The following is a 230,686-nucleotide window of genomic DNA, read 5'->3' on the forward strand; positions in this document are numbered from 1 at the left end:
CGCCCCAGCCCAGCTCGCAATACGCCCACCATGAACCGAGAATGATGCCGAGCGTCAGCGCACACCAGCCGGGCAACGCCCAACGCCAGCAGACCCAGGCCGTTGCCGCGCTAAAACCGCCGCGCAATAGCGACGCTAATGCCACACCCGCCGCCACCATCAAACCGCCGTAACCAAGATAGAGCAGCGGAGGATGAAGAATTAACCCGAGATGTTGCAGCATCGGATTGAGATCGCGTCCTTCGATGGCAGGCGGAAACAGACGCACAAACGGATCGGACCACACCACCACGAACAGCAGCAGTAAGGCCGTGATGACTGACAAAATGCTGAGCGTCAGCGGGAACAGAGGATCAGACTGCCTGCGATAACGCCAGGCAAACAGCGCCCCCCAGCCGGAAAGCAGCAGCACCCACAGCAGCAGAGATCCTTCGTGACCACCCCACACCGCTGCCAGTTTTAGTCCCCACGGCAACAAACGGTAGCTGTGCTGGGCAACGTAAACGACCGAGAAGTCGCTGGTGAGAAAGCAGATGACCAGAATGGAAAACGCGAGCAGTAACAGGACAAACTGCGCCAGCACGCCCACCGTCGCCAGAGGCATAACACGCTGCCAGCGCAGGCGAACGCCTGCCAGCGTAACAAGCGGGGTCAACACGTTGACCCCGAGACTCAATAGCAGCGCCAGAAACCCGGCTTCAGGAAGGAAGAGATCCAAAAAGCTATGCCACCGTCAGTTGCCCTGCATAAAGAATAAAGAAGCGCAGCAACAACACACCGGTCAGACTGGCGCCGCACACCGCCAGCACGCCATGAAATGTCGAACCGCGATTTGCCCAGGGTTTCAGCAGCATCGGCACAATCAATCCCAATCCCGCAACGCCCAGCCAGAACCACCAGGTCCAGAATCCACCGCCCAATGCCGCCGACAGCGCGCGCATTTTGCCGTCATCACCCAGCGCCAGCCCGACGAAAAACGCCGCCAGCAGGAAGATCTCCAGCCACACCACCGGGGTTTCCATGCGATGCACAAAGTGCGCTTCGGTGCTGTGCGGATTGCCGCGATGGCGCAAAGCCATGGCAATCAGCGCTACCGCCGCCCCGGAAGAGATCCCCGAGAACAGGAACAGGACCGGCAAAATCGGGTTATTCAGGAACGGATAGGACTTCAGCGCCGAGAGCAGAAAACCGGTATACGCCCCGAGCAGCACCGCCAGAACCAGCATCACCGTTTCAAGCAAACGGTGGAACGGCGTCAGCAGCGTGAGTACCTTCTGTACCAGTCCCAGGCGTGGCAACCAGCGCTGTTGCAGGGCAATCACCTCTTTTTCAAAGATTTTTGCCAGCCACAGGGCAAGCACCACCATATAAAGCTGGAACAGCATGACCCCCATCGACATCACCGAGGTGAAACTGTAGTGGAACATCAGCTTCCAGAAGGTCCACGGGCGCGTCAGGTGGAAGACAAGGATCAGCAGGCCGAGAATAATCGCGCCCGGCCCCACCACCAGCGTGGTGCGCAGCAGCGTACTGTCGGCCCCGCCCGCCTCCGGATGGAAACGCCGCAACAAAATGGCCAGTGTGACCAACCCGGCGGAGATCCCAATCAAAAACAGGTAGATGGCGATGGGCCAGTCCCACACCAGCGATTCAAAATGGAAAGCAGAAGCGTGTGTCATTGGCTCACCTCCCCAAATTTAAAGGGAACGCGGTAGACCTTCGGTTTAGTCCCCAACGCCAGCTTGTAGCGGTAGGTCGTTTTCTGCTGCAACAAGCGAGAAATATCGCTGTTGGGATCGTCCAGATTGCCGAACGTCAGCGCCTTCGTCGGGCAGGACTCGACGCAGGCTGGCAGCTTGCCCGCTTTCAGATTGGTCTTCCGGCAGAAATCGCACTTATCCGCCGTCTTCGTGACCGGGTGGATAAACCGCACGCGGTACGGACAGGCGGCGATGCAGTACTGACAGCCGACGCAGAGATCCGGATCCACATCCACAATACCGCTGGCGGCATCACGGAATGAGGCTCCCGTCGGGCAGACGTCAACGCAGGGCGCATGGTCGCAGTGCTGGCACGAGTGACGGAAAAAGCGATATTTCACATCCGGGAATGTGCCCTGCGGCTCGCTACGAATAATCGTCAGACGCGATACCCCTTCCGGCACCTGATTCACTTCCCGGCAGGCATCCATACAGGCGGTACAGCCGATGCACAATGTTTCATCATGCACCATACCGTAACGTACTCCGTTGATGTTCAACGTTTTCGCCACCACGCGTCCAGCCGTTGCGCTCACCGCCACCAGCGCGCCGACGCGGGTGATAAACTGGCGACGGGAGCAACTCATGGATGCTCCTTAAGCAAGGGAACGGACGCCGGATTAAAGTTCGGATTGTTACGCTGATCGCTGTGGCAATCGACGCAAATCTTGACCCGTTCTTTATCATTTAACGTCTGCATCGTGTCTTGCTTTGGATGCAACGTGTGGCAACTGGCGCACGTCACTTTCGTCACATGGACATCGTGAGGCCAGAACGCTTTTTGCAACTGCTCGGGCAGGTGGCAGGACATACAGACGCTGTTCTGCTGCTCTACGTTGTACATCGGCTCGTTAAAGCGCATCACATCCTTCACCCCTTCGCGGTGCTGGGGCGACGGCTGGCCATGACAGTTAGTGCAGGTGACCGGCAGTTTGTTGTTCGGGTTAATGGCAGCGGCATGTTTACCATGCATACCTTCGGTGTCCGGCTTGTGGCAGTCCAGGCAAGCGGCATCAGGGCTGCGCTGCTGAGTCACCGTCCAGCGTTGTTCAGACTCCTGCGGCGTTGGCGTGGCGGTCATTCCACTCAGGCTCCAGAACAGACCTGACGCCAGCACCCCAGCAGTTAATAACGAACGTAATACGCTCATATTCACTCCGTTGAGTTATCTGCCCCTTGCGGAGCAGAAGGGGGTTATTGGCTTAACAGACCGTTTTTACGCGCCTGATCTTCCCATTGCGGAATCACCGTTTTAATAAAGTCCTGCTTCTCGGCGTTGATTTTCTGCACGTCCAGACCAATCGCCTGCTGGGCTTTCTCTTTGGTGGAGATGTCCGGTAGAGGGATTTCATGCGTGATGCCTTTCGTCGCCAACAGACGCACCAGTTTGGTTCGCGCATCCGCGGCTTTGTCCATCGCGCTACCCAGCATCCGCAGACCTTCGTCTGGGGCGTGCATATGAATACCGTGCGAGGCAATCGCCAGATCCCAGCGCCATTGAGCATGGCGGATATCTTCCAGAATCGGCTTCATTTCCGCCTCTGTCGCACCAGCATCCCACGCCGCTTTGGCTTCAAAATGGGCACGAACCAGCTGATCTTCAACCTTGATTTTCAGGTCATGAATCGCCTGTTTACGCTCAGCGACGACTTTTTGCAGCGCGGCTTTGTCTTGCGTATGGCAGTTGGCGCAGGTCTGGGCGAAGTTGTCGAACGGATTGCCAATCTTATGGTCGGTGTAGAGTTTGCCTTCGGCGTTCTGCACTTTCGGCATGTGACAGTCGATACAGGTGACGTTGTTTTTGCCGTGAATGCCCACACTCCAGGTTTCATACTCCGGGTGCTGCGCTTTCAGCATTGGCGTTTTCGACAGCGAGTTGGTCCAGTCGGAGAAGGCGATCGTGTCGTAATATTTCTCCATATTTTCAACTTTCACGCCTTCATCCCACGGGAATTTGACGGCTTTATTTTTACCGTCAAAGTAGTATTCCACGTGGCACTGGCCACAAACCATTGATTGCTGGTCTAAACGGCTGGCCTTATCAAACGGTTTACCAATGGTTTCCATCGCACGTTCAGCATAGGGGCGCGACAGCGTGAGCTCCGGTTTGCCTTTGGCGAAATCTGGCGAGGCGGTGTTATGGCAATCGGCGCAGCCTAAATTGTTCACGATTTCCGGTCCGCCACGTGCCCATTTACCGTGGAAGTAGCCGTCTTCACCGTCTTTCTGGATCAGACGCGCCACGTCCGGGCTTTTACAACTCCAGCAGGCCATCGGCAACGGGCCGTCCTCGGCGTTTTTCGGCGCGCCGGTACGCAGGGTTTCGCGAACATCGGTGACCGCATACGCGTGGCCACGCGGTTTGTTGTAATCACGGGAGAAGGGATATCCCGCCCACAGGATCACCAGTCGCGGGTCTTCAGCCAGCGCATCATCACGGGCTGACTGCTCTGAGGTGGCTTTCCAGGAGAGGTATTGATCGGGATGTTGAGGGGCGAACGTTTCATTCTTCGCTTCAACGGTAACGGTTTTTGCGGGTACGGGCGTTTGTTCAGCGTAAACGGTGGAAATAAATAAAAAAGGCAATATCAGGCTGAAGAAACGGCGTGCGCGTTGTGTAATCCTTGCCATAGAGGTCTCATCCAGATTGCGCCATTGTCTGCAATGGCGGTTCTTTTATTGTTCTCCCATAACAGCAACCGCACGAACACTGTTATGACATTACTCCCCTCTATGTGTAACAAATAACCACACTTAAAATGTTGTTTTTAATCAATTGTAAGTGCATGTTAAATACCACTTTAGAGTTATCAACCTCCTTTATCGCCCACTTCTTTTATCAACTTTCGACACAACGCACACTTTCAAGAAAAAACTTATAACGTCATGTTATAGAAAGAATTAACTCATTTTTGCGAGTTCCCTTCAAAAAACAGTTTGCCGCTAATTTGCACAATTCCGTTATTGCGTGATCTGCCGCGCAAATACTAAACAAAACTGCCAAAGCCCCTATATTTAACGTTTATGAGACATATTATTAACATCTTACAAGGAGAACAAAAGCCATGAGCCAAATCCATAAACACGCTATTCCCGCAAACATTGCGGATCGTTGCCTGATCAATCCGGAGCAGTACGAAGCCAAGTATCAACAGTCAATTAACGATCCCAATACGTTTTGGGGCGAACAGGGCAAAATTCTCGACTGGATCAAACCGTATCAGAAGGTGAAAAACACCTCCTTTGCTCCAGGTAATGTCTCAATTAAATGGTACGAGGACGGCACGCTGAATCTGGCGGCAAACTGCCTTGACCGTCACCTGCAAGAAAACGGCGATCGCACCGCCATCATCTGGGAAGGCGACGACGCCTCACAGAGCAAACACATTACCTATCGCGAACTGCATCGCGACGTCTGCCGTTTCGCCAACACCCTGGTTGAGCTGGGCATTAAAAAGGGCGACGTCGTGGCCATCTATATGCCGATGGTGCCGGAAGCGGCAGTCGCGATGCTGGCTTGTGCCCGTATCGGTGCCGTGCATTCCGTTATCTTTGGCGGCTTCTCACCGGAAGCCGTTGCCGGGCGCATTATCGACTCCAGCTCACGTCTGGTGATTACCGCCGATGAAGGGGTACGCGCCGGGCGCAGCATCCCACTGAAAAAGAACGTCGATGACGCGCTGAAAAATCCTAACGTGAAGAGCGTTGAGCATGTGGTGGTGCTGAAGCGCACGGGCGGAAAAATTGACTGGCAGGAAGGTCGTGACCTGTGGTGGGGCGATCTGATTGAGCAGGCCAGCGCCGATCATCAGCCTGTCGAAGTGAACGCCGAAGACCCGCTGTTCATCCTTTACACGTCCGGCTCCACCGGCAAACCTAAAGGCGTGCTGCATACCACCGGGGGTTATCTGGTGTATGCCGCCACCACGTTCAAATATGTCTTTGACTATCACCCAGGCGATATCTACTGGTGTACCGCCGATGTGGGTTGGGTCACCGGACACAGCTACCTGCTGTACGGCCCGCTGGCCTGCGGCGCAACCACCCTGATGTTTGAAGGTGTACCGAACTGGCCGACCCCTGCGCGGATGTCGCAAGTGGTGGACAAACACCAGGTCAACATTCTCTACACCGCACCTACCGCTATTCGCGCCCTGATGGCAGAAGGCGATAAGGCCATTGAAGGTACTGACCGCTCTTCCCTGCGTATCCTCGGTTCGGTTGGCGAACCTATCAACCCGGAAGCCTGGGAATGGTACTGGAAGAAGATCGGTAACGAGAAATGCCCGGTGATAGACACCTGGTGGCAGACGGAAACCGGTGGCTTTATGATCACGCCAATGCCGGGCGCTACTGCGTTAAAAGCAGGCTCCGCGACACACCCCTTCTTCGGCGTACAACCTGCGCTGGTGGATAACGAAGGCAATCCGCAGGAAGGCGCAGCCGAAGGCAATCTGGTGATCACCGACTCCTGGCCTGGCCAGGCGCGCACACTGTTTGGCGATCACGAGCGCTTTGAGCAAACCTACTTCTCTACCTTCAAAAATATGTATTTCAGCGGTGATGGCGCGCGTCGTGACGAAGACGGCTATTACTGGATCACCGGACGCGTCGATGACGTGCTGAACGTTTCCGGTCACCGTCTGGGAACGGCGGAGATCGAGTCAGCGCTGGTGTCGCATCCAAAGATCGCCGAAGCGGCGGTGGTCGGTATCCCACACAGCATCAAGGGACAGGCGATTTATGCCTACGTGACGCTGAATCATGGCGAAGAACCGTCACCGGAGCTGTATACCGAAGTGCGTAACTGGGTGCGTAAAGAGATTGGCCCGCTGGCGACACCAGATGTGCTGCACTGGACCGACTCTCTGCCCAAAACCCGTTCAGGCAAGATTATGCGCCGCATTCTGCGCAAGATAGCGGCAGGCGATACCAGCAATCTGGGCGATACCTCGACCCTCGCCGATCCGGGCGTGGTAGAGAAACTGCTCGAAGAGAAGCAGGCCATCGCAATGCCTTCATAAGAAAAATATTCCGGATGGCGGCGCGTAAGCGTCTTATCCGGCCTACAAATCTGCCCCTACCCTCCCTTCACCGGGAGGGAATTATAAAAACCTCCCCCAAAGGATTTCGTGTTACAGGAAGGCGGCAAGCGAGCACATCCCCGGCAGCATAGTTCACTATGTGACTGGGGGGGTTGAGTGCGGCCAACAAACCTGTGGCGCGAAAGACGAAGGGAATACCTCTGGAGACTCTGTGATGAATGACACTATTTATCAGCGGATAGAAGACAGCGCGCGTTTCAGGGAGTTAGTTGAAAAACGGCAACGGTTTGCCACCATTCTGTCGATTATCATGCTGGTGGTTTATATCAGTTTTATCCTTCTGATTGCTTTCGCACCTGGCTGGCTGGGTACCCCGTTACACGCAGGAACCAGCGTCACCCGGGGCATCCCTATTGGGGTTGGGGTAATTCTTATCTCCTTCATTCTGACCGGTATTTATATCTGGCGAGCGAACAACGAATTCGACCGCCTGAACAACGCGGTACTGCACGAGGTAAAAGCATCATGAAGAGAGTCCTGACGGCGCTTGCCGCCACACTACCTTATGCTGCCAACGCAGCAGATGCGATTAGCGGTGCAGTTCAACGCCAGCCAACCAACTGGCAAGCGATCATCATGTTCCTGATTTTCGTCGTGTTTACGCTCGGTATTACTTACTGGGCCTCTAAACGCGTGCGCTCACGTAATGACTATTACACCGCAGGCGGCAACATTACCGGCTTCCAGAACGGGCTGGCGATTGCGGGCGATTATATGTCCGCCGCCTCCTTCCTCGGGATCTCCGCGCTGGTGTTTACCTCCGGCTACGACGGGCTGATCTACTCGCTGGGCTTTTTGGTCGGCTGGCCGATCATTCTGTTCCTGATCGCAGAACGTCTGCGTAACCTGGGGCGTTATACCTTTGCGGATGTAGCCTCTTACCGCCTGAAACAAGGGCCGATCCGTATTCTTTCTGCCTGCGGCTCACTGGTCGTCGTGGCGCTGTATTTGATCGCTCAGATGGTCGGCGCCGGTAAATTAATCCAGCTGCTGTTCGGTCTGAACTACCACATTGCGGTGGTGCTGGTCGGCGTACTGATGATGATGTACGTGCTGTTCGGCGGCATGCTGGCAACCACCTGGGTACAGATTATCAAAGCGGTGCTGTTGCTGTTCGGCGCCAGCTTTATGGCCTTTATGGTGATGAAGCACGTCGGCTTTAGCTTCAACAATCTGTTCACCGAAGCCATGGCGGTACACCCGAAAGGCTCTGCCATCATGAGTCCTGGTGGACTAGTAAAAGATCCGATTTCCGCACTTTCGCTGGGGCTGGGTCTGATGTTCGGTACGGCTGGCTTGCCGCACATTCTGATGCGTTTCTTCACGGTCAGCGATGCTCGCGAAGCGCGTAAAAGCGTGTTCTACGCCACCGGCTTTATGGGTTACTTCTACATCCTGACCTTTATCATCGGTTTTGGTGCGATCATGCTGGTCGGCGCTAACCCCGAGTACAAAGACGCTGCGGGCAAGTTGATTGGCGGCAACAACATGGCGGCAGTCCACCTGGCGAACGCTGTGGGCGGCAACCTGTTCCTCGGCTTTATCTCTGCGGTCGCCTTCGCCACCATTCTGGCAGTGGTCGCGGGTCTGACGTTGGCCGGAGCATCAGCGGTTTCTCACGATCTGTACGCCAACGTATTCCGTAAAGGCGCAACCGAACGTGAAGAGCTGCGGGTGTCGAAGATCACCGTACTGGTGCTGGGCGTGATTGCTATCGTGTTGGGCGTGCTGTTTGAAAACCAGAACATCGCCTTCATGGTGGGCCTGGCGTTTGCGATTGCGGCAAGCTGCAACTTCCCGATCATCCTGCTTTCTATGTACTGGTCAAAACTGACCACCCGGGGTGCGATGTTAGGCGGTTGGTTAGGCCTGTTAACCGCCGTGGTGCTGATGGTGCTTGGCCCAACCGTGTGGGTGCAAATCCTCGGTCACGAAAAAGCGGTCTTCCCGTATGAATACCCGGCGTTATTCTCTATCTCCGCCGCGTTCCTCGGGATCTGGTTCTTCTCAGCAACCGATAACTCCGAAGAAGGTAATCGCGAGCGTGAGCAGTTCCGCGCCCAGTTTATCCGTTCCCAGACCGGCCTTGGCGTAGAGCAAGGTCGCGCACATTAATCTCTCCTCCTCCCCGGCCATTATGGCCGGGGATCACATTTTTAGAATTGCGTTCTCCCCCTCTCCTGCAATAGCGATACAGTACCCAAACTGAATTGAAACGCCGTTTTTATTACATCAACACATTAATTCATTTAGTGAAAAGAGGATGCTATGAAAAAATATGCCCTGGTGGGAACCGGTGGGCGTGCGGGACTGTATATCTCGGCGATTGGCGGGCAGTGGCAAGAGAACGCCCGGCTGGTCGCCTTTTGCGATACCAACCAAACCCGTATGAACTACGCCAATCAGTTGCTGGAGAAAGAAGGCGCAGTCCCCGCCTCCACCTGGAAAGCCCAGCAGTTTGAAGAGATGATCCGCGAAACCCGTCCGGATATCATTATTGTCACGACAATGGATCGCACCCATGACGATTACATCGTCCGGGCGCTGCACGCTGGCTGCGATGTGATCACAGAAAAGCCGATGACCATCGATGAAAAGCGCGCGCTGCGCATCCTTGATGCCATTGAGGAAACCGGCAGGCAAGTACGGGTCGCCTTTAACTATCGCTATGCCCCACACCACAGCAAAGTGCGTGAACTGTTGATGAACGGCACCATTGGCGAGGTTTACTCCGTTCATTTTGAATGGCTGCTGAATACGGAGCACGGGGCCGATTATTTCCGTCGCTGGCACCGTGAAAAACGCAACAGCGGCGGTCTGCTGGTGCATAAATCCACCCACCATTTTGACCTGATGAACTTCTGGCTGGAGAGCTACCCGGAGCGCGTTTATGCCGAAGGCGGCCTGCGTTTTTACGGTAAAGAGAACGCCGAACGCCGTGGCGTGACGCAATTTTACCCGCGCGCCCACGGTTACTCACACGCCAAAGATGATCCGTTTGCGCTACAGATGGCAGAAAATCCGCAGCTTAAAGCGCTCTATCTGGATGCCGAACATGAGGACAATTACTTCCGCGATCAAAGCGTGTTCAGTGACGGCATTACCATTGAAGACACCATGTCGGTGCTGGTGAAATACCAGAATCAGGTGCAGCTTACCTACTCACTGAATACGTATTTGCCCTGGGAAGGGTTAAACGTGGTCTTTAACGGCAGTGAAGGACGCCTGGAGATGAAGATTGTTGAGAAATCTTACGTGAACGCAGGGGGTGAACGTGAGAATGAGGGCAGTCTTGAGGCCTGCGATATCACCGTTTATCCGATGTTTGCCGCACCGTGGAAAGCGGAGTTCACGCTGGGAGAAGGCGGACATGGGGGTGGCGATAACGCCATGCTGGCAGACCTGTTCGGCGAGCCACAGCATGACCCCCTCCAGCGCGCCGCCGACCACCGCGCCGGAGCGATGTCGATTCTCACAGGCATCGCCGGAAATCTCTCTATACAGCAACAGCGTCCGGTGAACTTTACCGAGTTTGAACTGGTTTCGCGATTGAAATAAATCGCGAGCGCCATGCGGTGACAAGCCGCGTGGCGCTTTTCCCTACCCCACGGTAACGCTGCCAACCAGTCTGAGTTTTCCGTCAATCAGCTTAAAAATGTAAGACGACGCGCCATCGCAGTACTCAGAAAGGCCGGGGAGCTGTTTATTGGCGCTGGTCCCCAGATAAAGACGCAAACTCCCCTCTTCGAACTCGCCGCCAGCAACGGTATCGCACGTCCCTTCAACGGTATGCTTTTGCCCATTTTCCTCGTAAAAGAACATCCCATCGTCTTCTGCTGGAAAGTAGTGCCGTTTTTGTTCTTCTTCAGATAACGCATTTATCCTGCGCTCGCCGAGGGTCTGCACATCAGGATTCACCATGATTTCACTGAGCATCTGCAAGCTATCAATGACTTTTGTCGCATTTTTGTCAAAAACGGCCTCGGTGAGTTTTTCCGGTTCCTGCGAATCAATATGAGGGAAAAAGCCCCACGTATCGCCCTCAACCGGAAACACAAAATATGTTTTCAGCGCGGCAACGTCCTTTTCTCGCAGCGCCTGCTGGAACTGTTGCAACTGAACCAACATGCTCTTTTTCTGCTCTGGCGTGGTCGCCCCGCTGACCTCTTTTACATCATCCAACAGGAGTAAAACGGACGTGAAGTGCCAACCAGACTGCAAATACTGGGTTTCCCCCGTTACGATGACCTCTTTATCCAGACTCGGCGCGATGTCGGCGTAAGTGACTTTCGTCTTATCGATGAAAATAAGCTGCACTTCAGGAACCTGTTCGTCTGCGCTGGTGATATTGCATTCAAGAGGCTCGTTAAGCTGCAAAAAATCGTAAGTCAGCGCTTCGTCACCCTCCTCGATGCTTTCGAAATTCGGCGGGCCAGGGTAAGTGTGCTGCACCAGCTTACCCTGCAGGGTAATGTGTTGATTTTCATCAGGACACCAGGCCAAAACGGACTGGCTAAATAATAGGGCAGACAGCCATAAATACTTCACACTTTGTATCCTTACATCAGCGAGTAGAGTTACCCGCCAGTGTAATGAGTACGCAGAGTAATGAACATTGCCGACCGCAAAATCAGAACATAACTCTGGCAACCAGCGGCGCCGCCAGCACGGTCACTACCCCTGAAAGCATCATCACCAGGCTCGCCACAACCCCTTCCTGCTGACCCAGTTCATAGGATCGCGCGGTGCCCGCGCCGTGGGAAGCGGCGCCAAATCCCGCCCCTTTTGCCATCCCTTCGCGAATAGAGAGACGCAAAAACAGCGCGTCGCCAACCGCCATGCCAAATACCCCGGTGACCACGACAAACAGCGCGACTAAATCCGGTTGCCCACCCAACGGCTCTGCCGCCGCCAGCGCAAAGGGCGTGGTGATAGAGCGCACCGCCAGACTGCGCTGGATCTCATCTGGCAATGTAAATAAGCGTGCCAGCCAGACGGAACTGGTGATAGCCACCACCGTCGCCGTCACCACGCCTGCGGTCAGCGACATCCAGTGGCGTTTGATGATCGCGATGTTATCGTAAACCGGTACGGCAAACGCAATGGTCGCCGGGCCGAGCAGCCACAACAGCCAGTGCGATTCGCCAATGTAGTTTTGCCAGGAGATATGTCCAAACACCAGCATCAACACCAGCAGCGCGGGAGTGAGTACCAGCGGCATTAACGGCAGTTTACGAAAACGACGATACAGACGTTTGTTGGCGAAATAGATAACCAGCGTGACAGCCAGGCACAGTATGCTTAACTGGAAATTACTCACGGTTTAACCTGCTTAACTCGTAGCGATACACTTTGTCCACCACCCATGCGGTGGTGCCCAGCACCATCAGGGTGCTGATGGCGATCACCGCAAAGATTCGCCATCCGTCCACCAGCAGCAGTTGCGTGTAGTTGACGACAGCGACCACCGCCGGAATAAAGAACAGCAGCATTTCGGCCAGCAACCAGTGTGCGCCCGCCCGAACCCATTTGAGCGGAACTACCCGACAGACAATCAACGCCAACATCAACACCATCCCGACCAGATTGGCGGGTAACGGCAGATGCAGCCAGGCGACGAGATATTGGGCAAAAACAAATAAACCTGCATACAGCAGTACCTGAACCGGTACCTGGAGTCGTTGCACAACGGCAGGCGTAACGCGGCTTATCGCCACAGCCATGAGGACATGTCCTGAAAAATAATACGAAGCGCCAGTATAGAGAGCCTCCGCCCTGGACTGAAATGAATTAAACTCATTGCAGGCATAGTCTTAAGGAATAATCATGGATATCAGAACGCTGCGTTATTTTGTCGAGGTGGTGCGCCAGCAAAGTTTCACCCGCGCAGCGGAGAAGTTATTTGTCACCCAGCCTACCATCAGCAAAATGCTGAAGAACCTTGAAGATGAACTCAACTGTACGCTGCTGATCCGCGACGGGCGGCGGCTTTTGCTGACCGATACGGGGCGCGTGGTCTTTGAGCGCGGACTGGCGATTCTCGCAGAGTTCCGCCAACTGGAAGCCGAGTTGGGGGATATTAACCATCTCAACAAAGGCGTGTTGCGCCTCGGCATTCCCCCAATGGTGGGCATGTTAATGGCGGGACCAATTAGCCTGTTTCGCCAGCGCTACCCCGGCGTGGAACTGAAGATTTCAGAGTTTGGCGGCCTGACGGTGCAGCAGGCGGTGAGCAATGGCGAGCTGGATGTCGCCATGACCGCGCTGCCTGTCGAAGAGGAAAGCGGACTGGCAACGTTGCCGCTCTTTAGCCATCCCCTGTGCGTGCTGGTGCCGCGCTCCGGCCAGTGGATGAAATGCGAGTCGATTTCCCCGGAGGCGTTGGCGGAACACCCATTGCTTATCTACAACGAAGATTTTGCGTTGAGCCGCCAACTGATGCAGCTTTTTCACCAGCATGGCGTGAAGCCGCGCATTGCCGTGCGCAGCGGGCAGTGGGATTTTCTGGCGGCCATGGTGCAGGCGGGCGTTGGCATTGCCATTTTGCCGGAACCGATTTGTCAGCGTCTGGATAAGAACACACTGCGCTGGCTCCCGCTGGAGAGCGACTTGCGCTGGCAACTGGGGATGATCTGGCGCGAAGGCGTTTACCTGTCGCATAGCGCCCAGGCATGGTTGAAATGTTGCGAAGGGTTTTGGTTAACGCAGGAACGGCGCATTGCCCGGTAAGCGAAACGCCACCGGGCAACACGAGGCTTACTGATTTTCGATCAGCAGCGCTTCCAGCAAATCGAGATCGTGCAGCAGTTTCTGCAACGTTTCATTGCTGATCTCGCGCGTGGCGCGCAGGTGATACAACTCAGCGCGTTCGGAGCGTAATGCCGCCAGACGGAATCGCCGCTCAAGGTTTTCCTCCTGCATTGAACTTTCGACATCATTACGCCCATCGGCACGACGGCGTAAATTACCAATCACGCGGGAACTGACCTCCGTCAGCAACTGGTTATCGATGTTCTCTTCGCTATCCGCCGCCAGACGTTCTTCCATTTTCTGGATGGCGACAATCGCCACCTCAGCCGTCGCCGCCCGCGCGATCCGCATCTCTTTCTGCTGCTGAGAGTGGTCGGCCACTTCCAGATGTTGCAGCAGAATCGGCAGCATCACCACACCGACAAACAGCGAAAATAAAATCACCCCAGCGGCCAAAAAGACGAGTTCGTAGCGCGCGGGAAAGACACTGCCATCAGGTAGCAGCAGCGGGATAGAAAGGACACCCGCCAGGGTGATCGCCCCACGAACACCGGCAAAAGAGGCAATCAGAATCTCACGCGTCGTCCAGGAGCCAAATTCCATTGGTTTTTTCTTCAGGAAACGCTGGCTGAAATTTTTCATCGTCCACAACCAGCCAAATCGAACCAACATCAGCGCCACGTAAATCAGCACAATATCGGTAAACAGCATCCACATTTCAACGTTCGGATCGGCTTCTGCCGCCACCAGCGACGATTCCAGGATGCCCGGCAATTGCAGCCCCAACAGCAGGAAGACCATGCCGTTAAACACAAACTCCAGCATCGCCCAGGTACTGTTAGCACGCAGACGCATCGCCAGCGGCGCACGGCGCATAACACCAGAGCGGGTGATAGTCATCCCGGCCGCCACCGCAGCCAGGATGCCGGACACGCCAATATGTTCCGCAATCAGGTAGGAGGCAAACGGCAGCAGGAACAGCAGAACGATTTGGGTTGCCGGTTCATCGCCACCCCAGCGGCTCAGGAAGCGCAGAGAGCGACCATAGAGCCAGCTGACCACAAACCCCGCCAGAACCCCACCAGCCGCCACCTTAAAGAACTCTACCGTTGCGCCGCCGATGGTGAACACCATCGTGCCCATCGCCACGGCCACCGCAAACTTCAACGACACCAGGCCGGAGGCGTCATTCATCAACGCTTCACCCTGCAGGATGCCCATAATTTTTTTCGGGATCCGCCCTTCACCGACAATCCCGGAGAGCGCCACCGCATCGGTCGGCGACAGTACCGCAGCCAGCGCAAAAGCCGGTATCAGCGGAATGCCCGGCACCAGCCAGTAAATCATAAAACCAATCCCAACCACCGTGACGATCACTAACGCCAGCGCCAGCCCCAAAATCTCTCGCCCGTGCTCAAGGAATTCGCGGGTAGGCGTCTTCCAGCCATCCGCAAACAGCAGTGGCGGGATAAAGAGAACCAGAAACAGTTCAGGGTCAAATTCCACATGCAAACCAAACGTTGGCCACGCCAGCAACGCGCCAACGGCGATCTGCATGAGGGGGAGAGGGAGTTGAAAGGGTAATACGCGAGTCACTACCCCGGACAGCGAGACCACGAGGGTCATAATGAGTATCGTGAAGAAAATTTCCATGCGATCCCTGTTTGCGATGTTTCTTATGATAAGTACTGAGAGGCGTCGTGCCTCAATTCTATCTTCCTCAGAGTAACGCAAAAGACAACGGGATGTGCTCCGAAAATAAAAACGGGCGGCAAAAGCCACCCGTTTTTAGAGGGTTCGACAGGATTAGATAGCCCAGCCGCCCGCGTAGAATGCGACCAGCGCCACCGCGATCACCACTGTACCGATGTTCAGCTTACGCCATTCGCCAGAGACCAGACGACCAATCACCAGCGTCGCAAAACCGATCATAATGCCGGTCACGATGTTACAGGTCAGGACGATAAACACCGCAGTGACCAAACCGGCCATCGCATCGACAAAATCAGTAAAGTCGATTTTGCCCACGTTGCTCAGCATCAGCAGGCCGACATACATCAGCGCTGGCGCTGTTGCATAGACCGGCACCAGGTAGGAGAGCGGGGAAAGGAACAGGATAAACAGGAACAACACGCCAACGGTAATGGCCGTCAGACCGGTTTTTCCGCCTGCCGCCGTACCGGCTGCTGATTCAATGTATACCGCAGCCGGAGCCGCACCGACCAGCCCGGAGAATACGCTGCTCAGGGAGTCCGTGGTCAGCGCTTTACCGCCGTCGATAATCTGCCCGTCTTTATCCAGTAGGTTCGCCTGACCGGCGACCGCACGGATTGTGCCTGTGGCATCAAACACCGCCGTCATCACCAACGCCAGTACGCTCGGCAGCACAACAGGGTTCAGCGCGCCCATAATGTCCAGGCTGCCAATCAGCGAGTTACCGTTCTCATCGCTCAGAGACGGCATGGCAAAAATACCGGAGAAATGCACGTTCGGGTCGAAGATCAGGCCAACAACGGAAATACCGATGATGGTGAGCAGAATGCCGCCAGGCACTTTCAGTTTTTCCAGACCGACAATCACCGCCAGACCAATCAGCGACATGATCACCGGGAAGGAGTCAAAATGACCCAGCGCAACCGGCAGGCCGTCCAGCGGGTTCTTAATGACCAGACCCACGCCGTTCGCGGCAATCAACAGCAGGAACAGACCGATACCAATACCCGTACCATGCGCCACACCCTGCGGCAGGTTTCGCAGGATCCAACTACGGATACCCGTTGCGGAGATAACCGTAAACAGCACGCCCATCAGGAACACCGCGCCAAGCGCGACCGGTACGCTGATGTGCTGGCCCAGCACCAGACTAAACGCGGTGAAGGCGGTCAGAGAAATCGCACAACCAATGGCCAGCGGCAGGTTCGCCCACAGACCCATCACAATCGACCCCACACCCGCCACCAGACAGGTCGCCACAAATACGGCGGCTGGTGGGAATCCTGCTTTACCCAGCATCCCCGGAACGACGATCACAGAGTAGACCATCGCCAGAAACGTCGTTAATCCGGCAACCACTTCCTGACGGACGGTACTTCCACGGTGTGAAATTTTAAACCAGGCGTCAAGTGAACCGCCGGTACGCGCTGAAGGCGTAGACATAGAAAACATCCCCTGAGAGTTTATTTTTCGTCGATATGCGTGGTGGACAATCCACTGCCAGCGAAACGTCATCTCCATGTGCTACGTTTGCAACAATAGGGGTGTCGCAAAAAAAGCAAACGTTTAGCTCCGCGCATAAAAAACAGGTAGTAAAAAAAAGCAAACGATTATCCAGCGATTCTACGGGGGTTTTCAACCTAACTTTGTCCCTTTTTACGCATTTCTTTTTAGAATGGCGAAGAAACAGACAATCGATGCGCAAACGTTATCGTCAATGCGCAATCTGATAACAATTTTCTCCTGCGCTGTTCATAAATCAACCAGAAAACATCTTACCCGCCGGGGATCTCGAATGCGCCGCCCTGATGAATCGCGCGTTGCCAGGCGGGTCGCGTCTCCACCCGTTTTTTCCAGGCGCTGATGTGCGTCAGGTCCTCAATTCCGCTTCTGGCAAGCAGCGCAAACAGCGGGAAACTCATTTGAATGTCCGCCATGCTGATATGCTCTCCGGCAAACCAAGGGCGTTCCGCCAGATGCGCATCAATATAGCGGGCATGCGTTTCCAGTTGCGGATTGAGCCAGGCTTTTTGCACCCCTTGTCCCAGCACGCCGCCCAGCGTACGCAACCCAAAGGGGACGGGAGGTTTACCGAGGCTCACGAAGACCAACTTCAGCAGTAACATCGGCATCAGCGAACCTTCAGCATAATGAAGCCAGAACCGGTACTGCCGTTTCTGTTCGCTATCAACCGGTTTAAAGTGTCCTGCGCTGTCATAGGTTTCCTGCAAATACTCAAGTATTGCCCCGGATTCGGCGAGGATGGCGCCGTTGTCTTCAACCACCGGGGATTTACCAAGAGGGTGGATTTTTTTCAGCGCCGGCGGCGCCAGCATCGTCTTTTCACGCTGATAACGAATAATCTGGTACGGCAGCGATAACTCCTCTAATGCCCACAGTACGCGCTGGGATCGGGACTGATTCAAGTGATGTACTGTCAGCATGTTTGCCTCCTGTCTTTCATTCCAATTAACTATAGAAAATTGTCGAAGATGGCGTAAAAATTTCGGCTAAATAATCGACATAACAGTGGCAAACCTGCGGTCGTGGCATACAATTACAGTATCAACACAGACCGGAACCTCCACCACGTGCTCGACTGAGGGGTGTTGACGTCGGGGGAAACCCTCCCGTGAACCAGCGGGATAGAGTGAAAGACAAAGACCGGAAACAAACTAAAGCGCCCTCCTGTGGCGCTTTAGTTTTGTCCTGTTATTGCTGGAAAGTACGTTTTCCGCCCTACAATAACGCGTAAATGGCAACCCTGGTAAACATCGCGCCAGCGGGTCAACACAAACCGTTTAATCATCTTCCAGCAATCGCGCGCCCGTCCCCTGCTCGCCTAACTGATCGCCAGGGTTACGCAATGGGCAGTCACTACGTGAAAGACAACCGCAGCCAATACACCCGTCCAGTTCATCACGCAACGCCTCCAGCGTGTGGATGCGCCTGTCTAGCTCCTCACGCCACTGCGATGAAAGCTGCCGCCACTCTTTTACACTCAATGTATGGCCTTCCGGCAGTACGCCCAGCGCCTCGCTAATGGTCGCCAGGGGAATGCCAATTCGCTGAGCAATTTTGATGATCGCCACATAACGCAACACATCGCGTTTATATCGTCGCTGATTGCCGCTGTTGCGAATACTGCTGATCAGCCCTTTGCTTTCGTAAAAGTGCAAAGCGGATACCGCCACGCCGCTACGCTTTGCCACCTCGCCCGGCGTCAAAAGGGCTTTAATGCGGGGTAATTTCTTTTCCATAAATCGCTTTACCTCAAGTTAACTTGAGGAATTATACTCGCCAGCAGACAAAACGACGAATTGAACACTGAGAAAGAGGCAGCAATATGTCCCATCAGCAGATTATTCAAACCCTTATTGAATGGATTGATGAACATATCGACCAACCGCTGAACATTGATGTGGTCGCAAAAAAATCAGGTTATTCGAAGTGGTACTTGCAGCGAATGTTCCGAACGGTGATGCGCCAGACGTTGGGCGACTATATTCGCCAGCGTCGGCTCCTGCTGGCCGCCGTTGAACTACGAACGACCGAACGCCCCATTTTTGATATTGCGATGGATCTGGGATATGTGTCGCAACAAACCTTTTCGCGTGTCTTCCGCCGCGAGTTTGATCGCACCCCCAGCGACTATCGCCATAGCCTGTAATATTACTGCTCGTGCTGCATCATGCTCACGAGCGGTCGTTGTAACCATTGCATGAACTCTTGCGGCGGTAGCGCTTTCGCAAAGTGCCATCCCTGACAGTAATGGACGCCGCGCTTAAGCAACCAGGTGACCTGCTCTGGTGTTTCCACCCCTTCCGCAATGGTCTTCAGACGCAGGCTTTGCGCCATCTCAATAATATGTTCCGCGATAAGATGGCTGGTACTGTTGGTGGTCAACGTATCGACAAACGATTTGTCGATCTTCAGAATGTCGACATTCAACGAATACAGATTGTGCAGGTTCGAATACCCTGTGCCGAAATCATCAATGGCGACTTCGTAGCCCGCCTGACGAAACGCCTGAATCACCGGCGTCATTTTGGGCACATCAATAAATCCGCGCTCCGTCACTTCCACTTTAATTTGTTGCGCAAGCACCGAATGCTGGCGTGCTTTCTCAGCGATTAACGCAATCAGACGCGAGGAGTGAAAGTCGGAAGCCGAGAGGTTGATCGAAATATACAGATGGGGATGCCGCGCCAGGAAATGGCCCAAATCATTGAACACCCCTTCTACGACATAATCCGTAAGCTGTTCAATCATCCCCTCTTTTTCTGCCAGTTGGATAAACTCCGTGGGGCTCATGACCTGCCCTTCACATCCCGGCCAGCGTAACAGTGCCTCCGCACCGACGCATTTTTCATTTTTGACATCAATGATCGGCTGGTAATGAACACAGAGTTGACGTTTATCAATTGCACGCTGCAGCAAACGGCGGGGAGAGTGATATTCCCGGCGGGTACGCCACCCCATCAGCAGCAAAATAATGCTACAGATAATGCCTAACGGCAGTGTCAGCGTGGCCTGGTGATACAGATTCTGGTAAAAACGATCGCTTGAAGACGAAACAATCACCGCAATCGGGCGTTTTTCGGAATGCACAATAGTGTAGAAACGATTGTCTTCCTGAAAAACTAATTTATCACGGCGTATCAGCGGGAGTAATTGTTCAACATTGGCCCACTCGCTGACAGAGAAAAATGATTCGGTGACCGTATCGTACACTCCCCAGGCCAGGGACTGATCGTCAGACATCACTTCGCTGTAAGATAACGGATTTATCACCGCCACATAGTTTCCCCTTTGCATATACGTCATTTTATAGCCTGCAAAAAAAGGGGTGTCGCGATAGTAATAAATAGCGGTATCAGGTTTTCGTTGATAATTGGCGGAGGGAATAATATAAGGACTGGCGGGTGCCATAACGGTCGAACACAAGAAATGATCGCCCTGGGCATAAATTAGCTCGCTAATATACAAGCGACCACGAATAATATTCAGCATGCGTTGCTGATGCGCGGAAGTGCACGCTTTGCCATGATACTGTTCTGCTGCATCACGCGCTAAATCAGCCTGTAAGATAACCAGCTCTGTTTTATCTAACGCCAGTTGTGCAAAAGAGTGAAGTTGGTTATGCGTTTCTGATACCGCGCGTCCCTGAGCGAACCATAGCGCCAGCATCACGGGGAGCAATGCCACCATGATTGTTCCGAGGAACTTCAGCATCTTGCTGCGCGCACTACGATTCATTTCAGCCCTATTTCCCTGCAGTATATGTGCCTGTCATCATCAAGGCTGGATGTTCTATCTCAATAATTCGAGTTGCAGGACCAGGCGTAGTGACACGGCACGTAAAAGCGAACCCAGGCACTAACAAAACGCAATGACCGGGGTGAACGAATGCAGCCGTAGCACATGCAACTTGAAGCACGTCGAGTCTATAACAAACAGGTGATTAAATTGCATGAATCTATCAACATTAGCAACAGACTTTTCTTAGTAAAAGTCTGATATTGACGGATGATGATAATATTTTCCCGTAAGGCAAACTTGAAGTTACGCTTATTTTTATTAAGGAATACGCGGCCCGACAAGAATTCGGATTTTTCTTAAATGAATGACATGCGTATTTTTAAAAAATTTCGTTAATTTTTCTGAATGGTTAATTTTACTGAAAATATAAAAGAGTAATAAAGATACATCTTTATTATCCAACGCCTGGCGCTAAATAATTTGAATAACAGCGCATGCAACCTGAAACATGACCACCAGAAATCCTCTCCCATCCTTGTTTACCACATATTTATTGTGGTTATAAAACAGGCAAAAAAGGGCGTCCCACGCTGGCGAATAAATCACTCAATGTGATATAGTTCACAAAACAAATGAAACAAAAACAACGTTTCATTAAGTCTTGTTCTCAAAGCCCGCCGATAGCCAGAGTGCACCACGTCTCCCGTGAACAGCACCGTGCTGTCCAGGGCAGCAGCTACTCTCAGAGGATTTGTTTCATGGCAACCATCACCACTGGCGTGGTTCTTCTCCGCTGGCAATTGCTGAGCGCCGTGCTCATGTTTTTAGCCAGCACGCTGAATATTCAGTTTCGTAAATCAGACGCGATTGGGCTGTCAGTCATCAGTAGCGCTCTTGGCGTGGTCTCCGCCTGTTGGTTTGCAACCGGTCTGCTCGGTATTACTCTGGTGGATATCTCGGCCATCTGGAGCAATATCGAATCGGTGATGGTGGAGGTGATGAGCCATACGCCACCCGAGTGGCCGATGGTGTTAGTCTGACGTTGAGAAGAGCCTCCTCCGTGGAGGCTTTTTATTAGGCAATAAAAAACCCCCTGTCGAGACAGGGGGTTGCAGAAAACACGTTACCGTATTAACCCATCATTATCAGAACGGGATGTCGTCATCGAAATCCATCGGCGGTTCGTTAGACGGCGCTGGTGCAGACTGCTGCGGACGAGACTGCGCGCCGCCGCTGAACTGATTGCCGCCCTGAGGCTGCTGAGGCTGACCCCAACCACCCTGCTGCTGACCACCTGCACTACCGCCTGCCGGAGCACCGCCGCCCTGACGGCCACCCAGCATCTGCATGGTGCCGCCCACGTTAACCACCACTTCCGTCGTGTATTTTTCTACGCCGGACTGATCGGTCCATTTGCGGGTACGCAGCTGACCTTCAATATAGACCTGAGAACCTTTACGCAGGTATTCGCTGGCCACTTCCGCCAGTTTGCCAAACAGCACAACACGGTGCCATTCGGTCTGCTCTTTCATCTCACCGGTCGCTTTATCACGCCAGGATTCGGAAGTAGCCAGCGTAATGTTGGCAACTGCGCCACCATTCGGCATATAGCGTACTTCCGGGTCCTGGCCCAGATTACCGACGAGAATCACCTTGTTTACGCCTCTGCTGGCCATGATCGTGTCTCCTGAAAAACGTTTCTTAATAAGTGTAAGCGCGGGATTGTAGCATTTCCAATAGCGCTTTTACTACGTTGCGAGGTCGATTCCAGTCAACAACCTCAGCCGGACATTGTTGCACAGACACCTGCGTTTTGCATTCCAATACTGGATATCCATTCAGGTTTTATTGTGTCATAATTAACCGTTTGTAGTCACCGGTGGCTCCATGCGACCGGGAAAAAAGCGTTTAATCCGGGAAAGGTGAATGGATAAGATCGAAGTTCGGGGCGCCCGCACCCATAATCTCAAAAACATCAACCTCGTCATCCCCCGCGACAAATTAATTGTCGTGACCGGGCTTTCGGGTTCTGGCAAATCCTCGCTCGCTTTCGACACCTTGTATGCCGAGGGGCAGCGTCGTTACGTTGAATCCCTTTCCGCGTATGCGCGTCAGTTTCTGTCGCTGATGGAAAAGCCGGACGTCGACCATATTGAGGGGCTGTCGCCCGCCATCTCAATTGAACAGAAATCGACGTCCCATAACCCGCGCTCCACGGTAGGGACAATTACCGAAATCCACGACTACCTGCGTCTGTTGTTCGCCCGCGTCGGTGAGCCGCGCTGCCCGGACCACGATGTCCCGCTGGCGGCCCAGACCGTCAGCCAGATGGTGGATAACGTGCTGTCGCAGCCAGAAGGAAAGCGCCTGATGCTGCTGGCGCCGGTGATCAAAGAGCGTAAAGGTGAACACACCAAAACGCTGGAAAATCTGGCGAGCCAGGGCTACATCCGCGCCCGTATTGACGGTGAGGTGTGCGATCTCTCCGATCCGCCGAAACTGGAACTGCAAAAGAAACACACCATTGAGGTAGTGATCGACCGCTTCAAAGTGCGCGACGATCTGTCCCAGCGTCTGGCCGAATCCTTTGAAACGGCGCTGGATCTTTCCGGCGGTACGGCGGTAGTTGCCGACATGGACGATCCAAAAGCGGAAGAGCTGCTCTTCTCCGCCAACTTCGCCTGTCCGATTTGCGGCTACAGTATGCGTGAACTGGAACCCCGGTTGTTTTCATTCAACAACCCGGCGGGCGCCTGCCCGACCTGCGACGGCCTTGGCGTACAACAGTATTTCGACCCCGACCGGGTGATCCAGAATCCCGAGCTGTCGCTGGCGGGTGGCGCTATCCGCGGCTGGGACCGTCGTAACTTCTATTACTTCCAGATGCTGAAATCGCTGGCTGAGCACTACAAGTTCGACGTAGATGCGCCGTGGGCCAGCCTGAGCGCGAATGTTCACAAAGTCGTGCTGTACGGTTCAGGTAAAGAGAACATTGAATTTAAGTACATGAACGATCGCGGCGATACCTCAGTTCGTCGCCATCCGTTCGAAGGCGTGCTGCACAATATGGAGCGCCGCTACAAAGAGACGGAATCCAGTGCGGTACGCGAAGAGCTGGCGAAGTTCATCAGCAATCGCCCGTGCACCAGTTGTGAAGGTACGCGCCTGCGTCGTGAAGCACGCCATGTGTTTGTTGAAAATACGCCGCTACCTGCGATTTCCGACATGAGCATCGGCCATGCGATGGATTTCTTCAACAACCTCAAACTTGCCGGTCAGCGTGCGAAAATCGCAGAGAAAATCCTTAAAGAGATCGGCGATCGCCTCAAGTTCCTCGTCAACGTCGGCCTGAAGTACCTGACGCTTTCCCGTTCTGCAGAGACACTTTCCGGCGGCGAAGCGCAGCGTATCCGTTTGGCCAGCCAGATTGGCGCGGGGTTAGTCGGCGTGATGTACGTGCTGGATGAACCGTCGATTGGTTTGCATCAACGTGACAACGAACGCCTGCTGGGAACGCTTGTCCATCTGCGTAATCTTGGTAACACCGTTATCGTCGTAGAACACGACGAAGATGCGATTCGCGCCGCTGACCATGTGATCGATATCGGTCCTGGCGCTGGCGTCCATGGTGGTCAGGTGGTAGCAGAAGGCACCCTCGACGATATCATGGCGGTTCCTGAATCCCTCACCGGCCAGTACATGAGCGGCAAACGCAAGATTGAAGTGCCCAAACAACGCGTTGCGGCGGATCCGGAGAAAGTGCTGCGACTGACAGGCGCGCGAGGCAACAACCTGAAAGACGTGACGCTGACGCTGCCCGTGGGCCTGTTTACCTGCATTACCGGCGTTTCCGGTTCCGGTAAATCCACCTTGATTAACGACACGTTATTCCCGATTGCGCAAACGCAGTTGAATGGCGCCACGCTTGCTGAACCCGCGCCGTATCGCGATATTCAGGGTCTTGAACATTTTGATAAGGTCATCGACATCGACCAAAGTCCGATTGGCCGTACACCGCGCTCCAACCCGGCGACCTATACCGGCGTGTTTACCCCCGTACGTGAACTGTTTGCCGGTGTGCCGGAATCACGCTCGCGCGGTTATACGCCAGGACGCTTTAGCTTTAACGTGCGTGGCGGACGCTGCGAAGCCTGTCAGGGCGATGGCGTGATCAAAGTCGAAATGCACTTCCTGCCGGATATCTATGTGCCGTGCGATCAGTGCAAAGGCAAACGCTACAACCGCGAAACGCTGGAGATTAAGTACAAAGGCAAGACCATCCACGAAGTGCTGGATATGACCATCGAAGAAGCACGCGAGTTTTTTGATGCCGTTCCGGCGCTGGCGCGTAAGTTGCAAACCCTGATGGACGTCGGTCTGACCTACATTCGTCTCGGTCAGTCGGCAACGACGCTCTCCGGTGGTGAAGCACAGCGCGTGAAACTGGCGCGCGAGTTATCCAAACGCGGTACCGGGCAGACGCTCTATATTCTGGATGAGCCAACAACCGGTCTGCACTTTGCGGATATTCAGCAGTTGCTGGACGTGCTGCATCAGTTGCGCGATCAGGGCAACACCATTGTGGTGATTGAGCACAATCTGGACGTGATCAAGACGGCGGACTGGATAGTCGATTTAGGCCCGGAAGGCGGCAGCGGCGGCGGGGAAATCCTCGTTTCCGGTACGCCAGAAACCGTTGCAGAGTGCGAAGCCTCACACACTGCCCGTTTCCTCAAACCGATGCTGTAGTGGTACAAATGCCGCTTCCTGGTGTGTCAGGAAGCGGCACTAATCGCCCCAAAGTTCAGTGTTATATCAACTGTTTACGTTTCTCGTCAGGTAGCGTGTTCACTGCCTGCTGATAAGAGGCGTCAACCAGGTAATAGATCTGCGAATCCGGCAGAGAGCCGTCCAGATATACCGTACTCCAGTGCGCTTTGTTCAGATGTCGACTGGGACGCACGTCGCTGTGTTGCTGGCGCAACAACTCTGCCAGTTCAGGGCTGGTTTTCAGAGAGACTGCAGGACGTTCTTCCACCTCTTTCACCATCGCGAAGAGGACATCTTCCACTTTAATTTGTGTGGCCTTCCAGTCGCTGTGCACGCTCTGCTCTGCGCCTGTTTTTGCCATGCAATATTGCAGTAACTCCGAATTGGTCATCTTTATTCCCCTTACACGCATGCCGCCCACTGAGAACATCTTTTATTCAGTGTGCAGCAAGTCAGCGAAAGGTAAAAGTGAACAGCTCAATTTTGTTTAAAAAAACAGCAAACCGGCAAGCGCAACGTTCGCCCGCTGTCTTAATATTCTGAGTTGACGATCACTTCTTCACCAAACGCACCTGCCTGCGGCAACGGTTTGTAGGTTGAGTTAGACGCACGCAGAATACGAACGCCACGAATCCCCACATCACGAGCGGCGGTGATATCGTTATCCGAATCGCCGTAGAACATCAGGATATTTTTACTCTGCAACCACTGTGTTTTGGTGTTCTGGCCTGCTTTATCACCCGCGAAAATCACCGGGTTCATCGCCGTTGCCGGAATATGGAAGTTATCAGCCAGCGTTTTGGAGACGGTTTCAGTTTTCGTCTGACTGCGTCCGGTAACAAAGAAGATGCTGTCGCCGCGGCGGACGTGCATGTCAATGAGCTGACGCGCAACCTCTTTCGGAATGCTGAACTCATCCCAGCCATTATTCATCTTCTCCCAGAACGCCGGATTCTTCAGGTAATCCTCACTGTCCGGAGACCAGGTTTTTTTGCCGCGCCAGAAACCAGGGCTGGAAAACAGCACGGTGTCATCAATATCAAATCCGACGGCCATCGGGGGGCGCCCTGCCAGACTGTTTTCAATTTGTGCAACAGAGACCCAGTGAATGGGGGCTTGCTCTGCGAGCTTAGCGACATTGGTTCCGGGGTGTAATGGAGAAGGAGAAGAGGCCAGAGCTTCGGCGGGACCGTTTAGTGTGAACAATAAGCAAACGGCGCTCAATGCCAGCGTTATCTTGCGCATATTTTTCCCTAAATAGTCAGCGAGTTATGATTATAAAATTGAGCCTGCGCTCAACAAAACTCTCTGACCATAACCCCGGAGGGGGGTTAAGGGAAGAATTATCTCCGGTTTTGTTATAGAAAAAGAGCATGATCACACCCGCTCCTTAATTTATGTTACTGAATGTAATATTTTCCGATATAACAACCTGTGTGATAAACCACACAGTACCCGATGTATTCTGCTCACTTACTCACACAATGGTACTATTTCATTTCTCATCATCACTGCGTAAGGAATATACTTGTCGCATTTATCATTACTCGTCCGTGGATACTGAATGAGAACACCATGCTCTTTTATTATTAAAAATAGATGGCGCTTTCACATCACAAGTATTTTTCTCCTGCTATTAATGCTGACTATCTCTGTATTATTTTTGCATATGCGTTTTATGACCTTAGTCGGCACTGATAAAATGCGTTTAGAGATGTACAAGTCAACATTATACTCAACAATAGATCAATATTATATTTTACCTTATATGTTGTCGATGGATAATATAATAAAACAGTCTATGGACCAACCCGATGATAATGTTTCCGAGAGCCTTAATAAGCATGTTGAATACTTCAACACACAATTAAAAACAGCGGCGATATTTATTCTTAATGCGCAAGGCAAAACCATTGCTTCCAGTAACTGGAGGCAACCCGGAAGTTATGTAGGTCAGGACTATAGCTATCGCCCCTACTATAAACAAGCGATGATGGGGCTGAACGGCAGATTCTACGGTATCGGCAGTACAACGAATACCCCAGGATTCTTCCTGTCTACCGGTATCAAGCGCGAGGGAAAAATCGTCGGTGTCGTGGTTGTTAAAATTAGCCTTAATGACATTGAAAACGTATGGGCAGAAGGCCCTGAAAATATCATTGTGAGTGATGAACACAGCATTATATTTTTAAGTTCAAAGTCACAATGGCGAATGAGAACCTTAGAACCATTACCTTCTCAAATAAAAGAAAAATTACAATTAACTCGCCAATACAGTTTAAGCAATATTTTACCTGCTGATTATTACCCATGCTTCACATTTAATGAATTTATTTTCTTAAAAGAGAAAGCAAATCAATTTTGTTTATTACCCCGCTTTTACACTCAGCAAATTTCCATTCCAGAATTTAACTGGAAAATGACGATCATTGTGCCATTAGATAATTTCTACTGGACATGGGCAATTTCACTGGTAATCACCCTCATTTTGTATTTACTGGTACTGGTTATCATCAAATACTGGCGAATGCGTTCGCATGCTCAACAGTTATTAACACAGGCAAATGAAACGCTTGAGATGCAGGTTAAAGAACGTACTTATGCCCTTGAGTCAATGAACCAAAAACTGCTTCAGGAGATGAAAGAACGCACCCAGGCAGAGCATATTATTCAACTGACGCGCAGCGAACTGGCAGAATCCAATAAGCTTGCCGCCTTAGGGCAGATGGCGACTGAAATAGCCCATGAGCAAAACCAGCCGTTGGCCGCGATCCATGCCCTGACGGACAACGCCCGCACAATGCTGGCGAAAAAGATGTATTCACAGACAGACCAGAATCTCAAATACATCATTTCCGTTGTCGAACGCATGACCCAGTTAATGTCGGAACTAAAAACCTTCGCCTCCCGCCATCGGGTGCCAAAAGGTTCTGCGGATGTAATTAAAGTTATGTACAGCGCGGTCGCGCTGCTAAATCACAGCATGGAAAAAAATAATCTTGAACGCCGGATTAAAGCACCGTCCAGTCCTCTCTTCGTCGGTTGTGATGAATTAGGTCTTGAGCAGATCTTTAGTAATTTGATAACCAATGCCCTGGACGCAATGGAAGATCAGCAACGTAAACGTCTGGATATATCAATTTATAAGGAAGATCATAAAGTTATCATCACACTGAAAGATAATGGCTGCGGATTTTCACCCCAAATTATTGAGCGAATATTTGAAGCGTTTTTCACCACCAAACGTCGAGGTATTGGGCTCGGTCTCGCTATTGTCAGCGAAATAGTCAGAAACTCAAATGGAACAATCCACGCCAGTAATCATCCGGAAGGTGGTGCGATGATTACTTTATCATGGCCAGAATGGAGAGAAGACAATGGTAAATAATGCAAGCGATATTACCATTATTTATATTGAGGACAGCGATGATGTGCGCTTTGCCTGCGAGCAAACGCTGACCCTCGCAGGTTATCGAGTGATATCTTGTTCTAATGCTGAGCAGAGTTTACCGGTGATTGAGAGTCAAACGAATATTATTGTACTCACTGATGTCAGACTTCCCGGGATATCCGGTTTAGAGTTATTAAACCGTATTATTGAAATCGATGCCAAAATCCCCGTCATTTTAATCACGGGTCATGGCGATGTTGAAATGGCCGTTGAAGCCATGCGCAATGGCGCCTGCGATTTTATCGAAAAACCCTGTAGCTCCGATAAATTGCTCAGCATTATTGCCAGCGCGGTGGAAAAACGCCGACTGGTATTAGAGAACAAGCAATTACTCACCCGTTTGCAACAAGAAAACGGTCCGATTCTGATTGGTCGTAGCCCGCAAATGCAGCAATTGCGAAAAATGATCATGAATGTCGCTGATACAGATGCCGATGTGCTTATTTACGGCGAAACCGGCTGTGGCAAAGAAGTTGTCGCCCGCATGTTGCACCACTGGAGCACCCGTCATAAAGGTCAGTTTGTCGCATTAAACTGTGCAGGATTACCTGAAACCCTCTTTGAGAGTGAAATTTTCGGTCATGAACCCGGCGCTTTTACCGGCGCGCTGAAAAAGCGGATTGGAAAAATAGAACACGCTAATGGCGGTACACTCTTTCTGGATGAAATTGAAGGTATGCCACCGGGTATGCAGGTGAAACTATTACGTGTACTGCAAGAACGAACCATTGAGCGACTCGGCGCCAACCAATTAATTCCAGTGAACTGCCGCGTAATCGCCGCGACAAAAGAAGATCTGCTGCGCCAGAGTGAAGAAAATAATTTTCGCGCTGACCTTTATTACCGCCTGAACGTGGTGAGCCTGAGTATTCCCCCTCTGCGCCAGCGACGGGAAGATATTCCGGAGTTATTTTACTGGTTCGCCAGTCAGGCTGCGCAAAAATACAATCGTCCTCTTCCCGATATTTCACCGATGCTGCTTGCCTGGCTGCAATCACAAAGTTGGCCAGGCAATGTGCGGGAACTTAAACACAATGCCGAGCGCTTTGTATTAGGATTATTGACCCAGCACCAGTCAGTGCCGATGACCCAGCAAGAAGAACGGGGTCTGACCGCCTGTATTGATGCGTTCGAGAAAAAGCTCATTGAGGATATGCTGCGACAAACAGAAGGCCAGGTCAGTTTGACTGCGCGGCTACTGCAACTGCCGCGCAAGACGTTATATGACAAACTGAATAAGCACCAGATCCAGCCCCAGCTCTACCGGTTAGATTCAACCAGCTAGCGCAGGTGTCTGGGGATGCAGACCCAAATCAATCCCTTTACGGGCGTAGTGTTCCACGACCCATGACCAGAACGCGGCCGGGATTGCGATGGTTTTGCTGTTGCGTTCCCGCGTTTCGGCCTCCGGCATCCCAGGGTAAATGACCGGCCTGCCCCCCGGCTGCGGCCGGGTCGCCAGCAGGTAGTCGGCAAAAAACTGCCCTTTCGCCTCTGCTTGATCGCTGAATTTTGCGGGATCAATGACCAGGGCAAACAGGTGGTTATGCGCGGATCCATCGGCCTGATGATCTTCTGCGATCGTATCCCCACCGGACAAGATCCCCGCCATCATTTCAATCATCAACGCCAGACCAAAGCCTTTATGTTCACCAAACGGCAACAGCGCACCCGATGGCGAGGTAAACAGCACCCCCGGATCGGTGCTGGGATTGCCTTGCGCATCAATCACCTGACCCGGCGCTGCCTGTTTACCCTCGACAGACATCACCCGCGCTTTGTTCAACGCCATACTGCTGGTCGCAAAATCAACCAGCATCGGCGGCCTGCCGTCATTAAACGGCCAGGCAAAACAGAACGGATTGGTCGTCATGCGGGCCTGCGCTCCCCCCCAGGGAGCGACCAGCGCCGGTCTTCCGGTGACATTGCTCATCGCCAGCATCGCCAGCCCTTTATCGCTCGCCATCTGGCCGAAGTGTCCCATACGCCCTAAATGGTGCGCGTGGCACAAAGTGAGCAGACAAAATCCATGCTCTTTTGCTCGCTCAATGGCCGCATTCATCGCCACTTTTGCCGCGTGCTGGCCAAAACCATTATGGGCATGGTAACGCAGCAGATGGCCTTCGCTGACCAGCGCTTCTGGCCGGGCGTTGGGTGTCACGTCGCCTCTGGCGATGTTCTCAAGATATTTAGGTAATAGCGTGACGCCGTGGCTGGGAAAACCATAACGTTCAGCCTCAATCATGTGTTCAGCGACATCCTGGGCGATATCCGCATCGCAGCCGTTCAACTCAAGTAATCCAGCCGTTAACCAACGGACTTTTTCCAGTGCAATTTGCAGTGACATGGCGTATCTCCTTACATCAGACCCAGAAATTTCCACCAGGTGGCGGCAAAAAACAGCAGTAGCAAATAGCCAATCACCGAGAGCCAAATCCCCACGCGGGTGAACTGGCGCGGCGAGAAGGTATCGGTCCCCAGACACACCATGTTTTGCGGCGCATTAATCGGCAAAATAAAACCAAAACTCACGCTAAAGGCCAACAGAATGGTCATACCAATAGGGTTAACGCCCAGCTCCGGCGGCAGACTGCTCAACAGGCTGATCAGAATCGGCAACAGCGCGGCGGTTAACGCAGTGGCGCTGGCGAATCCAAGGTGGATGACAATCAGGAACGCGGCGAGAATGGCGAAGATCGCCAGCGGAGGTAACGCATCCAGACCAAAACCTTGCACGACGTAATTCGCCATCCAGGATGCCGCCTGGGTATCAAGCAGCGTAGAACCGAGGCTAATCCCGATACCAAACATCAGCAACGTCCCCCACTGCACGCGCTTCTCAACTTCTTTCCACTGCATCACACCAATGCCCGGCATCAGCATGACCGCCAGCCCTGCCAGCGTCACGGAAGTCGTGTCAATGCTGTGCAGTTTTCCGCCAGTCGACCAGAACACCAGCAACAACAACGAGATAGCAATCAGGCGTTTTTCTTTGCCTGTCGTTGGCCCCAATTCCACCAGCGCTTTTTTAATCGCATCACTGCCACCTTCAACCGCTTCCGTTTCCGGCGGCAGCAGTTTTCGGGCCAGGAAGTAGAGGATCACTGACATCGCCAGGCTCCAGGGGGCGCCCGCTAACAGCCAGTCGAGCCAGCTGATCGAATGGCCAGCGCCAAAGGTTTTATTGATAAAGCCGATGGAAAGCAGGTTCTGCGCGGCGGAAGTCTGGATCCCCACGTTCCAGATACTGGTCGCCTGAGCGATAACAATCATCATGGATGCCGCAAGGCGGGAGTGTTTATCGACCTTAAATGCCGCAATAACCCCCATCATAATCGGCACGACACAGGCCGTACGGGCCGTGGCGCTGGGAACCACCAGGCTCAATACGATGGTCACGACAATCGCGCCAATAATAATGCTGCGGCTACTGGCGCCTATTTTTGACATGGTAAATAACGCGATCCGCTTATCCAGACCGGTTATCGTCATTGCCGCTGCAATAAACATCGCCGCCGCGACCAGGGCGAGCGCAGAGTTAGAAAACCCTGAGAGCGTCATTTTCAGGGCTTTCTCTGTTCCCAGAATAGTGTCCGGATGGTTCATATCCGGCGCAAAGCCAACCATGAAAATAATCAACGCCGAAATGACAATCGCGCTGGCGGTATAATCCATCGCTTCGCTTATCCAGACAATGATTGCAAAAACTAAAATCGCAATCATATGTTGCCCGGCGACCGGTAATGAGTCACCTAGCGGCAGGAACATAATAATAAGACCGGCAATAATGGCGAGCAATAAACCGGGGTTAGGAATGATGCTACGCTTTTGCGCAACATTATTAGGGACTGATGACATAATCACCTCAACGTGAAAGATAAAAGACCTGTTTCTCTAATGCAGGTGTTATGCCATCTTTTTAAAATACACTAACATACTGTTATTTAAGGTTTTTAATAAAAACCAGTATCGATAAAATGCGTGAATTTCCGCACAGGTAAAAAAAGGTGAATATAAAACCGCACACATAAAAAAGGGGGCTTATCGCCCCCTGTTACATTGCCGTTAATTACTTAATGGCATTCCACAATGTCTCGCCGATTAATGCCGGGTTTCGTGTCCAGGCCATACCCGCTTGATCAAAGGCACGGAATTTATCTTCGGCGCTGCCGCTACCGCCAGAAATAATGGCTCCGGCGTGTCCCATACGTTTTCCTTTCGGTGCAGTAACGCCCGCAATATAACCAATGACCGGTTTATTCATTTCGTGACGAATAAACTCTGCGGCGCGTTCTTCTGCATTCCCGCCAATTTCGCCAATCATAATGACCGCATCGGTTTGCGGATCATCAGCAAATAAACGTAGCGCATCAATAAAGTTCGTTCCGGGAACCGGATCGCCACCAATACCGATACAGGTCGACTGGCCTAACCCCAGCGCCGTGGTCTGTGCAACGGCTTCATAGGTTAATGTCCCTGAGCGGGAAATAATGCCGATGCGTCCTGGGCGATGAATATCGCCCGGCATAATACCGATCTTACACGCCCCTGGCGTAATAATGCCCGGGCAGTTCGGGCCGATTAAACGGACATCCGGATGACAATCCAGCAGACGGCGTACTTTCACCATATCCAGCGTTGGAACGCCTTCGGTGATCACCACAATTAATTTAACGCCAGCCTCAACGGCCTCAACAACCGAATCCAGAACAAACGGCGCAGGCACATAAATCACGCTGGCATCCGCTTCTGTCTGTTTCATCGCCTCTTTCATCGAATTGAAAACGGGGCGATCCAGATGCAGTTGCCCGCCTTTCCCTGGCGTGATACCGCCGACGATGTTTGTGCCATACGCGATCGCCTGCTCGGTATGAAACGTCCCATTTTTACCGGTAATGCCCTGCACCAGAACCCGGGTATGCTTATCAATCAAAACGCTCACGCTAACCTCCAGTTAATTCAGTAATGCGATAATGCGCTTAGCGGCATCATCCAGAGAGCCAACGGCTTCCACCGCGAGGCCGCTTTCCGCCAGCAAACGTTGCCCTTCGGCCGCATTATTGCCAGACAGACGCACAACGACCGGTAAGGTAATTTCCGTTTCCCGCAGGGAGTGAATGATGGCGCGGGCGATCATGTCGCAACGCACAATCCCACCGAAAATGTTGACCAGAATGGCCTGTACTTTGTCGTCAGAGACAATCAGCCTGAACGCTTCGCTGACGCGTTCCTGCGTCGCGCCGCCGCCCACATCAAGGAAGTTAGCCGGTTGCTCGCCATAGAGTTTGATGATGTCCATGGTCGCCATCGCAAGCCCAGCGCCATTGACCATGCAGCCGATATTGCCGTCCAGCGAGACGTAGTTGAGATCGAGTTTTGCCGCCTGGCTTTCGCGAGGATCTTCCTGCGTTTCATCGCGCATCGCCTGCAATTCTGGGTGGCGATAGAGTGCGTTGTCATCTAACGACACTTTCGCGTCAGCGCACATAAATCCACCGTCTTCACGCAGCACCAGCGGGTTAATTTCCAGCAGGGCAAAATCCAGCTCGTTAAAGGCCTTCCAGGCCTGGTTCGCTAAACGACTGAACGCCGGGAACAACGTATTTTCAAGGTTCAAAACCGTGAACATCTCCCGAATATGGCAGGGTTGAATGCCCGTCAGCGGATCCACGCTGACGCTGCCGATTTTCTCAGGCGTCTCATGAGCGACTTTTTCAATCTCGACCCCACCTTCCGCGCTGACAATAAACGTCACACACTGACTTTCACGATCCACCACCATGCCAAAGTAGAGTTCCTGGCGTACCGGGTAGATGTTTTCACACACCAGGATGCTGCTGACATACTGGCCTTCTGGCCCAGTTTGATAGGTCACCAGTTGCGTGCCGAGCATTTGCTCAGCAAAGGCTTCAGCCTGCTGAAACTGCGTCAGCACCTTCACGCCGCCCGCTTTACCTCGTCCTCCGGCATGTACCTGCGCTTTCAGCACAGCGCCTTTGCTTTCGCTGGCAATGCGGCTCCACGCCTCTGGTAACTCCGTAATATGTTGAATCGCAATTTCTTTCGGGCATGGCATTCCCATGCCGGCCAGCAAGGATTTGGCCTGATACTCATGTAAATTCATAATGTCTCTCGGTGGTATTGAACGTTATCCGTGGAGCGCCTGTTTATTCAGCGCCATTGCCGCTTCATGTATGACTTCACTCAACGTGGGATGCGCATGTACCGCGCAGGCGATATCTTCGCCCGAGGCGCTAAACGTCATCGCCAACCCAATTTCGTTAATCAGTTCAGAAGCCTGCGGGCCGACAATCGCCCCGCCCAGTACACGATCGGTGCGTTTGTCGGCGTAGAGCGTACAGCGCCCGCCATCCTGCCCCAGCGCCAGCGCGCGACCGTTGCCCGCAAACAGTGAATGACCTTTGGTGAAGTCGATACCGGAGGCTTTCAGCGTCGATTCGCTTTCACCCACCCACGCCACTTCCGGCTGGGTGTAAATCACAGAAGGGATCAGCGAGAAGTTGACCGGCTCGACGGGCAGTCCCGCGATTTGATCGGCCACGTTCAGGCCCTCTTCCATCGCTTTATGTGCCAGCATCGGCCCACGTACGACATCGCCAATCGCCCACAGACCGGGTTTTCCCGTGCGGCACAGCGCATCAACGTCAATGCCGCCGCGCCCATTCGATGCCAGCCCCAGCGCCGCCAGATCAATCCCGGACAGACGCGGCTCACGACCAATGGCGACAATCAGCTTGTCGACGCGCGTTTCCTGTACGTTTCCGCCCTGCTGCCAGCGAATGACGACCTCGTCACCGTCACGTTCGACCGCATCAATGCTGACCCCGAACTGCATCTCCAGACCGCTGGCAACCATCGCTTTACGCACTTCGTTCGCCATTCTCGGCTCCAGTGCGGGCAGGAAGGTTTCCGCCATTTCCAGCAGCGTGACCTGTGCGCCCACGCGATTCCAGACAGAACCAAGCTCCAGGCCGATCACCCCCGCGCCAATCACCCCCAGACGCGCCGGGCATTCGGTTAATGACAGCGCGCCGCGATTATCCAGAATGTGCGAGTTGTCCGTCGCCACGTCCGCAAGCTGGCGCGGCTGTGAGCCGGTCGCAATCACCACATTTTTGGCGCTCACCGTCTGCTCGTTGACCTGCACCTGCCAGAGCCCGTCATGGGGTTCCCGCAGCGTTGCCTGACCGGAAATATGCGTCACCTTATTTTTTTCAAACAGCAGGCGAATCCCCTGTGTCAGACGACGTACGATGGCGTCTTTACGCTGGATCATCGAAGGAACGTCAAACGACACCTCCTTGACCTTAACGCCGTGAATCGCCGCTTCATGCTGGATCTGGGCAAACAATTCGGACGATTGCAGCAGCGATTTTGACGGGATGCAGCCGACGTTCAGGCAGGTGCCGCCCGGCGACGGTTCGCCTTGCGCGTTGATCCCATCATCAATACACACCACATTCAGCCCGCGCTGCGCCGCCCGTAGCGCCGCCACATATCCACCGGGACCGCCACCGATGACCGCGACGTCAAAAAATGCACTCATCACTCTTCTCCTTACAGATCCAGCAACAGTTGTTCTGGCGCTTCCAGCAGTTCACGGATCGCCACCAGCGTTTGCACCGCTTCTTGTCCATCGATAATGCGATGGTCATAGCTGAGGGCGAGGTACATCATCGGGCGAATCACGACCTGGCCGTTTTCGGCAACCGGACGCGGGGTAATGGCGTGCATACCGAGAATGGCTGACTGCGGCGGGTTGATAATCGGCGTGGACATCATGGAGCCAAACGTGCCGCCGTTGGTGATGGAGAAAGAGCCGCCCTGCAACGCTTCCAGCGGCAGTTTTCCTGCACGCGCCAGCGCGGCGTAATCGGCGATTTGCCGTTCGATATCGACAAGAGAAAGGGTTTGCGCATTGCGCAACACAGGCACCACCAGACCACGGTTGCTGCTGACCGCAATCCCGATATCGCAGTAGTCGCGCCAGACAATGTCATTGCCCACAACGCTGGCATTGACGATTGGAAAACGCTCAAGCGCGCGGGTGACGGCTTTCACGAAGAACGACATAAAGCCCAACTTCACGCCGTGTTTTTCGGCAAAGCGGTCCTTCCAGCGGGCGCGCAAATCCATCACGTTCTGCATATTCACTTCGTTGAACGTGGTCAGGATGGCGTTATCCCGTTGCGAGGCCAGCAGACGTTCGGCGATACGCGCGCGCAAACGTGACATGGGCTCGCGACGTTCCTCGCGAGAACCGGCGGGGGCGACAGGACGCGGGGTAGCCGGTGCTATCATCGGCGTTGGCACCGGTGCTGGAGCTGGAGCTGGAGCTGCAGACTGCGCATGTTGCAGCACATCTTCTTTCAGGATGCGGCCCTGACGTCCGCTCCCTGTAACCTCTGCAAGATTCACATTGCTGCGCTGGGCTTCAAGACGCGCAGCCGGCATGGCGGTCGGTTCCGCCTCTGCGGTGGCCGCTTCGGCAGCGGCGGCCTGCGGCTCCAGATAAGCCAACAGTTGGGAGGACGCCACCTCATTGCCTTCCTCGACCAGAATGCGCATTAATACGCCATCCTGCGGCGCAGGGATTTCGAGGATCACTTTGTCCGTTTCCAGCTCTGCGACGACTTCATCACGGCGAACGAAATCGCCTTCTTTTTTACACCACGTCGTCAACGTGCCTTCCGACACAGACTCCGGTAATTGAGGGACAGTAATTTCAATCATCAGATATTTTCCTTGTTATTTTTTTATGGCTGGATGTGCGCAAACGCATCCGCAAGAAAATCGTCAATTTGTTGTTTATGAACGCGGCCATAACCCGTTGCCGGTGCAGCGGCGGCCGGACGCCCCGCGTAATGCCAGAACGGTTTATCCAGCGCCAACGCCGTCAGTTCATGGTGAATTTGCCGCCACGCGCCCTGATTCTCCGGTTCTTCCTGTAGCCAGACCCAGCGTGAACACTGCGGCCATTGCGCCAGCGCGGCGTTAAGCTCGTCGGTCGGGAACGGATAGAGCTGCTCTACGCGTACGATTGCCACGCACTCATCAAGACCGCGCTGTTTGCGGGCTTCCAGGGCGTCGTAATAGACCTGACCACTGCACAGAATGACCTGCTTAACCTGCGACGAATCGCGCGGGAAGGTGTCGGTAATGACCGGTCGGAAACACCCGGAGCTAAACGCGGAAAGCTCGCTCATCGCGCCTTTAAATCGAAGTAAGCGCTTACTCATAAATACCACCAGCGGTTTGCGCATTGGGCGTAACGCTTGCCCGCGCAGCAGGTGGAACATTTGCGCTGAATCCCCAGGCATCACCACATGCATGTTTTGTTCAGCACAGAGTTGCAGCCAGCGCTCAGGACGACCCGAAGAGTGCTCCGGCCCCTGTCCGTCGTAGCCGTGCGGCAACAGAATGGTTAACCCGCTATAGCGTCCCCATTTGGTTTCGCCTGAGCAGATAAACTGGTCGATGGCGACCTGTGCGCCATTGGCGAAATCGCCAAACTGCGCTTCCCAAATCACCAGTTGCTGCGGTGCAGAGGTGGAGTAACCGTATTCCCAGGCCAGCAGCGCCTCTTCGTTCAATACGGAGTCAAAGACCTCGAAAGGTGCCTGCCCCTCGCGGATATGCTGTAACGGCAGGTAGCGACCCGCTTGCGTCTGGTCATGCACCACGGCATGGCGATGGCTGAACGTGCCGCGTCCAGAATCTTCGCCGGACAACCGCACGCCGATGCCCTGATCGACCAGCGAGGCGTAAGCCAGGGTTTCTGCCATCCCCCAGTCCACCGGTTGGGTACCTGCCGTCATCTCTTTGCGCAGGGCAAGCTGGCGCTTGATGGTGGGATGGGCGACCACGTCGTGTGGAAGTGTGGTGAGGAGGTCGCCGTAACGGGCCAGCTCTTCTCCCGACAGGGCGGTTTCCGGCTGCGCGCTCCACTGCGGGTTGCTTAAACCCTCCCAGTTAGCGCTAAACGGATGCGTGGCATCCGGCACCGGCAGCGGATCGCGTTTCTGGCAGGCATCCAGCCAGTCGCGATAGGCACTGACTTTTTCATCCTGCTGGGCGGGGGTCAGCACACCACGGCGGGAAAGCATCTCACCGTAGCGGGTTCGCGTTCCCGGATGACTGTCTACCGCCTGGTACATCTGCGGTTGCGTCAGACGAGGTTCATCACTTTCGTTATGGCCGTGCTTACGGAAACAGACCAGATCGATGACGATGTCGCGGTGGAAGGTATTTCGCCAGTCGCAGGCCAGCTCAATCGCCTGACAAACGGCGTCGACATCATCGCTGTTAACGTGGATCACCGGTGCCGCCACCATTTTGGCGATATCCGTACAGTAGCGTGAGGAACGCATGTCCTGTAAACGGGCGGTGGTAAATCCGACCTGATTGTTGACAACCAGATGAACGGTGCCGCCCGTACCGTAGCCTGTGGTTTGCGACAGATTAAAGGTGGTCTGATTTACGCCCAGCCCGCCGAGCGCGGAATCGCCATGAATCAATACGCCCATGACGCAAGCCTGGCCATTTTCGCCACGCCGATTCTGCCGCGCCCGTACCTGACCAAGCACTACCGGGTTAACAATTTCCAGGTGCGACGGGTTATAGGCCAGCGCAATGTGCAACAATCCCGCCGGTGTCTGCATATTGGTGGAATACCCCATATGGTATTTCACATCACCAGAACCGGTGCCAATCGTCTGTTTTCCTTCGAATTCGGCAAACAGTTGCGCCGGATCTTTACCCAGTAAATTGATCAGTACGTTCAGACGCCCGCGATGCGCCATACCGATAACCAGCTCATCAACGCCCTGCTCACGTACACGTTTCGCCAGCGTAATCAGCGCCGGGATCGCGCTTTCCCCACCTTCCAGCGAGAAGCGTTTTTGACCGACGTAACGGGTATGCAGATAGCGTTCAAGCGTTTCTGCGGCCACCAGATTATCGAATCGCTCCAGGCAGGTTTGCGCATTCGCCTGTGGCGCATTGCTGCGCTCAATACGCGCCAACAGCCAGGTAATTTCGTCACGGTTATCCAGATGCGCCAGTTCATATGCGCGACTTCCCGCCCATGCCTGTTCCTGCATGGAGATAATCTGCTTAAGCGGCATCTGGGTACTGTGTTCGCCAAAGGTGACGTTAAATTCCTGGCGTAAATCGTCCTCCGTTAAGCCCCAAAATGCGGGTGTCAGTTGCGGCACGTCGGGGAGTTCCACCAATGACAGCGGATCCAGCTTCGCTCTGAGGTGTCCGAAATGTCGCCAGGCATGAATCAACTGCGTTACCGCAGCCTGTTTTTTTAATGCCGGGCCAGACGCCATTACCGCTGAACAGGTTTCAGTGGAAGACAATTCCTGAGAAATAAAAAAACGCCGCCAGTCTTCCGGGAGCTGTTCGGGTGAGTGCAACCAGGTCTGGTAATACTCTTCAAGCCAGGTCGCATTGTCTCCATTGAGCAGCGTTCCGGGTGAGGTCATGTTCTCCATGTTGTTCTCCTGAGGGTCGTAGACTGCTGTTGTATTGCAGTATTCGTACCAACATGGAAAAACATTATTAATCAATACATTAATGATAATGAGAGGTGAGAAAGTGAGTGGAAACAGGAACAGTCATGCGAGGGGTGGCTGGAGTTAGAAACACCGGAAGAAAAAGAGGCTGACCAGACGCCAGCCTCACAGGCAGGAGATTACATTACTGCGGCAAACGCCTTCGCGACACGCTGAACGTTATTGGCATTAAGACCGGCAACGCACATGCGTCCGCTGGCGATCAGGTAGACACCAAACTCATCACGCAGGCGATCCACCTGAAGCGCGCTGAGGCCGGTATAGCTGAACATACCGCGTTGTTGCAGCAGATAGTCAAAGTTACGCCCCGGGATCTCGGTACTCAGGACCTTCACCAGCTCCTGACGCATTGCCAGAATGCGGGTTCGCATCGCTTCCACTTCCGCCAGCCAGCTGGCTTTCAGCGCATCATCGCCCAATACGGCAGCAACCACCTGCGCGCCAAAATTCGGCGGGCTGGAGTAATTGCGACGTACCGTGGCTTTGAGCTGGCCCAACACGCGAGCTGCGGCGTCAGCGTCTTCACACACCACGGAAAGACCGCCGACACGCTCGCCATACAGAGAGAAAATCTTAGAGAAGGAGTTACTGACCAGCGCAGGCAGCCCGGCGCTGGCGATCGCGCGAATGGCGTACGCATCGTCATCCATGCCCGCGCCAAAGCCCTGGTAGGCGATGTCGAGGAACGGGATCAGATCGCGGGCTTTCAGTATCTCAATGACCGCGTCCCACTGCGCGTGGGTTAAATCTGCGCCGGTTGGGTTATGGCAGCATGGATGCAGCAATACAATGCTGCGCGCCGGTAAGGTATCGAGCGTCGCCAGCAGGTCGTTGAAACGAACGCCGTTGGTCGCCTTGTCATACCAGGGGTAAGTGCTTACTTCGAACCCGGCACCTTCAAAAATCGCAATGTGGTTTTCCCACGTCGGATCGCTGACCCACACGGCAGAGTCGGGAAAATAACGTTTCAGGAAATCAGCGCCCACTTTCAGCGCGCCTGACCCTCCCAGCGTCTGAATGGTCGCGACACGCTGCTGCGCAAGCACAGGATGGTCAGCGCCAAACAACAGCGGCGCAATGGTGTGGCGGTAGGTGTTCAGACCTTCCATCGGCAGATACAGCGAAGCGCCATGCGGCTGGGCATTGAGACGGGCTTCCGCTTCAGCGACCGCTTTCAGCTGCGGGATAATTCCTTCTTCGTTGTAGTACAGACCGATACTGAGGTTCACTTTGTCGCGACGCGCATCTTCTTTGAAGCGCTCCATGAGCGAAAGAATCGGGTCGCCTGCGTAGGCGTCAACTTTTTGAAACACGCGAAGGTTCTCCAGGTTTACAGGCAGGGGGTAAAGACACAATAGACCGGAAGCGAGAGAAGATCGAGAGGATGTTTAGCTAAGAAGTGCCGGATGGCGGCGCTTTCGCACCTTATCCGGCCTACGGCCAGTACAATTTGGTAGGCCGGATGCGCGTCAGCGCCATCCGGCACACCGTGCGCTTAGTCGATATACTTCATCGCCACCCTTGAGGTCAGGCGTGTGATAAGTTCGTAAGCACTTACTTTTGTCATTTCAGCGATGTGTTCAACCGGCAATCCTTCACCCCATAAGATGACCGGATCGCCCGCTTTATCCTGTGCCTCTGGCCCCAGGTCAACGCAGATCATATCCATCGCCACGCGGCCCACAATCGGGACTTCGCGACCGTTGACCAATACCGGCGTTCCGGAAGGCGCGGCTCGCGGGTAGCCATCGCCGTACCCCATCGCCACCACGCCCAGACGCGTGTCGCGTTCACTTCGCCAGGTTCCGCCGTAACCGACCGGCTCGCCCGCTTTATGCTCGCGTACGGCAATCAGGCTGGAGGTCAGCGACATCACCGGCTGGCAACCAAAATCAGCGCCCGTGGACTGGTTTTCCAGCGGCGAAACGCCGTAGAGGATGATCCCTGGACGCGCCCAGTCAAAGTGAGACTGCGGCCACAGCAGAATGCCGCCAGAGGCCGCAATGGAACGCTGACCCGGCTTACCTTCACAGAAGGTGTTAAAAATATCGAGCTGCTGCTCGGTCGCACCGCATTCCGGTTCGTCTGCACGGGCAAAATGGCTGACGATGTTCACCGGTTGGCGCACGTTTTTACACTGCGTCAGGCGTTGATAAAATGCCTCGGCCTGTTCGGGAAGGACACCCAGACGGTGCATGCCGGTGTCGAGTTTCATCCACACGGTCACCGGTTCATCCAGCGTTGCTGACTCTAATGCAACGAGTTGTTCCTGATTATGCACGGCGGTATGCAGATGCTGCGCGGAGATGGTCGGCAGATCGGCAGCGTCAAAAAAGCCTTCGAGTAACAGGATGGGTTGCGTGATCCCCCCTGCACGCAGTCGCAGGGCTTCTTCGAGACGTGCGACGCCAAAGGCATCAGCGTCAGGGAGCGTCCGCGCGGTCTCTAACAGACCGTGTCCGTAAGCGTTCGCTTTCACGACCGCAACCAGTTTGCTGGCAGGTGCCAGTTCACGCAGTCGTTGCAGGTTGTGTCGCAGAGCGCGGCGGTTAATCACAACAGTTGCCGCTTGCATTTCAAATCCTTATAAAAAGAATCGCCTAAATCGTTCGCGTGGCAGGACGGCGACAAGCCCAGGAATTCCCGGGAGCTTAGATAACTCAGTAACCGGGGATTCTCGGGCGTAGTCAACGCATCTGCGGCGTGAAGGATAACGGAGATTTATTCGTCGTCGTACTGCGGCCCCGCATAATTATCAAAACGCGACCACTGACCGTTAAATGTCAGACGTACCGTACCAATGGGGCCGTTACGTTGTTTACCAATAATAATTTCTGCGATGCCTTTTAAGTCGCTGTTTTCGTGATAAACCTCGTCACGGTAGATAAACATGATCAAATCCGCATCTTGCTCAATGGAGCCAGATTCACGCAAATCGGAGTTAACCGGGCGTTTATCGGCACGTTGTTCCAGTGAACGGTTAAGCTGTGACAGCGCGACGACCGGAACATGAAGTTCTTTCGCTAACGCTTTGAGCGATCGGGAGATTTCGGCGATCTCCAGTGTACGGTTGTCGGAGAGTGACGGCACGCGCATCAGCTGAAGGTAGTCGATCATGATAAGCCCGATACCGCCGTGTTCGCGGGCGATACGGCGCGCGCGGGAGCGCACTTCCGTCGGCGTCAGGCCAGAGGAGTCATCAATATAAATATTGCGCTTTTCAAGCAAAATCCCCATGGTGCCGGAGATCCGCGCCCAGTCTTCATCGTCCAGTTGCCCGGTACGAATTTTGGTCTGATCCACGCGCGAAAGCGACGCCAGAGAACGCATCATAATCTGTTCTGAGGGCATTTCAAGGGAGAAGATAAGCACCGGCTTATCCTGCAACATCGCGGCGTTTTCGACGAGGTTCATCGCAAATGTTGTTTTACCCATCGACGGACGCGCCGCAACGATGATCAGATCCGACGGCTGCAAACCCGCCGTCTTTTTATTGAGATCGTCATAACCGGTATTCACACCGGTGACACCATCGTGCGGCTGCTGGAACAGCTGTTCGATACGCGCAACGGTGGCATCCAGCACATCGGCGATATTTTTCGGGCCTTCGTCTTTATTGGCGCGGCTTTCGGCGATTTTAAAGACGCGTGATTCCGCCAAATCGAGCAGATCTTCGCTGGAGCGACCTTGCGGATCAAAACCCGCATCCGCAATTTCATGAGCGACAGAAATCATGTCGCGAACGACAGCGCGTTCGCGGACGATATCAGCATACGCGCTGATGTTCGCCGCACTTGGCGTATTTTTGGATAGCTCCGCCAGGTAAGCAAAACCGCCGACGCTGTCCAGTTGCCCCTGTACTTCCAGCGATTCCGCCAGGGTGATCAGGTCGATAGGCTTGCCCATCTCCTGCAAGCGGTGCATTTCGGTAAAGATGTGACGGTGCGGGCGGGTGTAAAAGTCTTCTGCCACCACGCGCTCAGCCACATCATCCCAGCGTTCGTTATCCAGCATTAAACCGCCCAACACCGACTGCTCCGCTTCAATCGAGTGCGGTGGCACTTTCAGCCCGGCAACCTGTGGATCACGGTCACGAGCTTCAGTCTGTTGTTTGTTGAAGGGTTTGTTTCCTGCCATAGTGAATGGAGTTACCGAGATAAAGAGTGGGTCGAAAGATTACCATATAAGTAGACCCTAACGATACGTTCTGGAGGAAGCATGGCAACACGAATTGAATTTCACAAGCATGGTGGCCCTGACGTACTAAAGGTGGTGGACTTTATGCCCGCAGACCCGGCAGAGAACGAAATCCAGGTCGAAAATAAAGCCATTGGCATTAACTACATTGATACCTATATTCGCAGCGGTCTGTACCCGCCTCCCTCGTTACCCAGTGGATTAGGCACAGAAGCAGCGGGGATTGTCAGTAAAGTCGGCAGCAACGTCAAACATCTCAAAGCTGGCGACCGCGTCGTTTACGCCCAATCAGCGCTCGGGGCCTACAGTTCTGTGCACAATGTCCCTGCCGATAAAGCCGCCATTTTACCGAACGCTATCTCTTTCGAGCAGGCGGCGGCCTCTTTCCTCAAAGGCTTAACCGTCTTTTATCTGCTGCGCAAAACCTATGAAATCAAACCCGATGAGCCTTTTTTATTTCATGCTGCCGCAGGCGGCGTAGGGCTGATTGCCTGTCAGTGGGCGAAAGCGCTGGGCGCTAAGCTTATCGGTACGGTGGGTAACGCGCAAAAAGCGCAACGGGCTTTGCAGGCGGGCGCCTGGCAGGTGATCAACTACCGTGAAGAAAACATCGTCGATCGGGTCAAAGAGATCACCGGCGGCAAAAAAGTGCAGGTCGTTTACGACTCAGTCGGCAAAGATACGTGGGAGGCTTCGCTGGATTGTCTGCAACGTCGTGGCCTGATGGTCAGTTTTGGCAACGCGTCAGGGCCAGTCACCGGCGTCAACTTAGGCATTCTGAACCAAAAAGGTTCGCTGTATACGACCCGCCCTTCTCTGCAAGGGTATATCACCAATCGTGATGAACTCACTGAGGCCAGTAATGAACTGTTCTCGCTGATTGCCAGCGGCGTTATTAAGGTCGATGTGGCAGAGGATCAGAAGTATGCGCTTAAAGATGCACAGCGCGCGCATCAGGCGCTGGAGAGCAGAACGACGCAGGGTTCGAGCCTGCTCATTCCGTAATGGCGTAGAAAGAAATTGGGCTTCCACATGGGAAGCCCTTTCTTTTTTTAGTTCGGCTGTATGTAGGGTACAGCTCGATGAATTCGTTAGACGCGCAATAGTGACAGATTTGATAATCAATTCCTAATGGGTTCTAAGAGCAAAGTTTCAGGTTGTGACCCATCCCTCACATCTTTAGTAACGCCAACGGTTATTGCGCTGATATTGTGGGATTTTCGGTGCTTTTATCGCCTTAATGACCCACACCACCGCAATGGCCAGTAACAGCCAGGGCAGCAGTTTAAACATCAGCGCAAACAGTCCCCCCAAAAACATCACCACCGTCGCCACGACCAACGCGGCGAGAACGCCCAACAGGGAAACCCCCGTCGCCATCAACATGATGAAAAATCCAATGACAAACAGTAGTTCCAGCATGATGCTCTCCCCTAATGAAAACTGCACAGATCATTACAAGAAACATGCCAAAAAATAACGTATTGATTTAAAAGCAAAACGCCCTGCAACACTGTGCAGGGCGTGGTGAATTTGACCAGGTTTTAGTGAAAAATTAACGCTTATCCGCCACTAGCTTCAGCGCGTGCTCCAGCACGTTGATATCGGCACCGGCTTTATGGGCATTTTCGCTCAGGTAGCGACGCCACTGACGCGCACCGGGAATGCCCTGGAACAGACCCAGCATGTGGCGGGTGATATGGCCCAGGTAGGTGCCGTTACTGAGTTCGCGCTCAATATACGGATACATCGCGCGCACCACCGCCACCGGATCGGCATCGGCCGTCGTCGCACCAAAAATCTCACGGTCGACAGAAGCCAGAATACCCGGATTTTGGTAGGCTTCGCGCCCGACCATCACGCCGTCCATGTGCTGCAGTTGCGCTTTCGCATCAATCAGCGATTTAATGCCGCCGTTAATCGACATCGTCAGATGCGGAAAATCACGCTTCAATTGGTAGACACGCGGGTAATCCAGCGGCGGGATCTCCCGGTTTTCTTTCGGGCTAAGGCCAGAAAGCCAGGCTTTGCGCGCGTGGATGATAAACATCTCGCACTCGCCCTTACCTGCAACCGTCGTGATGAAATCGCAGAGAAATTCGTAGCTGTCCTGATCGTCAATGCCGATACGGGTTTTGACCGTCACCGGAATCGACACCACATCACGCATCGCCTTCACGCAATCCGCCACCAGTTGCGCGTTGCCCATCAGACAGGCACCGAACATGCCGTTTTGTACGCGGTCGGAAGGACAACCCACGTTGAGATTGATTTCATCATAACCGCGCTCTTGTGCCAGCTTCGCACATTGCGCCAGCGCAGCAGGGTCGCTACCGCCCAGTTGCAGCGCGATCGGATGCTCTTCTTCGCTGTACGCCAGGTAGTCGCCCTTGCCATGAATGATCGCGCCAGTCGTGACCATTTCGGTATAGAGCAGCGTCTGGCGGGAGAGCAAGCGCAGGAAATAGCGGCAATGTCTGTCCGTCCAGTCGAGCATCGGCGCGATAGAAAAACGATGGGCAGGAAAAACGGGGGACGAAGTTTCTGGCATGGCGATTAATTAAGCATTCTGAAAAAGGGGCGCTACTATAGCATAAAGCAAAACCAGAGAGGCAAGACCGCACGCAGATGGCTGCATTGTGTGTGAGCCGGGCCGACGGCGCAAACCGTTCCAGCCCGATGCTCAACGACGAAGAACGGTACTATTTTCGCCCTGGTTTTCCGTCGTGCGGGCCAAAAAACTGCGGCGGATGGTCAACCCAGCGGTCTTCTCGTGTGGCGGCATACACCGGATTAATCGGGTAATAGATGCGATTGTGTTTTTTATTCGCCTCCCCGACGACAAGCAGGCGAACCTCTGCGCTGGTGTTATTGATAAAGGTGTGGCACACCCCAGTTCCCGCCGGAAAACCGACGCTGTCTCCGGGTTCTAATTTCCACAGATAGCCGTTTATCCAGACTTCGGGATAACCTTCCAGCACATAAATGAACTCCTCTTCGTCGCTCTCCGCATGCGGATAGGAGGTACGACGACCCGGCGGGAGGCGTTCATGGTGAATGCCCAGCCGACGCAGTCCGAGCGTTCGCGCCAGCGGCGCGCCGATGGAAAATAGCTCATCGCTATCAGGATAGGTCGAGTCATCAGCGCCTTCTGCGTCGCGCCAGTGACGAATGCAATCAGGTCTTTTCATTTTGGTTTTCCAGTGTGCAATGGGTCAGGTATAGCACACCGCGGGGGATCTCGGTGTTTTAAGAAGAACATGATAAAGTAAGGGATTAACGTTTCACGTACTCCGGGGTGCCAAATGGAAAAGACCACAACACAAGACCTATTGGCGCAAGCTGAGAAACTTTGTGCGCAGCGCAATGTGCGGCTCACTCCTCAGCGCCTCGAAGTGTTGCGTTTGATGAGCCTGCAACAAGGGGCTATCAGCGCCTATGATCTGTTGGATTTGCTACGTGAAACAGAGCCTCAGGCCAAGCCGCCTACGGTGTATCGTGCGCTTGATTTTTTGCTCGAGCAAGGCTTTGTGCACAAGGTCGAATCCACCAATAGCTATGTGCTCTGCCATCTGTTCGATCAGCCAACCCACAGTTCAGCCATGTTCATTTGTGACCGGTGCGGCGTGGTGAAAGAAGAAAGCGCCGAAGGCGTGGAAGATATTATGCATACGCTGGCGGCAAAAATGGGTTTTGCCCTGCGTCATAACGTAATTGAAGCACACGGATTATGCCCGGCGTGCGTCGAAGTTGAAGCGTGTCGCCATCCAGAAGAGTGCCAGCACGATCATTCGATTCTGGTGAAGAAAAAACCGCGTTAAGCGGGTTGGGCGGCAAAACCGCCCAATGGACTGTACATCCTTGTACTTTCGGGTCACCGCGGCTGATTACCAGCGGTATTTATTACGCGTTTCCCAGTCGCTCACTTCCTTTTCCGCCTTGTCTCTGGCGTAACCGTAACGTTCCTGGACCTTACCGACCAACTGGTCGCGCTTACCTTCAATGACCGTCATATCATCATCGGTCAGCTTGCCCCATTGCTCTTTCACTTTCCCTTTGAACTGTTTCCAGTTACCGCTGACTTCGTCTTTATTCATCATCGAGTCCTCATGATTAGTGGTGATTAGCGATATTGCTTCGCCCAAATACACTACGTTTTCTGCTGGACGTGAGATTAATTGTAGTCAGGGATCCCATGTTCATTTTGATATTCAGAATTTTTAACCATCACACCTGAGCAAACCAGGTTCCATGTCGCCAGTGACGCCGCCAGATCCAGGCCAACGAGAGTCCACGGAGCGCCAGAAAAACGGCTAACGCCAGCCACAGTCCATGATTGCCCAGCCAGGGCAATGCACACAGCGTGAGTGCAAATCCCAGCGCCGCAACGGCCATGCTGTTGCGCATTTCTGCCGCACGCGTCGCCCCGATAAACATGCCATCCAGCAAATAACACCAGACACCGATTAACGGCAACACCACCTGCCAGATAAGGTAGCGATCGGCCAAAAGTTGAATTTGCGGCAACGACGTCAGCAGCGCGATGATGTGTTCGCCCGCCAGGGCATAAACGAGGGCAAACAGCAGCGCCACAATCCCTGACTGCCGACATGCAGCACGCCAGACATCCAGCAACTGGCTGCCGTCACGTGCGCCATACGCCTGCCCGGAATGCGCTTCGACAGCATAAGCAAATCCATCAAGGGCATAGGCGGTAAAGGTCAGCAGGGTCATCAGAACAGCGTTCACCGCAATGATGTCGCTGCCCAGTCGCGCCCCGAGAACCGTGATCGCGCCAAAGCACAGTTGCAGCAACAACGAACGCAGCATGATGTCCCGGTTAAGCGCCAGCAAGCGGCGGAAATTCCCTCGCCAGGCCTGTTTCAGCATCGTGGATGACACGCCGCGCAGTGTAAGGACTTTGCGCACCATCATCAGCCCAAGCAACAACGTGGCATATTCTGCAATCACCGTCGCCAGCGCTGCGCCCTGCACGTTCATATGCAAGCCCATCACCAGCCACAGATCGAGCACAATATTGAGAATGTTGCCGACAACCAGCAGGATCACCGGCGCGCGGGCATACTGAACGCCCAACAGCCAGCCCAGCAGCACCAGGTTCGCCAGCGATGCCGGGGCGCTCAGCCAGCGGATCTCCAGAAAACGTCGCGCCTGTACCAGCACCGCTTCATTTCCACCGACGATATGCAATGCAAGATCGATGACTGGCGTGCGGAACAACGCGATCAAAGCCCCCGCCCCCAACGCCAGAATCAGTGGCTGCACCAGCGCGCGTGCCAGCGCCTGGGGGTTTTTGGCGCCAAACGCCTGAGCCGTCAGCCCGGTGGTGCTCATGCGTAAGAAAAGCAACAGCATGAAAAGAAAGCTGGTTGCCGTTGCGCCCACGGCAACACCGCCCAGATAAACAGGGCTGTCCAGATGCCCAATGACCGCAGTATCCACCAGTCCCAGCAAAGGAACGGTGATATTGGAGAAAATCATCGGTAACGCGAGACGCCAGAGCGCTTTGTCGGAAGAGGTAAAGAAAGGCATGCAGGAAAGCCTGAGAAGGAGTTAAAACAAACAGTGGCGCGAGATGCGCCACTGTATCAAAACAATATTACAACCACTCACCGTTACGGATGACACCGACTGCCAGCCCTTCAATCGTGAAGTTTTGCTCGCGCAGGTCAACCACAATCGGTTTGAATTCACTATTTTCTGGCAGAAGTTCGATTTTATTGCCCTGTTTTTTCAGGCGCTTAACCGTCACTTCATCGTCGATACGCGCCACCACGACCTGGCCGTTACGCACGTCCTGGGTTTTGTGTACCGCCAGCAAATCACCGTCCATAATCCCAATATCTTTCATCGACATACCGCTGACGCGCAGCAGAAAATCGGCATTAGGTTTAAACAGCGACGGGTCGACCTGATAGTGGCCTTCAATATGCTGCTGTGCCAGAAGGGGTTCCCCTGCCGCCACGCGACCTACTAAAGGCAGCCCCTCTTCTTCTTCCACCAGCAGGCGGATACCGCGAGAGGCACCGGAGACAATCTCAATGACCCCTTTACGCGCCAGCGCTTTCAGGTGTTCTTCAGCCGCATTTGGGGAACGGAACCCCAAACGCTGCGCGATCTCCGCACGCGTCGGTGGCATACCTGTCTGGCTGATGTGATCCCGAATAAGATCGAACACCTCTTGCTGCCTGGCCGTTAACGCTTTCATTCCGCCCCCTGGGTGTATATACAGTTATGCTGTGAGTATATACAGTTAAAGGCGATTTTGGAACCACAAGCGGCACAAAAAACAAGAGATTTATCGGATTATGGAAGCCTTATCTAAAATGCGACCACAGCAGGATTCCCCAGGTGATCATCGCGACAAAGATCGACAGCAATACTGCCGCTGACCCCATATCTTTCGCCCGCCCGGAAAGCTCATGGTGTTCAGAGCCAACGCGGTCAACCACCGCCTCAATCGCGCTGTTGAGGATTTCCACTATCATCACCAGCATGACAGAACCAATCAACAAAACACGCGTGATGGCATCCACATCCAGCCAGCAGGCAATCGCCACGCCCAACAGCACAGCAACACTTTCCTGACGAAATGCCGCTTCATGAATCCATGCAGCACGAAAACCTTTCCAGGAATAACCAGCAGCTTTAATAATTCGGGTGAGTCCAGTGGTATTATTAGCCATCAAAAGAACCTTTTTGCATTATCAGCGTCAATGACATTATATCGTTAACCCACAAAATTCGGGTTACAGCGGCGCGAAGTATGACGGGATACACCAGAAATTCGCTAGACTTTCTGATATCCTTGCAGCGCATTTGCATTATTAACCAGAGGCTTTACATCGTTTATGTCTGGCTGGCCACGAATTTACTACAAATTACTGAATTTACCATTAACCGTACTGGTAAAAAGCAAGTCTATTCCGGCGGAACCCGCTCCGGAATTGGGGCTCGATACATCTCGTCCCATTATGTACGTTTTACCGTACAACTCAAAAGCAGACTTGCTGACGCTGCGCGCCCAATGCCTGGCGCACGATCTCCCCGACCCGTTAGAGCCGCTGGAGATCGACGGAACTCTGCTGCCGCGTTATGTGTTTATTCACGGCGGCCCGCGCGTATTCACCTACTACACGCCGAAAGAAGAGTCGATCAAACTCTTTCACAATTACCTCGACCTTCACCGCAGTAATCCAGATCTGGATGTACAGATGGTGCCGGTATCGGTGATGTTCGGCCGCTCTCCGGGGCGTGAAAAGGGTGAGGTAAATCCCCCTCTGCGTATGCTGAATGGCGTACAGAAATTCTTTGCCGTTTCCTGGCTGGGGCGCGACAGTTTTGTCCGTTTCTCGCCTTCCGTTTCCTTACGACGGATGGCTGACGAGCACGGAACCGACAAAATTATTGCCCAAAAACTGGCGCGTGTGGCGCGAATGCATTTCGCCCGTCAGCGTCTGGCGGCAGTCGGTCCTCGTCTGCCTGCCCGACAGGATCTGTTTAACAAGTTGCTGGCGTCAAAAGCCATTGCGCGCGCGGTAGAAGACGAAGCGCGCAGCAAAAAAATCTCCCATGAAAAAGCGCAGCAGAACGCCATTGCACTGATGGAAGAGATTGCCGCCAACTTCTCCTACGAGATGATTCGCCTGACCGACCGCATTCTGGGTTTCACCTGGAACCGACTGTATCAGGGGATCAATGTCCACAACGCAGAGCGTGTACGCCAACTGGCGCACGACGGGCATGAAATCGTCTATGTGCCCTGCCACCGCAGCCATATGGACTATCTGCTGCTCTCGTACGTACTCTATCATCAGGGGCTGGTGCCGCCGCATATCGCTGCCGGTATCAACCTGAACTTCTGGCCAGCTGGCCCGATTTTCCGCCGCCTGGGCGCGTTCTTTATCCGCCGTACCTTTAAGGGCAACAAACTCTACTCCACCGTCTTCCGCGAATATCTCGGCGAGCTGTTTAGCCGTGGTTATTCCGTAGAATATTTTGTGGAAGGCGGGCGTTCCCGTACTGGCCGTCTGCTGGATCCGAAAACCGGCACCCTGTCGATGACCATTCAGGCGATGCTGCGCGGCGGTACGCGTCCGATCACCCTGGTCCCCATTTACATCGGTTACGAGCACGTAATGGAAGTGGGGACTTACGCCAAAGAATTGCGTGGCGCGACGAAAGAAAAAGAGAGCCTGCCGCAAATGCTCCGTGGCTTGAGCAAGCTGCGTAATCTGGGTCAGGGCTACGTTAACTTTGGCGAACCGATGCCGTTGATGACGTACCTGAACCAGCATGTTCCTGAGTGGCGTGAATCTATCGATCCGATCGAAGCCGTGCGTCCCGCCTGGCTGACGCCAACGGTCAATGGTATCGCCGCTGAGTTGATGGTCCGAATTAACAAAGCGGGCGCGGCAAACGCCATGAACCTGTGTTGCACCGCGTTGCTCGCATCCCGTCAGCGTTCGTTAACGCGCGAGCAACTGACAGAGCAGCTCGAGTGTTATCTGGATCTAATGCGCAATGTCCCGTATTCCACCGACTCTACGGTTCCGTCGGTCAGCGCCAGCGCGTTGATTGACCACGCGCTGCAAATGAACAAGTTCGAGGTCGAGAAGGATACCATCGGCGATATCATCATTCTTCCGCGCGAGCAGGCGGTACTGATGACTTACTATCGCAACAACATTGCGCATATGCTGGTTCTGCCTTCACTGATGGCGGCCATCGTGACCCAGCATCGCCGCATCTCCCGCGACGCGCTGCTTGAGCATGTTGAAATTCTCTACCCGATGCTGAAAGCAGAACTGTTCCTGCGCTGGGAGCGGGATGAACTGGCGGGCGTCATCGACGCGCTGATAAGCGAAATGCAGCGTCAGGGACTGATTACCGTCCAGAATGAAGAGCTGAATATCAACCCGGCACATTCCCGTACGCTGCAACTGTTGGCAGCGGGTGCGCGTGAAACTCTGCAACGTTATGCCATCACCTTCTGGCTGTTGAGCGCAAATCCGTCGATCAACCGCGGCACGCTGGAAAAAGAGAGCCGCACCGTAGCTCAGCGTCTTTCTGTTCTGCACGGGATCAACGCGCCGGAGTTCTTCGACAAAGCGGTATTCAGCTCTTTGGTGTTGACCCTGCGTGATGAGAAGTACATCAGCGATACCGGTGATGCGGAGCCTGAAGAGACGATGAAGGTTTATCAGATGTTGGCTAATCTGATCACCTCAGATGTGCGTTTAACCATAGAAAGCGCAACGCAGGACGAGTGATGTTAAAAAGCCGGGTGGCGGCTTCGCCTTACCCGGCCTACGGTTCTGCGCAATAATGTAGGCCCGGTAAGCGCGAGCGCCACCGGGCTTTTTTATCAGAAGTGCCAGTAACTCATCGCCAGCCCCAGAAACAGCACCAGGCCAACATAGTTGTTATTCATAAATGCTTTAAAACAGGCTTCGCGTTCACGGTGCACAATCAGTTTTTGTTGATACACAAACAGGGCGCCAGCCACCAGCAGCGACCAGTAATACCCCAGTCCCAGACCGTTCATCCAGCCAATCAGCGCCATCAAGGCCAACACCCCCACCTGCAGGATGCCAATGATCACCTTGTCATACTGACCGAACAGAATGGCCGTTGATTTAATGCCGATTTTCAGGTCATCGTCCCGATCCACCATGGCGTATTGCGTATCGTAAGCCACTGCCCAAAGAATGTTGGCGAGGAACATCAACCAGCAACTCAGCGGAACTGACTCACTGACGGCGGCAAACGCCATCGGTATCGACCAGCCAAACGCCGCACCCAACACCACCTGCGGTAAATGCGTGTAACGTTTCATGAAAGGATAGACCCACGCCAGAGCCAGCGCGGCGACCGACAGCAGGATCGTCATCGTATTCAGCGTCAACACCAGCAGGAACGCGAGGAGCACCAGAACCACAAAAAGCGCCCGAGCTTCTTTCTCGGTGACTGCACCGCTGGGCAGCGGTCGATTCGCCGTGCGTTTGACGTGTCCGTCAAATTTGCGATCGGCGTAGTCGTTCACCACGCATCCCGCCGCGCGCATCAACCAGACGCCCGCCACAAACACCAACAATATCCATAATTGCGGCATTCCGGGTGTCGCCACCCACAGCGCCCACAGCGTTGGCCAGAGCAGCAGTAAAGCGCCGATTGGCTTATCCGTACGCATCAAGCGGTGAAACGCCAGTAGCTTATTCTGCGTCAGACTCCACTCCATATCTTTTCCTCTCAGTACAACGGCGATGCAGGTAAAAACAATTCTGTCAGCAGGAGCGGCTTTCCGCTCAACCGCAGACGGGAACGACGTCCCCACAGCGCTGCATCGCGACCAATCTCAATAAAATCTCGGGTCAACGTCGATGATGTAAACAGGTAACGCCCGAGCGGGGTTTTACCCAGATTTTGCAACGCCAGCTCAGGGCCGCACAACGTTGACTCCGGCACCACAGTACGCCCGGCAAGCCAGGGTTCGCCATCCGCGCATAACAGAATTTCACGTAGCCAGTAACGGGATTCCGTCGGCAATAGCGGCAGTTCTTCCGCTACTTCATGTTGGCCAACAAACCCTTCCCGAATCATCGTCACGCTCACCTGTTTTCCCTGCTGCTCAAAACGTTTGGTCATGGAATCTTCCAGTAACAGCCAGTCCAGCTGTTGGGAGTCCAGCGCAGGGATCGCGTCAAAATAGCGCAGCGCACGCAGTTGCGTTAACGCAGGGTGTGGCATGCCTTGCTCTCCAGTTCATAACGTGAGGGCATTGTATCGCAGAAAAGAGATTACGGGAGGCGTAAAGATAATTAAGTGAACTGTTGCGCAACAGGAGTGTAACAATTCGCATGGAATGATAAAAAAAGGTGCGTCAGGAGACGCACCAGTTGTTGCAAAATCAGCAATGCGGGGAGACGGTTACCCCTTGCCTTTTACACTGCTGATAAAGGTGGAACGGGCAGATGTGGACCCCAGGCGTTCAGCTTCATCAAGCAGTTTCAGCGCTTTATCCACGTCACCTGCGGCGACGGCATCTTTAATAGCTTTGTTGAAGTAGCTCTCGGTGTCGTTCAGCATGGGTTCACTTTTCTTCGCCGATGCTGGTGCGACGACAGGCGCGGCAGTAACCGCCGCCGGGGCAGCATACGCTGGCGCAGGTGCCGCCGTGTTGCCGACGGTAACCGGACCAGGTGCGGAAGAGCCAAACAGCGGCCCCACCAGCACACTGGAGCTGCTGTTGGTTTTCACTTTCAGTTTCAACAGGCCGTCGGTGGTATGACGCGCGATAGGATCAGGGATATCCGGAATGGCGTTACCGACGCCTTTTGCATATGCCTTAGCGGGATCGAGCAGCGTAGTGGTCTGCTGGAGATCTTTTTCGGTGGTGAAGACCAGAACATAGAGCTTCTGCTGACCCAAGGCTGGCGTGAGACGCATCACCCCTTCCAGGCTATCCGCACTCATCACGCCCGGTTCCTGGTAGGTAAAGTAGCTGCTGGGGAAGAAAGCAGAAGGCGTCATGTTCTGATCAAGAATAAGAACGTTCGGCGCAAATACGCTGGTTTGCTTGTTCACTTCGCTGGTCAGCGTCAGTGTCAGCTCACCAATGTTTGCCGGTACGCTATAGGCGGCAACCGGGCCGCTAATACCAGCGACATCAAGTCGTTGACCGCCGGTGGCAAGTTGTGTGGACTGCGTTTTGCTCTGGTCGACAGGCGTCCAGGTTAATTGTTGTAACGCAGCGGTCGGAATCGCAGGCGCAGCGCTAATGTCTTGCGGAACATAATTCACGTCCGCCAGCGTCACGCCCGGTGCGCTTGCGAACAACCCTGCAGATAAACAAAGGGCAACGAGACTTTTCTTCATTTTCATTGTTATCACCTCAGATAGCTTGGGTTCAGCGGTGGCCAGGCAATAGCGCGCTAAACTCCAGAACAGAGGGGCTTGCGCCCCTCTTTAGGTCTTTACGTCAGATTAGCTACGCATTACCACCAGATTTCCATCTGGGCGCCAAAGGTGACTTCATCATCGTCACCACGGCTGAAGGTTGTGGTGCTGGTGTCGCTAACGGCAACACCATTGTCGTAGCCCCATTTCTCATCCCACTTCGCGTAGGTTGCGAAGAGACGGATTGCCGGACGAGACCAGATGCTGTCGCCAGCCTGCCACTGTTGCGCCAGGGTGATTTTGAACTGGTCGTTGGTATCGTCGGTTTTCTGAGATTTGACGCTGTCGTAACCCACTTCCAGCAGGGTGCTCATGATTGGCGTCCACTTGTACATAGGACGAACACCCACGGTGTACCATTCAGTACCGTTGTCGTTATCCCAGTCGATATTCTGGTACATCGCCACGTACATCAGATCCCAGCTATCGCCCAGAGAGATGGCACCGTGATCGAGAATACGGGTCAGGCTACCGTTGTTGTTGAGGAAGTCCTGATCGTTATCGAAATTACCGAAGATATCCTGGCTGCGGCTACCCTGCGGAATACCTTTACCCTGAGAGGTCATCGCGTCAGTGGCGTACTGCACCACAAACTTGTTGTAGCCTTTCAGCATGCTCTGGGTATGTTCGGCAGTGAACATCCAGCCATCTTTGGTGGCGCCATCGGCAAGGTCATAGCCGTCAGTCGTGTTGGCGCTACCGTAGTCAACGCCTAATTCCAGCGTGCCGCCTGGGTTAATTTCCATACCTGCCAGACGTACGTCGAACACATCGTTCGCGGTGTCTTTCGTGGCGTCATAAACTTCATCGCTACTGAAAGCATAAGAACCGCCCGCTTCCTGAGAACGGGTCGCTGCCAGAGAGAGTTTACCGAAGCCCAGATCGATGTTTTCGATACCCGCACCAGGACCAGAGATATCCCAGTAGTAGAAGTCGATCATATGAACGTCGTGACGTTGGTAGAAACGCTTACCGGCCCAAATGGTTGAGCCTGGCAGCCAGTCAATCAGGTTTTTACCCTGCACGTTCGCTTCACGGAAGGCGGGGCTGGTTGCTTCCCAGTCGTTTTGCTGTGCTACGGAGTAGGCAACGTTAGTGTCGAAGTAGAAGCTCTTATCGCCCTCTTTCCACACTTCCTGACCCAATTTCAATTCCGCATAGGTTTCACATTCGTTACCGAGACGGTATTTACTTTGAGCACCGGTTGCCTGAAAACATTGTTGTTCGCCGCCACTACCCGTCCAGCCAATGCCGGAACGAGCATAACCATGGAAATCCACGGCCATTGCCTGAGCAGACATAACGCCTGCTGCAACAGCAACTGCCAGAGGGAGTTTGCGCAGAGTAATCATCATTCTATCTCCTGAGATCATTGCTTTTCTTTTTTTACACATCGTCTTTCGCAGACTCCGCGTATTTAATGGGAGTGCTTAAACGCCCGGCTCTTGATGCAACCGACGACATGCAGTGCCATCCTCACGGAACAAATGGCAACGCTCTGGCGGCAGGCCGATAGCGAATGTGGCACCCTCTTCTACCAACACCACGTCATTCTGGCGGTACACCAGGTTTTGACGGATGGCGGGGATCTGGATATGAATTTGCGTTTCGTGACCAAGTTGTTCGACGACCTGAACCTCGCCTTCCAGGGTGACATCGGCGATATCACTGGGCAGCAGATGCTCCGGACGAATACCTAAAGACATATTTGCGCCGACCTGAACATCGCGGCTTTCAACCGGCAACCAGACGTGTTGGTGATTCGGCAACTCCACCTGAACCTGATCAATCGCCGTCGCGGTAACTTTCACCGGCAGAAAGTTCATCTTCGGAGAACCAATAAAACCCGCCACGAAGCGGTCTGCCGGATAGTGGTATAACTCCAGTGGTTTACCGACCTGCGCGACGCGACCGGCGTCCAGCACGACAATCTTGTCGGCCAGCGTCATCGCTTCGACCTGATCGTGGGTGACGTAAATCATCGTGCGACCCAGGCGTTTATGCAGACGGGAGATTTCGATACGCATCTGCACACGCAGTGCGGCATCGAGGTTGGAAAGGGGTTCATCGAGCAGGAATACGCGCGGTTCAGCCACCAGCGTACGGCCAATCGCTACACGCTGACGTTGTCCGCCAGAGAGTGCTTTCGGTTTACGTTCCAGCAGGTGCGCCAGTTGCAGCACTTCCGCCACCTGATTGACGCGTTGGTTCATCACCTCTTTTTTGGCACCCGCCAGCTTGAGGCCAAATGACATATTTTCGGCAACAGAAAGGTGGGGATAGAGCGCATAAGACTGGAATACCATGCCGACGCCACGCTCGGCGGGCGGGATGTCGTTCATCCGGTGTTCACCGATGTACAGGTCCCCGCTGGTGATGGTTTCAAGCCCGGCGATCATACGCAGCAATGTCGATTTACCGCAGCCTGAGGGGCCCACGAACACCACGAATTCCCCTTCGTGAATGTCGAGATTGATATCTTTCGATACCACCACGTCACCCCAGGCTTTCGTTACATTTCGCATCTGTACGCTCGCCATGCCCTTCTCCCTTCGTTACAACCTGTCATCGACAGCAACATTCATCATGCCCCGACTATGCGTCATCGATAGGTTGCGTAAATCCTCCACCCCCCGGCTTTTTTATGGGGGAGGAGGCGGGAGGATGAGAAAGCAGGCTCTGAGACCCAGGCTGCATGCTGCTGGGGAATTTCGTGACGTAGCCTGCAAAAAGCAGTGTGTTTTTATGTGCGCCAACACGCATTACTCACATTTATGCAACACAAGTCACATAAAGCGGGGGTGGGGCGTAGTGGCGAGGAGGATGGAAAGAGGTTGCCGTATAAAGAAACTAAGAACCGTTAAGCCACCTCTGAGTATCCACGAGCACTTCACCAAAAAGGATGGGGAATATGAAAATCAAGACTGGCGCACGCATCCTCGCATTGTCCGCACTGACGACGATGATGTTTTCCGCCTCGGCTCTCGCCAAGATTGAAGAAGGTAAGCTGGTTATCTGGATTAACGGCGATAAAGGCTACAACGGCCTTGCTGAAGTGGGTAAAAAATTCGAGAAAGACACCGGCATCAAAGTCACCATCGAGCACCCTGACAAGCTGGAAGAAAAATTCCCGCAGGTTGCCGCAACCGGTGACGGCCCGGACATCATCTTCTGGGCGCATGACCGTTTCGGCGGCTACGCGCAGTCTGGTCTGCTGGCAGAAATTACCCCAGACAAAGCGTTCCAGGACAAACTCTATCCGTTCACCTGGGATGCCGTACGTTACAACGGCAAACTGATCGCCTACCCCATCGCGGTTGAAGCGCTGTCTCTGATTTACAACAAAGACCTCGTACCAAACCCGCCGAAAACCTGGGAAGAGATCCCTGCCCTGGATAAAGAGCTGAAGGCGAAAGGTAAGAGCGCTCTGATGTTCAACCTGCAAGAACCGTACTTCACGTGGCCGCTGATTGCCGCCGACGGCGGTTACGCGTTTAAGTTTGAAAACGGCAAATACGACGTGAAAGACGTGGGCGTCGATAGCGCTGGCGCGAAAGCGGGTCTGACCTTCCTGGTTGATCTTATCAAGAACAAGCACATGAACGCGGACACCGATTACTCCATCGCTGAAGCGGCCTTTAACAAAGGCGACACCGCGATGACCATCAACGGTCCGTGGGCGTGGTCGAACATCGACAAGAGCAAAGTGAACTACGGCGTCACACTGCTGCCGACCTTCAAAGGCAAACCGTCTAAACCGTTCGTTGGGGTTCTGAGCGCCGGTATCAACGCCGCCAGCCCGAACAAAGAACTGGCGAAAGAGTTCCTCGAAAACTACCTGCTGACCGATCAGGGTCTGGACGTGGTGAACAAGGACAAACCGCTGGGCGCCGTTGCGCTGAAATCCTTCCAGGATCAGTTAGCGAAAGACCCGCGTATCGCTGCCACCATGGATAACGCCCAGAAAGGCGAAATCATGCCGAACATTCCGCAGATGGCTGCGTTCTGGTATGCAACGCGTACCGCTGTGATCAACGCGGCGAGTGGTCGTCAGACCGTAGACGCTGCGCTGAAAGACGCACAGGGCCGTATCACCAAGTAATGCCGCAGTGCATGTGCCGGATGGCGGCATAAATGCCTTATCCGGCCTACAGAAAACCGTAGGCCTGATAAGCGCAGCGCCACCCGGCGCATTTGCCACAAGATTTCAATGCTGTAGAGGAAGATCCCCATGGATGTCATTAAAAAGAAACACTGGTGGCAAAGCGACACGCTGAAATGGTCAGTGATTGGTCTGCTGGGCTTGCTGGTGGGTTACCTTGTCGTTTTAATGTATGCACAAGGGGAATATCTGTTCGCCATCATGACGCTGATTTTAAGCTCAGCTGGCCTGTATATTTTCGCCAATCGTAAGGCCTACGCCTGGCGCTATGTTTATCCGGGTATGGCCGGTATGGGACTGTTTGTTCTGTTCCCGCTGATTTGTACTATCGCTATCGCATTTACTAACTACAGTAGCACCAACCAGCTTTCCTTCGAACGCGCTCAGCAAGTCCTGATGGATCGTTCTTATCAGGCGGGAAAAACCTACAATTTTGGTCTGTATCCGGCGGGTGACGAGTGGCAACTGGCCCTCACCGACGGTGAAAGCGGTAAAAATTATCTCTCCGACGCCTTTAAATTTGGCGGCGAGCAAAAACTGCAACTGAAAGAGACCGACGCCCTGCCAGCCGGTGAACGCGCGAATCTGCGTGTGATCACCCAGAACCGCCAGGCGCTGACCCAGTTAACCGCCATCCTGCCGGATGAAAGCAAGGTTATCATGAGTTCACTGCGCCAGTTTTCCGGCACACAACCGCTCTACTCGCTGGCTGACGACGGGACGCTAACGAACAACCAGAGCGGCGTGAAATACCGTGCGAATAACGACATTGGTTACTACCAGTCCGTCAACGCCGAGGGAAACTGGGATACTCAGAAACTGAGCCCGGGCTATACCGTGACCATTGGCTGGAAGAACTTCACCCGCGTCTTTACCGATGAAGGGATCCAGAAACCATTCTTCGCTATCTTCGTCTGGACGGTGGTGTTCTCCGTTCTCACCGTGCTTCTGACCGTGGCGGTGGGCATGGTGCTGGCGTGCGTGGTGCAGTGGGAAGCGCTGAAAGGCAAAGCGATTTACCGCGTGCTGCTGATTCTGCCTTACGCCGTTCCGTCGTTTATCTCGATTCTGATTTTCAAAGGGTTGTTCAACCAGAGCTTTGGTGAAATCAACATGATGCTGAGCGCGCTGTTTGGCGTCAAACCGGCCTGGTTCAGTGACCCGACCACGGCCCGTTCGATGATTATCATCGTCAACACCTGGCTCGGTTATCCGTACATGATGATCCTGTGCATGGGCCTGCTGAAAGCGATTCCGGACGACCTGTATGAAGCCTCGGCAATGGATGGCGCAACCCCGTTCCAGAACTTCTTTAAAATTACGCTGCCGCTGCTGATTAAGCCGCTGACGCCGCTGATGATCGCCAGCTTTGCCTTTAACTTTAACAACTTCGTACTGATTCAACTGTTGACCAACGGCGGTCCGGACCGACTCGGCACGACCACGCCAGCCGGGTATACCGACCTGCTTGTCAGCTACACCTACCGCATCGCTTTCGAAGGCGGCGGCGGTCAGGACTTTGGTCTGGCGGCGGCGATTGCCACGCTGATCTTCCTGCTGGTCGGTGCGCTGGCGATTGTGAACCTGAAAGCCACGCGTATGAAGTTTGATTAAGGGAGATAACAACTATGGCTATGGTACAACCGAAATCTCAAAAGCTGCGTCTCCTCACGACGCACCTGTTACTGCTTATCTTCATCGCAGCCATCATGTTCCCGCTGCTGATGGTTATCGCTATCTCACTGCGCGAAGGTAACTTCGCCACCGGGAGCCTGATCCCGGAAAACATCTCCTGGGAGCACTGGCGGCTGGCGCTGGGTTTCAGCGTGGAACACGCTGATGGTCGCGTCACGCCGCCCCCCTTCCCGGTTCTGCTGTGGTTGTGGAACTCGGTGAAAATTGCGGGCATCACAGCGGTTGGTATCGTTACCCTCTCCACGACCTGTGCTTACGCCTTTGCCCGTATGCGTTTCCCGGGCAAAGCGACCCTGCTGAAAGGGATGCTGATTTTCCAGATGTTCCCGGCGGTGCTGTCTCTGGTGGCGTTGTACGCGTTGTTTGACCGCCTTGGCCAGTACATTCCGTTTATCGGTCTGAATACCCACGGTGGGGTGATCTTCGCCTATCTGGGCGGCATTGCGCTGCATGTGTGGACCATTAAGGGCTATTTCGAAACTATCGACGGCTCGCTGGAAGAAGCGGCGGCGCTGGATGGCGCAACCCCGTGGCAGGCCTTCCGCCTGGTGCTGTTGCCACTCTCCGTACCGATTCTGGCCGTGGTGTTTATTCTGTCGTTCATCGCCGCCATCACCGAAGTGCCAGTCGCCTCTCTGCTGCTGCGAGATGTGAATAGCTACACCCTGGCCGTCGGTATGCAGCAATATCTCAACCCACAAAACTACCTGTGGGGCGACTTTGCCGCCGCCGCCGTACTCTCTGCGATTCCAATCACCCTCGTGTTCCTGCTGGCGCAGCGCTGGCTGGTTAACGGCCTGACGGCAGGCGGTGTGAAAGGCTAAGTTTCATCGAAGTACCTGTGTTAGACCCGCCCGGCAACGGGCAATGCCACTGCTACCCTCAACTTACGTTATCCCAACTTGTGACTGTGATTTGGCGCTCTACGGAGCGCCCTTTTTTTTATTCCCGTTTTAGCCGTTTTGAATTACACAGCCACAGGGTGATCACCAGCAGCAGGATCGCCGCTGAGTAAATCAGTACGTCCAGGGGAGATTTATGATCGACGATGATCAACCGCACAATGGCCGTGATCCCGATATAGACAAAGTAACGCAGCGGAAAGTGAAAGCCTGACTGAAAATACTTCACAATCAGCGCGATAAACTCAAAATAGAGGAAATAGACCACCAACCCTTCCACCAGCTGATACTTGCTGGTTTGCTCAGGCGCGAACAGCGCATCCGCCAGATACAGGGTCTCTTTGCCAAGAAAGACGACCAGGATCAGACCCAGGCTCAACAGTCCAAGATTCAGCACGGTCTGTAAGATCGTGGAGATAAACTCAACACGCGGACGAGATAGCGACGTCATAACAGCACCTCTTTCTCAGTAGCGAGGTTCCTGTATAACGCAGAAATGTGACAGAGATCTACATTTTTTGTTTATATTTTGTTCAGGCAGAGTCAACAGGCGATCATCATTGCTTCAACTGATTTCAACGGAAAATGAAAAATGCAGTTAAAACAGTCCACCGTCCGTAACGTTAGCTGCGGCGAAAATGTGGTGATTTATGAACCCGCCAACCTCTATGACTGCACGCTCGGCGACAACGTCTTTGTGGGGCCTTTCGTTGAGATACAGGCCAACACGCGGATTGGCGCGGACACCAAAATCCAGTCGCACACCTTTATCTGCGAATATGTCACTGTCGGAAGCCGGTGCTTTATCGGGCACGGCGTGATGTTCGCCAACGATATGTTTCGGGAAGGAAAACCCAATGCCGACCGTAGCAGCTGGGGGCGAATAACCCTTGGCAATGAGGTTTCCATCGGCAGCGGCGCGACGATTCTGGCCGTTAGCATCTGCGATGGTGCCGTGATTGGCGCAGGCAGCGTGGTGACAAAATCAATTACCGAGAAAGGGGTGTACGCGGGGAATCCGGCAAAATTGTTACGCCATTTGTAAATCGCCCGGTGACGCTACGCTTACCGGGCCTACAGGACCGTAGGCCGGATAAGCGCAGCGTCATCCGGCAAAAACCCATCAACGGAAATTCACGCTGCGATCGCTGGTCATATTGTACAGCTGGAACTTGCGGCCCAGTTGCTGGCCACCATCACGCGTCAACGGCGTCCAGCCGATCGCCGCGCGGCTACGAGTCGGTCCGGAAGAGAACAGATCCAGCGGTACGGAAATATAGACGCCTTTGGTGAAGTCCCCTTCCCCATACTCATCCGGCGAGACATCGGTGATGGTCGCGTAACCGCCCACTACCACACCGCTGTCAAAGCCTTTGGCTATTTCCAGCGTGCCGCCTTTATCTCCCGCCAGATACTGCCCGACGCTCGCCTTCACCAGCACATCCTGAGCAAACGACGGCGTCCAGTACGCCGTTAAATGCCCGGTCTTCACGCTGTAGTCGGTAAACTTCATCATGTCCTGCGCGCTGCGCCAGTCACGCTGTTTCACATAGTTAGCATCCAGACCAAACGCCCAGTTGCTGTCTACCGGACGGTACAACACCTCTGCCCCGGCACCGCCAAACATAGTCTCCAGATAACCGCCGTAGACCTGCCCGTAGAAACCTTTCCCCAGGTACTGGAAGTAGTTGGCCTGCAGATTATTAACGTAAATGTCATTCTCAACGTATTCACGCACGTGGGTACGCACGCGCGGCAGCTGAGAGTCGTTTGGCGGATTGGTGTAATTAAATTTGTCGTAGTTGTTGGCGATATTCGCGAACAGACTGCCGGTGGTGAGCAGATGGTCCGTCACCCACAGATCTGCCGTTCCCATCACGCCTAGCTGATACATATAGAAGTTTTCCGGGCCGCCAATGGACTGGTTCAACACCGGATCGATGTGGAAATCAAAGCGCGATTTATCGATATACCAACCCTGTTCCGTCGCTTCTGGCACCACCGGCTCCACGCGTTTTTGCGCCAGTGGGGTTTCGTGACCCAGAGGTTCGCCTTCCAGATGACGCTTCAGGCTGGAAACCTCGGTTTCGGTCGTCACCTGCGGCATATTGAGCCGATTTTCCGTCACCCGGATCGTGCGGATCCCCTCCGGCAGATCGTTCATGATGATCCGGTTAGCGCGCTCGATCCCTTCGCGAGAGTCGCGGTATTTCACCTGCTCGCCGGTGACGTACAGCGTGTCGCCTTTCACCTGAATTTTCGGATCCGTCAGCCCGGCATTGTATTTCAGCAACGTCAGTTGATTGGACACCACCGAATGCTGGAGGATGGCGTCCTGCGGCTCTGGCTGGTATTTCGGCCGGGCGTTATCGTTGTAAGTGGGTCGCAGATCGTTGAAATTGGTGCGCAGCGTGACGCCAAACATGAAGGTGTTGCCGCGCTCATAGCTGAGGTTAACGTCGGCCCAATCGGTAACGCGATAAATGGCGCCGACGTTAAACTTGCTTTTCTGTTCCAGCTTGCCTGCAAAATCCTGTTGATAGTTATTGCCTTCGTATTCCAGTTTCAGGCGCAGCGGTTGCCAGGGGGTCTGGTATTCCACGCCGCCAAACAGCGATGCCGGGCCGTGGAACATCTCGCTGCCATCGACAGAGCCCGCCTGTTTATAGCTGTTATCGCGATCGCAATATTTGTCGCTGACGGAACAAAATGGGTTGCTCACATTGCCGCTGGTGCCCAGGTAGCCCCAGCCGAGGCCCAGCGAGAAATCAAACGGTCCCCAGGCTTTGTTGGCGACGATGTATTCCGCATCGAACAGGCCGGTACCGCCAATATCGCGCGCGCCGACCGCCACCTGCGGCATCCAGTAGCTCTCTTCCCACAAACGCAATTTCACGTCGAAGGCTTTATCTTTATAGGTCTGATCGCCGGAAAACGACTCCACGCTGCTGTACTGTTTCGTGCGGACGTCGGTGTAGCGCAGCGTGGTTTCCAGCCACGGGAAAAGCTGCACGGAGGCGGAGTAGTAGCGGTACTGATCGTTATCACGATAGTTCAGGCTCATCTCACCTTCCCGCGCCATGCGCGCCGTGGGCGTTTGCAACAGCCCCACGCCGCCAAAATCAGACTGTGACGGCCCAATGGGGGCGGGAAACGTTTCACCGTGACACGCCGCGCTGACGCCCAGCGCCAGTATGCTGAGCAGATGTGTTTTTTTCATTATTCGGGTATCCGCTGCGTCAGGGTATGAAGAATGTCGGCATTAAGCGCATCGGGGGTGCTACTCCAGACGGAATAGGAAAGACCGACAAAAATAATGCTGCCGGGCATCGGCTCAACGTGGCGTTTATTCCAGTACGCCATCGGCACTTTTTGTGTGCGGCCGTCGGGATAAACGACCCATGCATAGCTGCGATCGGCTCCAGCAAGCAGGCTTTGCCCTTCGAGGTAGCTCACAACATCGCGACCGGGGGTAAACGGCTGGCTACCCGGTCGGCTCACCAGACCGAACAGCGTGACGCTCGCTGGCTGCGGCCCCACCCACAGGGTGTAATTTCCCTGCAACGGCGGATTGCTCCGCTCACCGACGCGTACGGTGTCAGGGTCGAGAGGGATAAATTGCCTGCCGGTCACCTTCAGTGCCTGAATTTGCTGGCTCAGCACGCTGATTGCCGCCGCATCACCGCCGTTATCACCTCTCCCATACTCTGCCAGACGCGCTAACAGCGCCTGCTGCTCACGTTGCGCCGTGGTGGTCGCCTGTTCTTCGCTGATGACCGCAGCAGGCCACCAGCTGTTCGCCAGTCTGGGCTGCCCTACCAGGTCAATCAGATGTTCGGCACCAGTCAGCGTTTTCGGCTCTGTCGTGCCTGTGGTGAAAACCTTAACGGTGCCCGCAGCAAAGACAGATGGCACACTCAGACTGAGGATCAGCGCCGCAATAGACGGTTTCATCATGGTTTCGCCGCCTTAATGAGCGTGGTTTTCACCGGGAAGAAATTTGCCCCCAGGTACTGCTCTGACTGGCGAATGTGTCCGTCGCTGTCAATCCAGTAGCGGTTATGCCAGCGTGTTTGGCTGGTCGTGACGGCTTCATCCAGCACCCGTACCGGCGTCGCTTCACTGCCGAGTGTGAGGGTATCAGCGCCAGCCCATGTGAAGACCGAACGGGCGGTGGCGTAGCGCACCTGCTTATACTCGGTCCAGCCCATCGTGCGGGTCCACGTTGCGCCATCCCTAATCTGCGCAGGTTTTGCCAGCGGGTCGGCGGAGAGGTTATTCACGTCGATGAGGTTGTCGCCGCCAAGCAACGTTTTCACCAGACGGCCATGCTGCGTCACCAGGGTGGCCTGGTCCTGCGTCACCCATTTCTGCTGCCCGTTCTCTGCGAAAGCGAGCACCACAAACAGCTGAGGCCCGCCGTTAAGCTGCATATACTGGCTGGCGTAGGGCATGTTATGAATATCATCGTCCGTCAGTTGCACGCCCGGCGTGCCAAACAGACTTTCCCACAATGAATTACCCAGCCCTTTGGTGGTGGCTGAACATGCCTGTAGCAGCAGGCAAATAACGATGAGTACAGGTCGCTTCACGACTCTTCTCCAGAGGGGCAAAATAACCACACCGAAGTGTGGTTAGAATTAAACGTACCGGTATTACTGGGTACGGGTGGTCGTGGTAGTGGTGGTCCCGGTATTAGAACCATCACCACCGCCGGTCGCCGCCAGTGCGACGCCCACCGCAGAACTTACGGTGCTTACGCTGGTGGCGGAGGAACTTCCCGCCGACACCGACGTTGCTGCCGCACCTGCCGCTTCTCCCACCTCAACGGGAGCTGCCCAGGCGGAGACTGCCGTAAGTGCAGAGATGGCAAAAATGCCATACAGAACTTTTTTCATTGCTATTTCCCTTCATTGAATGAATGGATATTTACCCAAAATAATTTCAGGCGGGATCGAGTATACACAATTAAGGCAAGCCAACTGACGTGAGGGGAAATAGAAAATCGGTTTTAGGATGATTAGACTTTTAGAATAAAAATGATTTAAACTCAAATTAAAAATAACATTAAAATCATGTGGTTATGATTTTAATAGTGTTATTTATTATCCGTATTATCTGAAAATAACACAGAGTGATTTACAGGTTATTAGTTATTTTAGGATTAAGCTCAATATAGAAATTAGCGCCAAAACACAGACAACAGGAATTATCCGATAAAAAAATGCCGGCATTTCGCCGGCATTCATCACGTAATATTAATTACCCACGCCATTGCTTATAACGGTTAATCAGACCGTTCGTCGAGCAATCATGGCTGTCGATTTCTTTATCATCATTCAGCTCCGGCAGAATACGGTTTGCCAGCTGTTTGCCCAGCTCAACGCCCCACTGGTCGAAGGTGAAGATGTTCAGAATTGCGCCCTGAGTAAAGATCTTGTGCTCATACAGCGCAATCAGCGCACCCAGGCTGAACGGAGTGATTTCACGCAGCAGGATGGAGTTGGTCGGGCGGTTGCCTTCAAACACTTTGAACGGCACCACATGATCCAGCGTGGCCGGATCTTTACCCTGGTCACGGTATTCCTGCTCAACCACGTCGCGGGATTTACCAAACGCCAGCGCTTCAGTCTGCGCAAAGAAGTTAGACAGCAGTTTCGGATGGTGATCCGACAGCGGGTTGTGCGTAATCGCCGGTGCGATAAAGTCACAAGGAACCATTTTGGTGCCCTGGTGAATCAGCTGATAGAACGCGTGCTGACCGTTAGTACCCGGTTCACCCCAGATGATTGGGCCAGTCTGGTAATCCACCGCATTGCCGTTACGGTCAACGTATTTGCCGTTGGATTCCATGTTGCCCTGCTGGAAGTACGCCGCGAAGCGGTGCATGTACTGGTCGTACGGCAGAATCGCCTCGGTTTCTGCGCCGAAGAAATTGTTGTACCAGATGCCGATCAGCGCCAGCAGTACCGGCAGGTTTTTCTCCACCGGGGTGGTGGCGAAGTGTTTGTCCATCGCGTGCGCGCCGGAGAGCAGCTCAACGAAGTTGTCGAAGCCGACGGACAAAATGATCGACAGACCAATCGCAGACCACAGAGAGTAACGACCCCCCACCCAGTCCCAGAACTCGAACATGTTTGCGGTGTCGATACCAAACTCGCCCACCGCTTTACCATTGGTAGACAGCGCCGCGAAGTGTTTCGCCACGTGTTTGTTATCACCAGCCGTTGCCAGGAACCAGTCGCGCGCGCTGTGGGCGTTGGTCATGGTTTCTTGCGTGGTGAAGGTTTTAGACGCGACCAGGAACAGCGTGGTTTCCGGGTTTACTTTCTTCAGTACTTCCGCGATATGGGTGCCATCAACGTTAGACACGAAGTGCATGTTCAGATGGTTTTTGTACGGACGCAGCGCTTCGGTCACCATGAACGGGCCGAGGTCAGAGCCGCCGATACCGATGTTCACCACGTCAGTGATCGCTTTACCGGTGTAGCCTTTCCAGCTGCCGGAGATGATCGCTTCAGAGAAGGTTTTCATCTTCTCCAGCACCGCGTTGACTTCCGGCATCACATCTTTGCCGTCAACGATAATCGGGGTATTGCTACGGTTACGCAGTGCAACATGCAGCACCGCACGATCTTCGGTGCGGTTGATCTTCTCACCGGAGAACATCGACTTGATGGCACCCGCCAGGTCAGTCTCTTTGGCCAGCGCCTGTAACTTGCTCAGCGTCTCTTCGGTGATGCGGTTTTTGGAGAAGTCCACCAGCATCAGATCGTCGAACGTTGCAGAAAATTTAGAGAAGCGATCGCTATCATTCGCGAACAGATCCGCGATCGTAACGTCTTTCATCTCTTCAAAGTGTTTTTGTAGCGCCTGCCAGGCTGAGGTCTGCGTTGGATTGATGTTTTTCATTAGCAATACTCTTCTGATTTTGAGAATTGTGACTGAGATCGATTGTAACGCCAGTCACAGAAAAGTGTGATTGTTTTAGTGCCGTAACCCAGGCATGTGTCAAACGCGGATGAAAAGCAGCAAACATTCGAGTTGCAGGAAAACGGCACGCAAAAGAATCCCGAAGCGCCTGGTCAGATAAGTGATTCGGGCGTGCGGGCGTAGTCAACGCACAGGCGACTCGAAGTACGACGAGTATAGCTGTTATAAGCACCATTACTCAGAGCCTGGGCAGCATGAAAAATCCGCATAATCCCGTCGTTGACAGTGTCCTCCACACCTTTTATTTATAAATACGGTATTTGCGCCTGCACCGGTTTTTGTTTCGCCCTTGTGCCATGGTCGCTCTTTTCATTCCCTGACACGAGGTTGTAATGACAAATATTGTTGTCTCCAAGTTTGGTGGTACAAGCGTAGCCGATTTTGATGCCATGAACCGCAGCGCCGACGTGGTGCTTTCCGATACCAGCGTCCGTTTAGTGGTCCTCTCCGCCTCTGCCGGGATTACCAACCTGTTGGTTGCACTGGCTGAAGGCCTGGAGCCGACAGCGCGTTTCGAGAAACTCGACGCTATCCGCAAAATTCAGTTCGATATTCTGGAACGTTTACGTTATCCCAACGTGATCCGCGAAGAGATTGAACGTCTGCTGGAAAACATCACCACGCTGGCAGAAGCCGCGTCGCTGGCTACCTCAACGGCACTCACTGACGAACTGGTCAGCCACGGTGAACTGATGTCCACCCTGCTGTTTGTGGAGATCCTGCGCGAGCGCAATGTCCAGGCACAGTGGTTTGACGTGCGTAAAGTGATGCGCACCAACGATCGTTTTGGTCGTGCGGAGCCGGATATCGCGGCGCTGTCCGAACTGGCCGCGCAACAGCTGGCTCCACGACTCAATGAAGGATTAGTGATTACCCAGGGCTTTATCGGCAGCGAAAGCAAGGGTCGCACCACAACTCTGGGCCGTGGCGGCAGCGATTACACCGCCGCACTGCTTGCAGAAGCACTGCACGCAACACGCGTTGATATCTGGACGGACGTTCCGGGCATTTACACCACCGATCCGCGCGTTGTACCTTCCGCGCAGCGCATTGATGAAATTGCCTTTGAAGAGGCGGCGGAAATGGCCACCTTCGGCGCGAAAGTGTTGCACCCGGCTACCCTGCTGCCTGCCGTGCGCAGTGACATTCCGGTGTTCGTTGGCTCGAGCAAAGATCCAAAAGCAGGCGGTACGCTGGTGTGTAACCAGACGCAAAATCCGCCGCTGTTCCGCGCACTGGCGCTGCGTCGCAAACAAACCCTGTTAACGCTGCATAGCCTGAATATGCTGCACTCCCGTGGCTTCCTTGCAGAAGTCTTCGGCATTCTGGCGCGCCACAATATCTCTGTCGATTTGATCACTACTTCTGAAGTGAGCGTGGCATTGACGCTGGACACCACCGGTTCCACCTCTACAGGCGATACGCTGCTGACGCAGTCGCTGCTGATGGAGCTGTCTGCACTGTGTCGTGTCGAGGTCGAGGAAGGTCTCGCGCTGGTGGCGCTGATTGGCAACGATCTGTCAAAAGCCTGCGGCGTGGGTAAAGAGGTCTTCGGCGTACTGGAGCCGTTCAACATCCGTATGATTTGTTATGGCGCCTCCAGCCATAACCTCTGTTTCCTGGTGCCTGGCACCGAAGCCGAGCAAGTAGTGCAGAAACTGCATCATAATTTGTTTGAATAAAATTCGAACACACGATAAATAATAACAATAGCCGGGCTCGAACCCGGTTTTTTTATAACAAGCAAACACAACATTATCGCAAGGAATATAACATGCTCGCTGTACTGACCCGGCTGTTCCCGTTATGGGCGCTGCTACTCTCTGTTATTGCCTACAACACGCCAACCACCTTTACCGCCATCGGCCCGTGGGTCGCCACGCTGCTGATGCTGATTATGTTCGGCATGGGCGTGCACCTGAAAATTGACGATTTCAAACGTGTGCTCTCGCGCCCCGCGCCGGTTGCGGCAGGGATATTCCTGCACTATCTGGTCATGCCGCTCGCCGCCTGGGTGCTGGCGCTGTTGTTTAAGATGCCACCTGAACTCTCCGCCGGGATGGTGTTAGTCGGCAGTGTTGCCAGCGGTACGGCGTCCAATGTCATGATTTACCTTGCGAAAGGCGATGTAGCCCTATCGGTGACCATCTCTTCCGTTTCCACGCTGGTCGGCGTCATTGCCACTCCGCTACTGACGCGCCTGTATGTCGATGCGCATATTCAGGTGGATGTGATGGGTATGCTGCTCAGCATTCTGCAAATCGTGGTGATCCCGATTGGCCTCGGGCTTATCGTGCACCATCTCTTCCCACGCGTAGTGAAAGCGGTGGAACCGTACCTGCCCGCCTTTTCAATGGCCTGCATTCTGGCGATCATCAGCGCAGTGGTTGCCGGTTCCGCATCGCATATTGCGTCGGTCGGTTTTGTGGTGATTATCGCCGTTATCCTGCATAACACCATCGGCCTGCTCGGCGGCTACTGGGGCGGGAAATTATTCGGATTTGACGAGTCCACCTGCCGTACGCTGGCCATTGAAGTCGGGATGCAAAACTCCGGCCTCGCGGCGGCGCTGGGCAAAATCTACTTCGGCCCGCTCGCGGCGTTGCCTGGCGCGCTGTTCTCCGTCTGGCATAACCTTTCCGGTTCGCTGCTGGCGGGGTACTGGTCAGGAAAGCCGATTAATGAGAAGTCGCGTGATGTGGTGAACGAGGGATAAGTTTTGGCCCGGCAAGGTTGCCGGGCTTGCTAGCCTATCTGGAGCGTTACAGGCTTTCCCAGCTTAACCAGCATCATTACCAGCGCATCCAGCGTAAATTTGCTGGTTTTCTGATTCACCACATCCGAAACTCTCGGTCGCGAAATGTTTAACTTCATGGCGACCTCGGCCTGTTTTAGCTGATGCTCGCCAATCCAGCTCGAAATCTCCTGCATAAGTTGTTTTTTTAGGTTAATAAGTTGCTCTACCTCGCGCTCAGCATCCTGCTGAAGCATTTGCGCGGCGGGTTCAGCAAAACCCAGTTCAGTAAAAATATTGGCATCCGGCGATGTGATGTGCCGAATTTTACTGTCAATTGCGTTACTCATTGATGCCCCTTACATTGACGCATTACTGCCTGATAACGCACTTTTGCGATATGTTTGTCATGCTCAGAAGTGCGCTGTGTTTTCTTACAGAAAGAGTGCAGGACATACAAGGCAGCGCCAACACGAGCACAATAAATGATCCGGTAACTCCCCACAGTGTGTCGCAACCTGATCTCTTCAGCGCCCCGTCCTATCTCTGGCATGGATTTCCAATCCATTGCTTCCAGACCTGCCTGTAAGCGGTGTAACTGATACCCCGCATCTTTACGTACCGTTTCAGGAAAGCTACATAAATCATCCAATGCACTACCAACCCAGGCAATGGGCTTTAACAAAGGCCTTTTAGAAAGCATACCACGTCCCTGTATAAAATTTTATACATACATAGGTGAAAATATGCTGAGAGAGGCGCCTTCACAGCATTACCGGTACGCTAGTGGAGGGATGATGATTCGTCACGTCAGGAATAAATAATTTGCGAGGGTCTTTCAGGATTAGTTTCTTTTGTGCAAATTACCGTACACTGGGTCATCTGGCTGACTGAGGGCACACCTATGGCACTCCCCCGCATTACCCAAAAAGAGATGACTGAACGCGAACAGCGTGAACTGAAAACGCTGCTGGACCGCGCCCGTATTGCGCACGGTCGTCCGTTGACTAACGCGGAGACCAACAGCGTGAAAAAGGAATACATCGACAAACTGATGGCGCTGCGGGAAGCAGAAGCAAAAAAAGCCCGCCAGTTGAAGAAAAAGCAGGCTTATAAACCGGATGCCGAGGCATCTTTTTCCTGGTCGGCTAATACGCCAACGCGCGGTAAACGCTAACTAGCGCCCTTTCTTCTTACGTCCCGGCGCCGTAAAACGTTTACCGTTTGACGCCGGGCGTGCTTTCTCGTTGGTTTTTTCCATCTTCACTACCGGGCGTTTGATGCCCGCCGTTTTCGGCTTCGCTTTCGCTTTTGGCTTCGCCTCGGAAGAGGATCCTTCGATAAGCTTGAAGAGGTCAATCAGCTCATCATCGGTTAAATCACGCCATTCACCCAGCGGAATACCGCTTAAGCTGACGTTCATGATCCGCGTACGCTCCAGCTTTTTGACTTCGTAGCCAAAGTGCTCGCACATACGGCGGATCTGGCGGTTCAGCCCCTGCACCAGCGTGATACGGAAGACAAACGGGGCTTCTTTTTTCACTTTGCACTTCTTGGTGACCGTGCCGAGAATCGGTACGCCTGCCGCCATCCCACTGACAAACTCATCCGTCACCGGTTTATCCACCGTGACCAGATACTCTTTTTCGTGATCGTTACCGGCACGCAGGATTTTATTGACCAGATCGCCGTGGTTGGTGAGGAAGATCAGCCCCTGTGAGTCTTTGTCCAGACGACCAATCGGGAACACGCGTTTGCTATGGTTAACAAAGTCGACGATGTTGTCACGCTCACCATCTTCCGTGGTGCTGACAATGCCTACCGGTTTGTTCAGGGCGATAAGCACCAGATCTTCTGCTTCGCGCGGCTCAATCAACTGACCGTTAACTTTTACAACGTCGCCAGGGTTTACCTGATCGCCAATGGTGGCGCGTTTACCGTTCAGGAAAACGTTGCCTTGTTCGATATAACGATCGGCCTCGCGACGGGAGCAAATTCCACTTTCGCTGATGTATTTATTTAATCGGATGGATGAGTCGGGCAGCATAAATTCTCCTGTAAAAGCGAAATATACCTCACCTTGCGGGCGAGAAAAAATAATCGTGGCGCAACACATTAGCGATAAATGTGATCTACGGCGCTTTTCAGTCGTGGGGGTTATTCGTGAGTGAGTCGGAAACCTGACAGCGCGATGCGTATCAGGTTTCCGGTTTTATCAATAATCATCCCGCTCGTCGTCTTCATCCGCCTGCTCCAGCACGTTATAGGCGACGGAACAGAACAGTGAATTGAGACGCTGCATATCCCCCAGCAGGCCCAGGTGCAGTGAGCTGGTTTCAATGCTTTGTACGTTCTGCTGGTGCAGACGGTCAACGTGAGCATGCGAGTAACGGCGATTGAGGATACGAAAACGATGTTTACTCCGGCGCAGACGACGCGCGGTCGTCACATCTCCTGAGAAGAAGACCGACATCGCCAGTCGCAGGTTATTGAGCAACTGGTCGTACAGCGCATCCAGTTCCTTCAGCCCTTCCACGGAGAAGGCCCGGCGCGCCGCCAGTGATTTGTCGGCAATCTCGCTCCCCATCCGTTCGACGATATCGGAGGCCTGCTCCAGGTTGAGTGACATTTCGATGATTTCAGCCCAGCGGCGAGATTCTTCTTCCGCCAGTTCCTCTTTTGGCATCCGCGCCAGATAGAGCTTGATCGCGGTATACAGCACGTTGATATCATCCGCCATCTTGCGAAGCTCTTTCTCTTCGCGCGGCTCACCGTGCATCACGCGCTTAAGCCCTTCCATCATCTGCTCCATGGCATCGCCAATACGCAGCGCTTCACGCGCGGCATTGGCCAGTGCAAGGGTCGGCGTGTCCAGGGCGCTGACATCCAGATGTTTCGGTTTCAGGTGACCATCCAGCTCCGGTTCGTCGCGAATAATACGCTTACAAAATCGCGCCATCGACTCGGCAAAGGGCACCATGGCCAGACAACGCACCAGGTTGTAAAAGACGTGGAAGTAGATAACCAATTCAGATTTTGGCAGCGGCAGTTCATCCATCGCGTTCGCCAGCATGTGAACAAACGGCAGAATCAGCAGACTCCCCACCAGCTTGAACAACAAACTGCCGAGCGCCACACGACGCGCCGCCGCATTAGCCGCGCTGTTGTTGAGCATCGCCAGCAGGCCGGAACCGAGGTTGGCGCCGATCACCAGACAGAGCGCCACCGGGAACGAAATAATCCCCGCCGCCGTCAGGGTTGCCGTCAACAGCACCGCCGCCAGGCTGGAATAACTGATAATGGCGAACAGCGCGCCAATCAGCGCATCCAGCATGATATCGCCAGTTAACGAGGCGAATATTACCTGCACCCCGTTGGCCTGCGTTATCGGCGTCACCGCCTGCACAATCAATTCCAGTGCCAGCAGAATCAGACCAAGGCCAATCCCTACCCTCCCAAGTTGCCCTACCCGGGACTGTTTACGCCCCAAAAAGAAGATCACGCCGATGAAAATCAGCAACGGCGACAGCCAGGACAAATCGAAGGTCAGGATACGCGCCATCAGCGCGGTCCCCACATCTGCGCCTAATACAATCACCAACGCGGGCGTTAGGGCGACAAGATCCTGGGCGACAAATGAGGTCACCAGCATGGTCGTGGCGTTACTGCTTTGTACCAGCGCAGTCACGCCAATGCCCGCGCAGAAGGCGAGCGGTTTCTTTTCAACGCTACGGCTGAGAACAGTGCGCAGACGCGCGCCAAAAACACGCATCACGCCGGTACGCACAATGTGAGTGCCCCACACCAACAGAGCAACTGCAGAAAGTAGGTGCAACAGAGTTAACACGGAATCAGGTTCTCCTTATATTTATATGTTCCTGAGGTTCATGGCACCGGCATCATGCCTGATGGCGCTGCGCTTATCAGGCCTACAAATAACCCCGGTAGGCTGGATAAGGCGTTTACGCCGCCATCCGGCAAGCAACGCTCATGAACCTGCTTCCAGTATAAGGTTTTACCATCAATAAAGAGATAAGGCGCTCAAAGAGCGCCTTATGAGTGGTAAGGAAAGTAGATGTTTTATGAATTAATCTGCGTCATATCCCAGATTTGGTGCTAACCAGCGCTCGACCTCGGCAACCGGCATACCTTTGCGCAGCGCATAGTCCTCTACCTGATCGCGTTGAATCTGCGCGACGGCATAGTACTTGCTGTCTGGATGGCTGAAGTACCAGCCTGACACCGACGCCCCCGGCCACATAGCGAAAGATTCGGTGAGCTTCATGCCGGTGTGTTTTTCCACCTCCAGCAGTTCCCAGATGGTGCCTTTTTCCGTGTGTTCCGGACAGGCCGGATAGCCCGGAGCCGGGCGGATACCCTGGTAGTTTTCGCGGATCAGCTCCTCATTGCTGAGGTTCTCGTGGGCCGCATAACCCCAGTAGACTTTACGCACGCGTTCATGCAGATATTCCGCGAAGGCCTCTGCCAGACGGTCGGCAATCGCTTTCACCATAATCTTGTTGTAGTCGTCGTGTTGGGCTTCAAATGCATCTGCCAGCGCATCTTCTTCCAGACCGCCAGTGACAGCAAAGGCACCGATGTAATCCGCTTTGCCACTCAGTTTCGGCGCCACAAAGTCAGACAAGCAGTAGTTGGCGAAACCCACTTTCTCGGTTTGCTGGCGGAGATGGTGGCTGACCGCCTGCACATGAGTACGCGTCTCATCACGATAGATTTCGATGTCATCACCGACGCGGTTTGCCGGGAACAACCCCACCACGCCGCGCGGGTTAAGGGATTTCTCCGCACTTAACATATCGAGCAACTCGTTGGCGTCTTTAAACAGGCGCTGCGCTTCTTCGCCCACGACCTCATCTTCCAGGATGCGCGGATATTTACCGGCCAGCGACCAGGTCATAAAGAATGGCGTCCAGTCGATGTAGTTGCGCAGGGTTTCAATACTGGCTTCGACTTCCTGAACGCCCAGACGATGCGCCACCGGCGGCGTGTAGCTTGCCCAGTCGAACGCCAGATCGTTGTCGCGCGCTGCCGCCAGCGTGACCGGCGGCGTACGCGGTTTCTTGCGCCCGTGCTGGATACGCACCGTTTCATACTCTTTACGAGTGCGGGCGACAAAGTCATCACGTTGCGTGTCGGAGAGCAAGGCCGCCACCACGCCAACGGTGCGCGACGCATTCTGCACATAGACCGTCGGACCGCTGTAGTTCTGCTCGATTTTCACCGCCGTGTGCGCTTTCGAAGTAGTCGCGCCGCCAATCAGCAGCGGAATAGTAAAGCCCTGACGCTCCATCTCCTTCGCCACGTTGACCATCTCATCGAGCGACGGAGTAATCAGCCCGGAAAGACCAATCAAATCCGCGTTCACTTCTCTGGCGGTTCTGAGGATTTTCTCCGCCGGAACCATCACGCCCAAATCAACAATTTCGTAGTTATTACACTGCAACACCACGCCGACGATGTTTTTACCGATGTCGTGTACGTCGCCTTTTACGGTGGCGATCACCATTTTACCGTTGCTGGAGCCTTTCTCTTTGCTGGCCTCGATATACGGTTCAAGGTAAGCCACCGCTTGCTTCATCACGCGAGCGGATTTCACCACCTGCGGCAGGAACATTTTCCCTTCGCCGAACAGGTCGCCGACCACGTTCATGCCATCCATCAGCGGGCCTTCAATGACTTCAATCGGGCGTGCCGCCTGCTGACGCGCTTCTTCGGTATCCAGCTCAATGAACTCGGTGATACCTTTCACCAGTGAATATTCGAGGCGTTTTTTTACGTCCCAGCCACGCCATTCGGCCTGCTGGGCGTTAGCAGAATCATCCGTTTTGCTGCCGCGGTATTTTTCCGCCAGCTCCAGCAGACGTTCGGTGCCGTCGTCACGACGGTTGAGGATCACATCTTCCACCGCGTCGCGCAGGTCGGCAGGCAAGTCGTCGTAAATCGCCAGTTGCCCGGCGTTGACGATCCCCATATCCATCCCGTTACGAATGGCGTAGTAGAGGAACACGGCGTGGATCGCTTCGCGTACCGGGTCGTTACCCCGGAACGAGAACGAGACGTTAGAGACGCCACCGGAGATCAACGCATGCGGCAACTCGCGTTTAATGTCTTCGCAGGCGCCAATGAAATCCTGCGCGTAGTTGTTGTGCTCTTCGATACCGGTCGCCACCGCGAAGATGTTCGGATCAAAGATGATATCTTCTGGCGGGAAACCGACCTCTTCGGTGAGGATTTTGTACGCCCGACGGCAGATCTCGATTTTGCGCGCGCGGGTATCGGCCTGGCCCTGTTCATCAAAGGCCATCACCACCACCGCCGCCCCGTAACGACGCAGCAACTTCGCGTGATGGGTAAAGGTCTCTACCCCCTCTTTCATTGAGATGGAGTTAACGATGCCTTTGCCCTGAATGCACTTCAGCCCTTTTTCGATGACCTCCCATTTCGATGAGTCGATCATGATCGGCACGCGAGCGATGTCCGGCTCTCCGGCGATCAGGCTAAGGAAACGCACCATCGCCGCTTCGGCGTCAAGCATCCCCTCATCCATGTTGATGTCGATAATCTGGGCGCCGCTTTCCACCTGCTGCAACGCCACTTCCAGCGCTTCGCTGTATTTCTCTTCTTTGATCAGGCGCTTGAATTTAGCGGAACCGGTGACGTTGGTCCGTTCGCCCACGTTGACAAACAGGCTGTCCGCGCCGATGTTGAGCGGCTCAAGCCCGGCAAGACGGCAGGCCACCGGAATTTCCGGAAGCTGGCGCGGCGGCAACCCTGCAACCGCACGACTCATCGCCGCAATGTGTTCCGGCGTGGTACCGCAGCAGCCGCCGACGATATTCAGGAAGCCCGCTGTCGCCCATTCGCGAATCTGAACCGCCATCGTGTCAGCATCAAGGTCATATTCGCCAAAGGCGTTCGGCAGTCCGGCGTTCGGGTGCGCGGTAACATAGCATTCGGCAATACGCGACAGCTCCTGCACATACTGGCGCAGTTCGTCCGGCCCCAGCGCACAGTTGAGGCCAAAGGTGAGCGCTTCAGCGTGGCGCAGAGAGTTGTAGAACGCTTCCGTCGTTTGGCCGGAAAGCGTGCGCCCGGAAGCGTCGGTGATGGTGCCGGAGATCATAATGGGCAATTCAACGCCCAGCGCTTCAAACTCTTCTTTCACCGCAAAAATAGCGGCTTTGGCGTTGAGCGTATCAAACACGGTTTCAATCAGGATCAGATCCGCACCGCCTTCCACCAGCGCTTTGGTGGATTCACGGTAAGCCGCCACCAGCTGATCAAAGGTGATATTACGGAATGCCGGATCGTTAACGTCTGGCGAGATGGACGCCGTACGGTTGGTTGGGCCGAGAACGCCCGCAACATAGCGTGGTTTTTCCGGCGTGCGCGCCGTCCACTCGTCGGCGCAGGCACGCGCCAGTTTTGCTGCGGCAAAGTTGATCTCCGCTGACAGGGATTCCATCTGGTAATCCGCCATCGCGATGGTTGTCGAGTTAAAGGTGTTGGTTTCGATGATATCCGCGCCCGCCTCGAAGTAGGCGTTATGAATCGCGGTTATCACCTCCGGTTTGCTCAGCACCAACAGATCGTTGTTGCCTTTGAGGTCACACGGCCAGTCGGCAAAGCGTTCGCCGCGGAAATCCTCTTCACTCAGACGATAGCCCTGGATCATGGTGCCCATACCGCCGTCCAGCACCAGAATACGTTCTTTTAACTGCTGACGTAATTGTTCAACTTTGCTGCTCACACTCGCTCCCGACAACGCTCAACCCAGACCAAAAATGGCCAACAAACCATACTGGCACAAACTGATGTGACGGAAAAGCAAACAGCGGGCAACATGAGACATGTTCAGCTTCACTCCTCCGATCAGTACAGGAATTCTTGCATTATAATTAAATAAAACGAAAATGATTTCCACGATACAGAAAAGGAGACGGCTATGGTTGCCCCTGTTCCCGCAAAACGCGGTAGAAAACCCGCGGCTGCTACGACCCCCGCGACCGGACAGGTTCAGTCTCTCACCCGTGGACTGAAGCTTCTGGAATGGATTGCTGAGTCTAACGGTAGCGTTGCACTGACCGAACTGGCGCAACAGGCGGGTTTACCGAATTCAACCACTCACCGTTTGTTAACCACCATGCAGCAACAGGGATTTGTGCGCCAGGTCGGTGAACTGGGCCACTGGGCAGTAGGCGCTCATGCCTTTACTGTTGGCAGCAGTTTTTTGCAAAGCCGGAATCTGCTGGCGATTGTCCATCCGATCCTGCGCAAGTTGATGGAAGACTCCGGCGAAACGGTCAATCTGGCGGTGCTTGACCAGAGCGACCATCAGGCGATTATCATCGACCAGGTACAATGTACCCAACTGATGCGTATGTCTGCACCTATCGGCGGCAAACTGCCGATGCACGCGTCCGGCGCGGGTAAAGCATTCTTATCGCAGCTGAGCGAAGAACAAGTCACCGGCTTACTGCACCGTAAAGGGCTGCACGCGTATACCCATGCCACGCTGGTGTCGCCCGTGCATCTTAAAGATGACCTTGCCCAGACGCGTAAGCGCGGGTATTCGTTTGATGATGAAGAACATGCGTTGGGTTTACGCTGCGTGGCGTCGTGCATTTATGACGAGCATCGCGAGCCGTTTGCCGCGATTTCCATCTCCGGGCCGATTTCGCGCATCACCGATGACCGGGTGACCGAGTTCGGTGCCATGGCGATTAAGGCCGCGAAAGAGGTGACGCTGGCGTACGGCGGATTCCGCTAAGCCGGGTAAAGCGTTTTACGCCGCCATCCGTCGATCAAATGCCTGATGGCGCTACGCTTATCAGGCCTACGGATGACTTATCCGGCCTGATTATAACGCACGCTAAACCGTTGACGGCGGCGGTAGGCGTAAACATCTTCCACGTGCCCCTCACGAATTCGCGTCTGTAATGCACGCCAGTAGTCGGCGCGAAACAGATCGGCGTGCATCTCTTCAAACAGCGGCCCAATTCTGGGGTCTGCACAGAGCCAGTGACGAAACTCCTCCGGAAAAACATCGCCCGGCGAAACGCTGTACCACGGTTCGCTGGCCAGCTCATCTTCCGGATAACGCGGCGGCGGAATAGTGCGGAAATTCACTTCCGTCATGTAGCAAATTTCATCGTAGTCATAAAACACGACGCGCCCGTGGCGGGTGACGCCGAAGTTTTTGAACAACATGTCACCGGGAAAAATATTGGCGGCAGCAAGCTGGCGAATCGCGTTGCCGTACTCTTCAATCGCGTCACGCAGCTGTTGGCCTTCTACCTGCTCCAGCCAGATATTGAGCGGCACCATACGGCGTTCAATGTACAAATGACTGATGACAATGCGATCGCCAAGATCGGTGATTTTCTCTGGCACCTCTTGCATGAATAGCGCCATTAATGCCGGGTCAATTTGCCGCTTCTCGAGGACGAAATTCTCAAACTCCTGGGTGTCCGCCATACGCCCCACGCGGTCATGCTCTTTAACCAACTGATAGCAGGCGCGCACGTGAGCGGCAGACATCTCTTTTTGCGGAGCAAATTTGTCTTTGATGATTTTAAAGACCCGGTCGAAGCCCGGCAGGGTAAACACCAGCATGACCATGCCACGTATGCCTGGCGCTTCAATAAACGACTCATCGCACTCTGCCAGATACCACAGGTACTCACGGTAGCTTTCAGTTTTCGCATGTTTCTGGCAGCCGATCGCCATATACAGCTCCGCGGTCGTTTTGCCCGGCAGGATCTCGCGTAGCCATTCAACCAGCGCGGCAGGCAGCGGTGCGTACACCATAAAATAGGAGCGGGCAAAACCAAATACGATGCTGGCTTCCGCCGTAGTGGTCAGGCAGGTATCGACAAACAGCTCGCCTTCCTCGGTGCGGTGAATTGGCAGTAAAAATGGCAGCGTGCCTGTTGGGGTCATCAGCTTCCCCACCAGCCAGGCGGCTTTGTTGCGGTAAAACAGCTCATTCGCCACCTGCAGATGACAATGATGCAGCCCTTCCGTGCCGCAGGCCTCTGTCAGATGCTCAATGATGTAGTGAATATCACGGCTTTTGTTCTGCCAGGGTAAGCGAAGCGGAAGATCGCTCAGCACGCGCGTTAATAGCGGTTCCCAACCACTCACAGGAAAAAAATCTTTTGCCAGCGGACGAGGAATCGTGCGGAAACGGCGTTCCGGCTGAGAACTAAAAATAAATAACCGCTCGGGGGTCAGTGAGCGGTGGTCAAATAACCGGCAATAGACAGAGTTAAAAAAGCTCTCCGCAATTTCGAAGCGCGGGTAATCCGGCAACAGCCGGGTGTAATGTTCTTTGACGCACAGCAAAAACGCCGCATCGGCACTTTTGCCGCCAGTAATACAGCGCAGCTGTTCCACGACCAGACCCACATGGTGATCGTAAAGGTGGATACGGCTTTTCATCGCCTGCTGCACGGCATGCCAGTCAGCCTGTTCAAAGCGCTGTTGAGCACCGGACGTCACTTCCAGAAATCGACCATACTGCGCGTCAAAGCCTTGCAGGATGGTTTGAGCAATCAGTAATTCCAGGCCTCGTGACATATTCAACCTCGTTCAGTGCACGATGTTGCCGGATGGCGGTGCAAGCACCTTATCCGGCCTACAGGCTGTCGTAGGCCGGATAAGCAAATGCGCCATCCGGCTTGCGCTACATCAGAACTGAGATTCTTCAGTGGACCCCGTCAGTGCGGTGACCGAAGAGGCGCCTCCCTGAATAATGGTGGTGACTTTGTCGAAGTAACCGGTCCCCACTTCTTGTTGGTGCGAGACGAAGGTATAGCCGTCTTTACCTGCGGCGAACTCCGGCTGCTGGACCTTCTCGACGTAGTGCTTCATGCCTTCACCCTGCGCATAGGAACGCGCGAGGTCGAACATGTTGAACCACATGCTGTGGATACCTGCCAGCGTGATGAACTGGTATTTGTAGCCCATATCCGACAACTGCTGCTGGAAGCTGGCAATCGTTTTGTCGTCCAGCTTCTTCTGCCAGTTAAATGATGGAGAACAGTTGTAGGCCAGCAGTTTGCCTGGATACTTCGCATGAATGGCATCGGCAAAACGTTTAGCCAGCTCGAGGTCCGGCGTGGAGGTTTCGCACCACACCAGATCCGCATACGGCGCATAGGCCAGGCCACGGCTGATTGCCTGTTCGATACCGGCGTGCGTACGATAGAAACCTTCACTGGTACGCTCGCCGGTGATGAATTCGCTGTCATAGGGATCGCAGTCTGAGGTGATAAGGTCGGCTGCGTCTGCATCGGTACGGGCAATCACCAGCGTCGGTACGCCCATCACATCGGCCGCCAGGCGCGCAGCCACCAGTTTTTGAATCGCTTCCTGCGTCGGCACCAGAACCTTACCGCCCATGTGACCACATTTCTTCACTGACGCCAGCTGATCTTCGAAGTGAACAGCCGCTGCACCGGCCTCAATCATCGATTTCATCAGTTCAAATGCGTTCAGCACGCCACCAAACCCGGCTTCCGCATCGGCGACGATCGGCAGGAAGTAATCCACATAGCGAGGATCGTTGGGTTCAATACCGGTGGACCACTGGATCTGATCCGCACGACGGAAAGTGTTGTTGATCCGATCCACCACGGCCGGGACGGAGTTCGCCGGGTACAGTGATTGATCCGGGTACATGCTCGACGCCAGGTTCGCATCCGCCGCCACCTGCCAACCAGACAGATAGACCGCTTCAATACCGGCTTTCGCCTGCTGCAATGCCTGACCACCGGTCAGCGCGCCGAGGCTATTGATGTAGCCTTTTTTCGATTCGCCGTGCAGCAGACGCCACATTTTGGCGGCACCCAGCTGTGCCAGCGTGCATTCCGGATTGACCGAACCACGTAATTTCACCACTTCCTCCGCGCTATAAGGGCGACGAATGCCTTCCCAGCGCGGTTGTGTCCATTCTTGCTGTAATTCTTCGATTTGTTGGGTACGGGTTTTCATGTGCAGATGCTCCATATTATTCTCCTGGTTTTCCAGGCGTTATTGGTGAAAGCAGTTTGGTCACGGGCAGTTTGCGTACTGCCCTGGTTCAAAATGGCCTGGGCATTTACGCCAGCAGGCGATAGCCTGGCAGGGTCAGGAAGTCGATTAATTCATCAGACGTCGTGATCTGCTCCATCAGACGGGCGGCCTCATCGAAACGCCCGCTGCTGAAGCGGTGCTCGCCGAGTTCTTCCTGAATCACCAGCATCTCTTCTGCCAGCATCTGGCGGAACAGCGCTTTGGTGACGGCTTTGCCATTGCTGAGGGTTTTCTCGTGATGGATCCACTGCCAGATAGAGGTACGGGAGATTTCCGCCGTCGCGGCATCTTCCATCAGGCCGTAAATCGGTACGCAGCCGTTGCCGGAGATCCACGCTTCGATGTACTGCACCGCCACGCGAATATTGGCGCGCATCCCCTCTTCAGTACGCTCACCTTCACAGGGTGCCAGCAGTTGTTCGGCGGTAATCGGCGCATCGTCATCACGCGTGACGAACAGTTGGTTTTTATGCTCGCCGAGGATTTCATCAAACACCGCCATCGCGGTATCCGCCAGGCCCGGGTGGGCAACCCAGGTGCCGTCGTGGCCATTATTGGCTTCCAGCGATTTGTCCGCTTTTACCTTGTTGAGCACCTGATTATTGCGAGCGGTATCTTTGCTCGGAATGAATGCCGCCATGCCGCCCATCGCAAATGCGCCGCGCTTGTGGCAGGTTTTGATCAGCAGACGTGAGTAAGCGCTGAGGAACGGTTTGTCCATCGTCACCACCTGGCGGTCTGGCAGTACACGATCCGGGTGATTCTTCAACGTTTTGATATAGCTGAAAATGTAATCCCAGCGACCGCAGTTGAGACCGACAATATGGTCACGCAACGCATGCAGGATTTCGTCCATCTGGAACACTGCCGGCAGCGTTTCAATCAATAACGTCGCTTTGATGGTGCCCCGCGCCAGATTAAAACGATCTTCAGCGTAGCTGAACACTTCGCTCCACCACGCCGCTTCCTGCCAGGCCTGGGTTTTCGGCAGGTAGAAATAGGGACCGCTGCCTTTTGCCAGCAACGCTTTGTAGTTGTGGAAGAAATAGAGGGCAAAATCAAACAGGCTGCCCGGGATCGCTTCGCCACGCCAGGTGACATGTTTTTCCGGCAAATGCAGGCCGCGCACGCGGCAAATCAGTAAGGCAGGGTCGGGTTTGAGCTGGTAGATTTTTCCGGCTTCATTGGTGTAGCTAATGGTGCCATTGACCGCGTCGCGCAGGTTAATTTGACCATCAATGACTTTATTCCAGTCCGGCGCCAGGGAATCCTCAAAATCCGCCATGAAGACCTTCACGTTAGCATTCAGGGCGTTAATCACCATTTTGCGCTCAACAGGACCGGTAATTTCTACGCGCCGATCTTGTAAGTCCTCGGGAATCCCACGAATTTTCCAGTCACCATTACGAATGGAAGCCGTTTCCGAAATAAAATCAGGCAACTTACCATTGTCGATATCCTGCTGTTGCTGGATACGTGCGGCCAGCAGTTTATTACGCTTCGGCGTAAACCGCGTCACCAGCTCGGTCAGAAACTCCACCGCTTCTGCGGTCAAAATGTGCTTCTCTTGCTCGCCATATGGCCGGGTAAACAGCAATTCGTCAGTTGTCGTTGCCTGTTGATTCATTGTGCAGCTCCTCGTCATGGATCCGAATACTTCCCCCAATGCGAACGAAGGATCGTTGTGTGGTTTTCGTTCAGCACAACTAAGACTACCCAATTAAAAATCAAAATCAAAAACAATTTCCATTTTTAATTTAATTTATGATTAACTTGTTGATAACAGTAAAAATAAAATTCAATTACACGATGAGGTGCATTTCGGAAATAAAAAAGGCACCCGAAGGTGCCTGATTCAACATGCTGAAACGCTTTAGGATCGTTAGCTGCAGAAGATTAATCCAGTGTTGGATTCATGTGACGCAGATCATATGGCGTGATCTGATAGACGTAATAGTTGAGCCAGTTGATGAACAACAAATTGCCATGGCTGCGCCATGTTGCGCGTGGCCTGTTTTGTGGATCGTTTTTCGGGAAATAGTTGTACGGTACATCCGGGTTTAATCCCGCTTCAACATCCCGAAAATATTCACTGCCCAGCGTATTCGCATCGTATTCCGGATGACCCGTCACAAAGGCAATGCGCTTATCTTTACTGGCAAACAGGTAAGCATCGCCATCCTCAGTTTCAGCCAGGATCTCAAGATCGGTATAATCACGGATCAGCACCGATGGGAAATCTGCATAACGTGAGTGCGGGGCGAGGAACGAATCATCGAATCCGCGAGTCAGCAACGCATGTGGATGAAGAATATGGTGCTCATAAACACCAGAAAGTTTATCTGTGCGCGTCTGCTTCGGGATCCCGTAGAGGATATTCAGCGCGGCCTGCACCGCCCAACAGACAAACAACGTCGAGGTGACGTGATCTTTCGCCCATTCCAGTACCTGCCTGATCTGCGGCCAATAAGCGACATCATTAAATTCAACCAGCCCCAGCGGCGCACCGGTCACAATCAGACCATCAAAGTTCTGATCGCGAATATCGTCAAAGTCACAGTAAAAGTTATTCAGATGTTCCGCTGGCGTATTACGCGACTCACGAGCATCAATGCGCAGTAATTGAACATCAACCTGAAGCGGTGAGTTCGACAACAGACGCAGGAACTGGTTTTCCGTTTCAATCTTCTTCGGCATCAGGTTGAGAATAAGCACCTTCAGAGGGCGAATTTCCTGACCGGAAGCGCGAGACGTCGTCATTACAAAGACGTTTTCCTCACGCAAGAAATTGACGGCGGGCAGCTCGTCCTGTACGCGAATCGGCATAACCTGATAACCTCACTACACACGTTTAAACGTTTAGACATCCAGATAGCTGAAGATACCCAGAAATTGTGCGGATGTCGAGCCTGCATGCTAAAGGTGAGAAAGTTTCACGACGGTATCTACGATAAAATATAAGCATAAATAAAAGGAGAAGATATGGTTATTAGCATTCGCCGATCGCGACGTGATGAAGGCGAGAAATTGATTGCCATCTGGTGTCGTTCAGTCGATGCCACCCATGATTTCCTGTCAGCGGACTATCGCGTTGAGCTGGAAGACCTGGTCAGTTCGTTTTTACCGGAAGCACCATTATGGGTAGCCGTGACGGAACGGGATGAACCTGTCGGGTTTATGCTGCTCACCGGTGATCATATGGATGCATTATTCGTCGATCCTGATGTTCGCGGCTGTGGCGTAGGGAAATGGCTGGTCGAGCATGCTCTGACGCTGGCTCCCGGGTTAACGACCAACGTTAATGAGCAAAATGAACAAGCCGTTGGGTTCTATAAGAAGATGGGATTTACAGTGACGGGGCGTTCAGCGGTTGATGATCTTGGAAAACCGTATCCGTTATTGAATCTGGCATATACCGGGGAAGAAGAGGTTTGGTACGGTTTGTATTGCCGGATAACCCTATCCGGCAAACAACAGATAAAACAAAAGGCCCAGTCTTTCGACTGAGCCTTTTGTTTTTATTTAATGCCTGGCAGTTCCCTACTCTCGCATGGGGAGACCCCACACTACCATCGGCGCTACGGCGTTTCACTTCTGAGTTCGGCATGGGGTCAGGTGGGACCACCGCGCTACAGCCGCCAGGCAAATTCTGTTTATTAACACGCTTATCTGCGTGTTAATTTAATCTGTATCAAGCTGATATTGATGTCTTTCTTCCACCAAAACACCTTTGGCGTTGTAAGGTTAAGCCTCACGGTTCATTAGTATCGGTTAGCTCAATGTATCGCTACACTTACACACCCGACCTATCAACGTCGTAGTCTTCAACGTTCCTTCAGGAGACTTATAGTCTCAGGGAGAACTCATCTCGGGGCAAGTTTCGTGCTTAGATGCTTTCAGCACTTATCTCTTCCGCATTTAGCTACCGGGCAATGCCATTGGCATGACAACCCGAACACCAGTGATGCGTCCACTCCGGTCCTCTCGTACTAGGAGCAGCCCCCCTCAATTCTCCAGCGCCCACGGCAGATAGGGACCGAACTGTCTCACGACGTTCTAAACCCAGCTCGCGTACCACTTTAAATGGCGAACAGCCATACCCTTGGGACCTACTTCAGCCCCAGGATGTGATGAGCCGACATCGAGGTGCCAAACACCGCCGTCGATATGAACTCTTGGGCGGTATCAGCCTGTTATCCCCGGAGTACCTTTTATCCGTTGAGCGATGGCCCTTCCATTCAGAACCACCGGATCACTAAGACCTGCTTTCGCACCTGCTCGAGCCGTCACTCTCGCAGTCAAGCTAGCTTATGCCTTTGCACTAACCTCCTGATGTCCGACCAGGATTAGCTAACCTTCGTGCTCCTCCGTTACTCTTTAGGAGGAGACCGCCCCAGTCAAACTACCCACCAGACACTGTCCGCAACCCGGATCACGGGTCTACGTTAGAACACCAGCCATTAAAGGGTGGTATTTCAAGGTTGGCTCCATGCAGACTGGCGTCCACACTTCAAAGCCTCCCACCTATCCTACACATCAAGGACCAGTGTTCAGTGTCAAGCTATAGTAAAGGTTCACGGGGTCTTTCCGTCTTGCCGCGGGTACACTGCATCTTCACAGCGAGTTCAATTTCACTGAGTCTCGGGTGGAGACAGCCTGGCCATCATTACGCCATTCGTGCAGGTCGGAACTTACCCGACAAGGAATTTCGCTACCTTAGGACCGTTATAGTTACGGCCGCCGTTTACCGGGGCTTCGATCAAGAGCTTCTCCTTACGGATAACCCCATCAATTAACCTTCCGGCACCGGGCAGGCGTCACACCGTATACGTCCACTTTCGTGTTTGCACAGTGCTGTGTTTTTAATAAACAGTTGCAGCCAGCTGGTATCTTCGACTGATTTCAGCTCCACGAGCAAGTCGCTTCACCTACATATCAGCGTGCCTTCTCCCGAAGTTACGGCACCATTTTGCCTAGTTCCTTCACCCGAGTTCTCTCAAGCGCCTTGGTATTCTCTACCTGACCACCTGTGTCGGTTTGGGGTACGATTTTGTGTTACCTGATGCTTAGAGGCTTTTCCTGGAAGCAGGGCATTTGTTACTTCAGCACCGTAGTGCCTCGTCATCACACCTCAGCGTTAATAAGGAACCGGATTTACCTGGAACCTCCGCCTACATGCTTAAACCGGGACAACCGTCGCCCGGCCAACATAGCCTTCTCCGTCCCCCCTTCGCAGTAACACCAAGTACAGGAATATTAACCTGTTTCCCATCGACTACGCCTTTCGGCCTCGCCTTAGGGGTCGACTCACCCTGCCCCGATTAACGTTGGACAGGAACCCTTGGTCTTCCGGCGAGCGGGCTTTTCACCCGCTTTATCGTTACTTATGTCAGCATTCGCACTTCTGATACCTCCAGCAACCCTCACAGGCCACCTTCAACGGCTTACAGAACGCTCCCCTACCCAACAACACATAGTGTCGCTGCCGCAGCTTCGGTGCATGGTTTAGCCCCGTTACATCTTCCGCGCAGGCCGACTCGACCAGTGAGCTATTACGCTTTCTTTAAATGATGGCTGCTTCTAAGCCAACATCCTGGCTGTCTGTGCCTTCCCACATCGTTTCCCACTTAACCATGACTTTGGGACCTTAGCTGGCGGTCTGGGTTGTTTCCCTCTTCACGACGGACGTTAGCACCCGCCGTGTGTCTCCCGTGATAACATTCTTCGGTATTCGCAGTTTGCATCGGGTTGGTAAGTCGGGATGACCCCCTAGCCGAAACAGTGCTCTACCCCCGAAGATGAGTTCACGAGGCGCTACCTAAATAGCTTTCGGGGAGAACCAGCTATCTCCCGGTTTGATTGGCCTTTCACCCCCAGCCACAAGTCATCCGCTAATTTTTCAACATTAGTCGGTTCGGTCCTCCAGTTAGTGTTACCCAACCTTCAACCTGCCCATGGCTAGATCACCGGGTTTCGGGTCTATACCCTGCAACTTAACGCCCAGTTAAGACTCGGTTTCCCTTCGGCTCCCCTATTCGGTTAACCTTGCTACAGAATATAAGTCGCTGACCCATTATACAAAAGGTACGCAGTCACCCTGATAAATCAAGGCTCCCACTGCTTGTACGTACACGGTTTCAGGTTCTTTTTCACTCCCCTCGCCGGGGTTCTTTTCGCCTTTCCCTCACGGTACTGGTTCACTATCGGTCAGTCAGGAGTATTTAGCCTTGGAGGATGGTCCCCCCATATTCAGACAGGATACCACGTGTCCCGCCCTACTCTTCGAGTTCACAACACATGCGATTTTGTGTACGGGGCTATCACCCTGTATCGCCGGACTTTCCAGACCGTTCCACTACCACACATGCTGATTCAGACTCTGGGCTGCTCCCCGTTCGCTCGCCGCTACTGGGGGAATCTCGGTTGATTTCTTTTCCTCGGGGTACTTAGATGTTTCAGTTCCCCCGGTTCGCTTCATTACGCTATGTATTCACGTAATGATAGTGTGACGAATCACACTGGGTTTCCCCATTCGGAAATCGCCGGTTATAACGGTTCATATCACCTTACCGACGCTTATCGCAGATTAGCACGTCCTTCATCGCCTCTGACTGCCAGGGCATCCACCGTGTACGCTTAGTCGCTTAACCTCACAACCCGAAGGTGTTTCGTAAAACACATCGTGTTGCGAAAATTTGAGAGACTCGAACACACCGCTTGTCTGTTCTTATTACGGAGAACAGACACAGTGTGTCGTTTCAATTTTCAGCTTGATCCAGATTTTTAAAGAGCAAATATCTCAAACATGACTCGGAAGTCAGTTTTGAGATATTAAGGCAGGTGACTTTCACTCACGAACCAGCAAGTGGCGTCCCCTAGGGGATTCGAACCCCTGTTACCGCCGTGAAAGGGCGGTGTCCTGGGCCTCTAGACGAAGGGGACACTGAAGTCTCAATCGCAAGACGCCTTGCTATTTACTTTTCATCAGACAATCTGTGTGAGCACTACAAAGGCAGGTTCTTTAAGGTAAGGAGGTGATCCAACCGCAGGTTCCCCTACGGTTACCTTGTTACGACTTCACCCCAGTCATGAATCACAAAGTGGTAAGCGCCCTCCCGAAGGTTAAGCTACCTACTTCTTTTGCAACCCACTCCCATGGTGTGACGGGCGGTGTGTACAAGGCCCGGGAACGTATTCACCGTGGCATTCTGATCCACGATTACTAGCGATTCCGACTTCACGGAGTCGAGTTGCAGACTCCGATCCGGACTACGACATACTTTATGAGGTCCGCTTGCTCTCGCGAGGTCGCTTCTCTTTGTATATGCCATTGTAGCACGTGTGTAGCCCTACTCGTAAGGGCCATGATGACTTGACGTCATCCCCACCTTCCTCCAGTTTATCACTGGCAGTCTCCTTTGAGTTCCCGGCCGAACCGCTGGCAACAAAGGATAAGGGTTGCGCTCGTTGCGGGACTTAACCCAACATTTCACAACACGAGCTGACGACAGCCATGCAGCACCTGTCTCACGGTTCCCGAAGGCACTAAAGCATCTCTGCTAAATTCCGTGGATGTCAAGAGTAGGTAAGGTTCTTCGCGTTGCATCGAATTAAACCACATGCTCCACCGCTTGTGCGGGCCCCCGTCAATTCATTTGAGTTTTAACCTTGCGGCCGTACTCCCCAGGCGGTCGACTTAACGCGTTAGCTCCGGAAGCCACGCCTCAAGGGCACAACCTCCAAGTCGACATCGTTTACGGCGTGGACTACCAGGGTATCTAATCCTGTTTGCTCCCCACGCTTTCGCACCTGAGCGTCAGTCTTTGTCCAGGGGGCCGCCTTCGCCACCGGTATTCCTCCAGATCTCTACGCATTTCACCGCTACACCTGGAATTCTACCCCCCTCTACAAGACTCTAGCCTGCCAGTTTCGGATGCAGTTCCCAGGTTGAGCCCGGGGATTTCACATCCGACTTGACAGACCGCCTGCGTGCGCTTTACGCCCAGTAATTCCGATTAACGCTTGCACCCTCCGTATTACCGCGGCTGCTGGCACGGAGTTAGCCGGTGCTTCTTCTGCGGGTAACGTCAATCGACACGGTTATTAACCGTATCGCCTTCCTCCCCGCTGAAAGTACTTTACAACCCGAAGGCCTTCTTCATACACGCGGCATGGCTGCATCAGGCTTGCGCCCATTGTGCAATATTCCCCACTGCTGCCTCCCGTAGGAGTCTGGACCGTGTCTCAGTTCCAGTGTGGCTGGTCATCCTCTCAGACCAGCTAGGGATCGTCGCCTAGGTGAGCCGTTACCCCACCTACTAGCTAATCCCATCTGGGCACATCCGATGGCAAGAGGCCCGAAGGTCCCCCTCTTTGGTCTTGCGACGTTATGCGGTATTAGCTACCGTTTCCAGTAGTTATCCCCCTCCATCGGGCAGTTTCCCAGACATTACTCACCCGTCCGCCACTCGTCACCCAAGGAGCAAGCTCCTCTGTGCTACCGTTCGACTTGCATGTGTTAGGCCTGCCGCCAGCGTTCAATCTGAGCCATGATCAAACTCTTCAATTTAAGTTTGATGCTCGTGAATTAAACTTCGTAATGAATTACGTATGTTCACTCTTGAGACTTGGTATTCATTTTTCGTCTTGCGACGTTAAGAATCCGTATCTTCGAGTGCCCACACAGATTGTCTGATAAATTGTTAAAGAGCAGTTGCGACGCGCTTTAGCGCTCTGTCGCGAGGTGGCGTATATTACGCTTTCCTCTTTCAGAGTCAACCCTGATTTTCAGGATTTTTCTCTTCAACCGAACCGGCTGTTTGTGTGAAGTGATTCACATCCGCCGTGTCGATGGAGGCGCATTATAGGGAGTTCTCTGGCGCCCGCAACCCTTAAATGACAGAAAAATGACTGACTGCTGCATTCCACAGCAAAACCCCGTCTTATACCCATTTACACACAGAGTTATCCACAAACGCTCCGATCATTTCTGCGATCTTCTTTCTATATATACGATCTTCAGCGAGCAAAATTGGGGTCAACATTGAAAAAGAAAAATTCGCGAGCGTTGCGCAAACGTTTTCGTTACAATGCCACCGCAAAATAAGGATGCCCCGTAAGGGGCGTTAGCTGAGTTTTTCACGAAAAATTCAGCTAACGCTCTCTGTCATTGTCAAATCCAGGGGATTTACCATGCAACAACGTCGTCCAGTCCGCCGCGCTCTGCTCAGTGTTTCTGACAAAGCCGGTATCGTCGAATTCGCCCAGGCACTTTCCGCTCGCGGTGTGGAGCTGCTGTCTACAGGCGGTACAGCCCGTCTGTTAGCAGAAAAAGGTCTGCCAGTGAACGAAGTTTCCGATTACACCGGTTTCCCGGAGATGATGGATGGACGTGTGAAGACCCTGCATCCAAAAGTCCACGGCGGCATTCTCGGTCGTCGCGGCCAGGACGATGGGATTATGGAACAACACGGCATCGCGCCGATCGACATGGTGGTTGTTAACCTTTATCCGTTTGCCCAGACCGTTGCCCGTGATGGCTGCTCGCTGGAAGATGCGGTAGAGAATATTGATATCGGCGGCCCAACCATGGTGCGCTCCGCCGCCAAGAACCATAAAGACGTCGCCATCGTAGTAAAGAGCAGCGACTATGCCGCCATTATTAAAGAGATGGATGCCAACGACGGTTCTCTTACCCTCGACACCCGTTTCGACCTCGCCATCAAAGCGTTTGAGCACACCGCCGCCTATGACAGCATGATCGCCAACTACTTCGGCAGCATGGTTCCGGCCTACCACGGTGAAAGCAAAGAAGCCGCTGGTCGCTTCCCGCGTACCCTGAACCTCAACTTCATTAAGAAGCAGGATATGCGTTATGGTGAAAACAGCCACCAGCAGGCTGCCTTCTATATAGAAGAGAGTGTCAAAGAAGCCTCCGTTGCCACCGCAACGCAGGTTCAGGGGAAAGCCCTCTCTTATAACAACATCGCTGACACCGACGCAGCGCTGGAGTGTGTGAAAGAGTTCGCCGAACCTGCCTGTGTGATTGTGAAGCACGCCAACCCATGCGGCGTCGCCATCAGTAACTCTATCCTCGACGCTTACGATCGCGCATACAAAACCGACCCGACCTCCGCATTCGGCGGCATCATCGCCTTTAACCGCGAACTGGATGCTGAAACCGCGCAGGCCATTATCTCCCGTCAGTTTGTCGAAGTGATCATTGCGCCGTCCGCAAGCGAAGAAGCATTGAAAATCACCGCAGCCAAACAGAACGTGCGCGTACTGACCTGCGACCAGTGGGCTGAGCGCGTACCGAGTCTGGACTTCAAACGTGTGAACGGCGGTTTGCTGGTTCAGGATCGTGACCTGGGCATGGTCGGCGCGGAAGAACTGCGCGTGGTCACCCAACGTCAGCCGACCGAACAGGAACTGCGTGATGCGCTGTTCTGCTGGAAAGTGGCGAAATTCGTGAAATCCAACGCCATCGTCTATGCCAAAGGCAATATGACTATCGGTATCGGCGCGGGCCAGATGAGTCGCGTTTACTCAGCGAAGATCGCAGGCATCAAAGCGGCCGACGAAGGTCTGGAAGTGAAAGGTTCATCGATGGCCTCTGACGCCTTCTTCCCGTTCCGCGACGGTATTGACGCCGCAGCCGCGGCTGGCGTGACCTGCGTCATTCAGCCTGGCGGTTCTATTCGTGATGATGAAGTGATTGCCGCCGCCGACGAGCACGGTATTGCGATGCTCTTCACTGACATGCGCCACTTCCGCCATTAATTCACGGAGCAGACGATGAAAGTATTAGTGATTGGTAACGGCGGGCGCGAACATGCGCTGGCCTGGAAAGCGGCGCAGTCGCCGCAGGTTGAAACTGTCTTTGTGGCACCAGGCAACGCAGGTACGGCGCTGGAGCCAGCCCTGCAAAACGTCGCTATCGGCGTGACCGATATCCCGGCGCTGCTGAGCTTTGCCCAGAATGAGAAGATTGACCTGACCATCGTCGGCCCGGAAGCGCCGCTGGTGATTGGCGTGGTTGACGCATTCCGCGCTGCGGGCCTGAAAATCTTCGGCCCAACCGAAGGTGCCGCACAGCTGGAAGGGTCAAAAGCGTTCACCAAGGATTTCCTGGCACGCCATCAGATCCCAACGGCGGAATACCAGAACTTTACCGAGATTGAGCCTGCTCTGGCTTATCTGCGTGAGAAAGGCGCGCCTATCGTCATTAAAGCTGACGGTCTGGCAGCCGGTAAAGGCGTTATCGTCGCGATGACGCTGAGCGAGGCCGAAGCGGCCGTTCACGATATGCTGGCAGGTAACGCCTTTGGCGATGCGGGTCATCGCATTGTTATCGAAGAGTTCCTCGACGGCGAAGAAGCGAGCTTTATCGTGATGGTTGACGGCGAGCACGTGCTGCCGATGGCCACCAGTCAGGATCACAAACGCGTGGGCGATAAAGATACCGGGCCTAACACCGGCGGGATGGGCGCTTACTCCCCTGCCCCGGTGGTAACGGATGAAGTCCACCAGCGCACCATGGAACGCATCATCTGGCCAACCGTGAAAGGCATGGCGGCAGAAGGCAACACCTACACCGGTTTTCTGTATGCCGGTCTGATGATCGATAAACAGGGCAATCCGAAGGTTATTGAGTTCAACTGCCGCTTTGGCGATCCGGAAACCCAGCCAATCATGCTGCGCATGAAGTCCGATCTGGTTGAGCTGTGCCTGGCCGCCTGCGAAGGCAAGCTGGACGAGAAGACCTCCGAGTGGGACGAGCGTGCTTCTCTGGGCGTCGTCATGGCAGCGGGCGGTTATCCGGGCGACTACCGCACGGGTGACGTGATCCACGGTCTGCCGCTGGAAGAAGTGGCGAACGGTAAGGTGTTCCACGCCGGGACTAAACTCGCTGATGACGATCGGGTACTAACCAGCGGTGGGCGCGTGCTGTGCGCTACTGCGCTGGGCCATACCGTCGCCGAAGCACAGAAGCGCGCCTACGCGCTGATGGATCATATCCACTGGGATGGCAGCTTCAGCCGTAAAGATATCGGCTGGCGCGCCATCGAGCGTGAGCAGAACTAACGCGACAGTTTTGCCAACAGCGTTTTGCGCGTAATCCCTAACTGACGGGCGGCTTCGGTTTTGTTGCCGCCCGTTTTCTCCAGCGCCGCCAGAATCACCTCTTTCTCAACATCCACCAGCGGTTGGATCTCGCGATCATCGTCGACATTCACCAACGTCGCCGCAATGGCGAGTGGCAATTCGCGTTCAGAGATATATTCCCCCGTCAGCAGAACCACCGCGCGCTCAATGGCGTTTTCCAGTTCACGGATATTCCCGGGCCACGCATAGTGAATCAGCAGATCCATCGCCTGCGGGGTAAATCCCTTCACCGCTTTACGGTTTCGCTCAGCAAATCGCTGACGAAAGTGTTCGGCCAGTAGCGGAATATCTTCCCGACGCTGACACAAAGGCGGCATCTCGATCGTTACCACATTCAGACGATAATAGAGATCCTGACGAAAACGCCCGGCACTGACTTCCGCCGCCAAATCACGGTGAGTCGCCGCAATCAGCCTGACATCAACAGAAATCGTCTGATTACTCCCGACCCGCTGAACCTCGCGCTCCTGAATAACCCGCAGCAAACGAACCTGCATCATCGGCGAGATATCGCCGATTTCGTCGAGAAACAGCGTGCCGCCGTCGGCTTCCACAAAACGTCCCTCGCGCCGTTTGTCTGCTCCGGTAAAAGCACCTTTTTCATGCCCAAACAGCTCAGACTCCAGCAGGGACTCATTCAGCGCCGCGCAGTTAAGTGTTATCAATGGTTTTTCGCTGCGTGCACTGCTGGCATGGAGCGCCCTGACCACCAGCTCTTTACCGGTTCCCGAGTCGCCGTGAATCAATACCGTGGCATCGGAGGGCGCCACCATCGCAATTTCAGTGAGCAATTGCTGCATCGCCGGGCTTTCGCCGATCATGCCGAACTGAGCGGCAGAGGCTGAAGGTGATTCAACACCAGCGTTTCGCGTATGCGCCAGCGCTTTCTCGATCGTGTCCTGTAAGCTGTCGAAATCCAGTGGTTTAATTAAGTAATCCAGCGCGCCCGCTTTAAGCGCCTCTACCGCGGTTTCTACGCTGGAGTACGCCGTCATAATCAAAATGGGAATCGCCGGATTCAGCGCTTTGATCTCTTTAAGCGTTTCGATGCCGTCCATTTCGGCCATACGCACATCACATAACACCAGATCAAAGACATGTTCGCGTACCCGCTCTACGGCCTCGCGCCCACCGTAAGCCAGCGCCACGTCATAGCCCCACCCACGAAGCAGCGCCTGTAAAATCGTGCAATGGCTGATGTCGTCATCCACGACCAGAATATCGATTTTTACGCGTGTCATCCTTGTCTGTCCTGTTCTCTCGCTTTCATCGGTAGATAAAGAGTAAAGACGGCGCCTTTACCTGGAACGCTTGTCGCCTGAATGGTTCCGCCATGTTGCTCAACGATGTTCTGTACCACCGCTAATCCAAGCCCGGTACCGTCGGCTTTGGTCGTAAAGTACGGTGTAAATATCGCATCCAGGTCTTCTGCTGCAATCCCCTTCCCGCTGTCGGTGACCACTATTTTAACGCGATCGCCTGCGCATTCGCCCACCTCGACCGTAATGACGCCCTGATGACCAATAGCATGAATCGCGTTCAGATACAGGTTCAGTAATACCTGCGTTAGCCGGTCAGGATCGGCCTGAACAGCCGGCAGCGACACATTGGCGGTAAACTGCAGCTGAATCACCCTGCTTCGCGCATCCTGGCTGACCAGCTGTAACGAGTGGGTGATGATGTCATTGAGATCCACCGACTGCAGCGTCAGATGCGTGGGCCTCACCAGCTCTAACAGTTCGCTCACCACCCGATTTAACCGATCGGCCTCTTTTGCCATCACCTGCGCCAGTTCATAGGATTCGCCACCCGCTGGCGAGCGCTCGGCAAAATACTTCGCCAGCCCTTTGATGGAAGAGAGCGGGTTGCGAATTTCATGCGCTACCCCCGCCGCCAGATGCCCGAGCGCCACCAGCTTCTCTTTGCGTTTCATCTCGTCCTGCAACAGCTGACGAGAACGCAAGTAGCGACGATATAAGAAATAAGAGAGCATTGTTGCCAGCAATACCCCCGCCAGCGCAGAAAGCACAATGACCGTATTGCGCCACTCTCTTGCCTGAGTCGCGACCAGATCGCTGGCGTCAAAGGCAATAAAAATGGTCTGTGGCGCGGATGCCGCTTGTCCGCCACTCTCCTCACAACGTGGCATGCTGCGCATGCCATGTCGTTTTGACGCAAACATGGGCTGGAACTGACGATAAATTTCCAGCGCCGGTGTCGGTTCTCCGCCATTCTGGTGAATGGCGATCGGCCGCCAGCTTTCCTCATCACCGGGATTTAACTGGCGCATTTCGTCCGCAGAATAGAGTGATTTTCCGACGCGGCCGGGGTCGCTGTGGGTAACGATATTGCCCTGCGCATCAGTGATGGCAAACCACAGTACGCCCGGTTGTCCGGCCATTTCCTCCAGCAGGGTCTGCTGCTGAGCATGGTGCATACGCATTCCCATCCCCACCCGAGAGCCAGATTCCAGCGCACGGATCAGCACGCTGCCTTTTTCCAGTAGCGTTTGCCGCGCAGCGTCGCTCTCACGTCCGTAATCTCGCAGGGTCATGACGGAAAAAAGCCCCACCAGAACGAGAATGGCGGCAGGCAGAACGCCGCTCAGCCATCTCGCCACCGTATCCTTATGTTGCCGTATATCACGCATACGTTCTCTCTATTGCCAGATCATCTCCTTGTTCCAGCAGAAATCATGCCACTTTTCACGCCCTGCAACCCTGTCTTTAGACACAAACTGCTGATGCTACTGAGTAAAAATGACCCGCTGCGAAAATCAGGCGAGTCATTTTTACTCGCTTTAGCCGCTCAACGGCTCACATTTCTCCCTCAGACCGGGGATGTAACACCTGGCATGGAAGATGCAAAAGGGAAGGAAGATAACCAACAAGAGGACAAAATATGAAACGGAATAACACAGCGGGTCTGGCGCTGATCGCACTCTCCATGATGGTTCTGGGTTCCAGCCCAGCCATGGCCCGAAATCACTGGGGAAATGGCGACGGTGGGATGAGGCAACAAAATGTCAGTGCGCTCACAACGGAACAGCAAGCTGCCGCCCAGAAAATCGATGATGATTACGACTCGCAGACCCGTTCGTTACGTCAGCAATTAACGTCCAAACAGTATGAGTACAATGCGTTATTAACCGCCAGTTCACCGGATAGCGCGAAAATTAGCGCCGTGGCGAAAGAGATGGCCTCTTTGCGTCAGTCACTGAATGATCAACAAGTGAAACGCGATATTGCGATGGTGGAGGCAGGCGTGCCACGTGGTACAGGAATGGGTTGCGGTGGCGGCGGGTATCATCGGGGTGGCGGCCATATGGGGATGGGCCACTGGTAAGCCCCGATGAATCAGAAACTTTTCTCTTGCGGCTGCCAGCGACAGAAGTCTTCATTCGCCACCAGTAGCAACTGAGATCCTTCAGGCGCCTCCAGCCATGCCACGCTCACCTCAACCGACGAGCGGCTCTGGCGGCGCTCAATATGGCTGATTGCCCACGCGTCTAAATCGGGCTTCAGCGTTTCGCCTTCGCAGGTGGTGATGGTCTGATTGGCGTGCCAGCGTCCCTGGCGTAAAACCACCCGCCCCTGACGCAACGCGTCGCTGGTCTGGCGGATTTGATCGGCGCGATAGCGGTATAGCGCAATTTGATCGCTGGAAAGCTGCTGTTTCTGCCCGCCAACCTCACGCTGCATAAAGCTCAGTTCACCACGATCGTCGAATCGGGCGCGAATATGCTCTGCCGGTTTGCCGTAAACGTTGAATTCAATCAGAGAAAGCGTATCGCCTTGCCAGCGATATTCAGCCGTGGTCGTCTCGCCGCTACGCCATGGGCTAAAGACGGAAAGCAAATGAACATCACCGTCGGAATCTTTACGCCATACTCGCACCGCCCCCTGATCGTCCGCGTAACCGCTGGCCGTAAAGGGGGGAAGCGAAGAGTGCTGACTGCACGCGGTCAGCAATAGCGCGCCTGCCAACGTCAGCGTACGACGCCAGACAGACAAAAGGGGCGAACCCGCCCCTTCGCTAAAACTGTTCACTGCCACGCGAATTACTTAACTGCGTCTTTCAGTGCTTTGCCAGAAACAAATGCCGGCACGTTAGCTGCGGCGATTTTGATTTCTTTACCGGTCTGCGGGTTGCGGCCAGTGCGCTCAGCGCGGTGGTTCACTTTGAAGGTACCGAAACCAACCAGTTGTACAGCATCGCCTTCTTTCAGAGACTCAGTAATAGCAGCCAGAGTGGATTCCAGAGCAGCTTTAGCCTGGGTTTTGGACAGTTCTGCTTTGTCTGCAATTACATCAATCAGTTGAGTCTTGTTCATAAGTTATCCTTACAATGTGTTTATCGCTTGCTAAGCATCGAGTGCGACGAAAATGCCAGAAAAGCACTCTCCTGCATACACGCACCGATAGCCACTTTTTTTCGCCCCCCAAATGTAGACCAGACGGGGGGCGGAAGGGAAGCCTTCAGGCATGACAAATCAGGCGTTAAATCACGTTTTCTGGTCTCATTGCGGAAAATTTATACCGATATTACTCTCGCCGGACTCGCGCAGGTCTGCGCGTAACCCTTTTATCAGCTCAATATCGCGTTCTTCGCAATCGGCCAAAAGTCGGAATATTTCCCACTGAATGTCCCATTCTTGCTCAACCGCAGGGTTCTCTTTCAGCTCTTCATCGGTCATTTCACGACCAGCCTGCGTCATTTCTAGCATCGCAACGGTGGTAATAGACGTCTTACTGACTTCAATCGCGTGCTCCAGCGTTTCACCACTCAGACGCGAGTGCATCAATTCGCTTAATGCCACACAGGCATCAATCGCGGGATAAACGCCGTACAAATCGTAATCATCTGCCGACGGAATGGCCTCTTCAAACTTTTCCAGCTGGCTGTCGAAATTGATTTTCGCATCTTTGACCGTCAGCACTTCCCAAATCAAATCCAGAATTCGGCGGTAAATCTGCCCATCGCCAAATTCAGTTTGCTGACAGAACATGGCGTAGTTGGGGTACATGCGTTCGCACAAACAGGCCATAAAAGTGACATGCTGCCAGCTTTCCAGCTTCTCAAGGCGCAGATGAATCGGGTTTTGTAACATGATGAGATCTCGAAAACGATAATTAGCGGAAGTGTACCTGAATCAAGGCTGAATTTCTTGCCAACGCGCAAATGCCGGACGGTCCGACGCCACCGCGTCAGCCCAGCGCGTAGGCTCGGGTAAGCGATACCCTTTCATACAGCGTTGTACCCACGCAAGGGCGCTGTCCAGCCCAACCCGATGCCCGGTAGAAACAAACAGTGGATTGCAGCGCGCTTTGCTACGCCAGACCCATGCCAGTTGCTCGCCCTTATCCATTAACGGCGCCAGAGCACCGGGTTCGGCAGAGAGAGGGTCAAATTTGCCGCACAGCCGTTTTTTCGCCACGCCGATGGTCGGCACATCCACCAGCAGCCCAAAATGGCTGGCAACACCGAGGCGACGCGGATGAGAAATACCGTGACCATCGACAAACACTAAATCAGGCTTATGCGAGAGTTGCTCCCACGCGGCCAGCAGCGCGGGATATTCACGAAAGGAGAGAAAACCAGGAATATACGGCATGGTGGTGGCGATGCGCGCCACCTTGTACTCCACCAGCTCAAGCGAAGGATACTTCAACAGAACCATTGCGGCTCGCGTCACTTCACCGCCCTGCTCAAACCCAACATCAGCGCCTGCGATCAGATCCGGAGGATCGTTATCCAGACGATCCTCGCGGGAAACCGATGAGGCCAGTTCAAGCTGTTGAGCGCGTAGCGACGCGAGATCCATGCCGATCCCTTACTGGTGATACTGCGCTGAAATCCGGTGTACTGCCTCCACAAAGGTGCCAGCATGTTCTGGCGGCACATCCTGGTGAATGCCGTGCCCAAGGTTGAAGACGTGGCCTTCACCCTGGCCGAATCCCGCCAGAATCGTCGCGACCTCTTCTTCAATACGCGCCGCTGGTGCATACAGCATGGAAGGATCCATATTCCCCTGCAGCGCCACTTTATGTCCTACGCGACGACGCGCATCGGCAATGTCTGTGGTCCAGTCGAGTCCCAGCGCATCACAGCCCGTTTCCGCCATCGCTTCCAGCCATTGGCCGCCGCCTTTGGTAAACAGCGTGACCGGCACACGACGCCCTTCATTCTCACGCAGGAGACCATCGACGATTTTATGCATGTAATAGAGCGAGAACTGCTGATAATCGCGCCCGGTCAGCACGCCGCCCCAGGTATCGAAAATCATCACCGACTGCGCGCCCGCTTTGATCTGCGCATTGAGATACAACGTGACGCTTTTCGCCAGTTTATCGAGCAGTAAATGGAGCGCTTGCGGGTCTGCATACATCATCTTTTTAATGACGGTAAAGGCTTTGCTGCTACCGCCTTCCACCATGTACGTCGCCAGCGTCCATGGACTGCCGGAAAAACCAATCAACGGGACTTCGCCTTTCAGTTCGCGACGAATAGTGCGTACCGCATTCATCACGTAGCCCAGTTCATCTTCGGGATCAGGGATTGGCAATTTATCGACGTCGGCTTTGCAGGTCACCGGCGCGGTAAAGCGCGGGCCTTCTCCAGCTTCAAAGTAAAGCCCCAGGCCCATCGCATCCGGAATGGTCAGGATGTCCGAAAAGAGGATCGCCGCATCAAGCGGGTAACGGCGCAGCGGCTGGAGGGTGACTTCGCACGCCAGCTCGGCATTTTTGCACAGTGACATAAAATCGCCCGCTTGTGCACGGGTGGCTTTATACTCCGGGAGATAACGGCCTGCCTGGCGCATCATCCATACAGGGGTGACATCAACGGGCTGGCGCAGCAGCGCACGCAGGTAACGATCGTTTTTCAGTTCGGTCATTTTTACATTCCTTTAGCGTTATGCGCCCAGTGTATCATGTCACTCGTACTCTGCCCGACACATTGCCACCGTATCTTCGATCAACCGACGAGCGACAGTGCCCGGCGGCGGCAGTAGCGGAAGATCGTCATAACGATACCAACCCGCTTCCAGCAACTCCTTCGGATCGATAACAATCTCCCCGCTGTCGTACTCTGCCATAAACGCAGTCATGAGCGACATCGGGAATGGCCACGGCTGCGACGTGACATAGCGCAGGTTCTTCACTTTAATACGGCTTTCTTCCATGACTTCACGCGCCACCGCTTGTTCCAGGGTTTCCCCCACTTCGACAAATCCGGCCAGCACCGTATGCACGCCATTGCGATGGCGGGTATGTTGGGCGAGCAAAAGGGTGTCTTCACGGCGAATCGCCACAATAATGCAAGGCGCTATCTGAGGGTAATAGCGTTCGCGGCAATGACTGCACAACATGGCCCATTCGGTTTTACTCGGGTACATTGTGTGCCCGCAGTAGCCACAGAATTTATGTGAACGGTAAAACTCCGCCAGTTGCACGCCGCGCCCCGCCAGTTGAAACAGACCGACATCCTGATCGATAACCTGTCGTACGGACCCCATATCATGGCGGCGATGCTGCTGTACCAACCAGACGGGTTCGCCTTCCCACACCCCGATTTGAAGTGCGCGCTGCCCCGTCAGATCAAAACTTGCCGCTTCGCCATGTGGCAACTCTCCGCGAGGTAGCCATATTTTTTGCTCATGACTGACAATCCACCAGCCGCTGTCTAATTTTTCAATTATACGATCCATATCTCTTGCGCTACCTTTGCTTCACAGGCATGTTGTTTACATTATTTTTACATTTTTGAGTGAGCAGTTTTTTGAATCTAAACTTGCGGAGTCAATCATGTTAAACCAGCTGGATAACCTGACAGAGCACGTCAGAGGAAGTAATAAACTGGTTGATCGCTGGCTACATGTACGTAAGCATCTGCTCGTGGCTTACTACAATTTGGTTGGCATTAAGCCTGGCAAAGAATCGTACATGCGCTTAAACGAAAAAGCGCTGGATGATTTTTGTCAAAGTCTGGTCGATTACCTTTCCGCCGGACACTTCAGTATTTATGAACGTATTCTCCATAAATTGGAAGGTAACGGGCAGCTTTTAAACGCAACGAAAATTTGGCCGCTGCTGGAAGCCAATACGCAACGCATTATGGATTACTACGACTCCAGCCTGGAAATGGCCATCGATCATGATAACTATCTTGAATTTCAAAAGGTTTTATCAGATATCGGCGAAGCGCTGGAATCCCGATTTATCCTTGAAGACAAGCTGATCATGCTGGTCTTTGACGCGATGCACGACAGTGCCAGGGCAAAACGTCCTGCTTGAGTTCGACGCTATTAACGCGTAACTTACCTTTGTCGCCCCCTTTACCGGGGGTTATTTCTTGTCGGAGTGCCCAGTGTGGAAGCACGGGCTGAGACCGTTAATTCGGGATCCGCGGAACCTGATCAGGTTAAAACCTGCGAAGGGAACAAGAGTCAATCTGCTATTGCATCGCCATTGCGGCGATCGTCTCTCTTGCTTCATCCGTCGTCTGACAAGCCACGTCCTTACTTTTTTGGAATGAGCTATGTCTGCAACAAAATTAACCCGTCGCCAGCAACGCGAACAAGCACAACACTTCATCAATACGCTGGAAGGTACTGCCTTTCCGAATTCAAAACGCATCTATATCACCGGCTCGCAGTCGGATATCCGCATCCCAATGCGCGAAATCCAGCTTAGTCCGACGTTAACCGGCGGCACAAAAGACCATCCACAGTACGAAGAAAACGAAGCCATTCCGGTGTATGACACCTCGGGCCCGTATGGCGATCCTGATATCGCGATTAATGTTGAACAGGGTCTGGCAAAACTGCGTCAACCGTGGATTGACGCCCGCGCCGATAGCGAAGCACTGACCGACCGCAGCTCTGCCTATACCAAAGAGCGCCTGGCCGATGACGGTCTGGACGAACTCCGTTTCACGGGCCTGTTAACGCCGAAACGTGCCAAAGCCGGAAAATGCGTCACGCAATTGCATTATGCGCGCCAGGGTATCGTCACGCCGGAGATGGAGTTCATCGCTATCCGTGAAAACATGGGGCGCGAGCGTATTCGCAGTGAAGTGTTACGCCACCAGCATCCAGGTGAAGGCTTTGGCGCACGCCTGCCGGAAAACATCACTCCGGAGTTTGTCCGTGATGAAGTGGCCGCCGGACGCGCGATTATCCCTGCCAACATTAACCACCCGGAATCTGAGCCGATGATTATCGGCCGCAACTTCCTGGTCAAAGTAAACGCCAATATAGGCAATTCGGCGGTGACCTCTTCCATCGAAGAAGAGGTCGAAAAACTGGTCTGGTCCACACGCTGGGGGGCAGATACGGTGATGGACCTTTCAACGGGCCGCTATATCCACGAAACCCGCGAGTGGATCCTGCGTAACAGCCCGGTGCCGATCGGTACAGTGCCGATCTACCAGGCGCTGGAGAAGGTCAATGGGATCGCCGAAGATCTGACCTGGGAAGCCTTCCGCGATACGCTGCTGGAGCAGGCCGAACAAGGTGTCGACTACTTCACCATCCATGCAGGCGTCCTGTTGCGCTATGTGCCGATGACCGCTAAACGGCTGACCGGGATTGTCTCGCGCGGCGGTTCAATTATGGCGAAATGGTGCCTGTCCCATCATCAGGAAAACTTCCTCTACGAGCACTTCCGCGAGATTTGCGAAATCTGCGCCGCCTACGACGTTGCGCTCTCTCTCGGTGATGGCCTGCGTCCTGGCTCCGTTCGTGACGCCAACGACGAAGCACAGTTTGCCGAACTGCATACGCTCGGCGAACTGACCAAAATCGCCTGGGAATATGACGTTCAGGTGATGATCGAAGGTCCGGGGCATGTCCCGATGCAGATGATCCGTCGCAACATGACCGAAGAGCTGGAGCACTGTCATGAAGCGCCGTTCTACACCTTAGGCCCATTGACCACCGATATCGCACCGGGCTATGACCATTTCACTTCCGGGATTGGCGCAGCGATGATTGGCTGGTTTGGCTGCGCGATGCTCTGCTACGTCACCCCGAAAGAGCACCTCGGCCTGCCAAACAAAGAAGATGTGAAACAGGGGCTGATCACCTACAAGATCGCCGCGCACGCCGCCGATCTGGCGAAGGGCCATCCGGGCGCGCAAATCCGCGATAACGCCATGTCGAAAGCGCGCTTCGAATTCCGTTGGGAAGACCAGTTTAACCTGGCCCTCGACCCATTCACCGCCCGTGCGTACCACGATGAAACGCTGCCGCAGGAATCCGGCAAAGTCGCCCACTTCTGCTCAATGTGTGGGCCGAAGTTCTGCTCGATGAAAATCAGCCAGGAAGTTCGCGACTATGCCGCTGCACAAACCATTGAAGTGGGCATGGCAGACATGTCGGAGAACTTCCGTGCCAAAGGCGGTGAAATCTATCTGAAGCGGGAGGAAGCCTGATGTACCAGCCTGATTTCCCAACCGTCCCTTTCCGTCTCGGACTTTATCCGGTGGTAGACAGCGTACTCTGGATTGAACGCCTGCTGGAGGCGGGCGTGCGCACAATCCAACTGCGGATTAAAGATAAGCGCGATGAAGACGTGGAAGCGGACGTTATCGCCGCGATTACGCTGGGGCGTCGTTTTGACGCCCGGCTGTTCATCAACGACTACTGGCAACTGGCGATAAAACACAACGCGTACGGTGTCCATCTGGGTCAGGAAGATCTCGAAACCACCGATCTGAAGGCGATTCAGGCGGCAGGGCTGCGCCTTGGCGTCTCGACCCATGATGATATGGAAATTGACGTGGCGCTGGCCGCGCGTCCTTCGTATATCGCGTTAGGGCATGTCTTCCCAACACAAACCAAACAGATGCCCTCCGCCCCGCAAGGGCTGGAACAGCTGGCACGCCATATTGAACGTCTGGCTGATTATCCTGCCGTCGCCATCGGCGGGATTAGCCTTGAACGTGCGCCTGCGGTACTGGCTACCGGTGTCGGCAGTATTGCCGTCGTCAGTGCGATTACACAGGCAACAGACTGGCGTGCTGCCACCGCGCAGTTACTTTCGGTAGCAGGAGCTGGCGATGAATGATCGTGACTTTATGCGCTACAGCCGCCAGATCATGCTTGCCGATATCGCGATTGAAGGGCAGCAAAAGCTGCTCGCAAGCCACGTGCTGGTCATCGGTTTAGGCGGATTAGGCTCGCCCGCCGCGCTCTATCTTGCGGGCGCGGGCATCGGCACGTTGGTTCTGGCTGACGATGACGATGTGCATCTGAGTAACCTGCAACGGCAAATCCTCTTCACTACCGATGATATCGCCCGCCCGAAATCGCACGTCACGAAGCAGAGACTGGCGCGTCTCAACCCGGATATTGAGCTGGTGGCGTTACAGCAACGTCTCACTGGCGATGCGCTTCGACACGCGGTCGCTAGCGCCGATGTGGTACTGGATTGTACCGACAACATGGCCACCCGCCAGGCGATCAACGCCGCCTGCGTCGCGCTCAATACGCCACTGATTACCGCCAGCGCCGTTGGCTTTGGCGGTCAATTGATGGTTCTGACGCCCCCCTGGGAGCAGGGCTGTTATCGCTGCCTGTGGCCGGACGACGAAGAGCCGGAACGCAACTGCCGTACCGCAGGCATTGTGGGGCCAGTGGTCGGCGTGATGGGCACATTGCAGGCGCTGGAAACCATTAAACTCCTGAACGGTATGGAAACGCTCACGGGCAAACTGCGTCTGTTTGACGCCAAAACCAGCCAGTGGCGCAGCCTGGCGTTACGACGCGCCAGCGACTGCCCGGTATGCGGAGGGCAACATGCAGATTCAGTTCAATGATGAGCCGATGCAGTGCGCAGTGGGAGTGTCTGTTACCGACCTGCTGAATCAGCTCGACCAACTCAAGCCTGGTGCCGCGCTGGCGCTCAATCAACAGATCCTGCCGCGCGAACAGTGGGAACATCACATTGTGCAGGACGGCGATCAGATCCTGCTTTTTCAGGTTATTGCCGGGGGCTGATATGTTACGTATTGCAGATAAAACGTTCGACTCACACCTGTTCACGGGGACAGGGAAATTCGCCTCTTCATCTTTAATGGCAGAGGCGATTCGCGCCTCCGGCAGCCAGCTTGTGACGCTGGCGATGAAGCGCGTTGACTTGCGTCAGCACAACGACGCTATTCTGGCCCCGCTCATCGAAGCAGGCGTCACGCTGTTGCCCAATACTTCCGGTGCTAAAACAGCGGAAGAGGCCATCTTTGCCGCGCAATTAGCGCGGGAAGCACTGGGCACCCACTGGCTAAAACTGGAAATTCACCCCGACGCGCGCTGGTTGCTGCCGGACCCGATAGAAACACTGAAAGCCGCCGAGGCGCTGGTCAAGCAAGGCTTTGTGGTGTTGCCCTACTGCGGTGCCGACCCGGTGCTGTGCAAACGTCTTGAAGAGGTCGGCTGCGCCGCCGTGATGCCGCTCGGCGCGCCGATTGGTTCAAATCAGGGCCTGGAAACCCGAGCCATGCTGGAGATTATCATCCAGCAGTCAACCGTCCCGGTCGTCGTCGATGCGGGGATCGGTGTCCCCAGCCACGCCACACAGGCCCTGGAAATGGGTGCCGACGCCGTGCTGGTCAATACAGCGATCGCGGTGGCTGACGATCCGGTGATGATGGCGAAGGCATTCCGTTTGGCAGTGGAAGCGGGCATTCTGGCGCGTCAGGCCGTACCGGGAAGACGTAGCGTAAATGCTCAACCCACCAGCCCGTTAACCGGATTCCTGGAGACATCGGCATGAAAACGTTCACCGACCGCTGGCGCGAGTTGAACTGGGACGATATCCGTCTGCGCATCAACAGCAAAACGGCTGCAGACGTCGAACGGGCGCTGAATGCAACGCAGTTGGGTCGCGATGACATGATGGCGCTGCTCTCTCCTGCGGCAAGTGCGTACCTCGAACCGCTGGCACAAAAGGCGCAACGCCTTACCCGCCAGCGGTTTGGTAATACGGTCAGTTTTTACGTTCCGCTCTATCTTTCCAACCTTTGCGCCAATGACTGCACCTATTGCGGCTTTTCAATGAGTAATCGCATCAAGCGCAAAACGCTGGATGACAAAGAGATTTCCCGTGAATGTGAAGCCATTCGTGCCCTGGGATTTGAGCACCTGCTGCTGGTGACCGGGGAGCATCAGGCAAAAGTAGGCATGGACTACTTTCGCCGCCATCTGCCTGCCATCCGCCACCAGTTCTCCTCTTTACAGATGGAAGTACAACCGCTGTCAGAGGCAGAGTACGCCGAGCTCAAAACCCTGGGGCTGGATGGCGTAATGGTCTATCAGGAAACCTACCATCAGGCGATGTACGCACAGCACCATCTGAAAGGGAAAAAGCAGGAGTTCTTCTGGCGACTGGAAACGCCAGACAGACTGGGTCGTGCGGGGATCGATAAAATCGGGCTGGGTTCGCTGATTGGTCTGTCTGACAGTTGGCGGGTAGATTGTTATATGGTGGCTGAGCATCTGCTCTGGATGCAGAAACAGTACTGGCAGAGCCGCTACTCAATCTCTTTCCCACGTCTGCGCCCGTGCACGGGGGGGATTGAGCCAGCATCCATCATGGATGAGCGTCAGCTGGTACAAACCATCTGCGCGTTTCGCCTGCTTGCTCCGGAGATCGAATTGTCGCTCTCTACACGTGAATCGCCGTGGTTTCGCGATCATATTATTCCCCTGGCGATTAACAATGTCAGCGCGTTTTCGAAGACACAACCAGGCGGTTATGCTGACGATCACCATGAGCTGGAGCAGTTTTCCCCGCACGACGCCCGGCGTCCTGAAGATGTTGCCGGGGCGCTGGCGGCGCAAGGATTACAGCCGGTCTGGAAAGATTGGGACAGCTACCTGGGGCGTGCCTCGCAAGCGCGGTGAATCAGATTGTAATCGGCTGAATAATTTACGAGCCAATTCGTAATGTGAAAAACGGGAGATAGCGTTCAGACTCCCGTTTTTTTATGTTGTCGATGTCAGCAACGGAAGCTGACCAGGGCGGAATTTTTCTTCCTCGTTTTCGCCCTGCCCTCAAACCGCTGTGTAGCACAAAATTCTCTTTACGACATAAGCAGGGACAATCTTATTTGTTTTTAAGATAAATCATCTTTAGCTATACCCTCACAGCTATAATTGCATAGATTCTGTCCTGATGTACGGAACTCTGTTGTCGGCTTTACTCACCTTTTCAGGACTTACACCTTCAGGGATGACCCACAGCCAATGGCACGTCACAATAGAAAACTTTCCTTCACGACCCCCATGTTAGTGAGTTTCGGGGGGATTTTGCTCAGTTTCATTCTGATCGCAATTTTCATCACCTTCACCCAGCGAAAAGATTTCCTGGAGGATTACCACAACATTAACCGCAACTTCACGCATAACCTTGCGGTTAACTATACCGAGTCGTTGCTACGCGAAAACGACTATATCCTCGCACGCGCAGCGACCTTCTTTTCCCGTGGTGACAAGCTAAATGAAACGGTGAATATCGATACGGAAGAAGGTCTGAGGTTGTTAATGCAGTTACAGACGCTGATGCCAACCGTCTCTTCCATCTCGCTGGCGGATACCGAAGGCAACTACCTGCGAGCCCCGGAAGTGTTAACCGATGAAAATAGCAAAGCCTTTGATGCCAAAACGCGTCCATGGTTTGTACACCAGGCAAAAGCCAGTACATTCAGCCACTATACAAATCCTCACATGGACTACTTCACCCATTACCCAACGGTGGCCATCTACAAGCCGGTCATTTCACCTGAAGGAAGACTGAAAGGCAGTATCGCGTTTCACCTGGATCTCACGTCAATGAGTTATACCCTGCGCCAGATGGTTGCCCCTGTTCAGGGGGAGTTTTTTGTCGCTGACCGTGACGGGAAAGTCGTGCTACATCCGGATACTGGCGCGTTATTTAAACAGTATGTCAGTGAAAAGATGATGGACAGGATGACCAGTGGCGAAGGGTATGTTTTCGATTCAACAAGTAATGTCTGGTACTACTACTACTCGTTTACGAATCCAGACTGGTTTGTCGTTTACCGGGTCTCTGACACCATGCTGATGGATCTCACTCGCCACGAAACCAATATTGTATCCTGGGGATTCGCGCTGGCAGCCATGATGGTCGTGCTGTTTGGACTTTATCTGCGGCATACCTCCCGAACGGTATTGATGAACATCATCAACGCCATCAAGACAGGGGATGTGAATCGGGCGCCCCGACTGGAAGCCATGCTCAGTAAGGCTATCGAGTTAAATAAAGAACGTGAGATGGCCTATGTCCGCCAGGCGACAATTGACGCACTGACTGGCTGCAAAAACCGTCGCGCATTCGACAGTGACATTGCCGCGCTGATGAACGATCACCAACCCTTCACCCTGGCGCTGGTGGACATTGATAATTTTAAATCTATCAACGACACCTGGGGACATCTGAGCGGCGACATCGTTCTGCGTAACGTGGCTCGTGAAGGCATTCAGGTAATGCAGCCCCATTCTGTTTCCCTTTACCGTTATGGCGGTGAAGAATTTGCCGTTCTCTTTGCTGGCGTTCATGCTAAAGAGGCTTTTACGTTGCTTGAACAATGGCGCACGATCGTAGAGCAGAGAACCTGGCGTGAAGAGAATCTGACCGTCACCTTCAGCGCAGGTATGAAAGAGTGGAATATGGAATCGCTGGAACAGTTAATCATCGGTGCTGATGAAGCGCTTTATCTCGCAAAACAGCAGGGGAAAAACCGGATCCTGCCAACGCCTCTTCTGTAAATATCCTAAAGCACCAGGCCCGCCGAGACGGGCCTTTTTGATGCTTCCTGCCTTACCGTAACCGGTTTCATTTTTTATGGCGTATCTTTGTGATGCTTTACACACATTCACTTTAAGACAGTTGTCCTCTCCCCTGTCAGGGACTAAAGATGAATGACCAGGGAAATTGTGAGAGCCCATTATGAAGAATATCGTTTTATGCTGTGCTGCCGGAATGTCCACCAGTATGTTGGTACAACGAATGAAAGACGCTGCGCAAAAAAAAGGCGTTGAGGTCAGTATCAAGGCTGTTCCCGTTGCTGAATTCAAAGAGAATATTGCTACGGCGGATATTGTCCTGCTTGGTCCACAGGTGAAGTACGAGCAGGCAAAGCTTCAGGCGCTTGCCGACCCATTAGGGAAGAAAGTCGCAGTGATCGATATGATGGATTACGGCATGATGAAAGGCGATGTCGTGCTGGAGAAAGCCCTTAAGCTGATGGAGTAAGGACATGGAAGAGTTAGAAACTATCATCATGGAGCTACTGGTGAATGCAGGCGCCGCACGCAGCCAGGCGTTGACAGCACTACAACTGGCACGTAAAGGCGATTTTGCGGGTGCAGAGCAGGCGATGGATGAGTCACGCGATTACGTTAAAGTGGCGCATAAAATCCAGACGCAGCTTATCGGTATTGACGAAGGTACGGGCAAATTACCGGTGAATCTCATCACTGTTCACTCCCAGGACCATCTGATGAACGCCATGGTGATTCAGGATCTGGCGGGGGATATGATTGAACTTTATCGTCGATTGCCACCGGTAAATTAATACGCATCATGCTTTGCCGGATAGCGTCACAAGCGACTTATCCGGCCTACAAACGGCATGCCCGAAGGCAAAAAAAAACCCGCCGAAGCGGGTTTTTTATTATGACCATCAACGATTAATCGTTGTCAGAACCACCCAGGCCTGCGTTCAGCAGCTCTGCCAGGCTGGCAGTCGCATCTTCAGCAGTCACCTGCGGTGCTGCAGGCAATTCGCCAGCGGCACGGCGGCGCATACGATCCTGGTGGTACGCATAACCGGTACCAGCCGGGATCAGACGACCCACGATAACGTTCTCTTTCAGACCGCGCAGTTCGTCGCGTTTGCCCGCTACTGCGGCTTCGGTCAGGACACGTGTGGTCTCCTGGAACGATGCAGCAGAGATGAAGGACTCGGTTGCCAGAGACGCTTTGGTGATACCCAGCAGGTCGCGGGAATATGTTGCCGCAACTTTGCCGTTCGCTTCCAGGTCGCGGTTAGCGATCTTGACGCGGGAGTATTCAACCTGCTCGCCTTCCAGGAAGTCGGAGCTACCTGCACTTTCGATGGTCGCTTTACGCAGCATCTGACGAACGATAACTTCAATGTGTTTATCGTTAATCTTAACGCCTTGCAGACGGTATACGTCCTGTACTTCGTTGGTGATGTAACGCGTTACCGCGTGTACGCCACGAAGACGCAGGATGTCATGCGGTGCTTCCGGACCGTCGGAAACCACATCACCACGTTCTACACGTTCACCTTCGAACACGTTGAGCTGACGCCATTTCGGAATCATCTCTTCGTACGGATCGCTGCCGTCTAACGGCGTGATCACCAGACGACGCTTCCCTTTGGTTTCTTTACCGAAGGAAATGATACCGCTGATTTCCGCCAGGATTGCCGGCTCTTTCGGACGACGTGCTTCGAACAGGTCCGCAACGCGTGGCAGACCACCGGTGATATCCTTGGTACCGCCGGATTCCTGCGGTACACGCGCCAGGGTGTCACCAGAACTGATCTGTACGCCATCTTCCAGCTGAACAATCGCTTTACCCGGCAGGAAGTACTGAGCAGGCATATCGGTGCCTGGGATCAGAACATCGTTGCCCTGAGCATCAACAATTTTCAGTGCCGGACGCAGGTCTTTACCACCCGCAGTACGCTCTGCAGAATCCAGAACTACCAGAGAAGACAGACCGGTCAGCTCGTCGGTCTGACGAGTAATGGTCTGGCCGTCGATCATGTCAGTAAAGCGGACGAAACCACTCACTTCGGTGATAACCGGCATGGTGTGCGGATCCCAGTTTGCAACGGTTTCGCCGCCAGCAACCTGTTCGCCATCACCTTTCGCCATAACGGAGCCGTAAGGCACTTTATAGCTTTCTTTGGTACGACCGAATTCGTCGATCAGTTTCAGTTCGGTGTTACGGGAGGTGATAACCAGTTTACCGCTGGAGTTCACAACCGACTTCGCGTTGCTCAGACGGATGCTACCTTTATTTTTCACCTGGATGCTGGATTCAGCAGCCGCACGAGATGCCGCACCACCGATGTGGAACGTACGCATCGTCAGCTGTGTACCCGGTTCACCGATGGACTGTGCCGCGATAACACCGATAGCTTCACCTTTGTTGATGATGTGGCCACGCGCCAGGTCACGACCATAGCAGTGCGCACATACACCAAAGTCGGTGTCACAAGATACAACGGAACGTACCTTGACGGAGTCAACGGAGTTCGCTTCCAGCAGGTCACACCACTGTTCGTGCAGCAGCGTATTGCGAGGAACCAGAATGTCCGCCGTACCCGGCTTCAGCACGTCTTCTGCAGTCACACGACCCAGAACACGATCGCGCAGCGGCTCTTTAACGTCACCACCCTCGATAACCGGGGTCATGGTGATACCTTCGAGGGTGCCACAATCGTCTTCGGTTACGACCAGATCCTGTGCAACGTCAACCAGACGACGCGTCAGATAACCGGAGTTCGCCGTTTTCAGTGCGGTATCCGCCAGACCTTTACGCGCACCGTGAGTCGAGATGAAGTACTGGAGTACGTTCAGACCTTCACGGAAGTTCGCGGTGATTGGCGTTTCGATGATGGAGCCATCTGGCTTCGCCATCAGACCACGCATACCTGCCAGCTGACGAATCTGTGCTGCAGAACCACGCGCACCGGAGTCGGCCATCATGTAGATGCTGTTGAAAGACACCTGCTGCTCTTCTACGCCGTCACGGTTAATAACGGTTTCGGTTTGCAGGTTGTCCATCATCGCTTTGGATACACGATCGTTCGCCGCAGCCCAGATATCGATAACTTTGTTATAGCGTTCGCCCGCGGTTACCAGACCAGACTGGAACTGCTCCTGGATCTCAGCAACTTCGGCTTCCGCTTCAGAGATGATCTCGTGTTTCTTCTCTGGGATGACCATGTCATCAATACCAACAGATGCACCTGAACGCGCTGCATACGCAAAGCCGGTGTACATCGTCTGGTCAGCGAAGATAACGGTCGGCTTCAGACCCAGAATGCGGTAACAGGTGTTCAGCATTTTGGAGATTGCTTTCTTACCCAGCGCCTGGTTGACGATGGAGAAAGGCAGACCTTTCGGTACGATCATCCACAGAATGGCACGGCCAACGGTCGTGTCTTTAATGCTGGTGACCGCGACGAATTCGCCGTTTTCATCTTTTTCGTATTCAGTGATACGCACTTTAACGCGCGCATGCAGAGAGGCCAGGCCAGCGCGGTAAATACGCTCAGCTTCTTTCGGGCCAGTCAGCACCATGCCTTCGCCTTTGGCGTTAACACAGTCACGGGTCATATAGTACAGACCCAATACAACGTCCTGAGACGGAACGATGATAGGTTCGCCGTTCGCCGGAGACAGGATGTTGTTGGTAGACATCATCAGCGCACGCGCTTCCAGCTGGGCTTCCAGCGTCAGCGGTACGTGAACAGCCATCTGGTCACCATCGAAGTCGGCGTTGTATGCCGCACAAACCAGCGGGTGCAGCTGGATAGCTTTACCTTCGATCAGTACCGGTTCAAATGCCTGGATACCCAGACGGTGCAGTGTTGGTGCACGGTTCAGCAGTACCGGGTGTTCGCGGATAACTTCGTCCAGGATATCCCAAACGACAGCTTCTTCACGCTCAACCATTTTCTTAGCGGCTTTGATGGTGGTGGCGAGGCCACGCAGTTCCAGCTTGCCGTAGATGAACGGTTTGAACAGTTCCAGTGCCATTTTCTTCGGCAGACCGCACTGATGCAGACGCAGGTATGGACCTACGGTGATAACAGAACGACCGGAGTAGTCAACACGCTTACCGAGCAGGTTCTGACGGAAACGACCCTGTTTACCTTTGATCATGTCGGCCAAAGATTTCAGAGGACGTTTGTTAGAACCGGTGATCGCACGACCGCGACGACCGTTATCCAGCAGGGCGTCAACCGCTTCCTGCAGCATACGTTTTTCGTTACGTACGATGATGTCCGGCGCAGCCAGATCCAACAGACGTTTCAGACGGTTGTTACGGTTGATAACGCGACGATACAGATCGTTCAGATCCGACGTTGCGAAACGACCGCCATCCAGCGGAACCAGCGGACGCAGATCTGGCGGCAGAACCGGCAGAACGGTCAGGATCATCCACTCCGGCTTGTTGCCAGACTGAACGAACGCTTCCAGCAGTTTGATACGCTTGGTCAGCTTCTTACGCTTGGTTTCAGAGTTGGTTTCGTTCAGCTCTTCACGCAGAGTTTCACACTCTTGCTCCAGATCCATGCTCTTCAGCAGGGCCTGAATAGCTTCCGCACCCATCTTCGCGTCGAATTCGTCACCGAACTCTTCCAGCGCATCCAGATACTGTTCTTCAGTCAGGATCTGCTGGCGTTCCAGATTGGTCATACCGCCTTCGATAACCACATAGGATTCGAAGTACAGCACGCGTTCGATATCGCGCAGCGGCATATCGAGCAGCAGGCCGATACGGGACGGCAGAGATTTCAGGAACCAGATGTGCGCAGTCGGAGACGCCAGCTCGATGTGGCCCATACGCTCACGGCGTACTTTAGTCTGGGTCACTTCAACGCCGCACTTCTCACAGATCACACCACGGTGTTTCAGGCGCTTGTACTTACCGCACAGGCACTCGTAGTCTTTTACTGGCCCAAAGATACGGGCGCAGAAAAGGCCGTCACGCTCAGGCTTGAACGTACGGTAGTTAATGGTTTCCGGCTTCTTAACTTCACCAAAAGACCATGAACGGATCATGTCTGGCGAGGCCAGAGCAATTTTGATCGCATCAAACTCTTCGGTTTTAGTTTGCGCTTTCAGAAACTTTAATAAGTCTTTCACGGATTTGCTCCCGTCGGAGTTAGCACAATCTGGTGCTGGCTGTTACGCCAGCACCAGTGACCTGTTTGAGCGAGAGTTACTCGTCTTCCAGCTCGATGTTGATACCCAGCGAACGAATCTCTTTCAACAGTACGTTGAAGGATTCTGGCATGCCCGGCTCCATCTGATGGTTACCGTCTACGATGTTTTTATACATCTTAGTACGGCCGTTCACGTCATCAGACTTAACGGTGAGCATTTCCTGCAGGGTGTATGCCGCGCCATATGCTTCCAGCGCCCACACTTCCATCTCCCCGAAGCGCTGACCACCGAACTGCGCCTTACCACCCAGCGGCTGCTGAGTAACCAGGCTGTAAGAACCGGTAGAACGCGCATGCATCTTGTCATCAACCAGGTGGTTCAGTTTCAGCATGTACATGTAGCCAACGGTAACCTGGCGCTCGAATTGCTCACCGGTACGACCGTCGAACAGTGTGATCTGACCGGAAGTCGGCAGGCCACCCAGCTGTAACAGTTCCTTGATTTCAGACTCTTTCGCACCGTCGAAGACCGGCGTTGCGATCGGCATACCTTTTTTCAGGTTTTCAGCCAGACGCAGAACTTCATCATCGCTGAAGGTGTTCAGGTCAACTTTCTGACGAACGTCAGAGCCCAGATCGTACGCACGCTGGATGAACTCGCGCAGTTTCGCGACTTCTTGCTGCTGTTTCAGCATGGCGTTGATCTTATCGCCAATGCCTTTCGCAGCCATACCCAGGTGAGTTTCCAGAATCTGACCGATGTTCATACGAGACGGTACGCCCAGCGGGTTCAGTACGATGTCTACCGGCGTGCCGTTTTCATCGTAAGGCATATCTTCGATCGGGTTGATCTTAGAAATAACACCCTTGTTACCGTGACGACCTGCCATCTTATCACCAGGTTGGATCCGACGTTTAACCGCCAGATAAACCTTAACAATCTTCAGCACGCCCGGTGCCAGATCGTCGCCCTGAGTGATTTTGCGGCGTTTCGCTTCGAGTTTCTTCTCGAACTCGTGCTTCAGCTCGTCGTACTGTTCAGCCAGCTGTTCCAGCTGATTTTGTTTCTCTTCGTCGGTCAGGCCCAGTTCCAGCCAGCGATCGCGAGGCAGTTTGTCGAGCTTCTCAGCTTCAACACCACCGGCAACCAGCACCGCGTAGATACGGCTAAACAGGCCAGCTTCGAGGATCTGCAGTTCTTCAGACAGGTCTTTCTTCGCCTGCTTCAGCTGCATCTCTTCGATTTCCAGCGCACGTTTGTCTTTTTCTACGCCATCGCGAGTAAAGACCTGAACGTCGATAATCGTACCGGAAACACCGTTTGGTACGCGCAGAGAAGAGTCTTTAACGTCAGACGCTTTCTCACCGAAGATCGCACGCAGCAGTTTCTCTTCTGGCGTCAGCTGGGTTTCACCTTTCGGCGTTACCTTACCAACCAGAATATCGCCACCGGTCACTTCTGCGCCGATATAAACGATACCGGATTCATCCAGTTTGGAGAGCGCAGCTTCACCCACGTTCGGGATGTCAGCGGTGATCTCTTCTGGCCCCAGCTTGGTGTCACGGGACACACATGCCAGTTCCTGAATGTGGATAGTGGTGAAACGGTCTTCCTGAACAACACGCTCGGAAACGAGGATGGAGTCTTCGAAGTTGTAACCGTTCCATGGCATGAACGCCACGCGCATGTTCTGACCGAGCGCCAGTTCACCGAGGTCAGTGGACGGACCGTCTGCCAGCACATCACCACGTTCAACCGGCTCACCCAGAGACACACACGGCATCTGGTTGATACAGGTGTTCTGGTTAGAACGGGTGTATTTGGTCAGGTTATAGATGTCGATACCTGCTTCGCCCGGGTACATCTCGTCTTCGTTAACTTTGATAACGATACGGGAAGCATCCACGTACTGAACGGTACCGCCACGTTTAGCCACCGCAGTTACACCGGAGTCAACGGCAACAGCACGTTCCATACCGGTACCAACCAGCGGCTTATCAGCACGCAGAGTCGGAACCGCCTGACGTTGCATGTTCGCACCCATCAATGCACGGTTGGCGTCATCGTGTTCCAGGAACGGGATCAGGGACGCACCGACGGATACCACCTGTTGAGTGGATACGTCCATGTAGTCAACCTGATCGCGGCTGAACAAGCTGGATTCGCCTTTGCTACGGCAGGTAACCAGATCTTCTACAAAGTGCCCTTCGTCATCCAGGTTGGAGTTCGCCTGAGCGATAACGAAGTTGCCTTCTTCAATAGCAGACAGGTAATGAATTTCGTCAGTTACCACGCCATCAACAACACGACGGTACGGCGTCTCAAGGAAGCCATATTCGTTAGTCTGTGCGTACACGGACAGGGAGTTGATCAGACCGATGTTCGGACCTTCAGGCGTTTCGATTGGACATACGCGACCGTAGTGAGTCGGGTGTACGTCTCGAACTTCAAAGCCTGCGCGTTCACGGGTCAGACCGCCTGGGCCGAGTGCGGAGATACGACGTTTGTGCGTAATCTCAGACAGCGGGTTGTTCTGGTCCATAAACTGAGACAGCTGGCTGGAACCAAAGAACTCTTTCACTGCGGCAGAAATCGGTTTGGCGTTGATCATATCCTGAGGCATCAGGGTATCCAGATCGCCCAGAGACAGACGCTCTTTCACCGCACGCTCTACACGTACCAGGCCAACGCGGAACTGGTTTTCCGCCATTTCGCCTACGGAACGGATACGACGGTTGCCGAGGTGGTCGATATCATCGACTTCGCCTTTACCGTTACGGATATCGATGAGCTTCTTCATCACTTCAATGATGTCGTCTTTGCTCAGGATACCGGAACCTTCGATTTCGTCGCGCAGCAGAGAACGGTTGAACTTCATACGACCAACCGCAGACAGGTCATAGCGGTCTTCGGAGAAGAACAGGTTCTCAAACAGGCTTTCAGCCGCTTCACGCGTCGGCGGTTCACCCGGGCGCATCATGCGGTAGATTTCTACCAGCGCGCTCAGACGATCGTTAGTTGGGTCGACGCGTACAGTCTCAGAGATGTACGGACCGTGGTCCAGATCGTTGGTGAACAGCGTTTCGATACGTTTGTGGCCGGACTGGCTCAGCTTAGCCAGCAGATCCAGGCTCAGCTCCATGTTCGCTGCGCAGATCAGCTCGCCAGTAGATTCGTCAACGTAGTCTTTAGACGCCACTTTGCCAGCAATGTATTCAACCGGAACTTCGATATGTTTGATATCGTCTTTTTCCAGTTGGCGAATGTGGCGCGCAGTAATGCGGCGACCTTTTTCGACGTACACTTTGCCGTTAGCTTCGATGTCAAAAGATGCGGTTTCGCCACGCAGGCGTTCCGGCACCAGTTCCATCTGCAGCTTGTTGTCGCGAATTTCGAAAACAACTTTTTCAAAGAACAGGTCAAGGATCTGCTCAGTGGTGTAGTTCAGCGCACGCAGAATAATGGTCGCAGGCAGTTTGCGGCGACGGTCGATACGTACGAACAGGTTGTCCTTCGGATCGAATTCGAAGTCCAGCCAGGAACCACGGTAAGGGATGATACGCGCGTTATACAGTACTTTACCCGAAGAGTGGGTTTTACCTTTGTCGGAGTCAAAGAAGACGCCCGGACTACGGTGCAACTGAGAAACGATAACACGCTCAGTACCGTTGATAACAAAAGTACCGTTGTCAGTCATGAGCGGAATTTCGCCCATGTAGACTTCTTGTTCTTTAATGTCTTTTACGGTGCCTTCCGGCGCTTCGCGCTCGTAGATCACCAGACGCAGTTTGACGCGCAGCGGTGCGGAATAGGTCACGCCACGGATCTGACATTCCTGAACGTCAAACACCGGTTCGCCAAGGCGGTAGCTGACGTATTGCAGCTCGGAATTACCGCTGTAGCTCTGAATCGGGAACACAGAACGGAAGGCTGCTTCCAGACCGTACTGCCCTTCAGGATCTTGCTCGATAAACTTCTGAAACGAGTCAAGCTGGATAGAAAGGAGATAAGGTATGTCCAGAACTTGTGGACGTTTACCAAAATCCTTACGAATACGTTTTTTCTCGGTATAGGAGTAAACCATAGGGTTCCTCAGCTCGCTGACAAGTCGACCCATCTGTCCGACGAAGGGACAGTTTGTGCAACACTATTTTGTTGATCGGAAAATTGAATACTTTCCGCAATGCCTGTTGCTATCACGCTTAAACCATTTCGTTGCGATTTACACAGAGCGAGCACCCTGTCGCAGTATATTAAGTCGTCGATAGAAACAAGCATTGAAAGGCACAACAGTAGTCAAACAGTGTGAAATGCTACTGGCGCCTTACAGCGCAAAAAGGCTGGTGACTAAAAAGTCACCAGCCATCAGCCTAATTTCTCAGGCTGCAACCAGAAAAGTTGGCTTATTTAACTTCAACTTCAGCGCCAGCTTCTTCCAGAGATTTTTTCAGTGCTTCTGCGTCATCTTTGCTCACGCCTTCTTTCAGAGCGGCCGGAGCAGATTCTACCAGGTCTTTAGCTTCTTTCAGACCCAGGCCAGTTGCGCTACGTACTGCTTTGATAACAGCAACTTTGTTAGCGCCAGCAGCTTTCAGAATTACGTCGAATTCAGTTTTTTCTTCAGCAACTTCAGCCGGGCCAGCAGCTACAGCTACAGCAGCAGCAGCGGAAACACCGAATTTTTCTTCCATTGCAGAAATCAGTTCTACAACGTCCATTACAGACATAGCGGATACTGCTTCAATGATTTGATCTTTAGTGATAGACATTTAAATTGTTCCTGAAAATCAGAATAAGTTTATACGTAAGCAGATGCTTGATAAAGATAACTGCGATTAAGCAGCTTCTTTCGCATCGCGAACAGCAGCCAGAGTGCGAACCAGTTTGCCAGCCGAAGCTTCTTTCATGGTTGCCATCAGGCGTGCAATTGCTTCTTCGTAGGTCGGCAGAGTTGCCAGGCGATCGATTTGCGATGCCGGGATCAATTCACCTTCAAAGGCTGCGGCTTTGACCTCAAATTTTGCATTCGCTTTCGCGAAATCTTTGAACAGACGAGCAGCTGCGCCCGGGTGTTCCATAGAATATGCAATCAGGGTCGGACCAACGAACGCGTCTTTCAGGCACTCAAACTGAGTACCTTCAACAACACGGCGCAGCAGGGTGTTACGAACAACACGCATGTATACGCCGGCTTCGCGACCTGCTTTACGCAGTTCAGTCATTTTGTCTACAGTTACGCCACGGGAATCCGCAACTACTGCAGACAGCGCGCCTTTGGCTACTTCGCTGACTTCAGCAACAATCGCTTGTTTGTCTTGAAGATTTAAAGCCATTAGCTTTGCTCCTGGATGTTTGCCGGAACTCATGTTCCGGAACTCACTTCACTCTTCCCAACGGACAGAGCGTCTAAATACGGTGAGCAGAAACAAGCCAGAGTATCAGAAATAATCTTAGCGTTCTGTCACCGTCTACGCAGGGCATTAAGCTTCTTACGAAACACCTGCGGTCTTCGACGGAGGCCTGGATAGGCCAGGCTCCAACGAACAAATCTTTTTATCTGCTAACTTTCGTTAACAAACGTGGGGGTAGAATTGTAGACAAATCCACCGCCCACGTAAAGCTAATCTTAGTTCGCAGAAGCGCTCAGACCAGCTTGATCAACGGCAACGCCAGCACCCATGGTGGTGGAGAGGCTAACTTTCTTGATGTACACGCCTTTCGCCTGAGTCGGTTTCGCTTTTTTCAGCGCAACCAGCAGAGATTCCAGGTTTTCTTTCAGTTTGTCAGCGTCAAAATCCACTTTACCGATGGTGGTGTGGATGATGCCGTTTTTGTCGTTACGGTAACGAACCTGACCTGCTTTAGCGTTCTTAACCGCTTCAGCAACGTTAGGAGTTACAGTACCAACTTTCGGGTTTGGCATCAGGCCGCGCGGACCCAGAACCTGGCCCAGCTGGCCAACAACGCGCATTGCATCCGGGGAAGCAATAACAACGTCAAAGTTCATTTCGCCTTTCTTGATCTGGTCAGCCAGATCTTCCATACCTACCAGTTCAGCACCTGCAGCTTTAGCAGCTTCAGCGTTTGCACCCTGGGTAAATACGGCTACGCGAACGGAACGGCCAGTACCGTGCGGCAGTACAGTTGCACCACGTACGTTCTGGTCAGATTTACGAGCATCGATGCCGAGGTTAACGGCAACGTCCACGCTTTCTACGAATTTAGCGGTGGCCAGCTCTTTCAGCAGAGCAATAGCTTCGTTGATGTCGTACTGTTTAGTTGCATCAACTTTGTCACGGATCACGCGCATACGCTTGGTCAGTTTAGCCATTTCTTAATCCTCCACTACCAGGCCCATGGAACGTGCAGTACCTTCAATGGAGCGAGTCATCGCTTCAATGTCGGAACCAGTCATGTCGGCAGCTTTGGTCTGCGCGATTTCCTGCAGCTGAGCGCGGGAAATTTTACCCACTTTGTCTTTGTTCGGCTTGCCGGAACCAGACTTGATACCAGCCGCTTTCTTCAGCAGTACTGCTGCCGGAGGCGTTTTGGTAACGAAAGTGAAAGAACGGTCAGCGTAAACGGTAATAACAACCGGGATCGGCAGACCTTTTTCCATGGAATCAGTTTTTGCGTTGAACGCTTTGCAGAATTCCATGATGTTCACGCCTTGTTGACCCAGTGCTGGACCTACCGGCGGACTCGGGTTAGCCATACCAGCTGCAACCTGCAGCTTGACATAGGCTTGTACTTTCTTAGCCATTCTAAATTCCTCTGGTTGGGTTATAGCGCCTCAAAGAGGCTCCCCGTGATAAAATTCGTTTTACGGATGGAATCCATAAAAACAAAAGGCGCGAAATTGTATTCCAATCTCGCGCCTTGTGCAACGATTAAATCGCCGCTTTTTTGATCGACGTGTTAGGCTTTTTCAACCTGAGCAAAATCCAGTTCTACCGGGGTCGCACGACCGAAGATAGAAACGGAAACTTTCAGGCGAGACTTCTCGTAGTCGACTTCTTCAACCACGCCGTTAAAGTCAGCAAACGGACCATCGCTAACACGAACCATCTCACCCGGTTCAAACAGCGTTTTCGGACGCGGCTTATCACCTACCTGCTGCAGGCGGTTCATAATCGCATCAACTTCTTTATCGCTGATTGGCGCCGGACGGTCGGAAGTACCACCGATGAAGCCCATCACACGCGGTACGCTGCGCACCAGGTGCCAGCTTGCGTCGTTCATCACCATCTGGACCAGTACGTAGCCCGGGAAGAATTTGCGCTCGCTTTTGCGACGCTGGCCACCACGGATTTCGACCACTTCTTCGGTCGGCACCATGACTTCACCAAACAACTCTTCCATATTGTGTAATTTGATATGCTCACGCAGCGACGTCGCTACGCGGCCTTCAAAACCGGAAAACGCCTGAACGACGTACCAGCGCTTTTTAGGAGCTTCAGACATCTCAGAACCTCAGGCCAGTGATAAAGGATACCAGGCGGACCAGAATACCATCCAGTCCCCACAGGATTAGTGACATTACTGCAGTAACCGCAGCCACGATCAGTGTGGTGTGCAATGTTTCCTGGCGAGTCGGCCAAATGACCTTACGGACTTCAGTACGCGCTTCACGGGCAAAAGCAACCGTCGCTTTACCTTTTGTCGTCAACAGCGCAACACCACCCGCTGCCGCAATCAGAATCACTACGGCCAGCGCACGCAGCGGCAGCATCATGTCACGATAGAGGTAGTTGCCAACGATAGCCACAAGCAGCAATAGGGCTACAGCCACCCACTTCATCGCTTCCAGGCCACGCCCGCTTCCTTGAGCTTCGGTATTCGCACTCATAAACCAACCTGTCAGAAGTATTCTACAAACATTTTCACCCCGCGTAAGCGAGGCAATCCAAACCGAAATGCTCTGGTGAGTTTCGGACTAAACGCCCTCTACAGAGCCTGTCTCAGCAATGATTATGACAAAAAAAATCACTGATGAGCCAGGTTCTGGTTCGAAAGCGTGCAAAAAGGGCATCAAATGATGCCCTTTTATTGCGCATTGCGTCAAATGTTATCAGCGATTAAGCGATAACTTTAGCAACCACGCCCGCACCAACAGTACGGCCGCCTTCACGGATTGCGAAACGCAGACCGTCGTCCATCGCGATCGGGTGAATCAGGGTAACAACCATTTTGATGTTGTCGCCCGGCATTACCATCTCTACGCCTTCCGGCAGTTCGATGGTACCAGTCACGTCAGTAGTACGGAAGTAGAACTGCGGACGGTAGCCTTTGAAGAACGGAGTATGACGGCCGCCTTCGTCTTTGGACAGGATATAAACTTCAGATTCGAACTTGGTGTGCGGCTTGATGGAACCCGGCTTAGCCAGTACCTGACCACGTTCGATTTCTTCACGTTTGATACCACGCAGCAGAACACCAACGTTCTCACCAGCACGGCCTTCGTCCAGCAGTTTGCGGAACATTTCAACGCCAGTACAGGTAGACTTGGCAGTCTCTTTGATACCAACGATTTCAACTTCTTCGCCAACTTTAACGATACCGCGCTCTACACGACCGGTAACAACGGTACCACGACCGGAGATGGAGAATACGTCTTCGATAGGCAGCAGGAACGGCTTGTCAATCGCACGCTCTGGTTCCGGGATGTAAGAATCCAGGAAGCCAGCCAGTTCGATGATTTTCGCTTCCCACTCTGCTTCGCCTTCCAGCGCTTTCAGAGCAGAACCACGAACGATCGGAGTGTCGTCGCCCGGGAAATCGTACTGAGACAGAAGTTCACGAACTTCCATTTCTACCAGTTCCAGCAGCTCTTCGTCATCAACCATGTCGCATTTGTTCAGGAACACGATGATGTACGGAACGCCTACCTGACGACCCAGCAGGATGTGCTCACGAGTCTGCGGCATCGGGCCGTCAGTCGCAGCAACAACCAGGATCGCGCCGTCCATCTGCGCAGCACCGGTGATCATGTTTTTAACATAGTCGGCGTGGCCCGGGCAGTCTACGTGTGCGTAGTGGCGAGTCGGGGTGTCATATTCAACGTGAGAAGTGTTGATGGTGATACCACGAGCTTTTTCTTCCGGCGCGTTATCGATCTGGTCGAATGCGCGAGCAGCACCGCCGTAGGTTTTAGCCAGTACGGTAGTGATGGCAGCGGTCAGCGTTGTTTTACCATGGTCAACGTGGCCGATAGTACCGACGTTAACGTGCGGTTTTGTACGTTCAAACTTTTCTTTAGACATCGATTGTCCCTCTAAGACACGGATAAATCGGTGATATCACCACATCAACCAGGCGATATGCCTGAACTGTTGAATGTTTTTAACGGTAAACAGAGAGAAACGGGAAGGAGAAGTGAAGTGGTGCTGATACCCAGAGTCGAACTGGGGACCTCACCCTTACCAAGGGTGCGCTCTACCAACTGAGCCATATCAGCACGTCTTGGAGCGGGCAGCGGGAATCGAACCCGCATCATCAGCTTGGAAGGCTGAGGTAATAGCCATTATACGATGCCCGCATCCTGAAACTCGGCTACCCAGTTCTTTCTGTAACAAAAAAGAGATTGCTCTCTTTTTATGTTTTGAGTTGATTAATTTTTTAATCAACCCAGGCGGCGAAAACGCTGCCAGAAAGTGGTGGTGGGGGAAGGATTCGAACCTTCGAAGTCTGTGACGGCAGATTTACAGTCTGCTCCCTTTGGCCGCTCGGGAACCCCACCGGACTTGATGGTGCCGACTACCGGAATCGAACTGGTGACCTACTGATTACAAGTCAGTTGCTCTACCTACTGAGCTAAGTCGGCATCAAGTAGCGCGCATTTTATGGAGACATTCGCACTCATGCAACTAAAAAATTGCATAAAATGTTCTTTCGCTCACATTTTGCACTACAAGGCCGATAAATAGTCGATTTCCATTCCAGTATGTGCATTTTTTCAGCTTCAACCACCTTTATCGCAGCGATTTAGGATCACGAATGAAGAGAACTCACCTCTTATGCATAGGGTATATCCGCCACATTGTTCCCCAGCTAAAGTTTCTCATGAGATATTTTTTCTTATTATTCCCTCCCATCTGGTGTTACCCTCCTGCCCATTGTCCAAATTAACTGAAATGTGACGTGCCATTGCATGCTGGGGATGATTCGCCTTTTTATCATTGACCTGATAGAGCAATGACAGTCAGAAACATGCTTATGAGTATAAAAGAGCAAACGTTAATGACGCCTTACCTACAGTTTGATCGCAACCAATGGGCTGCACTCCGTGATTCCGTGCCAATGACGTTGGCAGAGGATGAGGTTGCGCGACTCAAAGGTATTAATGAAGATTTGTCGCTGGAAGAAGTTGCCGAGATCTATTTACCCCTTTCACGCCTGCTCAATTTTTACATCAGTTCAAACCTGCGTCGCCAGGCGGTTCTGGAGCAATTTTTAGGGACTAACGGTCAGCGCATTCCTTACATCATTAGCATTGCGGGCAGCGTTGCGGTCGGTAAAAGCACCACTGCGCGTGTCCTGCAAGCACTACTGAGCCGCTGGCCAGAACACCGTCGCGTTGAATTGATTACGACGGATGGTTTCCTTTATCCTAATCAGGTTTTAAAAGATCGCGGCTTGATGAAGAAGAAAGGATTCCCTGAGTCTTACGATATGCGTCGCCTGGTGCAATTCGTTTCTGATCTCAAATCAGGCGTGCCAAACGTCACGGCCCCGGTCTACTCACATTTAATTTATGATGTGATCCCAGATGGGGATAAAACGGTTGCACAGCCTGATATATTGATTCTTGAAGGATTAAATGTATTGCAAAGCGGAATGGACTATCCGCACGATCCGCATCATGTATTTGTTTCTGATTTTGTCGATTTTTCTATCTATGTAGACGCACCAGAAGAGTTACTTCAATCGTGGTATATCAACCGCTTCCTTAAGTTCCGCGAAGGGGCGTTTACCGATCCAGACTCTTATTTCCATAACTATGCAAAATTATCTAAAGATGAAGCTATCAATACAGCAACATCGCTATGGAAAGAAATCAACTGGTTGAATCTAAAACAAAATATATTACCAACTCGTGAGCGTGCCAGCCTCATCATGACGAAGAGTGCCAATCACGCCGTTGAACAAGTGCGGCTGAGAAAATAATTTAACAGGGGAGCCATTGCTCCCCTTGTTATTATTCTGCGCTTCTCAGCGATATTTCCCCGCCCATCCAGGATTTAATCTCACCATCCTGTTCAAGCAGTAATGCTCCCTGAGTATCTATTCCTCGCGAAATACCAAATATTTCTTTATCACCGATGATCAGCTTCACAGGTCGGTTAATAAAGTTATCCAGTTTTTCCCAGCGAGACAGATACGGGGTCAACCCTTCTTGTTCAAATAATTCCAGTGCGGCGCGAAGCTCTCTAATAAGTCTCGCAGCGAGTGTATTGCGGTCAAGGGTAATCCCGGCTTCCTGCAGGTTAATCCATCCCTGATTCACTATCCCTTCTTCAACACGGCGCATCGCCATATTGATCCCTGCACCGATGACAATTTGCGCAGCATCGCCTGTTTTTCCTGTTAACTCGACAAGGATGCCGGCAAGTTTCCGATCCTGAAGGTAAAGATCGTTGGGCCATTTCACCCGTACTTTATCAGCACCCAGATCACGCAGCACCTCAGCCATGACGATACCGATGACCAGACTCAGACCAATCGCCGCTGCCGGGCCTTGCTCCAGACGCCAGAACATAGAAAGGTACAGATTGGCACCAAACGGTGAAAACCATTTGCGCCCACGTCGCCCACGGCCTGCCTGCTGGTATTCTGCCACGCAGGCATCGCCAGAATTCAACTGGCCAATACGGTCCAGTAAGTACTGATTCGTAGAATCTATAACGGGAAGTACGGAAACAGTGCCGCCATCCAGTTGACTAAGAATACGAGAAGCATCCAGTAATTGTATCGGCTCCGGCAAGCTGTATCCTTTGCCTGGCACGGTAAACACATCCACTCCCCAGTCGCGTAACGTCTGGATATGCTTGTTAATTGCCGCGCGACTCATTCCAAGCTTTTCACCCAGTTGCTCACCAGAATGAAACTCACCATCGGCCAATAAAGAAATGAGCGTCAGGGGAACGGTATTATCCTTCATGCGATGACCTCCACAGCGTTTATCTCACCTGTAGGTCCAATGAAGCGAACCTCTGGCTCCAGCCAGACATTAAATTTTTCACCCACTTTCTCACGCACAAGGTGTGCAAGCTGAACAACGTCTTCACTTGTCGCATTATCTGCATTGATCAGCACCAGTGCCTGCTGGCGGTGTACAGCAGCACCACCAATACCCACGCCTTTCAATTGACACTGGTCGATGAGCCAGCCTGCAGCCAGTTTCACCGAACCATCCACCTGCGGATAATGTGGCGCACCAGGGAATTTTGACAGCAGCGTCTGTGCAATCTCCGCTGCGATAACCGGGTTTTTAAAGAAGCTCCCCGCATTACCATTTACTTTTGGATCGGGCAGCTTTGTTGTACGCATATGACAGACAGAATCAAAAACTTGCTGAGGTGTGACCGTTGCAGGATCCAGACGCGCGAGATCGCCGTAAGTCAGTACTGGCTGCCAATGTTTAGGCAAGCGCAGGCCAACGGCGACAATAACGAAACGATCCTGATATTCATGTTTGAAAATGCTGTCACGATAACCAAAACGGCATTCTTCAGCTCTTACGCGCAGATGTTTGCCTGTCGACAATTCAACGCAGTCAACGTATTCGCAGACACGTTGTAGCTCTACGCCATAAGCGCCGATATTCTGGATAGGGGATGAACCAACACAGCCAGGAATTAGCGCCAGATTTTCCAGACCCGGCATTCCCTGCTGAAGAGAGTACTGCACCAGATGATGCCAGTTTTCACCCGCACCGACATGCAAGTGCCACGCATCCGTTTTTTCCGTCACTGCAATGCCCTTGATACGGTTAATAATCACCGTCCCCCGGAAAGGTTCAAGGAAGAGCACATTACTCCCCTCACCCAGTATCAATACCGGATGACCAAGTGAGTCTGCTAATTGCCATGCGTTCAGTACTTGTTGTTCATTTTCAGCACAAACAATTGCGTTAGCACATTGTTCAATACCGAAGGTATTCCAGGGTTTAAGGGAGTGATTCATAGACGCTTTCCTGATGCAAAATCGCGCTTAGTTTACAGCATAAGCAGCAGTATGGCTTGTGGTTATACCAGGGAGAGGGATAAGAGGATATCTGTGAAAGCGCAAAAAGCCCTGTACGTCAGTACAGGGCTTTTTGCTTATTTGATGCCTGGCAGTTCCCTACTCTCGCATGGGGAGACCCCACACTACCATCGGCGCTACGGCGTTTCACTTCTGAGTTCGGCATGGGGTCAGGTGGGACCACCGCGCTACAGCCGCCAGGCAAATTCTGTTTATTAACATGTTCTCTGAACACATTAATTTAATCTGTATCAAGCTGATTATTGGTCTCTTCGCCAAAACACCTTTGGCGTTGTAAGGTTAAGCCTCACGGTTCATTAGTATCGGTTAGCTCAATGTATCGCTACACTTACACACCCGACCTATCAACGTCGTAGTCTTCAACGTTCCTTCAGGAGACTTATAGTCTCAGGGAGAACTCATCTCGGGGCAAGTTTCGTGCTTAGATGCTTTCAGCACTTATCTCTTCCGCATTTAGCTACCGGGCAATGCCATTGGCATGACAACCCGAACACCAGTGATGCGTCCACTCCGGTCCTCTCGTACTAGGAGCAGCCCCCCTCAATTCTCCAGCGCCCACGGCAGATAGGGACCGAACTGTCTCACGACGTTCTAAACCCAGCTCGCGTACCACTTTAAATGGCGAACAGCCATACCCTTGGGACCTACTTCAGCCCCAGGATGTGATGAGCCGACATCGAGGTGCCAAACACCGCCGTCGATATGAACTCTTGGGCGGTATCAGCCTGTTATCCCCGGAGTACCTTTTATCCGTTGAGCGATGGCCCTTCCATTCAGAACCACCGGATCACTAAGACCTGCTTTCGCACCTGCTCGAGCCGTCACTCTCGCAGTCAAGCTAGCTTATGCCTTTGCACTAACCTCCTGATGTCCGACCAGGATTAGCTAACCTTCGTGCTCCTCCGTTACTCTTTAGGAGGAGACCGCCCCAGTCAAACTACCCACCAGACACTGTCCGCAACCCGGATCACGGGTCTACGTTAGAACACCAGCCATTAAAGGGTGGTATTTCAAGGTTGGCTCCATGCAGACTGGCGTCCACACTTCAAAGCCTCCCACCTATCCTACACATCAAGGACCAGTGTTCAGTGTCAAGCTATAGTAAAGGTTCACGGGGTCTTTCCGTCTTGCCGCGGGTACACTGCATCTTCACAGCGAGTTCAATTTCACTGAGTCTCGGGTGGAGACAGCCTGGCCATCATTACGCCATTCGTGCAGGTCGGAACTTACCCGACAAGGAATTTCGCTACCTTAGGACCGTTATAGTTACGGCCGCCGTTTACCGGGGCTTCGATCAAGAGCTTCTCCTTACGGATAACCCCATCAATTAACCTTCCGGCACCGGGCAGGCGTCACACCGTATACGTCCACTTTCGTGTTTGCACAGTGCTGTGTTTTTAATAAACAGTTGCAGCCAGCTGGTATCTTCGACTGATTTCAGCTCCACGAGCAAGTCGCTTCACCTACATATCAGCGTGCCTTCTCCCGAAGTTACGGCACCATTTTGCCTAGTTCCTTCACCCGAGTTCTCTCAAGCGCCTTGGTATTCTCTACCTGACCACCTGTGTCGGTTTGGGGTACGATTTTGTGTTACCTGATGCTTAGAGGCTTTTCCTGGAAGCAGGGCATTTGTTACTTCAGCACCGTAGTGCCTCGTCATCACACCTCAGCGTTAATAAGGAACCGGATTTACCTGGAACCTCCGCCTACATGCTTAAACCGGGACAACCGTCGCCCGGCCAACATAGCCTTCTCCGTCCCCCCTTCGCAGTAACACCAAGTACAGGAATATTAACCTGTTTCCCATCGACTACGCCTTTCGGCCTCGCCTTAGGGGTCGACTCACCCTGCCCCGATTAACGTTGGACAGGAACCCTTGGTCTTCCGGCGAGCGGGCTTTTCACCCGCTTTATCGTTACTTATGTCAGCATTCGCACTTCTGATACCTCCAGCAACCCTCACAGGCCACCTTCAACGGCTTACAGAACGCTCCCCTACCCAACAACACATAGTGTCGCTGCCGCAGCTTCGGTGCATGGTTTAGCCCCGTTACATCTTCCGCGCAGGCCGACTCGACCAGTGAGCTATTACGCTTTCTTTAAATGATGGCTGCTTCTAAGCCAACATCCTGGCTGTCTGTGCCTTCCCACATCGTTTCCCACTTAACCATGACTTTGGGACCTTAGCTGGCGGTCTGGGTTGTTTCCCTCTTCACGACGGACGTTAGCACCCGCCGTGTGTCTCCCGTGATAACATTCTTCGGTATTCGCAGTTTGCATCGGGTTGGTAAGTCGGGATGACCCCCTAGCCGAAACAGTGCTCTACCCCCGAAGATGAGTTCACGAGGCGCTACCTAAATAGCTTTCGGGGAGAACCAGCTATCTCCCGGTTTGATTGGCCTTTCACCCCCAGCCACAAGTCATCCGCTAATTTTTCAACATTAGTCGGTTCGGTCCTCCAGTTAGTGTTACCCAACCTTCAACCTGCCCATGGCTAGATCACCGGGTTTCGGGTCTATACCCTGCAACTTAACGCCCAGTTAAGACTCGGTTTCCCTTCGGCTCCCCTATTCGGTTAACCTTGCTACAGAATATAAGTCGCTGACCCATTATACAAAAGGTACGCAGTCACCCTGATAAATCAAGGCTCCCACTGCTTGTACGTACACGGTTTCAGGTTCTTTTTCACTCCCCTCGCCGGGGTTCTTTTCGCCTTTCCCTCACGGTACTGGTTCACTATCGGTCAGTCAGGAGTATTTAGCCTTGGAGGATGGTCCCCCCATATTCAGACAGGATACCACGTGTCCCGCCCTACTCTTCGAGTTCACAACACATGCGATTTTGTGTACGGGGCTATCACCCTGTATCGCCGGACTTTCCAGACCGTTCCACTACCACACATGCTGATTCAGACTCTGGGCTGCTCCCCGTTCGCTCGCCGCTACTGGGGGAATCTCGGTTGATTTCTTTTCCTCGGGGTACTTAGATGTTTCAGTTCCCCCGGTTCGCTTCATTACGCTATGTATTCACGTAATGATAGTGTGACGAATCACACTGGGTTTCCCCATTCGGAAATCGCCGGTTATAACGGTTCATATCACCTTACCGACGCTTATCGCAGATTAGCACGTCCTTCATCGCCTCTGACTGCCAGGGCATCCACCGTGTACGCTTAGTCGCTTAACCTCACAACCCGAAGGTGTTTCGTAAAACACATCGTGTTGCGAAAATTTGAGAGACTCGAACACACCGCTTGCCTGTTCTTATTACGGAGAACAGACACAGTGTGTCGTTTCAATTTTCAGCTTGATCCAGATTTTTAAAGAGCAAAACTTCGCAGTGAACCTTTTCAGGTACACTCTGAAGTTTTCTTGGGTTTTTGCAGTAAGTAATGGTGGAGCTATGCGGGATCGAACCGCAGACCTCCTGCGTGCAAAGCAGGCGCTCTCCCAGCTGAGCTATAGCCCCATCGTAGTTATCTCATTCACCTTAGTTCATTCTGAAACACCCTACGGTATCAGAAGGAATTTGGTAGGCCTGAGTGGACTTGAACCACCGACCTCACCCTTATCAGGGGTGCGCTCTAACCACCTGAGCTACAAGCCTGCAGAGATTTCTTACTGCTAATTTTCATCAGACAATCTGTGTGAGCACTACAAAGGCAGGTTCTTTAAGGTAAGGAGGTGATCCAACCGCAGGTTCCCCTACGGTTACCTTGTTACGACTTCACCCCAGTCATGAATCACAAAGTGGTAAGCGCCCTCCCGAAGGTTAAGCTACCTACTTCTTTTGCAACCCACTCCCATGGTGTGACGGGCGGTGTGTACAAGGCCCGGGAACGTATTCACCGTGGCATTCTGATCCACGATTACTAGCGATTCCGACTTCACGGAGTCGAGTTGCAGACTCCGATCCGGACTACGACATACTTTATGAGGTCCGCTTGCTCTCGCGAGGTCGCTTCTCTTTGTATATGCCATTGTAGCACGTGTGTAGCCCTACTCGTAAGGGCCATGATGACTTGACGTCATCCCCACCTTCCTCCAGTTTATCACTGGCAGTCTCCTTTGAGTTCCCGGCCGAACCGCTGGCAACAAAGGATAAGGGTTGCGCTCGTTGCGGGACTTAACCCAACATTTCACAACACGAGCTGACGACAGCCATGCAGCACCTGTCTCACGGTTCCCGAAGGCACTAAAGCATCTCTGCTAAATTCCGTGGATGTCAAGAGTAGGTAAGGTTCTTCGCGTTGCATCGAATTAAACCACATGCTCCACCGCTTGTGCGGGCCCCCGTCAATTCATTTGAGTTTTAACCTTGCGGCCGTACTCCCCAGGCGGTCGACTTAACGCGTTAGCTCCGGAAGCCACGCCTCAAGGGCACAACCTCCAAGTCGACATCGTTTACGGCGTGGACTACCAGGGTATCTAATCCTGTTTGCTCCCCACGCTTTCGCACCTGAGCGTCAGTCTTTGTCCAGGGGGCCGCCTTCGCCACCGGTATTCCTCCAGATCTCTACGCATTTCACCGCTACACCTGGAATTCTACCCCCCTCTACAAGACTCTAGCCTGCCAGTTTCGGATGCAGTTCCCAGGTTGAGCCCGGGGATTTCACATCCGACTTGACAGACCGCCTGCGTGCGCTTTACGCCCAGTAATTCCGATTAACGCTTGCACCCTCCGTATTACCGCGGCTGCTGGCACGGAGTTAGCCGGTGCTTCTTCTGCGGGTAACGTCAATCGACACGGTTATTAACCGTATCGCCTTCCTCCCCGCTGAAAGTACTTTACAACCCGAAGGCCTTCTTCATACACGCGGCATGGCTGCATCAGGCTTGCGCCCATTGTGCAATATTCCCCACTGCTGCCTCCCGTAGGAGTCTGGACCGTGTCTCAGTTCCAGTGTGGCTGGTCATCCTCTCAGACCAGCTAGGGATCGTCGCCTAGGTGAGCCGTTACCCCACCTACTAGCTAATCCCATCTGGGCACATCCGATGGCAAGAGGCCCGAAGGTCCCCCTCTTTGGTCTTGCGACGTTATGCGGTATTAGCTACCGTTTCCAGTAGTTATCCCCCTCCATCGGGCAGTTTCCCAGACATTACTCACCCGTCCGCCACTCGTCACCCAAGGAGCAAGCTCCTCTGTGCTACCGTTCGACTTGCATGTGTTAGGCCTGCCGCCAGCGTTCAATCTGAGCCATGATCAAACTCTTCAATTTAAGTTTGATGCTCGTGAATTAAACTTCGTAATGAATTACGTATGTTCACTCTTGAGACTTGGTATTCATTTTTCGTCTTGCGACGTTAAGAATCCGTATCTTCGAGTGCCCACACAGATTGTCTGATAAATTGTTAAAGAGCAGTGCCGCTTCGCTTTTTCTCAGCGGCGCGGGGTGTGCATATTACGCCATCCCGCTACAGAGTCAAGCATTTAATTTTGCTTTTCTCTGCCGGCGTTCTCAGTGGAACCCCGCTGACCCGGCGGCTTGCGTGCCGTTGTTCCGTGTCAGTGGAGGCGCATTATAGGGAGTTATTTCAGGCTGACAAGCGGAAATTTAAAATAATCTTCCGAGTGTTTTCTTTTTAAGCAAAATACATTTAAACAGCCAGTTTTTCGAGCGTTTTGAAGCCATAGCGCTGTAAAACGGGTAATAACTGTTCAGTCTCCGGCGTTGCCGCCATGCAAAACGCAACATTCGCATCCGTTGATTTTGCATCTGGTGCTTCATGCTCTAACAGCCAGGCAGTACGGCGCGCAATTGCAGCACCGGAATCGACCAGCCGAGTCCCTTCAGGAAGCACCTGTAATAATTCTTCCTGTAATAGAGGGAAATGCGTGCATCCCAATACCACCGTATCCGGCGGCTCTTGCATGCGAAGCCAGGGACGCAGAATGCGTCGCAACTCTTCCAGGGGAACAGGAGCGCCGTGTAACTTGGCTTCAGCCAGTTCTACCAACTCTGCAGAGCCCAACAAGGAGATCTGACATTCATTAGCAAAGCGCGCAATCAGCTCATGGGTATAAGGGCGTTTAACCGTCCCTCGCGTCGCCAGTAGCCCCACCACACCATTCGCCGTCAGTCTCGCTGCCGGTTTAATAGCAGGAACGACCCCTACAACCGGGAAAGCAAACTTTTCGCGTAATGCAGGCAGTGAAACCGTACTGGCCGTATTACAGGCAATGACGGCCAGCGCGAGAGGGTAACGCTGCTGAACTGCAGTGACAATTTCAACAACGCGCTCAACGATAAACTCTTCGCTTTTTTCCCCATAGGGAAAAGCGACGTTATCAAATGCGTATATATAGTGGAGATCCGGCAGGAGATGCCGGATCTCATCATAAACTGACAGCCCACCAACGCCGGAATCAAACACCAGCACGGTGGGACGTGGATCAGAAGGTGTAGCTGCCAGACAAGGTGTATTCCCGTCCTGCAGTTGGGTAGCCATAAACCGTCTCGTAATCTTTGTCGAACAGGTTAGCTATTTTACCACGAACTGTCAGTTGTGAGGTGAGTGGATATGAAACGGCAAGATCCCACAAACTCACACCGCCCATTTTGACATTCTCATAAGTGACAAAGTCAGTATCGTAACGGGTACCTAAATACTGGTACGTCAGGCCCCAGTCAAAATCATGCACCTGCCAGTCAAGTTGGTATTTGACCAGTTGTTTTGAGCGACGAGGCAGAGGTTGGTCGGTAATGGCATTACGGGCATCGACATAATCGTAGCTGAGCGTATGCGCCAACGGTCCCGTATCAAAGTTTGCGGTTGCCTCAACCCCTTTAATACGGACCTCCCCCTCGTTGTAATATTTCTGGGCATGATCGTCATAATCGATCATGTCATCGATATCGTTACGATAACCTGAAATACGCCAGCTAACGCCTGCCGTTAACCCTTCAAACGCGCCTTCCCACTGCTTACTTTCTTCAGGATTCAGATCTGAATTGCCGTAGAAGCCATACAGTTGGCCCAGATTCGGGGCTTTGTAAGAGGTGCCGTAGGAAGCAATAAAACGATAGCCTTCAATAAATTCCCATCCGGCGCTGGTTTGCCAGGTACTATGACGGCCAAACTGGGAATTATCATCACTGCGCACTGCACCTTCAAAGGTGAAGTCACCGAGTTGCTGCAGCCCTGTCAGGTAGAGACCCGTGTTGCGCTGTTCATTACCTTCAGCCACATAACCCGTTCCGGGCGTCGTGGTTTGTTTCTGCCAGTCGATACCTGTCCCGACATTACCGTGACCAACGACGACACTGTTTGACCACTGGACATTATATTGCTTCATATCATCCAGCGTCGCGGAATCATCATAACGACCATATTCAGGGTCGTAGTTATAGTCCTTACTGTGGCTATAACTGGAAACCAGTTGAGATTGAATGCTCTCACCTTTGAAGCGCAATCCGGCATCCCAGCTCTGGCTATAGAGTTGACGAGTGTCGATCAGCGGTGTGCCTGGCCAGTAGTAGGAGTCATAATTAGTGCGGTTATCATAGCCATAGCCGCGCACAAACCCGCTCCAGGTCTCGGAAAAATTATGCTCCAGCGCGCCATAAAGCGTCTTGCTCTGGAAGCCATCCCGATCGGATTGCGGCTGGACGCCTGTACCACCGTAAGCGACAACATCAAAACCACGCGTATAAGCGTAATCCCCCATCAGCGTGACGCGTGTGTTTTCACCAAGCTGTTGCTGCGTTGAAATATTATAGTTCTGATAACTGTTCGTTCCCCATCCGGCAGACAACTCTGTGCCCGATTTCTCGCGCGTTGTAATGATGTTTACCACGCCGCCAATTGCATCCGAACCATAAATAGCTGAACGCGGGCCTCGGATGTATTCAATACGCTGTACAAGAGCCACCGGGAACTGGCTGAGATCCGCAGAACCACTGACCCCCGCCAAATTCAGACGGACACCGTCAACCAACACCAGCACATGGCTGGAATTCGTCCCACGAACAAAAATGGAAGAGAGCTGTCCGGAGCCGCCGCTTTGCGAAATATCTACCCCAGGCAGACGGCGTAGTACATCGTTCACGGAAGTCGATTGCCAGCGATCAATATCCTGACGCGTGACCACAGTCACAGGAGCAAGCACGGCACTGAGAGGTTGTTGAAAACGGTTTGCAGTAACGACCATGGTGTCCGGGTTAACATCCTGCGCCCACCCGGAAAATGCTGTGACGGAGAGCGCCGTCAACAGCGAGGTTTTTTTTATCATTGTAAAGCATCCACAATATAAGAAGGATGCCGCAGGCCCCATCGATAGTACGCGATGATGAAAACCAGATGCGACGTTAGCCGGCAGGTCTTCGGGCTTGGAAGATTATCCATGTACAAGATAAAAAGAGATGAAGACTTCCCACCTGACGGCAGTGTCTGCTTACGCATCCATCTCATCATTCCTTACCGCTGCGCGTCAGCCCCAGATTTACACTGGGTTCCCTTTTAACTCACAGGACCGGAGCACGGATGCTACATTCTGCTATAACCTATTGTCCAGGCTGGATATCACAAATCCGTAATCATCAATGACTGGACATCTGATGAGCAATCCCTACAATCCCCGCGTACTTTTATTATTCAGGATGCATCATGACCCCCGAACACCTTCCGACAGAACAGTATGACGCGCAGCTTGCCGAGAAAGTCGTCCGTTTGCAGAGTATGATGGCGCCGTTTTCTGACCTGATGCCGGAAGTGTTTCGCTCGCCGGTCAGTCACTACCGTATGCGTGCCGAATTTCGTTTATGGCACGATGGTGATGACCTTTACCACATCATGTTTGATCAGCAGACCAAAAACCGCATTCGCGTCGATAGCTTCCCGGCCGCCAGCGAGCTGATCAACCAACTGATGACCGCCATGATTGAAGGCGTTCGTGACAATCACACCCTACGCCACAAGCTGTTCCAGATTGATTACCTCACGACGATGAGCAATCAGGCGGTGGTAACGCTGCTGTACCATAAAAAACTGGATGATGCCTGGCGTAAAGAAGCCGAAGCCTTACGGGATGCGTTACGCGCAAAAAATCTGAATGTGCATCTGATTGGTCGGGCGACGAAAACCAAAATTGAGCTGGACCAGGATTTCATTGACGAACGTCTACCGGTTGCCGGGAAAGAGATGATTTACCGCCAGGTAGAGAACAGCTTCACCCAACCCAACGCAGCGATGAACATTCACATGCTGGAATGGGCGCTGGATGCCACCAAAGGATCGACCGGCGACCTGCTGGAGCTGTACTGTGGCAACGGTAACTTTTCGTTAGCGCTGGCGCGCAATTTTGACCGCGTACTGGCGACGGAAATCGCCAAACCGTCGGTGGCGGCAGCACAGTACAATATTGCTGCGAATCACATTGATAACGTGCAAATTATTCGTATGGCTGCGGAAGAGTTTACCCAGGCGATGAACGGTGTGCGCGAATTTAACCGTCTGCAGGGCATTGACCTGAAGAGTTATCAGTGCGAAACCATTTTTGTTGATCCGCCACGTAGCGGTCTGGACAGTGAAACGGAAAAAATGGTGCAGGCGTATCCGCGTATCCTCTACATCTCCTGTAACCCGGAGACGCTCTGCAAGAACCTGGAAACATTAAGCCAGACGCACAATGTGTCACGCCTGGCGTTGTTCGATCAGTTCCCGTATACGCACCATATGGAGTGCGGGGTCTTGCTGACAGCAAAGTAAAACGTGTTGCCGTTGTAGGCCTGATAAGCGTAGCGCCATCAGGCCTACTGCATTACTCTGCCAATTCCTGCTTACGATTGCGGACCTTAAAGCCAATCCAGAACACCAGAGCCACCGACAGTACCGCCGGGAAGAAGTTGGAGCCGATATCCGGATATTCCGCACGCACCACGGTACTGTAAAGCAGCACACCCAGAATAAAGCAGGCGGCAGCAAGACCTGGCAGTCCCACGGGCATCGTGCGATTTTGATAGCGTTGATGCAGGCAATACACCGCCAGTATCAGCGCAATTAACGGGAAGACAGAAAATGGCACAATGGAGCTAAACAGCGCTGCAAATGTACCATTGATTGACAAGCCAGCGACCAGCGCCAGCAATAGCGTACCTTTATCTTGACCTGACTGTTTCATTGCTCATCCTTCACGTTACTCGGAGTGATGTGACATTTTCTCTTGTTCACGGCGATACCAGTAATATGCCCCTTTCGCAATCATGCGCAGTTGCAATACCAGTCGCTCTTCTAATTGCCGACGCTGTTCTGCGCCAACATCCAGTGCCTCCGCGCCCGCACTGAAGACAATCGTCACCATGGCTTCGGCCTGAGCTTCAGTGAACGCACGTGGCATATGGTTTTCGAGTTCAAGATAGTCCGCAAGTTCCGCGATGAAATGTTGAATTTCTCGCGCAACGGCCGCACGAAATGCGGCTGAGGTACCCGAACGTTCACGCAATAATAAACGGAAGGCGTTTGGATTGTTGCCGATGAACTCCATAAATGTGGAGACCGAGGTGCGGATCACACTCCCGCCTTTAGCAATACGCTGACGCGCCTGGCGCATCAGCTGGCGTAGCATTAAACCGCTTTCATCGACCATCGTCAGACCAAGCTCATCCACATCACGGAAATGGCGATAAAACGAGGTTGGCGCAATGCCCGCTTCCCGCGCAACTTCACGCAGGCTCAGACTGGCGAAACTACGCTCAGCACTCAGTTGACTGAATGCGGCTTCTACCAGCGAACGCCGGGTTTTTTCTTTTTGTTGCGCTCTAACGCCCATCACGATGTCTGAATCCTTCCATATGCCTTGTCTGGCACTATACCAGAGATTAAAAGTAACGGGTTTACGCCGGATTGTGAATGATTGTTTACGCGCAGTTTGTGCTTCGACTTCGCAAAAAAGCACAACGATAATTGGGTTATCCCGGCAATAATGTTACTATCCTGTTGCTTTTATGTATAAGAACAGGTAAGCCTTACCATGCCACATTCCTACGATTACGATGCAATAGTAATAGGTTCAGGCCCCGGCGGCGAAGGCGCTGCAATGGGTCTGGTTAAGCTTGGAGCGCGCGTCGCCGTCATTGAGCGCTATCATAACGTTGGCGGCGGTTGTACCCACTGGGGCACTATCCCGTCAAAAGCGCTCCGTCACGCCGTTAGCCGTATCATCGAATTCAATCAGAACCCTCTTTACAGCGACCATTCCCGACTGCTTCGTTCTTCCTTTGCCGATATTCTCAACCATGCCGATAACGTAATAAATCAGCAAACTCGCATGCGGCAGGGTTTTTATGAGCGTAATCACTGCGAAATTCTGCAAGGTAACGCCCATTTTGTTGACGAACACACGCTTGCACTGGAATGCCGTGACGGTACGGTAGAAACGTTGACGGCCGAGAAATTTGTCATCGCCTGCGGTTCTCGCCCGTATCATCCTGGCGATGTCGACTTCTCGCATCCCCGAGTGTATGACAGTGATTCCATTCTCAGCCTGCAACATGAACCGCGCCACGTGCTTATCTATGGCGCAGGGGTCATTGGCTGTGAATACGCCTCGATATTCCGGGGAATGGATGTCAAAGTCGACCTGATCAATACCCGCGATCGTCTGCTGGCATTCCTCGATCAGGAAATGTCCGACTCCCTCTCTTACCACTTCTGGAACAGCGGCGTCGTCATTCGCCACAATGAAGAGTACGAGAAAATCGAAGGGTGTGATGATGGCGTGATCATGCACCTGAAATCCGGCAAAAAACTGAAAGCGGATTGCCTGCTGTACGCAAACGGGCGCACCGGTAACACGGATTCGCTGGCGCTGGAAAATATTGGCCTGGAAACAGACAGCCGCGGTCAGTTGAAAGTCAACAGCATGTACCAAACGGCTTTACCGCACGTGTATGCCGTGGGCGATGTGATCGGTTACCCGAGCCTTGCCTCTGCAGCTTACGATCAGGGACGTATCGCAGCACACGCACTGGTCAAAGGTGAGGCCACCGCCCATCTTATCGAAGATATCCCCACCGGGATTTACACCATTCCGGAAATCAGTTCTGTCGGTAAAACCGAACAGCAACTGACAGCGATGAAAGTGCCGTATGAAGTAGGACGTGCCCAGTTTAAACATCTGGCGCGGGCGCAAATCGTTGGGATGAATGTCGGAACGCTGAAAATCCTGTTCCATCGTGAAACCAAAGAAATTCTGGGAATCCATTGCTTTGGCGAGCGTGCGGCAGAAATTATTCACATTGGCCAGGCGATCATGGAACAAAAAGGTGGTGGTAACACGATCGAGTACTTCGTTAACACCACCTTTAACTACCCGACCATGGCGGAAGCCTACCGGGTAGCGGCGTTAAATGGTTTAAACCGCCTGTTTTAACGCGTTGTCAAAATGGCCATCCATCGAACCACGGATGGCCTCCGCCAACTGCTCATAACGGCTGCGCAGCGGTGATCCTGGACGATAAACCAACCCAACCGTACGACGCGGCTCAGGCTTAATACAAGGCAGGTAAACCACGCCATCACGCTTACGTTCCCGCGGAACCGACAGCGCAGGCAACAGGGTAATCCCGCTTCCTGCCGCTACCATATTGCGTAATGTTTCCAGACTGGTCGCCCGGAAATGGGTATCTTCATCCGCACCGGCTTCAAAACAGAAGCCCATCGCCTGGTCGCGCAGACAGTGGCCATCTTCCAGCATCAGCAGCTTTTCACCCGCCAGATCGGACATCGGCACGCGATCGCGGTTCGCCCACGGGTGATCTTCATAGATCGCCAGCATCATCGGTTCATCAAACAGCGGGACTTCGATAAATGCCTCGCTCTCCTTCACCAACGCCAGAATAACGCAGTCGAGTTTGCCGCTATCCAGTTGCGCTAACAATTGATGCGTCTGCGCCTCATGCAAGTACATTTCTAACTTCGGGAAGGTCTGATGCAGCATGGGAATAATATGCGGCAGCAAATAAGGGCCAACAGTTGGGATCAAACCAATATGTAGCGGCCCAGACATTGTCTCGCCTTGCTGGCTTGCCATTTCCTTGAGCACTTTGACCTCACGCAGTACGGTACGCGCCTGATCCACCAGCAACAAACCTGCCTGAGTGAACAGAACTTTACGACTCGTACGCTCCAGTAGCATCACGCCCAGCTCATCTTCCAGCTTGCGGATCTGCCCGCTCAGCGTCGGTTGGCTAACGTGACAGGAATCCGCCGCCCGCCGGAAGTGGCGATGTTCGGCTAATGCCACCAGGTATTCAAGATCACGAATATTCATTATTCATCCTCCGTCGCCACGATAGTTCATGGCGATAGGTAGCATAGCAACGAACGATTATCCCTATCAAGCTTTCTGACTAATAATACATCACAGAAACGGAGCGGTACCTCTTTAACCCCTTGAAGCCACTGCCCGTTCAGAGAGTTTCTCTCATACTCGACATAACGAAAGCCAACGTGAACTTTTGCGGACCCCGTGGTCCGCTTTTTTTTTGCATAAATATGACCACCGCCGTCAATTACGACCTGCTGTAAGCAGGAAAGCCCCCGATAAAGGGGGGCTGAGAAGCATTAAATAGCGATCTTCACTCAATGCGATCCTTCACAATGAAGAAATAGCAAACCGCCCCGGTAAACGTAACGCAGGCCGCGATCACCAGTGCAAGATTAAAGGAATGGGTCGTATCCACCACCCACCCCGTAACGACAGGAGCAAAAGAGGCAAAAATGAAGCTACCAAAATTTTGAATCGCAGCCACCGAGGCCACTTTTGTTTCAGACACCATAACCTGAACCAGTCCCCAGGCCGACGTGCCAGCAAAATGTACGCAGAACAGCGCCATTGAAATAAAGGCGACGGCCTGCGCAGGCGTAGAAGATTGAACAACCAGCAGAGTCCCCAGCGCTGACATTATCAGTCCTACAACAATTGCCGTTTTACGCGTTTTCGCAAGGTCATAGCCATGTTTAGCTAATCGGTCTACGGCAATACCGTTTACCCACATTCCCACCGCAGCAGCAAGAAAAGGGATGGCTGCCACCCAGCCCGTCTTCGCTAAACTAAATCCTTGCTCTGCCTGTAAATACCCCGGCAACCAGGCAATATAGAGCCAGCCTGTATAGTTGACGCCTGAGAATCCAAGAATCATCCCCCAGGTGGTACGGTGCCTGAAAAGCGCCAGCCATTCTTTAAAATGCAGTTTAGGCCGAGGCTTGGCAGGTACAGACAGCCAGGCCCGCTCATCATCCATCAAAACGAACTGCGCACGATTGCGGTACCAGGCATACCAGCAGAGGCCAACCAATATCCCCGCGACACCGATAATGACGAACATGGTTCTCCACCCCCATGCAATTTGCATAAGAACCAGTGCGGGAGGTGCAATAGCCTGGCCGATAACCGTGGAGGAGTTAAAAATTCCCAGCGCAGTCCCTCGCTCTTTTTGCGCATACCAGTCCGTAATGGATTTCACACCCGCAGGCATAAAAGGGGCTTCACCGATGCCAAGGCCAATCCGCATGATGATAAAATGGCTAAATGAGTTAACCATGCCGGTTAATACTTGCATTAACGACCAGAAAATTAAGCCTGCACCCAATACAATTCTTGGACCAAAACGATCAAGCAAAATGCCCGAGGGAAGCTGTGAAAACCCATAAGAAAGTGAAAATGCAGAAAGTAGTACACCAAATTCTGTAGCCGACAATCCCAATTCACCGCGAATAGCTTCACCTGCTACGCTCAGAGAAGAGCGATCTAAGAAATTAACTATTCCAGCCATGAATAATAAAACTAATGTTACCGTCTGGATATTGCTAATTCGTTTTGGTTTATTTTTAATTGCATCAACTGATACTTCAACATCCATTTTTAGTTCCTCCGGGCGGATTAATAAATGCAATTACTATTTTGAATATGATTTACACACTGAACCAATAACAATAGAGAGGATGAGGAGATTGTTATTTGTTGTGTTTTAAAGAATTACCCATTCCATAGCGTACCGTCTTCCAGACGTGCTACCGGTAAACATGTGGGCTTATGCGGGGGTTTTGCTGCTCTCTTTTCGCCAAATGAGAGACCTGGCCCAACGCCTCCATCATCAGTCGTCATATTGAGTGTGATAAAATTACGCCCCGGACAAGTCATAAAAACTTCAGTGCCTACAATTTTCATTGTTTATTTCCTGAAATGTAAATAAGCACTTAAAATGCTATGCTTTTAACCTACTACCATACAAGATTAAAAAATTGAAAACAGAAGACTGATCACATAAAAAATGACCTATCCGATAATAGAAATAATAGTAAGTGAATCTCTAACCCTATTCTAAGTAATCATTAAAATAACACGTTACAGGTTTTCGTTATTACCAACAAGCCATCACCAATAGACACCACTTAATACTGCCGCAACAATAAAACTCATAACTCCCTTTATTAAAACACTTTAAATTCGATAATTCATACGGCAATAAAAGAGATGAAAAACCATTAGCAGATGAAGTAATAAAGAAAGGGTGATGGCATGCCAAATAATGATTTAATTATCAGAACTGATTGTGGATGGTTAAGATTGAGGAGAATCGTGAATGGCAGAGATTTCAGATGTGAAAGGTCACTCACACTCTCCCGTATTCCGGAGAGTGTGAGGAGAAGTCGTTAACCCAGGCGCGCTTTCGCGTAGTCGATCGCCTGAGCAACCTGCTGCGGCGAAACGCCACCTTTTGCCGCCCGTTTATCCAGACAGGATTGCAGCGACAGGATCGGATAAACATCATCGCCAATCACCGCACTGAACTTCTGCAAATCCTTCAGCGACAACGCTTCCAGCGGCTTACCCTGACGAATCGCTTCGACCACCGTTTCGCCCACAATATGATGCGCTTCACGGAACGGTACGCCTTTGGCGACCAGATAATCCGCCAGTTCCGTCGCGTTGGCATAGCCCTGCTGCGCCGCTTCCTGGCAGCGAGGACGCTTCACCTGAATGCCATCCAGCACCAGCGCCGCCATATGCAGACAATCCAGCCAGGTGTCGAGCGCGTCGAACAGCCCCTCTTTGTCTTCCTGCATATCTTTGTTATACGCCAGTGGCAGACCTTTCAGCGTCATCATCATGCCGGTCAGTGCGCCCTGCACACGGCCACATTTGCCGCGGATCAGTTCCAGCGCATCCGGGTTTTTCTTCTGCGGCATCAGAGAAGAGCCGGAAGTCACGCGATCGGAAAGCTCAACAAAGCCCGCTTCGCCGGTATTAAAGAAAATCAGATCTTCTGCGAAGCGTGACAGGTGGACCATCCCGATAGATGCGTCGGACAGCAGTTCAAGGACATGGTCACGATCGGAAACGCTGTCCAGGCTATTACGGGTTGCCGATGCAAAGCCCAGCCAACCGGCCAGCTGTTCACGGTCAATCTCATAAGCAGTACCCGCCAGCGCGCCGCAACCTAATGGGCTGACGTCCAGACGCTTAAGCGCATCCTGCAGGCGGCTCTCATCGCGGGCCAGCATTTCAACGTAAGCCAGGCACCAGTGGGCAAACGTGACTGGCTGCGCGCGTTGAAGATGGGTATAGCCCGGCATCACCGCGTCCTGGTTATTTTGCGCGGTTTCCACCAGCGCACTTTGCAGTTGACGGGTAGCGCTCAGCAGCTCTGAAACGGTATCTTTGCACCACAATTTCAGATCGGTCGCGACCTGATCGTTACGGCTACGTCCGGTATGCAGCTTTTTACCTAACTGGCCGACCTTATCGATAAGCTTACCTTCCACCCAGCTATGAATATCTTCGGCATCGCTTTGCAGGATCTGCTGCGGGTCCAGACGCACCTCTTCCAGCAGATTGTTCAGTGCTTCTTCCAGCTGCAACTGCTCGTCTGCGGTCAACACGCCAACAGTCACCAGCGCTTTGGACCAGGCCACAGAGCCGACGATATCCTGCTCCGCCAGGCGATAGTCGAAGCGCAAAGAGTCGTTGAACTGTTTGAACCGTTGATCCGCTGCCTGTGTAAAACGCCCACCCCAAAGTGCCATAACAAATTTCCTTAATAATCAAATTTTTGCCCGGTGGCGCTGCGCTTACCGGGCCTACAAGCCCACGTAGGCCGGATAAGCGAAGCGCCATCCGGCACAGAATCTTACGCCAGAATACGCGTACCGATAGGCGTACCATTAAACAGCGCCGGAAGTTGTTCCGCATGACGCCAGGAGGCGATATCCACCGGACGACCCAGCGTCCGCGCCGCATCCAGAGCCGCATTCACCTTCACAATCATGCCATCAGTAATGATGCCCTGATCAATCAGTTGCTCCGCTTTGTCGGCAGTGATTTCCGCAATACGCTGACCTTTTCCGTCGAGAATTCCGCTCACATCGGAGAGCAGAATGAGATCTGCGCCGAGCGTTGCCGCCAACGCTGTCGCCGCCTGATCGGCGTTGACGTTCATCAACTCGCCTTCTTCGGTCACACCGATTGAGCTAACCACTGGCAGAAAACCACTTTCCAGCAGGGTGTTAATCAGCTTAGGTGAACCCGGCTGCGCCAGTCCAACATGGCCTAACGCTTCGTCGAGCTGAGTCACTTTTACGCTGTCACCGTCGCCAAGATAAAGACCCACAGAGGCAATATGGTGTTTCTTCGCCCACGCCAGCAGGGTTTTGTTTGCCGTCCCCGCCAGCGCACCGGTAATGATGTCGATCTGGTCAGCAGGCGTCACACGCAGGCCATTTTTCTTCTTCACCGGCAGGTTGAGCCCTTTCATCAGCTCATCCACCACACAGCCGCCGCCATGCACAATGACCAGCGGACGCTGATGCGACTCACGATAGTTCACCAGCGCGGTAAACAGACGCTCCAGCGCCTCTTCGCTATCCAGTAATACGCCGCCCAGCTTGATAATCAATGGATTCATCATTGCACCCTTAAATAAGAGACTGCGTTTCGGCAAAGCCAAAACGGATGTTAGCGCACTGCATGGCCTGCGCCGCTGCGCCTTTCAATAAGTTGTCTTCGGTTGCCACAACAATCAGGTGCTCGCCCTGTACTGCAAATCCGATATCGCAGAACGGTAACCCAACAACGTTCTTCAGCGCCGGAACGCCTTTGTCATACAGACGTACCAGCGGTTTATCGCCATATGACTGCTGCAATACCTGCCCTACCTGAGCCTGCGTGACACCCGGTTTCAGGCGGCAGGTAATGGTTTCCAGAATGCCCCGTGGGAAGTTACCCAGATGCGGCGTGAAGATCACGTCTGCCCCCAGATGCGTTGCGATTTCCGGCTGATGGCGGTGCGTAAACACGCCGTACGGTTGCAGGCTCACTTCGCAGAAGCTATTCGAGATTGCAGCCTTGCGCCCGGCGCCGCTCACGCCGCTGGTGGCGTTAATCACCGGCCACTGGGAGAGCTCCAGAAGATCGGCATCAATCAGCGGTTTCAGCGAAAGCTGCGCTGCCGTGGGGTAGCACCCCGGTACGGCAATCAGGTTTGCCTCTTTCAGTTTATCGGCGTTCCACTCAGCCAGACCGTACACCGCCTGCTCCAGCAGTTCAGGGTGCTGATGCGTAAAACCATAATATGTCTCGTAGAAGGCGCCATCATTAACGCGGAACGCACCGGAGAGGTCGAACACCACACAGCCTGCCGCCAGAAATTGCGGCGCGAGATCGTGGCTCACCTCATGGGCAGTGGCGAGGAACACCACATCCACCCCTGCGCTAAACTCGCTAATATCAGACATCGGCTGCAACGGCAGATCGACAATGCCCTTTAACTGCGGATGTAAATCAGAGATTAATTTTCCTGCATCATTGCTTTGCGCTGAGACGGTCAAAGCGGTTATGGTCATATCAGGATGGCGATTTACATAGGTCACAAGCTCTGCGCCAGCGTAACCACTGGCACCCACAATCAGCGTATTCAACATCGGGGCTGTTCACCTTCTTACGTCTATGTGATCGGGAAGACGGGAATCTTCCTCACCGGGTTAAGGTTTTTCACCTCACCTTACACTTGGTGGGTTTTATTACGCTTAACGTTATTGTATTTTTATTCACAAATACTGCATGAATATTGATACTATCATGACCTAAGGTGTGTCAACAATGAAAAACGATTTACCGCCATTTATCGAGATTTACCGCGCTCTGATTGCCACACCATCGATTAGCGCAACCGAAGAAGCGCTGGATCAAAGCAATGCGTCTTTAATCACTCTGCTGGCTGAATGGTTTAAGGATTTGGGCTTTCAGGTTGACGTTCAGCCCGTCCCCGGAACCCGTCATAAATTCAATATGCTCGCAAGCATTGGACAAGGTGCGGGTGGTCTGTTGCTGGCTGGGCATACCGACACGGTACCGTTTGATGATGGACGCTGGACGCGCGACCCTTTCACGCTGACCGAACACGACAATAAGCTCTACGGTCTGGGCACGGCTGACATGAAAGGTTTCTTCGCGTTTATTCTCGATGCCCTGCGCGACGTGGATGTGACAAAGCTGAAGAAACCGCTCTACATTCTGGCGACCGCCGATGAAGAAACCAGCATGGCGGGCGCGCGCTATTTTGCAGAGACCTCCTCTCTGCGCCCGGACTGCGCGATTATTGGCGAACCGACATCGCTGCAACCGATACGCGCCCACAAAGGCCATATTTCAAACGCAATACGTATTCTGGGTCAGTCGGGACACTCCAGCGATCCAGCGCGTGGCGTTAATGCGATTGAACTGATGCATGACGCTATTGGCCACATCATGCAACTGCGCGACGACCTGAAAGAACGTTATCACTACGAAGCGTTTACCGTCCCGTACCCGACGTTAAATCTGGGTCATATTCATGGCGGTGATGCGGCGAACCGCATCTGCGCCTGCTGTGAACTGCATATGGATATCCGCCCGCTGCCGGGCATGACGCTGAATGATCTTAACGGCCTGCTCAACGATGCCCTGGCGCCAGTGAGCGAACGCTGGCCGGGTCGCCTGACGGTGTCAGAATTGCACCCGCCCATCCCAGGCTATGAGTGTCCCCCCAATCATCAACTGGTTGAAGTGGTCGAAAAGCTGCTGGGGACGAAAACAGACGTGGTGAACTACTGCACCGAAGCGCCGTTTATCCAGACGCTATGTCCAACGCTGGTGCTTGGACCGGGTTCCATTAACCAGGCCCATCAGCCGGATGAATATCTGGAAACACGCTTCATTAAGCCAACCCGTGAATTAATCACTCAAGTGATACATCACTTCTGCTGGCACTAACGATCCCTCGCCTCGCCCATCCGAAGGGAATACACGAGGCGATATTTTTACATTTTCATAAGCAATACTTATCTGATTCTTGCTGAATTAAATAACGTAAATTGCCGCCATTTATTCGTTTGCTGAACCGATTTCGCAGCAATTGACGTCACGTCTTTTACGTGGCTTTATAAAAGACGACGAAGAACAATGTCCGAAAGATTCCATATTGCAGCAAGGCCGCGCACCAGCACATCTCAGGGAACTGACATAAGCCAGTGACCCAGATGGGCGAGCGCAGCCAACACCGCTGCGGCGTGAAAGATACAGGGCAATCAAATTAAAGATGGGGTGTCTGGGGTCATATGAACGAACAATATTCCGCGTTGCGTAGTAATGTCAGTATGCTCGGCAAAGTGCTGGGAGAAACCATCAAAGATGCGTTGGGAGAGAGCATTCTTGATCGCGTAGAAACAATCCGTAAGCTGTCGAAATCTTCTCGCGCTGGCAATGAAGCTGACCGCCAGGAATTGCTCACTACGTTACAGAATCTGTCTAACGACGAGCTTTTACCGGTTGCCCGTGCGTTCAGTCAATTTCTGAATCTGGCCAATACCGCTGAGCAATACCACAGTATTTCGCCGCATGGCGAAGCTGCCAGCAACCCGGAAGTGATTGCCCGCACCCTGCGTAAACTGAAAAACCAACCCGATCTCGACGATGCCACCATCAGAAAGGCCGTGGAGTCTTTGTCCCTGGAACTGGTGCTCACCGCCCACCCGACAGAGATCACTCGCCGCACGCTGATCCATAAAATGGGTGAAGTTAACACCTGCCTGAAGCAGCTTGATAACAAAGACATCGTCGATTACGAACGTCATCAACTGATGCGCCGTTTGCGTCAGTTGATCGCCCAGTCCTGGCATACCGATGAGATCCGCAAGCTACGTCCAAGCCCGGTGGATGAAGCCAAATGGGGCTTTGCCGTTGTTGAAAACAGTCTGTGGCAGGGGGTACCTAACTACCTGCGTGAGCTGAACGAACAGCTCGAAGAGAATCTGGGTTACACACTGCCGGTTGATTTCGTTCCCGTCCGTTTTACCTCCTGGATGGGCGGTGACCGTGACGGCAACCCAAACGTAACGGCAGATATTACCCGCCATGTGATGCTGCTAAGCCGCTGGAAAGCCACCGACCTCTTCCTGAAAGACATTCAATTTTTAATTTCCGAACTGTCCATGGTCGATGCCACGCCGGAACTGTTAGCGATGGTCGGCGAAGAAGGTGCATCGGAGCCTTACCGCTATCTGATGAAAAACCTGCGCGCGCGCCTGATGGCAACTCAGGCCTGGCTGGAAGCACGTCTGAAAGGTGAGAAGCTGCCGAAACCGGCAGGTCTACTGACCCAAAACGAACAGCTATGGGAGCCTCTGTACGCCTGTTATCAGTCACTTCAGGCATGTGGCATGGGCATCATCGCCAACGGCGAGCTGCTCGATACCCTTCGCCGCGTGAAATGCTTTGGCGTACCGCTGGTCCGCATTGATATCCGTCAGGAGAGCACCCGTCATACTGAAGCGCTGGGCGAACTGACCCGTTACCTCGGTCTTGGCGATTATGAGAACTGGTCAGAAGCCGACAAGCAGGCTTTCCTAATCCGCGAACTGAACTCCAAACGTCCGCTGCTGCCACGTAACTGGGAACCCAGCAATGAAACCCGCGAAGTGCTTGATACCTGTCAGGTCATCGCCGAAGCGCCGCTTGGGTCCATTGCCGCTTACGTCATATCGATGGCAAAAACACCGTCTGACGTACTGGCCGTTCATCTGCTGTTGAAAGAAGCCGGTATTGGCTTTGCCATGCCTGTCGCGCCACTGTTCGAAACGCTGGATGACCTGAATAATGCCGATAGCGTGATGACGCAGTTGTTGAATATCGACTGGTATCGCGGGTTTATCCAGGGCAAGCAGATGGTCATGATCGGCTATTCTGACTCCGCGAAGGATGCCGGTGTGATGGCCGCATCCTGGGCGCAGTATCAGGCGCAGGACGCGCTGATCAAAACCTGTGAAAAAGCAGGCATTGAACTGACGCTGTTCCACGGGCGCGGTGGTTCCATTGGTCGCGGCGGTGCCCCGGCTCATGCCGCACTCCTCTCCCAACCGCCAGGCAGTCTGAAAGGCGGACTGCGCGTCACCGAACAAGGCGAGATGATCCGCTTCAAATACGGTCTGCCGGAAGTGACCATTAGCAGCCTGTCGTTGTACACCAGCGCGATTCTGGAGGCCAACCTGTTGCCGCCGCCAGAGCCGAAAGAAGACTGGCGTCATATTATGGATGAGCTGTCTGTCATCTCTTGCGATATGTATCGCGGCTACGTGCGTGAAAACAAAGACTTTGTGCCGTATTTCCGCTCGGCAACCCCAGAACAGGAACTGGCTAAATTGCCGCTTGGCTCACGTCCGGCAAAACGTCGACCCACCGGGGGCGTTGAATCACTGCGCGCCATCCCGTGGATCTTTGCCTGGACGCAAAACCGCCTGATGCTCCCGGCCTGGTTAGGTGCAGGTACCGCGCTGCAAAAAGTGGTCGAAGATGGCAAGCAGAGCGAACTGGAAACCATGTGTCGTGACTGGCCATTCTTCTCCACGCGTCTTGCGATGCTGGAAATGGTGTTCTCAAAAGCGGACCTGTGGCTGGCGGAATACTACGACCAGCGTCTGGTTAAAAAAGAGCTGTGGCCGCTGGGTGCAGAGTTGCGCCATCTGCAGGAGGAAGACATTAAGGTAGTGCTGGCGATCGCCAACGACGCCCACCTGATGGCTGATCTGCCGTGGATTGCCGAGTCTATCCAGTTAAGAAACGTCTACACCGACCCGCTGAACGTCCTGCAGGCAGAGTTGTTACACCGTTCGCGCCTGGCGGAAGAACAAGGCAAAGAACCTGATCCACGCGTTGAACAAGCGCTGATGGTCACCATCGCTGGCGTGGCTGCCGGCATGCGTAATACCGGTTAATTCCCCCCAGTAAACCGCCCTGTGACATAGTCCAGGGCGGGCATTTCAAACTGATGTTATAGTCTCCATAGATTCATTCTATTCTGTCTGCATTTCATTCACTGAGTGGATATTTATTATTCATCTTGATGGTTCAGATTTTCTTAAGGTTTGGGTGCTACGTTTGGCGCCACTATTAAAGACAGGCTTACTCTATGCAATCCTTAAATTTCCAGCCTAAGCCAGCATTCAGCTGGAAAGCTCTGGGCTGGGCACTTCTCTATTTCTGTTTTTTCTCAACGTTACTGCAAGCGATTATCTGCATTACCGGGTTCAGCGGCACAAACGGGCTACGTGACTCGTTGCTGTACAGTTCGCTCTGGCTGATCCCGATTTTGCTGTTTCCCAGCCGGACGCGTGTTATTGCCGCCGTGGTAGGTATCGTACTGTGGGCAGCATCACTGGCAACGCTCTGTTATTACGTCATTTACGGTCAGGAGTTTTCACAAAGCGTCCTGTTCGTGATGTTTGAAACCAATGCCAACGAAGCCAGCGAGTTTCTGAGTCAGTATTTCAGTCTGAAAATCATTGTCATTGCGATAGCCTATACCGCTGTAGCGGTGCTGCTGTGGACACGTCTTCGCCCCATTTATATTCCGGGACGCTGGCGTTGGTTCGTCTCCTTTGCTCTGCTGTACGGCCTTTTTCTGAACCCGTTCGTGGTCAAGTCAGCAGTTAACGGCGCACCGTATGAAAAGACGCTAAATGTCCTGTACTCGCGCATGGAACCTGCGGCCCCGTGGCAATTTGTTATTGGCTATTCTGAGTATCAGCGCCAGCTGACCGCGCTAAACAATCTGTTGAGCCAGAACCACGCACTGCCGCCGCTGGAGAACTTTAAAGACAATTCCGGTGATGCTCCGCGCACACTTGTCCTGGTGATTGGCGAGTCCACCCAACGTGGCCGCATGAGTTTGTACGGCTACCCGCGTAAAACCACGCCGGAGCTGGACGCCCTGCGCAACTCAGATCCTAAGTTGAGCGTCTTCACTAACGTAGTGACCTCGCGGCCATACACGATTGAGATCCTGCAACAGGCACTGACTTTCGCCAATGAACAGGAGCCCGATCTGTATCTGTCGAAGCCGTCACTGATGAACATGATGAAACAGGCAGGCTATAAGACCTTCTGGATCACCAACCAACAGACAATGACCGCCCGTAACACCATGCTGACCGTGTTCTCAAAACAGACCGACAAGCAGTTCTATATGAACCAGCAACGCACTCAAAGTGCACGCGAATATGACACCAACGTGCTGACACCGTTTAAAGAAGTGTTAGCCGACCCGGCACCGAAGAAATTCATTATCGTTCACCTGCTGGGTACGCACATTAGGTACAAATTTCGTTACCCGGAAAACCAGGGCGCGTTTGATGGTAAGACCGACCACGTCCCTGCCGGGCTGAGCGACGAAGAGCTGGAGTCGTATAACGATTACGACAATGCCAATCTGTACAACGATCACGTGATTGCCAGTCTGATTAATGACTACAAAGCAACCGATCCGAACGGCTTCCTGCTCTACTTCTCCGATCACGGCGAAGAGGTGTACGATACGCCGCCGCATAAAACACAGGGGCGCAACGAAGAAAATCCAACGCGCCATATGTATACCGTCCCCTTCCTGTTGTGGACGTCGGAAAAATGGCAGGCTGCGCATCCGCGTGATCTCTCACAGGATGTCGACCGTAAGTACAGCAGCTCCGAGTTTATTCACACCTGGTCTGACTTAGCAGGATTAACCTACGATGGTTATGACCCAACGCGTTCCATCACCAGCCCGCAGTTTAAAGAAGTTACGCGCTGGATTGGCAATCCTTACAAGAAAAACGCGCTGGTAGATTACGACACCCTCCCATACGGGGATCACGTCGCAAATCAGTAACAGACGTCATCGTTCGATTGAAGGTCACTCTTTTTAGAGTGGCCTTTTTTTATGATGCCAGTTAATGTTGCCCTGTCAGCGCCAGGTAAGGGAACATCATGTATCACGACGTCAGCCACCTTCTTTCTCGTCTCATTAATGGTCCCACGGCGCTACGTCAGATTTATTTCGCTACGGCCAACGGTCCGATCCCTGAGCTGGCTTATCGGGTTGATTTTCCGCGCCTGGAGATTGTGCTGGACGGTGAGTTCGTCGATGCAGGGATCTCCGGGGCTCCTGCTGCACTGACGCCAGGGGACGTGTTGTACGTCCCGGCTGGCGGCTGGAACTTTCCGCAATGGAGCGCGCCCGTCACCACGCTCAGTATTCTGTTTGGCAAGCAGCAGTTAGGTTTCAGTGTGGTTCACTGGGACGGAAAACAATACCAAAATCTGGCCAAACAGAATGTGGCGCGCCGTGGCCCCCGCATTGGCTCTTTCTTGCTGCAAACGCTGAATGAAATGCAAATGCAGCCGCAGGAACAGCAGACCGCCAGACTGATCGTGGCCAGTCTGCTGAGCCATTGCCGCGACCTGCTCGGCAGTCAGATCCAAACCGCATCACGAAGCCACGCGCTGTTCGAAGCTATTCGCGATTATATTGATGAACACTACGCCACACCGCTCACCCGGGAATCGGTCGCCCAGGCCTTCTACATCTCGCCAAACTACCTCTCGCACCTGTTTCAAAAAACCGGCGCTATTGGCTTTAACGAATACCTGAACCACACACGGCTGGAGCATGCGAAGACACTGCTCAAAAGTTACGATCTTAAAGTCAAAGAAGTGGCCCACACCTGCGGGTTTGTCGACAGCAACTATTTCTGTCGCCTGTTTCGTAAAAATACGGAGCGTTCACCGTCAGAGTATCGTCGGCAATACCACAGCCAACTCACCGAGAAGGAGGTGGATCCAGAATGATGTGGGTATGCTGCGGCTCGCGAAGAAAGGCATTAATGCCTGACTGATATCCACTTCCACTAAACGATTAACGAGTCTTTCTCAGGATCTGCACCAACTCCCCCGATGCCCATCATGTTGTTGTAGCAAACAACAGGTAATCCAACGTGGCGAAGACAGTGGATAAAAATGTTATTTACTGGATTTTTGTAATGTCAAAACAATAATGACATCTGCAATATGGCGACTTGTGAAGCATATCGCATTTTGATACTTACATTACATTTGTCCAGTTTTTGGCAGATTTGTCACATAGCGTAGCCTGATACAACTCTTTTATCCTGTCACCAGAAAACGGTTATGGGGAGAGGCAATACCCAATCATTCCGCCACCCGCTGGTTAACGCCGCCTCTGCCGAGACGATTGCCAGCCTGTTGCAACACGAACTGGAACTGTAAAAGGACAAATGATGGAACTGTATCTGGATACCGCCAACGTGGCGGAAGTTAAACGTCTGGCGCGTCTCTTTCCTATCGCTGGGGTGACGACGAACCCCAGCATCGTGGCAGCCAGCAAAGAGTCTATCTGGGATGTGCTGCCACGGCTGCAAAAAGCCATTGGTGAAGAAGGAACTCTGTTTGCCCAGACAATGAGCCGCGACGCACAAGGCATGGTGGAAGAGGCCAAACGCCTGAGCGATGCGGTTCCGGGGATCGTGGTGAAAATCCCGGTCACGTCCGAAGGGTTAGCCGCCATAAAACAGCTGAAAAAAGAAGGAATCACGACGCTGGGTACCGCCGTGTACAGCGCAGCGCAAGGGCTACTTGCCGCGCTGGCTGGCGCGAAATATATCGCACCCTATGTGAACCGCATTGATGCTCAGGGTGGCGATGGTATTCGCACGGTACAGGAACTGCAAACCTTGCTGGAACTTCACGCGCCAGAAAGTATGGTGCTCGCCGCCAGCTTCAAAACCCCGCGCCAGGCGCTGGATTGCATGCTGGTAGGATGCGAAGCAATCACCCTGCCATTAGATGTAGCGCAACAAATGCTGAATACCCCTGCGGTAGAGTCGGCTATAGAGAAGTTTGAGCAGGACTGGAAAAACGCATTTGGTCATATCAACCTGTGAGGGAAATAGAGTATGGATCGCATTATTCAATCACCTGGTAAATACATCCAGGGTGCAGATGTTATCACCCGTCTTGGCGACTACCTCAAACCGATGGCGGAACGCTGGCTGGTTGTCGGCGACAAATTTGTCTTAGGTTTTGCCCAGGCAGCCCTAGAAAAAAGCTTTAAAGATGCCGGACTGGTACTGGAAATTGCGCCATTTGGCGGCGAATGTTCGCAAAATGAAATTGATCGCCTACGTGGCGTGGCGGAAAAAGCGCAGTGCGGCGCGGTGCTGGGTATCGGCGGCGGTAAAACGCTGGACACCGCAAAAGCGCTGGCCCACTTTATGGGAATTCCGGTGGCCATTGCGCCGACCATTGCCTCGACCGACGCACCGTGCAGCGCGCTCTCCGTTATCTACACTGACGCGGGTGAGTTCGACCGTTACCTGTTGTTGCCGCAAAACCCGCATATGGTCATTGTGGATACCAAAATCGTTGCGGGCGCGCCTGCACGTCTGTTAGCCGCAGGTATTGGCGATGCGCTGGCGACCTGGTTTGAAGCCCGTGCCTGTTCACGTAGCGGCGCGACCACCATGGCAGGTGGTAAGTGCACGCAGGCGGCGCTGGCGCTGGCCGAACTGTGCTACAACACGCTTATCGAAGAAGGTGAAAAAGCCATGCTGGCCGCTGAGCAGCATGTGGTGACACCCGCTCTGGAACGCGTTATTGAAGCCAACACTTACCTGAGCGGTGTGGGCTTTGAAAGTGGGGGCCTGGCGGCAGCACATGCCATACACAACGGCCTGACGGCGATTCCGGACGCGCATCACTACTATCACGGTGAAAAAGTCGCTTTCGGGACGCTGACACAACTGGTTCTGGAAAATGCGCCGGTCGAAGAAATCGAAACCGTTGCCGCGCTGTGTCATTCCGTCGGTTTGCCTATCACCCTGGCGCAACTGGATATTAAACAGGATATTCCGGCAAAAATGCGTACGGTTGCAGAAGCCTCTTGCGCAGAAGGCGAAACGATTCACAACATGCCTGGCGGCGCTACACCGGATGAGGTCTATGCCGCCCTGTTGGTTGCCGACCAGTATGGTCAGCGTTTCCTGCAAGAATGGGAATAAAATCCGACTGAGGCTCCCGGCATTGTCCTGACACCGTTAGTTTAAGACCGAGATATCCGGGGCGACCACCGGGTTTGGCGTCCCTCCGGGAACCAAATCCCGGAGTTTCCCCCTCATTCATTGGCTTAAGTGAACGGTGTCAGGCATTGTCCGGGCGTTTTTTTATGTTCTTTTTACTGCTGATTGGCAGGGAGAGATGGCCTTCACGACGATGACGTGACCTTTTGTACCTGCGCCTCACGCTTTTTATAGCTGACGATTGCCAGCGCCAGAACGATCAGCACAATGCCGCCGCCTTCAACGACGCCGGGATTCTCACCGAGCAGCCACCAGGAAAACAGAACGCCGCAAACCGGAACCGCCAGGGTACTTAAACTGGCAATACTGGCAGGCAGATTCCTCAGAACAAACAGCCACAAACTCCAGGCCAGCGCCGTCGCCAGAATCGCGCTATAACCCAGCGCCCAGAATACGATGGGCTGCCAGTCAATTTCAGGCTGCGGAACCCACCAGGCCACCAGACTCATGATCAGCGCCGCATACAACATCTGCCACGCGGTTAACGCAAGCAAATCTATGCGAGGATGGCGGGCATACATCCGCTTGGCGACAATAGCGCTCGCTCCCCAGCTTATCCCGGAGAGGATCGCCAGCAACGCGCTCTTCAGCGAGGAATAATCTAGCTGCCACGGCTGCATCACCAGCAGTAAACCGATGGCCGCAATCATAATCGCCGCGTATTGCAAACGCCGTAGTCGTTCGCCCAGAAACAGCGCCGCCAGAATCACCACCCAAAACGGCATGGTATAGGTCAGAATAGCCACCTTCCCCGCACCGCCGCTCATCAGCGCCCATTGCGCCAGCCCTATCATGCCGCAGGTCTGTAATAGCGCAATCGCCAGCGTGTATTTGAATGGCGTCGGGCGCAGCCCACGGCCGCGTAAGAGCAGTACGAGAAATAAGATTAAGGCTCCGAAGATACAGCGCAGTGAAGTGAAGTCGAACGCGCCAATATAGCTCGTGACTTGCTTCATAAAGATCCAGCTATAGCTCCAGATAAGGGTGAGGGTAATAAGACCACTGATTGCCAGTGAGTGACTCTTTCCTGAGGCTGACATGATAAATCCAGTAAATTGGTGTTCCCGGCAAATACTATACGCTGACAAATACACTTCAGCGACGACAATCACGCCGCCGCTGAAGTGTTATCCGGTTACTTCAACATCAGGATTACAGCAGATCGAAACGGTCCAGGTTCATCACTTTCACCCATGCCGCGACAAAGTCTTTCACAAACTTCTCGTGGGCATCACTGCACGCATAAACCTCCGCCAATGCACGCAGCACGGCATTTGAACCAAACACCAGGTCAGCGCGAGTCGCCGTGTATTTCACTTCACCGTTTTGACGATCGCGGCCTTCAAACAGCTCCGCAGACTCATCGGTCGCTTTCCATTCGTTGCGCATATCCAGCAAATTAACAAAGAAATCATTGCTGAGTACGCCTGGACGCTCGGTGAAAACGCCATGCTGGCTACCATCAAAGTTGGCACCCAGAACACGCATCCCCCCCACCAGCACCGTCAGCTCCGGCGCAGTGAGCGTCAGCTGCTGCGCTTTATCAATCAGCAGAGATTCCGTTGTCGCCTCGCCTGGCTCGCCGCGATAGTTGCGGAAACCATCTGCAACAGGCTTAAGCAGTTCAAACATTTCAACGTCGGTTTGATCCTGGCGCGCATCGACACGCCCCGGTGTAAACGGCACGCTAATGCTCACGCCCGCCGCGCTTGCCGCCTGCTCTACACCCACTACACCAGCCAGAACGATAATATCGGCCAGTGAGGCTTTACCGGAAGATTTCTGAATGCCTTCCAGTACGGGCAGAACGCGAGCGGCCGTCGCGTTAACATCCCAGTATCTCTGAGGATCCAATGCCAGCCGCGCACCGTTAGCGCCACCGCGTTTATCACCACCACGGAAGGTCGATGCCGATGCCCATGCCACCGACACCAGCTCGCTGACGGAAAGCCCGGAACCCGCAATCGCAGACTTCAGATTAATAATGTCTTCCTGAGTCGGATTGAATACCGGCTGTGGCAGCGGATCTTGCCAGATCAGATCTTCTTTCGGCACTTCCGGTCCAATGTAACGCGCTTTTGGCCCCATATCTCTGTGCGTCAGCTTGTACCAGGCGCGAGCGAAGGCTTCGTTAAATGCCTGAGGATCGTTCAGGAAACGACGGGAAATTTTCTCGAATTCTGGATCGAAACGCAGCGTCAGGTCCGTCACCAGCATGGTGGGTTTGCGTTTCTTCGAAGGATCGAACGGATCCGGAATAATTTCAGGCGCATCAACCGCTTCAAACTGGATCGCGCCCGCTGGGCTGCGCGTCTGCACCCATTCGTATTTGAACAGGTTTTCAAAGAAATAATTGCTCCACTGGGTTGGCGTCTGTGACCAGACCACTTCCAGTCCGGAGGTAATGGAATCCGCCCCGACACCCGTGCCATGGCTGCTCTTCCAGCCTAAACCTTGTTGCTCAATAGGTGCCGCTTCCGGGTCCGCGCCCACATGCGATGCTGAGGCTGCGCCGTGAGTTTTACCCAGCGTATGTCCGCCCGCAATGAGCGCCACAGTTTCTTCGTCGTCCATCCCCATGTTACCGAAGGTGGCGCGAATAGCGGATGCCGCAGAGAGAGGTTCCCCGCTGGCGTTTGGCCCTTCCGGATTGACGTAAATCAGCCCCATTTCGGTGGCAGCTAACGGACGTTTTGCCAACGCTTCCGGGTCGCGATGGGTCAGCCAGGCTTTCTCATCACCCCAGTTGACGTCGAGATCCGGTTCCCACACATCCTCACGACCAGCACCAAAACCAAAGGTACGGAAGCCTGAGTTTTCCAGCGCGACGTTACCCGCCAAAATAAACAGGTCAGCCCATGAGATTTTCTGGCCATATTTCTGTTTGATAGGCCACAGCAGACGGCGTGCTTTGTCCAGGCTGACGTTATCCGGCCAGGAGTTTAAAGGCGCAAAACGCTGCTGTCCGCGCCCGGCGCCACCGCGACCATCCACAGAACGGTAAGTCCCCGCACCGTGCCATGCCATACGGATAAAGAGACCGGCATAGGTTCCCCAATCCGCAGGCCACCACGGTTGAGAGTCGGACAGGAGCGCCTTGAGATCCCCTTTCAGGGCAGAGTAGTCGAGTTTGCTAAATTCTTTACGGTAGTCGAAGTCTTCACCCAGCGGGTTCGAACGGTTGGAGTGTTGATTAAGGAGGTCAACGCGAAGTTGCTTTGGCCACCAATCGCGGTTATTCATACCAGCGCCTGCGCTCTGGTCCGGGTTTGCTTGATGGAAAGGACACTTCCCGGCGGACACGTTATTCTGGCTATCGTCGGACATGCTCATCTATATGCTCCCTTTACAGTGTTCTAACTACGATATACACCACCAGAGATAAGATATAGTTGAAATAATCCACAGATTCGATAGCTGATACCTTTTATATTTTTAGTTACAGGGATGTAGATCAATGTGATCAAAAAAAAGCCCTCCGAAGAGGGCGAGGCATTTTATAAACCAGGCCTTACACCCAGCGTGTGGCAAATGGCATAACTCATCTCTGCACGGTTCAGCGTGTAGAAGTGAAAATCTTTTACCCCTTCGCGACTTAGAATCTTCACCATGTCCATCGCGATGTTCGCGCCGACCAGTTTGCGGGTTTCCGCATCGTCGTCCAGGCCTTCAAACATTTGTGACATCCAGGCCGGAATACGCACGTTGGTCATGTCAGCAAATTTCTTCGCTTGCTTAAAGTTGGAAACCGGCAGGATGCCCGGAATGATTTCAACATCGATGCCCGCAGAGACACAGCGATCGCGAAAACGCAGATAACTTTCCACATCAAAGAAAAACTGCGTGATAGCACGGCTGGCGCCGGCATCCACTTTACGCTTCAGGTTGAGCAGATCGGCCTGGGCGCTTTTTGCTTCAGGGTGCACTTCCGGGTAGGCGGCAACGGAGATATCAAAGTCCGCGACCTCTCTCAGTAATCCCACCAGATCAGCCGCATACATCTCCGGCTTACCGCTGCCCGGCGGCAGATCGCCACGCAGCGCAACGATATGGCGAATACCGTTATTCCAGTAATCCTGCGCAATCGTGCGCAGTTCATCACGTGTCGCATCGATACAGGTCAGGTGCGGCGCCGCTTCCAGACCGGTACGATCCTTAATGCCTTTAATAATGCTGTGCGTACGGTCGCGCTCACCCGAGTTAGCGCCGTAAGTCACAGAGACAAATTTTGGCTTCAGGCTACTCAGGCGATCGATGGAGTTCCACAAGGTTTGCTCCATTTCACTGGTGCGCGGCGGGAAGAATTCGAACGAAACGTTAATCTGACCCTGGACTTCTGCCAGGCTCTGATTCAGGGCTTCCCGCTGGTTGGCGTGAAAAAAGCTCATACCTTACCTCATCAATCTTTTGTCATTATATGTTGTGTTGTGAACATCTATCCATTTAGACGTCTAGATGTAAAAATGACGGAAAAGCGGCGTGGCGTCAACTGAAAAATCACCATTAACGGTGAGGAATCCTCAGTGAAGATGAAAATAATTCAAGTTAGTCCGAACAGACAAGGGATTGCAACATCTCTGTTTTAAGCCACTCCAGCCGTGCAGCGTTTTCAGGCAACATTACCAACCCGGCCGTGATACGCAATTCGTTGTCGTTCAACGCGCGAAAAACCACGCCCTGACGCTGAATAGCCGCAAACGAGGCCGGAAGCAGACTCAGACCGTCGCCATGCGCAATGCGCGCGAGCAGTACGTCATGCTCCAGCGGCTCTTCAAGGCAGGAAGGAACGTAATCGAGGCGATGAAAAACGTCCCGGGTATAGTCGAAGAATGCGGGGTTACGTTCACGTTTAAACCAGAAAAGTGGTCGGTGATTAAGCGCCGCTAAACAGAGCGGTTCCCTGTCCGCTTCTGGCCAGGCTGCGGGGATGGCAGCAATCAGCGGCTCATGCCAGTTGAGCGGTGTGACGTCCAGACCTGCTGCCTCAAGCGGCAGCGCCACCAGCGCGGCATCCAGCTTCCCGCGCCGTACCTGACGCACCAGTTCAGGTGAACCATGACGCACAATATTCAGTGTCTCAACACGCGTATTAAGCGGCGTTTCCAGAGACGCGAAAACCCCTTGCTCAAATGCCGTTGTTAATCCCAGCCGCAGCGACGGTACGCCAGATTGTGTGAGCTGATGAAGAGCAGCGTACGTTTTTTCTTGCTGCGCCAGCAGCGGACGAATGATCTCCAGCACCCGCTTTCCCTCCTCCGTCAGCGTAAGACCTTTGGTACGACGGACAAACAACGTCACCCCCAGGCGGTCTTCGAGCTGGCGTATATGGCGGCTGAGCGGCGGCTGAGACATAAATAGTCGCTGTGCGGCGCGGCTCATGTTGTTCTCTTCCGCCACCACAGCAAAGTAGCGCAGTTGGCGAATATCCAGAGAGTACAGCGGCGGCGTTGTCATACCGAAAAGGTATCACGGAAACGGTATTATCCAAATCATTCTGCGCGCCCTATCCTCACGTCACATACTGAACAAACGAGGAAGATATGATGCCTTCAGAACGCTTTATAACGGGTCAGGACATGTTGCAACAGGTGGATGGCAAAGGTGGCGATGCCGTCGTCGAAAGTTTGCAAGATATCGCGCCGGACTTCGCTCGCTACCTGATCGAATTTCCTTTCGGCGATATCTATTCTCGTCCGGGACTGGATTTACGCAGCCGGGAGATTGCAACCGTCGCCGCATTGACCGCGCTGGGGAACGCCACGCCACAGTTGAAGGTGCATATCGCCGCTGCACTGCACGTAGGGTTAACGCAGGAGGAGATTGTTGAGGTGATAATGCAGATGGCGGTTTACGCCGGTTTTCCGGCCGCGTTGAACGGTCTGTTCGCCGCAAAAGAGGTGTTTGCGAAGCAATAAATACGCCGAATGGCGCTGCGCTTATCCGGCCTACGAAGGGAGCTTAACGTAGGCCGGAGGCGGCGCAGGACTACAGCAGTTGCGCCAGACGGTTGATGTCTGACTGAATGGCCCCGGCGGTCACGTCACGACCAGCGCCCGGACCGCGAATGACCAGCGGGTTATCGCGATACCAGCGGCTTTCGATAGCGAAGACGTTATCGCACGGCAGCAGCGCCGCCAGCGGGTGTTCCGCACGCACCGCTTCCACGCCGACGCGCGCTTTGCCGTTGGCATCGAAACGCGCCACATAGCGCAGCACCAGCCCCATTTCGTGGGCGGCTTCCAGACGCTGCACCATCTGCTCATTCAGCTCATCGCCATTCTCAAAGAAATGGTCGATAGATCCCTCTTCGCAATGCGCAGGCACCAGTGACTCTACACGTACCTGATCCGGCTCGATGTCGTAACCCGCTTCACGCGCCAGAATCACCAGTTTGCGCATCACATCTTTACCAGAAAGGTCAACGCGCGGATCCGGCTCTGTCAGCCCCTGCTGCCACGCCTGATCCACCAAATCGGTAAAGGGAACCGTGCCGTCAAACTGCAGGAACAGCCACGATAGCGTGCCGGAGAAGATCCCGCTGATCGACAGAATGGTATCGCCACTGTCGATCAGATCGCGCACCGTGTGGTTGATCGGCAAACCGGCACCCACCGTGGCGTTGTACAACCAGTGACGCCCGGTTTTTTCAAATGCGTCATGGATCTGGCGATACTTATCGCTGGTACTCGCCCCAGCCAGTTTATTGGCGCTGATGACGTGGAAACCGTGGCTGGCAAAATCAAGATACTGGTCGGCCAGTTGCTCACTGGCAGTCACATCCAGCACCACCAGATCGTCATACGGGTGCGCACGCATCCACAGGAACAGCGACTCTTCATCCTGCTCAATGGCTTCGTCGTTAAAGAACGCCAGCGCGCGGCTGGCATCCAGTCCTTCATAGTTCAGCAGGCTACGGCGGCTGTCCACCACCCCTGCCAGCACGAATTCAAAACCGGTACGCGCCGAGAGCGTGCTTTGCTCACGAGCAAACAGCTCCAGCCAGCGTGAACCGATGTTGCCTTTGCCAAACAGCATCAGACCGATCCGTTTTTCCGCCCGGAAAATCGACTGGTGCAAGCCCTGAATCAGGCTTTCGGTCGGTCCGGTGCGCAGGACCGCCACCAGGCTAATGCCCTCTTCCGACTGCCAGGTAAACTCAACCGGCTGGCCTTTCAGCTGCTGCCAGAAACGGTGGCAGTGCAGCGGGTTACGGGTGACGCCAGCGCCGACCATAGCCACCAGCGCCAGCCCCTGACGCAAACGCAGTTCGCCCGGCAAACCCGCTTCATCAAGGATTTTCAGCGCGCTGTCGGCCACTTCGGAGGTGTAGCAAAACTGCAGCAACTGGCGGTCATTATGAACGCCAACTGCCAACGGACGCACCTGCGCCCGTTTCAGAATCTGATCGATATCTTTGTATGCCAGTTTAAAATCCTGGCTTGCAGGTACCTGAAACTCAATCAGGCAGACATCATCATGGCTGGTCACAATCCGCGCACCGGTACCAGAGGCCAGCACGCGTTCAATACGGGTGGAACCCTGATCCGGCGTGTAGCTACAGCGCAATTGCAGATCGATATCGCTCCCGGAGACCGGCTGCAAGGTACGGGCATGCAGAACCGGCGCTGCCAGACGCGCCAATTCACTGGCTTCATCCAAACGCAGCAGCGGCAGCAGGCAGGCATCTTTCACTTTGCGTGGGTCGGCGCTGTACACCCCGGCCACATCGCTCCAGATAGTGACGCGGGAGGCTCCGGCCAGTGCGCCAATTTGCGTAGCGGAATAGTCAGAACCGTTACGGCCCAGCAGTACCGTTTCGCCCGCATTACAGCGGCTGATAAATCCGGTCACCACCAGGCGTTTTCCCGGATGCTGCGCCAGCAGTTGCTGCAATAATGGGTAAGAAAGCCCTTCGTCTACCTGCGGCTGTGCGGCGCGCTCGGCACGTAAAAACTCACGCGCGTCCAGCCACGCCGACGCCAGTCCCTGTTGGTTAAGCACCGCCGACATCAGGCGCGCCGACCACACTTCACCGTGCCCGACCACTTCCGCATAAACGGCGTCGGTCACGCCGCTGTCGAGTAACCCCGCCAGCCGTTCCAGGTCATTGACGAAGGCGCTGAGCAGGTCATCTGCAACCTCTGTCGGTAATAATCCACTGATAAGATCGCTCTGATAGCGACGCAACGTCTGCTGAACCTGATGCGCAGAAAGTCTGTCGGTCTGGCTTAATTTCAGCCAGCTAATCAACTGGTTGGTGGTACTGCCTGCGGCGGAAACGACCATCATATCGTCGGGCTGCGAGTACTCCGCCATAATGCCTGCGACACGCAGATAACATTTCACGTCTGCCAGACTACTGCCACCAAATTTATGCAGTTGACGACCCGTCGTCCCTGCCTGCGCAATCACACTCATGTTTACCCCTTGTTTGCAGCCCGGAAGCCATTTTCCAGGTCGGCAATTAAATCTTCGCCATCTTCAATACCCGTGGAGATACGCAGCAACGTCTCGGAGATCCCGGCGGCGGCACGCGCTTCCGGCGCCATGCCCGCATGCGTCATCGTCGCGGCATGAGAGATCAGACTCTCAACGCCCCCTAAGGATTCCGCCAGCGTAAACAAAGACAGCCCGCTCAGGAAGCGGCGCAACGTCTGCTCATCGCCATCCAGTTCAAAACTCAACATGGCGCCAAAGCCTTTTTGCTGGCGCGCAGCAATCTCGTGCCCCTGATTCTCCGGCAAAGACGGATGATACAGTTTTTTCACCAGCGGCTGGGTTTGCAGATAATCAACAATGGCCTGCGCATTGCGTTGAGCCACTTCCATGCGCGGCGACAATGTACGCAGCCCACGCAGCAACAGGTAGCTATCAAACGCCCCGCCGGTTACGCCGATATTATTCGCCCACCACGCCAGTTCAGTCACGGTATCCGGATCTTTTGCAATCACCACGCCTGCCACCACATCCGAGTGACCATTCAGATATTTAGTGCATGAATGCAACACCAGATCGGCACCCAATGCCAGCGGATTTTGCAACGCCGGGCTTAAAAACGTGTTGTCCACGACGCTTACAGCACCAGCCTCACGCGCCAGCGTGCAGATTTTCGCAATATCCACCACGCGTAACAATGGATTACTTGGGCTTTCCACCAACACCAGTTTGGGTTTTTCTGCCAGCGCGGCCCGCAGAGCCTGCTCATCACCTTGATCGACAAACAGCACACGATAGCAGCCACGTTTTGCCAGGCTGTCGAATAAACGGTAACTGCCACCGTAACAGTCATGCGGTGCCACCAGCAGATCGCCAGGCTTCAGGAATACCGTCGTCACCAGGTGAATCGCCGACATGCCGGTATTGGTGAGCACCGCGCCTGCGCCGCCTTCAAGCTCTGCCAGCGCGCGCTGGACCACATCACGCGTGGGATTGCCACGTCGAGAGTAATCGTGTGCACGAGGTTCATTAAAACCGGTAAAGTTATAGGTGCTGGAAAGGTGAATCGGCGGGACAACGCAACCGTACTGCTCGTCGTCGTTTAACCCGCTACGCACTGCGATGGTGGCCTGTTTACGCGTCATGTTGAGAAGTTCCTGGGCTGAGTCAGTGAAAGTCAGACCTCAGAGTAAACACTGTTACAATAGACGTCAATACATCTGGACATCTAAACTTCTTTGCGTATAGATTGAGCAAACGGAAAATAGCCGTTAAAATTATACGCATTAGCGCACATCCGCGACGGCTAACTTCGTGTAAGGGCCGCGCCACTACGGTAAACTACGCGCAATTATGGCCTGGATTCAGTTTCCGGCCTCATATTAATGACGAAGAGGATTAAGTATCTCATGGCTGAATGGAGCGGCGAATATATCAGCCCATACGCTGAGCACGGTAAGAAGAGTGAGCAAGTCAAAAAAATTACGGTTTCCATTCCTCTGAAGGTGTTAAAAATCCTCACCGATGAACGTACGCGTCGTCAGGTGAATAACCTGCGTCACGCCACCAACAGCGAACTGCTGTGTGAAGCGTTCCTGCACGCGTTCACCGGACAACCCTTGCCGAATGACGACGATCTGCGTAAAGAACGCAGTGATGAAATCCCGGAAGCGGCAAAAGAAATTATGCGTGAACTGGGGATCGACCCGGAGACGTGGGAATACTAAAGCAGTAAAGAGCGGCGTGGGTTTAACCCGCCGCTTTTTTTTAAAGGTGTAACAAGGACGTTTACCGGTGAAACAATAAGGCAGAGGTTTCCCCCTGCCTTTCAGACTCATAACCCCATCACTTTCATAGGGTACTCACGGGCTATTTGCTAATCCCATTGAATTTATTAAGAGTTTCCTCCATTTTGAGCGTTTCTTTTCGGCCCAGTGGATAGAAATAAATCAAAATCAGTGCTGCCAAAAACAGGCATAAGGCCGGTATGAGATTCGCCATCGTGTAAATGTTTTCCTGCACGGCGCTGGTTTGCACAGCCCCGCCCGTTGAGGAAGATTGATAGCCGATGATAGCCAGCATAAAACCGCCAATGGCCCCTGCACATGCCTGACCCACTTTGCGGGCAAAGAAGTTCACACCATAAACGGTGCCATCCTCACGTTCGCCAGTGACATACTGATGATAATCGCACACGTCAGTCATAAACGCCCAAATCATCAGGTTGAATAACCCGGCCCCCAGCGTCGCAAGGAACAGGAAGACCAGATAGACTTTCGCATCCGTAATGTGGATGAAGTACATAATCAGATACATCACCACCGAAAATAACAGCGCGCCGACGCTGGCTTCTTTTTTACCAAACCGCTTCGTGAGCCAGGACGCCGACGGCGCCAGCAGAATCAGGGAACCAAAGGTAAACAAGAGTGCGACAGACATTGCTGCTTTATTGTGGAAATAGTCATTAAACAGATAGGTCATATTGGTGCCGGAGAGCCCCTGATTAATAACAATAAGCAGATCCACAATGACTAAAACGATCAGTGCTTTATTGCGTAATAATCCCTTCAGCAAAACAGAAACGGGCATGCTCTCTTTCTTTTCCACGCGCACGCGTTCTGTCGTTAAGTGACAGGTCAGTGTTAAAAAGATAAAAGCCAGTATTGAGCAGCCAATCGCAATCCAGAAGAAATGTTGCCCGGAAATAACCTGACTTCCGTCAACCAGGGTTGTATACATCAGAATGGGAATAAAAAAGCCGGTTGCCCCGCCACCAATCGCCGAACCAATACTGCGGTAGGTCGAAAGCGAAACACGATCGTCCGGATTCGAGCTAATCGCTGCTGACATGGCACCATAAGGAATGTTAACGGTCGATAACAACGAACCATAAATAAAATAAGAACAGCAGATATAAATAATTTTCGCCGTTTCAGAAAATTCATGAACAAACGGCAGAAAAAGAACGACCGAAATGATGCAGAAAGGGTATCTCATGCGACGAACCCAGGGATTAAAACGCCCGTAAGCTGTCAGTTTAGACGTATCGCATAAGCGCCCTACGGCGACATCAACAAACGCATCAAAGAGTTTTGTCACAAAATAGAGTGACCCGACAATAACGCCGGAAACACCGAGCACGTTAGTGTAATAAATCATTAAAAAACTATTCACTAACCCAAGAATAAAACAGTTCCCCAGGTCACCACATAAATAACCAATTTTATCTCTGAATCCGAAAGGCCTAATGGCAATGCTTGTACTTCCTATAACATGTTCATCACTAGACATTATGTCAACTCCTTAGACACGTTATTCACGCGAAGTATTCGTACGTCCTGATACTCAGGGTAATAATAAGGCGCGTTACCACTAACTCTATTTCTATAGTTGCACTCGCCCGAATCACTTACGCCTGCATGATCAGAGAAATTGTTGCTCGATACGCTGATGCGTGTTGAAATGCAATTCGAATGATGTTTTGTATATATAAATGGGATTAACAATTAGAAGTTATAACCAAGACCAACACGATAACGTGTCTGGCGATCGTCCGTCGTTGTCGTGTTATAACCTGAGGAGACGTTACCAATTTCAACAAACGGAACCCAGGAACCTATCTTATAAGCAACACGGAAGTTATATTCATAATCTTCTTTTTTGTTGTTATACAGATCTTCACTATCAGCAATTTTATAAATGCCGTTTAGTTCAAACATCCAGTCATTGATGTTATAACCGAGCCAGGCTTCTGGACGATAGACCATACGGTCATCTTTACCTTCAGCGTTTCTACGTGCATATTCCTGACGATAGCGGAACGCCGTCCACCAGTTGTCATTGATATTATATTGTACGCGAAGGTAAGGCTTATATATCGCGATATTATCACCCGTTTCGACTGCGATACCTGGCTGCCAGATAAGATCATGCCAGGTGAATTGATAGCTTGCAGTATACTCGTTACCGTTGCTTTCCATATTATTCCACGCATCATTAGATTGCGCATCATCGGAACGTGAAATGGCTTCTACTGCCACACCAAAACCAGTCGCAAAACGGTGAGACATATAAACACGATCATAGTTACGTCCATCGTCATAATATTCATGACGATAATCAACATAACCTGCGTGTGCGGCCGCAGAGAATAATGGAATAAGTAGTAACGCGGACTTTAATTTCATGACCATCCCTTTTTATACAAAATTAAGAAATCAATCCACATGCTTCTCCGAAAAGGAGCAGACAAAAAGGATTTATGAATAATTTTAAATTTCTAAATGATTGTATTTAAGCAGGAGAGATAAAACCTTTTAAATTTTGCCAACAAAAAAAATAAATGGCAAAAACGAAAAGATAAAAACGATGAAGGTCACTAATAGAAACAATTTACCTATAAAATAGAAACGATGTTTTATTTATGGGTAAAAATTATTTATTCAGCAAAGAAATAGGTTTTTCAATCTTAAATTGCAGGCACAAAAAAAGCGCCGTAAGGCGCTTTTTTCTGAGAAGCAAAACTTATTTGCTGCCCGGGATGCTGAAACGCTTGTTGAAGCGGTCAACACGGCCACCGGTTGCAACATCACGCTGCTTGCCAGTGTAGAACGGGTGGCACTGGCCACATACGTCCAGGTTCAGATCGTGACCAACGGTGGAGCGGATCTGGATGGAGTTACCGCAAGAGCAGTTTGCAGTAATCATTTCGTATTTCGGGTGAATATCTTTTTTCATGGGAAACCTCAGTTAAGGCCGCGTCGCTCTTCCAGCCCTAACGCCAGACACCACGCGATGTTGATAGTATAGTTTTGACGCAATCAATTTGCATCAAAGGCGGCGAATCATACAGAAATTAGCCAGCGTATGCAAACTGATCCGCGCTCCCTTACCACAATGTGTATACTAACCCGCCAGATTTCAAGTCAGGATGATGACATGCCCGTTGCGCACGTTGCCTTACCCGTTCCGCTTCCCCGTACCTTTGACTATCTCTTGCCGCAGGGCATGAGCGCTAAAGCCGGGTGTCGTGTGCGCGTGCCGTTTGGTAAACAGCAAGAACGCGTTGGGATTGTTGTCTCCGTCAGCGACCAAAGCGAATTACCGCTTAATGAACTCAAAGCGGTGGTCGAGGTGCTGGACGTCGAACCGGTTTTTTCAACCTCAGTCTGGCGTTTACTGCTGTGGGCTGCGGATTATTACCATCATCCTGTCGGTGATGTGCTGTTTCATGCCCTGCCTGTTTTGTTGCGCCAGGGCAGACCTGCCTGCAACGCCCCAATGTGGTACTGGTTTGCCACAGAAGAGGGACAGGCTGTCGACCTCAACAGCCTGAAACGCTCGCCAAAACAACAGCAGGCGCTGGCCGCGCTACGCCAGGGTAAAATCTGGCGCGATCGGGTGGCGGACCTCGAATTTAATGATGCGGCACTGCAGGCGCTGCGTAAAAAAGGGTTGAGCGATCTGGCGAGCGAGACACCCGCCTTCACCGACTGGCGCACGCACTATGGCGTCTCGGGTGAACGCCTGCGGCTGAACACAGAGCAAGCCACGGCGGTTGGCGCGATTCACAGCGCGTCAGACAGTTTCTCGGCCTGGCTGCTGGCCGGTGTCACGGGTTCTGGCAAAACGGAAGTGTATCTTAGCGTGCTGGAGAACGTGCTGGCCCAGGGGAAACAAGCGCTGGTGATGGTGCCGGAGATCGGCCTGACACCACAAACGATTGCCCGTTTTCGCGAGCGCTTTAATGCACCTGTCGAGGTGTTGCACTCCGGCCTGAATGACAGCGAACGTATCTCGGCATGGCTGAAGGCCAAAAATGGTGAAGCGGCGATTGTTATCGGCACCCGCTCATCGCTGTTTACGCCGTTTAAAAATCTCGGCGTCATCGTCATTGATGAAGAACACGACAGCTCTTACAAGCAACAAGAAGGCTGGCGCTATCATGCCCGCGACCTTGCTGTTTATCGCGCCCACAGCGAGCAGATCCCCATCATTCTCGGCTCCGCCACACCGGCGCTGGAAACGCTATGCAATGTGCGGCAGAAAAAGTACCGCATGCTGCGTCTGACGCGTCGGGCAGGCAATGCCCGTCCTGCCATGCAGCATGTGCTCGACCTGAAAGGCCAGAAGGTGCAAGCCGGACTGGCTCCCGCGTTAATCACGCGTATGCGTCAGCATCTGCAGGCCGATAATCAGGTCATTCTGTTCCTTAACCGTCGGGGGTTTGCCCCTGCGCTGTTGTGTCACGACTGCGGCTGGACAGCAGAATGTCCGCGCTGCGACCACTACTACACGTTGCATCAGGCACAACACCATTTACGCTGTCACCACTGCGACAGCCAACGCCCGGTGCCGCGCCAGTGTCCTTCCTGCGGCTCTACGCACATGGTGCCGGTTGGGTTAGGCACTGAGCAACTTGAACACGCATTGGCCCCCTTCTTTCCGGGGGTGCCGATTTCCCGTATCGATCGCGATACCACCAGCCGTAAAGGGGCACTGGAGCAGCATCTGGCGGAAGTACATCGCGGCGGCGCACGCATTTTGATCGGCACGCAAATGCTGGCCAAAGGCCACCATTTCCCGGACGTCACCCTGGTGGCGCTGCTGGACGTTGACGGCGCGCTGTTCTCAGCGGACTTCCGCTCTGCAGAGCGCTTTGCCCAGCTCTATACCCAGGTTTCCGGGCGTGCCGGACGCGCCGGTAAACAGGGTGAAGTCGTGCTGCAAACACATCATCCGGAGCACCCACTGCTGCAAACCCTGCTGCACAAAGGTTATGACGCATTTGCAGAGCAAGCGCTGGCCGAACGGCAAACGCTCCAGCTTCCTCCCTGGACCAGCCATGTCATTGTGCGGGCGGAAGATCATAACAATCAGCAGGCGCCGCTATTCCTGCAGCAGTTGCGCAACCTCATTCAGGCCAGCCCGCTGTCGGATGACAAGCTCTGGGTTTTGGGGCCGGTTCCCGCCCTGGCACCCAAACGCGGCGGTCGCTATCGCTGGCAAATTTTACTCCAGCATCCGTCCAGAATACGGCTGCAACATATCGTCAGCGGCACGATGGCGCTGATCAATACGCTGCCCGATTCACGCAAGGTCAAATGGGTGTTGGATGTCGATCCTATTGAGGGATAACCCCCTCATGATGCGAGGTGGATCGAAATATTCAGGACTCATCACACTTTTTATGAAAATTCTGTAACCGCTTCCATTAACTATCTGATAAAAATGATCCTGACATTAGTTTTCCAGGGATAGGTCTGCGCCTGCATGCCCCAGGCGAGGAGAGAGAGTGAAACCGAAGAATCAGGTTGCTGCCGCTACAATGAAAGATGTTGCTCTAAAGGCGAAAGTCTCAACGGCAACCGTGTCCCGCGCGTTAATGAACCCAGATAAAGTCTCCCAGTCGACCCGTAGCCGGGTGGAACAGGCAGCTATGGAGGTGGGCTATTTACCGCAATCGATGGGGCGAAACGTTAAACGCAATGAATCACGCACAATCCTGGTGATAGTCCCGGATATCTGCGATCCATTTTTCAGTGAAATTATCCGTGGCATCGAAGTGACCGCGGCAAAGCAAGGCTATCTGGTGTTGATCGGCGATTGCGCCCACCAGAATCAGCAAGAGAAAACGTTTATCAATCTGATCATCACCAAGCAGATTGACGGCATGCTGCTGCTCGGTTCACGTCTCCCCTTTGACGCCAGTATCGAAGAACAGCGCAATCTGCCGCCCATGGTAATGGCGAACGAATTTGCACCCGAACTGGAGTTGCCGACCGTTCACATCGATAACCTGACCGCCGCGTTTGATGCCGTGAATTATCTGCATGAACAAGGGCATCAGCGCATTGGCTGTATCGCCGGACCCGAAGAGATGCCGCTTTGCCACTACCGTTTACAAGGCTATGTTCAGGCACTGCGTCGTAGCGGTATTACGGTTGATCCGCATTATATCGCTCGCGGCGATTTCACCTATGAAGCAGGTGCGAACGCGCTTCAACAACTGCTCGAACTGCCGCAACCGCCTACGGCCGTGTTCTGCCATAGCGATGTTATGGCGCTCGGGGCGCTTTCCTGGGCCAAACGCCGTGGTCTGAGAATTCCCGACGATCTGTCCATTATTGGTTTCGATAACATCGCGCTGGCGGAATTTTGTGATCCACCCCTGACTACCGTTGCACAGCCACGCTTTGAAATTGGACGAGAAGCTATGCTGTTATTGCTCGATCAACTGCAAGGGCAGAATGTCAGCAGTGGTTCACGTTTACTGGACTGCGAGCTTATAATTCGGGGTTCAACGCGCGCTTTAACTTAAAGTAAACGCTTTAAGACTCCCCTGTCTGGTCAAAGGCCCGCCGCTTAAGTAACATGGCGGGCTGACGAACGAATAAATACAGCGAAACGATAGTGGCACAACGAGATTATGTACGTCGCGGCCAACCGGCACCTTCGCGGCGCAAAAAGAGCACCTCACGGAAAAAGCAACGCAACATACCTGCGGTCTCGCCAGCAATGGTCGCGATTGCAGCCGCCGTCCTTGTGGCCTTTATCGGTGGTCTGTACTTCATTACTCATCACAAGAAAGAAGAGTCCGAAACACTGCAGGGCCAGAAGGTCACCGGTAATGGATTGCCGCCAAAACCGGAAGAGCGCTGGCGCTACATCAAAGAGCTGGAAAGTCGCCAGCCTGGCGTGCGTGCGCCTACTGAACCCTCTGCGGGCGGCGAAGTCATGAACCCGGACCAACTCACCAATGAACAACGTCAGTTACTGGCACAGATGCAGGCGGATATGCGCCAGCAGCCGACACAGCTGAACGAAGTGCCGTGGAACGAGCAGACGCCTGAACAGCGTCAGCAAACGTTGCAGCGCCAGCGCCTGGCCCAGCAACAGGTGCAACAACAGCAGTGGGCCAATACTCAGCCGGTTCAACAGCCGCGTACGCAGCCTCGCGTGACTGAGCAGCCTTCTCAGCAGCCGCAACAACAAACACGCACAGCGCAGACCGCCCCTGTACAGCAGCCTCGTCAGACGCAGCAACCCAAACAGACTGCTGCCGCGCAGCCTTATCAGGATCTGTTGCAAACACCGGCGCACACCACCGCTTCACAGCCAAAAACGCAACAGGCCGCGCCAATTGCGCGTGCAACGGAAGCGCCGAAGCCAACAACAGAGAAGAAAGATGAGCGCCGCTGGATGGTGCAGTGCGGCTCGTTTAAAGGCGCAGAGCAGGCAGAAACCGTACGTGCGCAGCTGGCCTTTGAAGGTTTTGATTCCCGAATTACCACCAATAACGGCTGGAATCGCGTGGTTATCGGCCCGGTGAAAGGCAAAGAAAATGCCGACGGTACCATCAACCGCCTGAAGATGGCGGGTCACACAAACTGCATTCGACTCGCTACTGGGGGTTGAAACCCCCAAAATCCCCCCCATCTATACTTGCATTACGCCCCGTAGACTGTGCGGGGCCAGTATTCTGCATTTGTAACCAAGGGGTCTGCTCGTGACAACAATAGTAAGCGTACGCCGTAATGGCCATGTAGTCATCGCCGGTGATGGTCAGGCCACACTGGGTAATACCGTAATGAAAGGCAACGTGAAAAAAGTTCGCCGCCTGTACAACGACAAAGTCATTGCGGGCTTTGCCGGCGGCACTGCGGATGCCTTCACACTGTTTGAATTGTTTGAGCGCAAATTAGAAATGCATCAGGGTCACCTGGTCAAAGCCGCCGTGGAGCTGGCGAAAGACTGGCGTACCGATCGCATGTTGCGCAAACTCGAAGCGCTGCTGGCGGTAGCAGATGAAAATGCCTCTCTCATCATCACCGGTAACGGTGACGTCGTGCAGCCCGAAAACGATCTGATTGCCATCGGCTCAGGCGGCCCGTACGCCCAGGCGGCAGCACGCGCTCTGCTGGAAAACACCGAGCTCGGCGCGCGTGAAATCGCTGAAAAGGCGTTGGATATTGCAGGTGATATCTGCATCTATACCAACCACTTCCATACCATCGAAGAATTACCGTCTAAAGCGTAAGGATCTCCCATGTCTGAAATGACCCCACGCGAAATCGTCAGCGAACTGAACAAGCACATTATTGGCCAGGACGCAGCGAAACGCTCCGTTGCTATCGCCTTACGTAATCGCTGGCGCCGCATGCAGCTCAACGAAGAGCTGCGCCATGAAGTGACCCCGAAAAATATTCTGATGATCGGCCCGACCGGCGTCGGTAAAACCGAAATCGCCCGTCGCCTGGCAAAACTGGCCAACGCGCCGTTTATCAAAGTTGAAGCGACCAAGTTCACCGAAGTGGGCTATGTCGGTAAAGAAGTTGACTCTATCATCCGCGATCTGACGGATTCAGCCATCAAAATGGTTCGCGTCCAGTCTATCGAGAAAAACCGTTTCCGTGCGGAAGAGATGGCGGAAGAGCGTATTCTGGATGTGCTGATCCCACCGGCGAAAAACAACTGGGGCCAGGCTGAACAACCGTCTGAACCGTCTGCTGCACGCCAGGCATTCCGCAAAAAACTGCGTGAAGGCCAGCTCGATGATAAAGAAATCGAGATCGATCTCGCCGCTGCACCGATGGGCGTTGAAATTATGGCGCCTCCGGGAATGGAAGAGATGACCAGCCAGTTGCAGTCGATGTTCCAGAACCTGGGCGGCCAGAAACAAAAACCGCGCAAACTGAAAATCAAAGATGCAATGAAGCTGTTGATTGAAGAAGAAGCGGCGAAACTGGTCAACCCGGAAGAGCTGAAACAGGACGCGATCGACGCGGTCGAGCAGCACGGTATCGTGTTTATCGACGAAATCGACAAAATCTGTAAGCGCGGCGAATCCTCCGGCCCGGATGTTTCTCGTGAAGGCGTACAGCGCGACCTGCTGCCGCTGGTTGAAGGCTGCACCGTCTCCACCAAACACGGTATGGTCAAAACTGACCACATTCTGTTTATCGCTTCCGGCGCATTCCAGGTGGCAAAACCATCTGACCTGATCCCTGAGTTACAGGGTCGTCTGCCGATCCGCGTTGAGCTGCAGGCGCTGACCACCAGCGACTTTGAGCGTATTTTGACTGAACCTAACGCTTCTATTACCGTCCAGTACAAAGCGTTGATGGCGACCGAAGGTGTGAACATTGAGTTCACCGAAGACGGTATCAAACGTATCGCTCAGGCAGCATGGCAGGTGAACGAAACCACCGAGAACATCGGTGCCCGTCGTTTGCACACCGTGCTGGAACGTCTGATGGAAGATATTTCTTATGATGCAAGCGATCTGAACGGTCAAAGCATAACAATTGATGCGGATTATGTGAGCAAACATCTGGATGCGCTGGTCGCAGATGAAGATCTGAGCCGTTTTATCCTATAATCGCGTTCAATGCATTTTCATCATTGTTGATGGGGCTGAAAAGCCCCATTTTTATTGGCGCTAAATATGACTGAACAACAACAAATTAGCCGCTCACAAGCCTGGCTGGAAAGTTTACGACCCAAGACCCTACCGCTCGCCTTCGCGGCGATCATCGTCGGTACGGCCCTGGCATGGTGGAAAGGATTCTTCGACCCGCTGGTCGCTGTGTTGGCATTGATTACTGCAGGGCTGCTGCAGATCCTGTCAAACCTCGCTAACGACTATGGCGACGCCGTCAAAGGCAGCGACAAACCTGACCGCATCGGCCCACTGCGTGGAATGCAAAAAGGGGTTATCACTCAGCAGGAGATGAAGCGGGCGTTGATCGTCACCGTCGCGCTCATTTGCCTGTCCGGTCTCGCGCTGGTCTTCGTGGCATGCAACACACTGACAGATTTTGTCGGTTTCCTGGTGCTGGGCGGCCTGTCGATTATCGCGGCCATTACCTACACCGTGGGTAACCGCCCGTATGGTTACATCGGTCTGGGCGATATTTCCGTACTGGTGTTCTTTGGCTGGCTGAGCGTCATGGGTAGCTGGTATTTGCAGGCACATACACTGATTCCTGAACTCATTCTACCGGCAACCGCCTGTGGTCTGCTGGCAACAGCGGTGCTCAACATCAATAACCTGCGTGACATCAACAGTGACAAAGAAAACGGTAAAAACACGCTGGTTGTGCGTTTAGGCGCGGTCAACGCCCGTCGCTATCACGCCTGCCTGCTGATGGGGACTCTGGTCTGCCTGGCGTTGTTTAACCTGCTCTCTTTGCAAAGCCTGTGGGGATGGTTGTTTATTCTGGCGGCGCCGCTACTGATCAAACAGGCGCGGTATGTGATGCGCGAAATGGAACCGACTGCAATGCGCCCAATGCTGGAACGAACGGTCAAAGCCGCGCTATTAACTAACCTACTGTTTGTGGTTGGCATTTTCTTAAGTCAGTGGCCAGTTTAACTGACAAATATCAATTAACAATTGATGATTTTGCCAACAGTACACATAGCGCGATATACTAAAAATTCTCGCAGCAACTGAACGTTGATCCTATGAAATACGATACTTCCGAGCTTTGTGACATCTACCAGGAAGATGTCAACGTCGTGGAACCGCTGTTCTCTAACTTTGGAGGACGGTCGTCGTTTGGCGGACAAATCATTACGGTAAAATGTTTCGAGGACAACGGGTTGCTGTATGATCTGCTCGAACAAAATGGCCGTGGACGCATCCTGCTGGTCGATGGCGGTGGTTCTGTCCGTCGTGCGCTGGTCGACGCCGAACTGGCACGTCTGGCTGTACAGAATGAATGGGAAGGTCTGGTCATCTACGGCGCAGTGCGTCAGGTAGACGATCTGGAAGAGCTGGACATTGGTATTCAGGCGATTGCCGCCATTCCGGTGGGTGCCGCAGGTGAAGGCATTGGGGAAAGCGATGTGCGCGTCAATTTTGGCGGCGTAACGTTCTTTTCCGGCGACCATCTGTATGCCGACAATACCGGGATAATCCTTTCCGAAGACCCCCTCGATATCGAGTAAAGAAAATACCGCAATTCGGTGTGATGCCAGTCGGTTAAACAACTGACTGGCAATTTACTTCGATTCTGGAAATCTCCAGATCCTCTTTTTTGCCACTTCACCCTTTCGATTCCCCCATTCAGCGCATTGACGAAGAAAAAACTCTCTCTATACCTAATGATGAATCTCATCACTCTCGTCACGGGGTCATCATGCATATCGATCTGACAGGTAAAAAAGCGCTGGTCACCGGAGCCAGTCGTGGATTAGGGCGCGCTATTGCACTGTCGCTGGCGAAAGCCGGTGCTGATGTTGTTATAACCTATGAAAAATCTGCGGAGAAAGCCCAGGCCGTTGCCAATGAAATTACAGCACTCGGCCGCCATGGCGAGGCTATTCAGGCAAACAGTGCAAACGCTCAGGCTATTCAGAACGCCGTAAATCACACGATACAGTCACTAGGAGGATTAGATATTCTGGTCAACAACGCAGGGATCGCACGCAGTGGCCCGCTGGAGTCGCTGTCACTGGAAGACATCGACGCGTTGATTAACGTGAATATCCGTGGCGTGGTGGTAGCCATACAGGCCGCGTTGCCACATCTCCCTGAAGGTGGGCGAATTATCAATATTGGCAGTTGCCTTGCCAACCGTGTCGCCCAGCCGGGGATTGCTGTCTACGCGATGACTAAATCAGCGCTCAACTCGCTAACCCGTGGCCTGGCTCGTGATCTCGGCCCACGGGGTATTACCGTCAACCTTGTCCATCCCGGCCCAACGGACAGTGATATGAACCCAGCAGATGGCGAACAGGCGGATTCCCAACGACAGCTTATTGCGACAGGGCATTACGGTACACCGGAGGATGTTGCAGCGGCGGTGACGTTTCTGGCAAGCCCAGCGGCTGGGCAGATTTCCGGCACTGGTCTGGACGTGGATGGGGGTTTGAATGCCTGAAACTAACGTTGTATCGCGGTAAAGCTATGATATTGCCGGATGACGGCTTGCGCCTTATCCGGCCTACATGCTGGTACTCAATTCCTCTATAGATTTCGCGTTAGGGCAAGGCGGCAAGCGAATGAATCCCCAGAAGCATAGATAACTATGTGACTGGGGTGAATACCCGCAGCCAACGCCGCCATAACGTGAAATATGACGAGGATTAGACTTCTTCCATACGGCCGAGGAGAGCCTGCAGACGATCCTGCCAGCCGCTCTGCTGTTCTTTCAGACTGTGGTTCTCGCGCTCCAGTTCTTCACGCTGGTGCTGTGCAGACTGAACATCCTGTACCAGGCTGTTGTTCTTTTCTTTCAGCTCTTCAATTTCCATCTGTAGCAGCGTGATGGTATCAATCGCCTGCTGTACTTTTGCTTCCAGTTTCTCAAACACTTCTAATGACATGGTCATACCTCTCCTGAATTGCAAGGCGACGCTTTAATGTAAACGCGCACAACATATAGTGCCGATTGTATGAAGCCCCGTCGCCGCTGTCCAGCGGCATACCGCGTAGATCGCGGTTTGCAACACTTTTCATCTTTGTCCTGGTGACATCAATTCAATATCGCTAAAGTGTTAACATATTGGTTAATGAAATGATTCAGCTCACACTATTGCTTTGTCTCAAAATGCGCTTCATAGCGCGATAACGCTCATTTTGTTGACGCAGTACACACATTTCAATTTCGATATTTCTCGCTTTTGCTCGTTAACGCTAAATTAACAGCATGCCTACAGGGCATCGCGGATGTCAGTGACCTCCTCGCATACAATAAACATTAAACTCTCTTCAGGATCCGATCATGAGTCAAACATCAACCTTAAAAGGCCAGTGCATTGCTGAATTCCTCGGTACCGGGTTGTTGATTTTCTTCGGTGTGGGGTGTGTCGCTGCACTCAAAGTAGCCGGGGCTACTTTTGGTCAGTGGGAAATCAGTGTCATCTGGGGTCTGGGAGTAGCGATGGCTATCTACCTGACGGCAGGTGTTTCTGGCGCGCACCTGAATCCAGCAGTGACCATCGCACTGTGGCTGTTCGCGTGTTTTGACAAGCGCAAAGTCGTACCTTTCATCATTTCTCAATTTGCCGGTGCTTTTTGCGCTGCGGCGTTAGTTTACGGGCTCTACTACAACCTTTTTGCCGACTTTGAACAAACGAATCACATCGTGCGTGGCAGCGTCGAAAGTCTCAATCTGGCTGGGACTTTCTCTACTTATCCAAACCCACATATCAATTTTGTGCAGGCCTTCGCGGTCGAAATGGTGATTACCGCTATTCTGATGGGGGTCATTCTGGCACTGACTGATGACGGTAACGGCGTGCCTCGCGGCCCACTGGCACCACTGCTCATCGGCTTACTAATCGCCGTTATTGGTGCATCAATGGGTCCATTGACGGGATTTGCGATGAACCCGGCACGTGACATCGGCCCGAAAGCTTTCGCCTGGCTCGCTGGCTGGGGCAATATTGCCTTTACCGGTGGCAAAGACATTCCTTACTTCCTGGTGCCGCTGTTCGGCCCTATTGTGGGCGCCATTTTAGGGGCATTCGCTTATCGCAAACTGATTGGCCACCATTTACCTTGCGATACCTGTGTCGTGGAAGAGAAAGACGCCACGACGACTTCACAACAAAAAGCTTCGCTGTAATGTGACTACGGGAAAAAAATGATGACTGAGAAAAAATATATTGTTGCGCTCGACCAGGGCACTACCAGTTCTCGCGCGGTCGTAATGGACCACGATGCAAATATCATAAGTGTTTCGCAACGCGAATTTGAGCAAATCTATCCGAAAGCCGGCTGGGTAGAACATGACCCAATGGAAATCTGGGCCACTCAAAGCTCTACGCTGGTAGAAGTGCTGGCGAAAGCAGACATCAATTCCGATCAGATTGCGGCCATCGGTATCACTAACCAGCGTGAAACCACCATCGTCTGGGAACGTGAAACCGGTAAACCAATCTACAACGCGATTGTCTGGCAGTGTCGTCGTACCGCCGACATTTGCGAGCGCCTGAAGCGCGATGGTATGGAAGAGTATGTTCGCAACAATACCGGTCTGGTGATTGACCCGTACTTCTCTGGCACCAAAGTGAAGTGGATCCTCGATCACGTAGAAGGCTCACGTGAGCGTGCTCGTCGCGGCGAACTGCTGTTTGGCACCGTGGATACCTGGCTCATCTGGAAAATGACTCAGGGACGCGTTCACGTGACGGATTACACCAATGCCTCACGTACCATGCTGTTCAACATCCACACGCTGGACTGGGATGACAAGATGCTGGACGCGCTGGACATTCCGCGCGCCATGCTGCCGGAAGTCCGTCGTTCTTCTGAAGTGTACGGTCAGACTAACATTGGCGGTAAAGGCGGCACACGTATTCCCATCGCGGGTATTGCTGGTGACCAGCAGGCCGCGCTGTTCGGCCAACTGTGCGTGAAAGAAGGGATGGCGAAAAACACCTACGGTACCGGCTGCTTTATGCTGATGAATACCGGAGAGAAAGCCGTTAAATCCGAAAACGGTCTGCTGACGACCATTGCCTGCGGCCCGACAGGCGAAGTGAACTATGCGCTGGAAGGTGCTGTGTTCATGGCCGGCGCGTCTATTCAGTGGCTGCGCGACGAGATGAAACTCATCAGCGACGCGTTCGACTCCGAATACTTTGCGACCAAAGTGAAAGATACCAACGGCGTGTATGTCGTACCGGCCTTTACCGGTCTGGGCGCCCCTTACTGGGACCCGTATGCACGTGGCGCTATCTTTGGCCTGACCCGTGGCGTGAACTCTAACCACATCATCCGTGCCACCCTAGAATCCATTGCCTATCAGACGCGTGATGTGCTGGAAGCAATGCAGGCTGACTCCGGTATTCGTCTGCACGCCCTGCGCGTGGACGGCGGCGCTGTTGCCAACAACTTCCTGATGCAGTTCCAGTCAGACATTCTCGGCACTCGCGTTGAGCGCCCGGAAGTACGCGAAGTCACCGCGTTGGGCGCCGCCTATCTGGCCGGTCTGGCTGTGGGTTTCTGGCAGAATCTGGATGAGCTGCAGGAAAAAGCGGTCATCGAACGTGAATTCCGCCCAGGCATCGAAACCACCGAGCGTAATTACCGTTACAGCGGCTGGAAGAAAGCGGTCAAACGCGCCCTGGCGTGGGAAGATCACGAAGAGTAATGTTGTAATACCGGATGGCGGCTTCGCCATCCGGTAAAACCTTCGCGTGAAGGCGACTCTGCACACGCACACACATCAATAATCCCATCCCCTCCCCTGTGCTACACTTCGCGCAATTTCTTTCTGCTACGGGTTTGCTATGAGACGAGAACTTGCCATCGAATTTTCCCGCGTGACCGAAGCGGCTGCGCTGGCTGGCTACAAATGGTTGGGGCGCGGCGATAAAAATACCGCTGACGGCGCGGCCGTTAACGCCATGCGCATTATGCTCAATCAGGTCAATATTGACGGGACGATTGTCATCGGCGAAGGCGAGATCGATGAAGCGCCAATGCTGTTTATCGGCGAAAAGGTCGGTACCGGACACGGCGACGCGGTAGACATTGCTGTCGATCCGATCGAAGGCACCCGCATGACGGCGATGGGTCAGGCTAACGCGCTGGCGGTTCTGGCCGTCGGCGACAAGGGCTGCTTCCTGAACGCGCCAGATATGTACATGGAAAAGCTGATCGTGGGTCCAGGCGCAAAAGGGTCTATCGATCTCAACCTGCCGCTGGAAGAGAATCTGCGTAATGTCGCAAACGCGCTGGGCAAGCCGTTGCGCGATCTGACCGTCACCATTCTGGCGAAACCTCGCCATGATGACGTTATCGCAGAGATGGCGAAGCTGGGCGTGCGCGTATTTGCGATTCCTGACGGTGACGTTGCCGCCTCTATTCTTACCTGCATGCCAGACAGCGAAGTCGACGTGCTGTACGGGATTGGCGGTGCGCCGGAAGGTGTCGTGTCCGCCGCCGTGATCCGCGCGCTGGATGGCGATATGCAGGGCCGCCTGCTGGCGCGTCATGACGTAAAAGGTGATAGCGAAGACAACCGTCGCATTGGCGAGCAGGAACTGGCGCGCTGCGAGGCGATGGGCATTGAAGCGGGTAAAGCACTGCGTCTGGACGAAATGGCGCGCAGCGACAACGTCATCTTCTCCGCGACCGGGATCACCAAAGGCGACCTGCTGGAGGGGATCAGCCGTAAAGGCAACATCGCGACCACTGAAACGCTGCTGATCCGCGGGAAGTCACGCACCATTCGCCGCATCCAGTCAATTCATTACCTCGATCGCAAAGACCCGGATGTACAGGCGCATATCCTTTAAAATCTGACACAAATTCCTTCACATTGCGTCGCGACGGCAAGCGAGCAATATCCCAGGCGCAGAGATAACGATGTGACTGGGTTGCGCGAATGCTGCCAACAAAGAGGCAGCGTGAAGGATGACGTGTAATTTGATCAATAGAGCCTTCCGGCCCATATGGGCTGGAAATCTTTCGCCCAACGAACGAAGATAGGGCTATTGGATCGGAACAGGAGAAGACCATGGCAGAGTGGGTAACAGGCAAAGTGACTAAAGTGCAGTACTGGACTGAGGCGCTGTTGAGTCTGACCGTTCACGCCCCGGTTCATCCCTTCACGGCGGGTCAATTTACCAAGCTCGGACTGGAGATTGACGGCGAGCGCGTCCAGCGCGCCTATTCTTATGTCAACGCCCCCGAGAATCCCGATCTGGAGTTTTACCTGGTCACCGTTCCCGACGGTAAATTGAGTCCACGTCTGGCGGCGCTGAAACCCGGCGATGAAGTCCAGGTCGTCAGTGAAGCTGCCGGTTTTTTTGTGCTGGATGAGGTACCCGAGTGCGACACGCTGTGGATGCTGGCGACGGGAACGGCAATTGGCCCTTACCTGTCAATTCTGCAACAGGGTAAAGACGTCGATCGTTTTAAAAATCTGGTGCTGGTGCATGCTGCGCGTTACGCCGCCGACCTAAGTTATCTACCGCTCATGCTGGAGCTGCAGGCACGCTACGAAGGTAAATTACGAATTCAAACGGTCGTAAGCCGGGAAACCATCGCGGGTTCGCTAACCGGGCGTATACCGGCGCTGATTGAAAGCGGTGAGCTGGAAAAAGCGGTTGGCTTGCCGATGGATAAAGAGACCAGCCACATCATGCTTTGCGGCAACCCGCAGATGGTTCGCGACACGCAGCAATTGCTGAAAGAGACCCGGCAAATGACCAAACACCTGCGCCGCCGACCGGGCCATATGACCGCCGAACACTACTGGTAATTTTTTTGCCGGATGGCCTGGCTCCATTTATGCCGCCATTCGGCAACGCAATCCATCACGCCTTGTACTTAACGTCCTGTGTATCTTTACCAAATTTATTCTCGCCCTGGGTGCCGACAAATGCGCCCAGGTCTACCAGCATCATGACCAGAATCACTGTTGGGACAAAACGTCCGACGACCCACTGCCACACTCCCGGCAGCATCACCCAGTTGCCCGCCAGCAGCATCCACGCCAGAATCATCAGTAAAGCCCACAGGCCTGAACGTCCTCTGTCATGCAGCCGTTTTACCATTACCGCCGCCGTCGGCCAGAGCATACAGACCAGAGCAAACGCCGCCGTTTTAATCTCAAGCCATTCTTTACTGGCCAGAGTGAACAGAACCAGCATACCGACAAACCAGAGGCCTACCCAAATCCAGAAATCACGGCGCCCAATACGCCCTTTAAATGAGAATAACCACTGCTGTATGGTCATGTAAGTTCCTTTATTATTGCCCTGCCCCACAGTTTACCCTTTTGACAAGCCAGACAGTTATCGTTTTAATCGTGAGCAGCCATAACGAAAGGTAAGATTGATGAAGCCAGGATGTACGCTGTTATTACTATTGTTTTCTGTGATTTCCGTAAGCACAACGGTGCAGGCAGCAGAACCCTCGACGACGACGGCGCCGTATCTGCTGGCTGGCGCCCCGACGTTCGATCTCTCGATCAGCCAGTTTCGCGAAAACTTTAACAGCCAAAATCCTAAGCTTTCACTGAACGAATTTCGCGCTATCGACAGCAGTCGGGACAAAGCCAATCTGACGCGCGCCGCCAGCAAGATCAACGAAAATCTGTACGCCTCAACGGCGCTGGAGCGCGGCACGTTAAAAATCAAAAGCATGCAGATAACCTGGCTCCCCATTCAAGGGCCTGAGCAAAAAGCGGCAAGGACGAAAGCGCTGGAGTATATGGCGGCCGTCATTCGTAGCGTCGCGCCATTACTGACGAAGGAACAAAGCCAGAAAAAACTGCAGCGGTTGCTTATTGCAGGCAAGAATAAGCGCTACTACGCTGAAACCGAAGGCGCAATTCGCTATGTTGTCGCAGATAACGGCGAAAAGGGACTGACCTTCGCTGTTGAACCGATTAAGCTGGCACTATCTGAAGGTCTGGAAGGGGCGAATAAATGACAAAAAGCAAAGCCTTTCCAGCGACGAATCTCTATACTGTTTCACAGACCATGCTGCCCTGAAGGGTGGCCATATTCCTTAATTCGCTGATAAAGCGTGGAGAATTGAAATGCGACATCCTTTAGTGATGGGTAACTGGAAACTGAACGGCAGCCGCCACATGGTAAACGAGCTGGTTGCTAACCTGCGCAAAGAGCTGGCTGGCGTTGCTGGCTGTGGCGTTGCTATCGCTCCGCCGGAAATGTACATCGACCTGGCGAAACACGCTGCGGCCGGTAGCCACATCATTCTGGGCGCGCAGAACGTTGACCTGAACCTGTCTGGCGCGTTCACCGGTGAAACCTCGGCTGAAATGCTGAAAGATATCGGTGCTCAGTACATCATCATCGGTCACTCAGAGCGTCGTACTTATCACAAAGAGTCTGATGAACTGATCGCTAAGAAATTCGCAGTTCTGAAAGAGCAAGGCCTGACCCCGGTTCTGTGCATCGGTGAAACCGAAGCAGAAAACGAAGCGGGCAAAACGGAAGAAGTGTGTGCACGTCAGATCGACGCAGTGCTGAAAACGCAGGGCGCAAGCGCATTCGAAGGCGTGGTTATCGCTTACGAACCTGTATGGGCGATCGGTACTGGCAAATCTGCTACTCCGGCACAGGCTCAGGCGGTTCACAAATTCATCCGTGACCACATTGCTAAAGCTGACGCAGCAATCGCGCAGCAGGTTATCATCCAGTACGGCGGTTCTGTAAACGCATCCAACGCAGCAGAACTGTTCGCTCAGCCGGACATCGACGGCGCGCTGGTTGGCGGTGCTTCACTGAAAGCTGATGCTTTCGCCGTGATCGTCAAAGCAGCAGAAGCGGCTAAACAGGCGTAATCGCTGTTGTGGCGGTAGATGCATCATCTACCGCCACATTGTTATTTACCAGTATCCCAGCCAGTGCCACCAGACTGCACCGACGATCCCCCAGACAGTCAGGTTTACCACGCTCATCACCAATCCCGTTTTCCACCATTCCGCAAGTGTGACGTATCCGGAGCCAAATATGATTGGCGCGGTGCCCGTACCATAATGCGTTAACGACATCATCAGCGATGAAGAAAAAGCGAGCATTAAGCCCAGCAATGCAGGCGGCGCGCCGAGTCCTAATCCTGCAGCGAAGAACGCCGCGAACATCGCCGTAATATGCGCGGTCGTACTGGCAAAAAAGTAGTGAGAGTAAACATAGAGCAGAACCAGTAACAGTGTGGCGACGCCCCAGTGCACGCCGAGCTGATCGATCGTATTCCCCACACTCACGGCTAACCAACTCACCAGACCCAGCTTGCTGAGAAATTCAGCCATCATCACCAGTGCCGCAAACCACACGACGGTATCCCAGGCGCCGCGACATTTAAGAATGTCATCCCAGCTCAATACCCCTGATATCAGCAATATTGAGAGCCCAATTAAGGCGGCGCTGGTCGGGTTAACTGTCCAGCCACTCCCCATAATGAGCGCCGGGATCCCCGCCCACAAACACAGCAGCAGCGCAAAAACGGCGAGCGTAATTTTCTCGGCAAGCGCCAACGGACCAAGTGATTCCAGCTTTTGTCGCGCGAACTGCGGCGCATCAGGCGTGCGGGTAATGGCAGGGGGATAAAGCCACCAGATGACGAGTGGCATCAGCACCAGTGACACCACCGCAGGGAGCAGCGCGGCTATCGCCCACATCCCCCAGGTCATGTTCAAAACCCCCTCAGTGCCTTTGGTTAAAAAGCTCACTATCAGTGGGTTAGGCGCAGTCGCAGTAATAAACATCGCCGAGCTGATGGGGTTAATATTGTAGTTCACCAGTGCCAGATAACGGCCCGTCGACCCATTTTCGCTGTTCCCCGGTTGCGACCCCAGGCTTTCAGCGATAGCACGCATGACCGGATGGATGATACCGCCACCACGCGCGGTGTTACTGGGGGTCACTGGCGCAATCAATGTTTCAGCCAGCGTCAATGCCCAGGCGATACCCAGCGTTCGTTTACCAAACAACGCGATAAATCCATAGCCAATACGCGCCCCCAGCCCCGTTTTCAACAAACTTTGCGAGAGCATAATCGACAAACCAATCAGCCAGATCAATTGGTTAGAAAAGCCGCTCAGGGCATCATTCAGTGCCGCAGAGGGTTTACCTGGATTAGTAACGCCCGTCATTGCCACCAGCATAATCGCAATGATTGCGATAGCGCCAATAGGCAGGGCTTTACCGATAATAGCCGCGATAGTACCTATAAATAATGCCAGTAAATGCCAGGCTTCAGGCGTCACACCAGAAGGGTTGGGGACAGCAAACCACAACATCAGGGTAATGAAAACCGAAAGAAATGCAGGCCAGAGACGAATGGGGGTTAACCGGTCCATGTATTAATCCTTGAATTTCTTCTGAACGAGTGTGTTCACGGCTATTAACCGATATTTATGCTGATAAAACAATCAGCTACATCACAAAACAGAAGGGGTGACCATTCAAAATATATCGGGTCTGTGACGCCGCGCAGCTACAATTTTCCCAGCACGCTAAACCACAGATAATCCAGCGGCAGCAACACCATCCAGGTGACCAGCGCCAGTGCCAGACACAGCAACATCCCTGCTCTGGCCGGTACTTTCCCTAACGCCATCGCCACGACAATCGGCGATGCCTGATACGGCAGTAGCGGTGTGGAATAGCCCAGTACCTGAATCATAATGACCGAAAGCAGCGGGAACCCGGTCGCATCAGAAAAACTCTCTGCCAGCGTGGTATACAACGCCGGAACGCCATTGGCGGTCATGATAAAGTTGAGGACGGTGGTGATCCCGGTCAGCGTGACAAAGTTGGTGAAGGGATTTTCTGCGTTCAGCGGCATTATCTGCAACAACGCCTCTCCGACCGCGCTACCAATCCCGGTATGCGTCACGGTAATCGCCAGCCCCAGAATACCCGCCACATAAATGCACGTGCGGATATTCACGCCACTGGAAAACTCCTCGCCATTGATAAAGCCTACGCGCGGCAGCAGGGTAATCACGGCCGCCGCCAGCCCGGTCCACGCCGGACCAATACCATGCCAGGTTTCACTGACCCACATCACCAGCACCACCGCCAGCATCCAGGATAATCGCTTTTCATCGCGACTCATGGGCGCAGGCGATGAGGTATCGTCCGGCACATGAGGCTTCCCCGGAAACAGCCAGCAAATCAGGAGAACCAGCGCAGCCCCTTTGAGCCAGCCGAGAACGGGGGTATGCAGCAACAAATACGGCAAATAATTCAAATGGATGCCATACGAACCTTCCGTTGCGCCGCTCATGACAAGGTTAGGCACGTTAGCAGGGAGGATTGTGGCGGAAAGCTGGAAGGTGCCAAAACCCACCGCCAGCGCCAGACCGTACCAGGCGCGCGAATTGTCAGCAATTCCGGCGCGTTTCGCCATCGCCGCAACAATCGGCATCAGCAATGCGATACGCCCCATGTTGGAAGGCATGACAAACGCCAGTGCATAACTGAGTAACACCACACTCGCCACCATCAACGGCCAGGAGTCGGTTAGCCTTGCCGACAATGCCCTCGCCGCCCTGTCCGCCAGCCCCGTTTTACGGATCGCAATTCCCAGCACAAATCCGCTAAATACCAGCCAGAATGCCGAAGAAGCAAAGCCGCCGAAGATAACGTCCGGCGGCGCAATCTTTGCCACCATCGCAACGGTAAAAAACAACAACGCCGTAATAAATTCCGGCAGCAGGGACGTCGCCCAGAGCAGAATGGTGAGACCGACAAGCAGTGAAGGGATAAACAGCGGGTGCGAAAACCAGAGCGACATGCCTGTCTCCTGTTGTTTTTTTCAACAAGGATACGGGGACAGGCTGATAGAGTAAACGCCAGATATGGTGGGTTACTTCAGAATATCACATTGATGATCCTGAATTTCCTCGGCAGACGCCAGGTTGAACGCCAACAGATTGCGCTGTGTGGCCAGCAATACGAAGGTGTCATCGCTCTGGCGCACCATCGCCAGTGCGTAGCTGCCCATATGATCGCGCGCCTCTGGCACCTCTTCCGCCAGCATCATAAAGGGACTGCGTTGCGCCAGTTCGTTCTCGGTGACCCGACGGGCCAGATACTCGTGTCCGCGTAATCCGCCCGCGAGCGGCAACCAGCGGGTGCCGATTTTTGCCATATTGTCATCAAGTTGCGCTCTAACGTCCTTGCGCAAACAGGAGATATGGATGTGGAAATGGTTTTGCGTCCGCCCTGTGCGTGAGTTGATTGCCAATGACACGGCGCTGTCAGGGATCTCCTGTCCGTACTTTTGGCTCATAAAGCTACGCGCCTGCCAGGCCAGCCAGAAGAAGTTGGGCGTAAACGGCTCCGTCAGTAAGGGACTTTCCGTGCCGTTAATGCGGTAAGTTGGCATTAACAGATATTGCAGAGGGCCATTTCTGTCTTTAAACACCACATAACCGGCCTCTGGATTCACTTCTGTACACGGCGCCGGATTGTGATGCTGGCGTTGATTTGGCACGCACTGTTCCAGGACTTTCTCCCGTAACGCATCCGGATTTCCTGTAAATTTCCAGTAGCCGATACCCGCTGCGGCGGCGATGACGACAATCGCCAGTGAAAGATAACCTGCTTTTTTCATTGTGCGTTTCCTGTATCTCATTGAAGTGCAAGAGTAACGCAAAATGATGACAATTAAAAAAGCCCGATGGCATAGCGCCACCGGGCCTGAAAATCGCAGAAATGGTTAGCGTTTGCTGATTTGGTCGAATGTCCCGCCGTTTGCGAAGTGCTCTTTTTGCGCTTTTGTCCAGCCGCCGAACGCCTCATCAATGGTGAAGAGTTTCAATTTCGGAAAGGCGCTTTCATATTTCTTCGCAACATCAGGATTGCGCGGGCGATAGTAGTTTTTCGCTGCAATCTCCTGGCCTTCCGGCGAATAGAGGTACTTCAGATAGGCTTGCGCCACCTCGGTGGTGCCTTTTTTCTCAGCCACTTTATCGACGACCGAAACGGTCGGTTCCGCCAGGATTGACTCGCTCGGGGTCACAATCTCGAATTTGTCTTTACCGAGTTCATGAGTTGCCAGCAGCGCTTCGTTCTCCCAGGCAATCAGGACATCACCAATCCCGCGTTCTACGAAGGTGTTGGTTGAACCACGAGCACCGGAATCGAGGACTTCCACATTCTTAAACAGCGCCTTCACGAAGTCCTGGGCTTTCGCCTGGTCGTTGTTGTTGTGGTGCAGGGCGTAACCCCACGCAGCCAGATAATTCCAGCGTGCGCCGCCTGAGCTTTTCGGGTTCGGCGTAATGACGGATACGCCAGGTTTTACCAGATCGTTCCAGTCATGAATTTGCTTTGGATTCCCTTTACGCACCAGAAAGACGATGGTGGAGGTATAAGGCGCAGAGTTATCCGGCAGACGTTTGATCCAATTTTTATCAATGCGACCACGTTCCGCAATGGCGTCCACATCGTAGGCCAGCGCCAGGGTTACCACATCCGCCTCAATGCCATTAATCACGGAGGTCGCTTGCTTGCCAGAACCACCATGCGACTGGCGGATCACCACGTTATCACCCGTTTGCTGTTTCCAGTGCGCGCTAAACGCTTTGTTGTACTGCTCGTACAACTCACGCGTTGGATCATACGAAACGTTAAGTAATTGAATATCCTTCGCCAGAACGCTGGTGGATGCCAGCAACAACGTTAATCCCACGCCCCATTTGTTCATCGCCCAACTCTCTTATGCTGTGTTTTGATGATCAGAGCGTGCCAGAAAGGAATTCAAACATTAAAGAATAAAAAAAGATTTGCTATAACTACGGGGAATATAAATGAACGTAATAAAGGCGGGATTCACTCCGCCTTTATGCCTGATGGCGCTACGTTTATCAGGCCTACATACTGCATTTGTAGGCCGGATAAGAAACTGCGATCAGTACAGTTTCTTCGCGCAGTCCAGCCAGTCACCTTTGAATGGGCGCTTCATGTTTTCGATAGCGTCGATGATGTCGTGGTGAACCAGTTGTTCGTTCTGGATACCGACGCAACGACCGCCGAAACCTTCCTGCAGCAATTCAATGGCATACGCCCCCATGCGGGATGCCAGAATACGGTCGTAAGGCACTGGAGAACCGCCGCGCTGAATGTGTCCCAGCACGGTTGCACGGGTTTCACGTTTGGTCTCTTTCTCGATGAAATGCGCCAGTTCGTCAACGTCGCACATGTGTTCAGTGATAGCGACGATGGCGTGTTTTTTGCCTTTCGCAATACCGGCTTTGATTTCAGCGACCAGATCTTCGCGGCTGAATTCCACTTCCGGCACCACCACAAACTCACAACCGCCAGCGATCGCTGCCGCCAGGGTCAGATCGCCACAGTAACGTCCCATCACTTCAACGATAGAGATACGTTGGTGAGAGGAGGAGGTATCACGCAGACGGTCAATCGCTTCAACCACCGTCCCCAACGCCGTAAAGTAACCGATGGTGTAGTCGGTGCCTTTGATGTCGTTGTCGATAGTGCCTGGCAGACCAATGCATGGGAAGCCCATTTCAGTCAGGCGTTTTGCACCCATATACGAACCGTCACCGCCGATCACCACCAGCGCGTCAATGCCCCGTTTTTTCAGGTTTTCGATAGCCACAGCACGCACATTTTCATCGCGGAATTCCGGGAAACGCGCGGAACCGAGGAAGGTGCCGCCACGGTTGATCATGTCGGACACGCTGTAACGGTCGAGCTGAACCATACGGTCTTCATACAGACCCAGGTAGCCGTCATAAATACCCATTACTTCCAGCCCTTCCGTCAACGCTGCGCGCACAACGCCACGGATTGCTGCGTTCATGCCCGGCGCATCACCGCCGCTTGTCAACACACCGATTTTCTTAATCATGACTACCTCTGAACTTTGGAATGCAAAATGAAATCTGTTGCCGGAAGCCGAATCTGCATATCGACACGATCCAACGCATATGCAGATAGTATAGCAATCACTTCCTGCTGAATTGATTCAGGTCAGGCCAAAAGGCGGTAATTTATACACAAAATGCTGGCCTGGTTCACTTTTTTTACAACGAATTACGAAAGCTCAAACCTTTTACCTTCCCTGGGTACGACGGAACACGGGTCCTGATGGATAATGACATCAGAGCCCGGAAAACGCCGCAAAATCGCCTGCTCCACCTGTTCAGCCACCACATGGGCCTGAACGAGAGGCAGATGATCTTCCATTTCCAAATGAATCTGAATAAAGCGAGTCGGCCCTGACTGCCGTGTGCGAAGATCGTGAGCGCCGCTGACGCCCGGCCATGATGTCACGATACCAATAATTTCCTGACGTTCGTCGTCGGGCAAGGCGCGGTCCAACAACGATTGCACCGCCTCATATCCCATTCGTAACGCGCTATATAGAATATAGATGCCGATTCCCAACGCAAACAAGGCGTCTGCACGATGCCAGCCATACCAGGCGAGGCCAAGCGCCACAAGAATCGCTCCGTTCATCATAACATCAGACTGATAATGAAGCATATCTGCCCGCACAGCCTGACTTTGCGTCCTGCGCACGACCCAGCGCTGAAACGTGACCAGAATAAGCGTGCAGACCAGTGCGATAACCGTCACCACGACGCCAACGCCGGGATCTTTCATCGGCGTGGGTTGGATGAGGTGTTGGATGCCGGTCAAAAATAAAAACAGCGCAGAGCCCGAAATAAACATACTTTGCGCCAGCGCCGCCAACGATTCGGCTTTACCGTGCCCGAAAGTATGTTCATCGTCTGCCGGTTGCAGCGAATAGCGCACCACCAGAAGATTCGTTAGCGACGCGGCAATATCCACCAGCGAGTCCACCAGCGCCGCCAGAATACTTACCGACCCGGTGTACCACCACGCAAAAATCTTGATCAAAAGTAACATTGACGCCATCACTGTCGCAGCGATTGCCGCCCGGCTTACCAGCCGTCCATAGGTTTGATTCATAAACACTCCTGCCAGGACATGCCGGTAGTATAACGGATGACGCAAAACAGTCAGACAATAACCGGATGACAAATTGAGGGCAAAAAAAACCCCCACATCATGTGGGGGAAGACAGGGATGGTGTCTATGGCAAGGAAAACAGGGGTTGTTACTGGGAACGTGAGTTGCTACTACTCAATAAATTCAACGATGAGCCTTTTTGCCATTGCGCCACGTCGCGCAGCTGCTCCATTCGTTGCTGATGTTTCTCATTTAAAACCGCTTGCTGCTCCGGCGTTAACAGGCGATACATCTGGTTGCGAACCCTGGCCATTTCGACCTGGCGGGCAACCTGTTCTTGTGCCATTTTTTCTGCCTGAGCGCGCACAGCGCTTTCATCAAATTTTTCTGCGGTGACAAGACGATGCATTGTCTCCACTTCGCTAACATTAACAGGAGGCTGTTCGTGTCTTGCCTGCTGCATCAGATCTCTCATCTGTTGACGCTGATGTTCGGTTAAACTTATGCCGTCAAACATATGGCTCTGCGTACTGCGCTGCGTCGGTCCTTCGCCCTGGTGCCAGTTATCGCCTGTAACGACTTCAGCAGCGTGGCTTAAAGAACTGAGTGCCAGCGTTGAGGCCATGACGGCAGCGGTAACTTTGCGCATCACTTGCTCCCAAAATCTTTTCTGTCGCGATTCAACGAGAGACAGTTTACGATTCGGGCTGCAAACATGCGTCAGGGGGTGTAAAACAACGTAAAGTCATAGATTCGCGACTCCTGATGACGTAATTTCTGCCTCGGAGGTATTTAAATAATGAATAAAATCCTGTTAGTTGATGATGACCGAGAGCTGACTTCCCTGTTAAAGGAGTTGCTCGAAATGGAAGGCTTCGATGTGCTGGTTGCCCATGACGGGGAGCAGGCGCTTGAACTTCTGGATGACAGCATTGATTTACTTTTGCTCGATGTCATGATGCCGAAGAAAAACGGTATCGATACATTGAAAGCGCTTCGCCAGACACACCAAACCCCCGTAATCATGCTGACCGCGCGTGGCAGCGAACTGGATCGCGTACTTGGTCTTGAGCTGGGCGCGGACGACTATTTACCCAAACCGTTTAATGACCGCGAACTGGTCGCGCGCATCCGCGCTATCCTGCGCCGCTCCCACTGGAGCGAACAACAGCAAAGCAGCGACAACGGCTCGCCAACGCTGGAAGTAGATGCCCTAAGTCTCAATCCGGGTCGCCAGGAAGCCAGCTTTGATGGCCAAACTCTGGAGTTAACCGGCACCGAATTCACCCTGCTCTATTTGCTGGCTCAGCATCTCGGCCAGGTGGTTTCGCGTGAACATTTAAGCCAGGAAGTGCTGGGCAAACGCCTGACGCCGTTTGACCGTGCGATTGATATGCATATCTCGAACCTGCGCCGTAAGCTGCCGGAACGTAAAGACGGACATCCGTGGTTTAAAACCTTACGTGGCCGCGGCTATCTGATGGTCTCCGCTTCATGATAGGGAGCCTTACCGCGCGCATCTTTGCTATCTTCTGGTTGACGCTGGCACTGGTGCTGATGTTGGTTTTGATGTTACCCAAGCTCGATTCACGCCAGATGACCGAGCTACTGGACAGCGAACAGCGCCAGGGGTTGATGATTGAGCAACACGTTGAAGCTGAACTCGCGAACGATCCACCCAACGACCTGATGTGGTGGCGTCGCTTGTTCCGGGCGATTGACAAGTGGGCGCCGCCTGGACAGCGGTTATTGCTTGTTACCACAGAAGGACGCGTGATCGGCGCAGAACGCAACGAAATGCAGATCATTCGTAACTTTATTGGTCAGGCGGATAACGCCGATCATCCCCAGAAGAAAAAGTATGGCCGCGTTGAGATGGTGGGACCGTTCTCCGTCAGAGATGGAGAAGATAACTACCAACTCTATCTGATCCGCCCGGCCAGCAGTTCGCAATCCGATTTTATTAATCTGCTGTTTGACCGCCCTCTGCTCTTGCTGATTGTGACGATGCTGGTCAGCACCCCGCTGCTTCTCTGGCTGGCCTGGAGCCTGGCAAAACCAGCGCGTAAGCTCAAAAACGCGGCGGATGAAGTGGCGCAGGGTAACTTACGACAACATCCGGAACTGGAAGCAGGCCCGCAGGAATTTCACGCGGCTGGCGCCAGCTTTAACCAAATGGTGACTGCGCTCGAGCGAATGATGACCACGCAACAGCGTCTGCTGTCGGACATCTCTCACGAGCTGAGAACCCCGCTGACACGTCTGCAACTCGGCACCGCCCTGCTGCGTCGCCGTAGCGGCGAGAGTAAAGAGCTGGAGCGTATTGAAACCGAAGCGCACCGACTCGACAGCATGATCAACGACCTGTTAGTGATGTCGCGTAATCAGCAGAAAAATGCGCTGGTCAGTGAAACGATGAAAGCCAATCATCTGTGGGGCGATGTGCTGGATAACGCCGCCTTCGAAGCCGAGCAGATGGGCAAATCGTTGACGGTGAATTTCCCGCCGGGGCCATGGCCGCTCTATGGCAACCCGAATGCGCTGGAAAGCGCGCTGGAGAATATTGTCCGTAACGCCCTGCGCTATTCACACACGAAGATTGAAGTCGGCTTCGCGGTGGACAAAGACGGGATCACGATTACCGTGGACGACGATGGTCCGGGCGTCAGCCCTGAAGACCGGGAACAGATTTTCCGACCCTTCTACCGTACCGACGAGGCGCGCGATCGCGAATCCGGCGGGACCGGCCTGGGTCTGGCGATCGTTGAAACCGCCATTCAGCAACATCGTGGCTGGGTCAAAGCGGAAGACAGCCCGCTGGGTGGTTTACGCCTGGTGATCTGGCTACCGTTGTATAAACGCGCTTAATTGTGGCGCCGGGCATCTACCCGGCGCACAATTTTTTATTTTCCCCACAAACGACGCGAATAATCTTCGAACTTTCCGCTCAAGCGCCGCTTCTGCATCGTTCTGGTCCAGCTTTTTGATAATCCTGCCGCCGACAACAAACGGTGATACTGAGCATCATCAAACGGCATATGCCAGGCAATAGCAATTGCCTCCTGTACCGTGACGTCACTGACGCGCGACACCAGAACCAGCGGCGCATCCGCCGAGACTTTCCCGGCAGAGATAACGCTGTACAACCAGCCCGTTTTACCAGCGTTTTGCATCTGGCTCGCCATGTCGCTGATGCCGAAATGATAGTTGAGTTTGAAGCAGGGCGAACGCGGTTGCGTCACCTGAATCAGCGTCTCTCCCCACTGGAAGATATCGCCAATATAGACATTCTGTTCAGTCAGACCGTCGGTTGAGAGGTTTTCACCAAACGCGGGCGCGACAAACCTATCCGGCTGTTCCGGGAATTCCCTGGCCCAGTGCAGATAATGCTCTCGCGGGTAATGGCACAGTGCGCGATCGGGCCCACCGTGGATTTTCGCCTCCGCCTGCTCATCGCCCTCCAGACCCAGTTCCGTCAGCATCAGTTCGCCATCCACCTGAATCTTCGCAATCGCGCTGGGGCGGCTTCCCGTATAGTCCAGAACCTTGCCTGTAAACACCTCGACTGGATATCGCATCTGTTCCCTCTCCCCGATAAATAATCCTCATTAGAGCATATTTATTTTACCTCAGCCGCTCAAAATGAGAGCAGGATTCACATGGTGAATGGCAAGACATGCTATCAATTAGGATGATTTTGAAACGCCATTTCATAACAAGGAGTCAACAACGTGACAGTACAATCGCAATTTGCTGGTGTCTGGTGTCCCTCCATTACGCCGATGGATAATGATGGAAACGTCGATCTCTCAGGTCTGAAGCATCACCTCAAGCGCCTTACCGACGCCAAAATCGATGTTATTTTGCTGATGGGCAGCATCGGTGAATTTGCCTCTTTTAGCCTCGAAGAACGGCTGATGCTGATCCGGGAAGCCAGAGCAATGAGCTCGCTGAAGATGGTCGCCAACGTCTCCTCCACCTGTATGAGCGACGTTTTACAGATGGCACAGGAAGCCGACAAAGCGGGTTACGATGCGGTGATGGTATTGCCGCCGTACTATTACGGACAAACAGCAAAACAGCTCCTGAGCTATTTCCGTAAACTGGGCGGCGCATTGCGCGGAAAATGGTTTGCCTACAATTTCCCGGCACGGACCGGCTGTGATTTAACCCCAGACCTGGTCGCAACGCTCGCTGCCGAGTTCCCCCATTTTGCCGGTATTAAGGATACCGTCGATTGCCAGTCCCACACCCGCAGCATGATCCAGACCACCCGTGCCGTGCGTGATGACTTTGCCGTCCTCTCCGGCTATGACGAGTATTACATCCCTAACCTGATGGCAGGCGGCGCAGGGATCATTTCCGGCTTAAACAACGTGATGCCTGAGCTTTTTGTCGACGCGCGCGAGGCGTTTAAACAGGGCGATTTGCAAAAGTTGCGTGAAATTCAAGACAAGATCGGTACCTATATGTCCATTTACGCGATCGGTGAAGATTTTGTCACCACGATTAAAACCGTGGTATCGCGTAAATTTGGTTATTGTACCGGGGTTTCGCGCAATGCAGGCGGTGAGCTGAGTGAGAAGGACTGCCGAACGATTGATGAGGTGTTTTTGACAAAAGGTTGAGTCATGCAGCCTGATGGCGTTACCGCCATCAGGCAACAATCAGACTTATTTTTTCGCAGCGAAACGCGCTGCAGCTTCGTCCCAGTTCACCACGTTCCAGAACTCTTTAATGTAGTCCGGACGGCGGTTCTGGAATTTCAGGTAGTAAGCGTGTTCCCATACGTCCAGACCGACGATCGGGAAACCAGACGCGCCAGAAACAGCTTCACCCATCAGCGGGGAATCCTGGTTCGCGGTAGATACCACTGCCAGTTTGTCGCCTTTCAGCACCAGCCACGCCCAGCCAGAACCAAAGCGAGTGGCGGCCGCTTTCTCAAACTCGGCTTTGAAATTATCAACGGAACCGAAATCACGTTCGATGGCGGCTTTCAGGTCACCCTGCAGGGTAGTACCGGTTTTCAGGCCTTTCCAGAACAGACTGTGGTTAGCGTGACCGCCTGCGTTGTTACGCAGTACGGTTTTCTTGTCCGCTGGCAGTTGATCCAGTTTCGCGATCAGCTCTTCGGCAGACAGGCCAGCGAATTCTGGCAGGCTTTCCAGCGCCGCATTGGCATTGTTGACGTAGGCTTGATGGTGTTTGGTGTGGTGGATTTCCATCGTCTGCTTATCGAAGTGCGGTTCCAGTGCATCGTAAGCGTACGGCAGGGATGGCAGGGTATAACTCATAATCATCTCCATTATTATCGAGCGGCTGGGTGTTAACGCCGCGTAAGCAGTTGGTTCATTATAGTTAATTAAATGATATTGAAAATGATTATCAATGCCGTACTTTTCCTAAGGATATAAACCCTCCCCCACTTACCAAAGATGTGAACTAAATCACCCGCTTAACGCGCCTATTGCCAAAGAGAATAAAAAAGCGGCAACGGGAAGAAGGTTAAGAATCTGCGCAATTTTTACACTCATCACGTCGAAGGGGTAAGGCGACAATAAAAACGATGAGGATAAATTCATGAGTAACGCGATTACGATGGGTATTTTTTGGCATTTGATAGGTGCGGCCAGTGCAGCCTGTTTCTATGCCCCGTTTAAGCAAGTAAAACAGTGGTCATGGGAAACGATGTGGTCGGTTGGCGGGATTGTCTCCTGGATTATCCTGCCGTGGACCATCAGCGCCATGCTGCTGCCCGATTTTTGGGCCTACTACAGCTCTTTTAACCTTTCTACTTTATTACCTGTTTTCCTGTTTGGCGCCATGTGGGGTGTAGGCAATATTAACTACGGCCTGACCATGCGCTACCTCGGTATGTCGATGGGGATTGGTATCGCGATTGGCATTACGCTGATTGTCGGTACGCTGATGACGCCCATTCTCAACGGTAACTTCGATGTCCTGATCAACACGGAAGGCGGACGCATGACGCTGCTTGGCGTGTTGGTCGCGCTTATCGGGGTGGGGATTGTGACCCGTGCCGGGCAGTTGAAAGAGCGTAAAATGGGCATCAAAGCCGAAGAGTTCAACCTGAAAAAAGGTCTGCTGCTGGCGGTAATGTGCGGGATCTTCTCTGCCGGCATGTCCTTTGCGATGAATGCCGCCAAACCGATGCATGAAGCCGCTGCCGCCCTTGGCGTGGACCCGTTGTATGTCGCCCTGCCCAGCTACGTGGTGATCATGGGTGGCGGCGCGCTGGTCAACCTGGGTTTCTGTTTTATTCGTCTGGCAAAAGTAAAGAATCTGTCGATAACCGCCGACTTCTCGCTGGCAAAATCCCTGATCATCACCAACGTGCTGCTTTCAGCACTTGGCGGTCTGATGTGGTATTTGCAGTTCTTCTTCTACGCCTGGGGCCACGCACGCATTCCGGCGCAGTATGACTACATCAGCTGGATGCTGCACATGAGTTTCTACGTCCTGTGCGGCGGTATTGTCGGGCTGGTGTTGAAAGAGTGGAAAAACGCCGGTCGACGTCCTGTGAGTGTGCTGAGCCTGGGCTGCGTGGTGATTATCATCGCCGCCAATATTGTCGGAATGGGAATGGCAAGTTAGTCGTTGTGATGACTGAGATGACGCCACTGGCTTGGCGTCATCCCGGTTTCCCGCGTGAACACCACTGAAAAATAGTTACTGTCCTCAAACCCACATTGCATTGAAATCTCGCCGATCATCAGGCGGCTATGCTGGAGCAAATATTGCGCGTGGCAGACGCGGATCTGGCGCAAATATTGGTTGATGGTCATACCGGTTTGGGCGCGAAACTGCTGGCGCAACACGCGTTCACTGCAGGTTTCCCTGGCGCAAAATTCATCCAGCGCAAACGGGTGCTCCAGGCTGCCCGCCAGCGCGGTGATCAGTTTATCCAACAGCGTTTCGCTTGAGGTAGCAGGAAGATTATCCGTGGCATAGCGATGGCGCTGCAGGATCATCACCAGTTGCCCAAACAGAAGTTCCGCCATACCGTTAGCCAACGGGCAGCTCTGCTGGCTTTCATGCTCAAGCTGGCTGATAACCTGCCGCGCCTGAGTCATACCGGCGCTGGTCAGACGCCAGTGTGGCTGCCATTGGGTGCCGTTAAATCCAGGTATCGCCTCTTCCCACCGCAGGTTCAGCTTCAGCCGCTCCGGGCAATAGATGATGTTCTGTAATACCAGATCATTAACTGACGTGTAGGAGTGTTTATCTTCGGCGCGAATATAGAACAGGTCGCCGCGCGTAATGCGATACGGGCGTTCATTGAGCACATGCAAACCGTTGCCACGCCAGACCAGCACCAGTTCACAAAAATCATGGGTATGTTCCGCAAAGACATTTTGCGGATAGCGATCGGCGACAGCAACCGCCTGCGCGTCGCTTGCAAAAAAGTCGGCTTTATGAAGAACGAGCTGATTTGCCACCACATCACCTCTACCAATAACAACACTCTATTATGCGTCAAGCGGCGGCAAAAAATATTGATATACCCGTCATACTTCAGCATCTGCGTTATTGCAGCAATGCGTCGCGCCCCTGGCGGATATCACGCGGCGACCAGTCAAATTCGCGGCGAAAAAGCGTCGAAAAGTGGTTACTGTCGCCAAAACCGCAGCGATAGGCGATATCGGTAACACTGTCATCGCTATGGCGTAGCAGATGACGCGCTTTAATTAAACGCAGCCGGTTCAAATAGCGCTGCGGCGTCAGCCCGGTTTGTTGTTTCAACTGACGGTGCAAGGTGCGTAATGAGAGCGAAAACCGATCGGCTACAGCTTCCCAGCAGACCTCTTCGGCAAAGTGATCTTCCAGCCAGGCCATCAGGTGATTCAGCCGCGCATCATTATCCGTCGCCCCTTCCATCAAGCTGCTTTTGCGTAGCAATACCAGCAACTGCATAAACACAATTTCGCGGTTGGCGACCGCTGGCGTGTCCATCTCTCCATCGGGTTGTTCCAGTTGAGCAACCAACTGGCGCACCTGCTGTAACACCCCCTGGTTTACCCGCCAGTGGGACGGATACAGCCCATCTTGTTCCTGCGGTAAAAGCTGGTTCAGCCCTGCCAGAAACTGGAACGCATCCGGCGAACGATAGAGCACGTTGGTCAGACACAGATTGTCAGTATGTTCATACATGTGTCGGTCATGATCGCGAACAAAACAGACGGTGCCGCCGCTGATGGTGTACGGCTGTCCGTTGAATACATGAATGCCCGTGCCATGTTCAACGATCACGATTTCATGAAAATCATGATGGTGCTCAGGAAAAGCAGACTGCGGAAGCCGGGGTTCGATGGCGATAGGGACCTTACCTGACGGAAAAAAATCCACGCTGTGCAATAGGGTCATGATGGCTTCCTGACATGAAGTGGAACATGACTGAAATAGTAATTAAGGGGTCGCCACCTCACCTTAAAGTTTTGACACGAAAGCGCGCATATCCGGTCATTTTTTCAAGACAGGGCAGGAAAGTTCGCTAAATGCGGACGCCGTCACATCAGGTAAAAACAGGCTCATTACTGGAAACTGTGAACGTCATCACGTTCATCTTTGCTTTCTTGCCAGCGGCTAATTTTGGCTGTCAGTAGCAAGAAGGTACCTTTTCCCCGGGGTTCTTAGACTCATAGCCATCACTCCTGGAAGGACCTCATTATGACTTTTCGCCATTGTGTCGCTGTCGATCTCGGCGCATCCAGTGGACGCGTTATGCTGGCGCGTTACGACAGTGAACGCCGTTCCCTGACGTTGCGTGAAATCCACCGTTTCGTGAATTGCCTGCAAAAAACAGACGGCTTCGACGCCTGGGATATCGACAGTCTGGAAGGAGCCATTCGTCTTGGACTGGAGAAAGTCTGTGATGAAGGTATCCGCATTGACAGTATCGGGATTGATACCTGGGGCGTGGACTATGTTCTGCTGGATAAGCACGGTCAGCGCGTCGGCCTGCCCGTCTCCTACCGTGACAGCCGCACCACAGGCGTGATGCAACAGGCACAGGCGCAACTCGGGAAAGCGGAAATCTATCGCCGCAGCGGTATTCAGTTTTTGCCGTTTAACACGTTGTATCAATTACGCGCATTGGTTGAACAACAACCGGAGCTGATCCCTCAGGTGGCGCACGCCCTGCTCATTCCTGATTACTTCGCCTATTGCCTGACCGGCAAAATGAACTGGGAATACACCAACGCCACCACGACGCAGCTCGTCAATATTCATACCGACGGCTGGGATGACACGCTGCTGGCGTGGACCGGCGCGAATCACGCCTGGTTCGGCACGCCAACGCATCCGGGCAATGTCATCGGTCACTGGATTTGCCCGCAGGGTAATCAGATCCCGGTCGTTGCCGTCGCCAGTCACGATACCGCCAGCGCGGTGATTGCCTCTCCGCTTGCTGAAAAAAACAGCGCCTACCTCTCTTCCGGTACCTGGTCGCTGATGGGCTTTGAGAGCAGAACGCCCTATACCAATGACGCCGCGCTAAGCGCCAATATTACCAACGAGGGCGGCGCGGAAGGACGCTACCGCGTGCTGAAAAATATCATGGGACTGTGGCTGTTGCAGCGCGTCCTGAAAGAACGCCAGATTACCGATCTGCCTGCGCTGATCGCGCAAACGCAGGCACTGCCCGCTTGCCGTTTCGTGATTAATCCCAATGACGATCGCTTTATCAACCCTGCCGATATGGGCGCGGAAATTCAGGCTGCCTGCCGTGAAACCGGCCAGCCGGTGCCCACGCAAGACGCCGAACTGGCCCGCTGCATTTTCGACAGCCTGGCGTTGCTGTACGCCCGCGTCCTGCAGGAACTGGCAGACCTTCGCGGTGAAGCCTTCACCAGCCTGCATATCGTTGGCGGCGGTTGCCAGAACGCATTACTGAACCAACTGTGCGCCGACGCCTGCGGTATCCGTGTGATGGCCGGTCCCGTAGAGGCGTCCACGCTCGGCAACATCGGTATCCAGCTCATGACGCTGGACGAACTGACCAACGTTGATGATTTCCGTCAGGTGGTGAGCGCCAACTACGACCTGACCACCTTTATTCCTCATCCTGATAGCGAAATTGCCCGCCATGTTGCGCAGTTTCAATCCACACGACAGACAAAGGAGCTTTGCGCATGACCACTCAACTTGAACAAGCCTGGGACCTGGCGAAACAGCGTTTTGCTGCGGTAGGTATCGATGTCGAAGAGACCCTGCGTCAGCTCGATCGTCTACCGGTCTCTATGCACTGCTGGCAGGGCGATGACGTTGCCGGTTTTGAAAATCCGGAAGGCAACCTGACCGGCGGTATTCAGGCGACGGGCAACTACCCGGGCAAAGCGCGTAACGCGACCGAATTACGTGCCGATCTGGAGCAGGCGCTGAGCCTGATCCCTGGGCCGAAGCGCCTGAACCTGCACGCGATCTATCTGGAATCCGACACCCCGGTTTCCCGCGACCAGATCAAACCAGAACACTTCAAAAACTGGGTGGAGTGGGCGAAAGCCAACCAACTGGGTCTCGATTTTAACCCGTCCTGCTTCTCGCATCCGCTGAGCGCTGACGGTTTCACCCTTTCCCATCCGGACGCGAAAATTCGCCAGTTCTGGATCGATCACTGCAAGGCCAGCCGCCGCATCTCCGCCTATTTCGGTGAGCAACTGGGCACCCCGTCGGTGATGAACATCTGGATCCCGGATGGTATGAAAGACATCACTGTTGACCGTTTAGCACCACGTCAGCGTCTGCTGAATGCGCTGGATGACGTCATCAGCGAGAAACTGGATCCGGCGCATCACATTGATGCCGTTGAGAGCAAGCTGTTCGGTATTGGCGCAGAAAGCTACACCGTCGGCTCCAATGAGTTCTATATGGGTTACGCCGCCAGCCGCCAGACCGCGCTATGTCTGGATGCGGGCCACTTCCACCCGACTGAAGTTATCTCCGACAAGATCTCCGCCGCCATGCTGTATGTACCGCGTCTGCTGCTGCACGTAAGCCGCCCGGTGCGCTGGGACAGCGACCACGTGGTGCTGCTGGACGATGAAACGCAGGCGATCGCCAGCGAGATTGTACGCAACGATCTGTTCGACCGCGTGCATATCGGCCTCGACTTCTTCGACGCGTCTATAAACCGCATCGCGGCTTGGGTTATCGGCACCCGCAACATGAAAAAAGCGCTGCTGCGCGCCCTGCTGGAGCCGACTGCCGAGCTGCGTAAGCTGGAAGCCGAAGGCGATTACACCGCGCGTCTGGCGTTGCTTGAAGAGCAGAAATCCCTGCCGTGGCAGGCCGTGTGGGAGATGTATTGCCAGCGTCACGATACGCCAGCGGGCAGCCAGTGGCTGGAGAACGTGCGCGCGTACGAAAAAGAGATTCTGAGCAAACGCGGCTAACTGAGCGCAATTGGTCTGTAGACCGGATAAGACGCATCGCGTCGCCATCCGGCAATCAATAAAACACGAATGCCGGATGGCGCTGTGCTTATCCGGCCTACGTAAGACCCGAGCGATTTCGGGCAACAAAATATACAGGAACACCGAACATGCAGAACATTATGAATTCCTGGTTCGTCCAGGGGATGATCAAAGCCACGTCTGACGCCTGGCTGAAAGGCTGGGACGAGCGTAACGGCGGCAACCTGACATTGCGTCTGGATGAAGCGGATATTGCGCCATTTGCTGGCGATTTCCACGCAGAACCGCGCTATATCGCGCTGAGTCAGCCGATGCCGTTACTGGCAAACACCCCATTTATCGTGACCGGCTCCGGTAAATTCTTCCGCAACGTTCAACTCGACCCGGCGGCAAACATCGGCGTGGTGAAAGTCGACAGCGATGGCGCGGGCTATCACATCCTGTGGGGCTTAACCCACGAAGCGGTGCCGACCTCCGAACTGCCGGCGCACTTCCTTTCCCACTGCGAGCGCATCAAGGCCACCGGCGGCAAAGACCGCGTGATCATGCACTGCCACGCCACCAACCTGATCGCCCTGACCTACGTGCTGGAAAACCGCACCGACGTCATTACCCGCCAGCTGTGGGAAGGTAGCACCGAGTGTCTGGTGGTCTTCCCGGATGGCGTCGGCATTCTGCCGTGGATGGTGCCGGGCACCGACGAGATCGGCCAGGCGACTGCGGTCGAAATGCAGAAACATTCACTGGTACTGTGGCCGTTCCACGGCGTATTCGGCAGTGGCCCTACCCTGGACGAAGCGTTCGGTTTGATAGATACCGCAGAGAAATCTGCTGAAGTTTTAGTCAAAATCTATTCGATGGGTGGCATGAAACAAACGATCACGCGTGAAGAGCTGATTGCGCTCGGTAAACGTTTTGGCGTGACCCCGCTGGCCAGCGCCCTGGCGCTGTAATAGCACCGCCCGCACCCGGCGACACGGACACTGCCGCCGGACATACAGCTATAATTTAAGGAGAGTAATCATGAGCTTTATGTTGGCACTTCCGAAAATCAGTCTGCATGGCGCAGGGGCAATTGGTGATATGGTTAACCTCGTGGCGAATAAGCAATGGGGTAAAGCGCTGATCGTCACCGATGGTCAACTGGTCAAACTGGGTCTGCTGGATAGCCTGTTTACCGCACTGGATGCGCATCAAATGTCTTACCATCTGTTCGATGAGGTGTTCCCAAACCCGACCGAAGCGCTGGTGCAAAAAGGCTATGCGGCATACCAGGACGCGAACTGCGATTACATCATCGCGTTTGGCGGCGGCAGTCCGATCGATACCGCCAAAGCGGTGAAAATTCTGACGGCAAACCCTGGTCCCTCAACGGCATATTCCGGCGTCGGAAAAGTAAAAAATGCAGGCGTGCCGCTGGTCGCGATTAATACCACTGCCGGTACCGCAGCGGAAATGACCAGTAACGCGGTGATCATTGATTCTGCGCGCCAGGTCAAAGAGGTCATCATCGACCCGAATATCATTCCGGACATTGCCGTCGATGACGCCAGCGTCATGCTGGAAATCCCGGCATCCGTGACGGCTGCGACCGGTATGGACGCGCTGACACATGCGATCGAAGCCTATGTTTCCATTGGCGCGCACCCACTCACCGACGCCAACGCGCTGGAAGCGATTCGCCTGATAGCTCTATGGCTGCCGAAAGCGGTAGACGAGGGTCATAACCTCGAAGCGCGTGAACAAATGGCGTTTGGCCAGTATCTGGCGGGCATGGCGTTCAACAGTGCCGGTCTTGGTCTGGTTCACGCGCTGGCGCACCAGCCTGGCGCCACCCACAACCTGCCGCACGGCGTCTGCAACGCCATTCTGCTGCCCATCATCGAAAACTTTAACCGCCCAAATGCCATTGCGCGTTTTGCTCGCGTGGCGCAGGCGATGGGTGTCGACACGCGCAATATGAGTGATGAAGCGGCCAGTATGGAAGCGATCAACGCCATTCGCGCATTGAGCAAACGCGTCGGTATTCCGGCAGGTTTCAGCCAGCTTGGCGTGACCAAAGAGGATATCGAAGGCTGGCTGGACAAAGCCATGGCCGATCCGTGCGCGCCATGTAACCCGCGTACCGCCAGCCGCGACGAGGTCCGTGAGTTGTATCTGGAGGCGTTATGATCCGCAAAGCCTTTGTGATGCAGGTGTATGCCGACACGCACGAAGAGTATCAGCGTCGTCATAACCCCATCTGGCCGGAACTGGAAGCGGTGCTGAAAGCACACGGCGCGCATCACTATGCGATTTATCTCGATAAAGAACGCAACCTGCTGTTCGCGACCGTCGAGATTGAGTCAGAGGAGCGCTGGAACGCGGTTGCCAGTACCGACGTCTGCCAGCGTTGGTGGAAACACATGCGTGAAGTGATGCCGACTCACTCGGACAACAGTCCGTTGAGTGCAGAGTTAAAAGAGGTGTTTTACCTGGCGTGAGTTGTGTGCCCGGTGGTGAAAACGCCACCGGGCCATTTCGGTTAGAAATAGTATTTAAAGCGAACACGGGCACCGTAGCGGTCGTCTGAGTCGTCGCCATTTATGCCATCGCCGTCGCTATCCAGAATCGAGTAATACAGACCGAGGTAGATATTGAAGTTTTGCATATCCATCACGTTGGCGAACTGATACGAAGCGTGGATAGTATGGATGTCATAGGTGCCTTCATTGTTAATCCAGCAGTCGTCATCACACACGACCCCTTCAAAATCATCAATCTTGTTATGTGCATAGATATAGCCTAGCTCAAAGCGTTTCCACAGCGCATTCAGCCCGGCGGTAAAATCTTGTTCATCGCTGGCGTCAAGATACGCGGTATTCAGGTTCACCACCACGCCGTTATCCGCATCAGTTTTGAGTCCATTCCACGTCATTGTCAGACCGTAACCGGTGCGGTCTGACTGATCGACAAACTTGCCTTCACCGTTGGTGTAGCCGTAAGCGTTATTGACCACGTTCGATTCCATCGCCGCAGCAACCGAGAATGCACCCTGCGACCACGAGATTACCGGACGCAAATAGGCAACGTTTTTCTGCTGCTCCATTGTGCGACCATGAAAATCATCATTGTTATAAAGTGATGTACCGTCTTCCAACAGCGTGTTTAATTCAAAGTACCAGTTATCGATCTGTTTACTGACCAGGAAGTTACCGCCCGCATCAGAACGTCCACGGCCCTCTTTCATCATGTAGATATAGCCACTACCGTCGTCATAAAGATCGTTGGCGGTATTACCCGAATGCTCAATAAAGGTATCCTGATTGAGTGGGAACATATCATACGCTTCGAAGCGTCCAACCTTCACTTTCCAGTCATTCTCTCTGCCAAAGAAGAAGACCGAGTCATCGATATTCACCGAGCCTGACAGATCACCCAACGGTTGGGCGGAGAATCCGGCATAATAGCCATTATCCAGCTTACGCATGCCATCAAAGCCCAGCAGAATTCGACCATTAATATTCCACTTTTCGTTGGTCGGATCATGTTCAATATTGGCATTGGTCATTGCCAGCAGGCCATGATTACTTTCCGCATCCATATTGAATTCCACGTCACCGTAAATTTTCAAATCGCCATATCCGGAAAGCAGTAGATTCGGTGTGGATACATTTTTTTTGGTCTCTTCCGCAGCCGTTTGACCATTGACTGGCGTATTCCCCTGTGCGGCTTTAATTTCGCGAATTTCACTCGTCTGTTGCGCCTCTAATTGCTGGAGCTGCGTTTCTGCTTTCGCCGCCCGGTTTTCTGCGGCCTCCAGCCGGGATTCAAGTTGCTCAAGACGTTGTTCCAGAGTCATTTTTTGCGTTTTAGCAATACTATTATTTGCTACTAATAATAGACCTATTGCTAACGCTAACGTCGATTTTTTCATTTATCCTCGTTCCTTGAAGTAAAGGATGACCCGCATATTCACTCAGGAATACGCGCAATGAATATAAAAATAAAATGTATTTTGTTTTTATATTTAATAGCAACAACAATCGAATGCATAAATAAATCACAATCGCTTGCTAAGTTGTCACAGGAGAATAAGTATTAGCATGCTGATTTTTTAGTGTAAATGCAGTGATTTTTCAGTTCGTGAGGAATATAACAATAGTGGCGAAATAAACGAAATATCGTAAAAACAAATAAATATAGTTTTTGTGAAGGGATAATCGTAATTAATAAATCAGCGTGGTTTGGTAAAAACCACGCATGAGAAAATCGAGGCTCGCTTAATTCTGCTCAGCCACCAGAATCGCCTGAGTGTCCGGTTCCAGCGCTTTGAAAATATGCTCCTGATCGGCGGGGTAACAAATATAATCACCCTCGTTTAACTCTTCTGGCGCTTCCGTCAGACCGACCAGCGCTTTTCCTTTCGTCACAAAAATGTGCTCAATCGCCCCCGATGAATGTGGATGTGAAATGCGATCCGCCCCGGGTTGCGTCAACAGCAGATAGATGTCACGCCGTGCGCCGGGTGGGCAACTTGCCAGCAAAATGGCCTGATAGTGCGCCAGTTCTGCCACGACTTTCGTCCCTTCTCCGCGACGGAGCACCTGCGTTTTTTGTACCTGGGGTTCAAGTAAGCGTGCAAAAGGAATATCCAGCGCAACGCAGAGCGACCAGAGCGTTTCCAGGCTAGGATTACCATTCCCCGCCTCCAGTTGCGAAAGCGTGGATTTTGCAATCCCTGCCCGCCGGGCGATTTCTGCCAGCGACAAGCCTGTACGTTGACGCTCACGCACCAGGCTTTTGGCAATCACGCTGATGGGTTGTGTCATACACGACTCCATGTTTTTTATATCGAACGAATCGTTCGTCTTGTAATGCAAATCTGTTGCGTTCATTATAATGGAAATTCGTTCGATATGGCTAAATAACATGAAGCACTTTCTCTCTTGTCTCAAAGGAGACACGATCAAAGCGATATTTTTAGTCTGTCTGGCTGTGGGGGTTGTCGGCATGTCTTACGGCTCGCTGGCGATGGCCTACGGTTTCCCTCTCTGGGTGCCGTTTGTGCTCTCCATCACCGTGCTGGCTGGCGCATCCGAATTTATGTTCATTGGCATTATCGCCAGCGGTGGAAATCCGTTAGCTGCCGCCGCTGCTGGCTTGTTGGTTAACGCCCGTCATATCCCGTTTGGCGTGACGGTACGCGACCTAGTCGGCACCCGCGCCGCGAGTTTTCTCGGCTGCCATATTATGAACGATGAAAGCGTGGTGTTCGGTCTGTCGCAAAAAACACCTGAACAGCGCAAAGCGGCCTACTGGCTGTGCGGCGCGGGTGTGGCGATTTTATGGCCGCTGGGCACACTGCTTGGCGCAGTGGTCGGCAAAATGCTGCCAGATCCGGAAACCATCGGGCTGGATGCCGTATTCCCGGCTATTTTACTGGCGCTGGTTGTCCCGGCATTCAGGAATCGAACCACACTGATCCGTGCCTGTAGCGGGGCGACACTCTCGCTCGCCGCCGTTCCTTTTGCTCCCGTGGGGCTACCTGTGCTGCTTTCCCTGCTTGGCTTACTGACGAGGAAAAAATAATGGGCAACATGACGCTGTTTATTATCGGCATCGCCATCCTCTCGGCAGGCACCTATCTGATGCGACTGGGCGGGGCAAAACTTGGGAGCCGCTTAGCCCTTTCTGAGCGTTCTCAGGCATTACTCTCCGATGCGGCCACCGTGTTGCTGTTTTCTGTGGCGCTGGCGACCACCTTTTATGAAAGCGACCATTTTGCCGGCATGGCACGCGTGTTGGGCGTCGCCTTTGCCGTATTTTTAGCCTGGCGCAAAATGCCATTGATTGTGGTGATTATCGCGGCGGCCGTGGTCACGGCATTGCTGAGACTGGCGGGCATAAACTAAAAAAGCGCCTCAGGGGCGCTCTTTCAACAAGTGCTTCGGCTTATTTCAGCAGTTCAGCGGTCATATGCACGCGGTTACCGGTGTAGGCCTGAGTGATTTTATAATCGCTGGCACCCGCTTGTTCAGCCTGAGCGGCAATTTTCGCTTCAGCGCTTTCCAGCGTCGAGCCTGTCGCGGTAATCGACTGGGCAGCAAAAGAACCGAAAGAGGTAGCGAGAGCGATGACTGCGACAAAAATTTTGATGCTTTTCATGATGTAACCCTTCTAATTTAGTTGTTTGCATAAGGCATGTTGCCTTGATGTGATAAATAATAGCCTTCACATCACACAACTAAAAGCGGAGGGATTTGCCAAACTCATTCAAAATAATTGACTGTTATTTTACTCAACAATCAATCGCTGTGGATGGGTATAAACCGTCGCTCTGCCCGGTTTGCAAAAACCCACCAGCGTCAGATTACAGCGCTCGGCGACTTCAATCGCGAGCGTGGTGGCGGCGGAAACGGCGAACAGGATCTCGACGCCGCACATCGCTGACTTTTGCACCATCTCATAGCTGGCGCGACTGGAAACCAGCGCGGCACCACTTTGCCAGGTGTCATCTTCCCTGCCACGCCGACCCAGCAGTTTATCCAGTGCAACGTGGCGACCCACATCCTCATGTCCCCCAGCCAGATGCCCGGAGGGCAGAACCCATGCCGCGGCGTGCGTACACCCGGTGAGTTGCCCAATCGGCTGAAAATCGCTCAGATGCCTGAGGGCATGATCAAGGTTCGCAAGGTCAAACGTCTGGGTAAATGGCAGAGGTTGAACGGGTTTACCGATGTCGTTGAGTTGCTCAACGCCACAAACCCCGCAACCGGTTCTCCCGGCCAATGCCCGGCGCCGTTCTTTCAGCCCCATGAAACGGCGGCTGGAGAGTTCGACCTGGACTTCAAGGCCATTGCAGGAAGGTACAATCTCCATCCCATAAATATCGCGCGGGTGGTCGATAATGCCTTCAGAAAGCGAAAAGCCCATCGCGAAGTGCTCAAGATCTTTTGGAGAAGCCATCATCACGACGTGAGAAATCCCGTTGTATACCAACGCGACGGGCACTTCTTCAGCGACCTCATCCGGCTGAGGATGTTGTAAATCCTCACGTTTCCATAAGGTCACCTGGCGAGAACCTGTGACGCATATCACGTTTTTGACTTCTTCGGGATGTATCTTATTCACTTTCTTTTAACCGTATAAGAACACGCATACCAACATTGTGGTATTCTTTACAAACCCCTCCTGGATGGAGGGAAATTACCCCAATTCTGGACCTTTACGGGCATATCCGTAAAGAAAAATAACAACCACTCCCCGCGCATCTGGATACAAATGTAAAAGGGAAGTGACAATGTCGAAACAAGGAGCAAACCATGCAGGTCAGCAGAAGGCAGTTCTTTAAGATCTGCGCTGGCGGTATGGCAGGCACCACGGCAGCGGCACTGGGCTTCGCGCCCGGCGTAGCGCTCGCGGAAACACGGCAATATAAACTGCTGCGCACCCGCGAAACCCGTAACACCTGCACTTACTGTTCCGTCGGCTGTGGGCTGTTAATGTACAGTCTCGGCGATGGAGCTAAAAACGCCAAAGCATCTATCTTCCACATCGAAGGTGATCCGGACCATCCGGTAAACCGCGGTGCGCTCTGCCCGAAAGGGGCTGGTCTAGTGGACTTCATTCACTCAGAAAGCCGCCTGAAGTTCCCGGAATACCGTGCACCAGGCTCTGATAAGTGGCAACAAATCAGTTGGGATGAGGCATTTGACCGCATCGCCAAACTAATGAAAGAAGACCGCGACGCCAACTACGTTGCACAAAACGCCGAAGGCGTTACCGTTAACCGCTGGCTCTCCACCGGGATGCTGTGCGCATCCGCTTCCAGTAACGAAACCGGCTATTTAACACAAAAATTCTCCCGCGCGCTGGGTATGCTCGCGGTCGACAACCAGGCGCGCGTCTGACACGGACCAACGGTAGCAAGTCTTGCTCCAACATTTGGTCGCGGTGCGATGACCAACCACTGGGTCGACATCAAGAACGCCAACCTGATCGTGGTGATGGGCGGTAATGCCGCTGAAGCTCACCCTGTAGGGTTCCGCTGGGCGATGGAAGCCAAAATTCACAACGGCGCGAAGCTGATTGTGATCGATCCTCGTTTCACGCGTACAGCGTCGGTGGCCGATTTCTATGCGCCAATCCGTTCCGGTACTGACATTGCCTTCTTGTCAGGCGTCATGCTGTACCTGCTGAACAACGAAAAATTCAACCGCGAATATACCGAAGCCTATACCAACGCCAGCCTGATCGTGCGTGAAGACTATGGCTTCGACGATGGCCTGTTTACCGGCTATGACGCGGACAAACGCAAGTACGATAAAACCAGCTGGAACTACGAGCTGGACGAAAACGGCTTCGCTAAACGCGATACCACTCTGCAACACCCACGCTGCGTATGGAACCTGCTGAAACAGCACGTCTCCCGCTACACGCCGGACGTGGTGGAAAACATCTGTGGTACGCCGAAAGCCGACTTCCTGAAAGTCTGCGAGTACATCGCAGAAACCAGCGCGAAAGACAAAACCGCTTCGTTCCTGTATGCCCTCGGCTGGACACAGCACTCCGTTGGCGCGCAGAACATCCGCACCATGGCGATGATCCAGTTGCTGCTCGGCAACATGGGGATGGCAGGCGGCGGCGTTAACGCCCTGCGTGGTCACTCAAACATTCAGGGTCTGACCGACCTTGGCCTGTTGTCACAGAGCCTGCCGGGTTACATGACGCTGCCAAGCGAGAAGCAAACTGACCTGCAAACCTATCTTGCCGCCAGCACACCAAAACCGCTGCTGGAAGGCCAGGTGAACTACTGGGGCAACTACCCGAAATTCTTCGTCTCAATGATGAAGGCCTTCTTTGGTGATAAAGCGACAGCTGAAAACAGCTGGGGCTTTGACTGGTTGCCGAAGTGGGACAAGGGCTACGACGTTCTGCAGTATTTCGAGATGATGAGCCAGGGCAAGGTTAACGGCTATATCTGCCAGGGCTTTAACCCGGTCGCTTCATTCCCGAACAAAAACAAAGTGGTGGCGTCGCTCTCCAAACTGAAGTTCCTGGTGACCATCGACCCACTCAATACGGAAACATCTACCTTCTGGAAAAACCACGGTGAGTCGAACGACGTTGACCCGTCAAAAATCCAGACTGAAGTGTTCCGTCTGCCGTCCACCTGCTTTGCCGAAGAGAACGGTTCTATCGTGAACTCCGGTCGCTGGCTGCAGTGGCACTGGAAAGGTGCCGATGCCCCTGGTGATGCGGTCACTGATGGCGAAATCCTTGCCGGTATCTTCCTGCGTCTGCGCAAGATGTATGCCGAACAGGGTGGCGCCAATCCGGAACAAGTGCTGAGCATGAGCTGGAACTACTCCACCCCACATGAGCCGGCTTCGGAAGAAGTGGCGATGGAGAGTAACGGTAAAGCGCTGGCCGATATCATCGACCCGGCAACGGGTGCCGTGATCGTCAAGAAAGGCCAACAGCTCAGTTCGTTCGCACAACTGCGTGACGACGGCACCACCTCTAGCGGTTGCTGGATCTTCGCCGGTAGCTGGACACCGGAAGGCAACCAGATGGCGCGTCGCGATAACGCCGACCCGTCAGGTCTCGGCAATACGCTGGGCTGGGCGTGGGCGTGGCCGCTGAACCGCCGCATTCTGTATAACCGTGCTTCCGCCGACCCGCAGGGCAACCCGTGGGATCCGAAGCGCCAGATCCTGAAATGGGATGGCGCAAAATGGAGCGGGATGGATATTCCGGACTACAGCGCCGCCGCACCGGGCAGCAATGTCGGGCCGTTTATCATGCAGCCGGAAGGGATGGGACGTCTGTTTGCTATCGATAAGATGGCGGAAGGGCCGTTCCCGGAACACTACGAGCCGTTTGAAACGCCGCTGGGCACTAACCCGCTGCACCCGAACGTTATCTCCAACCCTGCCGCTCGTATCTTTAAAGGCGACGAAGAGGCGCTGGGTAAAGCCGATAAATTCCCGTACGTCGGGACCACGTATCGTCTGACCGAGCACTTCCACTACTGGACCAAGCATGCGCTGCTTAACGCTATCGCACAGCCGGAACAGTTCGTTGAGATCGGCGAGAAGCTGGCGAATAAACTCGGCATCGCCCATGGCGATACCGTGAAGGTCTCTTCCAACCGTGGCTACATCAAAGCCAAGGCGGTAGTGACCAAGCGTATTCGCACGCTGAAAGCGAACGGCAAGGATATCGATACCATCGGTATTCCTATTCACTGGGGCTACGAGGGCGTGGCGAAGAAAGGCTTTATCGCCAATACGTTGACGCCATTCGTCGGTGATGCGAACACGCAGACGCCGGAATTTAAGTCCTTCCTGGTGAACGTGGAAAAGGTGTAACGGAGACGACTTATGGCTTATCAATCTCAAGACATTATCCGTCGTTCCGCGACTAACGGTTTCACCCCCGCGCCTCAGGCGCGGGACCATCAGGAAGAGGTGGCGAAGCTTATTGACGTCACCACCTGTATCGGCTGCAAAGCCTGTCAGGTGGCCTGTTCTGAGTGGAACGATATTCGTGATGAAATCGGTAGCAACGTCGGGGTGTATGACAACCCGGCGGATTTAACCGCCAAATCCTGGACGGTGATGCGCTTCTCGGAAGTAGAGCAGGACGACAAACTGGAATGGCTGATCCGCAAAGACGGCTGTATGCACTGTGCCGATCCGGGCTGCCTGAAGGCGTGTCCGGCGGAAGGCGCGATCATTCAGTACGCCAACGGCATCGTCGACTTCCAGTCTGAGCAGTGCATCGGCTGCGGCTACTGCATTGCAGGCTGCCCGTTCGACGTGCCGCGACTGAATCCGGAAGACAACCGCGTCTACAAATGTACGCTATGTGTTGACCGTGTGAACGTCGGGCAAGAACCGGCCTGTGTGAAAACATGTCCGACGGGTGCGATTCACTTTGGCACCAAAGAAGATATGAAAACGCTGGCAGGCGAACGTGTGGCAGAACTGAAAACGCGTGGCTACGACAATGCGGGTCTGTACGATCCGGCAGGCGTTGGCGGGACGCACGTGATGTACGTGCTGCACCATGCCGACAAGCCGAATCTGTACCACGGTCTGCCGGAGAACCCGGAAATCAGCGCGACCGTGAAATTCTGGAAAGGCATCTGGAAACCTCTCGCAGCGGTCGGCTTTGCCGCGACCTTTGCAGCCAGTATCTTCCACTACGTTGGCGTAGGTCCGAACCGTACGGAAGAGGAAGATGACAATCTGCACGAAGATAATGACGAGGTGCGCAAATGAAACGACGTGACACCATCGTGCGCTACTCCGCGCCGGAACGCATCAACCACTGGGTCACCGCCTTCTGCTTCATCCTGGCGGCGGTGAGCGGGCTGGGGTTCTTCTTCCCCTCCTTCAACTGGCTGATGCAGATCATGGGCACTCCACAACTGGCGCGAATTCTGCACCCGTTTGTTGGCGTGATCATGTTTGCCTCGTTCATCATCATGTTTTTCCGTTACTGGCACCACAATCTAATCAATCGGGATGATATCTTTTGGGCGAAGAATATTCGTAAGATCGTCGTCAACGAGGAAGTAGGTGACACCGGGCGGTATAACTTCGGCCAGAAATGCGTTTTCTGGGCGGCGATTATCTTCCTGGTGCTGTTGCTGGTGAGCGGTGTGATCATCTGGCGTCCGTACTTTGCGCCTGCTTTCTCAATCCCGGTGATCCGATTCGCGTTAATGCTGCATTCATTTGCCGCAGTGGCGTTAATTGTGGTTATCATGGTGCATATTTACGCCGCCCTTTGGGTGAAAGGCACCATTACCGCGATGGTGGAAGGATGGGTTACCAAATCGTGGGCGAAGAAACATCACCCGCGCTGGTACCGTGAAGTTCGCCAGAAACAGGAAAAGTCATCTGAATGAGTATTCGCATAATCCCGCAAGATGAGCTGGGTTCGAGCGAAAAACGCACGGCGGATATGATTCCGCCGTTGTTATTCCCCAGACTCAAAAATGTATATAACCGCCGCGCTGAACGTCTGCGCGAGCTTGCTGAGAATAACCCGCTGGGCGATTACCTGCGCTTTGCCGCGCTGATCGCACATGCCCAGGAAGTGGTGCTGTACGATCATCCGCTAGAGATAGACCTCACCGCACGCATCAAAGAGGCAAATGAGCAGGGTAAGCCGCCGCTGGATATTCACGTTTTACCGCGTGATAAACACTGGCAGAAACTCCTGCTTTCACTGATTGCTGAGCTGAAACCCGAAATGAGCGGTCCGGCACTGGCGGTGATTGAGAATCTGGAGAAAGCGTCCTCTCAGGAGCTGGAAATGATGGCCAGCGCGCTGTTTGCCTCTGACTTCTCGTTGGTGAGCAGCGATAAAGCGCCGTTTATCTGGGCTGCGTTGTCGCTCTACTGGGCGCAGATGGCGAGCCTGATTCCAGGCAAAGCCCGTGCGGAATATGGCGAGCAACGCCAGTTCTGCCCGGTGTGCGGCTCAATGCCGGTCTCCAGCATGGTGCAAATTGGCACCACCCAGGGCCTGCGTTACCTGCACTGCAACCTGTGTGAAACCGAGTGGCACGTGGTGCGCGTGAAATGCAGCAACTGCGAACAGAGTCGCGATTTGCACTACTGGTCTCTCGATAACGAGCAGTCAGCGATTAAAGCGGAAAGCTGCGGTGACTGTGGCACTTACCTGAAGATTCTCTATCAGGAAAAAGACCCGAAAGTAGAAGCCGTTGCCGACGATCTCGCCTCACTGATACTGGACGCTCGTATGGAGCAAGAGGGCTTTGCCCGCAGTTCCATCAACCCGTTCCTGTTCCCAGGAGAGGGGGAGTAAGTTCTCTTGTATTACCGGGCGGCGTAAGTCGCCCGAGTTACAGTTCATAGGGCGTCACGACGCCAGGTATTCCCGCAAAATCCTTCGTATTGCGCGTGACCAGTTCAAGACGGTGAATCTGTGCCGTCGCCAGAATGATCGCATCCGGAAGCTTCATCGCATACTCCTGACGCAAAGCAACGCTTCGCTCAGCAATCTCCTGCGAAACACCAATGATGTTAAATGCGCTCATCGCAACCCGTGTGCGATGTTCCTGATTGTATTTCCTGGCGCCAACCAGCACTTCCATCCAGGTGATGAGGCTTATCGCGTTCTGTGGCGGCCATGCGTCCAGCGCTTGCTTTGCTTCCCCTCGCCCGCTGAACAAATCGATTAAAATATTGGTGTCAAAAAGAGCCGATCCTTTAGCCATTACCACTCCTCGCGAAGTTTGCGCTGGTATTCAACGCCATCTTCTTCGCAGCCTTGCCACAGGCCGAGTGCGTTAGAAATCGTCGTATTTGACTGCCTTTCCAGATACTGCTCGACCGCTTCTCGCAACAGTTCCGCCCGAGGAAGATTGCGCTGCACCTTGAGGTCATCCAGCCGTTTAATCACTTCATCTGATAAATCGAGTAAAATTCTGCCCATATCCAGTCCAGCCATTATGCTCATATATATCTCCAGCATATCATCTAAGATTAAAGTATGAGCAATTTACACCCGGTTTATTTTAAAAAATAGAGGGCTCGTGGAGGTCTTTTCACTTTTGCGAGCACCTTTCCAGAATTCGTATTTCCCTGTCTCCCCTATTCCCATCCGCCAAAAGTGAGCGTATAAAACTGTACATCTATACAGCAAAAAGGATTTTACCATGGCACTGGAAAAGGGTATTGCTGAGCAAGTTGCCGCGTTTATCGCAGCGGGTCGCCCCTCTTCACGTCAACAGAGTATTGATGATCGGAGGGTGGGTTATATTGCCAGTACCGTTCTGGCGGGAGAGACTGAATCGCGGGTCCATATCCAGACTATCGAACGGGAAGGGATAACGTTTCGCATCTATTCACCGCTTCATGGCTCCGCGATTCTGCCCACGATTATCTATTATCACGGTGGCTGTTTTGTTAGCGGTGGCTTTGCCACTCATGACAAGCAGTTACGCCAGTTGGCGTTCTATGGCGAATGTCGGGTGATCGCCGTCCAGTATCGACTGGCACCAGAATACACTTTTCCCGCAGCCCATGATGACGCTCTAAAAGGGGCAGACCTTATCTGGCAACATGCCGAACTGTTTGGCGTGGATAAGTATCGCATCACTCTTGCGGGCGATAGCGCGGGCGGGCATCTGGCGTTGGTGACGGCCTTACGGCTCAAGGAGACTGGTGAGTGGCAACCTGCACAGCTTATCCTGATTTATCCCATGCTCGACGCAACGGCTTACTTTGAAAGCTATACCCGTAATGGACTGGATTACATCATCACCCGCGATACGCTGCTTAGCGGTTATGAGATGTACCTGCCGGGCATCGATCGCCACCATCCGGAAGCCAGCCCGCTGTGGCGAGATGATTTCAATGGCCTGGCGCCTGTTCATATCATTACTGCAGAATTCGACCCGCTATGCGACGAAGGGGAAGCGCTTTATCAAAGAATGACAGAGCAAGGCGTAGCGTGTACCTGTCAGCGCTATCTCGGAGTCATTCATGGCTTCTTTCAGTTGGGTGGGATCAGCGAGGCGGCACGGGAAGTCATACGGAATGTGGCATTGAAGGCGGGAAGGTAATATTCCCCGTGTCATTTTGCATTGCCATCGGGTGTTAATAGATAACACCAGGATGTGTTGCTGCCAGGAAGAACGAGCATCACCATTGCCGATCACCCCGACCGTTTCATTATCAAAATGGTCAACACTGGCCGCTCTGGTTCAACCCGTGAAGTGGTCCGATCCGCCCTCTGAGCTAACCCCTACTCTTCCTCGTTACCGCCCTCTTCGTACGCGCCAAACGGCTTCGCGGGAAGCACAATGTAAGTACCTTCAAACACCACACCCGGCGCGTCATCACCGAAGAGTTCCACCTGCATCTGGACGCGCGCTTTGCGACCTCTTGCCAGACGATCCAGATCGCCGCTCAATGAGCCTAAATCAGCGACGGCACTCGGTTTGCCGCTGATGGGCTTGCTGTAGCGAATATGGGCATCAGCAAGAATAATCGTGCCGCCAAGATGGCGTTCGCGCAGCATTAACCAGATAAGTCCCCACCCCGTCAGCGTTGCCAGAGAAAAAAGACTTCCGGCAAATAAGGTTTTATGCGGGTTCTGGTTGCCCATTTCAGGCATGGTGGTGATAAATTTTTGCCCGGTGTACTGCTGAATACGCACCCCCATTTTCTCACTCAGAGGGATGTGCTCATACCAGGCACTCTGTAGCTGCCCGCACCAGTCGCCGCGATGCAGAATGTCATCCAGTGTGGCAACAGGCTTAATCATTAAAAAGTGTCGAACCGGCGTGGTTTGCGGCGTGGTAATTTCGCCCTGATTAACAAAACCCAGTTTGGCGAAAAACTCGACCGCGTCTTCACGGGCGCTACAGGTAACGCGCTTTACCCCTTCCTGGCGCGCCACGGATTCCAGGGTCATCGCCATCAATGTTCCCAGCCCTTTCTCCTGCACCGCAGGATCAACGGCCATAAAGCGGATAGAGGCTTCGTTGTCGGCATTGATATACAACCTGCCAACAGCGACCAGATTCCCCTCTTCGTCCACGACCATCTGATGATGCGCCATAGCATCCCAGGCATCTCGTTCGGAGCCTTTTGGCTGATGCAGGGGCTTACGCAGCATCTCCCAGCGAAACTGATAGTAACGCTCTAATTCTTCTTCTGTTTGCGGTACTCGAAGGTGATACATAGCTGTACTCTCTCTTGTTACCCGCGGCCACACCGGAAGCTGGTTCATACCTGTAACCAGAACGTCACGGGGCCATCATTAACCAGCGAAACCTGCATATCGGCAGCGAAACGTCCGGTTTGCGTGTTCATTTCCTGTTGGCGGCAACGCTCAACAAAGTATTCATATAGCGCTTCTGCGCGATCCGGCGCGGCACCCTTTGAGAAACTCGGACGCATCCCGCGCTCGGTATCAGCTGCCAGCGTAAACTGTGAAACCACCAGCACGCTGCCTCCTGCCTGCTGCACGTTCAGGTTCATTTTGCCTTCGGCATCGCTAAAAATTCGGTATCCCAGTACGCGTTCGCACAAGCGGTTCGCTTTCTGTTCGTCATCATCCTTTTCGACACCCAATAACACTAAAAGTCCTGGGCCAATTTCACCCGTCACCTCTCCCTCCACGGTGACGCTGGCACGGGTTACGCGCTGAATTAATGCAATCATGGTTGGTCTGCTTCTTCTTGTTCTGCGGCTAGTTTGAGTTTGCGGTATTCCCCGAGAGTGACAGTTATTTCTGCACCAAGCAAGACGATACACCACGTCCAGTAAACCCAGACAAACAAAATTGGGATCACCGCCAGGACGCCATAAATGAGCTGATAAGAGGGGAACATGGTGATATAGAGCGCAAATCCTTTCTTCCCCGCCTCAAACAGTATGGCGGCGACAAACGCCCCGACTATCGCATCCCGGTTTGGAACGCGGATGGTGGGGACAACGCTATACAGCAACCAGAATGAGATCCAGGAAAGCAAAAGCGGAAAAATGCGCAGCACATCATCAATAACGCTATTGAGTTCACTGGCCCAACGAAGGGAGAGCAGATATGAACTGATCGCAAGGCTGGCACCTGCCAGCAGCGGACCCAGCGTCAGGATCATCCAGTAAACGGCAAAAGAGTAGACTTTTGGGCGCGTGCGCTTACTGCGCCAGATGGCATTTAACGCACTATCAACAGCATACATCAGCAACAACGCCGTCACGATCAGCCCACAGGCTCCCACCACCGTCATCTTGTTGGAATTGGCGACAAACTGTTCGATATAACGCTGAATGACATCCCCGGTCGCGGGGAGAAAGTTGGAGAAGATAAAGTGACGCAGTTGAAGACTCACGTCAGAAAACATGGGAAATGCAGCGAAAAGGGCAAATACAACAGCAATGAAGGGCACTAATGAGAGCAATGAGACGTAGGCAAGATTCCCGGCCAGGGTCGTCATATTGTCCTCATCAATGCGCAGCCACAATAACTTAAGCCAGGCCCATATTGGACGCGTATGATGCCTGGCTTTTTGGTGAACGTTTTTTAGCATAACAACTTCGCGAAATAGTCCGGGATGGTTGTTTTGTCGGTCACCCTGATGCTGGTGATCCCCAACTGGTTAGCCCCTTCTATATTATCGCCGTTGTCATCAAAAAAGACGGCATCGTCCGCAGAAAAACCTTCTGCCTGCAGGACATGCTGGTAAATACGCGCTTCCGGTTTACGCATTCCCAGTTCCTGGGAAAGATAAATATGGTCGGCGGCCTGGCGAACCTCCGGGTATTCGTCCGGCCAGAATGTGGTATGCAGTCTGTTAGTGTTAGAAAGGACGACAACCCGATGCCCTTGCTCACGCAGCTTATGCATAATGCCGATAACGTCTGGCCGTATGCCAACGAAAACGGCCTGCCAGCCATGAGAAAATTGTTCGTAACTGAGCGGCAGCGCCATTTCATGACAAACCGCCTCGGCGAAAGCCTCATCGGTTATTTCACCCCGTTCATGCTGGCGAAAGGCCTCTCCCATCGTAAAACTGTGCTTCAACGAAGCCAGCGGGACACGGCTCAGATCGCTCCAGGTGCCTAACACGCGGTTGAAGTCGATATCGACAATCACATTACCTAAGTCAAAGATATAGAGCATGTTCTTCTCCTTGCTAGCCGTGGATGAATAACTGTAGCGGGAAAGGAGAGGTTTGACTATGTGTCACATCGTGAAACCGGTAACGGTCATATCTGAAAAAGGCGATGCTATGCATCGCCTTGTTTCCCCTGGTGTCGCGTTTAGAAACTGTACTTAACACCCAACATAGCCGCAGTATCGCTATAACTGTTGTCGCCAACCTGCTGTGCGACGTTGCCCCACACCTGCAGGCGCGGATTAATTTGCCCTTCAACCCCGACTTTCAGTTCGCCGATATTTTTAGTGCCGCTGATTTCATCCTGAATGGCTCCCATCCGGACACTCTGGTTGTGGGTATTGTGGATCCAGTTCACTTCTACAAACGGCTGGAACTCAAGGTTTTTACCGTCATCGATCGCGTTATGGCCTTTCAGATATGCACGCACGCCGAGTCGGGTCATCAGGTTGCCATCTGTTTTGTCTTTCACCTGGGTGCCGTTGCTTTCGCGGTGCGAATCGGCCTGCACGTCCATCCAGATAACCTGTGCTTTAGGTTGGATCCAGTAGCTTGCACGCTCACTTTCCCCCACCAGGAAGCTGTAACCGCCTTCAATAGAGGCCGTAATACCGTCTGACTTATATTTCTCGCTGGCCAGATGATCGCCGCTCACGGTGTTATCAAACCAGTTGTAGAGAACCCAACTGTCCAGGTAGGTTCCTGTTTTATCCGCTTCGTTTGCATACCAGGTCGCGTACAGGCCTGCACTGTAGCCATTCACATGACCGCGGGACGCATACCCGGTGTATGTGCTGTGCGTTTTACTTTTCTGATTGGCGTAACCCGCCATTACACCCAGATGCCAGCGATCCAGACCATCACTGCTCCATTGCGCCAGGTCACCACCTATCTGCATCACATAGCGGTTCGCTTTCGTTTTCAACTGGTTGCTACCGTCAGTAAAGCGAGTATGTCCCCCTTCGTTACGCAGCCACAGGCTGGTCACTTTCCGTTCACCCGTCAGCATGTCCGTATACTGAGTTTCCCCCAGGCGGTCATGCAATCGGGTGATAAACAGGGTATTGGCCGCATAGTTGTTCGCCAGATAGCTACCAAATTCCGGGCGATACTGATGTTCACCGGGCTCGGGGGCTGGCGGTGTTGGTGGTTCCACCGGGTCAACAGGACCAGGAGGTGCTGGCGGGTCAACAGGGTCGACCGGGCCCGGAGGCGCAGGGGGATCAACAGGGTCAACCGGACCAGGAGGTGCTGGCGGATCAACGGGATCAACAGGCCCCGGAGGCGTTGGTGGATCGACCGGATCGGGATCTTCCGGCTCTGGGTCGGGTTCCGGGTCAGGATCAACTGGGCTCAATTGACTGGTGAGATACCAGTTGCTGGCATTCTTCACCACATCGTAGTCATAGCCACCCGCCACGATACGTCCGGCTTTGGTAAAGGTACCGTTGGAGTTACCCTCAACCTGTACAATCTCAATGCCATTAAGGGTCAGATCGCCCATACCCCCGATATTGTTAATACCAACATTGGTATTCCCGGCTGTATCACCTTTTACGATCAGTTTATCAGTTAAGGATTCATCGCCTTCAAGCACGGTGTTAAGTACCAGTAACGCATCGGTACCAATAAAGTTCCCCATCACGGTCAGCGTCTTAAAGGTGCTTGCATCGTCTCCAGACACACCATCGGCACTGTAGCGCAGTGTGGATTGATCCAACGTCAGATTAGAGAGAACGGAGGTCCCGGTCATCGTCCATTCACTATTGGCGCCCTTCATGCTCAGATCCAGCGTGCCATGATAGTTGGTATTACTGTTCTGTTGTGAAGAGTCGGTTTTACCCACAAAACGACTCCCCTCTTCCATACGCAGATCCATGATGCCGCCATAGTAGGCACGCAGGTTGCCTTTTATGTCATACACACCGGATGATGCGCTATCAGAAACGTAATCCCAGGAGCGAATCAGCGCCTGCGTACCATAGGCGTAAAGCGCGTAGGCATTAGTATCCGAAACCTCAATAAACGTATTGCCACCCAGGTTCACAATGGCAGGCTCATAGCTCGAATAAGCGTAAACACCATGCGCAGTCGCACCCGTGGTTTTTACATCCACATGGTTCAAGTTAATCTCGCCCAGCCGTCCGGCATATATTGCATGCGCACTTCGACCTGATGTGGCGATTTTTGTGGTGCCATTTATCGTGACATCCGGATCGCCTTTCCCTGTACCGGTATACTGAGCAGGGTCTTTCCCTGCATATATTCCATATCCTGTGTTGGCCCCTCCAGGACCACGAGTCACAATATCGGCATTACCATGAATAATAATGGACGATCGCGCGTTATCTTTGTTCGCCGAGGCATTCGCACGCAACCCCATACCATTTTCAGTATCAATCGTGACGTTGCCGCTGACCTCAACAATGGAATAATCATTCTGTAATTCGCGACCGATATTTATACCATCTGAACTACTGCCGGTCGCTGTAATATAAATATTATCTGCAACCAGCTTACCGCCCGCATTTTTGGAGTGAATACCATCGGCAGCCTTGCCTGTGGTATTAATAACCAAATTTTTAAATTTATATCCCGTATTATCAATATAGACACCCCACCCCGTTAACCCCGACGTTGTGCCTTCTGACGTTGTATCAATACGAACTTCATCAAATCCGCTGTAATCCCGGCCTGCTCCGCCAAGTGGATTTCCATAGTGGTAGATAGTCGTATTGTCACATAACAACTGCGCCGTGGTTGTGTAACTACACCCCGCAGCTGTTGCCTGTCCGCTGAGGCCACCAAGTGCCAGCGCACAGGCAATACAAAGTGAGAGCTTTGTTGGAGGAAATCGTTTTTGAATAAAACCAGGAGTTTTCATGAGAGTTCACCTTTTCCGTAAGGCTTTTTGGGCAAAGTGCACCAACGTTGCATTTAAATAAAAGCTGAAGGCAAAACAAACCTGTAACTCTTTAAGGAAATAAAGAATATTTAATACAAGAAATGAGTGAGCCACTGCCTTTTTAAATTAAATACAATTAATCATTCAATATGTCAATAAATAGCCAACGACGGTAAGCTGACAAATTTAAAATCGCAGTTAATATATTTGCATTATTCTTATCAGATAATTGTATAAAATAAAGAGCTAAACTTTCAGGAAATAAAAAGCTTATAAAACAATGAAGATGAGAAGCACATGTGAATGTAGAGTAAAGGCATTAGGAATTTTGCAAGAAACGCCAGGAAGATTATCTATTTATTAAAAATGTGAAGGGAACCGTCTTTGCAGACGGTTCTTTTATGAAACACCTCCAGGACATAGACATAAAATATGCACTGCCATGAGGTGTGCTGAAAATAAAAAGCTGACGTTCAGTCTCTTTTCATTTCAATGAGATACGTTAACCCAATTGATTAAACTGCCAACATGATTCAATGACCAGAGGAGCATCTGTCGTGACAAACTGCGGCGTGAGGTTAATCGCATTCGGCGCCTGAGTGAGCGGATTAACGCATGTCGCATCGGGCTGTTTATCAAAGACCACCAGGCTTTGTGCAGCCGATGTCATGTTCAAACTCAGTTTTCCTGGCCATTGCAATGTGACATCTAACCCGGAGGAAAAACCAAAACAGTCGTCCCACGGCCCTGGCTGAGGTGACGTTCTTCTGCCTGTTGGCAGTTCGTCACTTCCCGCTTCTTCCTGCCAGTCTGCATCAAAAACGACCTGTAATTGACCGTCGCTATTCTGTTGATTCAGTCGTTTGACAAACCATGGATGCCAGCCTGCAGATGCAGGGAAGGATTCCGCCTTTGAGTGGATCTCAAGACGTAAGACCAGCGAATTTTCTTTAAGCGTCAGTATTTGCAGAACCTCACCCGCCCAGGGCCATGGAGAACCAAGCGGCATTCGCAGCGTCAGCGCATCCGTTTTATGCTCGACGATTTCCCATGATGAGTAGCATGCCATACCGTGCAATGCATGAGGCGGTTTATTCGCGGGTAAGGCATAACGTTGATCGTTAACGTTCAATGTCGCATACCCGAGACGTCCAGCCCAGGGCACCATCGGAAAGCACCCATACTGGAATGCTTTTCGTTGTGGCTCCCACTGTCGCAAAACCTCAAAACCGAATGCCTGTAATGACGTTATCCTTGCCCCATCATGGGGATAAATCCGCAGGCAAATATGTTTATTTTCCAGGTGCACGGGATCGCCCATAGGGCCGGGCCAGGTGGCGTCAAAAGCGTGTTGTAGCGCTTGCTGGTGCTCATTCATGTCGTTACTCCCTGATATAGCGGTAAGGTTTTAATTGTTTTTTCACATCGGGGTTATCGTGTGAATGTGGTTCGATAAGCCAGACGCAAATAAATGAGAGGATTGAAATACCAAAAAGGAACAATGCCACATACCATGGCTCACCCCCGCCCAACGCGAGTAGGCTTGATGCGATAAGTGGGCTTAAACCGCCAAGAATTGCGGAAAACTGGTAGGCAAAAGAAAGGCCGGTATAGCGAACCCGGGTACCAAACATGCGGGTGAACAGTGTAGGTTGCACAGCGAACATCATCGTTGGGCCAAAGTTATAGCCCAGGATCATACTGCACCAAATAATGAGTGTACTTTTTGTATCCAGCAGTAAGAAAAATGGAAATGCAAACAGGATGCAAAAACCGGCACCGAACAAATATAATTTACGCTGACCAACCCGGTCAGAAAGCCATCCAAATAAAGGGCAACA

At 53.2% G+C, this 230,686-nt stretch carries 193 protein-coding genes, 7 tRNA genes, 6 rRNA genes, 5 pseudogenes and 2 riboswitches (2 of these 213 running past the window's edge); of the genes and pseudogenes, 81 read left to right on the forward strand and 130 right to left on the reverse strand.

What is annotated here, in order from left to right; genetic code table 11:
• The 5 genes and pseudogenes from nrfF to nrfA form a co-directional block, all read right to left on the reverse strand.
• Positions 1 to 718 (reverse strand): annotated as a pseudogene (nrfF, locus tag JM656_RS20040) (heme lyase NrfEFG subunit NrfF); it reaches 1,659 nt to the left of the window's first position.
• 4 nt (positions 719 to 722) lie between these two features.
• Positions 723 to 1,679 (reverse strand): cytochrome c nitrite reductase subunit NrfD, encoded by a 957-nt coding sequence (gene nrfD / locus JM656_RS20045; RefSeq protein ID WP_203359266.1) that lies wholly within the window; start codon positions 1,677 to 1,679, stop codon positions 723 to 725.
• Positions 1,676 to 2,347 carry a cytochrome c nitrite reductase Fe-S protein gene (gene nrfC, locus JM656_RS20050; protein ID WP_203359267.1) on the reverse strand — a complete coding sequence of 224 codons (672 nt, stop codon included), beginning with the start codon at positions 2,345 to 2,347 and terminating at the stop codon, positions 1,676 to 1,678. The genes nrfD and nrfC overlap by 4 nt, the downstream gene beginning before the upstream one ends.
• Complete coding sequence (gene nrfB, locus JM656_RS20055; RefSeq protein ID WP_203359268.1) at positions 2,344 to 2,910, reverse strand: cytochrome c nitrite reductase pentaheme subunit; 567 nt, start codon at positions 2,908 to 2,910, stop codon at positions 2,344 to 2,346. The genes nrfC and nrfB overlap by 4 nt, the downstream gene beginning before the upstream one ends.
• 44 nt (positions 2,911 to 2,954) lie before the next feature.
• On the reverse strand, positions 2,955 to 4,391 hold the full coding sequence (nrfA, locus tag JM656_RS20060; protein ID WP_203359269.1) for an ammonia-forming nitrite reductase cytochrome c552 subunit: 1,437 nt from the start codon (positions 4,389 to 4,391) through the stop codon (positions 2,955 to 2,957).
• Positions 4,392 to 4,825: 434 nt separating this feature from the next.
• On the opposite strand from nrfA, the gene acs reads away from it, so the two are divergent.
• The 4 genes from acs to JM656_RS20080 all read left to right on the forward strand — a co-directional run bounded on the left by acs (position 4,826) and on the right by JM656_RS20080 (position 10,423).
• Complete coding sequence (gene acs, locus JM656_RS20065) at positions 4,826 to 6,784, forward strand: acetate--CoA ligase (RefSeq protein ID WP_203359270.1); 1,959 nt, start codon at positions 4,826 to 4,828, stop codon at positions 6,782 to 6,784.
• 235 nt (positions 6,785 to 7,019) lie between these two features.
• Positions 7,020 to 7,334, forward strand: a complete 315-nt coding sequence (locus JM656_RS20070) for a DUF485 domain-containing protein (protein ID WP_192613749.1) — start codon at positions 7,020 to 7,022, stop codon at positions 7,332 to 7,334.
• The gene (gene actP, locus JM656_RS20075; RefSeq protein WP_203359271.1) at positions 7,331 to 8,980 is read left to right on the forward strand and encodes a cation/acetate symporter ActP; all 1,650 of its coding nucleotides are present in this window, start codon (positions 7,331 to 7,333) and stop codon (positions 8,978 to 8,980) included. Before JM656_RS20070 ends, actP begins: the two co-directional genes overlap by 4 nt.
• A 153-nt stretch (positions 8,981 to 9,133) precedes the next feature.
• Entirely contained in the window at positions 9,134 to 10,423 is a 1,290-nt protein-coding gene (locus JM656_RS20080; RefSeq protein ID WP_203359272.1) for a Gfo/Idh/MocA family protein, read from the forward strand.
• A gap of 42 nt (positions 10,424 to 10,465) precedes the next feature.
• Here JM656_RS20080 and JM656_RS20085 read toward each other — a convergent pair whose 3' ends face one another.
• The 3 genes from JM656_RS20085 to JM656_RS20095 form a co-directional block, all read right to left on the reverse strand.
• Positions 10,466 to 11,413 (reverse strand): hypothetical protein, encoded by a 948-nt coding sequence (locus JM656_RS20085; protein ID WP_203359273.1) that lies wholly within the window; start codon positions 11,411 to 11,413, stop codon positions 10,466 to 10,468.
• An 82-nt stretch (positions 11,414 to 11,495) separates the two neighbouring features.
• Positions 11,496 to 12,185 carry an LrgB family protein gene (locus tag JM656_RS20090; protein ID WP_203359274.1) on the reverse strand — a complete coding sequence of 230 codons (690 nt, stop codon included), beginning with the start codon at positions 12,183 to 12,185 and terminating at the stop codon, positions 11,496 to 11,498.
• Complete coding sequence (locus JM656_RS20095) at positions 12,178 to 12,588, reverse strand: CidA/LrgA family protein (RefSeq protein WP_192613752.1); 411 nt, start codon at positions 12,586 to 12,588, stop codon at positions 12,178 to 12,180. The genes JM656_RS20090 and JM656_RS20095 overlap by 8 nt, the downstream gene beginning before the upstream one ends.
• 103 nt (positions 12,589 to 12,691) lie before the next feature.
• Between JM656_RS20095 and JM656_RS20100 the strand changes: the two genes are divergently transcribed.
• Positions 12,692 to 13,594 (forward strand): LysR family transcriptional regulator, encoded by a 903-nt coding sequence (locus JM656_RS20100; protein ID WP_203359275.1) that lies wholly within the window; start codon positions 12,692 to 12,694, stop codon positions 13,592 to 13,594.
• 27 nt (positions 13,595 to 13,621) lie between these two features.
• Here JM656_RS20100 and JM656_RS20105 read toward each other — a convergent pair whose 3' ends face one another.
• The 4 genes from JM656_RS20105 to soxR form a co-directional block, all read right to left on the reverse strand.
• Positions 13,622 to 15,268: a Na+/H+ antiporter gene (locus JM656_RS20105; RefSeq protein WP_203359276.1), complete on the reverse strand. Its 1,647-nt coding sequence runs from the start codon at positions 15,266 to 15,268 to the stop codon at positions 13,622 to 13,624.
• 153 nt (positions 15,269 to 15,421) lie between these two features.
• Positions 15,422 to 16,771, reverse strand: a complete 1,350-nt coding sequence (ghxP, locus tag JM656_RS20110) for a guanine/hypoxanthine transporter GhxP (protein ID WP_203359277.1) — start codon at positions 16,769 to 16,771, stop codon at positions 15,422 to 15,424.
• A 332-nt stretch (positions 16,772 to 17,103) separates the two neighbouring features.
• On the reverse strand, positions 17,104 to 17,772 hold the full coding sequence (locus JM656_RS20115; protein ID WP_203359278.1) for a glutathione S-transferase family protein: 669 nt from the start codon (positions 17,770 to 17,772) through the stop codon (positions 17,104 to 17,106).
• Positions 17,773 to 18,129: 357 nt separating this feature from the next.
• The gene (soxR, locus tag JM656_RS20120; protein ID WP_203359279.1) at positions 18,130 to 18,588 is read right to left on the reverse strand and encodes a redox-sensitive transcriptional activator SoxR; all 459 of its coding nucleotides are present in this window, start codon (positions 18,586 to 18,588) and stop codon (positions 18,130 to 18,132) included.
• An 86-nt stretch (positions 18,589 to 18,674) separates the two neighbouring features.
• Between soxR and soxS the strand changes: the two genes are divergently transcribed.
• On the forward strand, positions 18,675 to 18,998 hold the full coding sequence (gene soxS, locus JM656_RS20125) for a superoxide response transcriptional regulator SoxS (protein WP_162381798.1): 324 nt from the start codon (positions 18,675 to 18,677) through the stop codon (positions 18,996 to 18,998).
• A 2-nt stretch (positions 18,999 to 19,000) separates the two neighbouring features.
• On the opposite strand, the gene JM656_RS20130 is transcribed toward soxS, so the two are convergent.
• A complete protein-coding gene (locus JM656_RS20130; RefSeq protein WP_203359280.1) occupies positions 19,001 to 20,587 on the reverse strand; it encodes an EAL domain-containing protein in 1,587 nt (528 codons plus the stop codon).
• A gap of 761 nt (positions 20,588 to 21,348) precedes the next feature.
• Here JM656_RS20130 and JM656_RS20135 point away from each other — a divergent pair.
• Positions 21,349 to 21,630 carry a YjcB family protein gene (locus tag JM656_RS20135; protein ID WP_192613759.1) on the forward strand — a complete coding sequence of 94 codons (282 nt, stop codon included), beginning with the start codon at positions 21,349 to 21,351 and terminating at the stop codon, positions 21,628 to 21,630.
• 105 nt (positions 21,631 to 21,735) lie between these two features.
• Here the strand turns inward: JM656_RS20135 and ssb1 are convergent, their stop codons facing one another.
• A complete protein-coding gene (ssb1, locus tag JM656_RS20140) occupies positions 21,736 to 22,266 on the reverse strand; it encodes a single-stranded DNA-binding protein SSB1 (protein ID WP_192613760.1) in 531 nt (176 codons plus the stop codon).
• A gap of 250 nt (positions 22,267 to 22,516) precedes the next feature.
• On the opposite strand from ssb1, the gene uvrA reads away from it, so the two are divergent.
• Positions 22,517 to 25,339: an excinuclease ABC subunit UvrA gene (gene uvrA / locus JM656_RS20145; protein ID WP_203359281.1), complete on the forward strand. Its 2,823-nt coding sequence runs from the start codon at positions 22,517 to 22,519 to the stop codon at positions 25,337 to 25,339.
• Positions 25,340 to 25,400: 61 nt separating this feature from the next.
• Here uvrA and JM656_RS20150 read toward each other — a convergent pair whose 3' ends face one another.
• Together JM656_RS20150 and aphA are read right to left on the reverse strand one after the other, a co-directional pair.
• On the reverse strand, positions 25,401 to 25,751 hold the full coding sequence (locus JM656_RS20150; protein WP_192613762.1) for an MmcQ/YjbR family DNA-binding protein: 351 nt from the start codon (positions 25,749 to 25,751) through the stop codon (positions 25,401 to 25,403).
• A 140-nt stretch (positions 25,752 to 25,891) separates the two neighbouring features.
• Positions 25,892 to 26,605 (reverse strand): acid phosphatase AphA, encoded by a 714-nt coding sequence (gene aphA, locus JM656_RS20155; protein ID WP_203359282.1) that lies wholly within the window; start codon positions 26,603 to 26,605, stop codon positions 25,892 to 25,894.
• A 319-nt stretch (positions 26,606 to 26,924) separates the two neighbouring features.
• Between aphA and JM656_RS20160 the strand changes: the two genes are divergently transcribed.
• Both JM656_RS20160 and JM656_RS20165 read left to right on the forward strand, forming a co-directional pair.
• Positions 26,925 to 28,748 (forward strand): ATP-binding protein, encoded by a 1,824-nt coding sequence (locus JM656_RS20160; RefSeq protein ID WP_203359283.1) that lies wholly within the window; start codon positions 26,925 to 26,927, stop codon positions 28,746 to 28,748.
• Entirely contained in the window at positions 28,738 to 30,096 is a 1,359-nt protein-coding gene (locus tag JM656_RS20165; RefSeq protein ID WP_203359284.1) for a sigma-54 dependent transcriptional regulator, read from the forward strand. Before JM656_RS20160 ends, JM656_RS20165 begins: the two co-directional genes overlap by 11 nt.
• Here the strand turns inward: JM656_RS20165 and JM656_RS20170 are convergent.
• The 10 genes from JM656_RS20170 to dnaB form a co-directional block, all read right to left on the reverse strand.
• Positions 30,085 to 31,158: an Ldh family oxidoreductase gene (locus tag JM656_RS20170; RefSeq protein WP_203359285.1), complete on the reverse strand. Its 1,074-nt coding sequence runs from the start codon at positions 31,156 to 31,158 to the stop codon at positions 30,085 to 30,087. The genes JM656_RS20165 and JM656_RS20170 overlap by 12 nt on opposite strands.
• Positions 31,159 to 31,169: 11 nt before the next feature.
• Positions 31,170 to 32,669, reverse strand: a complete 1,500-nt coding sequence (locus JM656_RS20175) for a DASS family sodium-coupled anion symporter (RefSeq protein ID WP_203359286.1) — start codon at positions 32,667 to 32,669, stop codon at positions 31,170 to 31,172.
• Positions 32,670 to 32,880: 211 nt separating this feature from the next.
• On the reverse strand, positions 32,881 to 33,753 hold the full coding sequence (gene sucD, locus JM656_RS20180; protein WP_162381770.1) for a succinate--CoA ligase subunit alpha: 873 nt from the start codon (positions 33,751 to 33,753) through the stop codon (positions 32,881 to 32,883).
• A 12-nt stretch (positions 33,754 to 33,765) separates the two neighbouring features.
• Positions 33,766 to 34,935 (reverse strand): ADP-forming succinate--CoA ligase subunit beta, encoded by a 1,170-nt coding sequence (sucC, locus tag JM656_RS20185; RefSeq protein ID WP_203359287.1) that lies wholly within the window; start codon positions 34,933 to 34,935, stop codon positions 33,766 to 33,768.
• 24 nt (positions 34,936 to 34,959) lie between these two features.
• Complete coding sequence (lpdA, locus tag JM656_RS20190; protein WP_203359288.1) at positions 34,960 to 36,378, reverse strand: dihydrolipoyl dehydrogenase; 1,419 nt, start codon at positions 36,376 to 36,378, stop codon at positions 34,960 to 34,962.
• 11 nt (positions 36,379 to 36,389) lie between these two features.
• Entirely contained in the window at positions 36,390 to 37,565 is a 1,176-nt protein-coding gene (gene odhB / locus JM656_RS20195) for a 2-oxoglutarate dehydrogenase complex dihydrolipoyllysine-residue succinyltransferase (protein WP_203359289.1), read from the reverse strand.
• A 23-nt stretch (positions 37,566 to 37,588) separates the two neighbouring features.
• Positions 37,589 to 40,333 carry a 2-oxoglutarate dehydrogenase E1 component gene (locus JM656_RS20200; RefSeq protein ID WP_203359290.1) on the reverse strand — a complete coding sequence of 915 codons (2,745 nt, stop codon included), beginning with the start codon at positions 40,331 to 40,333 and terminating at the stop codon, positions 37,589 to 37,591.
• 200 nt (positions 40,334 to 40,533) lie between these two features.
• The gene (gene tyrB / locus JM656_RS20205; RefSeq protein ID WP_203359291.1) at positions 40,534 to 41,727 is read right to left on the reverse strand and encodes an aromatic amino acid transaminase; all 1,194 of its coding nucleotides are present in this window, start codon (positions 41,725 to 41,727) and stop codon (positions 40,534 to 40,536) included.
• Between the two features lie 182 nt (positions 41,728 to 41,909).
• Positions 41,910 to 42,989 (reverse strand): alanine racemase, encoded by a 1,080-nt coding sequence (gene alr / locus JM656_RS20210; RefSeq protein WP_203359292.1) that lies wholly within the window; start codon positions 42,987 to 42,989, stop codon positions 41,910 to 41,912.
• 146 nt (positions 42,990 to 43,135) lie between these two features.
• Positions 43,136 to 44,551 carry a replicative DNA helicase gene (gene dnaB / locus JM656_RS20215; RefSeq protein WP_192613774.1) on the reverse strand — a complete coding sequence of 472 codons (1,416 nt, stop codon included), beginning with the start codon at positions 44,549 to 44,551 and terminating at the stop codon, positions 43,136 to 43,138.
• 81 nt (positions 44,552 to 44,632) lie between these two features.
• Between dnaB and JM656_RS20220 the strand changes: the two genes are divergently transcribed.
• Positions 44,633 to 45,616 (forward strand): quinone oxidoreductase, encoded by a 984-nt coding sequence (locus JM656_RS20220; RefSeq protein ID WP_203359293.1) that lies wholly within the window; start codon positions 44,633 to 44,635, stop codon positions 45,614 to 45,616.
• Positions 45,617 to 45,790: 174 nt separating this feature from the next.
• Here JM656_RS20220 and pspG read toward each other — a convergent pair whose 3' ends face one another.
• The 3 genes from pspG to JM656_RS20235 all read right to left on the reverse strand — a co-directional run bounded on the left by pspG (position 45,791) and on the right by JM656_RS20235 (position 47,802).
• Complete coding sequence (gene pspG, locus JM656_RS20225; RefSeq protein WP_203359294.1) at positions 45,791 to 46,033, reverse strand: envelope stress response protein PspG; 243 nt, start codon at positions 46,031 to 46,033, stop codon at positions 45,791 to 45,793.
• A gap of 133 nt (positions 46,034 to 46,166) precedes the next feature.
• The gene (gene dusA / locus JM656_RS20230; protein WP_203359295.1) at positions 46,167 to 47,162 is read right to left on the reverse strand and encodes a tRNA dihydrouridine(20/20a) synthase DusA; all 996 of its coding nucleotides are present in this window, start codon (positions 47,160 to 47,162) and stop codon (positions 46,167 to 46,169) included.
• A 151-nt stretch (positions 47,163 to 47,313) separates the two neighbouring features.
• Positions 47,314 to 47,802, reverse strand: a complete 489-nt coding sequence (locus JM656_RS20235) for a cupin domain-containing protein (protein ID WP_203359296.1) — start codon at positions 47,800 to 47,802, stop codon at positions 47,314 to 47,316.
• Between the two features lie 114 nt (positions 47,803 to 47,916).
• Here JM656_RS20235 and zur point away from each other — a divergent pair, with 114 nt between their 5' ends.
• The gene (gene zur, locus JM656_RS20240) at positions 47,917 to 48,432 is read left to right on the forward strand and encodes a zinc uptake transcriptional repressor Zur (protein ID WP_192613779.1); all 516 of its coding nucleotides are present in this window, start codon (positions 47,917 to 47,919) and stop codon (positions 48,430 to 48,432) included.
• Between the two features lie 66 nt (positions 48,433 to 48,498).
• Here zur and JM656_RS20245 read toward each other — a convergent pair whose 3' ends face one another.
• The 4 genes from JM656_RS20245 to JM656_RS20260 form a co-directional block, all read right to left on the reverse strand.
• Positions 48,499 to 48,708 (reverse strand): CsbD family protein, encoded by a 210-nt coding sequence (locus JM656_RS20245; RefSeq protein WP_192614421.1) that lies wholly within the window; start codon positions 48,706 to 48,708, stop codon positions 48,499 to 48,501.
• Between the two features lie 130 nt (positions 48,709 to 48,838).
• Complete coding sequence (dinF, locus tag JM656_RS20250) at positions 48,839 to 50,164, reverse strand: MATE family efflux transporter DinF (RefSeq protein WP_203359297.1); 1,326 nt, start codon at positions 50,162 to 50,164, stop codon at positions 48,839 to 48,841.
• A gap of 67 nt (positions 50,165 to 50,231) precedes the next feature.
• Positions 50,232 to 50,840 (reverse strand): transcriptional repressor LexA, encoded by a 609-nt coding sequence (gene lexA / locus JM656_RS20255; protein ID WP_162381749.1) that lies wholly within the window; start codon positions 50,838 to 50,840, stop codon positions 50,232 to 50,234.
• A gap of 109 nt (positions 50,841 to 50,949) precedes the next feature.
• Positions 50,950 to 51,318, reverse strand: a complete 369-nt coding sequence (locus tag JM656_RS20260; protein WP_203359298.1) for a diacylglycerol kinase — start codon at positions 51,316 to 51,318, stop codon at positions 50,950 to 50,952.
• Positions 51,319 to 51,483: 165 nt separating this feature from the next.
• Between JM656_RS20260 and plsB the strand changes: the two genes are divergently transcribed.
• Positions 51,484 to 53,904 (forward strand): glycerol-3-phosphate 1-O-acyltransferase PlsB, encoded by a 2,421-nt coding sequence (gene plsB, locus JM656_RS20265; protein ID WP_203359299.1) that lies wholly within the window; start codon positions 51,484 to 51,486, stop codon positions 53,902 to 53,904.
• Positions 53,905 to 53,999: 95 nt separating this feature from the next.
• Here plsB and ubiA read toward each other — a convergent pair whose 3' ends face one another.
• The 5 genes from ubiA to malK all read right to left on the reverse strand — a co-directional run bounded on the left by ubiA (position 54,000) and on the right by malK (position 59,130).
• Entirely contained in the window at positions 54,000 to 54,872 is an 873-nt protein-coding gene (gene ubiA, locus JM656_RS20270) for a 4-hydroxybenzoate octaprenyltransferase (protein ID WP_203359300.1), read from the reverse strand.
• 11 nt (positions 54,873 to 54,883) lie between these two features.
• Positions 54,884 to 55,381 carry a chorismate lyase gene (gene ubiC / locus JM656_RS20275; RefSeq protein ID WP_203359301.1) on the reverse strand — a complete coding sequence of 166 codons (498 nt, stop codon included), beginning with the start codon at positions 55,379 to 55,381 and terminating at the stop codon, positions 54,884 to 54,886.
• A gap of 180 nt (positions 55,382 to 55,561) precedes the next feature.
• Positions 55,562 to 56,515: a maltose operon protein MalM gene (gene malM, locus JM656_RS20280; RefSeq protein WP_203359302.1), complete on the reverse strand. Its 954-nt coding sequence runs from the start codon at positions 56,513 to 56,515 to the stop codon at positions 55,562 to 55,564.
• A 113-nt stretch (positions 56,516 to 56,628) separates the two neighbouring features.
• On the reverse strand, positions 56,629 to 57,945 hold the full coding sequence (locus tag JM656_RS20285; RefSeq protein WP_203359303.1) for a maltoporin: 1,317 nt from the start codon (positions 57,943 to 57,945) through the stop codon (positions 56,629 to 56,631).
• 75 nt (positions 57,946 to 58,020) lie between these two features.
• Positions 58,021 to 59,130 (reverse strand): maltose/maltodextrin ABC transporter ATP-binding protein MalK, encoded by a 1,110-nt coding sequence (gene malK, locus JM656_RS20290; protein ID WP_203359304.1) that lies wholly within the window; start codon positions 59,128 to 59,130, stop codon positions 58,021 to 58,023.
• 371 nt (positions 59,131 to 59,501) lie between these two features.
• Between malK and malE the strand changes: the two genes are divergently transcribed.
• The 3 genes from malE to malG all read left to right on the forward strand — a co-directional run bounded on the left by malE (position 59,502) and on the right by malG (position 63,271).
• On the forward strand, positions 59,502 to 60,692 hold the full coding sequence (gene malE, locus JM656_RS20295; RefSeq protein WP_192613788.1) for a maltose/maltodextrin ABC transporter substrate-binding protein MalE: 1,191 nt from the start codon (positions 59,502 to 59,504) through the stop codon (positions 60,690 to 60,692).
• Between the two features lie 129 nt (positions 60,693 to 60,821).
• Positions 60,822 to 62,366 carry a maltose ABC transporter permease MalF gene (gene malF, locus JM656_RS20300; protein WP_203359305.1) on the forward strand — a complete coding sequence of 515 codons (1,545 nt, stop codon included), beginning with the start codon at positions 60,822 to 60,824 and terminating at the stop codon, positions 62,364 to 62,366.
• Positions 62,367 to 62,380: 14 nt separating this feature from the next.
• Positions 62,381 to 63,271 carry a maltose ABC transporter permease MalG gene (malG, locus tag JM656_RS20305; RefSeq protein ID WP_203359306.1) on the forward strand — a complete coding sequence of 297 codons (891 nt, stop codon included), beginning with the start codon at positions 62,381 to 62,383 and terminating at the stop codon, positions 63,269 to 63,271.
• Positions 63,272 to 63,389: 118 nt separating this feature from the next.
• On the opposite strand, the gene psiE is transcribed toward malG, so the two are convergent.
• Entirely contained in the window at positions 63,390 to 63,800 is a 411-nt protein-coding gene (gene psiE / locus JM656_RS20310; RefSeq protein WP_203359307.1) for a phosphate-starvation-inducible protein PsiE, read from the reverse strand.
• Between the two features lie 141 nt (positions 63,801 to 63,941).
• Between psiE and JM656_RS20315 the strand changes: the two genes are divergently transcribed.
• Complete coding sequence (locus JM656_RS20315) at positions 63,942 to 64,394, forward strand: acyltransferase (RefSeq protein WP_203359308.1); 453 nt, start codon at positions 63,942 to 63,944, stop codon at positions 64,392 to 64,394.
• Between the two features lie 78 nt (positions 64,395 to 64,472).
• On the opposite strand, the gene JM656_RS20320 is transcribed toward JM656_RS20315, so the two are convergent.
• From JM656_RS20320 to pgi, 5 genes are all read right to left on the reverse strand, one after another.
• Entirely contained in the window at positions 64,473 to 66,569 is a 2,097-nt protein-coding gene (locus JM656_RS20320) for a YjbH domain-containing protein (protein ID WP_203359309.1), read from the reverse strand.
• On the reverse strand, positions 66,569 to 67,306 hold the full coding sequence (locus tag JM656_RS20325; protein ID WP_203359310.1) for a capsule biosynthesis GfcC family protein: 738 nt from the start codon (positions 67,304 to 67,306) through the stop codon (positions 66,569 to 66,571). Before JM656_RS20325 ends, JM656_RS20320 begins: the two co-directional genes overlap by 1 nt.
• On the reverse strand, positions 67,303 to 67,941 hold the full coding sequence (locus JM656_RS20330) for a YjbF family lipoprotein (protein ID WP_203359311.1): 639 nt from the start codon (positions 67,939 to 67,941) through the stop codon (positions 67,303 to 67,305). The genes JM656_RS20325 and JM656_RS20330 overlap by 4 nt, the downstream gene beginning before the upstream one ends.
• Before the next feature lie 63 nt (positions 67,942 to 68,004).
• Entirely contained in the window at positions 68,005 to 68,247 is a 243-nt protein-coding gene (gene yjbE, locus JM656_RS20335; protein ID WP_203359312.1) for an exopolysaccharide production protein YjbE, read from the reverse strand.
• A gap of 364 nt (positions 68,248 to 68,611) precedes the next feature.
• Positions 68,612 to 70,261: a glucose-6-phosphate isomerase gene (pgi, locus tag JM656_RS20340; RefSeq protein WP_203359313.1), complete on the reverse strand. Its 1,650-nt coding sequence runs from the start codon at positions 70,259 to 70,261 to the stop codon at positions 68,612 to 68,614.
• A 413-nt stretch (positions 70,262 to 70,674) separates the two neighbouring features.
• Between pgi and lysC the strand changes: the two genes are divergently transcribed.
• Both lysC and panS read left to right on the forward strand, forming a co-directional pair.
• Entirely contained in the window at positions 70,675 to 72,024 is a 1,350-nt protein-coding gene (gene lysC / locus JM656_RS20345; RefSeq protein WP_203359314.1) for a lysine-sensitive aspartokinase 3, read from the forward strand.
• A 92-nt stretch (positions 72,025 to 72,116) separates the two neighbouring features.
• Complete coding sequence (gene panS / locus JM656_RS20350) at positions 72,117 to 73,058, forward strand: ketopantoate/pantoate/pantothenate transporter PanS (protein ID WP_203359315.1); 942 nt, start codon at positions 72,117 to 72,119, stop codon at positions 73,056 to 73,058.
• A 29-nt stretch (positions 73,059 to 73,087) separates the two neighbouring features.
• Here the strand turns inward: panS and JM656_RS20355 are convergent, their stop codons facing one another.
• The gene (locus JM656_RS20355) at positions 73,088 to 73,426 is read right to left on the reverse strand and encodes a helix-turn-helix domain-containing protein (RefSeq protein ID WP_203359316.1); all 339 of its coding nucleotides are present in this window, start codon (positions 73,424 to 73,426) and stop codon (positions 73,088 to 73,090) included.
• On the reverse strand, positions 73,423 to 73,779 hold the full coding sequence (locus tag JM656_RS20360; RefSeq protein ID WP_203359317.1) for a type II toxin-antitoxin system RelE/ParE family toxin: 357 nt from the start codon (positions 73,777 to 73,779) through the stop codon (positions 73,423 to 73,425). Before JM656_RS20360 ends, JM656_RS20355 begins: the two co-directional genes overlap by 4 nt.
• Positions 73,780 to 73,980: 201 nt before the next feature.
• Here JM656_RS20360 and JM656_RS20365 point away from each other — a divergent pair, with 201 nt between their 5' ends.
• Positions 73,981 to 74,253: a DUF3811 domain-containing protein gene (locus JM656_RS20365; protein WP_192613803.1), complete on the forward strand. Its 273-nt coding sequence runs from the start codon at positions 73,981 to 73,983 to the stop codon at positions 74,251 to 74,253.
• On the opposite strand, the gene rluF is transcribed toward JM656_RS20365, so the two are convergent.
• A complete protein-coding gene (rluF, locus tag JM656_RS20370; RefSeq protein WP_203359318.1) occupies positions 74,254 to 75,123 on the reverse strand; it encodes a 23S rRNA pseudouridine(2604) synthase RluF in 870 nt (289 codons plus the stop codon).
• A gap of 168 nt (positions 75,124 to 75,291) precedes the next feature.
• Positions 75,292 to 76,923, reverse strand: a complete 1,632-nt coding sequence (locus tag JM656_RS20375) for a Na/Pi cotransporter family protein (RefSeq protein WP_203359319.1) — start codon at positions 76,921 to 76,923, stop codon at positions 75,292 to 75,294.
• Between the two features lie 51 nt (positions 76,924 to 76,974).
• Here JM656_RS20375 and JM656_RS22540 point away from each other — a divergent pair.
• Positions 76,975 to 77,070, forward strand: a pseudogene (locus JM656_RS22540) (hypothetical protein); the annotation flags it as partial.
• Between the two features lie 93 nt (positions 77,071 to 77,163).
• On the opposite strand, the gene metH reads toward JM656_RS22540, so the two are convergent.
• Positions 77,164 to 80,847 (reverse strand): methionine synthase, encoded by a 3,684-nt coding sequence (gene metH / locus JM656_RS20380; RefSeq protein ID WP_203359320.1) that lies wholly within the window; start codon positions 80,845 to 80,847, stop codon positions 77,164 to 77,166.
• A gap of 195 nt (positions 80,848 to 81,042) precedes the next feature.
• Here metH and iclR point away from each other — a divergent pair, with 195 nt between their 5' ends.
• Entirely contained in the window at positions 81,043 to 81,867 is an 825-nt protein-coding gene (gene iclR / locus JM656_RS20385; RefSeq protein WP_203359321.1) for a glyoxylate bypass operon transcriptional repressor IclR, read from the forward strand.
• Positions 81,868 to 81,944: 77 nt separating this feature from the next.
• Here the strand turns inward: iclR and aceK are convergent, their stop codons facing one another.
• The 4 genes from aceK to metA form a co-directional block, all read right to left on the reverse strand.
• Positions 81,945 to 83,678, reverse strand: a complete 1,734-nt coding sequence (gene aceK, locus JM656_RS20390; protein ID WP_203359322.1) for a bifunctional isocitrate dehydrogenase kinase/phosphatase — start codon at positions 83,676 to 83,678, stop codon at positions 81,945 to 81,947.
• A gap of 111 nt (positions 83,679 to 83,789) precedes the next feature.
• On the reverse strand, positions 83,790 to 85,094 hold the full coding sequence (gene aceA, locus JM656_RS20395; protein ID WP_203361342.1) for an isocitrate lyase: 1,305 nt from the start codon (positions 85,092 to 85,094) through the stop codon (positions 83,790 to 83,792).
• Positions 85,095 to 85,200: 106 nt separating this feature from the next.
• Complete coding sequence (gene aceB / locus JM656_RS20400) at positions 85,201 to 86,802, reverse strand: malate synthase A (protein ID WP_203359323.1); 1,602 nt, start codon at positions 86,800 to 86,802, stop codon at positions 85,201 to 85,203.
• 269 nt (positions 86,803 to 87,071) lie between these two features.
• The gene (gene metA, locus JM656_RS20405) at positions 87,072 to 88,001 is read right to left on the reverse strand and encodes a homoserine O-succinyltransferase (RefSeq protein ID WP_203359324.1); all 930 of its coding nucleotides are present in this window, start codon (positions 87,999 to 88,001) and stop codon (positions 87,072 to 87,074) included.
• A gap of 156 nt (positions 88,002 to 88,157) precedes the next feature.
• Between metA and JM656_RS20410 the strand changes: the two genes are divergently transcribed.
• Positions 88,158 to 88,682, forward strand: a complete 525-nt coding sequence (locus tag JM656_RS20410; RefSeq protein WP_203359325.1) for an acetyltransferase — start codon at positions 88,158 to 88,160, stop codon at positions 88,680 to 88,682.
• A 20-nt stretch (positions 88,683 to 88,702) separates the two neighbouring features.
• Here JM656_RS20410 and rrf (JM656_RS20415) read toward each other — a convergent pair.
• The 4 genes from rrf (JM656_RS20415) to JM656_RS20430 form a co-directional block, all read right to left on the reverse strand.
• Positions 88,703 to 88,818 (reverse strand): 5S ribosomal RNA (gene rrf / locus JM656_RS20415).
• 97 nt (positions 88,819 to 88,915) lie between these two features.
• Positions 88,916 to 91,825, reverse strand: a 23S ribosomal RNA gene (locus JM656_RS20420).
• A gap of 216 nt (positions 91,826 to 92,041) precedes the next feature.
• Positions 92,042 to 92,117 (reverse strand) — tRNA-Glu (locus tag JM656_RS20425).
• 85 nt (positions 92,118 to 92,202) lie between these two features.
• Positions 92,203 to 93,744, reverse strand: a 16S ribosomal RNA gene (locus JM656_RS20430).
• Together the 16S, 23S and 5S rRNA genes with 1 tRNA gene alongside form the textbook arrangement of a ribosomal RNA operon.
• Before the next feature lie 623 nt (positions 93,745 to 94,367).
• Between JM656_RS20430 and purH the strand changes: the two genes are divergently transcribed.
• Both purH and purD read left to right on the forward strand, forming a co-directional pair.
• Positions 94,368 to 95,957 (forward strand): bifunctional phosphoribosylaminoimidazolecarboxamide formyltransferase/IMP cyclohydrolase, encoded by a 1,590-nt coding sequence (gene purH / locus JM656_RS20435; protein WP_203359326.1) that lies wholly within the window; start codon positions 94,368 to 94,370, stop codon positions 95,955 to 95,957.
• A 15-nt stretch (positions 95,958 to 95,972) separates the two neighbouring features.
• Complete coding sequence (gene purD, locus JM656_RS20440) at positions 95,973 to 97,262, forward strand: phosphoribosylamine--glycine ligase (protein ID WP_203359327.1); 1,290 nt, start codon at positions 95,973 to 95,975, stop codon at positions 97,260 to 97,262.
• On the opposite strand, the gene zraR is transcribed toward purD, so the two are convergent.
• Together zraR and zraS are read right to left on the reverse strand one after the other, a co-directional pair.
• Entirely contained in the window at positions 97,259 to 98,584 is a 1,326-nt protein-coding gene (zraR, locus tag JM656_RS20445) for a sigma-54-dependent response regulator transcription factor ZraR (protein WP_203359328.1), read from the reverse strand. The genes purD and zraR overlap by 4 nt on opposite strands.
• The gene (zraS, locus tag JM656_RS20450) at positions 98,581 to 99,993 is read right to left on the reverse strand and encodes a two-component system sensor histidine kinase ZraS (protein ID WP_203359329.1); all 1,413 of its coding nucleotides are present in this window, start codon (positions 99,991 to 99,993) and stop codon (positions 98,581 to 98,583) included. The genes zraR and zraS overlap by 4 nt, the downstream gene beginning before the upstream one ends.
• A 45-nt stretch (positions 99,994 to 100,038) precedes the next feature.
• Between zraS and JM656_RS22395 the strand changes: the two genes are divergently transcribed.
• Both JM656_RS22395 and zraP read left to right on the forward strand, forming a co-directional pair.
• A complete protein-coding gene (locus JM656_RS22395; RefSeq protein ID WP_238929177.1) occupies positions 100,039 to 100,248 on the forward strand; it encodes a hypothetical protein in 210 nt (69 codons plus the stop codon).
• On the forward strand, positions 100,245 to 100,688 hold the full coding sequence (gene zraP / locus JM656_RS20455; RefSeq protein ID WP_203359330.1) for a zinc resistance sensor/chaperone ZraP: 444 nt from the start codon (positions 100,245 to 100,247) through the stop codon (positions 100,686 to 100,688). Before JM656_RS22395 ends, zraP begins: the two co-directional genes overlap by 4 nt.
• An 11-nt stretch (positions 100,689 to 100,699) precedes the next feature.
• Here zraP and JM656_RS20460 read toward each other — a convergent pair whose 3' ends face one another.
• The 6 genes from JM656_RS20460 to nudC form a co-directional block, all read right to left on the reverse strand.
• A complete protein-coding gene (locus JM656_RS20460; RefSeq protein WP_203361343.1) occupies positions 100,700 to 101,392 on the reverse strand; it encodes a DUF1481 domain-containing protein in 693 nt (230 codons plus the stop codon).
• 11 nt (positions 101,393 to 101,403) lie between these two features.
• On the reverse strand, positions 101,404 to 101,676 hold the full coding sequence (gene hupA, locus JM656_RS20465; RefSeq protein WP_001044509.1) for a nucleoid-associated protein HU-alpha: 273 nt from the start codon (positions 101,674 to 101,676) through the stop codon (positions 101,404 to 101,406).
• 186 nt (positions 101,677 to 101,862) lie between these two features.
• Positions 101,863 to 102,453 (reverse strand): YjaG family protein, encoded by a 591-nt coding sequence (locus tag JM656_RS20470; protein WP_203359331.1) that lies wholly within the window; start codon positions 102,451 to 102,453, stop codon positions 101,863 to 101,865.
• 42 nt (positions 102,454 to 102,495) lie between these two features.
• Complete coding sequence (gene nfi / locus JM656_RS20475) at positions 102,496 to 103,167, reverse strand: deoxyribonuclease V (RefSeq protein WP_203359332.1); 672 nt, start codon at positions 103,165 to 103,167, stop codon at positions 102,496 to 102,498.
• Positions 103,168 to 103,176: 9 nt separating this feature from the next.
• Positions 103,177 to 104,241, reverse strand: coding sequence for a uroporphyrinogen decarboxylase (gene hemE, locus JM656_RS20480; RefSeq protein WP_203359333.1), 1,065 nt, complete (start codon positions 104,239 to 104,241; stop codon positions 103,177 to 103,179).
• Between the two features lie 39 nt (positions 104,242 to 104,280).
• The gene (gene nudC, locus JM656_RS20485; protein ID WP_203359334.1) at positions 104,281 to 105,054 is read right to left on the reverse strand and encodes an NAD(+) diphosphatase; all 774 of its coding nucleotides are present in this window, start codon (positions 105,052 to 105,054) and stop codon (positions 104,281 to 104,283) included.
• A gap of 97 nt (positions 105,055 to 105,151) precedes the next feature.
• Between nudC and rsd the strand changes: the two genes are divergently transcribed.
• The 10 genes from rsd (at position 105,152) to JM656_RS20535 (ending at position 113,942) form a co-directional block, all read left to right on the forward strand.
• Positions 105,152 to 105,640 carry a sigma D regulator gene (gene rsd, locus JM656_RS20490; protein ID WP_203359335.1) on the forward strand — a complete coding sequence of 163 codons (489 nt, stop codon included), beginning with the start codon at positions 105,152 to 105,154 and terminating at the stop codon, positions 105,638 to 105,640.
• A 52-nt stretch (positions 105,641 to 105,692) separates the two neighbouring features.
• Positions 105,693 to 105,802, forward strand: a riboswitch (TPP riboswitch).
• A gap of 82 nt (positions 105,803 to 105,884) precedes the next feature.
• On the forward strand, positions 105,885 to 107,780 hold the full coding sequence (gene thiC, locus JM656_RS20495) for a phosphomethylpyrimidine synthase ThiC (RefSeq protein WP_203359336.1): 1,896 nt from the start codon (positions 105,885 to 105,887) through the stop codon (positions 107,778 to 107,780).
• Entirely contained in the window at positions 107,780 to 108,415 is a 636-nt protein-coding gene (gene thiE, locus JM656_RS20500) for a thiamine phosphate synthase (RefSeq protein ID WP_203359337.1), read from the forward strand. The genes thiC and thiE overlap by 1 nt, the downstream gene beginning before the upstream one ends.
• A complete protein-coding gene (thiF, locus tag JM656_RS20505) occupies positions 108,408 to 109,166 on the forward strand; it encodes a thiazole biosynthesis adenylyltransferase ThiF (RefSeq protein WP_203359338.1) in 759 nt (252 codons plus the stop codon). The genes thiE and thiF overlap by 8 nt, the downstream gene beginning before the upstream one ends.
• Positions 109,147 to 109,347, forward strand: coding sequence for a sulfur carrier protein ThiS (thiS, locus tag JM656_RS20510; protein ID WP_203359339.1), 201 nt, complete (start codon positions 109,147 to 109,149; stop codon positions 109,345 to 109,347). The genes thiF and thiS overlap by 20 nt, the downstream gene beginning before the upstream one ends.
• A gap of 1 nt (position 109,348) precedes the next feature.
• Positions 109,349 to 110,119: a thiazole synthase gene (gene thiG, locus JM656_RS20515; protein WP_203359340.1), complete on the forward strand. Its 771-nt coding sequence runs from the start codon at positions 109,349 to 109,351 to the stop codon at positions 110,117 to 110,119.
• A complete protein-coding gene (thiH, locus tag JM656_RS20520; RefSeq protein ID WP_203359341.1) occupies positions 110,116 to 111,249 on the forward strand; it encodes a 2-iminoacetate synthase ThiH in 1,134 nt (377 codons plus the stop codon). Before thiG ends, thiH begins: the two co-directional genes overlap by 4 nt.
• Before the next feature lie 342 nt (positions 111,250 to 111,591).
• Positions 111,592 to 113,133, forward strand: coding sequence for a sensor domain-containing diguanylate cyclase (locus JM656_RS20525; RefSeq protein ID WP_203359342.1), 1,542 nt, complete (start codon positions 111,592 to 111,594; stop codon positions 113,131 to 113,133).
• 181 nt (positions 113,134 to 113,314) lie between these two features.
• Entirely contained in the window at positions 113,315 to 113,620 is a 306-nt protein-coding gene (locus tag JM656_RS20530; protein ID WP_203359343.1) for a PTS sugar transporter subunit IIB, read from the forward strand.
• 4 nt (positions 113,621 to 113,624) lie between these two features.
• Positions 113,625 to 113,942 (forward strand): PTS lactose/cellobiose transporter subunit IIA, encoded by a 318-nt coding sequence (locus JM656_RS20535; protein ID WP_203359344.1) that lies wholly within the window; start codon positions 113,625 to 113,627, stop codon positions 113,940 to 113,942.
• A gap of 115 nt (positions 113,943 to 114,057) precedes the next feature.
• Here JM656_RS20535 and rpoC read toward each other — a convergent pair whose 3' ends face one another.
• From rpoC to JM656_RS20600, 13 genes are all read right to left on the reverse strand, one after another.
• A complete protein-coding gene (gene rpoC / locus JM656_RS20540; protein ID WP_203359345.1) occupies positions 114,058 to 118,281 on the reverse strand; it encodes a DNA-directed RNA polymerase subunit beta' in 4,224 nt (1,407 codons plus the stop codon).
• Between the two features lie 76 nt (positions 118,282 to 118,357).
• Entirely contained in the window at positions 118,358 to 122,386 is a 4,029-nt protein-coding gene (gene rpoB / locus JM656_RS20545; protein ID WP_203359346.1) for a DNA-directed RNA polymerase subunit beta, read from the reverse strand.
• Between the two features lie 319 nt (positions 122,387 to 122,705).
• Complete coding sequence (rplL, locus tag JM656_RS20550) at positions 122,706 to 123,071, reverse strand: 50S ribosomal protein L7/L12 (protein ID WP_162379677.1); 366 nt, start codon at positions 123,069 to 123,071, stop codon at positions 122,706 to 122,708.
• Positions 123,072 to 123,137: 66 nt separating this feature from the next.
• The gene (gene rplJ, locus JM656_RS20555) at positions 123,138 to 123,635 is read right to left on the reverse strand and encodes a 50S ribosomal protein L10 (protein ID WP_007704673.1); all 498 of its coding nucleotides are present in this window, start codon (positions 123,633 to 123,635) and stop codon (positions 123,138 to 123,140) included.
• 293 nt (positions 123,636 to 123,928) lie between these two features.
• Positions 123,929 to 124,633, reverse strand: coding sequence for a 50S ribosomal protein L1 (gene rplA / locus JM656_RS20560; RefSeq protein ID WP_162379676.1), 705 nt, complete (start codon positions 124,631 to 124,633; stop codon positions 123,929 to 123,931).
• Positions 124,634 to 124,636: 3 nt separating this feature from the next.
• On the reverse strand, positions 124,637 to 125,065 hold the full coding sequence (rplK, locus tag JM656_RS20565) for a 50S ribosomal protein L11 (RefSeq protein WP_003033122.1): 429 nt from the start codon (positions 125,063 to 125,065) through the stop codon (positions 124,637 to 124,639).
• A gap of 155 nt (positions 125,066 to 125,220) precedes the next feature.
• On the reverse strand, positions 125,221 to 125,766 hold the full coding sequence (gene nusG, locus JM656_RS20570; RefSeq protein ID WP_002438628.1) for a transcription termination/antitermination protein NusG: 546 nt from the start codon (positions 125,764 to 125,766) through the stop codon (positions 125,221 to 125,223).
• Position 125,767: 1 nt separating this feature from the next.
• On the reverse strand, positions 125,768 to 126,151 hold the full coding sequence (gene secE, locus JM656_RS20575; protein ID WP_162379675.1) for a preprotein translocase subunit SecE: 384 nt from the start codon (positions 126,149 to 126,151) through the stop codon (positions 125,768 to 125,770).
• A gap of 229 nt (positions 126,152 to 126,380) precedes the next feature.
• Complete coding sequence (gene tuf / locus JM656_RS20580; RefSeq protein ID WP_203359347.1) at positions 126,381 to 127,565, reverse strand: elongation factor Tu; 1,185 nt, start codon at positions 127,563 to 127,565, stop codon at positions 126,381 to 126,383.
• A 118-nt stretch (positions 127,566 to 127,683) separates the two neighbouring features.
• Positions 127,684 to 127,759, reverse strand: a tRNA-Thr gene (locus tag JM656_RS20585).
• Between the two features lie 6 nt (positions 127,760 to 127,765).
• A tRNA-Gly gene (locus JM656_RS20590) sits at positions 127,766 to 127,840 on the reverse strand.
• Positions 127,841 to 127,956: 116 nt separating this feature from the next.
• Positions 127,957 to 128,041: transfer RNA gene (locus JM656_RS20595), tRNA-Tyr, on the reverse strand.
• A gap of 8 nt (positions 128,042 to 128,049) precedes the next feature.
• Positions 128,050 to 128,125 (reverse strand) — tRNA-Thr (locus JM656_RS20600).
• Positions 128,126 to 128,144: 19 nt separating this feature from the next.
• Between JM656_RS20600 and JM656_RS22400 the strand changes: the two are divergent.
• Both JM656_RS22400 and coaA read left to right on the forward strand, forming a co-directional pair.
• Positions 128,145 to 128,225, forward strand: a pseudogene (locus JM656_RS22400) (hypothetical protein); the annotation flags it as partial.
• A 292-nt stretch (positions 128,226 to 128,517) separates the two neighbouring features.
• Positions 128,518 to 129,468 carry a type I pantothenate kinase gene (gene coaA, locus JM656_RS20605; RefSeq protein ID WP_203359348.1) on the forward strand — a complete coding sequence of 317 codons (951 nt, stop codon included), beginning with the start codon at positions 128,518 to 128,520 and terminating at the stop codon, positions 129,466 to 129,468.
• Between the two features lie 31 nt (positions 129,469 to 129,499).
• Here the strand turns inward: coaA and birA are convergent, their stop codons facing one another.
• From birA to btuB, 9 genes are all read right to left on the reverse strand, one after another.
• Positions 129,500 to 130,462, reverse strand: coding sequence for a bifunctional biotin--[acetyl-CoA-carboxylase] ligase/biotin operon repressor BirA (gene birA / locus JM656_RS20610; protein WP_203359349.1), 963 nt, complete (start codon positions 130,460 to 130,462; stop codon positions 129,500 to 129,502).
• A complete protein-coding gene (murB, locus tag JM656_RS20615; RefSeq protein ID WP_203359350.1) occupies positions 130,459 to 131,487 on the reverse strand; it encodes a UDP-N-acetylmuramate dehydrogenase in 1,029 nt (342 codons plus the stop codon). The genes birA and murB overlap by 4 nt, the downstream gene beginning before the upstream one ends.
• Before the next feature lie 146 nt (positions 131,488 to 131,633).
• Positions 131,634 to 131,749 (reverse strand): 5S ribosomal RNA (gene rrf / locus JM656_RS20620).
• A gap of 94 nt (positions 131,750 to 131,843) precedes the next feature.
• Positions 131,844 to 134,753, reverse strand: a 23S ribosomal RNA gene (locus tag JM656_RS20625).
• A gap of 206 nt (positions 134,754 to 134,959) precedes the next feature.
• Positions 134,960 to 135,035, reverse strand: a tRNA-Ala gene (locus JM656_RS20630).
• A 61-nt stretch (positions 135,036 to 135,096) separates the two neighbouring features.
• Positions 135,097 to 135,173 (reverse strand) — tRNA-Ile (locus tag JM656_RS20635).
• Between the two features lie 70 nt (positions 135,174 to 135,243).
• Positions 135,244 to 136,785, reverse strand: a 16S ribosomal RNA gene (locus JM656_RS20640).
• A gap of 379 nt (positions 136,786 to 137,164) precedes the next feature.
• Positions 137,165 to 138,016 (reverse strand): glutamate racemase, encoded by an 852-nt coding sequence (murI, locus tag JM656_RS20645; RefSeq protein WP_192613839.1) that lies wholly within the window; start codon positions 138,014 to 138,016, stop codon positions 137,165 to 137,167.
• Positions 137,961 to 139,799 carry a TonB-dependent vitamin B12 receptor BtuB gene (gene btuB / locus JM656_RS20650; RefSeq protein WP_203359351.1) on the reverse strand — a complete coding sequence of 613 codons (1,839 nt, stop codon included), beginning with the start codon at positions 139,797 to 139,799 and terminating at the stop codon, positions 137,961 to 137,963. Before btuB ends, murI begins: the two co-directional genes overlap by 56 nt.
• Positions 139,800 to 139,863: 64 nt before the next feature.
• Positions 139,864 to 140,059: riboswitch (cobalamin riboswitch) on the reverse strand.
• Between the two features lie 114 nt (positions 140,060 to 140,173).
• On the opposite strand from btuB, the gene trmA reads away from it, so the two are divergent.
• The gene (gene trmA, locus JM656_RS20655; RefSeq protein WP_203359352.1) at positions 140,174 to 141,274 is read left to right on the forward strand and encodes a tRNA (uridine(54)-C5)-methyltransferase TrmA; all 1,101 of its coding nucleotides are present in this window, start codon (positions 140,174 to 140,176) and stop codon (positions 141,272 to 141,274) included.
• 52 nt (positions 141,275 to 141,326) lie between these two features.
• On the opposite strand, the gene JM656_RS20660 is transcribed toward trmA, so the two are convergent.
• Together JM656_RS20660 and fabR are read right to left on the reverse strand one after the other, a co-directional pair.
• Positions 141,327 to 141,686 carry a YijD family membrane protein gene (locus tag JM656_RS20660; protein ID WP_203359353.1) on the reverse strand — a complete coding sequence of 120 codons (360 nt, stop codon included), beginning with the start codon at positions 141,684 to 141,686 and terminating at the stop codon, positions 141,327 to 141,329.
• Positions 141,687 to 141,701: 15 nt separating this feature from the next.
• The gene (gene fabR / locus JM656_RS20665; RefSeq protein WP_162380271.1) at positions 141,702 to 142,337 is read right to left on the reverse strand and encodes an HTH-type transcriptional repressor FabR; all 636 of its coding nucleotides are present in this window, start codon (positions 142,335 to 142,337) and stop codon (positions 141,702 to 141,704) included.
• A gap of 198 nt (positions 142,338 to 142,535) precedes the next feature.
• On the opposite strand from fabR, the gene sthA reads away from it, so the two are divergent.
• Complete coding sequence (gene sthA / locus JM656_RS20670; RefSeq protein WP_203359354.1) at positions 142,536 to 143,936, forward strand: Si-specific NAD(P)(+) transhydrogenase; 1,401 nt, start codon at positions 142,536 to 142,538, stop codon at positions 143,934 to 143,936.
• On the opposite strand, the gene oxyR is transcribed toward sthA, so the two are convergent.
• The 6 genes and pseudogenes from oxyR to argC form a co-directional block, all read right to left on the reverse strand.
• Complete coding sequence (gene oxyR, locus JM656_RS20675; RefSeq protein ID WP_203359355.1) at positions 143,919 to 144,836, reverse strand: DNA-binding transcriptional regulator OxyR; 918 nt, start codon at positions 144,834 to 144,836, stop codon at positions 143,919 to 143,921. The genes sthA and oxyR overlap by 18 nt on opposite strands.
• 307 nt (positions 144,837 to 145,143) lie before the next feature.
• Positions 145,144 to 146,427, reverse strand: coding sequence for an MFS transporter (locus JM656_RS20680; RefSeq protein WP_203359356.1), 1,284 nt, complete (start codon positions 146,425 to 146,427; stop codon positions 145,144 to 145,146).
• Between the two features lie 212 nt (positions 146,428 to 146,639).
• A pseudogene (locus tag JM656_RS20685) lies at positions 146,640 to 146,735 on the reverse strand (starvation-sensing protein rspA); the annotation flags it as partial.
• Between the two features lie 485 nt (positions 146,736 to 147,220).
• Positions 147,221 to 148,594 carry an argininosuccinate lyase gene (argH, locus tag JM656_RS20690; protein WP_203359357.1) on the reverse strand — a complete coding sequence of 458 codons (1,374 nt, stop codon included), beginning with the start codon at positions 148,592 to 148,594 and terminating at the stop codon, positions 147,221 to 147,223.
• A gap of 104 nt (positions 148,595 to 148,698) precedes the next feature.
• On the reverse strand, positions 148,699 to 149,475 hold the full coding sequence (argB, locus tag JM656_RS20695; protein WP_203359358.1) for an acetylglutamate kinase: 777 nt from the start codon (positions 149,473 to 149,475) through the stop codon (positions 148,699 to 148,701).
• Positions 149,476 to 149,482: 7 nt separating this feature from the next.
• Complete coding sequence (argC, locus tag JM656_RS20700; RefSeq protein ID WP_203359359.1) at positions 149,483 to 150,487, reverse strand: N-acetyl-gamma-glutamyl-phosphate reductase; 1,005 nt, start codon at positions 150,485 to 150,487, stop codon at positions 149,483 to 149,485.
• Positions 150,488 to 150,665: 178 nt separating this feature from the next.
• Between argC and argE the strand changes: the two genes are divergently transcribed.
• The 7 genes and pseudogenes from argE (at position 150,666) to JM656_RS20735 (ending at position 159,928) form a co-directional block, all read left to right on the forward strand.
• Positions 150,666 to 151,817, forward strand: a complete 1,152-nt coding sequence (argE, locus tag JM656_RS20705; protein ID WP_203359360.1) for an acetylornithine deacetylase — start codon at positions 150,666 to 150,668, stop codon at positions 151,815 to 151,817.
• A gap of 344 nt (positions 151,818 to 152,161) precedes the next feature.
• On the forward strand, positions 152,162 to 154,813 hold the full coding sequence (gene ppc, locus JM656_RS20710) for a phosphoenolpyruvate carboxylase (RefSeq protein ID WP_203359361.1): 2,652 nt from the start codon (positions 152,162 to 152,164) through the stop codon (positions 154,811 to 154,813).
• A gap of 194 nt (positions 154,814 to 155,007) precedes the next feature.
• Positions 155,008 to 156,741 carry a phosphoethanolamine transferase CptA gene (locus JM656_RS20715; RefSeq protein ID WP_203359362.1) on the forward strand — a complete coding sequence of 578 codons (1,734 nt, stop codon included), beginning with the start codon at positions 155,008 to 155,010 and terminating at the stop codon, positions 156,739 to 156,741.
• A 98-nt stretch (positions 156,742 to 156,839) separates the two neighbouring features.
• Positions 156,840 to 157,700, forward strand: coding sequence for an AraC family transcriptional regulator (locus JM656_RS20720; RefSeq protein ID WP_203359363.1), 861 nt, complete (start codon positions 156,840 to 156,842; stop codon positions 157,698 to 157,700).
• A gap of 357 nt (positions 157,701 to 158,057) precedes the next feature.
• Positions 158,058 to 158,138: pseudogene (locus JM656_RS22545) on the forward strand (PTS sugar transporter subunit IIA); the annotation flags it as partial.
• 11 nt (positions 158,139 to 158,149) lie between these two features.
• On the forward strand, positions 158,150 to 158,812 hold the full coding sequence (fsa, locus tag JM656_RS20730) for a fructose-6-phosphate aldolase (protein WP_203361344.1): 663 nt from the start codon (positions 158,150 to 158,152) through the stop codon (positions 158,810 to 158,812).
• 12 nt (positions 158,813 to 158,824) lie between these two features.
• Positions 158,825 to 159,928, forward strand: coding sequence for a glycerol dehydrogenase (locus tag JM656_RS20735; protein ID WP_203359364.1), 1,104 nt, complete (start codon positions 158,825 to 158,827; stop codon positions 159,926 to 159,928).
• Positions 159,929 to 160,131: 203 nt separating this feature from the next.
• On the opposite strand, the gene JM656_RS20740 is transcribed toward JM656_RS20735, so the two are convergent.
• The 4 genes from JM656_RS20740 to JM656_RS20755 form a co-directional block, all read right to left on the reverse strand.
• A complete protein-coding gene (locus tag JM656_RS20740; RefSeq protein WP_203359365.1) occupies positions 160,132 to 161,046 on the reverse strand; it encodes a DMT family transporter in 915 nt (304 codons plus the stop codon).
• A gap of 112 nt (positions 161,047 to 161,158) precedes the next feature.
• Complete coding sequence (gene katG / locus JM656_RS20745; protein ID WP_203359366.1) at positions 161,159 to 163,339, reverse strand: catalase/peroxidase HPI; 2,181 nt, start codon at positions 163,337 to 163,339, stop codon at positions 161,159 to 161,161.
• A gap of 164 nt (positions 163,340 to 163,503) precedes the next feature.
• Positions 163,504 to 164,394, reverse strand: a complete 891-nt coding sequence (gene metF, locus JM656_RS20750) for a methylenetetrahydrofolate reductase (protein ID WP_203359367.1) — start codon at positions 164,392 to 164,394, stop codon at positions 163,504 to 163,506.
• 157 nt (positions 164,395 to 164,551) lie between these two features.
• Complete coding sequence (locus tag JM656_RS20755; protein WP_203359368.1) at positions 164,552 to 165,460, reverse strand: LysR family transcriptional regulator; 909 nt, start codon at positions 165,458 to 165,460, stop codon at positions 164,552 to 164,554.
• Between the two features lie 89 nt (positions 165,461 to 165,549).
• Here JM656_RS20755 and JM656_RS20760 point away from each other — a divergent pair, with 89 nt between their 5' ends.
• Positions 165,550 to 165,921 carry a carboxymuconolactone decarboxylase family protein gene (locus JM656_RS20760; protein ID WP_203361345.1) on the forward strand — a complete coding sequence of 124 codons (372 nt, stop codon included), beginning with the start codon at positions 165,550 to 165,552 and terminating at the stop codon, positions 165,919 to 165,921.
• Between the two features lie 70 nt (positions 165,922 to 165,991).
• Here the strand turns inward: JM656_RS20760 and metL are convergent, their stop codons facing one another.
• Together metL and metB are read right to left on the reverse strand one after the other, a co-directional pair.
• Positions 165,992 to 168,424, reverse strand: a complete 2,433-nt coding sequence (metL, locus tag JM656_RS20765; protein ID WP_203359369.1) for a bifunctional aspartate kinase/homoserine dehydrogenase II — start codon at positions 168,422 to 168,424, stop codon at positions 165,992 to 165,994.
• A 2-nt stretch (positions 168,425 to 168,426) separates the two neighbouring features.
• Entirely contained in the window at positions 168,427 to 169,587 is a 1,161-nt protein-coding gene (gene metB, locus JM656_RS20770) for a cystathionine gamma-synthase (protein ID WP_203359370.1), read from the reverse strand.
• A gap of 264 nt (positions 169,588 to 169,851) precedes the next feature.
• Between metB and metJ the strand changes: the two genes are divergently transcribed.
• Positions 169,852 to 170,169, forward strand: coding sequence for a met regulon transcriptional regulator MetJ (metJ, locus tag JM656_RS20775; protein ID WP_162380293.1), 318 nt, complete (start codon positions 169,852 to 169,854; stop codon positions 170,167 to 170,169).
• A 142-nt stretch (positions 170,170 to 170,311) separates the two neighbouring features.
• Here metJ and JM656_RS20780 read toward each other — a convergent pair whose 3' ends face one another.
• The 3 genes from JM656_RS20780 to rpmE form a co-directional block, all read right to left on the reverse strand.
• Positions 170,312 to 171,733, reverse strand: a complete 1,422-nt coding sequence (locus tag JM656_RS20780; protein ID WP_203359371.1) for an MFS transporter — start codon at positions 171,731 to 171,733, stop codon at positions 170,312 to 170,314.
• A gap of 215 nt (positions 171,734 to 171,948) precedes the next feature.
• Entirely contained in the window at positions 171,949 to 172,629 is a 681-nt protein-coding gene (locus JM656_RS20785; protein WP_203359372.1) for an oligogalacturonate-specific porin KdgM family protein, read from the reverse strand.
• A 337-nt stretch (positions 172,630 to 172,966) separates the two neighbouring features.
• The gene (gene rpmE / locus JM656_RS20790) at positions 172,967 to 173,179 is read right to left on the reverse strand and encodes a 50S ribosomal protein L31 (protein ID WP_103177500.1); all 213 of its coding nucleotides are present in this window, start codon (positions 173,177 to 173,179) and stop codon (positions 172,967 to 172,969) included.
• Positions 173,180 to 173,380: 201 nt separating this feature from the next.
• On the opposite strand from rpmE, the gene priA reads away from it, so the two are divergent.
• From priA to JM656_RS20830, 8 genes are all read left to right on the forward strand, one after another.
• On the forward strand, positions 173,381 to 175,579 hold the full coding sequence (gene priA / locus JM656_RS20795; RefSeq protein WP_203359373.1) for a primosomal protein N': 2,199 nt from the start codon (positions 173,381 to 173,383) through the stop codon (positions 175,577 to 175,579).
• A 157-nt stretch (positions 175,580 to 175,736) separates the two neighbouring features.
• Positions 175,737 to 176,762, forward strand: a complete 1,026-nt coding sequence (cytR, locus tag JM656_RS20800; RefSeq protein WP_203359374.1) for a DNA-binding transcriptional regulator CytR — start codon at positions 175,737 to 175,739, stop codon at positions 176,760 to 176,762.
• A gap of 92 nt (positions 176,763 to 176,854) precedes the next feature.
• Positions 176,855 to 177,859, forward strand: a complete 1,005-nt coding sequence (gene ftsN / locus JM656_RS20805; RefSeq protein WP_203359375.1) for a cell division protein FtsN — start codon at positions 176,855 to 176,857, stop codon at positions 177,857 to 177,859.
• A gap of 91 nt (positions 177,860 to 177,950) precedes the next feature.
• A complete protein-coding gene (gene hslV / locus JM656_RS20810) occupies positions 177,951 to 178,481 on the forward strand; it encodes an ATP-dependent protease subunit HslV (protein ID WP_007369227.1) in 531 nt (176 codons plus the stop codon).
• Between the two features lie 9 nt (positions 178,482 to 178,490).
• A complete protein-coding gene (gene hslU, locus JM656_RS20815) occupies positions 178,491 to 179,822 on the forward strand; it encodes an HslU--HslV peptidase ATPase subunit (protein ID WP_192613867.1) in 1,332 nt (443 codons plus the stop codon).
• 66 nt (positions 179,823 to 179,888) lie between these two features.
• A complete protein-coding gene (gene menA, locus JM656_RS20820; RefSeq protein ID WP_203359376.1) occupies positions 179,889 to 180,818 on the forward strand; it encodes a 1,4-dihydroxy-2-naphthoate polyprenyltransferase in 930 nt (309 codons plus the stop codon).
• A 92-nt stretch (positions 180,819 to 180,910) separates the two neighbouring features.
• Positions 180,911 to 181,396, forward strand: a complete 486-nt coding sequence (gene rraA / locus JM656_RS20825; protein ID WP_103779966.1) for a ribonuclease E activity regulator RraA — start codon at positions 180,911 to 180,913, stop codon at positions 181,394 to 181,396.
• A gap of 191 nt (positions 181,397 to 181,587) precedes the next feature.
• Positions 181,588 to 182,331 carry an SDR family NAD(P)-dependent oxidoreductase gene (locus JM656_RS20830; protein ID WP_203359377.1) on the forward strand — a complete coding sequence of 248 codons (744 nt, stop codon included), beginning with the start codon at positions 181,588 to 181,590 and terminating at the stop codon, positions 182,329 to 182,331.
• Between the two features lie 205 nt (positions 182,332 to 182,536).
• On the opposite strand, the gene zapB is transcribed toward JM656_RS20830, so the two are convergent.
• Positions 182,537 to 182,782: a septal ring assembly protein ZapB gene (gene zapB / locus JM656_RS20835; protein ID WP_162379680.1), complete on the reverse strand. Its 246-nt coding sequence runs from the start codon at positions 182,780 to 182,782 to the stop codon at positions 182,537 to 182,539.
• A gap of 392 nt (positions 182,783 to 183,174) precedes the next feature.
• Here zapB and JM656_RS20840 point away from each other — a divergent pair, with 392 nt between their 5' ends.
• From JM656_RS20840 to fpr, 4 genes are all read left to right on the forward strand, one after another.
• On the forward strand, positions 183,175 to 184,020 hold the full coding sequence (locus tag JM656_RS20840; RefSeq protein ID WP_203359378.1) for an MIP/aquaporin family protein: 846 nt from the start codon (positions 183,175 to 183,177) through the stop codon (positions 184,018 to 184,020).
• A 21-nt stretch (positions 184,021 to 184,041) separates the two neighbouring features.
• Positions 184,042 to 185,550 (forward strand): glycerol kinase GlpK, encoded by a 1,509-nt coding sequence (gene glpK / locus JM656_RS20845; RefSeq protein WP_203361346.1) that lies wholly within the window; start codon positions 184,042 to 184,044, stop codon positions 185,548 to 185,550.
• Positions 185,551 to 185,689: 139 nt separating this feature from the next.
• On the forward strand, positions 185,690 to 186,700 hold the full coding sequence (glpX, locus tag JM656_RS20850; protein ID WP_203359379.1) for a class II fructose-bisphosphatase: 1,011 nt from the start codon (positions 185,690 to 185,692) through the stop codon (positions 186,698 to 186,700).
• Positions 186,701 to 186,921: 221 nt separating this feature from the next.
• The gene (gene fpr, locus JM656_RS20855) at positions 186,922 to 187,668 is read left to right on the forward strand and encodes a ferredoxin--NADP(+) reductase (RefSeq protein WP_203359380.1); all 747 of its coding nucleotides are present in this window, start codon (positions 186,922 to 186,924) and stop codon (positions 187,666 to 187,668) included.
• A gap of 55 nt (positions 187,669 to 187,723) precedes the next feature.
• Here fpr and JM656_RS20860 read toward each other — a convergent pair whose 3' ends face one another.
• On the reverse strand, positions 187,724 to 188,146 hold the full coding sequence (locus tag JM656_RS20860) for a DUF805 domain-containing protein (RefSeq protein WP_203359381.1): 423 nt from the start codon (positions 188,144 to 188,146) through the stop codon (positions 187,724 to 187,726).
• Positions 188,147 to 188,246: 100 nt separating this feature from the next.
• Between JM656_RS20860 and JM656_RS20865 the strand changes: the two genes are divergently transcribed.
• Together JM656_RS20865 and tpiA are read left to right on the forward strand one after the other, a co-directional pair.
• A complete protein-coding gene (locus JM656_RS20865) occupies positions 188,247 to 188,843 on the forward strand; it encodes a YiiQ family protein (protein WP_203359382.1) in 597 nt (198 codons plus the stop codon).
• A 109-nt stretch (positions 188,844 to 188,952) separates the two neighbouring features.
• Complete coding sequence (gene tpiA, locus JM656_RS20870) at positions 188,953 to 189,720, forward strand: triose-phosphate isomerase (RefSeq protein ID WP_192613878.1); 768 nt, start codon at positions 188,953 to 188,955, stop codon at positions 189,718 to 189,720.
• A gap of 45 nt (positions 189,721 to 189,765) precedes the next feature.
• Here tpiA and JM656_RS20875 read toward each other — a convergent pair whose 3' ends face one another.
• The 7 genes from JM656_RS20875 to cpxP all read right to left on the reverse strand — a co-directional run bounded on the left by JM656_RS20875 (position 189,766) and on the right by cpxP (position 197,501).
• On the reverse strand, positions 189,766 to 191,238 hold the full coding sequence (locus JM656_RS20875; protein ID WP_203359383.1) for a DASS family sodium-coupled anion symporter: 1,473 nt from the start codon (positions 191,236 to 191,238) through the stop codon (positions 189,766 to 189,768).
• A 137-nt stretch (positions 191,239 to 191,375) separates the two neighbouring features.
• Positions 191,376 to 192,680 (reverse strand): SLC13 family permease, encoded by a 1,305-nt coding sequence (locus JM656_RS20880; RefSeq protein ID WP_203359384.1) that lies wholly within the window; start codon positions 192,678 to 192,680, stop codon positions 191,376 to 191,378.
• Positions 192,681 to 192,752: 72 nt separating this feature from the next.
• A complete protein-coding gene (locus JM656_RS20885) occupies positions 192,753 to 193,502 on the reverse strand; it encodes a CDP-diacylglycerol diphosphatase (protein WP_203359385.1) in 750 nt (249 codons plus the stop codon).
• 105 nt (positions 193,503 to 193,607) lie between these two features.
• Complete coding sequence (sbp, locus tag JM656_RS20890) at positions 193,608 to 194,597, reverse strand: sulfate/thiosulfate ABC transporter substrate-binding protein Sbp (protein WP_203359386.1); 990 nt, start codon at positions 194,595 to 194,597, stop codon at positions 193,608 to 193,610.
• A gap of 204 nt (positions 194,598 to 194,801) precedes the next feature.
• Entirely contained in the window at positions 194,802 to 195,764 is a 963-nt protein-coding gene (pfkA, locus tag JM656_RS20895; protein WP_162379691.1) for a 6-phosphofructokinase, read from the reverse strand.
• 185 nt (positions 195,765 to 195,949) lie between these two features.
• Entirely contained in the window at positions 195,950 to 196,852 is a 903-nt protein-coding gene (gene fieF / locus JM656_RS20900) for a CDF family cation-efflux transporter FieF (RefSeq protein WP_203359387.1), read from the reverse strand.
• Positions 196,853 to 197,000: 148 nt separating this feature from the next.
• Positions 197,001 to 197,501 carry a cell-envelope stress modulator CpxP gene (gene cpxP, locus JM656_RS20905; protein ID WP_192613885.1) on the reverse strand — a complete coding sequence of 167 codons (501 nt, stop codon included), beginning with the start codon at positions 197,499 to 197,501 and terminating at the stop codon, positions 197,001 to 197,003.
• 150 nt (positions 197,502 to 197,651) lie between these two features.
• Between cpxP and cpxR the strand changes: the two genes are divergently transcribed.
• Together cpxR and cpxA are read left to right on the forward strand one after the other, a co-directional pair.
• A complete protein-coding gene (cpxR, locus tag JM656_RS20910; protein WP_038635960.1) occupies positions 197,652 to 198,350 on the forward strand; it encodes an envelope stress response regulator transcription factor CpxR in 699 nt (232 codons plus the stop codon).
• Entirely contained in the window at positions 198,347 to 199,720 is a 1,374-nt protein-coding gene (gene cpxA / locus JM656_RS20915; RefSeq protein WP_203359388.1) for an envelope stress sensor histidine kinase CpxA, read from the forward strand. Before cpxR ends, cpxA begins: the two co-directional genes overlap by 4 nt.
• 35 nt (positions 199,721 to 199,755) lie before the next feature.
• On the opposite strand, the gene yiiM is transcribed toward cpxA, so the two are convergent.
• Complete coding sequence (gene yiiM / locus JM656_RS20920) at positions 199,756 to 200,430, reverse strand: 6-hydroxyaminopurine reductase (protein WP_203359389.1); 675 nt, start codon at positions 200,428 to 200,430, stop codon at positions 199,756 to 199,758.
• Positions 200,431 to 200,583: 153 nt separating this feature from the next.
• Between yiiM and JM656_RS20925 the strand changes: the two genes are divergently transcribed.
• Positions 200,584 to 201,480, forward strand: coding sequence for a dihydrodipicolinate synthase family protein (locus JM656_RS20925; RefSeq protein ID WP_203359390.1), 897 nt, complete (start codon positions 200,584 to 200,586; stop codon positions 201,478 to 201,480).
• 45 nt (positions 201,481 to 201,525) lie between these two features.
• Here the strand turns inward: JM656_RS20925 and sodA are convergent, their stop codons facing one another.
• Positions 201,526 to 202,146 (reverse strand): superoxide dismutase [Mn], encoded by a 621-nt coding sequence (gene sodA, locus JM656_RS20930; RefSeq protein ID WP_203359391.1) that lies wholly within the window; start codon positions 202,144 to 202,146, stop codon positions 201,526 to 201,528.
• A gap of 286 nt (positions 202,147 to 202,432) precedes the next feature.
• Between sodA and rhaT the strand changes: the two genes are divergently transcribed.
• Entirely contained in the window at positions 202,433 to 203,467 is a 1,035-nt protein-coding gene (rhaT, locus tag JM656_RS20935) for an L-rhamnose/proton symporter RhaT (protein WP_192613890.1), read from the forward strand.
• Here the strand turns inward: rhaT and rhaR are convergent.
• Positions 203,464 to 204,312 (reverse strand): HTH-type transcriptional activator RhaR, encoded by an 849-nt coding sequence (rhaR, locus tag JM656_RS20940; RefSeq protein WP_203359392.1) that lies wholly within the window; start codon positions 204,310 to 204,312, stop codon positions 203,464 to 203,466. The genes rhaT and rhaR overlap by 4 nt on opposite strands.
• Before the next feature lie 88 nt (positions 204,313 to 204,400).
• Positions 204,401 to 205,237: an HTH-type transcriptional activator RhaS gene (gene rhaS / locus JM656_RS20945; protein WP_192613892.1), complete on the reverse strand. Its 837-nt coding sequence runs from the start codon at positions 205,235 to 205,237 to the stop codon at positions 204,401 to 204,403.
• Between the two features lie 303 nt (positions 205,238 to 205,540).
• Here rhaS and rhaB point away from each other — a divergent pair, with 303 nt between their 5' ends.
• The 5 genes from rhaB (at position 205,541) to rhaM (ending at position 210,770) form a co-directional block, all read left to right on the forward strand.
• Positions 205,541 to 207,010, forward strand: coding sequence for a rhamnulokinase (gene rhaB, locus JM656_RS20950; RefSeq protein WP_203359393.1), 1,470 nt, complete (start codon positions 205,541 to 205,543; stop codon positions 207,008 to 207,010).
• Complete coding sequence (gene rhaA / locus JM656_RS20955) at positions 207,007 to 208,266, forward strand: L-rhamnose isomerase (RefSeq protein ID WP_203359394.1); 1,260 nt, start codon at positions 207,007 to 207,009, stop codon at positions 208,264 to 208,266. Before rhaB ends, rhaA begins: the two co-directional genes overlap by 4 nt.
• 149 nt (positions 208,267 to 208,415) lie before the next feature.
• Positions 208,416 to 209,240 carry a rhamnulose-1-phosphate aldolase gene (gene rhaD, locus JM656_RS20960; protein WP_203359395.1) on the forward strand — a complete coding sequence of 275 codons (825 nt, stop codon included), beginning with the start codon at positions 208,416 to 208,418 and terminating at the stop codon, positions 209,238 to 209,240.
• Positions 209,241 to 209,310: 70 nt separating this feature from the next.
• A complete protein-coding gene (fucO, locus tag JM656_RS20965; RefSeq protein WP_203359396.1) occupies positions 209,311 to 210,459 on the forward strand; it encodes a lactaldehyde reductase in 1,149 nt (382 codons plus the stop codon).
• On the forward strand, positions 210,456 to 210,770 hold the full coding sequence (gene rhaM / locus JM656_RS20970; RefSeq protein WP_203359397.1) for an L-rhamnose mutarotase: 315 nt from the start codon (positions 210,456 to 210,458) through the stop codon (positions 210,768 to 210,770). Before fucO ends, rhaM begins: the two co-directional genes overlap by 4 nt.
• Positions 210,771 to 210,811: 41 nt before the next feature.
• Here the strand turns inward: rhaM and JM656_RS20975 are convergent, their stop codons facing one another.
• Entirely contained in the window at positions 210,812 to 212,203 is a 1,392-nt protein-coding gene (locus JM656_RS20975) for a carbohydrate porin (protein ID WP_203359398.1), read from the reverse strand.
• 346 nt (positions 212,204 to 212,549) lie between these two features.
• The gene (locus tag JM656_RS20980; protein ID WP_203359399.1) at positions 212,550 to 213,098 is read right to left on the reverse strand and encodes a helix-turn-helix domain-containing protein; all 549 of its coding nucleotides are present in this window, start codon (positions 213,096 to 213,098) and stop codon (positions 212,550 to 212,552) included.
• Positions 213,099 to 213,198: 100 nt separating this feature from the next.
• Between JM656_RS20980 and JM656_RS20985 the strand changes: the two genes are divergently transcribed.
• Positions 213,199 to 213,858 carry an AzlC family ABC transporter permease gene (locus JM656_RS20985; protein WP_203359400.1) on the forward strand — a complete coding sequence of 220 codons (660 nt, stop codon included), beginning with the start codon at positions 213,199 to 213,201 and terminating at the stop codon, positions 213,856 to 213,858.
• Entirely contained in the window at positions 213,858 to 214,181 is a 324-nt protein-coding gene (locus JM656_RS20990) for an AzlD domain-containing protein (RefSeq protein ID WP_162381570.1), read from the forward strand. The genes JM656_RS20985 and JM656_RS20990 overlap by 1 nt, the downstream gene beginning before the upstream one ends.
• Before the next feature lie 40 nt (positions 214,182 to 214,221).
• Here JM656_RS20990 and JM656_RS20995 read toward each other — a convergent pair whose 3' ends face one another.
• Positions 214,222 to 214,434 carry a DUF1471 domain-containing protein gene (locus tag JM656_RS20995; RefSeq protein ID WP_203359401.1) on the reverse strand — a complete coding sequence of 71 codons (213 nt, stop codon included), beginning with the start codon at positions 214,432 to 214,434 and terminating at the stop codon, positions 214,222 to 214,224.
• 129 nt (positions 214,435 to 214,563) lie between these two features.
• Complete coding sequence (fdhD, locus tag JM656_RS21000) at positions 214,564 to 215,400, reverse strand: formate dehydrogenase accessory sulfurtransferase FdhD (RefSeq protein ID WP_203359402.1); 837 nt, start codon at positions 215,398 to 215,400, stop codon at positions 214,564 to 214,566.
• A 191-nt stretch (positions 215,401 to 215,591) separates the two neighbouring features.
• Here fdhD and fdnG point away from each other — a divergent pair, with 191 nt between their 5' ends.
• The 4 genes from fdnG to fdhE are packed head-to-tail and all read left to right on the forward strand — an operon-like array spanning position 215,592 to position 221,115.
• On the forward strand, positions 215,592 to 218,642 hold the full coding sequence (gene fdnG / locus JM656_RS21005; protein WP_203359403.1) for a formate dehydrogenase-N subunit alpha: 3,051 nt from the start codon (positions 215,592 to 215,594) through the stop codon (positions 218,640 to 218,642).
• Positions 218,643 to 218,654: 12 nt separating this feature from the next.
• Positions 218,655 to 219,557 carry a formate dehydrogenase subunit beta gene (gene fdxH / locus JM656_RS21010; RefSeq protein ID WP_192613905.1) on the forward strand — a complete coding sequence of 301 codons (903 nt, stop codon included), beginning with the start codon at positions 218,655 to 218,657 and terminating at the stop codon, positions 219,555 to 219,557.
• Positions 219,554 to 220,189 (forward strand): formate dehydrogenase cytochrome b556 subunit, encoded by a 636-nt coding sequence (fdoI, locus tag JM656_RS21015; protein ID WP_192613906.1) that lies wholly within the window; start codon positions 219,554 to 219,556, stop codon positions 220,187 to 220,189. The genes fdxH and fdoI overlap by 4 nt, the downstream gene beginning before the upstream one ends.
• Positions 220,186 to 221,115: a formate dehydrogenase accessory protein FdhE gene (fdhE, locus tag JM656_RS21020; RefSeq protein WP_192613907.1), complete on the forward strand. Its 930-nt coding sequence runs from the start codon at positions 220,186 to 220,188 to the stop codon at positions 221,113 to 221,115. Before fdoI ends, fdhE begins: the two co-directional genes overlap by 4 nt.
• 37 nt (positions 221,116 to 221,152) lie before the next feature.
• Here the strand turns inward: fdhE and JM656_RS21025 are convergent, their stop codons facing one another.
• Both JM656_RS21025 and JM656_RS21030 read right to left on the reverse strand, forming a co-directional pair.
• A complete protein-coding gene (locus tag JM656_RS21025) occupies positions 221,153 to 221,527 on the reverse strand; it encodes a type II toxin-antitoxin system VapC family toxin (RefSeq protein ID WP_192613908.1) in 375 nt (124 codons plus the stop codon).
• Positions 221,527 to 221,769 (reverse strand): CopG family transcriptional regulator, encoded by a 243-nt coding sequence (locus JM656_RS21030; RefSeq protein WP_203359404.1) that lies wholly within the window; start codon positions 221,767 to 221,769, stop codon positions 221,527 to 221,529. Before JM656_RS21030 ends, JM656_RS21025 begins: the two co-directional genes overlap by 1 nt.
• 199 nt (positions 221,770 to 221,968) lie before the next feature.
• Between JM656_RS21030 and JM656_RS21035 the strand changes: the two genes are divergently transcribed.
• Both JM656_RS21035 and JM656_RS22405 read left to right on the forward strand, forming a co-directional pair.
• Positions 221,969 to 222,877, forward strand: coding sequence for an alpha/beta hydrolase (locus JM656_RS21035; RefSeq protein ID WP_203359405.1), 909 nt, complete (start codon positions 221,969 to 221,971; stop codon positions 222,875 to 222,877).
• Positions 222,878 to 222,994: 117 nt separating this feature from the next.
• Positions 222,995 to 223,051 (forward strand): hypothetical protein, encoded by a 57-nt coding sequence (locus JM656_RS22405; RefSeq protein WP_238929260.1) that lies wholly within the window; start codon positions 222,995 to 222,997, stop codon positions 223,049 to 223,051.
• Positions 223,052 to 223,059: 8 nt separating this feature from the next.
• Here the strand turns inward: JM656_RS22405 and fabY are convergent, their stop codons facing one another.
• From fabY to JM656_RS21075, 7 genes are all read right to left on the reverse strand, one after another.
• On the reverse strand, positions 223,060 to 224,001 hold the full coding sequence (fabY, locus tag JM656_RS21045; RefSeq protein WP_203359406.1) for a fatty acid biosynthesis protein FabY: 942 nt from the start codon (positions 223,999 to 224,001) through the stop codon (positions 223,060 to 223,062).
• 44 nt (positions 224,002 to 224,045) lie between these two features.
• Positions 224,046 to 224,483, reverse strand: coding sequence for a D-aminoacyl-tRNA deacylase (gene dtd, locus JM656_RS21050; RefSeq protein ID WP_008501836.1), 438 nt, complete (start codon positions 224,481 to 224,483; stop codon positions 224,046 to 224,048).
• Positions 224,480 to 225,352, reverse strand: coding sequence for a virulence factor BrkB family protein (locus JM656_RS21055; RefSeq protein WP_203359407.1), 873 nt, complete (start codon positions 225,350 to 225,352; stop codon positions 224,480 to 224,482). The genes dtd and JM656_RS21055 overlap by 4 nt, the downstream gene beginning before the upstream one ends.
• Positions 225,346 to 225,945, reverse strand: a complete 600-nt coding sequence (gene yihX / locus JM656_RS21060) for a glucose-1-phosphatase (RefSeq protein ID WP_203359408.1) — start codon at positions 225,943 to 225,945, stop codon at positions 225,346 to 225,348. The genes JM656_RS21055 and yihX overlap by 7 nt, the downstream gene beginning before the upstream one ends.
• 140 nt (positions 225,946 to 226,085) lie before the next feature.
• Complete coding sequence (locus JM656_RS21065; RefSeq protein ID WP_203359409.1) at positions 226,086 to 228,824, reverse strand: autotransporter outer membrane beta-barrel domain-containing protein; 2,739 nt, start codon at positions 228,822 to 228,824, stop codon at positions 226,086 to 226,088.
• A gap of 523 nt (positions 228,825 to 229,347) precedes the next feature.
• Entirely contained in the window at positions 229,348 to 230,223 is an 876-nt protein-coding gene (locus tag JM656_RS21070; protein WP_203359410.1) for an aldose 1-epimerase, read from the reverse strand.
• A gap of 4 nt (positions 230,224 to 230,227) precedes the next feature.
• Positions 230,228 to 230,686 carry the 3' portion of an MFS transporter gene (locus JM656_RS21075; RefSeq protein WP_203359411.1) on the reverse strand. It continues 894 nt past the right edge of the window, so 459 of the gene's 1,353 nt are visible here — the last part of the coding sequence; the start codon falls outside the window, past its right edge — the gene reads right to left on this strand; its stop codon occupies positions 230,228 to 230,230.

Origin of the sequence: Citrobacter sp. R56 (assembly GCF_016811995.1) — a bacterium.
Taxonomy (GTDB): Bacteria; Pseudomonadota; Gammaproteobacteria; order Enterobacterales; family Enterobacteriaceae; genus Citrobacter_D; species Citrobacter_D enshiensis.

Bases quoted from the DNA above. Each gene is read 5' to 3' on its own strand.
- murB (WP_203359350.1), bottom strand. From the start codon at position 131,487: ATGAATCACTCCCTTAAACCCTGGAATACCTTCGGTATTGAACAATGT.
- JM656_RS20220 (WP_203359293.1), top strand. From the start codon at position 44,633: ATGGCAACACGAATTGAATTTCACAAGCATGGTGGCCCTGACGTACTA.
- JM656_RS20975 (WP_203359398.1), bottom strand. From the start codon at position 212,203: ATGAAAAAATCGACGTTAGCGTTAGCAATAGGTCTATTATTAGTAGCA.
- JM656_RS21070 (WP_203359410.1), bottom strand. From the start codon at position 230,223: ATGAATGAGCACCAGCAAGCGCTACAACACGCTTTTGACGCCACCTGG.
- JM656_RS20115 (WP_203359278.1), bottom strand. From the start codon at position 17,772: ATGCTGACAGTACATCACTTGAATCAGTCCCGATCCCAGCGCGTACTG.
- JM656_RS20980 (WP_203359399.1), bottom strand. From the start codon at position 213,098: ATGACACAACCCATCAGCGTGATTGCCAAAAGCCTGGTGCGTGAGCGT.
- rraA (WP_103779966.1), top strand. From the start codon at position 180,911: ATGAAATACGATACTTCCGAGCTTTGTGACATCTACCAGGAAGATGTC.
- malF (WP_203359305.1), top strand. From the start codon at position 60,822: ATGGATGTCATTAAAAAGAAACACTGGTGGCAAAGCGACACGCTGAAA.
- rhaB (WP_203359393.1), top strand. From the start codon at position 205,541: ATGACTTTTCGCCATTGTGTCGCTGTCGATCTCGGCGCATCCAGTGGA.
- JM656_RS20660 (WP_203359353.1), bottom strand. From the start codon at position 141,686: ATGAAACAGTCAGGTCAAGATAAAGGTACGCTATTGCTGGCGCTGGTC.
- oxyR (WP_203359355.1), bottom strand. From the start codon at position 144,836: ATGAATATTCGTGATCTTGAATACCTGGTGGCATTAGCCGAACATCGC.
- metA (WP_203359324.1), bottom strand. From the start codon at position 88,001: ATGCCGATTCGCGTACAGGACGAGCTGCCCGCCGTCAATTTCTTGCGT.
- JM656_RS20355 (WP_203359316.1), bottom strand. From the start codon at position 73,426: ATGAGTAACGCAATTGACAGTAAAATTCGGCACATCACATCGCCGGAT.
- zur (WP_192613779.1), top strand. From the start codon at position 47,917: ATGGAAAAGACCACAACACAAGACCTATTGGCGCAAGCTGAGAAACTT.
- priA (WP_203359373.1), top strand. From the start codon at position 173,381: ATGCCCGTTGCGCACGTTGCCTTACCCGTTCCGCTTCCCCGTACCTTT.
- metL (WP_203359369.1), bottom strand. From the start codon at position 168,424: ATGAGTGTGATTGCGCAGGCAGGGACGACGGGTCGTCAACTGCATAAA.
- odhB (WP_203359289.1), bottom strand. From the start codon at position 37,565: ATGATTGAAATTACTGTCCCTCAATTACCGGAGTCTGTGTCGGAAGGC.
- sthA (WP_203359354.1), top strand. From the start codon at position 142,536: ATGCCACATTCCTACGATTACGATGCAATAGTAATAGGTTCAGGCCCC.
- pfkA (WP_162379691.1), bottom strand. From the start codon at position 195,764: ATGATTAAGAAAATCGGTGTGTTGACAAGCGGCGGTGATGCGCCGGGC.
- rplK (WP_003033122.1), bottom strand. From the start codon at position 125,065: ATGGCTAAGAAAGTACAAGCCTATGTCAAGCTGCAGGTTGCAGCTGGT.
- JM656_RS20175 (WP_203359286.1), bottom strand. From the start codon at position 32,669: ATGTCATCAGTCCCTAATAATGTTGCGCAAAAGCGTAGCATCATTCCT.
- nusG (WP_002438628.1), bottom strand. From the start codon at position 125,766: ATGTCTGAAGCTCCTAAAAAGCGCTGGTACGTCGTTCAGGCGTTTTCC.
- argB (WP_203359358.1), bottom strand. From the start codon at position 149,475: ATGATGAATCCATTGATTATCAAGCTGGGCGGCGTATTACTGGATAGC.
- lexA (WP_162381749.1), bottom strand. From the start codon at position 50,840: ATGAAAGCGTTAACGGCCAGGCAGCAAGAGGTGTTCGATCTTATTCGG.
- JM656_RS20875 (WP_203359383.1), bottom strand. From the start codon at position 191,238: ATGGACCGGTTAACCCCCATTCGTCTCTGGCCTGCATTTCTTTCGGTT.
- JM656_RS21055 (WP_203359407.1), bottom strand. From the start codon at position 225,352: ATGCTAAAAAACGTTCACCAAAAAGCCAGGCATCATACGCGTCCAATA.
- JM656_RS20525 (WP_203359342.1), top strand. From the start codon at position 111,592: ATGGCACGTCACAATAGAAAACTTTCCTTCACGACCCCCATGTTAGTG.
- JM656_RS20105 (WP_203359276.1), bottom strand. From the start codon at position 15,268: ATGGAAATTTTCTTCACGATACTCATTATGACCCTCGTGGTCTCGCTG.
- JM656_RS20365 (WP_192613803.1), top strand. From the start codon at position 73,981: ATGGCACTCCCCCGCATTACCCAAAAAGAGATGACTGAACGCGAACAG.
- ppc (WP_203359361.1), top strand. From the start codon at position 152,162: ATGAACGAACAATATTCCGCGTTGCGTAGTAATGTCAGTATGCTCGGC.
- zraP (WP_203359330.1), top strand. From the start codon at position 100,245: ATGAAACGGAATAACACAGCGGGTCTGGCGCTGATCGCACTCTCCATG.
- JM656_RS20080 (WP_203359272.1), top strand. From the start codon at position 9,134: ATGAAAAAATATGCCCTGGTGGGAACCGGTGGGCGTGCGGGACTGTAT.
- JM656_RS21025 (WP_192613908.1), bottom strand. From the start codon at position 221,527: ATGGCTAAAGGATCGGCTCTTTTTGACACCAATATTTTAATCGATTTG.
- murI (WP_192613839.1), bottom strand. From the start codon at position 138,016: ATGGCTACCCAACTGCAGGACGGGAATACACCTTGTCTGGCAGCTACA.
- yjbE (WP_203359312.1), bottom strand. From the start codon at position 68,247: ATGAAAAAAGTTCTGTATGGCATTTTTGCCATCTCTGCACTTACGGCA.
- JM656_RS20130 (WP_203359280.1), bottom strand. From the start codon at position 20,587: ATGAATCGTAGTGCGCGCAGCAAGATGCTGAAGTTCCTCGGAACAATC.
- uvrA (WP_203359281.1), top strand. From the start codon at position 22,517: ATGGATAAGATCGAAGTTCGGGGCGCCCGCACCCATAATCTCAAAAAC.
- zraS (WP_203359329.1), bottom strand. From the start codon at position 99,993: ATGCGTGATATACGGCAACATAAGGATACGGTGGCGAGATGGCTGAGC.
- rplL (WP_162379677.1), bottom strand. From the start codon at position 123,071: ATGTCTATCACTAAAGATCAAATCATTGAAGCAGTATCCGCTATGTCT.
- thiH (WP_203359341.1), top strand. From the start codon at position 110,116: ATGAAAACGTTCACCGACCGCTGGCGCGAGTTGAACTGGGACGATATC.
- purH (WP_203359326.1), top strand. From the start codon at position 94,368: ATGCAACAACGTCGTCCAGTCCGCCGCGCTCTGCTCAGTGTTTCTGAC.
- ubiA (WP_203359300.1), bottom strand. From the start codon at position 54,872: ATGGAGTGGAGTCTGACGCAGAATAAGCTACTGGCGTTTCACCGCTTG.
- malK (WP_203359304.1), bottom strand. From the start codon at position 59,130: ATGGCGAGCGTACAGATGCGAAATGTAACGAAAGCCTGGGGTGACGTG.
- JM656_RS20865 (WP_203359382.1), top strand. From the start codon at position 188,247: ATGAAGCCAGGATGTACGCTGTTATTACTATTGTTTTCTGTGATTTCC.
- pspG (WP_203359294.1), bottom strand. From the start codon at position 46,033: ATGCTGGAACTACTGTTTGTCATTGGATTTTTCATCATGTTGATGGCG.
- nfi (WP_203359332.1), bottom strand. From the start codon at position 103,167: ATGGATCTCGCGTCGCTACGCGCTCAACAGCTTGAACTGGCCTCATCG.
- JM656_RS20985 (WP_203359400.1), top strand. From the start codon at position 213,199: ATGAAGCACTTTCTCTCTTGTCTCAAAGGAGACACGATCAAAGCGATA.
- JM656_RS20735 (WP_203359364.1), top strand. From the start codon at position 158,825: ATGGATCGCATTATTCAATCACCTGGTAAATACATCCAGGGTGCAGAT.
- argC (WP_203359359.1), bottom strand. From the start codon at position 150,487: ATGTTGAATACGCTGATTGTGGGTGCCAGTGGTTACGCTGGCGCAGAG.
- argH (WP_203359357.1), bottom strand. From the start codon at position 148,594: ATGGCACTTTGGGGTGGGCGTTTTACACAGGCAGCGGATCAACGGTTC.
- sodA (WP_203359391.1), bottom strand. From the start codon at position 202,146: ATGAGTTATACCCTGCCATCCCTGCCGTACGCTTACGATGCACTGGAA.
- hemE (WP_203359333.1), bottom strand. From the start codon at position 104,241: ATGACCGAACTGAAAAACGATCGTTACCTGCGTGCGCTGCTGCGCCAG.
- rplJ (WP_007704673.1), bottom strand. From the start codon at position 123,635: ATGGCTTTAAATCTTCAAGACAAACAAGCGATTGTTGCTGAAGTCAGC.
- metJ (WP_162380293.1), top strand. From the start codon at position 169,852: ATGGCTGAATGGAGCGGCGAATATATCAGCCCATACGCTGAGCACGGT.
- fabY (WP_203359406.1), bottom strand. From the start codon at position 224,001: ATGTATCACCTTCGAGTACCGCAAACAGAAGAAGAATTAGAGCGTTAC.
- JM656_RS20095 (WP_192613752.1), bottom strand. From the start codon at position 12,588: ATGGCTGTGGCGATAAGCCGCGTTACGCCTGCCGTTGTGCAACGACTC.
- dtd (WP_008501836.1), bottom strand. From the start codon at position 224,483: ATGATTGCATTAATTCAGCGCGTAACCCGTGCCAGCGTCACCGTGGAG.
- thiF (WP_203359338.1), top strand. From the start codon at position 108,408: ATGAATGATCGTGACTTTATGCGCTACAGCCGCCAGATCATGCTTGCC.
- pgi (WP_203359313.1), bottom strand. From the start codon at position 70,261: ATGAAAAACATCAATCCAACGCAGACCTCAGCCTGGCAGGCGCTACAA.
- cpxR (WP_038635960.1), top strand. From the start codon at position 197,652: ATGAATAAAATCCTGTTAGTTGATGATGACCGAGAGCTGACTTCCCTG.
- JM656_RS20880 (WP_203359384.1), bottom strand. From the start codon at position 192,680: ATGTCGCTCTGGTTTTCGCACCCGCTGTTTATCCCTTCACTGCTTGTC.
- psiE (WP_203359307.1), bottom strand. From the start codon at position 63,800: ATGACGTCGCTATCTCGTCCGCGTGTTGAGTTTATCTCCACGATCTTA.
- zapB (WP_162379680.1), bottom strand. From the start codon at position 182,782: ATGACCATGTCATTAGAAGTGTTTGAGAAACTGGAAGCAAAAGTACAG.
- fieF (WP_203359387.1), bottom strand. From the start codon at position 196,852: ATGAATCAAACCTATGGACGGCTGGTAAGCCGGGCGGCAATCGCTGCG.
- JM656_RS21035 (WP_203359405.1), top strand. From the start codon at position 221,969: ATGGCACTGGAAAAGGGTATTGCTGAGCAAGTTGCCGCGTTTATCGCA.
- JM656_RS20470 (WP_203359331.1), bottom strand. From the start codon at position 102,453: ATGTTACAAAACCCGATTCATCTGCGCCTTGAGAAGCTGGAAAGCTGG.
- rsd (WP_203359335.1), top strand. From the start codon at position 105,152: ATGTTAAACCAGCTGGATAACCTGACAGAGCACGTCAGAGGAAGTAAT.
- rhaS (WP_192613892.1), bottom strand. From the start codon at position 205,237: ATGACCCTATTGCACAGCGTGGATTTTTTTCCGTCAGGTAAGGTCCCT.
- JM656_RS20285 (WP_203359303.1), bottom strand. From the start codon at position 57,945: ATGATGATTACTCTGCGCAAACTCCCTCTGGCAGTTGCTGTTGCAGCA.
- JM656_RS20235 (WP_203359296.1), bottom strand. From the start codon at position 47,802: ATGAAAAGACCTGATTGCATTCGTCACTGGCGCGACGCAGAAGGCGCT.
- JM656_RS20135 (WP_192613759.1), top strand. From the start codon at position 21,349: ATGGCAACCATCACCACTGGCGTGGTTCTTCTCCGCTGGCAATTGCTG.
- JM656_RS20070 (WP_192613749.1), top strand. From the start codon at position 7,020: ATGAATGACACTATTTATCAGCGGATAGAAGACAGCGCGCGTTTCAGG.
- fdoI (WP_192613906.1), top strand. From the start codon at position 219,554: ATGAAACGACGTGACACCATCGTGCGCTACTCCGCGCCGGAACGCATC.
- tpiA (WP_192613878.1), top strand. From the start codon at position 188,953: ATGCGACATCCTTTAGTGATGGGTAACTGGAAACTGAACGGCAGCCGC.
- JM656_RS20150 (WP_192613762.1), bottom strand. From the start codon at position 25,751: ATGACCAATTCGGAGTTACTGCAATATTGCATGGCAAAAACAGGCGCA.
- rhaA (WP_203359394.1), top strand. From the start codon at position 207,007: ATGACCACTCAACTTGAACAAGCCTGGGACCTGGCGAAACAGCGTTTT.
- JM656_RS20785 (WP_203359372.1), bottom strand. From the start codon at position 172,629: ATGAAATTAAAGTCCGCGTTACTACTTATTCCATTATTCTCTGCGGCC.
- trmA (WP_203359352.1), top strand. From the start codon at position 140,174: ATGACCCCCGAACACCTTCCGACAGAACAGTATGACGCGCAGCTTGCC.
- JM656_RS20780 (WP_203359371.1), bottom strand. From the start codon at position 171,733: ATGTCTAGTGATGAACATGTTATAGGAAGTACAAGCATTGCCATTAGG.
- fdxH (WP_192613905.1), top strand. From the start codon at position 218,655: ATGGCTTATCAATCTCAAGACATTATCCGTCGTTCCGCGACTAACGGT.
- JM656_RS20715 (WP_203359362.1), top strand. From the start codon at position 155,008: ATGCAATCCTTAAATTTCCAGCCTAAGCCAGCATTCAGCTGGAAAGCT.
- JM656_RS20315 (WP_203359308.1), top strand. From the start codon at position 63,942: ATGCAGTTAAAACAGTCCACCGTCCGTAACGTTAGCTGCGGCGAAAAT.
- thiS (WP_203359339.1), top strand. From the start codon at position 109,147: ATGCAGATTCAGTTCAATGATGAGCCGATGCAGTGCGCAGTGGGAGTG.
- fsa (WP_203361344.1), top strand. From the start codon at position 158,150: ATGGAACTGTATCTGGATACCGCCAACGTGGCGGAAGTTAAACGTCTG.
- aphA (WP_203359282.1), bottom strand. From the start codon at position 26,605: ATGCGCAAGATAACGCTGGCATTGAGCGCCGTTTGCTTATTGTTCACA.
- rplA (WP_162379676.1), bottom strand. From the start codon at position 124,633: ATGGCTAAACTGACCAAGCGTATGCGCGTGATCCGTGACAAAGTTGAT.
- rpmE (WP_103177500.1), bottom strand. From the start codon at position 173,179: ATGAAAAAAGATATTCACCCGAAATACGAAATGATTACTGCAAACTGC.
- JM656_RS20160 (WP_203359283.1), top strand. From the start codon at position 26,925: ATGAGAACACCATGCTCTTTTATTATTAAAAATAGATGGCGCTTTCAC.
- iclR (WP_203359321.1), top strand. From the start codon at position 81,043: ATGGTTGCCCCTGTTCCCGCAAAACGCGGTAGAAAACCCGCGGCTGCT.
- JM656_RS20325 (WP_203359310.1), bottom strand. From the start codon at position 67,306: ATGATGAAACCGTCTATTGCGGCGCTGATCCTCAGTCTGAGTGTGCCA.
- nudC (WP_203359334.1), bottom strand. From the start codon at position 105,054: ATGGATCGTATAATTGAAAAATTAGACAGCGGCTGGTGGATTGTCAGT.
- JM656_RS20535 (WP_203359344.1), top strand. From the start codon at position 113,625: ATGGAAGAGTTAGAAACTATCATCATGGAGCTACTGGTGAATGCAGGC.
- argE (WP_203359360.1), top strand. From the start codon at position 150,666: ATGAAAAACGATTTACCGCCATTTATCGAGATTTACCGCGCTCTGATT.
- metF (WP_203359367.1), bottom strand. From the start codon at position 164,394: ATGAGCTTTTTTCACGCCAACCAGCGGGAAGCCCTGAATCAGAGCCTG.
- btuB (WP_203359351.1), bottom strand. From the start codon at position 139,799: ATGATAAAAAAAACCTCGCTGTTGACGGCGCTCTCCGTCACAGCATTT.
- glpK (WP_203361346.1), top strand. From the start codon at position 184,042: ATGACTGAGAAAAAATATATTGTTGCGCTCGACCAGGGCACTACCAGT.
- fdhE (WP_192613907.1), top strand. From the start codon at position 220,186: ATGAGTATTCGCATAATCCCGCAAGATGAGCTGGGTTCGAGCGAAAAA.
- birA (WP_203359349.1), bottom strand. From the start codon at position 130,462: ATGAAGGATAATACCGTTCCCCTGACGCTCATTTCTTTATTGGCCGAT.
- menA (WP_203359376.1), top strand. From the start codon at position 179,889: ATGACTGAACAACAACAAATTAGCCGCTCACAAGCCTGGCTGGAAAGT.
- JM656_RS20260 (WP_203359298.1), bottom strand. From the start codon at position 51,318: ATGGCTAATAATACCACTGGACTCACCCGAATTATTAAAGCTGCTGGT.
- JM656_RS20360 (WP_203359317.1), bottom strand. From the start codon at position 73,779: ATGCTTTCTAAAAGGCCTTTGTTAAAGCCCATTGCCTGGGTTGGTAGT.
- JM656_RS20840 (WP_203359378.1), top strand. From the start codon at position 183,175: ATGAGTCAAACATCAACCTTAAAAGGCCAGTGCATTGCTGAATTCCTC.
- nrfB (WP_203359268.1), bottom strand. From the start codon at position 2,910: ATGAGCGTATTACGTTCGTTATTAACTGCTGGGGTGCTGGCGTCAGGT.
- thiE (WP_203359337.1), top strand. From the start codon at position 107,780: ATGTACCAGCCTGATTTCCCAACCGTCCCTTTCCGTCTCGGACTTTAT.
- tuf (WP_203359347.1), bottom strand. From the start codon at position 127,565: ATGTCTAAAGAAAAGTTTGAACGTACAAAACCGCACGTTAACGTCGGT.
- nrfA (WP_203359269.1), bottom strand. From the start codon at position 4,391: ATGGCAAGGATTACACAACGCGCACGCCGTTTCTTCAGCCTGATATTG.
- malG (WP_203359306.1), top strand. From the start codon at position 62,381: ATGGCTATGGTACAACCGAAATCTCAAAAGCTGCGTCTCCTCACGACG.
- JM656_RS20830 (WP_203359377.1), top strand. From the start codon at position 181,588: ATGCATATCGATCTGACAGGTAAAAAAGCGCTGGTCACCGGAGCCAGT.
- ghxP (WP_203359277.1), bottom strand. From the start codon at position 16,771: ATGTCTACGCCTTCAGCGCGTACCGGCGGTTCACTTGACGCCTGGTTT.
- zraR (WP_203359328.1), bottom strand. From the start codon at position 98,584: ATGACACGCGTAAAAATCGATATTCTGGTCGTGGATGACGACATCAGC.
- actP (WP_203359271.1), top strand. From the start codon at position 7,331: ATGAAGAGAGTCCTGACGGCGCTTGCCGCCACACTACCTTATGCTGCC.
- JM656_RS21065 (WP_203359409.1), bottom strand. From the start codon at position 228,824: ATGAAAACTCCTGGTTTTATTCAAAAACGATTTCCTCCAACAAAGCTC.
- acs (WP_203359270.1), top strand. From the start codon at position 4,826: ATGAGCCAAATCCATAAACACGCTATTCCCGCAAACATTGCGGATCGT.
- lysC (WP_203359314.1), top strand. From the start codon at position 70,675: ATGACAAATATTGTTGTCTCCAAGTTTGGTGGTACAAGCGTAGCCGAT.
- sbp (WP_203359386.1), bottom strand. From the start codon at position 194,597: ATGAACAAATGGGGCGTGGGATTAACGTTGTTGCTGGCATCCACCAGC.
- JM656_RS20680 (WP_203359356.1), bottom strand. From the start codon at position 146,427: ATGGATGTTGAAGTATCAGTTGATGCAATTAAAAATAAACCAAAACGA.
- rpoB (WP_203359346.1), bottom strand. From the start codon at position 122,386: ATGGTTTACTCCTATACCGAGAAAAAACGTATTCGTAAGGATTTTGGT.
- JM656_RS20885 (WP_203359385.1), bottom strand. From the start codon at position 193,502: ATGAAAAAAGCAGGTTATCTTTCACTGGCGATTGTCGTCATCGCCGCC.
- rhaT (WP_192613890.1), top strand. From the start codon at position 202,433: ATGAGTAACGCGATTACGATGGGTATTTTTTGGCATTTGATAGGTGCG.
- nrfC (WP_203359267.1), bottom strand. From the start codon at position 2,347: ATGAGTTGCTCCCGTCGCCAGTTTATCACCCGCGTCGGCGCGCTGGTG.
- coaA (WP_203359348.1), top strand. From the start codon at position 128,518: ATGAGTATAAAAGAGCAAACGTTAATGACGCCTTACCTACAGTTTGAT.
- JM656_RS20755 (WP_203359368.1), bottom strand. From the start codon at position 165,460: ATGACAACGCCGCCGCTGTACTCTCTGGATATTCGCCAACTGCGCTAC.
- katG (WP_203359366.1), bottom strand. From the start codon at position 163,339: ATGAGCATGTCCGACGATAGCCAGAATAACGTGTCCGCCGGGAAGTGT.
- glpX (WP_203359379.1), top strand. From the start codon at position 185,690: ATGAGACGAGAACTTGCCATCGAATTTTCCCGCGTGACCGAAGCGGCT.
- JM656_RS20170 (WP_203359285.1), bottom strand. From the start codon at position 31,158: ATGTCACTGCAAATTGCACTGGAAAAAGTCCGTTGGTTAACGGCTGGA.
- JM656_RS20990 (WP_162381570.1), top strand. From the start codon at position 213,858: ATGGGCAACATGACGCTGTTTATTATCGGCATCGCCATCCTCTCGGCA.
- hupA (WP_001044509.1), bottom strand. From the start codon at position 101,676: ATGAACAAGACTCAACTGATTGATGTAATTGCAGACAAAGCAGAACTG.
- JM656_RS20245 (WP_192614421.1), bottom strand. From the start codon at position 48,708: ATGAATAAAGACGAAGTCAGCGGTAACTGGAAACAGTTCAAAGGGAAA.
- nrfD (WP_203359266.1), bottom strand. From the start codon at position 1,679: ATGACACACGCTTCTGCTTTCCATTTTGAATCGCTGGTGTGGGACTGG.
- JM656_RS21030 (WP_203359404.1), bottom strand. From the start codon at position 221,769: ATGAGCATAATGGCTGGACTGGATATGGGCAGAATTTTACTCGATTTA.
- plsB (WP_203359299.1), top strand. From the start codon at position 51,484: ATGTCTGGCTGGCCACGAATTTACTACAAATTACTGAATTTACCATTA.
- hslU (WP_192613867.1), top strand. From the start codon at position 178,491: ATGTCTGAAATGACCCCACGCGAAATCGTCAGCGAACTGAACAAGCAC.
- JM656_RS20320 (WP_203359309.1), bottom strand. From the start codon at position 66,569: ATGAAAAAAACACATCTGCTCAGCATACTGGCGCTGGGCGTCAGCGCG.
- malE (WP_192613788.1), top strand. From the start codon at position 59,502: ATGAAAATCAAGACTGGCGCACGCATCCTCGCATTGTCCGCACTGACG.
- JM656_RS20860 (WP_203359381.1), bottom strand. From the start codon at position 188,146: ATGACCATACAGCAGTGGTTATTCTCATTTAAAGGGCGTATTGGGCGC.
- JM656_RS20995 (WP_203359401.1), bottom strand. From the start codon at position 214,434: ATGAAAAGCATCAAAATTTTTGTCGCAGTCATCGCTCTCGCTACCTCT.
- JM656_RS20740 (WP_203359365.1), bottom strand. From the start codon at position 161,046: ATGTCAGCCTCAGGAAAGAGTCACTCACTGGCAATCAGTGGTCTTATT.
- JM656_RS20720 (WP_203359363.1), top strand. From the start codon at position 156,840: ATGTATCACGACGTCAGCCACCTTCTTTCTCGTCTCATTAATGGTCCC.
- ubiC (WP_203359301.1), bottom strand. From the start codon at position 55,381: ATGCCACACCCTGCGTTAACGCAACTGCGTGCGCTGCGCTATTTTGAC.
- JM656_RS20200 (WP_203359290.1), bottom strand. From the start codon at position 40,333: ATGGAGAACATGACCTCACCCGGAACGCTGCTCAATGGAGACAATGCG.
- fucO (WP_203359396.1), top strand. From the start codon at position 209,311: ATGAGCTTTATGTTGGCACTTCCGAAAATCAGTCTGCATGGCGCAGGG.
- panS (WP_203359315.1), top strand. From the start codon at position 72,117: ATGCTCGCTGTACTGACCCGGCTGTTCCCGTTATGGGCGCTGCTACTC.
- rhaM (WP_203359397.1), top strand. From the start codon at position 210,456: ATGATCCGCAAAGCCTTTGTGATGCAGGTGTATGCCGACACGCACGAA.
- alr (WP_203359292.1), bottom strand. From the start codon at position 42,989: ATGCAAGCGGCAACTGTTGTGATTAACCGCCGCGCTCTGCGACACAAC.
- cpxA (WP_203359388.1), top strand. From the start codon at position 198,347: ATGATAGGGAGCCTTACCGCGCGCATCTTTGCTATCTTCTGGTTGACG.
- yihX (WP_203359408.1), bottom strand. From the start codon at position 225,945: ATGCTCTATATCTTTGACTTAGGTAATGTGATTGTCGATATCGACTTC.
- JM656_RS20530 (WP_203359343.1), top strand. From the start codon at position 113,315: ATGAAGAATATCGTTTTATGCTGTGCTGCCGGAATGTCCACCAGTATG.
- malM (WP_203359302.1), bottom strand. From the start codon at position 56,515: ATGAAAATGAAGAAAAGTCTCGTTGCCCTTTGTTTATCTGCAGGGTTG.
- JM656_RS20410 (WP_203359325.1), top strand. From the start codon at position 88,158: ATGGTTATTAGCATTCGCCGATCGCGACGTGATGAAGGCGAGAAATTG.
- lpdA (WP_203359288.1), bottom strand. From the start codon at position 36,378: ATGAGTGCATTTTTTGACGTCGCGGTCATCGGTGGCGGTCCCGGTGGA.
- metB (WP_203359370.1), bottom strand. From the start codon at position 169,587: ATGACGCGTAAACAGGCCACCATCGCAGTGCGTAGCGGGTTAAACGAC.
- cpxP (WP_192613885.1), bottom strand. From the start codon at position 197,501: ATGCGCAAAGTTACCGCTGCCGTCATGGCCTCAACGCTGGCACTCAGT.
- JM656_RS20760 (WP_203361345.1), top strand. From the start codon at position 165,550: ATGCCTTCAGAACGCTTTATAACGGGTCAGGACATGTTGCAACAGGTG.
- fpr (WP_203359380.1), top strand. From the start codon at position 186,922: ATGGCAGAGTGGGTAACAGGCAAAGTGACTAAAGTGCAGTACTGGACT.
- secE (WP_162379675.1), bottom strand. From the start codon at position 126,151: ATGAGTGCGAATACCGAAGCTCAAGGAAGCGGGCGTGGCCTGGAAGCG.
- ssb1 (WP_192613760.1), bottom strand. From the start codon at position 22,266: ATGGCCAGCAGAGGCGTAAACAAGGTGATTCTCGTCGGTAATCTGGGC.
- dusA (WP_203359295.1), bottom strand. From the start codon at position 47,162: ATGCCAGAAACTTCGTCCCCCGTTTTTCCTGCCCATCGTTTTTCTATC.
- purD (WP_203359327.1), top strand. From the start codon at position 95,973: ATGAAAGTATTAGTGATTGGTAACGGCGGGCGCGAACATGCGCTGGCC.
- thiC (WP_203359336.1), top strand. From the start codon at position 105,885: ATGTCTGCAACAAAATTAACCCGTCGCCAGCAACGCGAACAAGCACAA.
- JM656_RS20165 (WP_203359284.1), top strand. From the start codon at position 28,738: ATGGTAAATAATGCAAGCGATATTACCATTATTTATATTGAGGACAGC.
- aceB (WP_203359323.1), bottom strand. From the start codon at position 86,802: ATGAATCAACAGGCAACGACAACTGACGAATTGCTGTTTACCCGGCCA.
- rhaD (WP_203359395.1), top strand. From the start codon at position 208,416: ATGCAGAACATTATGAATTCCTGGTTCGTCCAGGGGATGATCAAAGCC.
- yiiM (WP_203359389.1), bottom strand. From the start codon at position 200,430: ATGCGATATCCAGTCGAGGTGTTTACAGGCAAGGTTCTGGACTATACG.
- aceK (WP_203359322.1), bottom strand. From the start codon at position 83,678: ATGTCACGAGGCCTGGAATTACTGATTGCTCAAACCATCCTGCAAGGC.
- aceA (WP_203361342.1), bottom strand. From the start codon at position 85,094: ATGAAAACCCGTACCCAACAAATCGAAGAATTACAGCAAGAATGGACA.
- thiG (WP_203359340.1), top strand. From the start codon at position 109,349: ATGTTACGTATTGCAGATAAAACGTTCGACTCACACCTGTTCACGGGG.
- soxS (WP_162381798.1), top strand. From the start codon at position 18,675: ATGTCCCATCAGCAGATTATTCAAACCCTTATTGAATGGATTGATGAA.
- sucC (WP_203359287.1), bottom strand. From the start codon at position 34,935: ATGAATTTACATGAGTATCAGGCCAAATCCTTGCTGGCCGGCATGGGA.
- dinF (WP_203359297.1), bottom strand. From the start codon at position 50,164: ATGCCTTTCTTTACCTCTTCCGACAAAGCGCTCTGGCGTCTCGCGTTA.
- rluF (WP_203359318.1), bottom strand. From the start codon at position 75,123: ATGCTGCCCGACTCATCCATCCGATTAAATAAATACATCAGCGAAAGT.
- JM656_RS20100 (WP_203359275.1), top strand. From the start codon at position 12,692: ATGGATATCAGAACGCTGCGTTATTTTGTCGAGGTGGTGCGCCAGCAA.
- JM656_RS22395 (WP_238929177.1), top strand. From the start codon at position 100,039: ATGCCACTTTTCACGCCCTGCAACCCTGTCTTTAGACACAAACTGCTG.
- dnaB (WP_192613774.1), bottom strand. From the start codon at position 44,551: ATGGCAGGAAACAAACCCTTCAACAAACAACAGACTGAAGCTCGTGAC.
- soxR (WP_203359279.1), bottom strand. From the start codon at position 18,588: ATGGAAAAGAAATTACCCCGCATTAAAGCCCTTTTGACGCCGGGCGAG.